The 228,167-nt window shown below is 67.3% G+C and carries 208 protein-coding genes, 11 tRNA genes and 1 other RNA gene (1 of these 220 only partly in view); 160 read left to right on the top strand and 60 right to left on the bottom strand.

All coding sequences use genetic code 11. From position 1 onward, the window contains the following. Positions 1 to 78: 78 nt before the first annotated feature. Positions 79 to 255 (bottom strand): hypothetical protein, encoded by a 177-nt coding sequence (locus KOE53_RS00270; RefSeq protein ID WP_188044973.1) that lies wholly within the window; start codon positions 253 to 255, stop codon positions 79 to 81. A 129-nt stretch (positions 256 to 384) separates the two neighbouring features. Between KOE53_RS00270 and KOE53_RS00275 the strand changes: the two genes are divergently transcribed. Beyond that, the gene (locus KOE53_RS00275; RefSeq protein ID WP_188057012.1) at positions 385 to 1,596 is read left to right on the top strand and encodes a DmpA family aminopeptidase; all 1,212 of its coding nucleotides are present in this window, start codon (positions 385 to 387) and stop codon (positions 1,594 to 1,596) included. Here the strand turns inward: KOE53_RS00275 and KOE53_RS00280 are convergent. Continuing rightward, entirely contained in the window at positions 1,589 to 2,452 is an 864-nt protein-coding gene (locus tag KOE53_RS00280; protein WP_188057013.1) for an aminoglycoside 3'-phosphotransferase, read from the bottom strand. The genes KOE53_RS00275 and KOE53_RS00280 overlap by 8 nt on opposite strands. Positions 2,453 to 2,633: 181 nt before the next feature. Between KOE53_RS00280 and ettA the strand changes: the two genes are divergently transcribed. Together ettA and KOE53_RS00290 are read left to right on the top strand one after the other, a co-directional pair. Further along, positions 2,634 to 4,316 (top strand): energy-dependent translational throttle protein EttA, encoded by a 1,683-nt coding sequence (gene ettA / locus KOE53_RS00285; RefSeq protein WP_188044970.1) that lies wholly within the window; start codon positions 2,634 to 2,636, stop codon positions 4,314 to 4,316. 9 nt (positions 4,317 to 4,325) lie between these two features. Further along, complete coding sequence (locus tag KOE53_RS00290) at positions 4,326 to 4,784, top strand: acyl-CoA thioesterase (RefSeq protein WP_188057014.1); 459 nt, start codon at positions 4,326 to 4,328, stop codon at positions 4,782 to 4,784. Here KOE53_RS00290 and KOE53_RS00295 read toward each other — a convergent pair. Both KOE53_RS00295 and KOE53_RS00300 read right to left on the bottom strand, forming a co-directional pair. Next, positions 4,781 to 5,653 (bottom strand): acyl-CoA thioesterase, encoded by an 873-nt coding sequence (locus KOE53_RS00295; RefSeq protein ID WP_188044968.1) that lies wholly within the window; start codon positions 5,651 to 5,653, stop codon positions 4,781 to 4,783. The genes KOE53_RS00290 and KOE53_RS00295 overlap by 4 nt on opposite strands. Positions 5,654 to 5,699: 46 nt before the next feature. Beyond that, positions 5,700 to 7,403 carry an FAD-binding dehydrogenase gene (locus KOE53_RS00300; RefSeq protein ID WP_188057015.1) on the bottom strand — a complete coding sequence of 568 codons (1,704 nt, stop codon included), beginning with the start codon at positions 7,401 to 7,403 and terminating at the stop codon, positions 5,700 to 5,702. Between the two features lie 107 nt (positions 7,404 to 7,510). Between KOE53_RS00300 and KOE53_RS00305 the strand changes: the two genes are divergently transcribed. After that, positions 7,511 to 8,167, top strand: a complete 657-nt coding sequence (locus tag KOE53_RS00305; RefSeq protein WP_188057016.1) for a DUF8185 domain-containing protein — start codon at positions 7,511 to 7,513, stop codon at positions 8,165 to 8,167. Here KOE53_RS00305 and KOE53_RS00310 read toward each other — a convergent pair. From KOE53_RS00310 to pepN, 3 genes are read right to left on the bottom strand one after another with little or no spacing between them, the layout of a single operon-like run. Next, positions 8,164 to 8,586: a globin gene (locus KOE53_RS00310; protein WP_188057292.1), complete on the bottom strand. Its 423-nt coding sequence runs from the start codon at positions 8,584 to 8,586 to the stop codon at positions 8,164 to 8,166. The genes KOE53_RS00305 and KOE53_RS00310 overlap by 4 nt on opposite strands. A gap of 23 nt (positions 8,587 to 8,609) precedes the next feature. Next, positions 8,610 to 9,509, bottom strand: coding sequence for a mechanosensitive ion channel family protein (locus tag KOE53_RS00315; RefSeq protein WP_241095572.1), 900 nt, complete (start codon positions 9,507 to 9,509; stop codon positions 8,610 to 8,612). Between the two features lie 3 nt (positions 9,510 to 9,512). Beyond that, entirely contained in the window at positions 9,513 to 12,071 is a 2,559-nt protein-coding gene (gene pepN, locus KOE53_RS00320; protein ID WP_188057017.1) for an aminopeptidase N, read from the bottom strand. Positions 12,072 to 12,138: 67 nt separating this feature from the next. On the opposite strand from pepN, the gene KOE53_RS00325 reads away from it, so the two are divergent. The 8 genes from KOE53_RS00325 (at position 12,139) to KOE53_RS00360 (ending at position 20,428) form a co-directional block, all read left to right on the top strand. After that, a complete protein-coding gene (locus tag KOE53_RS00325) occupies positions 12,139 to 13,122 on the top strand; it encodes an aldo/keto reductase (protein ID WP_188057018.1) in 984 nt (327 codons plus the stop codon). A gap of 13 nt (positions 13,123 to 13,135) precedes the next feature. Then, positions 13,136 to 13,756, top strand: coding sequence for a DsbA family protein (locus tag KOE53_RS00330; RefSeq protein WP_188057019.1), 621 nt, complete (start codon positions 13,136 to 13,138; stop codon positions 13,754 to 13,756). 46 nt (positions 13,757 to 13,802) lie between these two features. Then, complete coding sequence (locus KOE53_RS00335; RefSeq protein WP_188044962.1) at positions 13,803 to 14,297, top strand: ribose-5-phosphate isomerase; 495 nt, start codon at positions 13,803 to 13,805, stop codon at positions 14,295 to 14,297. A gap of 67 nt (positions 14,298 to 14,364) precedes the next feature. Further along, positions 14,365 to 15,390, top strand: coding sequence for an Fpg/Nei family DNA glycosylase (locus KOE53_RS00340; protein WP_188057020.1), 1,026 nt, complete (start codon positions 14,365 to 14,367; stop codon positions 15,388 to 15,390). Between the two features lie 63 nt (positions 15,391 to 15,453). Then, complete coding sequence (locus KOE53_RS00345; protein WP_188057021.1) at positions 15,454 to 16,800, top strand: Mur ligase family protein; 1,347 nt, start codon at positions 15,454 to 15,456, stop codon at positions 16,798 to 16,800. Then, entirely contained in the window at positions 16,797 to 17,534 is a 738-nt protein-coding gene (locus KOE53_RS00350) for a type 1 glutamine amidotransferase (protein WP_353055538.1), read from the top strand. Before KOE53_RS00345 ends, KOE53_RS00350 begins: the two co-directional genes overlap by 4 nt. A 145-nt stretch (positions 17,535 to 17,679) precedes the next feature. Then, positions 17,680 to 18,237 (top strand): YceI family protein, encoded by a 558-nt coding sequence (locus KOE53_RS00355; RefSeq protein WP_188057022.1) that lies wholly within the window; start codon positions 17,680 to 17,682, stop codon positions 18,235 to 18,237. A 250-nt stretch (positions 18,238 to 18,487) separates the two neighbouring features. After that, complete coding sequence (locus KOE53_RS00360) at positions 18,488 to 20,428, top strand: hypothetical protein (RefSeq protein WP_188057023.1); 1,941 nt, start codon at positions 18,488 to 18,490, stop codon at positions 20,426 to 20,428. Between the two features lie 81 nt (positions 20,429 to 20,509). On the opposite strand, the gene KOE53_RS00365 is transcribed toward KOE53_RS00360, so the two are convergent. The 3 genes from KOE53_RS00365 to KOE53_RS00375 all read right to left on the bottom strand — a co-directional run bounded on the left by KOE53_RS00365 (position 20,510) and on the right by KOE53_RS00375 (position 23,322). After that, entirely contained in the window at positions 20,510 to 21,595 is a 1,086-nt protein-coding gene (locus tag KOE53_RS00365) for an FUSC family protein (RefSeq protein ID WP_188057024.1), read from the bottom strand. Further along, a complete protein-coding gene (locus KOE53_RS13660) occupies positions 21,592 to 22,581 on the bottom strand; it encodes an App1 family protein phosphatidate phosphatase (RefSeq protein ID WP_188045048.1) in 990 nt (329 codons plus the stop codon). Before KOE53_RS13660 ends, KOE53_RS00365 begins: the two co-directional genes overlap by 4 nt. A 93-nt stretch (positions 22,582 to 22,674) precedes the next feature. Next, the gene (locus tag KOE53_RS00375) at positions 22,675 to 23,322 is read right to left on the bottom strand and encodes a DedA family protein (protein ID WP_188044956.1); all 648 of its coding nucleotides are present in this window, start codon (positions 23,320 to 23,322) and stop codon (positions 22,675 to 22,677) included. A gap of 328 nt (positions 23,323 to 23,650) precedes the next feature. Here KOE53_RS00375 and KOE53_RS00380 point away from each other — a divergent pair, with 328 nt between their 5' ends. From KOE53_RS00380 to cydC, 4 genes are read left to right on the top strand one after another with little or no spacing between them, the layout of a single operon-like run. Further along, positions 23,651 to 25,096, top strand: a complete 1,446-nt coding sequence (locus tag KOE53_RS00380; RefSeq protein WP_188044955.1) for a cytochrome ubiquinol oxidase subunit I — start codon at positions 23,651 to 23,653, stop codon at positions 25,094 to 25,096. 13 nt (positions 25,097 to 25,109) lie between these two features. Further along, complete coding sequence (gene cydB / locus KOE53_RS00385; RefSeq protein ID WP_188057025.1) at positions 25,110 to 26,138, top strand: cytochrome d ubiquinol oxidase subunit II; 1,029 nt, start codon at positions 25,110 to 25,112, stop codon at positions 26,136 to 26,138. Between the two features lie 21 nt (positions 26,139 to 26,159). Next, on the top strand, positions 26,160 to 27,788 hold the full coding sequence (gene cydD / locus KOE53_RS00390) for a thiol reductant ABC exporter subunit CydD (protein WP_188057026.1): 1,629 nt from the start codon (positions 26,160 to 26,162) through the stop codon (positions 27,786 to 27,788). After that, positions 27,785 to 29,488 (top strand): thiol reductant ABC exporter subunit CydC, encoded by a 1,704-nt coding sequence (cydC, locus tag KOE53_RS00395; RefSeq protein WP_353055539.1) that lies wholly within the window; start codon positions 27,785 to 27,787, stop codon positions 29,486 to 29,488. The genes cydD and cydC overlap by 4 nt, the downstream gene beginning before the upstream one ends. Before the next feature lie 187 nt (positions 29,489 to 29,675). Here cydC and KOE53_RS00400 read toward each other — a convergent pair whose 3' ends face one another. Both KOE53_RS00400 and KOE53_RS00405 read right to left on the bottom strand, forming a co-directional pair. Continuing rightward, positions 29,676 to 30,482: an aminotransferase class IV gene (locus KOE53_RS00400; RefSeq protein WP_188057027.1), complete on the bottom strand. Its 807-nt coding sequence runs from the start codon at positions 30,480 to 30,482 to the stop codon at positions 29,676 to 29,678. Then, positions 30,482 to 31,153, bottom strand: coding sequence for a maleylpyruvate isomerase N-terminal domain-containing protein (locus KOE53_RS00405; RefSeq protein ID WP_215401644.1), 672 nt, complete (start codon positions 31,151 to 31,153; stop codon positions 30,482 to 30,484). Before KOE53_RS00405 ends, KOE53_RS00400 begins: the two co-directional genes overlap by 1 nt. Before the next feature lie 51 nt (positions 31,154 to 31,204). Between KOE53_RS00405 and KOE53_RS00410 the strand changes: the two genes are divergently transcribed. Together KOE53_RS00410 and leuS are read left to right on the top strand one after the other, a co-directional pair. Continuing rightward, entirely contained in the window at positions 31,205 to 32,617 is a 1,413-nt protein-coding gene (locus KOE53_RS00410) for an anthranilate synthase component I family protein (protein ID WP_353055540.1), read from the top strand. 50 nt (positions 32,618 to 32,667) lie between these two features. Continuing rightward, a complete protein-coding gene (leuS, locus tag KOE53_RS00415; protein ID WP_188057028.1) occupies positions 32,668 to 35,202 on the top strand; it encodes a leucine--tRNA ligase in 2,535 nt (844 codons plus the stop codon). A 98-nt stretch (positions 35,203 to 35,300) separates the two neighbouring features. Here the strand turns inward: leuS and KOE53_RS00420 are convergent, their stop codons facing one another. Beyond that, on the bottom strand, positions 35,301 to 35,948 hold the full coding sequence (locus KOE53_RS00420; protein ID WP_188057029.1) for an isochorismatase family protein: 648 nt from the start codon (positions 35,946 to 35,948) through the stop codon (positions 35,301 to 35,303). Between the two features lie 109 nt (positions 35,949 to 36,057). On the opposite strand from KOE53_RS00420, the gene KOE53_RS13750 reads away from it, so the two are divergent. The 5 genes from KOE53_RS13750 to KOE53_RS00445 all read left to right on the top strand — a co-directional run bounded on the left by KOE53_RS13750 (position 36,058) and on the right by KOE53_RS00445 (position 42,881). Further along, on the top strand, positions 36,058 to 37,002 hold the full coding sequence (locus tag KOE53_RS13750) for a GlxA family transcriptional regulator (RefSeq protein WP_188057030.1): 945 nt from the start codon (positions 36,058 to 36,060) through the stop codon (positions 37,000 to 37,002). Between the two features lie 188 nt (positions 37,003 to 37,190). Further along, entirely contained in the window at positions 37,191 to 38,165 is a 975-nt protein-coding gene (locus KOE53_RS00430) for a ComEA family DNA-binding protein (protein ID WP_251364038.1), read from the top strand. After that, positions 38,162 to 40,672 (top strand): ComEC/Rec2 family competence protein, encoded by a 2,511-nt coding sequence (locus tag KOE53_RS00435; protein WP_251364039.1) that lies wholly within the window; start codon positions 38,162 to 38,164, stop codon positions 40,670 to 40,672. The genes KOE53_RS00430 and KOE53_RS00435 overlap by 4 nt, the downstream gene beginning before the upstream one ends. Before the next feature lie 9 nt (positions 40,673 to 40,681). Beyond that, positions 40,682 to 41,710, top strand: coding sequence for a DNA polymerase III subunit delta (holA, locus tag KOE53_RS00440; protein ID WP_188044948.1), 1,029 nt, complete (start codon positions 40,682 to 40,684; stop codon positions 41,708 to 41,710). Positions 41,711 to 41,870: 160 nt separating this feature from the next. Beyond that, positions 41,871 to 42,881: a DUF808 domain-containing protein gene (locus KOE53_RS00445; RefSeq protein ID WP_188057031.1), complete on the top strand. Its 1,011-nt coding sequence runs from the start codon at positions 41,871 to 41,873 to the stop codon at positions 42,879 to 42,881. Positions 42,882 to 42,986: 105 nt separating this feature from the next. Here KOE53_RS00445 and rpsT read toward each other — a convergent pair whose 3' ends face one another. Next, a complete protein-coding gene (rpsT, locus tag KOE53_RS00450; RefSeq protein WP_188044946.1) occupies positions 42,987 to 43,247 on the bottom strand; it encodes a 30S ribosomal protein S20 in 261 nt (86 codons plus the stop codon). Between the two features lie 256 nt (positions 43,248 to 43,503). On the opposite strand from rpsT, the gene lepA reads away from it, so the two are divergent. The 13 genes from lepA (at position 43,504) to KOE53_RS00515 (ending at position 55,757) form a co-directional block, all read left to right on the top strand. After that, positions 43,504 to 45,354 carry a translation elongation factor 4 gene (gene lepA / locus KOE53_RS00455; RefSeq protein ID WP_188044945.1) on the top strand — a complete coding sequence of 617 codons (1,851 nt, stop codon included), beginning with the start codon at positions 43,504 to 43,506 and terminating at the stop codon, positions 45,352 to 45,354. Continuing rightward, entirely contained in the window at positions 45,351 to 46,109 is a 759-nt protein-coding gene (locus KOE53_RS00460; RefSeq protein ID WP_241095579.1) for a DUF1990 family protein, read from the top strand. Before lepA ends, KOE53_RS00460 begins: the two co-directional genes overlap by 4 nt. Beyond that, on the top strand, positions 46,109 to 47,335 hold the full coding sequence (gene hemW / locus KOE53_RS00465) for a radical SAM family heme chaperone HemW (protein ID WP_188044944.1): 1,227 nt from the start codon (positions 46,109 to 46,111) through the stop codon (positions 47,333 to 47,335). The genes KOE53_RS00460 and hemW overlap by 1 nt, the downstream gene beginning before the upstream one ends. An 89-nt stretch (positions 47,336 to 47,424) precedes the next feature. Continuing rightward, positions 47,425 to 48,462: a heat-inducible transcriptional repressor HrcA gene (gene hrcA, locus KOE53_RS00470; RefSeq protein WP_188044943.1), complete on the top strand. Its 1,038-nt coding sequence runs from the start codon at positions 47,425 to 47,427 to the stop codon at positions 48,460 to 48,462. Between the two features lie 70 nt (positions 48,463 to 48,532). Further along, complete coding sequence (gene dnaJ, locus KOE53_RS00475) at positions 48,533 to 49,621, top strand: molecular chaperone DnaJ (protein ID WP_188044942.1); 1,089 nt, start codon at positions 48,533 to 48,535, stop codon at positions 49,619 to 49,621. Positions 49,622 to 49,634: 13 nt separating this feature from the next. Beyond that, positions 49,635 to 50,405: a 16S rRNA (uracil(1498)-N(3))-methyltransferase gene (locus KOE53_RS00480; protein WP_188045041.1), complete on the top strand. Its 771-nt coding sequence runs from the start codon at positions 49,635 to 49,637 to the stop codon at positions 50,403 to 50,405. 8 nt (positions 50,406 to 50,413) lie between these two features. Further along, entirely contained in the window at positions 50,414 to 51,211 is a 798-nt protein-coding gene (locus tag KOE53_RS00485; protein ID WP_188057032.1) for a hypothetical protein, read from the top strand. Between the two features lie 10 nt (positions 51,212 to 51,221). Continuing rightward, positions 51,222 to 51,572, top strand: coding sequence for an HIT domain-containing protein (locus KOE53_RS00490; RefSeq protein ID WP_188044940.1), 351 nt, complete (start codon positions 51,222 to 51,224; stop codon positions 51,570 to 51,572). Continuing rightward, the gene (locus KOE53_RS00495) at positions 51,562 to 52,629 is read left to right on the top strand and encodes a PhoH family protein (RefSeq protein WP_223159817.1); all 1,068 of its coding nucleotides are present in this window, start codon (positions 51,562 to 51,564) and stop codon (positions 52,627 to 52,629) included. The genes KOE53_RS00490 and KOE53_RS00495 overlap by 11 nt, the downstream gene beginning before the upstream one ends. After that, positions 52,626 to 53,087: an rRNA maturation RNase YbeY gene (ybeY, locus tag KOE53_RS00500; RefSeq protein WP_188044939.1), complete on the top strand. Its 462-nt coding sequence runs from the start codon at positions 52,626 to 52,628 to the stop codon at positions 53,085 to 53,087. The genes KOE53_RS00495 and ybeY overlap by 4 nt, the downstream gene beginning before the upstream one ends. Next, positions 53,084 to 54,409 carry a hemolysin family protein gene (locus KOE53_RS00505; RefSeq protein WP_188057033.1) on the top strand — a complete coding sequence of 442 codons (1,326 nt, stop codon included), beginning with the start codon at positions 53,084 to 53,086 and terminating at the stop codon, positions 54,407 to 54,409. Before ybeY ends, KOE53_RS00505 begins: the two co-directional genes overlap by 4 nt. Then, the gene (era, locus tag KOE53_RS00510; RefSeq protein WP_188044937.1) at positions 54,406 to 55,329 is read left to right on the top strand and encodes a GTPase Era; all 924 of its coding nucleotides are present in this window, start codon (positions 54,406 to 54,408) and stop codon (positions 55,327 to 55,329) included. The genes KOE53_RS00505 and era overlap by 4 nt, the downstream gene beginning before the upstream one ends. A gap of 41 nt (positions 55,330 to 55,370) precedes the next feature. Further along, positions 55,371 to 55,757 (top strand): DUF5684 domain-containing protein, encoded by a 387-nt coding sequence (locus tag KOE53_RS00515; protein WP_188057034.1) that lies wholly within the window; start codon positions 55,371 to 55,373, stop codon positions 55,755 to 55,757. A gap of 100 nt (positions 55,758 to 55,857) precedes the next feature. Here the strand turns inward: KOE53_RS00515 and KOE53_RS00520 are convergent, their stop codons facing one another. Then, positions 55,858 to 57,642: a DUF2207 domain-containing protein gene (locus KOE53_RS00520; protein WP_188044935.1), complete on the bottom strand. Its 1,785-nt coding sequence runs from the start codon at positions 57,640 to 57,642 to the stop codon at positions 55,858 to 55,860. 181 nt (positions 57,643 to 57,823) lie between these two features. Here KOE53_RS00520 and leuA point away from each other — a divergent pair, with 181 nt between their 5' ends. The 7 genes from leuA (at position 57,824) to KOE53_RS00555 (ending at position 67,011) form a co-directional block, all read left to right on the top strand. Further along, positions 57,824 to 59,599, top strand: a complete 1,776-nt coding sequence (gene leuA, locus KOE53_RS00525) for a 2-isopropylmalate synthase (RefSeq protein WP_188044934.1) — start codon at positions 57,824 to 57,826, stop codon at positions 59,597 to 59,599. 75 nt (positions 59,600 to 59,674) lie between these two features. Continuing rightward, positions 59,675 to 60,298 (top strand): Holliday junction branch migration protein RuvA, encoded by a 624-nt coding sequence (gene ruvA / locus KOE53_RS00530; RefSeq protein WP_188057035.1) that lies wholly within the window; start codon positions 59,675 to 59,677, stop codon positions 60,296 to 60,298. Further along, positions 60,295 to 61,305, top strand: coding sequence for a Holliday junction branch migration DNA helicase RuvB (ruvB, locus tag KOE53_RS00535; RefSeq protein ID WP_188044932.1), 1,011 nt, complete (start codon positions 60,295 to 60,297; stop codon positions 61,303 to 61,305). Before ruvA ends, ruvB begins: the two co-directional genes overlap by 4 nt. 62 nt (positions 61,306 to 61,367) lie before the next feature. Continuing rightward, entirely contained in the window at positions 61,368 to 61,844 is a 477-nt protein-coding gene (gene yajC / locus KOE53_RS00540) for a preprotein translocase subunit YajC (RefSeq protein WP_241095580.1), read from the top strand. A 41-nt stretch (positions 61,845 to 61,885) separates the two neighbouring features. Next, on the top strand, positions 61,886 to 63,655 hold the full coding sequence (gene secD, locus KOE53_RS00545; protein ID WP_188057036.1) for a protein translocase subunit SecD: 1,770 nt from the start codon (positions 61,886 to 61,888) through the stop codon (positions 63,653 to 63,655). After that, positions 63,655 to 64,698: a protein translocase subunit SecF gene (secF, locus tag KOE53_RS00550; protein WP_188044930.1), complete on the top strand. Its 1,044-nt coding sequence runs from the start codon at positions 63,655 to 63,657 to the stop codon at positions 64,696 to 64,698. The genes secD and secF overlap by 1 nt, the downstream gene beginning before the upstream one ends. 63 nt (positions 64,699 to 64,761) lie before the next feature. Beyond that, entirely contained in the window at positions 64,762 to 67,011 is a 2,250-nt protein-coding gene (locus KOE53_RS00555) for a RelA/SpoT family protein (RefSeq protein ID WP_305798135.1), read from the top strand. Positions 67,012 to 67,042: 31 nt separating this feature from the next. On the opposite strand, the gene KOE53_RS00560 is transcribed toward KOE53_RS00555, so the two are convergent. Further along, entirely contained in the window at positions 67,043 to 67,741 is a 699-nt protein-coding gene (locus KOE53_RS00560; RefSeq protein WP_188057037.1) for a helix-turn-helix transcriptional regulator, read from the bottom strand. 73 nt (positions 67,742 to 67,814) lie between these two features. Here KOE53_RS00560 and KOE53_RS00565 point away from each other — a divergent pair, with 73 nt between their 5' ends. Then, positions 67,815 to 68,546 (top strand): alpha/beta fold hydrolase, encoded by a 732-nt coding sequence (locus tag KOE53_RS00565; RefSeq protein ID WP_188057038.1) that lies wholly within the window; start codon positions 67,815 to 67,817, stop codon positions 68,544 to 68,546. Positions 68,547 to 68,609: 63 nt separating this feature from the next. Here the strand turns inward: KOE53_RS00565 and KOE53_RS00570 are convergent, their stop codons facing one another. Next, a complete protein-coding gene (locus tag KOE53_RS00570; RefSeq protein WP_188057039.1) occupies positions 68,610 to 69,146 on the bottom strand; it encodes a hypothetical protein in 537 nt (178 codons plus the stop codon). 120 nt (positions 69,147 to 69,266) lie between these two features. Next, positions 69,267 to 70,493 (bottom strand): DUF349 domain-containing protein, encoded by a 1,227-nt coding sequence (locus KOE53_RS00575; RefSeq protein ID WP_188057040.1) that lies wholly within the window; start codon positions 70,491 to 70,493, stop codon positions 69,267 to 69,269. Between the two features lie 126 nt (positions 70,494 to 70,619). Between KOE53_RS00575 and KOE53_RS00580 the strand changes: the two genes are divergently transcribed. From KOE53_RS00580 to aroB, 10 genes are all read left to right on the top strand, one after another. Continuing rightward, positions 70,620 to 72,002 (top strand): replication-associated recombination protein A, encoded by a 1,383-nt coding sequence (locus KOE53_RS00580; RefSeq protein WP_188044925.1) that lies wholly within the window; start codon positions 70,620 to 70,622, stop codon positions 72,000 to 72,002. Positions 72,003 to 72,222: 220 nt separating this feature from the next. Next, the gene (gene rpsD / locus KOE53_RS00585; protein ID WP_188044924.1) at positions 72,223 to 72,852 is read left to right on the top strand and encodes a 30S ribosomal protein S4; all 630 of its coding nucleotides are present in this window, start codon (positions 72,223 to 72,225) and stop codon (positions 72,850 to 72,852) included. 131 nt (positions 72,853 to 72,983) lie between these two features. Then, complete coding sequence (locus tag KOE53_RS00590; protein ID WP_188044923.1) at positions 72,984 to 73,208, top strand: hypothetical protein; 225 nt, start codon at positions 72,984 to 72,986, stop codon at positions 73,206 to 73,208. A gap of 28 nt (positions 73,209 to 73,236) precedes the next feature. Then, positions 73,237 to 75,891, top strand: coding sequence for an alanine--tRNA ligase (gene alaS / locus KOE53_RS00595; RefSeq protein WP_188057041.1), 2,655 nt, complete (start codon positions 73,237 to 73,239; stop codon positions 75,889 to 75,891). Then, positions 75,888 to 76,397 (top strand): Holliday junction resolvase RuvX, encoded by a 510-nt coding sequence (gene ruvX, locus KOE53_RS00600; RefSeq protein ID WP_188044921.1) that lies wholly within the window; start codon positions 75,888 to 75,890, stop codon positions 76,395 to 76,397. Before alaS ends, ruvX begins: the two co-directional genes overlap by 4 nt. Positions 76,398 to 76,401: 4 nt before the next feature. Next, a complete protein-coding gene (mltG, locus tag KOE53_RS00605) occupies positions 76,402 to 77,511 on the top strand; it encodes an endolytic transglycosylase MltG (protein ID WP_188057042.1) in 1,110 nt (369 codons plus the stop codon). A 4-nt stretch (positions 77,512 to 77,515) separates the two neighbouring features. Then, on the top strand, positions 77,516 to 78,382 hold the full coding sequence (locus KOE53_RS00610; protein ID WP_188057043.1) for a shikimate dehydrogenase family protein: 867 nt from the start codon (positions 77,516 to 77,518) through the stop codon (positions 78,380 to 78,382). 5 nt (positions 78,383 to 78,387) lie between these two features. After that, positions 78,388 to 79,584 (top strand): chorismate synthase, encoded by a 1,197-nt coding sequence (gene aroC, locus KOE53_RS00615; RefSeq protein WP_188044918.1) that lies wholly within the window; start codon positions 78,388 to 78,390, stop codon positions 79,582 to 79,584. Further along, on the top strand, positions 79,581 to 80,330 hold the full coding sequence (locus KOE53_RS00620; RefSeq protein ID WP_353055542.1) for a shikimate kinase: 750 nt from the start codon (positions 79,581 to 79,583) through the stop codon (positions 80,328 to 80,330). Before aroC ends, KOE53_RS00620 begins: the two co-directional genes overlap by 4 nt. After that, positions 80,327 to 81,418 (top strand): 3-dehydroquinate synthase, encoded by a 1,092-nt coding sequence (aroB, locus tag KOE53_RS00625; RefSeq protein WP_188057044.1) that lies wholly within the window; start codon positions 80,327 to 80,329, stop codon positions 81,416 to 81,418. The genes KOE53_RS00620 and aroB overlap by 4 nt, the downstream gene beginning before the upstream one ends. 40 nt (positions 81,419 to 81,458) lie before the next feature. Here the strand turns inward: aroB and KOE53_RS00630 are convergent, their stop codons facing one another. Beyond that, a complete protein-coding gene (locus KOE53_RS00630; protein ID WP_188044916.1) occupies positions 81,459 to 82,025 on the bottom strand; it encodes an acyl-CoA thioesterase in 567 nt (188 codons plus the stop codon). A gap of 70 nt (positions 82,026 to 82,095) precedes the next feature. On the opposite strand from KOE53_RS00630, the gene KOE53_RS00635 reads away from it, so the two are divergent. The 31 genes from KOE53_RS00635 to pyk all read left to right on the top strand — a co-directional run bounded on the left by KOE53_RS00635 (position 82,096) and on the right by pyk (position 113,882). Continuing rightward, a complete protein-coding gene (locus KOE53_RS00635) occupies positions 82,096 to 82,530 on the top strand; it encodes a type II 3-dehydroquinate dehydratase (RefSeq protein ID WP_188044915.1) in 435 nt (144 codons plus the stop codon). A gap of 104 nt (positions 82,531 to 82,634) precedes the next feature. After that, on the top strand, positions 82,635 to 83,198 hold the full coding sequence (efp, locus tag KOE53_RS00640; RefSeq protein WP_188044914.1) for an elongation factor P: 564 nt from the start codon (positions 82,635 to 82,637) through the stop codon (positions 83,196 to 83,198). A gap of 2 nt (positions 83,199 to 83,200) precedes the next feature. Then, positions 83,201 to 83,653 carry a transcription antitermination factor NusB gene (gene nusB, locus KOE53_RS00645; RefSeq protein ID WP_188044913.1) on the top strand — a complete coding sequence of 151 codons (453 nt, stop codon included), beginning with the start codon at positions 83,201 to 83,203 and terminating at the stop codon, positions 83,651 to 83,653. A 102-nt stretch (positions 83,654 to 83,755) separates the two neighbouring features. Next, positions 83,756 to 84,286 (top strand): bifunctional pyr operon transcriptional regulator/uracil phosphoribosyltransferase PyrR, encoded by a 531-nt coding sequence (gene pyrR, locus KOE53_RS00650; RefSeq protein WP_188044912.1) that lies wholly within the window; start codon positions 83,756 to 83,758, stop codon positions 84,284 to 84,286. Next, entirely contained in the window at positions 84,283 to 85,290 is a 1,008-nt protein-coding gene (locus KOE53_RS00655) for an aspartate carbamoyltransferase catalytic subunit (RefSeq protein WP_188044911.1), read from the top strand. Before pyrR ends, KOE53_RS00655 begins: the two co-directional genes overlap by 4 nt. After that, complete coding sequence (locus KOE53_RS00660; protein ID WP_188057045.1) at positions 85,287 to 86,675, top strand: dihydroorotase; 1,389 nt, start codon at positions 85,287 to 85,289, stop codon at positions 86,673 to 86,675. The genes KOE53_RS00655 and KOE53_RS00660 overlap by 4 nt, the downstream gene beginning before the upstream one ends. Further along, positions 86,672 to 87,199, top strand: a complete 528-nt coding sequence (locus KOE53_RS00665) for a PH-like domain-containing protein (protein WP_188057046.1) — start codon at positions 86,672 to 86,674, stop codon at positions 87,197 to 87,199. The genes KOE53_RS00660 and KOE53_RS00665 overlap by 4 nt, the downstream gene beginning before the upstream one ends. Then, entirely contained in the window at positions 87,200 to 88,399 is a 1,200-nt protein-coding gene (carA, locus tag KOE53_RS00670) for a glutamine-hydrolyzing carbamoyl-phosphate synthase small subunit (RefSeq protein ID WP_353055543.1), read from the top strand. After that, entirely contained in the window at positions 88,399 to 91,701 is a 3,303-nt protein-coding gene (gene carB / locus KOE53_RS00675; protein ID WP_188057047.1) for a carbamoyl-phosphate synthase large subunit, read from the top strand. Before carA ends, carB begins: the two co-directional genes overlap by 1 nt. Next, positions 91,698 to 92,579, top strand: a complete 882-nt coding sequence (pyrF, locus tag KOE53_RS00680) for an orotidine-5'-phosphate decarboxylase (protein WP_188057048.1) — start codon at positions 91,698 to 91,700, stop codon at positions 92,577 to 92,579. The genes carB and pyrF overlap by 4 nt, the downstream gene beginning before the upstream one ends. Beyond that, a complete protein-coding gene (gmk, locus tag KOE53_RS00685) occupies positions 92,576 to 93,469 on the top strand; it encodes a guanylate kinase (protein ID WP_188044906.1) in 894 nt (297 codons plus the stop codon). The genes pyrF and gmk overlap by 4 nt, the downstream gene beginning before the upstream one ends. Before the next feature lie 75 nt (positions 93,470 to 93,544). Then, entirely contained in the window at positions 93,545 to 93,799 is a 255-nt protein-coding gene (gene rpoZ / locus KOE53_RS00690; RefSeq protein WP_188044905.1) for a DNA-directed RNA polymerase subunit omega, read from the top strand. A gap of 110 nt (positions 93,800 to 93,909) precedes the next feature. Beyond that, complete coding sequence (gene metK, locus KOE53_RS00695; RefSeq protein WP_188044904.1) at positions 93,910 to 95,103, top strand: methionine adenosyltransferase; 1,194 nt, start codon at positions 93,910 to 93,912, stop codon at positions 95,101 to 95,103. 9 nt (positions 95,104 to 95,112) lie between these two features. Next, positions 95,113 to 97,197 (top strand): primosomal protein N' family DNA-binding protein, encoded by a 2,085-nt coding sequence (locus KOE53_RS00700; protein ID WP_251364040.1) that lies wholly within the window; start codon positions 95,113 to 95,115, stop codon positions 97,195 to 97,197. A 155-nt stretch (positions 97,198 to 97,352) separates the two neighbouring features. Continuing rightward, positions 97,353 to 98,267, top strand: coding sequence for a methionyl-tRNA formyltransferase (locus tag KOE53_RS00705; protein WP_188057049.1), 915 nt, complete (start codon positions 97,353 to 97,355; stop codon positions 98,265 to 98,267). Further along, positions 98,264 to 99,793, top strand: a complete 1,530-nt coding sequence (locus KOE53_RS00710) for an RsmB/NOP family class I SAM-dependent RNA methyltransferase (RefSeq protein ID WP_370566912.1) — start codon at positions 98,264 to 98,266, stop codon at positions 99,791 to 99,793. Before KOE53_RS00705 ends, KOE53_RS00710 begins: the two co-directional genes overlap by 4 nt. A gap of 202 nt (positions 99,794 to 99,995) precedes the next feature. Beyond that, positions 99,996 to 100,658: a ribulose-phosphate 3-epimerase gene (gene rpe / locus KOE53_RS00715; protein ID WP_353055544.1), complete on the top strand. Its 663-nt coding sequence runs from the start codon at positions 99,996 to 99,998 to the stop codon at positions 100,656 to 100,658. Between the two features lie 83 nt (positions 100,659 to 100,741). Continuing rightward, on the top strand, positions 100,742 to 101,005 hold the full coding sequence (locus KOE53_RS00720; RefSeq protein ID WP_188044901.1) for a phosphoribosyl-ATP diphosphatase: 264 nt from the start codon (positions 100,742 to 100,744) through the stop codon (positions 101,003 to 101,005). An 89-nt stretch (positions 101,006 to 101,094) separates the two neighbouring features. Continuing rightward, positions 101,095 to 101,934 (top strand): ATP phosphoribosyltransferase, encoded by an 840-nt coding sequence (hisG, locus tag KOE53_RS00725; RefSeq protein WP_188044900.1) that lies wholly within the window; start codon positions 101,095 to 101,097, stop codon positions 101,932 to 101,934. A gap of 12 nt (positions 101,935 to 101,946) precedes the next feature. Then, positions 101,947 to 102,726, top strand: a complete 780-nt coding sequence (gene hisF / locus KOE53_RS00730; protein WP_188044899.1) for an imidazole glycerol phosphate synthase subunit HisF — start codon at positions 101,947 to 101,949, stop codon at positions 102,724 to 102,726. After that, positions 102,723 to 103,109 (top strand): phosphoribosyl-AMP cyclohydrolase, encoded by a 387-nt coding sequence (hisI, locus tag KOE53_RS00735; RefSeq protein WP_188057050.1) that lies wholly within the window; start codon positions 102,723 to 102,725, stop codon positions 103,107 to 103,109. Before hisF ends, hisI begins: the two co-directional genes overlap by 4 nt. Positions 103,110 to 103,166: 57 nt before the next feature. Next, positions 103,167 to 104,132 (top strand): ABC transporter ATP-binding protein, encoded by a 966-nt coding sequence (locus tag KOE53_RS00740; protein WP_188057051.1) that lies wholly within the window; start codon positions 103,167 to 103,169, stop codon positions 104,130 to 104,132. Continuing rightward, a complete protein-coding gene (locus KOE53_RS00745) occupies positions 104,129 to 105,823 on the top strand; it encodes an ABC transporter permease (RefSeq protein ID WP_188057052.1) in 1,695 nt (564 codons plus the stop codon). Before KOE53_RS00740 ends, KOE53_RS00745 begins: the two co-directional genes overlap by 4 nt. 90 nt (positions 105,824 to 105,913) lie before the next feature. Beyond that, positions 105,914 to 107,467 (top strand): anthranilate synthase component I, encoded by a 1,554-nt coding sequence (locus KOE53_RS00750; protein ID WP_188044895.1) that lies wholly within the window; start codon positions 105,914 to 105,916, stop codon positions 107,465 to 107,467. Continuing rightward, on the top strand, positions 107,467 to 108,177 hold the full coding sequence (locus KOE53_RS00755; RefSeq protein WP_188044894.1) for a Trp biosynthesis-associated membrane protein: 711 nt from the start codon (positions 107,467 to 107,469) through the stop codon (positions 108,175 to 108,177). The genes KOE53_RS00750 and KOE53_RS00755 overlap by 1 nt, the downstream gene beginning before the upstream one ends. A gap of 114 nt (positions 108,178 to 108,291) precedes the next feature. Beyond that, positions 108,292 to 108,525 carry a DUF6704 family protein gene (locus tag KOE53_RS00760; RefSeq protein WP_188044893.1) on the top strand — a complete coding sequence of 78 codons (234 nt, stop codon included), beginning with the start codon at positions 108,292 to 108,294 and terminating at the stop codon, positions 108,523 to 108,525. Positions 108,526 to 108,527: 2 nt separating this feature from the next. Further along, positions 108,528 to 109,298 carry an indole-3-glycerol phosphate synthase TrpC gene (gene trpC, locus KOE53_RS00765; protein WP_188044892.1) on the top strand — a complete coding sequence of 257 codons (771 nt, stop codon included), beginning with the start codon at positions 108,528 to 108,530 and terminating at the stop codon, positions 109,296 to 109,298. A gap of 40 nt (positions 109,299 to 109,338) precedes the next feature. Then, on the top strand, positions 109,339 to 110,571 hold the full coding sequence (gene trpB, locus KOE53_RS00770; protein ID WP_188057053.1) for a tryptophan synthase subunit beta: 1,233 nt from the start codon (positions 109,339 to 109,341) through the stop codon (positions 110,569 to 110,571). Next, a complete protein-coding gene (trpA, locus tag KOE53_RS00775) occupies positions 110,568 to 111,356 on the top strand; it encodes a tryptophan synthase subunit alpha (RefSeq protein WP_188057054.1) in 789 nt (262 codons plus the stop codon). Before trpB ends, trpA begins: the two co-directional genes overlap by 4 nt. 57 nt (positions 111,357 to 111,413) lie before the next feature. Continuing rightward, a complete protein-coding gene (gene lgt, locus KOE53_RS00780; RefSeq protein WP_188044889.1) occupies positions 111,414 to 112,355 on the top strand; it encodes a prolipoprotein diacylglyceryl transferase in 942 nt (313 codons plus the stop codon). A gap of 69 nt (positions 112,356 to 112,424) precedes the next feature. After that, a complete protein-coding gene (gene pyk / locus KOE53_RS00785) occupies positions 112,425 to 113,882 on the top strand; it encodes a pyruvate kinase (RefSeq protein ID WP_188057055.1) in 1,458 nt (485 codons plus the stop codon). Between the two features lie 158 nt (positions 113,883 to 114,040). Here pyk and KOE53_RS00790 read toward each other — a convergent pair. Continuing rightward, a tRNA-Leu gene (locus KOE53_RS00790) sits at positions 114,041 to 114,122 on the bottom strand. A gap of 13 nt (positions 114,123 to 114,135) precedes the next feature. On the opposite strand from KOE53_RS00790, the gene KOE53_RS00795 reads away from it, so the two are divergent. Beyond that, a complete protein-coding gene (locus tag KOE53_RS00795; RefSeq protein ID WP_223159815.1) occupies positions 114,136 to 114,771 on the top strand; it encodes an ANTAR domain-containing response regulator in 636 nt (211 codons plus the stop codon). A 71-nt stretch (positions 114,772 to 114,842) separates the two neighbouring features. On the opposite strand, the gene KOE53_RS00800 is transcribed toward KOE53_RS00795, so the two are convergent. Then, complete coding sequence (locus KOE53_RS00800) at positions 114,843 to 115,262, bottom strand: hotdog fold thioesterase (protein WP_188044886.1); 420 nt, start codon at positions 115,260 to 115,262, stop codon at positions 114,843 to 114,845. Positions 115,263 to 115,356: 94 nt separating this feature from the next. Here KOE53_RS00800 and polA point away from each other — a divergent pair, with 94 nt between their 5' ends. The 3 genes from polA (at position 115,357) to rpsA (ending at position 120,290) form a co-directional block, all read left to right on the top strand. After that, positions 115,357 to 117,993: a DNA polymerase I gene (polA, locus tag KOE53_RS00805; RefSeq protein WP_188057304.1), complete on the top strand. Its 2,637-nt coding sequence runs from the start codon at positions 115,357 to 115,359 to the stop codon at positions 117,991 to 117,993. A 42-nt stretch (positions 117,994 to 118,035) separates the two neighbouring features. Beyond that, positions 118,036 to 118,647, top strand: a complete 612-nt coding sequence (locus tag KOE53_RS00810) for an ankyrin repeat domain-containing protein (protein WP_188057056.1) — start codon at positions 118,036 to 118,038, stop codon at positions 118,645 to 118,647. Positions 118,648 to 118,838: 191 nt separating this feature from the next. Next, positions 118,839 to 120,290 (top strand): 30S ribosomal protein S1, encoded by a 1,452-nt coding sequence (gene rpsA / locus KOE53_RS00815; protein ID WP_188044884.1) that lies wholly within the window; start codon positions 118,839 to 118,841, stop codon positions 120,288 to 120,290. 139 nt (positions 120,291 to 120,429) lie between these two features. Here the strand turns inward: rpsA and KOE53_RS00820 are convergent, their stop codons facing one another. Continuing rightward, positions 120,430 to 121,041: a DUF4126 domain-containing protein gene (locus KOE53_RS00820; protein ID WP_188057057.1), complete on the bottom strand. Its 612-nt coding sequence runs from the start codon at positions 121,039 to 121,041 to the stop codon at positions 120,430 to 120,432. 111 nt (positions 121,042 to 121,152) lie between these two features. Here KOE53_RS00820 and coaE point away from each other — a divergent pair, with 111 nt between their 5' ends. Further along, positions 121,153 to 121,749: a dephospho-CoA kinase gene (gene coaE / locus KOE53_RS00825; RefSeq protein WP_188057058.1), complete on the top strand. Its 597-nt coding sequence runs from the start codon at positions 121,153 to 121,155 to the stop codon at positions 121,747 to 121,749. 25 nt (positions 121,750 to 121,774) lie between these two features. On the opposite strand, the gene KOE53_RS00830 is transcribed toward coaE, so the two are convergent. Next, positions 121,775 to 122,395: a vitamin K epoxide reductase family protein gene (locus KOE53_RS00830; RefSeq protein WP_188044881.1), complete on the bottom strand. Its 621-nt coding sequence runs from the start codon at positions 122,393 to 122,395 to the stop codon at positions 121,775 to 121,777. Positions 122,396 to 122,678: 283 nt separating this feature from the next. Here KOE53_RS00830 and KOE53_RS00835 point away from each other — a divergent pair, with 283 nt between their 5' ends. The 14 genes from KOE53_RS00835 to KOE53_RS00900 all read left to right on the top strand — a co-directional run bounded on the left by KOE53_RS00835 (position 122,679) and on the right by KOE53_RS00900 (position 136,266). Then, a complete protein-coding gene (locus tag KOE53_RS00835; protein WP_188057059.1) occupies positions 122,679 to 125,450 on the top strand; it encodes an Rne/Rng family ribonuclease in 2,772 nt (923 codons plus the stop codon). Positions 125,451 to 125,665: 215 nt separating this feature from the next. Then, a complete protein-coding gene (gene rplU, locus KOE53_RS00840; protein WP_188044879.1) occupies positions 125,666 to 125,974 on the top strand; it encodes a 50S ribosomal protein L21 in 309 nt (102 codons plus the stop codon). 49 nt (positions 125,975 to 126,023) lie between these two features. Further along, positions 126,024 to 126,281, top strand: a complete 258-nt coding sequence (gene rpmA / locus KOE53_RS00845) for a 50S ribosomal protein L27 (protein ID WP_188044878.1) — start codon at positions 126,024 to 126,026, stop codon at positions 126,279 to 126,281. 93 nt (positions 126,282 to 126,374) lie between these two features. Then, positions 126,375 to 127,883, top strand: coding sequence for a GTPase ObgE (gene obgE / locus KOE53_RS00850; RefSeq protein WP_188044877.1), 1,509 nt, complete (start codon positions 126,375 to 126,377; stop codon positions 127,881 to 127,883). Next, positions 127,876 to 128,673 carry a glutamate 5-kinase gene (gene proB / locus KOE53_RS00855; protein WP_188057060.1) on the top strand — a complete coding sequence of 266 codons (798 nt, stop codon included), beginning with the start codon at positions 127,876 to 127,878 and terminating at the stop codon, positions 128,671 to 128,673. The genes obgE and proB overlap by 8 nt, the downstream gene beginning before the upstream one ends. Positions 128,674 to 128,736: 63 nt before the next feature. Then, positions 128,737 to 129,990: a glutamate-5-semialdehyde dehydrogenase gene (locus KOE53_RS00860; protein ID WP_188044875.1), complete on the top strand. Its 1,254-nt coding sequence runs from the start codon at positions 128,737 to 128,739 to the stop codon at positions 129,988 to 129,990. Between the two features lie 59 nt (positions 129,991 to 130,049). Next, entirely contained in the window at positions 130,050 to 130,259 is a 210-nt protein-coding gene (locus KOE53_RS00865) for a hypothetical protein (RefSeq protein WP_188044874.1), read from the top strand. 7 nt (positions 130,260 to 130,266) lie between these two features. Continuing rightward, positions 130,267 to 130,869 carry a nicotinate-nucleotide adenylyltransferase gene (gene nadD / locus KOE53_RS00870; protein ID WP_188044873.1) on the top strand — a complete coding sequence of 201 codons (603 nt, stop codon included), beginning with the start codon at positions 130,267 to 130,269 and terminating at the stop codon, positions 130,867 to 130,869. Continuing rightward, positions 130,866 to 132,368 (top strand): hypothetical protein, encoded by a 1,503-nt coding sequence (locus KOE53_RS00875; protein ID WP_188057061.1) that lies wholly within the window; start codon positions 130,866 to 130,868, stop codon positions 132,366 to 132,368. The genes nadD and KOE53_RS00875 overlap by 4 nt, the downstream gene beginning before the upstream one ends. Before the next feature lie 40 nt (positions 132,369 to 132,408). Continuing rightward, positions 132,409 to 132,774, top strand: coding sequence for a ribosome silencing factor (gene rsfS / locus KOE53_RS00880; protein ID WP_188044871.1), 366 nt, complete (start codon positions 132,409 to 132,411; stop codon positions 132,772 to 132,774). A gap of 73 nt (positions 132,775 to 132,847) precedes the next feature. After that, positions 132,848 to 132,920 (top strand) — tRNA-Ala (locus tag KOE53_RS00885). Positions 132,921 to 133,206: 286 nt separating this feature from the next. Next, the gene (locus KOE53_RS00890) at positions 133,207 to 134,619 is read left to right on the top strand and encodes a dihydrolipoyl dehydrogenase family protein (RefSeq protein WP_188057062.1); all 1,413 of its coding nucleotides are present in this window, start codon (positions 133,207 to 133,209) and stop codon (positions 134,617 to 134,619) included. Further along, positions 134,616 to 135,734, top strand: coding sequence for a hypothetical protein (locus tag KOE53_RS00895; RefSeq protein WP_188057063.1), 1,119 nt, complete (start codon positions 134,616 to 134,618; stop codon positions 135,732 to 135,734). Before KOE53_RS00890 ends, KOE53_RS00895 begins: the two co-directional genes overlap by 4 nt. Positions 135,735 to 135,783: 49 nt before the next feature. Beyond that, on the top strand, positions 135,784 to 136,266 hold the full coding sequence (locus KOE53_RS00900; RefSeq protein ID WP_188057064.1) for a magnetosome magnetite crystal formation protein family: 483 nt from the start codon (positions 135,784 to 135,786) through the stop codon (positions 136,264 to 136,266). Here the strand turns inward: KOE53_RS00900 and KOE53_RS00905 are convergent. Beyond that, positions 136,263 to 136,940 carry a Pr6Pr family membrane protein gene (locus tag KOE53_RS00905; RefSeq protein WP_188044867.1) on the bottom strand — a complete coding sequence of 226 codons (678 nt, stop codon included), beginning with the start codon at positions 136,938 to 136,940 and terminating at the stop codon, positions 136,263 to 136,265. The two genes, KOE53_RS00900 and KOE53_RS00905, sit on opposite strands and share 4 nt — an antisense overlap. Further along, positions 136,937 to 137,212: a hypothetical protein gene (locus KOE53_RS00910; RefSeq protein WP_188044866.1), complete on the bottom strand. Its 276-nt coding sequence runs from the start codon at positions 137,210 to 137,212 to the stop codon at positions 136,937 to 136,939. The genes KOE53_RS00905 and KOE53_RS00910 overlap by 4 nt, the downstream gene beginning before the upstream one ends. 111 nt (positions 137,213 to 137,323) lie before the next feature. On the opposite strand from KOE53_RS00910, the gene KOE53_RS00915 reads away from it, so the two are divergent. From KOE53_RS00915 to KOE53_RS00930, 4 genes are all read left to right on the top strand, one after another. Then, the gene (locus tag KOE53_RS00915) at positions 137,324 to 137,980 is read left to right on the top strand and encodes a response regulator (RefSeq protein WP_188057065.1); all 657 of its coding nucleotides are present in this window, start codon (positions 137,324 to 137,326) and stop codon (positions 137,978 to 137,980) included. Further along, entirely contained in the window at positions 137,977 to 139,704 is a 1,728-nt protein-coding gene (locus KOE53_RS00920) for a sensor histidine kinase (RefSeq protein ID WP_188057066.1), read from the top strand. The genes KOE53_RS00915 and KOE53_RS00920 overlap by 4 nt, the downstream gene beginning before the upstream one ends. Positions 139,705 to 139,798: 94 nt before the next feature. Further along, on the top strand, positions 139,799 to 140,473 hold the full coding sequence (locus tag KOE53_RS00925) for a GAP family protein (RefSeq protein WP_188057067.1): 675 nt from the start codon (positions 139,799 to 139,801) through the stop codon (positions 140,471 to 140,473). Positions 140,474 to 140,490: 17 nt separating this feature from the next. After that, positions 140,491 to 142,038, top strand: a complete 1,548-nt coding sequence (locus KOE53_RS00930; RefSeq protein ID WP_188057068.1) for a carboxylesterase/lipase family protein — start codon at positions 140,491 to 140,493, stop codon at positions 142,036 to 142,038. Between the two features lie 70 nt (positions 142,039 to 142,108). Here the strand turns inward: KOE53_RS00930 and KOE53_RS00935 are convergent, their stop codons facing one another. From KOE53_RS00935 to KOE53_RS00950, 4 genes are all read right to left on the bottom strand, one after another. After that, entirely contained in the window at positions 142,109 to 142,957 is an 849-nt protein-coding gene (locus KOE53_RS00935; protein ID WP_188057069.1) for a universal stress protein, read from the bottom strand. A gap of 115 nt (positions 142,958 to 143,072) precedes the next feature. After that, entirely contained in the window at positions 143,073 to 143,618 is a 546-nt protein-coding gene (locus KOE53_RS00940) for a methylated-DNA--[protein]-cysteine S-methyltransferase (protein WP_188057070.1), read from the bottom strand. Beyond that, positions 143,615 to 145,288, bottom strand: coding sequence for a DNA-3-methyladenine glycosylase 2 family protein (locus tag KOE53_RS00945; protein WP_188057071.1), 1,674 nt, complete (start codon positions 145,286 to 145,288; stop codon positions 143,615 to 143,617). Before KOE53_RS00945 ends, KOE53_RS00940 begins: the two co-directional genes overlap by 4 nt. A 141-nt stretch (positions 145,289 to 145,429) precedes the next feature. Beyond that, positions 145,430 to 146,866 (bottom strand): glyceraldehyde-3-phosphate dehydrogenase, encoded by a 1,437-nt coding sequence (locus KOE53_RS00950; RefSeq protein ID WP_188057072.1) that lies wholly within the window; start codon positions 146,864 to 146,866, stop codon positions 145,430 to 145,432. A 253-nt stretch (positions 146,867 to 147,119) separates the two neighbouring features. Between KOE53_RS00950 and KOE53_RS00955 the strand changes: the two genes are divergently transcribed. From KOE53_RS00955 to KOE53_RS00985, 7 genes are all read left to right on the top strand, one after another. Further along, the gene (locus KOE53_RS00955; protein WP_188044857.1) at positions 147,120 to 148,034 is read left to right on the top strand and encodes a MetQ/NlpA family ABC transporter substrate-binding protein; all 915 of its coding nucleotides are present in this window, start codon (positions 147,120 to 147,122) and stop codon (positions 148,032 to 148,034) included. Positions 148,035 to 148,133: 99 nt separating this feature from the next. Continuing rightward, positions 148,134 to 149,162, top strand: a complete 1,029-nt coding sequence (locus tag KOE53_RS00960; RefSeq protein ID WP_188057073.1) for a methionine ABC transporter ATP-binding protein — start codon at positions 148,134 to 148,136, stop codon at positions 149,160 to 149,162. Continuing rightward, entirely contained in the window at positions 149,162 to 149,821 is a 660-nt protein-coding gene (locus KOE53_RS00965; protein WP_188057074.1) for a methionine ABC transporter permease, read from the top strand. The genes KOE53_RS00960 and KOE53_RS00965 overlap by 1 nt, the downstream gene beginning before the upstream one ends. Before the next feature lie 154 nt (positions 149,822 to 149,975). Further along, the gene (locus KOE53_RS00970) at positions 149,976 to 150,830 is read left to right on the top strand and encodes a Nif3-like dinuclear metal center hexameric protein (RefSeq protein WP_188057075.1); all 855 of its coding nucleotides are present in this window, start codon (positions 149,976 to 149,978) and stop codon (positions 150,828 to 150,830) included. A gap of 31 nt (positions 150,831 to 150,861) precedes the next feature. Beyond that, positions 150,862 to 151,590 (top strand): zinc ribbon domain-containing protein, encoded by a 729-nt coding sequence (locus KOE53_RS00975; RefSeq protein ID WP_188044853.1) that lies wholly within the window; start codon positions 150,862 to 150,864, stop codon positions 151,588 to 151,590. 36 nt (positions 151,591 to 151,626) lie between these two features. After that, positions 151,627 to 151,996: RNase P RNA component class A (rnpB, locus tag KOE53_RS00980), an RNA gene on the top strand. Between the two features lie 138 nt (positions 151,997 to 152,134). After that, positions 152,135 to 152,311 (top strand): hypothetical protein, encoded by a 177-nt coding sequence (locus KOE53_RS00985; RefSeq protein WP_188057076.1) that lies wholly within the window; start codon positions 152,135 to 152,137, stop codon positions 152,309 to 152,311. Positions 152,312 to 152,368: 57 nt separating this feature from the next. On the opposite strand, the gene map is transcribed toward KOE53_RS00985, so the two are convergent. After that, positions 152,369 to 153,238, bottom strand: coding sequence for a type I methionyl aminopeptidase (gene map / locus KOE53_RS00990; protein ID WP_188044851.1), 870 nt, complete (start codon positions 153,236 to 153,238; stop codon positions 152,369 to 152,371). A 40-nt stretch (positions 153,239 to 153,278) separates the two neighbouring features. Here map and KOE53_RS00995 point away from each other — a divergent pair, with 40 nt between their 5' ends. The 4 genes from KOE53_RS00995 to KOE53_RS01010 all read left to right on the top strand — a co-directional run bounded on the left by KOE53_RS00995 (position 153,279) and on the right by KOE53_RS01010 (position 158,543). After that, a complete protein-coding gene (locus KOE53_RS00995) occupies positions 153,279 to 153,482 on the top strand; it encodes a methionine aminopeptidase (protein WP_188057077.1) in 204 nt (67 codons plus the stop codon). An 88-nt stretch (positions 153,483 to 153,570) separates the two neighbouring features. Further along, positions 153,571 to 154,908, top strand: coding sequence for a glutamine synthetase family protein (locus KOE53_RS01000; protein WP_188044849.1), 1,338 nt, complete (start codon positions 153,571 to 153,573; stop codon positions 154,906 to 154,908). Positions 154,909 to 154,919: 11 nt separating this feature from the next. Next, positions 154,920 to 158,030: a bifunctional [glutamine synthetase] adenylyltransferase/[glutamine synthetase]-adenylyl-L-tyrosine phosphorylase gene (locus KOE53_RS01005; RefSeq protein ID WP_188057078.1), complete on the top strand. Its 3,111-nt coding sequence runs from the start codon at positions 154,920 to 154,922 to the stop codon at positions 158,028 to 158,030. Positions 158,031 to 158,294: 264 nt separating this feature from the next. Continuing rightward, a complete protein-coding gene (locus tag KOE53_RS01010) occupies positions 158,295 to 158,543 on the top strand; it encodes a hypothetical protein (protein ID WP_188044847.1) in 249 nt (82 codons plus the stop codon). A gap of 264 nt (positions 158,544 to 158,807) precedes the next feature. On the opposite strand, the gene KOE53_RS01015 is transcribed toward KOE53_RS01010, so the two are convergent. Continuing rightward, positions 158,808 to 159,044, bottom strand: coding sequence for a helix-hairpin-helix domain-containing protein (locus tag KOE53_RS01015; protein ID WP_188044846.1), 237 nt, complete (start codon positions 159,042 to 159,044; stop codon positions 158,808 to 158,810). Between the two features lie 61 nt (positions 159,045 to 159,105). Here KOE53_RS01015 and KOE53_RS01020 point away from each other — a divergent pair, with 61 nt between their 5' ends. Further along, complete coding sequence (locus KOE53_RS01020; protein ID WP_215401645.1) at positions 159,106 to 159,537, top strand: bleomycin resistance protein; 432 nt, start codon at positions 159,106 to 159,108, stop codon at positions 159,535 to 159,537. On the opposite strand, the gene KOE53_RS01025 is transcribed toward KOE53_RS01020, so the two are convergent. Both KOE53_RS01025 and glnA read right to left on the bottom strand, forming a co-directional pair. Then, positions 159,501 to 159,734 carry a hypothetical protein gene (locus KOE53_RS01025; RefSeq protein WP_188057079.1) on the bottom strand — a complete coding sequence of 78 codons (234 nt, stop codon included), beginning with the start codon at positions 159,732 to 159,734 and terminating at the stop codon, positions 159,501 to 159,503. The two genes, KOE53_RS01020 and KOE53_RS01025, sit on opposite strands and share 37 nt — an antisense overlap. A gap of 206 nt (positions 159,735 to 159,940) precedes the next feature. After that, the gene (gene glnA / locus KOE53_RS01030) at positions 159,941 to 161,365 is read right to left on the bottom strand and encodes a type I glutamate--ammonia ligase (protein WP_188044843.1); all 1,425 of its coding nucleotides are present in this window, start codon (positions 161,363 to 161,365) and stop codon (positions 159,941 to 159,943) included. Positions 161,366 to 161,501: 136 nt separating this feature from the next. Between glnA and KOE53_RS01035 the strand changes: the two genes are divergently transcribed. Continuing rightward, the gene (locus tag KOE53_RS01035) at positions 161,502 to 161,945 is read left to right on the top strand and encodes an RDD family protein (protein WP_188057080.1); all 444 of its coding nucleotides are present in this window, start codon (positions 161,502 to 161,504) and stop codon (positions 161,943 to 161,945) included. A gap of 62 nt (positions 161,946 to 162,007) precedes the next feature. Here KOE53_RS01035 and KOE53_RS01040 read toward each other — a convergent pair whose 3' ends face one another. The 4 genes from KOE53_RS01040 to KOE53_RS01055 all read right to left on the bottom strand — a co-directional run bounded on the left by KOE53_RS01040 (position 162,008) and on the right by KOE53_RS01055 (position 168,107). After that, complete coding sequence (locus KOE53_RS01040; RefSeq protein WP_188044841.1) at positions 162,008 to 162,721, bottom strand: DUF4191 domain-containing protein; 714 nt, start codon at positions 162,719 to 162,721, stop codon at positions 162,008 to 162,010. A gap of 893 nt (positions 162,722 to 163,614) precedes the next feature. After that, the gene (gene sucB / locus KOE53_RS01045) at positions 163,615 to 165,045 is read right to left on the bottom strand and encodes a 2-oxoglutarate dehydrogenase, E2 component, dihydrolipoamide succinyltransferase (protein ID WP_188057081.1); all 1,431 of its coding nucleotides are present in this window, start codon (positions 165,043 to 165,045) and stop codon (positions 163,615 to 163,617) included. Between the two features lie 48 nt (positions 165,046 to 165,093). Further along, positions 165,094 to 166,467, bottom strand: coding sequence for a dihydrolipoyl dehydrogenase (lpdA, locus tag KOE53_RS01050; protein ID WP_188057082.1), 1,374 nt, complete (start codon positions 166,465 to 166,467; stop codon positions 165,094 to 165,096). 95 nt (positions 166,468 to 166,562) lie between these two features. Beyond that, positions 166,563 to 168,107, bottom strand: coding sequence for a leucyl aminopeptidase (locus tag KOE53_RS01055; protein WP_188057083.1), 1,545 nt, complete (start codon positions 168,105 to 168,107; stop codon positions 166,563 to 166,565). Positions 168,108 to 168,218: 111 nt separating this feature from the next. On the opposite strand from KOE53_RS01055, the gene KOE53_RS01060 reads away from it, so the two are divergent. After that, positions 168,219 to 169,172 carry a proteasome assembly chaperone family protein gene (locus tag KOE53_RS01060; RefSeq protein ID WP_188044837.1) on the top strand — a complete coding sequence of 318 codons (954 nt, stop codon included), beginning with the start codon at positions 168,219 to 168,221 and terminating at the stop codon, positions 169,170 to 169,172. A 157-nt stretch (positions 169,173 to 169,329) separates the two neighbouring features. Then, positions 169,330 to 170,751, top strand: a complete 1,422-nt coding sequence (locus tag KOE53_RS01065; RefSeq protein ID WP_188057084.1) for an RNA polymerase sigma factor — start codon at positions 169,330 to 169,332, stop codon at positions 170,749 to 170,751. 179 nt (positions 170,752 to 170,930) lie between these two features. Here KOE53_RS01065 and KOE53_RS01070 read toward each other — a convergent pair whose 3' ends face one another. Further along, entirely contained in the window at positions 170,931 to 171,155 is a 225-nt protein-coding gene (locus tag KOE53_RS01070; protein ID WP_188044835.1) for a DUF7455 domain-containing protein, read from the bottom strand. A 203-nt stretch (positions 171,156 to 171,358) separates the two neighbouring features. Between KOE53_RS01070 and KOE53_RS01075 the strand changes: the two genes are divergently transcribed. Then, a complete protein-coding gene (locus KOE53_RS01075) occupies positions 171,359 to 173,431 on the top strand; it encodes a DNA gyrase/topoisomerase IV subunit B (RefSeq protein WP_188044834.1) in 2,073 nt (690 codons plus the stop codon). A 509-nt stretch (positions 173,432 to 173,940) separates the two neighbouring features. Continuing rightward, positions 173,941 to 174,180, top strand: coding sequence for a hypothetical protein (locus KOE53_RS01080; RefSeq protein ID WP_188057085.1), 240 nt, complete (start codon positions 173,941 to 173,943; stop codon positions 174,178 to 174,180). Between the two features lie 326 nt (positions 174,181 to 174,506). On the opposite strand, the gene KOE53_RS01085 is transcribed toward KOE53_RS01080, so the two are convergent. Continuing rightward, positions 174,507 to 177,041 carry a DNA gyrase/topoisomerase IV subunit A gene (locus KOE53_RS01085; RefSeq protein ID WP_188057306.1) on the bottom strand — a complete coding sequence of 845 codons (2,535 nt, stop codon included), beginning with the start codon at positions 177,039 to 177,041 and terminating at the stop codon, positions 174,507 to 174,509. A gap of 130 nt (positions 177,042 to 177,171) precedes the next feature. On the opposite strand from KOE53_RS01085, the gene KOE53_RS01090 reads away from it, so the two are divergent. After that, positions 177,172 to 178,362, top strand: a complete 1,191-nt coding sequence (locus tag KOE53_RS01090) for an alkaline phosphatase family protein (protein WP_188057086.1) — start codon at positions 177,172 to 177,174, stop codon at positions 178,360 to 178,362. Between the two features lie 10 nt (positions 178,363 to 178,372). Here the strand turns inward: KOE53_RS01090 and sepH are convergent, their stop codons facing one another. Beyond that, positions 178,373 to 179,605 (bottom strand): septation protein SepH, encoded by a 1,233-nt coding sequence (sepH, locus tag KOE53_RS01095; protein WP_188057087.1) that lies wholly within the window; start codon positions 179,603 to 179,605, stop codon positions 178,373 to 178,375. Positions 179,606 to 179,819: 214 nt separating this feature from the next. Here sepH and KOE53_RS01100 point away from each other — a divergent pair, with 214 nt between their 5' ends. Continuing rightward, positions 179,820 to 180,110: a DUF4193 domain-containing protein gene (locus tag KOE53_RS01100; RefSeq protein ID WP_188044830.1), complete on the top strand. Its 291-nt coding sequence runs from the start codon at positions 179,820 to 179,822 to the stop codon at positions 180,108 to 180,110. 65 nt (positions 180,111 to 180,175) lie between these two features. On the opposite strand, the gene KOE53_RS01105 is transcribed toward KOE53_RS01100, so the two are convergent. Next, on the bottom strand, positions 180,176 to 180,622 hold the full coding sequence (locus KOE53_RS01105; protein WP_188057088.1) for a DUF3093 domain-containing protein: 447 nt from the start codon (positions 180,620 to 180,622) through the stop codon (positions 180,176 to 180,178). Between the two features lie 77 nt (positions 180,623 to 180,699). Here KOE53_RS01105 and dut point away from each other — a divergent pair, with 77 nt between their 5' ends. From dut to dxs, 5 genes are all read left to right on the top strand, one after another. Beyond that, positions 180,700 to 181,155: a dUTP diphosphatase gene (dut, locus tag KOE53_RS01110; protein WP_188044828.1), complete on the top strand. Its 456-nt coding sequence runs from the start codon at positions 180,700 to 180,702 to the stop codon at positions 181,153 to 181,155. A 65-nt stretch (positions 181,156 to 181,220) separates the two neighbouring features. After that, positions 181,221 to 181,868 (top strand): DUF3710 domain-containing protein, encoded by a 648-nt coding sequence (locus tag KOE53_RS01115; RefSeq protein ID WP_188044827.1) that lies wholly within the window; start codon positions 181,221 to 181,223, stop codon positions 181,866 to 181,868. Then, positions 181,865 to 182,623, top strand: coding sequence for a DUF3159 domain-containing protein (locus KOE53_RS01120; RefSeq protein ID WP_241095585.1), 759 nt, complete (start codon positions 181,865 to 181,867; stop codon positions 182,621 to 182,623). Before KOE53_RS01115 ends, KOE53_RS01120 begins: the two co-directional genes overlap by 4 nt. A gap of 212 nt (positions 182,624 to 182,835) precedes the next feature. Beyond that, positions 182,836 to 185,505: an aconitate hydratase AcnA gene (gene acnA, locus KOE53_RS01125; RefSeq protein WP_188044826.1), complete on the top strand. Its 2,670-nt coding sequence runs from the start codon at positions 182,836 to 182,838 to the stop codon at positions 185,503 to 185,505. A gap of 98 nt (positions 185,506 to 185,603) precedes the next feature. Then, a complete protein-coding gene (gene dxs, locus KOE53_RS01130) occupies positions 185,604 to 187,520 on the top strand; it encodes a 1-deoxy-D-xylulose-5-phosphate synthase (protein ID WP_188057089.1) in 1,917 nt (638 codons plus the stop codon). Positions 187,521 to 187,685: 165 nt separating this feature from the next. Here dxs and KOE53_RS01135 read toward each other — a convergent pair whose 3' ends face one another. The 4 genes from KOE53_RS01135 to KOE53_RS01150 all read right to left on the bottom strand — a co-directional run bounded on the left by KOE53_RS01135 (position 187,686) and on the right by KOE53_RS01150 (position 192,974). After that, the gene (locus KOE53_RS01135; protein ID WP_188044824.1) at positions 187,686 to 189,818 is read right to left on the bottom strand and encodes a 3-hydroxyacyl-CoA dehydrogenase NAD-binding domain-containing protein; all 2,133 of its coding nucleotides are present in this window, start codon (positions 189,816 to 189,818) and stop codon (positions 187,686 to 187,688) included. Positions 189,819 to 189,823: 5 nt separating this feature from the next. Next, the gene (locus tag KOE53_RS01140) at positions 189,824 to 191,026 is read right to left on the bottom strand and encodes a thiolase family protein (protein WP_188057090.1); all 1,203 of its coding nucleotides are present in this window, start codon (positions 191,024 to 191,026) and stop codon (positions 189,824 to 189,826) included. A 114-nt stretch (positions 191,027 to 191,140) separates the two neighbouring features. After that, the gene (locus KOE53_RS01145) at positions 191,141 to 192,328 is read right to left on the bottom strand and encodes an HRDC domain-containing protein (protein ID WP_188057091.1); all 1,188 of its coding nucleotides are present in this window, start codon (positions 192,326 to 192,328) and stop codon (positions 191,141 to 191,143) included. 7 nt (positions 192,329 to 192,335) lie between these two features. After that, a complete protein-coding gene (locus KOE53_RS01150; protein ID WP_188057092.1) occupies positions 192,336 to 192,974 on the bottom strand; it encodes a DUF3000 domain-containing protein in 639 nt (212 codons plus the stop codon). A 115-nt stretch (positions 192,975 to 193,089) separates the two neighbouring features. On the opposite strand from KOE53_RS01150, the gene KOE53_RS01155 reads away from it, so the two are divergent. After that, the gene (locus KOE53_RS01155) at positions 193,090 to 194,325 is read left to right on the top strand and encodes an alpha/beta hydrolase family protein (protein ID WP_188057093.1); all 1,236 of its coding nucleotides are present in this window, start codon (positions 193,090 to 193,092) and stop codon (positions 194,323 to 194,325) included. Positions 194,326 to 194,350: 25 nt separating this feature from the next. Here KOE53_RS01155 and KOE53_RS01160 read toward each other — a convergent pair whose 3' ends face one another. After that, on the bottom strand, positions 194,351 to 194,794 hold the full coding sequence (locus KOE53_RS01160; RefSeq protein ID WP_188044820.1) for a SufE family protein: 444 nt from the start codon (positions 194,792 to 194,794) through the stop codon (positions 194,351 to 194,353). Next, positions 194,791 to 195,693 (bottom strand): sulfurtransferase, encoded by a 903-nt coding sequence (locus KOE53_RS01165; RefSeq protein ID WP_188044819.1) that lies wholly within the window; start codon positions 195,691 to 195,693, stop codon positions 194,791 to 194,793. Before KOE53_RS01165 ends, KOE53_RS01160 begins: the two co-directional genes overlap by 4 nt. A 150-nt stretch (positions 195,694 to 195,843) precedes the next feature. On the opposite strand from KOE53_RS01165, the gene zapE reads away from it, so the two are divergent. Genes zapE through KOE53_RS01185 form a run of 4 tightly spaced genes read left to right on the top strand, consistent with a single transcriptional unit; the run spans position 195,844 to position 199,696 of the window. Then, positions 195,844 to 196,905: a cell division protein ZapE gene (gene zapE / locus KOE53_RS01170; RefSeq protein ID WP_188044818.1), complete on the top strand. Its 1,062-nt coding sequence runs from the start codon at positions 195,844 to 195,846 to the stop codon at positions 196,903 to 196,905. A gap of 3 nt (positions 196,906 to 196,908) precedes the next feature. Next, positions 196,909 to 197,502, top strand: a complete 594-nt coding sequence (locus tag KOE53_RS01175; protein ID WP_251364041.1) for a type II toxin-antitoxin system PemK/MazF family toxin — start codon at positions 196,909 to 196,911, stop codon at positions 197,500 to 197,502. Positions 197,503 to 197,537: 35 nt separating this feature from the next. After that, positions 197,538 to 198,329 (top strand): glycerophosphodiester phosphodiesterase family protein, encoded by a 792-nt coding sequence (locus tag KOE53_RS01180; protein ID WP_188057094.1) that lies wholly within the window; start codon positions 197,538 to 197,540, stop codon positions 198,327 to 198,329. After that, the gene (locus KOE53_RS01185; RefSeq protein WP_353055546.1) at positions 198,326 to 199,696 is read left to right on the top strand and encodes an MFS transporter; all 1,371 of its coding nucleotides are present in this window, start codon (positions 198,326 to 198,328) and stop codon (positions 199,694 to 199,696) included. The genes KOE53_RS01180 and KOE53_RS01185 overlap by 4 nt, the downstream gene beginning before the upstream one ends. 14 nt (positions 199,697 to 199,710) lie before the next feature. Here KOE53_RS01185 and KOE53_RS01190 read toward each other — a convergent pair whose 3' ends face one another. From KOE53_RS01190 to KOE53_RS01205, 4 genes are all read right to left on the bottom strand, one after another. Next, complete coding sequence (locus KOE53_RS01190) at positions 199,711 to 200,073, bottom strand: VOC family protein (protein WP_188044816.1); 363 nt, start codon at positions 200,071 to 200,073, stop codon at positions 199,711 to 199,713. A gap of 175 nt (positions 200,074 to 200,248) precedes the next feature. Further along, positions 200,249 to 200,320, bottom strand: a tRNA-Val gene (locus KOE53_RS01195). A gap of 17 nt (positions 200,321 to 200,337) precedes the next feature. Next, positions 200,338 to 200,411, bottom strand: a tRNA-Cys gene (locus KOE53_RS01200). Between the two features lie 44 nt (positions 200,412 to 200,455). Further along, positions 200,456 to 200,528, bottom strand: a tRNA-Gly gene (locus KOE53_RS01205). A gap of 191 nt (positions 200,529 to 200,719) precedes the next feature. Here KOE53_RS01205 and KOE53_RS01210 point away from each other — a divergent pair. Continuing rightward, entirely contained in the window at positions 200,720 to 201,094 is a 375-nt protein-coding gene (locus KOE53_RS01210; protein ID WP_188057095.1) for a GntR family transcriptional regulator, read from the top strand. Here KOE53_RS01210 and KOE53_RS01215 read toward each other — a convergent pair. From KOE53_RS01215 to KOE53_RS01225, 3 genes are all read right to left on the bottom strand, one after another. Next, positions 201,060 to 201,755, bottom strand: coding sequence for a Pr6Pr family membrane protein (locus KOE53_RS01215; protein ID WP_188057096.1), 696 nt, complete (start codon positions 201,753 to 201,755; stop codon positions 201,060 to 201,062). The genes KOE53_RS01210 and KOE53_RS01215 overlap by 35 nt on opposite strands. A 98-nt stretch (positions 201,756 to 201,853) precedes the next feature. Next, positions 201,854 to 201,928: transfer RNA gene (locus tag KOE53_RS01220), tRNA-Val, on the bottom strand. 58 nt (positions 201,929 to 201,986) lie between these two features. Next, positions 201,987 to 202,059: transfer RNA gene (locus KOE53_RS01225), tRNA-Gly, on the bottom strand. A gap of 194 nt (positions 202,060 to 202,253) precedes the next feature. Here KOE53_RS01225 and KOE53_RS01230 point away from each other — a divergent pair. The 6 genes from KOE53_RS01230 (at position 202,254) to ruvC (ending at position 207,659) form a co-directional block, all read left to right on the top strand. Beyond that, complete coding sequence (locus tag KOE53_RS01230; protein WP_188057097.1) at positions 202,254 to 203,273, top strand: hypothetical protein; 1,020 nt, start codon at positions 202,254 to 202,256, stop codon at positions 203,271 to 203,273. Positions 203,274 to 203,449: 176 nt separating this feature from the next. Further along, positions 203,450 to 203,525 (top strand) — tRNA-Val (locus KOE53_RS01235). A gap of 144 nt (positions 203,526 to 203,669) precedes the next feature. Beyond that, the gene (thrS, locus tag KOE53_RS01240) at positions 203,670 to 205,592 is read left to right on the top strand and encodes a threonine--tRNA ligase (RefSeq protein ID WP_215401653.1); all 1,923 of its coding nucleotides are present in this window, start codon (positions 203,670 to 203,672) and stop codon (positions 205,590 to 205,592) included. A 38-nt stretch (positions 205,593 to 205,630) separates the two neighbouring features. Then, the gene (locus KOE53_RS01245) at positions 205,631 to 206,194 is read left to right on the top strand and encodes an HIT family protein (RefSeq protein WP_188045026.1); all 564 of its coding nucleotides are present in this window, start codon (positions 205,631 to 205,633) and stop codon (positions 206,192 to 206,194) included. Positions 206,195 to 206,277: 83 nt separating this feature from the next. Next, positions 206,278 to 207,042, top strand: a complete 765-nt coding sequence (locus KOE53_RS01250) for a YebC/PmpR family DNA-binding transcriptional regulator (protein WP_188044812.1) — start codon at positions 206,278 to 206,280, stop codon at positions 207,040 to 207,042. A gap of 11 nt (positions 207,043 to 207,053) precedes the next feature. Further along, complete coding sequence (ruvC, locus tag KOE53_RS01255; protein WP_188044811.1) at positions 207,054 to 207,659, top strand: crossover junction endodeoxyribonuclease RuvC; 606 nt, start codon at positions 207,054 to 207,056, stop codon at positions 207,657 to 207,659. On the opposite strand, the gene KOE53_RS01260 is transcribed toward ruvC, so the two are convergent. Next, on the bottom strand, positions 207,660 to 208,460 hold the full coding sequence (locus KOE53_RS01260; protein ID WP_188057099.1) for a trimeric intracellular cation channel family protein: 801 nt from the start codon (positions 208,458 to 208,460) through the stop codon (positions 207,660 to 207,662). It lies immediately after the preceding gene. An 83-nt stretch (positions 208,461 to 208,543) separates the two neighbouring features. Here KOE53_RS01260 and recO point away from each other — a divergent pair, with 83 nt between their 5' ends. The 7 genes from recO to KOE53_RS01295 all read left to right on the top strand — a co-directional run bounded on the left by recO (position 208,544) and on the right by KOE53_RS01295 (position 216,014). After that, a complete protein-coding gene (gene recO / locus KOE53_RS01265) occupies positions 208,544 to 209,317 on the top strand; it encodes a DNA repair protein RecO (RefSeq protein ID WP_188057100.1) in 774 nt (257 codons plus the stop codon). A 25-nt stretch (positions 209,318 to 209,342) separates the two neighbouring features. Beyond that, positions 209,343 to 210,137 carry an isoprenyl transferase gene (locus tag KOE53_RS01270; protein ID WP_188057101.1) on the top strand — a complete coding sequence of 265 codons (795 nt, stop codon included), beginning with the start codon at positions 209,343 to 209,345 and terminating at the stop codon, positions 210,135 to 210,137. A 45-nt stretch (positions 210,138 to 210,182) separates the two neighbouring features. Next, positions 210,183 to 211,370, top strand: coding sequence for a tRNA dihydrouridine synthase DusB (gene dusB / locus KOE53_RS01275; protein WP_188044807.1), 1,188 nt, complete (start codon positions 210,183 to 210,185; stop codon positions 211,368 to 211,370). Further along, a complete protein-coding gene (locus tag KOE53_RS01280; protein ID WP_188044806.1) occupies positions 211,363 to 212,637 on the top strand; it encodes a deoxyguanosinetriphosphate triphosphohydrolase in 1,275 nt (424 codons plus the stop codon). Before dusB ends, KOE53_RS01280 begins: the two co-directional genes overlap by 8 nt. A 367-nt stretch (positions 212,638 to 213,004) precedes the next feature. Beyond that, entirely contained in the window at positions 213,005 to 214,861 is a 1,857-nt protein-coding gene (dnaG, locus tag KOE53_RS01285) for a DNA primase (RefSeq protein ID WP_188057102.1), read from the top strand. Positions 214,862 to 214,919: 58 nt separating this feature from the next. Continuing rightward, entirely contained in the window at positions 214,920 to 215,768 is an 849-nt protein-coding gene (locus tag KOE53_RS01290) for an ATP-binding cassette domain-containing protein (RefSeq protein WP_241095588.1), read from the top strand. A gap of 172 nt (positions 215,769 to 215,940) precedes the next feature. After that, positions 215,941 to 216,014, top strand: a tRNA-Gly gene (locus KOE53_RS01295). Position 216,015: 1 nt separating this feature from the next. On the opposite strand, the gene KOE53_RS01300 is transcribed toward KOE53_RS01295, so the two are convergent. After that, on the bottom strand, positions 216,016 to 216,597 hold the full coding sequence (locus KOE53_RS01300; protein ID WP_188057103.1) for a gamma carbonic anhydrase family protein: 582 nt from the start codon (positions 216,595 to 216,597) through the stop codon (positions 216,016 to 216,018). Between the two features lie 139 nt (positions 216,598 to 216,736). Here KOE53_RS01300 and KOE53_RS01305 point away from each other — a divergent pair, with 139 nt between their 5' ends. The 8 genes from KOE53_RS01305 (at position 216,737) to KOE53_RS01340 (ending at position 223,266) form a co-directional block, all read left to right on the top strand. Next, entirely contained in the window at positions 216,737 to 217,231 is a 495-nt protein-coding gene (locus tag KOE53_RS01305; protein WP_188057104.1) for a Dps family protein, read from the top strand. Between the two features lie 106 nt (positions 217,232 to 217,337). Next, a tRNA-Asn gene (locus KOE53_RS01310) sits at positions 217,338 to 217,410 on the top strand. 159 nt (positions 217,411 to 217,569) lie between these two features. Next, positions 217,570 to 217,644: transfer RNA gene (locus KOE53_RS01315), tRNA-Pro, on the top strand. A 60-nt stretch (positions 217,645 to 217,704) separates the two neighbouring features. Continuing rightward, positions 217,705 to 219,246: a trigger factor gene (gene tig, locus KOE53_RS01320; protein ID WP_188057105.1), complete on the top strand. Its 1,542-nt coding sequence runs from the start codon at positions 217,705 to 217,707 to the stop codon at positions 219,244 to 219,246. Between the two features lie 153 nt (positions 219,247 to 219,399). Then, the gene (locus KOE53_RS01325; RefSeq protein ID WP_188044801.1) at positions 219,400 to 219,984 is read left to right on the top strand and encodes an ATP-dependent Clp protease proteolytic subunit; all 585 of its coding nucleotides are present in this window, start codon (positions 219,400 to 219,402) and stop codon (positions 219,982 to 219,984) included. Between the two features lie 25 nt (positions 219,985 to 220,009). Further along, positions 220,010 to 220,678 carry an ATP-dependent Clp protease proteolytic subunit gene (locus KOE53_RS01330; RefSeq protein WP_188044800.1) on the top strand — a complete coding sequence of 223 codons (669 nt, stop codon included), beginning with the start codon at positions 220,010 to 220,012 and terminating at the stop codon, positions 220,676 to 220,678. Positions 220,679 to 220,759: 81 nt separating this feature from the next. Beyond that, a complete protein-coding gene (gene clpX, locus KOE53_RS01335) occupies positions 220,760 to 222,028 on the top strand; it encodes an ATP-dependent Clp protease ATP-binding subunit ClpX (protein ID WP_188044799.1) in 1,269 nt (422 codons plus the stop codon). A gap of 482 nt (positions 222,029 to 222,510) precedes the next feature. Further along, positions 222,511 to 223,266: a S41 family peptidase gene (locus KOE53_RS01340; protein ID WP_188057106.1), complete on the top strand. Its 756-nt coding sequence runs from the start codon at positions 222,511 to 222,513 to the stop codon at positions 223,264 to 223,266. A 137-nt stretch (positions 223,267 to 223,403) separates the two neighbouring features. On the opposite strand, the gene KOE53_RS01345 is transcribed toward KOE53_RS01340, so the two are convergent. The 4 genes from KOE53_RS01345 to KOE53_RS01360 form a co-directional block, all read right to left on the bottom strand. Then, positions 223,404 to 223,898 (bottom strand): hypothetical protein, encoded by a 495-nt coding sequence (locus tag KOE53_RS01345; protein ID WP_188057107.1) that lies wholly within the window; start codon positions 223,896 to 223,898, stop codon positions 223,404 to 223,406. Next, positions 223,882 to 224,163 carry a Fe-S oxidoreductase gene (locus KOE53_RS01350; RefSeq protein ID WP_188057108.1) on the bottom strand — a complete coding sequence of 94 codons (282 nt, stop codon included), beginning with the start codon at positions 224,161 to 224,163 and terminating at the stop codon, positions 223,882 to 223,884. The genes KOE53_RS01345 and KOE53_RS01350 overlap by 17 nt, the downstream gene beginning before the upstream one ends. Positions 224,164 to 224,165: 2 nt before the next feature. Further along, positions 224,166 to 226,757 (bottom strand): valine--tRNA ligase, encoded by a 2,592-nt coding sequence (gene valS, locus KOE53_RS01355; protein ID WP_188057109.1) that lies wholly within the window; start codon positions 226,755 to 226,757, stop codon positions 224,166 to 224,168. Positions 226,758 to 226,879: 122 nt separating this feature from the next. Next, positions 226,880 to 227,497 carry a TetR/AcrR family transcriptional regulator gene (locus KOE53_RS01360; protein WP_188057110.1) on the bottom strand — a complete coding sequence of 206 codons (618 nt, stop codon included), beginning with the start codon at positions 227,495 to 227,497 and terminating at the stop codon, positions 226,880 to 226,882. 110 nt (positions 227,498 to 227,607) lie between these two features. On the opposite strand from KOE53_RS01360, the gene KOE53_RS01365 reads away from it, so the two are divergent. Continuing rightward, on the top strand, positions 227,608 to 228,167 hold the 5' end (the start) of the coding sequence (locus tag KOE53_RS01365; protein WP_188057111.1) for an ABC transporter substrate-binding protein. It continues 1,060 nt past the right edge of the window; the window shows 560 of its 1,620 coding nt (coding positions 1–560); its start codon is at positions 227,608 to 227,610; the stop codon falls past the right edge of the window.

A 228,167-nucleotide genomic window follows, 5' to 3' on the forward strand; every position in this document is an offset into this window, starting at 1 on the left:
GGCGACTGGCAGGCATTGCTCGGGCTACTCCCCAGTAGAGGCGCGAAGCGGACGCGGTTCCAGATCGTCGGGGCGGGGCTAGGCGGGGCAGCGCGCGATCTCATCGGACGAAAACACGGGCTCGAATTCTCCGAGGGCCTGACCGATCTCGATCAGCGTGCGAAACAGCACGACCTGGCGCTCGAGCGGCGAGCGTTGGAGGGGTGGGAGGAGCGGGATCTCCATCACCGAGGCCGTGCGTCCTGGAGTGCGCACGGTCGAACGCCCTGGTGTAAGCGAGCCGCTGGTCAGAGATACCTTGAACTCAGTCCACAGAGTATCTCTACAGAATCTCATTCGTCGCAGCGGCCTGTGTCAGAATCTGTGAACCGAGTTTAGAATGAGATGGGAATTGTGATGCGCAGCACTCAGGACGGGCCCCCGACGATTCGCGCGCGGGATCTTGGGATTGCCCTCGACGGGGCGCCCGGTCCGCTCAACGCCATCACTGATGTGCCGGGCGTCGAAGTGGGCATGGTGACGATCATCCGCGACACCGAAACGGCGACGGCGCGCACCGGCGTCACTGCCATCCTTCCCCGGGGCAAGAGCGGGGTCGGCGTGCCGTGCGCGGCCGCCACTTACTCGTTGAACGGCAACGGCGAGATGACCGGCCGCGCCTGGATCGACGAGTCGGGGTCGCTCGCGCTGCCGATCGCGATCACCAACTCCCACTCGGTCGGGGCCGTGCACCGCGGGGTGGACGAGTGGCTCGCCAGGGTCAGCCGTGAGGTCGCCGCGCAATGGATGCTGCCGGTCGTCGCGGAGACCTGGGACGGCTACCTGAACGAGATCAACGGCCAGCACGTGTCGTCGGCGGACGCCGGGGCCGCGCTCGACGCGGCGAGCCCCGGCGCGGTCGCGGAAGGCAACGTCGGTGGCGGCACCGGCATGAACTGTTACGGATTCAAGGGCGGCAGCGGCACCGCGTCCAGGGTGGTCCCGATCGGGGGTGCCGAGTACACGCTGGGCGTCTTCACACAGGCAAACTTCGGCTCGCGCAAGGAGCTACGCGTCGGGGGTGTGTCGCTCGGTAAGCAGTCAGCGGCGCCGTGCCCCATAGAGCAGGATCAGAACTGGCTCGCGGCCGATGGGGGAGGCCGCGCGGTCGGCGGCGCGGGCAGCGTCATCGTCGTCGTCGCCACCGACGCGCCGCTCTTGCCCGGACAGTGCGCGGCGCTCGCCCGTCGCGTCCCGCTGGGGCTTGCCCGCAGCGGCACGACCGGCAGCCATTTTTCGGGCGACATCTTTCTCGCATTCTCGACCGCGAATCCGGGAGCGCTCAGCTCCCGGATGGAGGGCCCGGGGGAGGCGTCGCCGCTGGAGCACCTCGCATTCCTGCCCTGGGGCGCCATCGACCCGCTCTACGAGGCGGTTGTCGAGGCCGTTGAGGAGAGCGTGCTCAACGTGCTCGTCGCCGCGGAGGACATGGTGGGGCGCGCGGGACACGCGAGCTACCGCCTGCCGCACGAGGAGATTGTCGCCGCCTTCGGGTCAGCTTCGCCTGCTGGGGAGGGCGAGCCGCGGGCGGGCGTCCCGGCCTCGCCGGCTAGCTGAGGTCCCAGAGCAGGCGGTACCCGCGGATCAGATCCGGGTCGGGTCGCAGGCCGTACCCCGCGTAGACGTCGTCTTCGTAGCCCGGCCCGTAGTTCCAGACCGTGCTCCAGGCCGCGATCGCAAGATCCGCGAGCGGATCGGCGACGCCGAGCGCGTCCAGGTCGACATGCGCCACGTATCGGCCGTCCGGGCCGAGCAGGGTGTTCGGGGCGCAGGGGTCGCCGTGGCAGACGACGAGCCGCGCGGGTTCGGGAATCGCGGCGATTTCGGCCAGCGCCTCCACGGCAGACAGGCTGCGGAACTCGGGGGACCAATCCGCCGGCCCCTCGCCCGCGTCGAGCCGCTCGTGGACCGCAGCCAGGCGCTGCTCAATCGACCAGGAGAACGGGCACTCGGCGGCCGGGAGCGTGTCGTGCAGCAGACGCAGCCCCTCGCCGATGGCGCGCGCGGCGATGGCTGGGCGCGCCAGATTTTCGGGGGCGACCGCGGAGCTGCCAAGTATCGCGCGGGTCACCAGCCAGCTGCCGGCCTCGGACGCGCCGTGTTCGAGTACCTCGGGGACGCGCAGCCTCGGCCCGCGGGGCGTCGCCGGTGCCTGCACCGCGTGCTCGCCTGCCCACCGCATCCGCGCCGCCTCGCTCGCGAGGTCGAGTTCCGGCGTCCCCGCTGCCACCCACTTCGCGAATCGCTCGTCCCGTCCTCCGCGATCGATCCGGAAGGTGAGGCCGCCCAGCTGGTTGCGCCAGACCGCCTCGATGCGGTCGCCGTTCGCGAGCGCACGAATGTCGTCCGGCACCGCCACGCGCCCGCGCGGCACCTGGTCGTCGAGCGGGCTCAGCCTGCGAACATCGGACATGACCTCAGTCTGCCAGCAGGCGCGCTGCGGGGATCGTCCGCGCGCGCTTCGCGGGAGCGCGTCACGTTTCCGGCAACCAGCTCGCACTCGCGCAATCCCGGCTAAACTGAACCCACACTGACTTTCTTCACCCACCCGCGACTTAGAGGAGTTCGTGGCGCCCCGGCGCTTCGGAAAGCATATGGCTGAGTACATTTATTCGATGGTTCGCGCGCGCAAGGCGCACGGCGACAAGGTGATTCTCGACGACGTCACGATGTCGTTCCTGCCCGGTGCCAAGATCGGCGTGGTCGGGCCGAACGGTGCCGGTAAGTCCACGATCCTGAAGATCATGGCTGGCCTCGAGACGCCGTCGAACGGAGAGGCGTCGCTGACGCCGGGCTACACCGTCGGGATCCTGATGCAGGAGCCGGAGCTCGACGAGGACAAGACCGTCCTCGAGAACGTGCAGCAGGGCGTTGCCGACATCAAGAGCAAGCTCGATCGCTTCAACGAGATCTCCGCCGAGATGGCGAACCCCGACGCCGACTACGACGTGCTGCTGCCCGAGATGGGCGAGCTGCAGGAGGCGATCGACGCCGTTGACGGCTGGGACCTCGACAACCAGCTCGAGCAGGCCATGGATGCGCTGCGCTGCCCGCCGTCGGACGAGATCGTTTCGGTGCTCTCGGGCGGCGAGAAGCGTCGCGTCGCGCTCTGCAAGCTCCTCCTCGAGAAGCCCGATCTGCTGTTGCTCGATGAGCCCACGAACCACCTGGACGCCGAGAGCGTGCTCTGGCTCGAGCAGCACCTCTCGAAGTACCCGGGCGCGGTCATGGCCGTGACCCACGACCGATACTTCCTCGATCACGTGGCCACCTGGATCTGCGAGGTCGACCGCGGTCGCCTGTACCCCTACGAGGGCAACTACACCACGTACCTCGAGAAGAAGGCCGAGCGCCTTGAGGTGCAGGGCAAGAAGGATCAGAAGCTCGCGAAGCGGCTTGCGACCGAGCTCGAGTGGGTACGCACGAACGCCAAGGGCCGCCAGGCCAAGTCGAAGGCGCGCCTCGCGCGCTACGAGGAGATGGCGACCGAGGCGGAGCGGAGCCAGAAGCTCGACTTCGAGGAGATCCAGATTCCGGCCGGCCCCCGGCTCGGCAACCTGGTGCTCGAGACGAAGAACCTCAAGAAGGGGTTCGGCGAGCGCGTGCTCATCGACAACCTCTCGTTCACGCTTCCGCGCAACGGCATCGTCGGCATCATCGGCCCGAACGGCGTCGGCAAGACGACGCTCTTCAAGACGATCGTCGGCCTTGAGCCGGTGGACTCGGGCGAGGTGCGTATCGGCGAGACCGTGAAGCTCAGCTACGTCGACCAGAGCCGTGGCGGCATCGACCCGAACAAGACCTTGTGGGAGGTCGTCTCGGACGGCTTTGACTACATTCAGGTCGGCAACCAGGAGATCTCGTCGCGCGCCTACGTCTCGACGTTCGGGTTCAAGGGCCCGGATCAGCAGAAGAAGGCCGGCGTGCTCTCCGGTGGTGAGCGCAACCGTTTGAACCTCGCGCTCACGCTCAAGCAGGGCGGCAACCTGTTGCTGCTCGATGAGCCCACGAACGACCTGGACATCGAGACGCTGACGAGCCTCGAGAACGCGCTGCTCGAGTTCCCCGGCTGCGCCGTGGTCATCACCCACGATCGCTGGTTCCTCGACCGGATCGCGACCCACATCCTCTCCTACGAGGGCACCGAGGAAGACCCGGCGAACTGGTACTGGTTCGAGGGCAACTTCGAGTCCTACGAGGCGAACAAGATCGAGCGGATGGGCCTCGAGGCGGCGAAGCCGTCGCGCAGCACCTACCGCAAGCTGACGCGGAACTAGAGGAACGCCGTGCGCGCACACGTCGACATCGCCCTGCGCTGGGCGGACCAGGACGCGTACGGTCACGTGAACAACGTGGCGTACGCGCGCTTCCTTGAGGAGGCGCGCGTACGCCTGTTCTGGCTGGGGGCCGCGCAAGAGCGCACCGGCCTCGAACAGCACTTCAACGCGAGTGACCCGGACGGCCCGAAGATGCTGGTCGCGAGCCAGCACATCGAGTTCACCGCGGTGATGGAATACTCCGAGCAGCCCATCACCATCGAGGTGTGGATCGGCAAGCTGGGCGGTTCGAGTCTCGAGGTGCACTACGAGATCGTCGGCGGTCCTGAGCGCACGGTGTATGCGCGCGCCATGACGGCCGTCGTGATGGTCGACGGGGTCACGATGCGCCCGCTTCGGCTGAGCGCCGAGGCGCGCGCCGGCATCGCGGACTGGACGGACGAACCGCTCGCCCTCGGGCGTCGCTAGTCAGCCCGCGGCACCCGCAGCATGCTCTCCTGAGCGACGCTCGCCACGAGCGCGCCCGAGCGGTCGTAGAACGTGCCGTGTGCGAGCCCGCGGCCACCCTGCGCCGTGGGGGAGTCCTGGACGTACAGCAGCCACTCGTCGACCCGGAACGGCCGGTGGAACCACATCGCGTGGTCGAGGCTCGCGGCGCGCATGCCCGGGGTCGCCCACGGGATGCCGTGCTTGCGGGCGATCGGCTCGAGCAACGTGTAGTCGCTCGCGAACGCGAGGGCCGCGGCGTGCAGGTGCTGCCCGTCGGGCATGGTGTCGCGGGCCCGCAGCCAGAGCCGCTGCGTCGTCGTCTGTTCCGCGACGCGCAGCATGATGTCCGACTCGACGTAGCGGAAATCGAACGGCCGGTTCAGGATCCAGGAGGCGCGGCCCTCGCCGGCCAGGTGGCCGTACTTCTCCCACACCGTCGGCAGTTCCTCGGGCGGGGTGACCGCGTCAATGTCGATGGAATGCTGGTGCTCGAGACCCTCGTCGGGTTCTTGGAATGACGCGATCATCGACATCAACACCTGGCCCTCTTGGTAGGCCTGTGCGCGGCGAGTCGAGAACGAGCGGCCGTCGTGCAATCGCGCGACCTCGAAGGTCATCTTGTGCTCGCCGTCGCCGGGTCGCAGGAAGTAGCCGTGCATCGAGTGGATCTCGCGCCCCTCGGGGGCGGTCGCGGCGGCGGCGGCGATCGCCTGGCCGAGCACCTGACCGCCAAAGGCGCGCCCGATCGGCGTGGGCATCGCCGGGCCCGTGAAAATGTCGTCCTGTGTGCGCGCCCCCGAGTCGATGACTGAGAGCAGTTCCGCAAGGTCCGGTGTTCCTGCAAGCATGGGTCCTCCGGGGGTTCGCCCGGTCGCGCCGGGGTAGGGCTTCAGTCTATTGAATCGGGCCGGATCGGGCGCCGGGGCGCGGCTCGAGCGCGTCGGCGATCGAGCGGCCGGCCGTGCGCCCGGTGAAGAGGCAGCCGCCGAGGAATGTTCCCTCGAGCGCCCGGTAGCCGTGCACGCCGCCCCCGCCAAATCCGGAGGCCTCGCCAGCGGCGTATAGGCCAGGGATCACCGCGCCCTCCGTGCCGCGCACGGCGCCGCTTTGCGCGGTCCGGATCCCGCCGAGCGACTTCCGCGTCACGAGATGCAGGCGCACCGCGATCATCGGCCCGGCCTTCGGATCGGTCAACGCGTGCGGCGCCGCCGTGCGGATGAGCTTGTCGCCCAGGTACTTCCGCGCCTCGCGCACTGCGGCGACCTGGGGGTCTGAGCTGAGGGGATCCTGGAAGGCCTGATCTCGGTCGCGGATGGCCGAGACGACCGCGCCCGGGTCGAGCGCGGTGCCGTGACCGCCCTCGGCGTCGAGCTCAAGCATGCGCTGGGCGAGGGTTGCTGGGTCGCTCGCGCTCACGAAGTCGACGCCGTGATCCTGGAAGGCCCGCACCGGGCCGGGGGCCCCAGAACCGAGCCGCTGCAGCAGCAGCCGGAAGTCCTTGTTCGTGAGATCGGGGTTCTGCTCGCTGCCCGAGAGCGCGAACTCCTTCTCGATGATCTTCTGGGTGAGCACGAACCAGGAGTGGTCGTGGCCCGTCTTCCGCAGCTCCTCGAGCGCGCCGAGCGTGTCGAATCCGGGCAGAGCCGTGGCCGGCAGCCGGCGCCCGGTTGCGTCGAGCCAGAGGGAAGAGGGCCCGGGCAGGATCCTGATGCCGTGCTGATTCCAGACGGGGGAGTGATTGATGATTCCCTCGGTGTAGTGCCACATCCGTTCGCCGTTCACGAGTTGGGCGCCGGCGCGCTCAGCGATCGCGAGGCCCGCACCGTCGACGTGCGCGGGAACACCGGCGAGCATCGCGGCGGGCGGCGCGCCGAGGCGATCGGGCCAGGCCGCGCGGACGAGCGCGGGGTTGCCGCCGATGCCCCCGGTGGCGATGAGGACGGCTTCGGCGTGGTGACTGAACTCGCCGATTATGTTGCGGTTCGAGGCCTCGCCGCGCGGCGCGTCGTCCGCCTCGAGTCGCTCGCCGCGCAGGCCGGTCACGCGTCCGTCCTCGGTGAGGAGTTCGGTGATGCGGTGGCGGGGGCGGTAGTGCGCCCGGCCCTCGGCAATGCCGCGCTGCAGCCGTTCGGCGAAGGGGGCGACGATTCCGGGGCCCGTGCCCCAGACGATGTGGAAGCGGGGCACGCTGTTGCCCATGGCGCGGTCGGGGCCGCGCTCGGCCCAGCCCACGACGGGGAAGAACCGCACGCCGAGCCCGTGCAGCCAGGCACGCTTCTCGCCGGAGGCAAAGTCGAGGTAGTTCTCGGCCCACGCGCGTGCATCGTCGTCCTCGTCGCGGTCAAAGCCTGCGGTGGCCGCCCAGTCGTCGCCTGCGAGCTCGCGGCTGTCTTGCACGCCGAGGCGACGCTGTTCGGGGGAGTCGATGAGGAAAAGGCCACCGAATGACCAGTGCGCCTGGCCGCCGAGGTTCGCGGGCCCCTCCTGGTCGTAGATGGTGACTGAGATGCCGCGGTCGAGCAGTTCGGCCGCCGCGACGAGGCCGGCCAGGCCCGCGCCGACAATCGCGACGCGGCTCGTGTGTGCTGCGGATTCCATGTCGGCTCCTTTGCCCTGCATCCGATTCCTGCCCGCAGTCTATTGGGGGAGGTGCCTCCAGTGAACTCACCGTCTCGGCACGGTGCGAGCCGGTAGCGTTGATGCCTATGGCCCCCTCCTCGTTTACGCTTGCCGATCCGTCGACGCGAGAGGACCTCAAGATCTTCCTGGAACGCCTGCAGCGCTCCGCTCGGCCTGAGGTGCGCCTCGTCACCCGTGGCGGGGTGCTCGCCGTATATGGCTGCACGCAAGCACCGGCTGGGCTGCTTGATTCGACCCCGGTCGTGCTCGTGATGCGCGGGTTCGCGCTGGCGGAGCCGGCGGACGGTGAGACGTCCGAGCCCATCGACGCGCTGGTCGAGGGTCGCGCGATCCTGGATCGTATTGCCCGCCTGAGCTTCGCCGGGCGCACGATCGAGCTGCCGCCGAACCAGGTCACTGCCGCGTGGGCAGGCGTGCTCCCGCCGGTGTCCGGCTGGGAGCAGGTCGGCGCGATCGACGGCCCGTCGCTGGCGACCGCCGCGAAGGCCGGCATTGAGCGGGTTGCCGAGGCGCTCCCGCAGGATCCCGGCGAGGCGCTTGTGACTAAGGTGCGCGCATCGGTCTGGGGCGCGGAAATCGCCCCTGGCGTCCCCGCTGCTGCGGCGTTCGCGCTCGAGGCCGCGGGATTCCTCGCGGGTGAGTCGGTCGCGCGTCAGTACACGTCGTCGACCTGGAGCCGGTTGAGCACCGACCGCGGGCACGCGCTGGTACGGGGACGCTAACGCTCCAGGTGATTCACCATCGCGAGCGCCGCGCGTTCGAAGTAGTCGCGCATCGCCGCGTCCTGCATGGGCGGCAGTTGCACCTCGTCGAGCGCGGCCGACATGTGCTTCAGCCAGCGCTCGCGGGCGTCGTGGTCGATTTGGAACGGCATGTGCCGCATGCGCAGCCGGGGGTGTCCGCGCGTCTCGGAGTAGGTGCTCGGCCCGCCCCAATACTGCTCGAGGAAGGTGCGGAAGCGCCAGATGGCACCTTCCCAGTCGTCCTCCGGGTACATCGGCGCGAGCACCGGGTCCGCGCGGACCCCGCGGTAGAACGCGCGCACTAGGCGGTCGAACGTCTCCTCGCCGCCGACCTGCGTCCACACGGTGTCGGCGGGGAACGCGCCGACCTCGGTGTCGTCGGCGCCGGGCTCGCGCATGGCCGGGGTGTTCACGGGCTCGCTCACGCGGTGCCTCCCTCAATCGATCGCACCGCGAGGGGAATGCCGGCCTCGTCGAAGTGTGCCTTGATGCGGGTCGTCAGTGCGCGCCCGATCTCGTCCTGTGCCCCCGGCCGGGTCTTGAGTGTGAGCCGCAGGGTGAGCTCCTCGGGAGTGGCCAGCTGCAGGCCGAGCATCTCCGGCACGCCGATGATCTTCCGGGCGAGGAGCGGGTCGTGGTGCAGCTCTTCCGCTGCGTCGAGCGCGAGGCGCTGGACGTCCTCGAGCGGCTGATCCGCGCTGACGGTGAGGTCGATGCGCGAGCGGCCCCAGTCGTGCGAGAGGTTGCCGAGCTTCAGGATCTCGCCGTTGCGGATAAACCAGAGCGCGCCGTCGCTCGACCGGACCTGTGTGATGCGGAGGCCCACCATCTCGACGGTGCCATGGACTTCGCCGATCACGACAGTGTCGCCGACGCCGAGCTGATCTTCGAACACCATGAAGATCCCGCTGAGCAGGTCCTTCACGATGTTCTGCGCGCCAAAGGACAGGCCAGCGGCGACGAAGCCGGCCGAGGCCAGCACCGCGGTGATGTTCACGCCCAGCTCGCTGAGTACCCAGAAGAACGTCACCGTGGCCACCATGATGGTGATGAGGTTGCTGCCGACCGTGCCGAGCGTCCGCGTGCGCTGCACCACCCGGGCGGCAAGCAGTGGGGACTGCACCATCTCACGAGTCGACTCGACCCGCTGATTCTTCTTGACCCCGCTGACGACCTTCTGGACGGTGCGCTGGAGGCCGACCAGCAGGATCCAGCGTACGATGACCGCGCCGACGAGGATCGCGAGGATGCGGATGGGCATGCCGTACAGGCCCATCCACTCGGTGACCGCCGCCCAGCCGGTGCTCTCCGCGAGGATCACGCGTTACCGCCGGTCCGCGGCCTGGACGCGCAGCGCCCGGGCGATGCCATCGGCGTGTTCAGCGATCATGCGGCGAAGCGCCGGCGCGCTGTCGGGGTTCGCGTCGAGCCAGGCGTTCGTCGCCTCGAGCAGCGCGGAGTTCGCGAGCGCCCCGGGGTAGAAGCCGTCGATGATCTCCTCCGCGATCGCGTAGCTGCGGTCGTCCCAGATGCGAGCCAGCGAGTCGAAGAACGGCGCGACGAACGGGGCGAGCAGCTCGCGGTCGTGAACGCGGCAGAAGCCGAGCCCCGTCGCCCGGATGATGAGGTTCGACGCCCCGGCCTGGTCGCACACCCCGGCCCAGGCCAGCGCCTTGTCCGCCGCGGTCGGCAGCGCCGCGAGGGCGTGCGCCGCGGACTGCTGGCCGGTGGCGGTGCGATCGCCGGCCAGCGCCTCCTCGATTTCGGCGCGGGTGGCCCGACCGCCGGCGGCGAGCGAGATGAGCAGCTCCCAGCCGAGGTCAGTGTCGATGTCGAGACCGCCGAGGCTGATGCGCTCCTCGAGCAGCCCGAGCACGGTGTCGAGCTGCTCGTCGGTCGAGGCAAGCTGCGCGAACGAGCGGACGAACTGGAACTGCGCGTCCGAACCCTCGTCGGCGTCGACCGCGAGCTGCCAGAGCCCGTCGGCGACCCGCACCAGCGTGTCGGCGCGACGCTCGGGGGCGACGTACGAGGCCGAGGCGAGCAGCAGCTGCCCGAGCACCGTGCGAAGCGTGGTCGAGCCGGTCTCGCGGCCGAGGTGTGCCAGCGCGATGTCGATGAAGTCGCTCGCGGGCAGCTCGCCGTCACGCGTCGCGTCCCAGATCGCGCCCCAGACAAGACCCCGGGCTAGCGACGACGGGAATGCGCCGAGCGCATCGGAGGCGGTGGCGAGCGAGACCGCGTCGAGGCGGATCTTCGCGTAGCTGAGGTCGTCGTCGTTGAGCAGCAGTAGGTCGGGGTGGGCGACGCCAACGAGCTCGGGCACCTCGGTGCGGTCGCCGTCGACGTCGAGCTCGATGCGCTGCTCGCGGACGACCTCGCCGCCGCTTCGGCGGTACAGGCCGAGCGCCAGGCGGTGCGGGCGAATCGTCGGGTAGGCATCAATCGCCGTCTGGGTGATCGCGAACGAGCGATAGCGCCCGTCCTCGTCGAGCTCGAACTCGGCCCGCAGCGTGTTGACCCCGGCGGTCTCGAGCCACTTCTGGGCCCAGTCGGTCAGGTCGCGGCCGCTCTGCGCCTCGAGCTCGGTGAGCAGGTCCGGCAGCTCGGTGTTGCCGTAGGCGTGCTTGACGAAGTAGTCGTGTACGCCGCGCATGAACGGCTCCTGGCCGACCCAGGCGACGAGCTGCTTGAGCACGGAGGCGCCCTTGGCGTAGGTGATGCCGTCGAAGTTCACCATGACGTCTTCGAGGTCGCGGATGGGGGCGACGATGGGGTGGGTCGACGGCAGCTGATCCTGGCGGTAGGCCCAGGACTTCTCGGACGCAACAAAGGTGGTCCAGGCGTCGGTCCACTCGGTCGCCTGCGCGGTCGCGAGCGTCGACATGTACTCGGCGAACGACTCGTTCAGCCAGAGATCGTTCCACCAGCGCATCGTGACGAGGTCGCCGAACCACATGTGTGCGAGCTCGTGCAGGATCGTGACGACCCTGCGCTCACGGATCGCGTCGGTCACCTTGCTGCGGAACACGTACGACTCGGTGAAGGTCACGGCGCCGATGTTCTCCATCGCGCCCATGTTGAACTCGGGCACGAAGAGCTGGTCGTACTTGTCGAACGGGTACGGGTAGTCGAACTGTTCGGCGAAGAACGCGAACCCCTCGCGCGTCTTGTCGAAAATGTAGTCGGCGTCGAGGTACTCGGCGAGCGAGGACCGGCAGAAGACTCCGAGGGGGATGGTGCGACCGTCGGCGTTCGTGAGCTCGCTGTGCACCGAGTGGTAGGGGCCCGCGATCAGGGCGGTGATGTAGCTCGACATCACAGGGGTGGCGCCAAACGCCCACGTCGCCATCTCGACACCGTCGACGGTTCCCGCAGGCGTCGGCTCGGGGGTGGGCTGGTTGCTCACGACCTGCCAGCGGGCGGGCGCGGTGACGGTGAAACGGAAGGTGGCCTTCAGATCCGGCTGCTCAAAGACGGGGAACATGCGCCGCGAGTCGGGGACCTCGAACTGCGAGTACAGGTACACCTCGTCATCGGCAGGATCCACGAAGCGATGCAGCCCTTCACCGGTGTTCGTGTAGCGCTGGTCGGAGACAATGGTGAGCTCGTTCTCCGCCTGCAACTGGGGGAGCTGGATGCGGGAGTCGGCGTAGACCTCCGCGGGGTCGAGCGAGACGCCATTGAGGACGACCGAGTGAACGGTCTCGGAGATCGCATCGATGAAGCTCGACGCCCCGGCCGTCGCCGCGAAGCGTACGGTCGTCACAGTCTGGTAGGTCTCGGCTCCGCGCGTGAGATCAAGCGCGACCTCGTAGGTGGACGTGCGAACAATGGCGGCGCGCTCCACGGCTTCGACGCGGGTGAGGTTCTCTCCAGGCACGGTGCTCCTTCGGGGAATCGGAAGAATGGTCCGCGGCGCGGGCCACGAACCAGCCTAGGCTGTCGGCATGCACGCTCACGCAGAATTCGACTCCGTACGTTCCCTGGGCTCCTCCAGCCTCCGTGTCTCGGTCGTCGGACTCGGCTGCAACAATTTCGGGCGGCCGGGGTCGGCCACCGAAGACCAGGCGGGAACCGACGCGGTGATTGGTGCCGCGCTCGACGCCGGCATCACCCTGTTCGATACCGCGGACATGTACGGGCACACCTTCGGGCGCAGCGAGGAACTCATGCGCGCCCCGCTGGCCGCGCGGCGCGACGAGATCGTGCTCGCCACCAAGTTCGGGCTCCCCGGTGTTGAGAGTCCCTATGCGGGGTACGACCGACCCGGGTCGCGAGCCTACATCCGGCAGGCGGTCGAGGGGTCACTCACCCGGCTCGGCACCGACCGGATCGACCTGTACCAGCTGCACCACCCCGACCCCGCGACGCCCATCGCCGAAACCATCGCCGCGCTCGACGAGCTCGTGCGCGAAGGCAAGGTCCGCGCGATCGGGCACTCCAACCTCGCCGGGTGGCAGATAGCGGACGCGCACTACATTGCCGCCGAGCTCGGCGCCACTGGGTTCGTCACCGCCCAGAACGAGTTCAGCCTCGTGCACCGTGAGAGCGACCGGGAGGTGCTGCCGGCGGCCCGCCGCTTCGGGCTGGGACTGTTGCCGTTCTTCCCCCTGGCGAACGGGCTCCTCACCGGCAAGTTCAGGCGCGACCACTTCCCGGCCGACAGTCGCATCATGCGCCAGCGCCCCCATGTCGCCCAGCAGGCCGACTGGGACGCCCTTGACGTGTATCGGGCGCTCTGCGAGGTGTGGGGAGTGAGCATGCTCGAGGCGACGTTCGGGTGGATGCTCGATCACTCCCCGATCGCGAGCGTCATCGCCGGCGCTACGACGCCGGAGCAGGTGCGCCTGAACGCGGCGGCGGGCACCGCCTGGCGGCCGGATGCCCAGCAGCGGGAGGCGATCGACGGTCTGTTCCCAGTTCCTGCCTAGATAAGATCGAAGCATGACTGAGACTTCCGCCGTCCCCGCGTCCGTCGAATTCTGGTTTGACCCCAGCTGCCCCTGGGCCTGGATGACGAGCCGATGGGCGGAAGAGGTCGCCGAGGCACGCGGCTTCGAGATTCAGTGGAACATCATGAGCCTCGCGATTCTGAACGAGGACCGCGAGGACCTGCCGGAGACGTACCGCGACTTCCTGCCCCGCGCACTCCGCCTCGCACGCCTCGTGAACGCAGTGCGCGAGACCCACGGCCAGCAGGCCGTCAAGCCCCTGTACGACGCCCTGGGAAGCCGGATCCACCCCGGGGAGCGCACGGACTGGGACGCGATCATCGCCGAGGCGCTCGCCGCAGCTGGCCTGCCCGCCTCCGACGCCGACTACGCGGACAGCGACGAGTTCGACGCGAGCCTGCGCGAAAGTCACGGTAGCGGCATCTCCCGCGTCGGCCAGGACGTCGGCACGCCGATCCTGTCGGTTGACGGCGTCGCGTTCTTCGGCCCCGTTGTGTCGCCCGCGCCGACCGGGGACGACGCGCTGCGCCTCTGGGACGGGGTCGTCGCCGTCGCGAGCGTGCCCGCCTTCTTCGAACTCAAGCGCAGCCGCACCGTCGACCCGCAGTTCTAGATCTTTTCGACCACCCACGCACACCCCGAGCAGGAGCAAGACCCCTATGCGCATTCACGTCGCCACCGACCACGCCGGACTCGACTTCAGCCGCCAGGTGCAGCAGCACCTGAGCGAGGCGGGTCACGAAGTCGTTGATCACGGACCCGTCGAATACGACGCCCTCGACGACTACCCCGCGTTCTGCATCAACGCGGCCCAGGCGGTCGCCCGCGACCAGCGCGAAGGAGTCGAGGCGCTCGGAGTCGTCTTTGGCGGTTCGGGCAACGGTGAGCAGATGGCGGCGAACAAGGTCCAAGGGATCCGCGCGGCGCTCGTGTGGAGCGACTCGACGGCGACGCTCGCGCGCGAGCACAACAACGCCAACGTCATCTCGATCGGCGCGCGCCAGCACAGCGCCGACGAGGCGATCCGGTTTATCGACCTGTTTGTCGCCACCCCGTTCACCGAGGAGGAGCGGCACGTGCGCCGCATCGCGCAGCTCGGGGAATACGAGCAGACCGGCGACATCGCCGCTGCGCACGTCGACCAGCTCGACTAACCGTCCGCCGCGGCCGCGGCTTGGCCAACGCTGAGCCGCGCCCCCACACCCGCCGAGGAGCCAAGCGATGCCCGAGGGCCACTCCGTCCACCGCATCACCCGCCAGTTTCGGGTGAACTTCGTGGGCACGAAGCCGCGAGTCTCGAGCCCCCAGGGCCGTTTCGCGCAGGGTGCGGCGATCCTGGATGGCCGCGAGATGACGGACGCCCGCGCGGTCGGCAAACAGATGTTCCTCGAATTCGAGGGCCGCGACTGGCTGCGGGTGCACCTCGGCATCTACGGCGCGTGGGACTTCTCGGGCGAGATTCGGGTAGACCCGTCGATCCAGATCCACGGGCAGACGCCCGGGCACTCGAAACTGGGTCAGGTCGGCATGCAGGGCGCGAGCACGGGCGAGGGGGCGGTCGATCGCGAGGGCGAGGACTCCGTCGCCTCGATCGGTGCGCCGAGACGGACCCGCGTGCGGATGGCTGAACACGACAAGGCGGGTGACGCCGGGCTCACCTTCCCGCCCGAACCCGTGGGCCAAGTGCGGGTGCGGCTGCTCACCGAATCGGTGTGCGCGGACCTGCGCGGACCGACGGCATGCGAGGTGTTGACGCCCGCCGAGGTGGACGCGGTGATGCACCGCCTCGGCCCGGATCCTGCGAACGCCAACACGCCGGCGGAGCGCGCCCGCTTCATCGAACGCGCCGCCAAGAAGTCCACGCCGATCGGCCTCGTACTGATGGACCAGTCGATCGTCGCCGGAATTGGCAACGTCTACCGCGCCGAGATGCTGTTTCGCGCGGGTCTCGACCCGCACACGCCGGCCAAGGCCGTGGGGGAGCGCGTACTCGGCGCGCTCTGGGACGACTGGGCGCACCTGCTCGAAATCGGGATCACGGTCGGGCAGATGATCACGATCGACGGGCTCGAGGGCGACGCATATCAGCGGGCCCTCGTCGAGCGCGACGAGCGGCACTCGGTATACAAACTCGAGGGCACCCCCTGCAAACGGTGCGGCGCGAACATCGTGCTGGAGGAGTTTGGGGCACGAAAGCTCTACTGGTGCCCGGGCTGCCAGGACGCCCGCGCCTCAGCCCTCGGATAGCGAGAATTCCGGCGGGCGCCCGAGCGCCAGGATCCGGCGCCGTTGCGCCGCTACGCTTGAGGCATGCGCGATTTTCTCTCCACCGTGATCGGCAAGACGGTGCGTCAGCTCGCAAGGCTGCGTGGCGGCGGTTCTGCCCTGCCCGGCCTCGTGGTGGAAACCATCGACCCCGGGTACCTGTCCCGCACGCTTGCGCGACTGCCGTACGGAGTCATTGCGGTGAGCGGCACGAATGGCAAGACCACGACGACCAAGATGATCGTCGAGATCCTCGAAGCCCAGGGACTGCGCGTCTTCACAAACAAGACTGGCTCCAACTTCTCGCGCGGGGTCGTCGCCGCGGCGATTCAGGAGTGTTCGATCGGCGGCAAGCTCGCCGCGGACATCGCGGTGCTCGAGCTCGACGAGGCGCACGCGATGTACTTCATCGACCGGGTGAAGCCCCGGCACACGCTGCTGCTGAACGTGCTGCGCGACCAGCTCGATCGTTTCGGCGAGATCGACACGACGGCGAAGCTGCTCCAGCGCATCGCAGATGCGACGACGCACGGCCTGGTTGTGAATCGCGAGGACCCGCTGCTTGCCGCGATCGGCGAGCGGGTGCGGGAGGGGGGCACGGCCGCGGCGCGTGCGGCAGGATCGCCGGACGGGGCGATCGAGGTGCGCGAGTTCGGCCTCTCGGAGGCGCTGCGTGCGATGTTCCCGAGCGACGACGACTTCCATCGGGGTGGGGCAGAGGCCTCCGTGACGGGAACCGAGGGGGCGCCCGGCGAGGCTCGTCCGGTCGCGGATGTGACGCTGACCGAGGTCGGAGACCACACCGCGGTATTCCGTGTGGACGGGGCCGACTGGCTGACCACACTGCAACTCGAGGGCCTCTACAACACGTTCAACGCGGCCGCTGCGCTCGCGACGGTGCGCCTTGCGCTTGGTGCCGATGCGGACATGCGGGCGCTCGTCACCGCGCTGTCGACGGTTCGGCCGGCGTTTGGGCGGGGCGAACGGCTCGAGCTCGATGGGCAGCCGCTCGATCTCGTGCTCGTGAAGAACCCGGCCGGGTTCCGCCTGGGCCTCGCGTCATACGACGCTGGCGATAGTGCCACGATGATCGCGATCAACGACCAGTACGCGGACGGGCGCGACATGTCGTGGCTCTGGGATGTCGATTTCGGTTCGCTCGCGGCGTTGGGCGTCGACATGGTCGGCGGCACGCGCGCGTGGGACATGGCGCTCAGGCTCGAGCACGACGATGTCGCGGTCGGGGGCGTCGAGGAGGACCTCTCCGTGGCGCTTGCCGCATTCCGCGAGCGCACGCCGGGCAGGCCGCGCAGGATCTATTGCACGTACACCGCCATGCTGGCGCTGCGACAGGAACTGTCGACTCTGACCGAGGTTGAGGAGATCTGGTGAGCACCGAAACTCAAGACGAGCGCGAGTTGGTCATCGTCTCGCTCTACCCGCGTGACATGAACATCTACGGCGACCGGGGCAACGTCCTCGCGCTCGCTCGGCGGGCCCGGGCGCATGGCTTCGCGCCGCGTGTGGTCGAGGTGAACCCTGGGGATCCGATGCCCGAGACGGTCGATATCGTGCTGGGTGGAGGCGGGCAGGACTCTGGCCAGGGTCGGGTCGCGATCGATCTCGCCGCGCGTGCGGATGAACTTCGGCGTCTCGCCGATGACGGCGTGCCGATGCTCATGATCTGCGGGCTGTTTCAGCTCTTCGGTCATCGTTTCGTCACGATCGGCGGAGACGAACTCACCGGGATCGGCGTGCTGGACGTCGAGACTCGGGGCGGCGAAGAGCGCATGATCGGCAACATCCTGCTCGATTCTTCCGAGTTTGGCGAGATCGTCGGCTACGAAAACCACAGTGGGGTCACGGTGCTCGGCCCCGGATCCGAGCCGCTGGGCCGCGTGCTGCAGGGCGCCGGGAACAATCCCACCGACGGAGTCGAGGGTGCGCGCACGGGCAACGTGATCGGCAGCTACCTGCACGGATCGCTGCTGCCGAAGAACCCGCGGTTGAGTGACTTCCTGATTGGCGAGGCAGCTCGGCGGAAGTTCGGCGAGTTCGTTCCGGTCGCGGGGGAGTCGGAGACCGTGGCCCGGGCTCGCGAGAGCGCGAAGCGCCGGCCGAGGTAGCGCCGGGCGGGGCGCCCGACTCGGGCCCCACGAGCAAGCGGCCCACGCGGCCGCACAATTGCATTCACGTGAATGCTTGTGCTCGAGGGGATGCGATGTTACTCTGGTGTTGTACTTGAAGTTTCAATCACTGAGGAGAAGTTGCATGTCGATCACCGTCGAACAGATTCCTGGATACCGCGCCGGCACCTGGACCATTGACAAGGTTCACTCTGAGGTGGGCTTCTCGATCCGCCACCTCGCGATCAGCAAGGTCAAGGGGAGCTTCGGCAACTTCGACGCCACGTTTGTGACGGGAGAGAACCCGCTCGAGTCGTCGGTGATCGCTTCCGCTGAGGTGGCGTCGATCGACACCAAGGAGCCGAACCGCGACGGTCACCTGCGCACAGGCGACTTCTTCGCCGCCGAGGAGTTCCCGAACTTGACGTTCGTGTCGACCGGTGTGCGCGTCGAGGGTGGCGACTACAAGGTTGACGGCGACCTCACCATGCGCGGCGTGACGCTCCCCGTCACCTTCGACTTCGAGTTTGGTGGCTTTGGCGAGGACCCCCAGGGCGGCTACCGTGCCGGCTTCACCGCGACCACGGTCGTCAAGCGTGAGGACTTCGGCCTCAGCTGGAACTCGACCCTCGAAAAGGGTGGCTTCCTCCTTGGTTCGGACGTCACCATCACGATTGACGTGCAGGCTGCGTTGCAGGCGTAGTTCGCCAGTTGCCTGCGCCATTGGCGCTGAATTCGGCGGGCGCGAGGGCTTCGGCTCTCGCGCCCGCCGTTTGTGGTCTTGGCGGCGCGGGGCCATGTGGCGTCGCACCGTGGCGCCCGACTGGGAAGTGGCCTCGGGCCTAATTTGGATTGCGTAAAGCTTTTCGTTGTTTTTTCCAGTATTGTGTGGATTTGGCAGAGAAACTGTCTCTGAACATTGATGCGTCACTACCTATTTCAATGGGGAATACATGAAAAAGCTATTGTCGGTCGTTGCGACCGTCGCGTTGAGTCTCGGAAGCGTGTTGGGGATGAGTGCGGCTGCGCTCGCGGTACCCGTCAGCTACGAACTCACGGCAAGCTCGACGTCGCTCGCTGCGGGCGAGACGGCCACCCTTGCCACGAATGCTCCGGAAGACGCGATTGCCGCGATCTTCGTGGATGGCGTCATCGCTGGGGACACACTTGCCGCCTCAGCTCTCAACGGAGCGGAATACGCGTGGGGATGGGGCGTGAGCGACAACAGTGTCGCGCACACGCTGTCTATCCGGATTTATGAGCCGGGCACTGCTGACATTGCCGCGGACACCGTGAGCGCTGCGGCGGTTGACGTGGTGTTCGCTGCGCAGGAAGTGGTGGAGCCTGAAGAGAAGACGGATGAGGCGCCGGGCCTTGCGCTCGTCGCTGATGGCGCCAACATCACCAATATTGCAAAGCTCTGTGACTGGAACTCGAACCCTCGGTACATAGATATGCGGACGAACAGCGTCACCTTCGAGAACGTTTGCCTCACCTCAGGTGAGATCTCCGATGCATCAACTGAACTCAGGGGCGACGCCTACGACGTTTTTGGATTCGTCTTTACCCGAGACGTGGGCTCGGCAATCGATGCCGCGGAGTACATCTTCACCGCTGACACGGAGCCCGTGGTCACCGATCACAGCGTGACGTTCACCGATCAGGGCGTTTGGTCCTCGACGGAGAGCGCTTTCGTAGATGTGACCGTCGAACGGCTCTTCATGGGCAGCTGGGTCACCTGGAACACGAGCGTCGTTCTCGCCGGCACGAATACGCCCGCGAACATCGATATTCAGATCGATGGAAATCTGGGGTCAGACGGTTCCACCCGGGTGACGCCCTTGGGCGCGAGGGGAACGCTGACGGATGACGATTTCCAGCTGAGCGACCCGGCACTGCTGTGGGTCTCCGCGGGCGCCTTTGCGCAAGGCGACTACTCGGATCAGATTTCGTTCGGCTTCGGAGTCACGACTTCCGCCTCGTTGTCCAACGCTCTCATCGACTACCGGAGCTGCCCCGACCGCGCCGCGATCGACGCCTACGCTGCTAAGGTGTTCGCCAATTTTGCCACGACCTACAACACCGCTCTCGAGGCGGCGCCCGGCGCTTGCGGCTTTGTGTTCGATGCGCCCGCGTTCGCTTACTCCATTGGCGAGGAGGTCGATGAGACCTTTGCGCTGACCCTCACCGGGATGGACGCCCTGCGGGACGGATTCAGCTCTGATGTTTGGAACCTCCCCGAGGGCTTGGACGGCGAGATCCTGACCGACGACGCTGGGCTGCCGGTCGCCTTCCGCCTGTACGGGGTGCCCGACGAACTCTTCGACGATTCGATCTTCGTCGCGCTCGGCCAGCAACAGAACCCTGCTCGCGACATGAGCCAGCCGATCGTTGCGGTTGAGCTGCTCCCCGGCACCGTGACGCATGACGTGGTGCTGTCTCAGGAGTTCGCGGCGAACATCGGCGACGTCGCCGCTGGCACGGAGATTCGGGCAAGCGCGCTCGGCCTTGAAGCTGAGAGCGGGTGGACCCAGACGGTTCGTTCGACTCCGCAGCAGATCGCGACGGGAGACGCGGACTCGCTCGGGGCTGTGGGGGGAGCGGGCTTGATTCCTGCAGGCCTGGCCGCCGGTTGGCACACGAGTACCCTGGCTGGCACGAGCTACCTGGGCGATTCGGTCACCAACGTGATGTGGTTCAAACTGGACACGAGCGGGCGCCTGCTGGAAATCCGGAGCACTGCTCCGGATCAGCCGGTGCCGGCTGCGCCGAATGCCAGCCTCGCAAGCACTGGTTCGAACACCACCGCGGGTGTATCGATCGCGGTGCTCGCGGCGCTGGGTTTGGGTGCAGCCCTTGCAGTCGCTGGGCGTCGCCGTACGGTCACGAAGTAACCTCCGGGTAAACAAGAATGAGGCCGGGCCCCCAGGGGCTCGGCCTCATTCTTGTGAGCAGTCGCAGGTCAGCGGGGCTGGCTATACTGCGCCGGGAGGGACCGCGCCGGTGATCTCCTGCCGAATGCGCCGCAGGTCCTCCATGAGCGAGCCGATGAGCATCCAGTGCACGGGGTGCGGGCGGGGGATCGTGTACGGGGCCGTGAGCGCAGGCGGCTCCTGCGGCGGCTGCTCGGACTCGGGCAGATCAGGGCGGACGAGCAACGCGAGGTCGTGGGCCGCGCGCCGCATCTCCTCGACCATCCCGATGACCGAGGGGTCCGTGACGAGGTCGGTGTCGTAGAGGTCGTAGAGCGCACGGGACATCCCGATCACCTGCGTCACGATCGGCTGCACCCGGAGGAACAGCTCGTCGTCCGCCGCAAGCAGCGTGCGATACTTCGGCCCGCGCGGGTTCAACCGCAGGCTCTCGCGCGCGCGGCGCAGCAGCGCGTGCACCTCGGTGCGATCCTGCTGGAGTGCGCGCGCCCGGGTGAGCATGTCATCGAGCCAGGGCTCGTCGCGGGGCTCAGAGAGGGCGTTCGCCAGGCGATCTAGCGCGGCCGAGGTCTCGAGCACGAGGCCCGACACGGCCTGGTGAACGGGCGACGTGCGCACGGGAGCGACCACGAGGGCGTTCACCACGACACCGATCACTGCGCCGATCAGCGTCTCCACGAGCCGTTCGACCCCGTAGTGGAATTCCTGGCCGCCGAGCGCAATCATGAGGAGCGCGGTGATGGCGATCTGTACCGCCGAGCTGCTGGTCATGCGCAGGGCCCAGCCCACGGTCATGGCGACCAGGATCGCGGCGATGAACAGCCAGGACTGGGTGCCAAAGATCGCGCCGGCGCCGAGGGCTACCGAGACGCCGAGGAGCACGCCGACGACGCGCTCGATGCCGCGGGTGAGCGACTGGTTCACGCTCTCTTGCACGCACAGCAGCGCAGCGATCGCGCCGAAGATCGGCAGCTGCTCGGGGAAGATGAGCAGGCAGACGAACCAGGTTGCGACGGCCGCGCCGCTCGCCTTGAGCACCTGAGGCAATGGCGCGCGCTCGGACGCGACGAAGCGGGACGTCACGCGCCGCCCGGTGCGCAGCCAGGGCTGGGTCGACGGACCGCTCACACGAGTCCGAGCTGGTTCAGCTCGTCCTGCAGGGTCGCTCCGTCGGGGCCGTAGACCCAGGGGACCCCGCTCACGCTGCGATGCAACTGCGCCTTGGAGCGCCCGCCCGCGAGGACCGCCTCGCCGATCGAGAGCTGACGGATTGCCACCGCCGCCACGTTCTGCGGGTGCTCGGTCGAGAACTCGTGGTACAGCTGCTCGTCGTGCTGCCCGTCGTCCCCGATGAGTACCCAGCGCATATCGGGAAACTCTGCGGCGAGGCGGCGCAGCTCGCGCTGCTTGTGCTCGCGCCCGCTGCGGAACCAGCGATCGTGTGTCGGGCCCCAGTCGGTGAGCAGCAAGGGGCCGACCGGGTAGAGGTTCCGGGAGAGGAACCGTGTCAGCGTGGGCGCGGCATTCCAGGCCCCGGTCGAGAGATAGACGATCGGGGCGCCCGGGTGCGCCCCGAGCAGGTGATCGAGCAGCACCGGCATGCCCGGCGTCGCGGCGCGGGCCTGCTCGGCAAGCACGAACGTGTTCCAGGCCGCGACAAACGGCTTGGGGAGGGCCGTCATCAGAATGGTGTCGTCGACGTCCGATATGACGCCGAAGCGCGCGGCGGGGTCGAGAACGTGGATCGGCGTGTCTGCAGGCTCGCCCTCGGCGGTCTGCAGGGTGATCGTGTGCCAGCCGGGGGAGAGGGACACCGGGACAATCGCGTCGACGACTCCACCGCGATCGGCGACGACCTCGGTGACCAACTGGCCATCGATCGAGACGCGCACCGGGTGGTGGGGCACGTGCAGGCTCGTAAACGAGCGCCAGCCGCGCACGCGCTGCACCTGGGCGACGTCGGCGCGCAACCGCGAGTGCTCGGGTGTTGCTGGCTTCAGGAAGAGCACACGTCCAAGAACGCGCACCCACTCAGTGGACCCGTAGCCGATGTAGGGGATGACGTCGGGCGCCTTGCCGGACTTAATCGCACGGCGCGAACGGCGGACGTGGATCCAGTCTTCGGTGCGCGCCGCGAAGCGGGGCCGCGAATCGGGAAAACCGATCGCGGGATCCTCAGGCGCATTCACGACCCCAGTCTATGGGGATCAGTCTTCGGGAATGCCCAGGTGACGCCGCTCGAGCCGAAAGATGAGGCGCTTGAGGAGCCAGATCACCGCGACCACCACGAGCACGAGGGCCACGAAAATGTACCCGGCGCCCGAAACTCGAGAGGCCAGTTCCTGGAAGCCTGCCGCCGCGCTTGCGCCGAGCGAGGCGACGATGACCGCCCACACGATGCACGCCGGGATGGTCCACGCGAGGAAGCGGCGAAACCGCATACCTGCCATGCCCGCCGAGAGCGGAACCAGCGAGTGCAGCACGGGGAGAAAGCGCGAGAGCATGACGGCGACGCCACCGCGCTCGCCGAGATAGCGCTCGGCGAGGAGCCAGTTGCGCTCGCCGAGGCGCCTGCCGAGGCGGCTCGCGCGGATCCGGGGTCCGAAATGGCGCCCCAGCCAGAAGCCCACGCTCTCGCCCAGCAGCGCACCAATCACGAGCGCCGCGATCAGCCACGCGAACTGCGCCGGCGTGCTCACCCCGGACGCGGCGATCAGCGCGATCGAGTCGCCGGGCACCACGAGGCCGATGAAGGCCGACGTTTCGAGGAATAACCCGAGGGCGGCGAGCAGCGTGCGCCACACCGGATCCATGTCGCGAACCGCGGAGAAAAACTGTTCAAGCAGTTCGGTCATTCCGGGCGTTCCTCCTCATTGGGGTGCGGGGCTTCCTATGCTAGTTTGCCCGGCCTGAGTGCCTGATTTGCCCTGACATTTTGTCTTGTCGAACGGGGGTTTCGGTCCGTATGTCGTTCGAGGTCAAATAACCTTTCTCTCGAGGTCAAACTACCTTTTGCTCGACCTCAAGCTACCTTTGGAAACACGCGAATCTGTGTATAAGCTGAGCATCGACCGGTAACAATATCGGTAGGTCCGGGAGGAATGACCATCCTTTTTCGGAGCTCACTATGGGAGTGCGCGAGCCCCCACCGGTGAGCGCGTTCCCGCACCACTGGAGTGCCCTGTGAACGAACTCTTGGATGCGTTGACACTCGCCCGCTGGCAATTCGGGCTCACGACGCTGTACCACTTCCTCTTCGTGCCTCTCACGATTGGCATGGCGCTGTTGGTCGCGATCCTGCAGACCTGCTGGGTTGTCACGAACAAGGTCAAATACCTGCGTCTCACCAAGCTATTCGGCAAGATCTTCCTCATTAACTTCGCGATGGGGGTGGTGACCGGGATCGTGCAGGAGTTCCAGTTCGGGATGAACTGGTCCAACTACTCGCGCTTCGTGGGCGACATCTTCGGCGCCCCGCTCGCGATGGAGGGGCTGATCGCCTTCTTCTTCGAGGCGACGTTCATCGGGCTCTGGATCTTCGGTTGGGACAAGCTGCCGAAGGTGGTGCACCTGCTCACCATTTGGGCGGTCTCGCTCGGCACGATCCTGTCGGGGTACTTCATCCTCGCGGCGAACGCGTTCATGCAGAATCCGGTCGGCTACGAGCTGAACGAGGAGCGCGGCCGGGCCGAACTCACCGACATCGGCGCCGTGCTCACGAATCCGGTCGCGCTCACGCAGTTCCCGCACACCATCTTTGCCGCCATCATGTTTGCCGGTTGCGTCATCGCCGCGGTCGCCGCCTGGCACCTCTCGCGGAACCAGTTCGTCGATGAGATGCGCACGGGCCTTCGCTTCGGCCTCGCCGCGAACGTCCTCGCGTTCATGGGCGTCGGCCTCACCGGCCACACGCTCGGCATGGTGATGAGTGAGACGCAGCCCATGAAAATGGCCGCGGCCGAGGCGCACTATGCGACCGCGAGCGGCGCGGACGCCTCGTTCTCCCTCTTCAGCCTCGGCACTCCCGACGGCGCGCACGAGATCTTCTCGATCCGGATCCCGTACCTCCTGTCGTTCCTGTCGACCGGTACCTTCGACGGGACCGTGCCGGGCATCAACGACTTGCAGCGCGAGTACACCGAGCTGTACTGCGGCGATGGGGGAAGCGCGCTGACCTGCCCCACCGACGGCTCGTTCACGCCCATCATTTGGGTCACGTATTGGGCGTTCCGCTGGATGATCGGTCTCGGCATCCTTGCCGCACTCGTCTCCGTCGTCGGGCTGTGGATGACCCGCAAGAACCGCGAGGTGCCCGCCTGGGCATGGAAGATCGCGGTCTGGACCGCGCCGATCCCGATGATCGCCTCGCTCGTGGGCTGGGTCTTCACCGAGATGGGCCGCCAGCCCTGGATCGTGTTCGGGGTGATGACCACCGAGTCGGGTGTCTCTCCGGGGGTGCCCGGTTGGATGGTGCTCGTCTCACTCATCGTGTTCACGCTCGTCTATGGGGCGCTCGCGGTCGTCGAGTTCAAACTCATCGTGAAGGCCGCTCAAGCCGGGCCCCCCGAGATTGAGCAGCCCGCCGAGGGCGAAGACGTCGACCACGCCCACCACGCGACCGTCTACTAGGAAAGGAACGACCATGGATCTCTCAATACTCTGGTTCTTCATCGTCGGCGTGTTCCTGGTGGGATACTTCGTGCTCGACGGATTCGATTTCGGCGTCGGCATGGCCATGCCGTTCATCAGCAAGGACGACACTGACCGCCGTGTCGTCATCAACACCATCGGTCCGGTCTGGGACCTCAACGAGACCTGGCTGATCGTCGCCGGTGCCTGCCTGTTCGCGGCGTTCCCCGAGTGGTACGCCACGATGTTCTCGGGCTTCTATCTGGCGCTCCTGCTCATTCTCGTGGCCCTGATCGTGCGCGGTGTCTCGTTCGAGTACCGCCACCAGGGCAAGGGTGCACGGTGGACCGGCTGGTTCGACCGGGCCATCGTGTTCGGTTCCTTCCTGCCGCCCCTGCTCTGGGGCACCGCGTTCGCGAGCCTGCTGCAGGGCGTCCCGATCGAGAAAATGGACAATGGCGGCTGGCTCTTCACCGGCACGCTGCTCGACCTGCTCACCCCGTACGCGCTGCTCGGCGGCGTCACCCTGATGCTGCTCTGCTTCGTCCACGGCGCGGTCTTCGTGGCGCTCAAGTCCGACGGCGAGATCCGGGTGCGGGCGCGTGGGCTCGCCACCAAGGTCGGCCTCGCCGCCATCGTGGCGGGGGCCGCGTTCCTCGGGTGGACGCTCATGCTGCGCCTGGACCACGAGTACCTCGGCATCATGATCGCGCTCGCCGGCCTCGCTGCTGCGGCTCTGATCCTGGCCTGGGTCGCGAACCTTCGGGGCCGCGAGGGCTGGGCCTTCACGGGCAACGCCGCCGCGATCGCCTTCGCACTGCTCACGATCTTCATGGGGCTCTTCCCGAACCTCATGATCTCGAGCACTGACCCGGCGTACACGATGAGCATTTCGGGTGCGGCGAGTTCGCAGGGCACACTGGAACTCATGACCTGGGTCGCCGTATTCACGATGCCCCTCGTGCTCGCCTACCAGGCGTGGACATACTGGGTCTTCCGCAAGCGTGTTTCACGGGCCAACATTCCCGTGGCCGCGCACTAACCGGACGGAACCGGACACACCGTGAAACCCTTCGACGTACGACTGCTGCGCTATGCCAGCGGGATCCGCCCGGTCCTCGCGGGTGGGGCGGCCCTCGGGCTCGTGCGCACCGTCGCAATCCTCGCGTGGGCGTGGGCTCTGGCCCACCTCATCGCGGGGGTCGTGACGGGCGCCCCCGTGGAATCGCTGGCACCGTACGTCGGGCTTGCCGCCGGCGCGCTCATTGCGCGCTCGGCGGCAAGCTGGGGCACCGACGCGCTCGCGGTGCGGGGCGCGATCACCGTGAAACGTCAGCTGCGCGAGCGGGCGCTCACCCGCATCGACGAGCTCGGCCCCGAATGGGTGGGGGCACGCTCGGACGCCGATCTGACGCTCCGTCTCGGCCGCGGCCTCGACGCCCTCGACTCGTACTTCTCGGGCTACCTCCCGCAGCTGCTGCTCACCGCAATCGCGACTCCAGTGCTGCTCGTTTTCCTGCTCATCGCCGACCCGCTGAGCGGTGTCACGGTGCTCCTTGTCTTCCCGGTCATCCCTGTCTTTATGGTGCTCATTGGCCTCGCGACGCAGGGCGTGCAGCGCAAGCAATGGACCGCGCTCACCGCCCTCGGACGGGCCTTCCAAGACGTCGTCGAGGGGCTGCCGACCCTGAAGATTTTTCGGCGCGAAGAGCGCCAGCTAGATCGCATCGGCGAGATCACGAACGACTACCGCCGCCGCACTCTGTCGGTGCTGCGGGTGACCTTCCTGTCGGGCTTCGTCCTCGACCTCGCGGGCACGCTCTCGGTCGCGCTCGTTGCGGTCACGGTCGGCACGCGCCTCGTCGCGGGCACCTTCCCGCTCGACATCGGTCTGTTCGTGCTCCTGCTCGTCCCCGAGGTGTTCATCCCGATTCGCCAGGTCGGCGCGGCGTTCCACGCCTCGAGCGAGGGCCTCGCGGCGTCCGAGTCAATTTTCGAGATCATCGAGGCTCCGGGGCGGGTTGCCGGCGACGAGCGCGCAGGATCCGCCCGGACGTCGACCTCTGAGGCGCGCGACGCGGCGGCGGTGTCCGCCCGCGGTCTCACCGTGAGCCGCGGAGGCGAGACCGTTGTGGGCCCCGTCTCGTTCGATGTCCTGCCGGGGGAGATGGTCGCCCTCGCCGGGCCGTCTGGCGCCGGGAAGTCGTCGATCGTGGCCGCGATCCTGGGCACTGCCGAGTGTGAAGGCAGCCTGCAGCGACCCCGCAGTCTCGCCTGGGCCGGTCAACGACCCGGGCTCGTGCAGGGGACGGTCGCGAACAACGTCGCACTGGGCGACGACACCTGCGACGCCGCCCTCGTTGCCCGCGCGCTCACCGCCGCGGCCGCGCCCGGGATCGAGCCCGAGCGCGTGCTCGGCACGGCGGGGGCAGGTCTCTCGGGCGGCCAAGCGCAGCGCGTCGCGATCGCCCGCTGCCTCTATCGCGCCTGGCGCACCGACGCCGAGCTGCTGCTGCTGGACGAGCCGACGTCGGCGCTCGATCCGGTGGCAGCGCTCCGGGTGGCGGAGACCTTGCGCGCCGAGGCGGCCTCGGGGCGCGCAGTCCTCGTCGTCAGCCACCGTCCCGAGCTTTGGGACCATGCCGATCGGGTGCTGCATATTGCCCCCGCGACCTCCGGGAGTCTCTCGTGAACCGCCTCCTGCAGCTCGCCCGGCCCGCGCGAGCGACTTCCCCCGCACTCGCCCGTGCCATGCCGCCGCGTAGCCGCCGATTGGCGGGTCTCGGCTTCGGGGTGCTCGCGGACGGCTCGGTCGTCGCGCTGCTCGCGCTCAGTATGTGGCTGATCGTCCGCGCCGCGGAGCAGCCGCCGATCCTGCACCTCACCTTCGCGATTGTCGGGGTGCGGGCATTCGCGCTCGGCCGCGCGGCGTTCCGCTACGCCGACCGCCTGGCGAGCCACGACGCGGCGCTCGCCCAACTCGCGGTGCTGCGGACCGAGACCTTCCGCCGACTCATCCCGCGGGTGCCCGGCGCGATTGAGGGTTCCGCCCGCGGGGACGTGCTCGCCCGCCTCGTCGACGACGTCGATCAACTGCAGGACCAGCCGCTGCGTGTCTGGCAACCGCTCGTCACGAGCGCGATCGTCGTCGGCGGAACCGTCGCGGTCGTCACATTCGTGTCTCCGGCCGCCGGCCTCGTGCTCGCCCTCGCGCTCATCCTCGGCGGGGGAGCCGCGATCCTGCTCTCTGCTCGCCTCTCGGCCCGCTCGGACCGCGCCCTGTCGCAGGCGCGCGCGGCGCTCACCGACGCGCTGCTCGAGCGCTTCGCGTCCGCCGAGACGCTGCAGGTGTTCGGGGCCCTCGGCATGCAGCGCGACCGCATCGCCGCCGCGGAAGACGCGCTCGGCGCGATTCAGCGCAAGTCCGCCTGGGGCGCCGGGCTCGCCGCCGCGATTCTGTCGGGCGTCGCCGGCATCGCGACCCTCGTGGTGATGACCCAGGTGTCGGGCGCCGGGCACAGCGCGCCGGCGATGGCCGCCCTCATCATCGTGCCGACGGTGGTATTCGAGGTCTTTGGCGCGGTGCCGGTCGCGATCGCCGCGTCGCGCCGGGTGCGCGAAAGTGCCGCTCGCATCGACGCGCTCATCGAGGCACCGCTGCCCGCAGAGATTCCCATCGACCGCGCGCCGTCCGCCGAGGTCGCGGACCCGGTGCCCGGGGCCCCACTCATCCAGGTCTCGGACCTCGCGGTGCGCCACCCCGGCGCACGGTATCCCGCGGTGTCTGGGGTGAACTTCTCGCTACACGCGGGGCACACCCTCGTCGTTCGCGGCGACAGCGGGGCGGGCAAGAGCACGCTCGCGCTCGCGCTGGTGCGCCTGCTTGAATACGGCGGGCGGTACACGCTGAGCGAGCGCGACGTCCGTACGCTGCCGATCGCCGAGGTGCGCCGCACCGTCGGCCTCTGCGAGCAGACCCCGCACCTCTTTGATCAGGACCTCAGGCAAAACCTCGCCTTCGCGATGGACTCGGCGGGGCAGGATCCCGACGACGACGCGCTGTGGGCCGTGCTGGAGCGGGTGGGGCTCGCTGAGTGGGCGCGCGGCCGCGACGGGCTCGACACGCGGCTCGGCGAGCGCGGGGCCCTCGTCTCGGGAGGCCAGGCGCAGCGGATTGCCCTGGCGCGGGCGCTGCTCGGGGACTTCCCCGTGATCGTGCTCGACGAGCCGACGGCGAACGTGGATCCGGATCGCGCGGACGCGCTGCTGCGTGACCTCCTGGGGGCGGTGCCCAGCGACCGCGCGGTCGTGCTGATCACCCACCTCGCGCTGCCAACGGGCATCACCGCGGCGCGGCTTGAGCTGCCGGCGCCGGAAGACCGGGCGCGGTAGGGGAACCTGTGCGCTTGCGCCCCCAGCGCCATCGACGCGTCAATCTCTATCGGCGCGTCAAAACGTTGCGGTATTGGGCAGCCACACCGCAAGTTTGTGTCACCTGGAGAGGATTTGACGCGTCGTTTTGACGCCAATGGCTATGGAGCTCTTGCCCATTCCCGGCGGCGTAGAAGCGGCGTGCAGGCTAGTCGATCGGGGCGAAACAGGCGTCGAGCGCCGTCTGGGCCAGTAACAGGCTCGCGTCCCGTCGCGGCGGAAGCTCGTGGCCGTCGATCGAGGTCACCCTCCGGATGCCGTGCAGGGCGTTGAGCGCCCACACCTCGGTGTCACAAAGCTCGGCCGGGGTCGCGGTGTCCGCTGACACGCGCACCCCCATGCCCTGGAGCGCGCCGCGCACGAGTCGCTCGGTGACCGAGTCGACCCGCGCCCGGCTCGACGCGGTGCACGCCTCGTCGCCGACCCACCAGAGCAGGCTCGTCGTGCCGCCCTCGAGGGCGATGCCGTCCGCGTCGACGAGCAGCGGTTCGGCGCCGAGCTCCTCACACAGCGCGGCGTAGGCCGCGATGCCCGGGCCCTTGCGCTCCGGATGCGGCAGGGGAGGCGCGCCCGTCGCGGTCCGCAGCTCGAGCTCGCCGGTCAGCTCCGGCACCGGACGCAGCAGCAGGTCGAACGCGAGCGCGGCCCCGGCCGCCGCTGCCGGAACCGCTGCGTCGTGCCAGAGCTCGAGCCGCGGGAAGCCGGCACCGGCCGCAGCGATCCTGCCGGAGGCGGTTGAGATGAAATCGTCGAGCTCGGTGGAGAACCCGGAAGGAACCCCTACTTCGGCGGCCGCCGCGAGGGCAGATCGGCGAAAGCGCTCGACGTGCAGCGGGAACCCGCGCACCTCGGCCCGTTCATGGTGCAGTCGCACGCGGAAGGAGTCTGCGACGAGGAGGCGAGCGGAGGCCGCGGCGGCCCCCGCACCGGCGCCGGAAACCAGGTTCGTTGCCATCAGGCGCCTCCGCCGATGCCCGACCCAGCCCGTGGTTGCAGCACCGAGAACCCGGCGGGCAGAGCCCTGCGGCCGGTCGCCGCGAGCAGCAGGTCGACCCCGTGGCCCCCGCGCGCGGCGAGGACGGCCGCAAGTTGGAGCGCCTCGCTCGCAGCCTGCTCCGGCACGTCGGCCTCGCGGCCAAGCGCCCCGCAGATGTCGATGCCGTGGACGACGAGCTCGAACACGCGCGAGCCCAGGTAGTCCGACAGGCGGATGGTGCCCGCGATGCTCTCGACGACGGGGTTGCCGGCGCCGCGCACCTCCGCGAGCGCCGAATCCGCCAGGCGGGCAAATGCCGCCGCAGGGTCATCGCCGAGCGCACGCCCGGCCTCCACGCCCCGCTCGCGCACATTCTCGGGGTCGGCGCCAGGCAGCCGCGCGACCTCGAGGAAGTAGTCGGAGGTGTGCGCGAGCTCGGGGAGGGCGCCAGCCTCCCGCACCCGATCCACCGTCTCCAGCGCGGCCCGCACCGTCAGGAGCGCCCGGCTGGTGTGCCCCACGAGCCCCCGCAGGTCCCATTCGCCGAGCCCGGGCCCATCCCAGCCGTCGGCGGGGATCTCGGCGACGACGCCCGCGACCCACTCGGCCGCAGCGGCGGTGACCCGCTCCATACGTTCGTGCTCACTCATGCGGCGAGCGTACTACCGACAGGGGTACCGCCGCGCGACTACGCTATTGCCGTGAAAGAAACGCCGGAACACGCGCCCGAGGTGTGGGCGATCCCGCATCCGGTCCACGCGTCCTCCGTCGCGGCTCGCCTGCGCGAGACGCCCGCCTGGTGTTGGCTTGACGGCGAGGTCGTGTCGCCCGACGAGGCGCAGTCCGCTTGGAGCTATCTGGGCGTCGCGAGCGAGGTGCGTGTCGCCGAGCGCGGGTGCGAGCGAGAATTCCTGGCGGGCCTGCGGGTGCCCGCCCACCAGCGGACTGCGCAGGATCCCGGTGCCGCCAGCCCACACGGGTTTCACGAGGGGTGGGTCGTCGCCCTCGGGTACGAGTTCGGCGTGGGCCTGCTCGGCCTGGATCCGGCGCCCGACGCCGTGCCGCCGGCGTTCGCGCTGAGGATCGACGTCGTCCTCGCGATCCACGACGAGACGGGGCGCGCCGAGCTGCGCGGTGCCCCGAGCGCGATCGACGCCTGGCGCGCAGCATACGGTTGGGCGCTGGAGCCACAGCCACAGGCACAAGCCCAGCCGGCGCCGCCTGTGCACGAACCCATCGACTTCGGTGAGTCCCTGGCGACCTGGATGCGCAGCGAGCACACCTATCTGGCCGACATCGAGGCCTGTCGCGCGGCGATCCGCGAGGGAAACGCCTATGTGCTCTGCCTGACCGACACGGCCGCCGTTCCGGGATCGTTCGACCCGCTGGCGATTTACGCGCGGCTGCGCGCGGCGGGCGGTGCGATCCGGGGCGGCGTGATCGTGGCGGGGGACCGGGCGCTCGTGAGCGCGAGCCCCGAGCGATTCTTGAGCGTCCAGCGGGGTACCGATGGGGAGCTGCACGTGGCCACGCACCCTATCAAGGGGACGCGCCCCCGGGGCAAGACCGCGGCGCTCGACGCCGAGCTCGCGCTCGATCTCGCGGCCGACCCCAAGGAGCACGCCGAAAACCTCATGATCGTGGACTTGATGCGCAACGATCTCAGCCGCGTCTGCGTGCCCGCGTCGGTGCGGACCGAGGGGTTCCAGCGCGTCGAGAGCCACGCGCACGTCCATCAGCTCGTGAGCACCGTGACCGGGACCCTGACCCCGGGGCGAGACGTGTTCGACGCGATCGAGAGCTGCTTCCCGGGCGGCTCGATGACGGGGGCGCCAAAGCGGCGCGCCGTCGAGATCCTGGGTGCCATCGAGGGCGCCCCGCGCGGGCTCTACGCCGGCTGCTTTGGGTGGATCGACCAGGGTGGCGCGGCTGAGCTCGCGATGACGATCCGCAGCGTCGAGTTGCGCGGCGGGATCCTGCCGGAAATGGCCTTGATTGGGGCCGGCGGTGGGATCACGATCGACTCGGATCCTGCCCGGGAACTCGCCGAATCGCGGCTCAAGGCGCGCGCTGCGCTGGCAGCGCTGCGACCCCGTTCGGGCGCGATACGCTAGACGAGTGAGTGCCCGGGTTTGGGCGCGTGCCCGGGCGACAGATTCGGGCGATGAAACTGCCAAGAAGTAAAGAGGTGCGCGTGAGCGAGCAGCAGGCCGAAGGCTACGATTTCCGGTCCATTCAGGACCGGTGGCTTCCCGTGTGGGAAGACCTCCAGCCGTTCGCCGCGGGCAAGCTCGGGGACGACGCCCCGCGCAAGTACGTGCTCGACATGTTTCCGTACCCCTCCGGTGATCTCCACATGGGCCACGCCGAGGCGTTCTGCTTCGGCGACGTGCTCGCGCGCTACTGGCGCGGCCAGGGCTACGACGTGCTGCACCCGATCGGCTGGGACTCGTTCGGCCTGCCCGCCGAGAACGCCGCGATCAAGCGCGGCGTCGACCCCCGCGAGTGGACGTACTCGAACATCGACCAGCAGAAGGCGAGCTTTCGCACCTACGCGCCGTCGTTCGACTGGTCGCGCGTGCTGCACACGAGCGACCCCGAGTACTACAAGTGGAACCAGTGGTTGTTCCTCAAGATGTACGAGAAGGGTCTCGCGTACCGCAAGGCCAGCTGGGTGAACTGGGATCCGGTAGACCAGACGGTGCTCGCGAACGAGCAGGTGCTCGCTGACGGCACCTCCGAACGCTCGGGCGCGATGGTCGTGAAGAAGAAGCTCACGCAGTGGTACTTCAAGATCACGGACTACGCGGATCGCCTGATCGACGACCTCGACCAGCTCGAGGGCCTATGGCCTGCCAAGGTGCTGAACATGCAGCGCAACTGGATCGGCCGCTCGATCGGCGCCGACGTCGACTTTGTGATCGAGGGCCGCGAGGCGCCCGTCACGGTCTTCACGACCCGCCCGGACACGCTGCACGGAGCGACCTTCATGGTCGTGGCGCCCGATGCCGACCTCGCTGCGGAGCTCGTCGCCGACGCTGACCCGGCCGTGCGCGCGCGCTTCAAGGACTACCTGGCGCAGGCGCAGAAGAGCACCGAGATCGATCGCCAGAGCACCGACCGCGAGAAGACCGGCGTCTTCCTCGAGCGCTACGCGATCAACCCGGTGACGGGCGAGCGCATCCCTGTCTGGGCGGCCGACTACGTGCTGGCCGACTACGGTCACGGCGCTGTCATGGCGGTCCCCGCGCACGACCAGCGCGACCTCGACTTCGCGCGGACCTTCGACCTGCCGGTGCGCGTCGTGCTCGACGCTGTCGTTGCGGACGGTGAAGAGGCCCCCGGCGACCCCGCCGAGACCGGTATCGCACGCGCCGGCGAGGGCGTGCTCGTGAACTCGGGTGAACTCGACGGCCTCTCCAAGGCTGAAGGCATCCCGAAGGCGATCGAGATTCTCGAGGCGAAGGGCACCGGCCGCGCCGCGAAGACGTACCGCCTGCGCGATTGGCTGATCTCACGCCAGCGCTACTGGGGCACTCCGATCCCGATCCTGCACGCCGAGGACGGCTCGCTGCACCCCCTCACCGAGGATCAGCTGCCCGTCGTGCTGCCCTCGAGCGAGGGCCTCGACCTCAAGCCCAAGGGGTCGTCGCCGCTCGGCGCCGCGACCGAGTGGGCCACCGTGGTCGACCCCGCCACCGGCGAGAGCATGCAGCGCGACCCTGACACGATGGACACGTTCGTCGACAGCTCGTGGTACTTCCTGCGCTTCCTCTCGTCGCAGGACGCGACGCAGGCCTTCGACCCGGCGGAGGCCGCGAAGTGGGCGCCCGTCGACCAGTACGTGGGCGGCGTCGAGCACGCCATCCTGCACCTGCTCTACTCGCGCTTCATCACAAAGGTGCTGCACGACCTCGGGTACCTGAACTTCACCGAGCCCTTCCAGGGCATGCTCAACCAGGGCATGGTGTTGCAGGACGGCACCAAGATGAGCAAGTCGAAGGGCAACCTCGTCGAGTTTGCCGAGCAGCTTGAGGCCCACGGGGCCGACGCGCTCCGCGTCACGCTCGCGTTCGCGGGCCCGCCCGAGGACGATATCGACTGGGCTGACGTCTCGGTACAGGGCTCAGCCAAGTTCCTCGCCCGCGCCTGGCGCGTCGCGAACGACGTCGCGAGCGCGCCCGGCGCCGACTTCAGCACGGGTGACAGCGGTCTGCGGCGCCACACGCACCACCTCCTCGCGGACGCCCCGGGCCTGATCGAGGGGTACAAGTTCAACGTGCTCGTCGCTCGCCTGATGGATCAGGTCAACGTCACACGCAAGGCGATCGATGGCGCCGCCGGACCGGCGGATGCCGCGGTACGCGAGTCGGCTGAGGCGGTCGCCGTGATCCTGTCGTTGTTCGCGCCGTACGCCGCGGAAGACATGTGGGCGAAGCTCGGCCACGAGCCGACCGTCGCGCTCGTGCAGTGGCCCGCCGCGGACGAGTCGCTGCTGGTCGAGGACGAGGTCACGCTCATCGTGCAGGTCGACGGCAAGGTGCGCGACAAGCTCGTGCTGCCGGCGTCGGTCACCGCCGAGGCTGCCGAGGCCGTCGCCCGCGCGTCAGCGTCGGTGCAGCGCGCGATTGGCGAGCGCGAGATCGTCAACGTGGTCGTCCGCGTCCCGAAGATCGTGAGCATCGTCACGAAGGGCTAGCCTCCTTCCTGACGGTGTCAACCGGCAGGATCCTCCCCGTTCTTAGGGGCAGGATCCTGCCGGTTCTCTCGTTTTGGGCGCTCAGCCGTTTTGGGCGCTCAGCCGTGCTGCGAGAATGCGGCCTGCCCCTGCATCGCCGAAGTCCCGAGGTCGCTTGTGGGAAGCGCAACTTTCGTTTCGACGGCCTGCACCCAGGCGCTCGTGGCGCCCACGGAGGCGAGGCTCGAATGCAGCAGCACCATCAGTGCCTCGTGGAGTTGCTCCGCGGAGATCGCGCCGGCTTCGTTCGCCAGGTGAATCGCGCCGCTGGCGTCGGACAGGAGTTCCACTGTGATGCCCAGCGGCTCTGCGGCTGCCGCCGTGGCGAGCTCGCAATTGTTCGACATGTAGCCAACCAGGGTGATGGTGTCGATATCGTGCTGACGCAGCCACGCTTCGAAGTCGGTGTCGGCAAAGACGCTCGAGTAGTGCTTCACGACGTGCTTCCAGTCATCGGTGCGTCGTGACGCGACTTCCGGATGCAGCTTCCAGCCCTCAGACCCGACGGCGAACACCGGTGCTCCGACCGGATACTCGTGCTGTACCGAGACGATCGGGATGCCCTGTTGCTCGGCGAAGTCGATCGCCCGCGTGATGTGCGCCAACGAGTCGAGCCGGTTCGGGTAGTAAATTTCGAGCGGGCCTTTGGGGGTGAAGTACTCGTTCTGCACGTCGACGAGGACGAGCGCGCGGCGAGGTGTCGGCATTGTGGGCTCCTCATGAAACGGTGATTGACGGGTCAGTGAACACCATCTCAGAAGCACGCGAACTACAGTGAGAGGCGTAAAAGCATCCTTTCGATGAAATTAGGCCAAGGTGAAGATCGCGGTATTTGCATTCGACGGCGTCACGATGTTTCATCTGGCGGCCCCGTTGCTGGTGTTCGGCGAAGCCTCGGCGGTGGGTCCTGCTCCTGAATGGACGACGCACGTGTTCTCTGAGGGGGGTGGGCCGGTGCGAAGCGCTGAGGGCTACGTCATCGGGGACGTGTCGGGCAGCGAGGTTGCCGCGGACGCGGAGATATTGGTGTTTCCCTCGTGGCCGGAGTCCCTCCCAGAACCTTCCGAAGAACTCCGGCGCCTGATCCTGAACGCGCACGACCGCGGGGTCACGATTGTCGGTCTGTGCCTGGGCGCGTTCCCGCTGGCGCACGTGGGACTCCTCGACGGGCGCACCGCCGTGACGCACTGGGAAGCGCTCGAGGTGATGAACGCAATGATTCCCGCGGTGCAATTTGACGCGGCGGCTCTCTACATCGATCACGGCGACGTCATCACATCGGCGGGTACCGCTGCCGCGCTCGACGCCTGTCTCCACATCACGCGGACCCGCCTGGGGGCCGCTGCGGCCGCGGCTGTGGCGCGCTCAATCGTGATCGCCCCGCATCGCGAAGGCGACCAGGCGCAGTATGTTGCCCGCCCCTTGCTCACTCCGCGGCAGGACGAGCCGTTCAGTAGGACGATCCAGTGGGCGCTCGCGCATCTCGACCAGGATCTCAGCGTGGCGACGCTGGCGGCACATGCGTCAATGAGTACTCGAAACTTCACGCGCAAGTTTCGCGAGTTCCACGGGGTCACTCCGGCGCGCTGGGTGCTGGGGCGCCGGTTGGATGACGCCAGGCAACTGCTCGAGACGACGAGCTGGAGCATTGCGCGCATCGCGGAGGCCTGCGGATTTGGCAGTGCGGTGACCTTTCGCCAGAACTTTGTCGCTGCCTACTCCACTACCCCAACGTCATACCGCACTCGATTTGGTCAGTAGCGGGCTCGCCTAGAGCGGCTGAGGGGGAGGCTCCAGCAATCGGATGAACCGGGGGAGCCGGCTCTCCCGAGACCGTATTGTTCGCGACCTGCTGCACGTTCTCCGTTCACAAGGGCAGGATCCTGCCGGTTCTCCACTTTCTGGGCCCAGCGCGGATGTTCGGTGCAATCGCGGCCTAGCGTGGCGTCATGTTGCCACAACGTGCGCTGCCGGAGCCGTGGGACGAGTCCGACAGTCTGGATGCCGACGGCGGCGAGACGGTCGATCGGTGGGAAGACCAGCGCGCGGAACGGAGCGTGCGGGCAGTCCGTGGCGCGGAGCCGAGCCTGGAGCCGAGCCTCGGATCGGATACGTTTATGCGCTTGTCTCCAGGTGCACGCTGGACCACACGGGATCGCTCTCGCCGCGCTGATGCTTGGGAGCCGCCACGGACGCTTCGGCAGCGCATCGAGCGCGCAGTCAGCGTGCCCTACCTGGCCGGGGCGGTCGTGTTCGTCGTCGCCATTTCGGTGGCGCTCGGCCTGGTCTGGTTTCAGCCGCACAGCCCGCCGGGTGGCGCAGCCGCGGGCGCTGAGATCGCCGCACTCGCTGAGCCGGATGGCCAGAAAGGCGAAGGGTCGGGAACGCAAGTCGGAGCTGCCGCTGGCGAAGACTCTGCGAGCGCGGACTCGGCAGAGGGTTCGAGTACGGCTGCGCGCACCGTCTTCGTGCATGTCGTCGGGGCCGTCGCGGCACCAGGGGTGGTCGAGCTTCCGGCCAATTCGCGAGTGCGCGACGCGGTGGCTGGCGCCGGCGGGGCCACGGGTGACGCGGTGCTGGCGGGGGTGAATCTGGCACGCCCGGTTGTCGACGGGGAGCAGATCCTCGTACCGGACGCGGCGGCGATTGCCGCGGGTGTGGCGGCCGGTGCCGCCGGAAACGCGGTCCCACCCGGGCCCGCAACTCCGGGAATGAGTCCCAATGGGGCGGCGCCCGTGGACCTCAATACCGCGGACCTGGGGGCGCTCGAAAGCCTCCCACGTGTAGGCCCGGCGCTCGCCCAGCGCATTCTCGACTGGCGCGCCACAAATGGTGACTTCTCGAGCGTGGACCAGCTGCTTGAGGTGCCCGGCATCGGCGCGAAGACGCTTGAGGGTTTTCGCGACCGGGTGCGTGTGTCATGAGGCTCCTCCGCGAGATCTCGCCAGAGCTGCGTCGTCCCACGCCTCCGGGACGGGGCCGGCTGCTCGCGCCGGCACTGTGCGCCTGGGCCGCGGCGGCAACGATGCTGCCAAACCCCGGACTCGCGCGCTGGTGCGCCGCACTGGCGCTCTGCGTCGGGCTGATCTTGGGGGGTGTCTGGGCGATCTCTGAGGTGCGGGACCGTGTGGGTCGGGGAGGAGAGCCGGATTCTGGCGCGGGGGCGCCTGGTTCGGGTGTCCCAGGGTCGATGCGCGCGCTACTCGGGCTCGCGCCGCTCTGGGGGCTCGTGGCCATCACCGTTGCCGCCCTCCTACTCGTGAGCACGCGCACCGTGGTGATGGAAAACGCCCGTGCGTCGAGTCCGCTCGTCGCGGACGCCGCCGCGCACCGCACTGTGACGCTGCTGGTAACCCTGACGGCGTTTCCTCGAGTCTCCGAGGGCTTTGGCGGGGAACGGGGCTGGGTGGCGGCGCGTACCGGGGACCCGGCCGTGCCGGTCCTGCTGTGGCTCGAGGAGCGGGCGCCGCCGGGCTGGGCCCCGGGCACCCAGGTGTCGGTGCGCGGGGCGCCGCGAGCACTTGCCCCGGCCGACTCGGCGGCCTTCGGGATCGCGGTGCGCTCGGCGGCGACTGGAAGCACCGGGGCATCCGGGACGGCCGCGGCCTCCCTCCGCGCGGGACTGCTGGATACGGCTCGAGGGGTGCGGGGTGCCGAGCTCGTGCCGGGTCTCGCCGTGGGCGACACGAGTCTGGTCTCAGAGGATCTCGACGTGGCGATGCGGGAGAGCTCGCTCGCGCACCTCACCGCCGTCTCGGGTGCGAACTGCGCGCTCGTGACCGGGGCGATGGCGGCCATCGCCGCGCGGCTCGGAGCGGGGCGCCGACTCCGCGTCGTGATCTCGGGGCTCGGGCTGGCGGCGTTCGTCGCTGTCGTCGGCCCTGACCCGAGCGTGCTTCGCGCCGGGGTGATGGCGGTCGTCGTGCTCGTCTCGCGCTTCGGTGGGCGGCCCGAGGCCGGTTTCTCGGCGCTCGGGGTCGCGATCCTGGCCCTGCTGGTAGTTGATCCGTGGCAGGCGCTTCAGGCTGGATTTGCGCTGTCGGTGGCGGCGACCGCCGGGATCCTGCTGCTGGCCGCACCCCTCACGCGCGCGGCACGCGCGCTGTGGCTACCGAAGCCACTGGCCATAGCGTTGGCGGTCGCGTCTGCCGCACAGTTCGCCTGCGGCCCGTTCCTGTTGTTGCTGCAGCCGGGTCTACCGGCGATCGGGGTGGCGGCGAACGTGGTGGCGGGGCCCGCCGCGCCACTCGGGACCGCACTGGGGCTCGTTGCCGCTCTCGTCGCTCCGTTCTGTCCGCCGCTCGCGGTGGCCCTCGTCTGGCTCGCCGCGTGGCCCGCCCGCTGGATCTCGGCGGTCGCCGAGACCGCCGGTGACCTGCCGCTCGCGCGCTGGGTCTGGCCAGAAGGCTGGGGAGGGGCGGTCCTGCTTGCCATCGCCCAGGCGGCCGCAGTGCTCGCCTGGCTGGTCTGGACAGGCCGGTTGGGCCTTCCGGGGGTCGTCCCGCAGGGGCCGCGACGGCCGTGGCAGCGCGAGCCGCAGAAGCCCCGCGCGGTTCGGGTCGTAGCGACAGTTCTCCTTTCTGCCGCGTCGGCGTTGGTGGTCTCGACGACCCTCGTCACGCCGCTCGCGCAGCGGGCCGGCGTGCCCCGCGATTGGGCAGTCGTCATGTGCGACGTGGGGCAAGGCGACGCCATCCTGCTGCGCGACCCCGCCGAGCCTGACCGCGTGATGCTGGTCGACACGGGTGACGACGCGGCTTTGCTCTCGACCTGCCTCGATCGATTCGGGGTGACCAGGATCTCGCTGCTCGTGCTCACGCACGACGACCAGGATCACGTCGGCGCGCTCGACGAGGTGATCGGGCGCATCGACGGGGCCCTGATCGCGCCGCCGACCACCGGGAACGTGGATCGCGAGGTTGTGCGTCAGCTTGAAGCCGGGGGAGTGCCCTTCGTGCTCGGGGCCGCAGGGAACGCCGCTCCCGCGGGGCAGCCCCTGAGCTGGCGGGTCCTGGCCCCCGGGCCCAAGGCGCGGCCCGACAGTACAAACGAGGCGAGCCTGATCCTGCTGGCCGAGGCGCACGGCCTGAGCGTTCTCCTGTTGGGGGACTCAGGCCAAGAAGAGCAGGCGGCGCTGCTACGCGCGTACCCCGACCTGCGGGCGGACGTGGTGAAAGTGGGCCATCATGGATCCCGCGACCGCGAGCCCGGCCTCCCAGCGGGCGTGGACGCGCGCCTCGCCATCGTCTCAGTGGGGGCTGAGAATCGCTACGGGCACCCGAACCACGAGGTGGTCGCTGAGTTTGCTCGCGCCCGCGTCCCGCTGTTGCGCACCGACGAGCACGGCAGCATCGCAGTGACGGCGGACGGGGAGGGTGAGCCCGGCGTTTGGGTCGAGGTTGCGGAGCCTCGTGTCAGTGGTCGCCGCTAGGCTGGAGCCGTGGCAGCACCCGCAAAATCAGCAACCCGATCCGCGTCGTCGAAAATCCCGCAGCTTGTCTGGCAGGACGCTCGGCCGGCCCCGGTCGTGCTCATCAGCGGGCCCGAACAGTTCCTCGCGGACCGTGCGATTCGCGCGATCCGCGACGCCCTTCGCGCCGAGGACCCGGCACTTGAGGTGCACGACGTCGATGCCGCGGGCTACACCGCCGGCGAGCTCTTCACCCTCGCGAGCCCCTCACTGTTTGGCGAGCCGAGACTCATTCGGGTCAGCGGCGTCGAGAAGTGCAGCGACGCGCTCATCGAAGACGCGAAGAAGTACTTGGAAGCCCCCGCCGACGGCACCGTGCTGGTGCTGCGCCACGGCGGGGGCACCCGAGGCAAGGCGCTGCTCGATAAGGTCCGCGCCGGCTCGGGCGGCGGCGTCGAGGTCGTCTGCGCCGAGGTCAAGAAAGACGCCGATCGCTTTGCGTTCGCGCAGCAGGAATTCCGCAGGCAGGGCGCCACCATCACACCCGCCGCTCTGCGCATGCTCGTCGCGGCTTACTCAGGCGACATCGGCGAACTCGCGGGTGCGTGCGAGCAGCTCATTTCGGACGTCGGGAACCAGATCGGCGAGCGCGAGGTTGAGCGGGCTACGCAGGGCCGGGTCGAGGCGGGAGCGTTCGCCGTCGCGGACACCGCGATCGCCGGCCGCGCCGCCGAGGCGCTCATTCTGTTGCGGCAGTCCCGCGCGGCCGGGGTCGATGCCATTCCGATGCTCGCCGCCCTGAACATGAAGATCCGCGGCATGGCCCGCGTGTACGGCGCCCGCGGGGGCAATCTCGCCAAGGAACTCGGCATGGCCCCCTGGCAGGTCGAGCGCGCCATGAAGGACGCCCGCGGGTGGCGCGAGGAAGACCTCGCCCACTGCATCGTGCAGGGAGCCGAGACCGAGTGGCTCCTCAAGGGCGGCACCCGCGATCCCGAGTACGCGCTCGAGCGCTATGTTTTGCTGGTCGCCCGGCGGGGTCGCTCGCTGGCGCACTAGCTCCTGAGGTCGACGACGCGCCCTGTGCTGCCGCCTGCGCCTGGACGGAGCGCTGCCTCGCGGCCGCGCTGCATACTTGGCCTGATCGGTGTCGCGTAGCGCGCGACCTCCCGACGTGTGAAAACATACAAGCACAACACCGTGTGCGAGAGGACTCAACATGGCCGGCAGTTTCTTTGCCTTTCTCGATGACATAGCGGTGCTCGCTCGCGCCGCGGCGGCGTCCATGGACGACATCGCTGCGGCGGCAGGAAAAGCGACCGTGAAGTCCGCCGGCGTCGTCATCGACGACGCGGCCGTGACCCCGCAGTATGTGCAGGGAATTCGCCCGGCACGGGAGCTGCCGGTGATTTGGCGAATCGCCAAGGGCTCGCTGGTGAACAAGGCGATTATTGTCGTCGCGGCGATGTTGCTGAGTATTTGGGCGCCTTGGGTGTTCCCGTGGCTGTTGCTCGTCGGCGGCAGCTACCTTGCGTATGAGGGAGCCCACAAGGTCTGGCACTGGGTGCAGAGCCGACGCGGACAGACGCACGAGACCACCGCCGCGGAAGTGGCCGGACGCACCGAGGCGGACGAAAAGGGCATCGTGGCGAGCGCGGTGCGTACCGATTTCGTGCTCTCGACGGAGATTATGCTCATCTCCCTCTCAAGTATTGCTTCCGACTCGTGGCAGATTCGCCTGGCGACCCTCGTCGTGGTGGCGCTGCTCATGACGGTGATGGTCTATGGCGCGGTCGCATTGCTCGTCAAGATGGACGATGTGGGGCTCTGGCTCGGCTCGAAGCGGACGGCGGCGGCGCGATCATTCGGGCGAGGGCTGGTGCACGCGATGCCGGTGGTGTTCACGGCGCTCAGCGCGGTGGGGGCTGCCGCGATGCTCTGGGTGGGCGGTCATATCCTGTTCGTGAACCTGGCAGAGGTGGGCGTCACCGCGCCCTACGCGCTGCTACACACGCTGACGGATCCGCTGAAGGATTTCCCCTTCATCGCATGGTGCGTCGACACGCTGTGTTCGGCGCTGCTCGGCCTGCTCTGGGGCCTCGTGCTCGTGGGTGCGGCGTCGCTGTTCGCGCGCGCACGCCGCGGTGCTGCGCCGACGCATCCCGCGAACCTCTCCGGCACCGAGGCGAGCGCCGACGCGAGCGCCGACGAGAGCACCGACGCGAGGTAGTTTCGCGTGGCGGTGCGCCCGCTGCGGGGAGCGGCGCACCGCCCAGCCAACGACGAAGGGGCCCCGCCGCAGCGGAGCCCCTTCGGGTAAAGCGTGTGGTGCTCGCTAGAGAGCGGCAACCTGGCTCGCGAGGGCCGACTTGCGGTTCGCAGCGTTGTTGAGGTGGATGACACCCTTGCTCACGGCCTTGTCGAGCTTGCGCGTTGCAACCTTCAGCGTCGCCTCGGCGGTCGCCTTGTCGCCCTCGGCGATGGCGCGACGGGTTGCGCGGATCGCGGTGCGAAGTTCGCTCTTGACGGCGCGGTTGCGCTCCGTTGCCTTCGCGTTGGTCTTGATGCGCTTGATCTGCGACTTGATATTTGCCACGTTGGGTAAAATCCTTTGAGTAATAAAGAAGTGAAAACGGGTTGATCCGCTTGGTGAAGAGGGCACCGTACGGGATGTGTGGTTCAAGCCCACACGCAAGTCCAAGAAGTCAGCCTACCAGGATCCGGCCGGGAGCGCACCTCTCCCGGTTTGCGCGTCGCCGGACGACGAAGGCCTGCTCGATCCCGCGACCCGCCCGCGCCGAGAAAACTCGCCGAAGCGGGATTTCTCCGTCGGCGTGGGATAATGGCCCACAATGTCTCCTCGCAGTGTGAACCCCCAGATCCCGGCCGCGACCGCGCCCGAGTCGATCCGCAATTTCTGCATAATTGCGCACATCGACCACGGAAAGTCGACCCTTGCCGACCGTATGCTCCAGATCACGGGATCCGTCCCCGATCGCGAGATGCGCGCCCAGTACCTCGACCGCATGGACATCGAGCGTGAGCGTGGCATCACCATCAAGTCTCAGGCGGTGCGCATGGGCTGGGACGTCGGAAGTAAGAGCTACGCGCTCAACATGATCGACACCCCGGGTCACGTGGACTTCAGCTACGAGGTCTCGCGCTCGCTCGCCGCGTGCGAGGGCGCGATCCTGTTGGTCGACGCTGCGCAGGGCATTGAGGCCCAGACGCTCGCAAACCTCTATCTCGCGATGGAGAACGACCTCGAGATCATTCCGGTGCTGAACAAGATTGACCTGCCGGCGGCCGACCCCGAGAAGTACGCGAAGGAAATCTGCGACCTCATCGGCGGCAACCCCGACGACATCCTGCGAGTGTCGGGCAAGACCGGTATGGGCGTGGAAGAGCTGCTCGACCTGGTCGTGCAGAAGGTCCCGGCCCCGGTCGGCGACGAGAGCGCGCCGTCGCGCGCCATGATTTTTGACTCGGTGTACGACTCGTACCGCGGTGTCATCACGTACGTCCGCGTCATCGACGGTCGCATCTCGCCCCGCGAGAAGGTCCAGATGATGTCGACGGGCGCGACCCACGAGGTGCTCGAGATCGGCGTCTCCTCGCCCGAACCGACGCCCTCGAAGGGGCTCTCGGTCGGCGAGGTTGGCTACCTCATCACCGGCGTGAAGGACGTCCGCCAGTCCAAGGTCGGCGACACGATCACCTCGCACCGCAACCCCGCCACCGAGGCGCTCGACGGATACACCGACCCGAAGCCAATGGTCTTCTCGGGCCTGTACCCGATCGACGGCTCGGACTACCCGGTGCTGCGCGAGGCGCTCGACAAGCTCAAGCTCTCGGACGCGTCGCTGCAGTACGAGCCCGAGACCTCGGTCGCGCTCGGCTTCGGCTTCCGCTGTGGCTTCCTCGGCCTCCTGCACCTCGAGATCGTCACGGAGCGTCTGCGCCGCGAGTTCGATCTCGACCTGATTGCCACGGCCCCCTCGGTCGTCTACCAGGTCACCCGTGAGGACAACGCCGAGATTACGGTGACGAACCCCTCGGAGTACCCCGACGGCAAGATCAAGAGCGTGCGGGAGCCGGTCGTGCGCGTCGCGGTCCTGGCCCCCAAGGACTACGTCGGCACGATCATGGAGCTCTGCCAGAGCCGCCGCGGCACCCTGATGGGCATGGAGTACCTTGGCGAGCGCGTCGAGCTGCGCTACTCAATGCCGCTCGCGGAAATCGTCTTCGACTTTTTCGACCACCTGAAGAGTCGCACGCAGGGCTACGCGAGCCTCGACTACGAGCCCATGGGTGAGCAGGAGGCGGACCTCGTCAAGGTCGACATCCTGCTGCAGGGCGAAGCGGTTGACGCGTTTAGCGCGATCGTGCACCGCGACAGCGCCTACGCTTACGGAACCCTCATGGCTGAGCGCCTGCGCAAGCTCATCCCGCGTCAGCAGTTCGAAGTGCCCATCCAGGCCGCGATCGGCGCCCGCATCATCGCCCGTGAGACGATCCGCGCGATCCGCAAGGACGTGCTCGCCAAGTGCTACGGCGGCGACATCAGCCGCAAGCGCAAGCTGCTCGAGAAGCAGAAGGAGGGCAAGAAGCGCATGAAGATGGTTGGCCGCGTCGAGGTCCCTCAGGAAGCGTTCATTGCCGCCCTCTCGGGCGACACGGAGGGCAAGGAGGTCAAAAATTGACCCAGCGACGAGCCAGTCACATTGAGGTCCCCGCGACGTACGCGTCCGTGGGAGCCTCGAACGCCCCAGACCTCATGCGGTTCCCGCCCGAGGGCACGACGCCGTTTGAGGACTCCGTCCGCCTGGGCAGCGGCCAGGACCGCTTCACCATCGCCTCGAGCGCGCTCATGACCTGGGGCGCCGCGCGTGGCGCCGGCCTCGTGGTCGAGGAGGTCGTGGTCGGCGACGGCGGCGCCTACTCCGGGATCGAGTTCGACGCCCAGGGCACCCCGGTCACCCCGGGCAGCGCCGAGCAGAACTTCGGCCCGGATGGCGAGCCCTACATCACCGCCGGCACCACCGCCCGCCTGGGCGGGGGCGGCCAGGAGGCTCGCAAGATTCGCGTGGTCTACGTCGTGAACGAACCGCGCAGGATCGGCCTGGCGGTCGGTTCCATGGACGATTCCGGCGCGATCGGCGAGTCCCTCTACTGCGTCGAGTTCCGCGAGGACGACTCGGTCTGGGCGACCGTGCGGGGGTTCCTCGTCGCGCCCGAATCTGGCCTCTTGGGCATCAAGGGTCGTACGCAGCTCAAGAAGGCGATGGAGTCCGCGCGCGATCAGCTGCGTGCGCTGCTGCCGGCAGCCGCCGCGAGCGCCGAGGCAGACGCGACTCCTGAGGCTGCCGGGCAGACGACGGCGATCGAGGACGCGCCATCCGAGCCCGCAGTAAACGATGACGGCGACGACTCCGGCACGCTCGACGCTGTGAACTGATGCCGAGCGTCCTGCCCGACGGTATCCCGGCTCCGGAAGATGGCTCGCTGCCCGCGAGCGTGCTGGCCGGCGCCCGCGAGCGCGCCTTCGGCGTCTACGTGCACGTGCCCTATTGCCGCGTCCGCTGCGGCTACTGCGACTTCAACACTTACACTGCGAGCGAGCTGCGCGGCACGACCCAAGAGAGCTACGCCGACGAGGTGCAGCGCGAGCTCGCCCTCGGTGCCGAGGTCCTCCGCCGCGCGGGCCTGCCCGAGCGCGCCGCCTCCACCGTCTTTTTCGGCGGCGGCACCCCGACGCTGCTGCCCGCGTCCGACCTGGGCAAAATGCTCGGCAGGATCCGGGCCGAGTGGGGCATTGCCGATGGCGCGGAGGTCACGACCGAGGCGAATCCCGACTCGGTCGACGCCGCGTACCTCGTCGAGCTCAAGGAAGCGGGCTTCACCCGCGTGAGCTTCGGCATGCAGTCGGCGGTGCCGAGCGTGCTCGCGACCCTCGACCGCACGCACTCGCCCGAGCGGCTTCCGCTCGTGACCAGGTGGGCGCGCGAGGCCGGCCTCCAGGTGAGCGTCGATCTGATCTACGGCACCCCCGGGGAGACGATCGAGGACTGGGAGCGCTCGCTCGACGCGGCGATCGCGCTCGAGCCCGATCACCTGTCGGCGTACGCGCTGATCGTCGAGGCCGGCACGAAGCTCGCGGCGCGCATTAAGCGCGGCGAGGTGGCTGCCCCGGACGACGACTTGCACGCCGAGATGTACGAGCTGGCTGACGCGCGCCTCGGCGCCGCGGGCTTCAGCTGGTACGAGGTGTCGAACTGGGCGAAGGGCCCCGAATTCCGTTCGCGGCACAACCTGTCGTACTGGACGGGTGAGGACTGGTGGGGCGCGGGCCCCGGCGCGCACTCCCACGTGGGTGGGGTTCGGTGGTGGAACGTCAAGCACCCGGCGGCCTACGCCGAGCGGATGGCCCGCGGTGTCTCGCCGGCGCACGCCCGCGAGCTGCTCGATGACGAGGCGCGGCGCACCGAGCGCGTGCTGCTCGAGTCTCGCATCAGCGACGGGCTGCCCGTGAGCGCCCTCGATGCGGCCGGGCGCCAGGCAGTTGCCGGGCTCATTGCCGATGAACTCGTGGATCCCGCGGCCGCGTTTGCCGGTCGAGTGGTACCGACGCTGCGTGGGCGCTTGTTGGCGGATATCGTCGTGCATCGCCTCCTCGGTGCTTAGTGGGTGCGCTTCAGCTTTTCTGGGGAGCTCTGCGCTAGGCTTTTAGCACTCCGGCAACGAGAGTGCCAGTAATCGAAGGGGGGGGGCGAATGGTCTCGGAACGCAGCTTGGCTGTGCTGCACGCCATCGTGGGCGACTACGTCGTCTCGCACGAGCCCGTTGGTTCGAAGGCATTGGTCGATCGGTACCAGTTCGGCGTCTCGGCGGCGACCATTCGCAACGATATGGCCCTACTCGAGGAGGAGGAGCTGATCGCGGCTCCGCACACCTCGTCCGGTCGGGTGCCCACCGACAAGGGGTACCGGCTCTACGTCGACACGCTGCGCGACCTGCGGCCGCTGAGCCAGGCGCAGCGGACCGCGATTGAGCGCTTTCTTGATGATTCGAGCGACCTTGACGACGCCCTCGCCCGCACGGTTCGCCTGCTCGCGCAGCTCACCAATCAGGTTGCAGTGGTGCAGTACCCGTCGCTCAAGCGCGCGGTCGTGCGGCATATCGAGCTTGTGGCGGTCGCCGAGGATCGGGTGTTGTGCGTCCTCATCACGGGGACCGGCGTCGTCGAGCAGCAGATTGCTCGCCTCCCGGGCGCGCAGGTCACCGAGGCCTGGGTGCACGGCGTGCGCGACCGGATCACCCCGGCCCTGATCGGGCTGGACATCGAGCAGGCGGCCGGCGCCGCGGCGCGGTTGCTCGCCAGCTGCGACGACTGGGCGAGGCCAGAGGAGGCCGAGCTCGTCGGCACGGTGCTCGGGGTGCTGATCGGCCAGCTGCAGTCCAACCGCACCGACCGCATCGCGCTCTCGGGGACAGCGAACCTCACGAAGCCGGGGGAGAGCTTTGGCGGGCTTCCGGCGGTCCTCGAGGCGATTGAGGAGCAGGTGACCCTGCTGCGCCTCTTCGGGGAACTCACGAGCGACGGTCGCGAAGTCACCGCTTCGATCGGCCGCGAAAACCTGCAGTACGGACTGCCCGACACCGCGGTGATCGCGTCCAGCTACGAGTCGTCCAGCGACTCGGTGTCGCGTATCGGGGTGCTTGGCCCCATGCGCATGGATTACGCCGGCAACATGACCGCGGTGCGCGCTGTCGCCCGCTACCTGAACCGGATGCTGGGGAGCGGCACCTAGGGCCTTGCCCCGAGATTCCCCTCTGCATCGTTGAATTGACCGAAACACACACCTGAAGGAGTCGCCAGCAGTGGTCGACCATTATGAGACCTTGGGCGTCGAGCGCGACGCCAGCATCGAGCAGATCAAGAAGGCGTACCGCAAGCTCGCCCGCGAGCTGCACCCCGACGTGAACCCGAGCCCCGAGGCATCCGAGCGGTTCAAGGCGGTCACTCACGCCTACGATGTGCTCAGTGACCCGCAGGAGCGCCAGCAGTACGACATGGGCGGGCAGGGCGGAAACGCCGGAGGCTTCGGCGATATCTTCGAGACCTTCTTCGGGGGCGGCTTCGGCGGGCAGCAGGGCCCGCGCTCGCGCACCGAACGCGGGCAGGACGCGCTCATTCGCGTCGATGTCACCCTCGAGGACGTCATGTTCGGGGTGCAGCGCGAGCTGTCGGTCGACACCGCGGCGCTGTGTGGCACCTGCAACGGCAGCTGCTGCCAGCCGGGCACCTCGCCCACCACCTGCGACGTCTGCCACGGCTCCGGTTCGGTCCAGCGCCAGGTCCGTTCGCTGTTCGGCAACGTCGTCACGAACCACCCCTGCGGATCGTGCCGCGGGCATGGCACGATCATCGAGCACCCCTGCGTGGAGTGCGGCGGGCAGGGCCGCGTGCGCGAGCGCCGCACCATCACCGTCGACATCCCCTCGGGCATCGAGACGGGCACCCGCATGCAGATGCGCGGCGGCGGCGAGGTCGGCCCCGCGGGTGGCCCGAACGGCGACCTGTTCATCGAGTTCCGCGTGGCCCACCACGACGTGTTCAGCCGGGAGGGCGATGACTTGCTCTGCACCCTCGAGGTGCAGATGACCGACGCGATCCTCGGCGCCACCGCGACGGTGCCGGGTCTCGACGGCGACATCTCGCTCGAGATCGCCCCGGGTTCGCAGTCGGGCGACATCATGACGGTCCGCGCCCGCGGTGTGCAGAAGCTCCGCAGCACCGCGCGCGGCGACCTCAAGGTGGCCATCCAGGTAATCACCCCGACGAAGCTGAGCTCCCGCGAGCGGGACCTCGTGCACCAGCTTGCCGCGCTCCGCAAGGAGGACGGGCCCAAGCTCGGCGAGTTCCAGCAGGGACTCTTCGGCAAGATCCGCGACCGCTTCTTCCGCTAGGCCGGAGCTCGAGATGGCGAACCTGTACTTCACCGACACGGCAAGCGCTTCGGACTTTGCCCCCGGCGGTCTCCTTGAGGTCACCGGGGAAGAAGCGCGCCACGCGGTCGCCGTGAGTCGGCTGCGTGTCGGCGAGCAGATCCTGATCGGTGACGGCGCGGGCGTGATCGCGAGCGGTGTCGTCGAGACCGCCGAGAAGAAGCGTTTCACCGTGCGCGTGGCGTCCGTTCGGCGCGAAAAGCGCCCTGAGCGTCGCGTTGTGCTCGTCCAGGCCCTCGCGAAGGGGGACCGCGCCGAGCGGGCGGTCGAGCAGTCGACCGAGTTCGGTGTCGATGCCATTGCACCCTGGGAGTCCGCGTACACGATCTCGCGCTGGCGGGGCAAGGGCACAAACGGCGATGAGAACGTCGCGAAGGGCGTCGCCAAGTGGCAACGCATCGCGCGCGAGGCGTCCAAGCAGTCGCTGCGCGCGCACATTCCAGAGGTCACCCAGCCGCTGCTCATGGCTGAGTTGTGTGAACTCGCCGCGGGCGAGTCGAACGTCGTCGTCCTGCACCCACGAGGCGAGCGCACGCTGAGCTCGTGGGCCGCCGAGATTTCGGGGCAGGATCCGCGCGACATCTACCTCGTGGTCGGCCCCGAGGGCGGCCTGAGCGACGCCGAGATCGACCGGCTTGCCGGCGCGGGTGCCGAGATCCTGCTGCTGGGATCGACGGTGCTGAGGACGTCGAGCGCGGGACCGGCGGCCCTAGCCATCGTGAATGTCGCGCTCGGACGCTGGTAGCGCGAGCGGTGGCGAGGCGACGACGCCGACCGTGGAGCCGTGAGCTGAAGCTCACTCTCGGGTTCGTCGGGCTCCTCGCGGCGGCTGGCTGGGTCGGCCCCATCTGGGTCTGGTCAGCGGCGCTGGGGCACCCGGAGACGCTGACCTTCGGGCGCGCGGCGGCGGTGGCGGCGTTTGCCCTGCTCGGGGCGGCCGGCGGGCTGACCTTCGTCTGGCGTACCCAGCGGCAACCGAAGTTTGTCCGGTGCTGGTTCTTGCTCCTCTCCACGTCGGCGGTCTCCTCGTTTCTCTCGTTTGCGGCGTTCAATTTGGTGGCCGCGAGATTTGGTGCGGGCAGGATCCTGCCGGTCTGCCTGGCGTTTCTGATCGTGACGATCGTGACGGCGAGCACCGCGGTGCTGGTCGTCACCCGGGCGCGGAGGCCGCCGAGCCGGAAGCGTCGGGTCCGGATCACCTGGCGGCACTGGCTGAGCTGGGGCGTGCTCGCGGCCATGGGGGCGATGCTCGTGGTCATGGGCGTCGGCCAGTTTGTACCGTCGGCAGAAGCGAATTGCCTCGTGTCTTCCAATGAGCATATTCGGACTCCGGGAGCGCGCCATGCCGGGTATCAGCAACGCGTCGAGTCGAGCTGCGGCAGCTTTCGCATCTCGAAGGACTCCCTCCGAGGGCACTTCTGGGATGTCCAGGTGCGTGAGGCGATCCAGGTTGGCGAGTCCTACGACTTTGCGCTCACCGGCCTCGGTCGACGCAACATCGTGGCGGCGACCCCGGCGGGAGAGCGGCAGTTTCCCGGGCCCGCGCGATAGACTGGACGGCATGGCAGAAGAGACGGTGTTCGGCAAGATTGTGTCGGGCGAGATCCCCGTGAAGATCCTTGCGGAGACGGAGCGCGTCATCGCGTTCCCCGACGCCGCTCCGCAGGCACCCGTGCACCTGCTGGTGATCCCGAAGACGACCGAGTACGCCAACGTCGCTGAGCTCGCAGCGGGCGATCCGTCGCTGCTCGCCGAGATAGTCACGGTCGCTCAGCGGCTCGCCGCCGAGCACGCAGACGGCGACTTTCGCATGATCTTTAACTCGGGCGCGAACGCCGGGCAGACGGTCTTCCACGTGCACGCCCACGTGCTCGCCGGCGGGCTCGAAGAACGGAGCCTCGTTGGGTCGTGACGCCGTCACACCGGGGTCGCACATTGGCGACCCGCTACTCAGTCGCACGCTTCTGCTCACCGGGGTCGACGTGGCGGATTTCCTGGGGCACCGCGATCGCCTGATCGCTGAGCTTGAGGCCAACCATCCCGCGGTGGAGTTCCACGTCCGCGACTACGTACTCACCCTGCGCGGCCCCGCCTCCGCGGTGCGCGCCGCGGAGCGCGTCACCGAACAAATTCTTGAGGTCGCCCGGCGCAGCGGCCCGGTCAACAGCCACGATGTCCGAGAGGTGTCCCGCATGGTCCATGAGCACGAGGGGACGAACGCGGCGCAGATGCTGTCGGAGCCGATCCTGACGGTCCGCGGAAAGTCTGTGCGCCCGCAGACCGAGGGCCAGCGCGAGTACATCGACGCGATCGACCGGAACACCATCGTGTTCGGCATCGGCCCGGCCGGCACGGGCAAGACCTATCTCGCGATGGCGAAGGCAGTGCAGGCTCTGCAGCGCCGCGAGGTCGCGAAGATCATCCTGACGCGGCCCGCCGTCGAGGCCGGTGAGCGCCTGGGGTACCTCCCCGGCACGCTCGAGGACAAGATTGACCCGTACCTGCGCCCGCTCTTTGACGCAGTCGGGGCGATGATGGACCCGGACCTCGTGCCCCGCTTGCTCGCAAGCGGCACGATTGAGGTCGCCCCGCTCGCGTACATGCGCGGGCGCACGCTGAACGAGTCGTTCGTTATTCTCGACGAGGCGCAGAACACGACGCCCGAGCAGATGAAGATGTTCCTCACCCGACTCGGCTTCGGCTCGAAGATGGTCGTCACCGGTGACATCACCCAGGTCGATCTGCCGCTCGCGGCAAGTGGGTTGCGCGTCGTCACCCGGATCCTGGAGGGTGTCGACGACGTGCACTTCACGAACCTCACGAGCGACGACATCGTGCGGCACAGCCTCGTTGGGCGCATCGTCGACGCGTACTCGTCGTACGAGGAAATTGAACAGGCCAAGCGCTTTGCGCGGCAGAATTCCCAGGCCTCGCCTGACACAGCAGCAACCAAGGAGCGTCCGCGATGAGCGTCGAGATCAACAACGAATCCGGCTACGAGGTCGACGAGGCGGGCCTCCAGCGCCTTGCCACCTTCGCGATGGGCGCGATGCACGTCCACCCCGATACGGACGTCGCGATCCTGCTCGTGGACGAGGCGACCATTGAGCAGCTGCACGTGCAATGGATGGATGAGCCCGGCCCGACCGACGTGCTCAGCTTCCCCATGGACGAGTTGCGCCCGGGCAGCGCCGACCAGCCGACCCCGGCGGGCCTCTTAGGTGACATCGTGATCTGCCCGTCGGTTGCCGAGACGCAGGCGGTCGCGGCGGGTCACTCGACGGCGCAGGAGATCAACGTGCTCCTCACCCACGGGGTGCTTCACCTGCTGGGCTTTGACCACGCGGTGCCCGAGGAAGAGGCCGAGATGTTCGGGCTCCAGCGGGACATTCTGTTGAGCTTTGCGATGAGCGAGCGGGGCAAGTGAGCGGCGCAGTGCTCGCGCTGCTCGTCACGGCGGCAGTGGTGCTGCTCGCCGTTGGCGGACTGCTCGCGGCGACCGACGCAGCGCTTTCGGTGCGCTCGCGCGCGCAGCTCATCGCCCTCGCCGATGAACAAGCTGGCAGCGGGCGCGCGATTCGGGCGATCGCCGACGACGAGGCCTCGCACCTCAACGCGCTCAACTTCGTCCGCGTGATTGCTGAGACGCTCGCTGCCGTGCTGATCACGGTCGTGCTCGCGTACACGATCGAGGAGCTGTGGGTCACACTCGCGCTCGCGACCCTGATTATGACGGCCGTCACCTACGTCCTCGTCGGTTCAAGCCCCCGCAGCATCGGCACGCACCACCCCGACCAGATCCTGCGGGCGACCGCCCCGACCGTGCGCGTGCTGCGCATCGTCCTCGGCCCGATCGCGAGCGGACTGATCCGGCTGGGGGACTGGGTGACTCCGGCCCGCGGCACCGGCAGCGCGCGCATCCGCGACGAGCAGCAGCTGCTCTCGATGGTCGATCATGCCGCCGAGCAGGAGCTGCTCGAGGAGGACGACCGCGACCTCATCCACTCGATCGTCGAGTTCGGGGACACGCTCGTGCGCGAGGTCATGGTGCCCCGCACCGACATGGTGACCATCGACGGCACGGAGACGGTGCGGGAGGCGTTCGAGCAGCTGCTCACGTCACGCCACTCCCGGATCCCGGTCGTCACGGGCGACGTCGATGACGTTGTGGGCGTCGCGTACCTGCGCGACGTCGCCGGGTTCGTGCTGCGTCGGCCGGACGAGGCGGACACGACTGCGGTCTCGCGGATTATGAAGCCGGCAGTGTTTGTTCCCGATCTCCAGCGCGGCGACGACCTGCTGCGCCAGATGCAGCGGGAGGCGAACCACCTGGCGCTCGTGGTGGACGAGTACGGCGGGATCGCCGGGCTGGTGACGCTGGAGGACCTCATCGAGGAGCTCGTGGGCGACATTAGCGACGAGCACGACCGTGAACAACCGGACGCCGTGCTCGAGGGCGAGGGTGAGTTCCGCGTGAACGCGCGGTTGCCCGTCGACGAGCTCGGAGAACTCTTCGGCATTGAGCTGGAAGACGACGACGTAGAGTCCGTCGGCGGCTTGGTGGCCAAAGAACTGGGTCGGCTTGCCGAACCAGGGGACACGGTCGTCCTCGCCGGGATCGAGCTCACCGCCTTGGAGACAGAACGTAAGACACAGAGGCTGGTGACGGTGCGCGCACGATGGGTGGGCGACGACCAGGCGAACGGGGACGGCTTTCGGGAGTCCCTGAACTCGGAGGAAAAATCATGACGGAACACGCAGTACCCGAGTCCACGCACCGGGCGGGGTTCGTCTCGTTCGTGGGCAGGCCTAACGTCGGTAAGTCAACCCTGACCAACGCGCTCGTCGGCGAAAAGGTCGCGATCACAAGCGCGAAGCCGCAGACGACGCGGCGCGCGATTCGTGGCATCGTGCACCGCGAGGACGGTCAGCTGATCATCGTGGACACGCCAGGGATCCACCGCCCCCGGACGTTGCTCGGCGAGCGTCTCAATGCGCTCGTGCAGTCGACGCTCGGCGATGTCGACGTCATCGGGTTCTGCGTGCCGGCGAATGAGAAGCTCGGCCCGGGCGATCGCTTCATTAGCGAGCAGCTCGAGGAGTACCCGCGCGCGAAGAAGGTCGCGATCATCACCAAGATGGACACCGCGAGCATGAATCAGTCCATCGAGCAGATCGCCCGTGTGGACGCGCTGCGCGAGTGGGACGCGGTTATCCCGCTGTCGGCGGTCGACTCGAGCGAGCGAGGCCAGGAACAGCTAGAGATTCTCATGCGCGAGCTCTTGAAGCTCATGCCCGTCTCGCCGCCGCTGTATCCGGCTGAGCAGATGACCGACGAGGGGGACGACGACCGCATCGCCGAGCTCATCCGCGAGGCCGTGCTCGAGGGCGTCCACGACGAACTGCCGCACTCGATCGCCGTCGTGATCGAGGACCGCGAGGAGCGCGAGGACGGACTCCTCGAGCTCTACGCGAACCTCTACGTCGAGCGTGACAGTCAAAAGGGCATCATCATCGGCAAGGGCGGCAGCCGCCTGAAGCAGGTGGGGGAGCAAGCGCGTCACCAGATCGAGGCACTGCTGGGCCGCCGCGTGTATCTGTCCCTCCGCGTTAAGGTGCTGAAGGAATGGCAGCGGGACCCGAAATTCTTGGGTCGCCTCGGGTTCTAGTGAAGCGATAGGCTGACCACACCAAACCAATGGGGGCAGACATGGACTACAACACCACGATATTCGACAACATCGCGGAGGTCGCAGGATCCACCACTTCCGTGGTGATTTCGCTCGCGATCTACGTCATCGGCGCGATTGCGATGTGGCGGATCTTCACGAAGGCCGGGTACGCCGGCATCCTCGCGATCATCCCCATCGTCAATGTGATCTTCTTGGTGAAGGTCGCGGGGTACTCCGGCTGGATGTCGCTGTGGTACCTCGTGCCCATCGCGAACTTCATCTTCGGTATTTTCCTCGCGTTCCGCCTCGGCGAGCGTTTTGGGAAGTCCGGTGTGTTCTCGTTCTTCCTGTTGTGGCTGTTCTCGTTGATCGGCCTGCTCATTCTTGGCTTTGGAAGCGCGACCTACTCCCGCCGCATCAAGTAGGCGCCGCTCCGAGCGCGACGAACGCCCGCTGGCCCCTCGGGGCTCGGCGGGCGTTCGTGTATGTGCGGGGCGGGCTGAACGGCTCTGCGGCTGGGGCGGGCTACCTCCCGCCTGAGAAGCCGCCGCCCCCGCCACCGCCTGAGAAGCCGCCGCCGCCCGAACCGCTGGAGCTGCTCGAGGAGTAGCTCGCGGACGACCCGACGTACTGCGAGAACTTCGAGATCGACTGATCGAAGCTCTGGCTGCCGAGTGCAAACCCCGGGTACCAGAGCGGAGCCGTGTGCTGGGTCTCGTAGGCGAGCTGCAGTACCTTGCCCCACTCCTTCTCGAGGCCAAAGAGCATTGCATAGGGCAGGAGGCGCTCGTAGATGTGTACCACCTGAGCGCCCTCGACGCCCTGACGATCTGCGCCCGAGTACGACTGCAGCATCTGCAGCCGGTCGGCCTCGGCGACCCTGATGAACTCGCGAACGCCCAAGAGGTACTCTCGTGCTTCGGCGCCCGCTGGAGTGTGCGTCGGCCACTTGATCGAGGACGCGATGGCGACAATCGCGGAGAGAATCAGCGCGAAGACGCTGATCGCGAAGGCGCCGCTCGCATTCATGTGGCCCGTGAACAGGCCGAACGCGGACAGCGCGACGCCGATGAGGGCGATGCCGACGCCGATGAGCCCGAGCCTCGCCGCACCGGGGGCCCGTTGGCCCGCCAAGAGGCCCCGCTGCTTCGCGTCCTTCTGGGCGAACGCGCTGAGGGCGGACATGCGTGAGGAGAAATCGGTGTCGGACTTGGGCAGCGGCAGGGCGGTGCCGACGGGGCTGCCGGCGCCGAAGATCTCGACGAGCGCCCGCGCATCGAGGGGGTCGGCGGCCCTCGACGCGTCCAGCAGTCGGAAGACCGGTTGCTTCGGCTGCTCGCCGTCCTCGACCCGAATCGCCCCGCGTACGGCCAGGTGAATGAACTCGGCGGGAATCGCCGCCTTGGTGCCCTCGAGAATCGCCGGCACCAGTATGGGCGGCAGTGAGTCCGGCACGTCGTACTGGGCGATGATGACGCCCGTCGCGGTGCGTGCCCGCTTGCGGTGCCGGGCGGTGAGGATCCCGGCTGCCGCCGCGAGACCGACCCCGCCTGCCCCGATGCCGATCGGCAGGACGTCCGTCGCGAAGTTCTTCTCACGACTCGTCGGCTGCACGACGGTGCCGGGCGCAAGCGCGATCGCGACCGTCACGCCCGAGTTCGCGGGGAGCGCCAGCGGCTGGAGGATGAACTCCGCGCCGCCGTCGGCCGTCGGCTGTGGCCCCTGGAGAGAGCATGAGGCGGTAGAATTGGCTTCACCGCTGTAGCACGAGGCTGGCCCGCTCAGGGCATTTGCCAGGCGAGGTGAAAAGGCGACCGTCGCACTGAACTCGCGGATCGGCTGTTCGCGCGACAGGGGGAGGAGATCCCAGTAAAACTCGTCGATCGGTGCGTCACCGGGCACGTGAATCACGTTCTGCAGTGTGTAGGTAATGACGTAGGTCTGGAGCCCGTGCACGTACGAGTCATCGCCCGTGAGGACCACCCGAAAATCGTCGTCTGCGTCGAGCGTGAACGGGACTGGCTCGCCGCGCTCGTTCACGACGTTGAAATTGCTGGGGGAGAGCCGGGCGTTGTCGTAGATCTGGGGCACGCCGCGCACCATGCCGCGGTTCTGATCGAACTCGGGGAAATCGGCGACGATGGTCTCGGTGACCTGCGCGACCGCGCGACCCTCGGCGTCGAGGTCGAGGGAGACCCGTTGATCCCAGCTTGCGTACTCGAAGTCCTCGACGTCGGCATGCGCCGCTGCCGGGAAGGCGAGCAGCACCACTGAGGCGAGCGTGAGCGCGGAGAAGAGTCGACCGAACATGGCCCCAGCGTACTGGGGAACGGTCAGCCGCCGATCGCGGTGCTAGAGTGGAAATGTGCTGCACGCTCTGCTTCTCCTTAGCTGCCGCGACGAGGCCTAGTTCTCAGGCCTTCCTCGTCGCGGTGTTTTGCGTGGCCGACCGCTCTGAGTCCAGACGGACTTCGACCCCACGGAGAAGATCATGAAGAACACCCAGCAGCCCTCGCAGATGCCGGTCCACCGGTACCGCCCGTACCACGAGATCATCGCGGTCGATCTGCCCGATCGCACCTGGCCGTCCAAGCGCATCACTCAGGCGCCGCGTTGGTGCGCGGTCGACCTGCGCGACGGCAACCAGGCCCTCATCGACCCGATGAGCCCCGAGCGCAAGCGGATCATGTTTGATCTGCTCGTGCAGATGGGCTACAAGGAGATCGAGGTCGGGTTCCCCTCGGCGAGTCAGACCGACTTCGATTTCGTGCGCCACCTGATCGAGGACAATGCGATCCCCGACGACGTCACCATCCAGGTGCTCACACAGGCGCGCGAGCACCTGATCACTCGCACTTACGAATCGCTGATCGGCGCGAAGCGCGCGATCGTGCACCTGTACAACTCGACCAGCATCCTCCAGCGCGACGTGGTGTTCCGTCAGGATCGCGAGGGCATCAAGCAGCTCGCGGTGGAGGGCGCGAAGTTCTGTGTCGCGAGTGAGTCCATCGCCGCGGGCACCGAGATCTACTACGAGTACTCGCCCGAGTCGTACACCGGCACCGAGCTCGAGTACGCCGCCGAGGTCTGCAACGCCGTGCTCGAAGTCTTCACGCCCACGCCCGAGCGCAAGGTCATCATTAACCTGCCCGCGACGGTCGAGATGGCGACGCCGAACATCTACGCGGACTCGATCGAGTGGATGGGGCGCCACCTCAACCACCGCGAGAACGTCATCATCTCGCTGCACCCGCACAACGACCGGGGCACGGGCGTTGCCGCGGCAGAGCTCGGGTATCTGGCAGGGGCCGATCGAATTGAGGGGTGCCTGTTCGGAAACGGTGAGCGCACCGGCAACGTCGACCTGGTCGCGCTTGGGATCAACATGTTCACGCAGGGCATCGACCCGCAGATCGACTTCTCTCGCCTGGACGAGGTGCGCCGCACCGCCGAGTACTGCACGCAGTTGCGCGTGCCCGAGCGCAGCCCGTGGGCAGGCGATCTCGTCTACACCGCCTTCTCTGGGTCGCACCAGGACGCGATCAAGAAGGGCTTCGAGCGCATGGCGGCGGATGCCGAGGCCGCCGGCGTCTCGGTCAACGACCTCGAATGGGCCGTGCCGTACCTGCCGGTCGACCCGCGAGACCTGGGTCGCTCGTACGAGGCCGTGATTCGCGTGAACTCGCAGTCGGGCAAGGGCGGAGTTGCCTACCTGCTGCTCACCGACCACGCGCTGGATCTGCCGCGACGCCTGCAGATCGAGTTCAGTGCGGTCGTGCAGGAGCACACCGACACCGAGGGCGGAGAAGTGTCGAGCGACGCGATCTGGACGATCTTCCAGGACGAGTACCTCCCCGTCGGCGGGACGCACACCGAGGCCGAGCGCTGGGGCCAGTACGAGATCACGCGCACGACGAGCACGAGCGCGAGTGATGGCGTCACGGAGCTCTCCGTCGACCTCCGGGTCGCCGACGAGGCCGTCTCCATCACGACCACGGGCAACGGCCCGGTCGATGCCTTCCTCAAGGCGCTGGGGGAGCGCGGCCACGAGATCACCCTGTTCGACTACGTCGAACACGCGATGGGATCGGGCGGCGATGCCCTGGCTGCCGCGTATGTCGACCTCGAGGTCGACGGCACCCGACTGTGGGGCGTCGGCATCGATCCGGACACGAGTCGTGCCGCCCTCAAGGCCATCGTGAGCTCGGTGAACCGAGCGGTGCGCGAGACCGCCGACGATCGTGCCCTGGAGGCCGTCGCGAGCTAAGCACTCGTACATGTGTTCGAGCGCCCCCGGCGTGGGAGATTCTCCCGCCGGGGGCGCACCCGTAGGGTGGCGAGTGTGATTGCTTCAGTGCGCGGTGTAGTGCTCGCTTCCGGATCCGGCTGGGTCGTCGTTGAGATGGGCGGCATGGGCGTGCGCGCCGAGGTGACGGCCGACCTTGCGCTTTCTGCGCGAGCCGGGCACGAGTTGTTCCTCCTCACGTCCCTCGTCGTGCGCGAAGACTCGCTCACGCTCTTCGGGTTTGCCAGCCAGGCCGAGCTGGAGCTGTTTGGTCATCTCATCGCCGTTTCAGGGGTGGGGCCCCGCTCCGCGCTCGGCGTGCTCTCGACGCTGTCGCCGGCCGTGGTCGCGCGCGCGGTCGAGGCTGAGGACGAAAAGCCGTTCAAGAAGGTCAGCGGCATTGGGCCCAAGACGGCGAAACTCATCGTGGTCTCGCTGCAGGGCAAGGTCGAACACCTGGGGGTCGACGACCCGGCGATGGCCCCCGCCGCTCCGAGTGAGGACGCGCAGGTCGTGCTGGGTCTCGTGGGCCTCGGCTGGCCCGAGACCGACGCGGAGGAGGCGGTTGCCGGTGCCCGCGACAGTGGCGCGCCCGAAGACCCGGCTGGTCTGATGCGCGCGGCGCTCGCCCTGCTTCAGGCGCCGAAAGCCGGATCCCGTAGTCGCGGAATGATTCGATGACCGGGCACTCCGCGGAGATTTCCCCGCAGCCAGTGTCGCCCGCCGAACTCAGCTTCGAGGGCGCCCTGCGCCCGGCCACGCTGAACGAGTTCGTGGGCCAGACCAGGGTACGTGAGCAGCTGCGCTTGCTGCTCGAGGCCGCCCAGATGCAGCAGCGCACCCCGGACCACATCCTGCTTGCAGGCCCCCCAGGCCTAGGCAAGACGACGCTCTCCATGATCGTCGCGACCGAGGTCGGGCAGCCCCTGCACCAGACCTCGGGACCTGCCATCCAGCACGCCGGCGACCTCGCAGCGGTGCTCTCCGCGCTCACCCCCGGCGAGGTGCTCTTCATCGACGAGATTCATCGCATGGCACGCAGTGCCGAGGAGATGCTGTACCTCGCGATGGAGGACTTCAAGATTGACATCATGGTGGGCAAGGGGGCAGGCGCGACCTCGATTCCGTTGGAGATCGCACCGTTCACGCTGGTCGGTGCCACGACGCGCGCGGGCCTGCTTCCGAACCCGCTGCGAGACCGGTTCGGTTTCACCGCGCACCTCGAGTTTTACGCCAAGGACGAACTGTTTCGGGTTGCCGAGCGGGCGGCCGGGCTGCTGGACTTTCCGGTCGAGGCGTCGGGCATCAGCGAGATCGCCGGTCGCTCGCGGGGCACGCCCCGCATCGCGAACCGGCTGCTCCGACGCGTGCGCGATTTCAGCCTCGTGCACGGTCGGCCCGGCGATGCCGCGACCGTGCGCGACGCCCTCAAACTCTACGATGTCGACGAATACGGTCTCGATCGGCTTGATCGCGAGGTGCTCCGCGCGGTCGTCGAACGCTTCCGTGGGGGACCGGTCGGGCTCTCCACGCTCGCGGTCTCGGTCGGCGAGGAAGCGGAGACGATCGAATCGGTCGTCGAACCGTTCCTCGTGCGCTCGGGACTGCTCACACGCACCCCTCGCGGGCGCATGGCGACCCCCTTGGCGTGGGCGCACTGCGGTCTTCCCATCCCGGATGCCCTATAGTCGTCTGTGGTCCCCGTGCGCAGTCGCTCTGGGGAGACGTTCACGTGCTCGAAAGGCCCACTGTGCAGAATCTCTTTGCTGATCCGTTCTCCCTCATCATGCTCGCGCTTATCGCCGTGCTGATCATTTTCATGGTCCGGAACGGAAAGAAGCGCCAGCAGGCCGCTCAGGAAATGCAGTCCGGACTCATCCCCGGTGCCGAGGTGATGCTCCAGTCGGGCATCTACGGCACGGTCGAAGAGATCAACGAGGAAGACAACCGCGTCACGCTCCGCAGCGGCACCTCAACGCTCGTCGTGCACCGCAATGCCGTCTCGACCATTGTGACCCCGTCCGACGCGGACGTCGCGGTTGCAGAGACCGTCCACCCCGACGACGACCCCGCGTTCGGCGAGCACGTTGACGCCGCCAAGGCAGACGAGCCCGCGGCACCCGAGTTCCGTAGCCCGTTCGACGGCTCCACCGAGCAGACCGGCGAGAACACGACCGCGGCCGGCGAGGACGACGAGAAGAACGGCGACGCCGCGCCCAAGGCGTAGGCAGTCCCTCCCGACATCTCGACAGAGAAAGCAGACACTTCGTGGCGACCACTCCCGCGGTGAGGAAGGCGCGTCGTTCACTGACGTGGCTCCTCGTCCTGATCCTTGGCCTTGTCGGCCTCATCGGCTACGGCTTCATGCAGGGAGAGGCGACGCTGCACCCGAAGCTCGCGCTTGACCTTGAAGGCGGCACGCAGATCCTGCTTGCCCCCAAGCAGACGGACGGCAACCAGGTGTCGGGCGAGCAGCTCGACCAGGCGGTATCGATCATTCGTCAGCGTGTGAACGCCTCCGGCGTTTCCGAGGCCGAGGTCACCACGCAGGGCAACCAGAACATCTCGGTGTCGATCCCGGGCAAGGCCGACGAGGCCACGCTCGCCCGCATTCAGGCGTCCTCGAAGCTCGAGTTCCGTCCGGTGCTCACCTACACCGGATCCGCAACGTCTGCGCAGGTCGACGGCGGCGATGGCAGCACGGCTGAAGAGCCCGTCGACGGCGAAGCCGCCCCGACCCCGGAGGCCACGAGCGAGTCGGATCCGTCGATTGATCCGTCGCCGCTGCCGAAGGGCGCCGGCGATGTCGCGTGGCTGACCGAGGGGCTGCAGCAGAAGTTCATGGACTTCACCTGTGACTCTGAGGCCGCGCAGTCGGCAGGCGACGCCCCCGCGGATCGCCCGTTGATCACGTGTGACCCGTCGGGACAGATCAAGTATGTGCTCGGCCCGGTCGAGCTCGGCGGCGAAGTCATCACTGACGCTGTCGCTCAGCCCGAGACCACCAGCACCGGCGCTACGACCGGCGGCTGGGTGGTGCAGATCACCATGAACAAGGCCGGCACCAAGGCGTTCGGCGAGGTCAGTACCCGGCTCTACGGCGCGCAGGCGCCGATGAACCAGTTCGCGTTTGTGCTCGATGGCAAGGTGCTCTCGGCGCCGACCATGCAGGCACAGATCCTCGACGGACGACCGTCCATCTCGGGTGGGTTCACGCAGGACAGCGCGAAGGCGCTCGCCGATCAGCTGAAGTTCGGCGCCCTTCCGGTCAGTTTCGTCGTGCAGAGCCAGGAAGACATTTCGGCGACGCTCGGCACGAACCAGCTGCAGGCGGGCCTGCTCGCGGGTCTCATCGGCTTGCTGCTCGTCGTCGTGTACTCGCTCATCCAGTACCGCGTGCTCGGACTCCTCACGGTCGCCTCGCTCGTGGTCGCCGCGGTGCTCACCTACCTCCTGCTCACCCTCATGTCGTGGCGCGAGGGCTACCGCCTCTCGCTCGCCGGCGTCGCGGGTGTCATTGTCGCAATCGGTATCACCGCTGACTCCTTCATCGTCTACTTCGAGCGCATTCGAGACGAGCTGCGGGACGGGCGCGGGCTTGAGTCCGCGGTCGAGGCCGGTTGGAAGCGCGCGATCCGGACGGTGCTCGCCTCGGATGGCATCAACTTCCTCGCGGCGGCGATCCTGTTCCTCCTCGCGATCGGCAACGTCCGCGGCTTCGCGTTTACGCTGGGCTTGACGACCATTGTCGACGTCCTCGTCGTAGTGCTGTTCACGCACCCGCTCATGACGCTGCTCTCGCGCACCCGCTTCTACAAGAACGGTCACCGGTTCTCTGGCCTGGATCCGCGCCAGCTCGGCGCGGTCTACCGGGGTCGCGCGCAGTTCCGGGAGCCCGTGGTCGCCGCGAGCGGCCCCGGCAAGAAGGTCGCTGCGAGCCAGAAAGAGGCGCAGCGTCGTCAGACCATCGCAGAACGCAAGGCCGCCGAGGCTGCCGGACTCACCGATGCCGCTGTCGCGGCAGGGAAGGACTCCTGATGGGTCTCTCACTTGCACGCTTCGGCAACGACCTCTACACCGGCGAGCGCTCGTTCAACATTGTTGGACGCCGTAAGACCTGGTACATCGTCGCCGCCATCCTGATTCTCGTCTCGATCCTGGGCCCGCTGCTGCGCGGCGGGTTCACGTTCGGCATCGAGTTCTCGGGCGGCAGCCAGTTCCAGGTTCACACGACCTCGAGCCAGGATCGCGACCTCGGCACCGCCGAGGCCGCAGTCGCCTCGGTGCTCCCCGACAGCGCCCCGCGCATCTCGCTCGTAGGCCAGACCGACATTCGGGTACAGACCGAGCAGCTGGACGAGGAGAAAAGCCGTGAGCTGAAGGCTGCCCTCGCGAAGGCGTACGGTGTCGACGAGTCGACGATCACCTCGTCCTACATTGGTGCCGCCTGGGGGCAAGACATCACCCGTCAGGCCATCATCGCGCTCATCGTGTTCATCGTGTTCGCGGCGGTCGTCATGGCGATTTATTTCCGCACCTGGAAGATGTCGCTCGCGGCCATGATCGCGCTGTTCCACGACCTGATCATCACCGCGGGCGTGTACGGCATCACCGGCTTCGAGATCACCCCGGCGGCCATGATCGGCTTCCTCACGATCCTTGGGTACTCGCTGTACGACACGGTGGTGGTGTTCGACAAGATCCGCGAGAACACCGCGATTGGCGAGCTCAACGATCAGCGGACCTTCGGCGAGGCGGTGAACCTCGCGGTGAACCAGACTCTCGTGCGCTCGATCAACACCTCGGTGGTGGCGCTCTTGCCGGTCGCCTCGATTCTGTTCATCGGCGCGTTTGTGCTCGGAGCGGGAACGCTGCGGGACATCTCGCTCGCCCTGTTCATCGGCATCCTGGTCGGCGCGTACTCGACGATCTTCATCGCGGCCCCGCTGTACGCCCACTTGCGCGAACACGAGCCCGCGATTGTCAAGCACGACAAGAAGGTACTGCGCATCCGTGAGCGCGGCGCGCACGCGGCTGACGCCGACGTCGAAGCGGCGGCCCCGGAAGCGGCCAAGGCGTAGATTCCATCACCACGCCCCGGGACCCGGGGCGTGGTGTAGCGTTCCAACAGAGGAGGTGATCACGTGACTGAGGGAAACCCTGGCACAACGAGCACCTCCTTGCGGCGTCTCGTGCCCCGCATCTTCTCGCGGGGGAACGCCCCCGGTGCCGTGGAGCAGCTCGTGCGCACGGTTCGCGCGAACCACCCGCGCTCCGACGCCTCGGTTATCGAGCGCGCGTACACGGTCGCGGAACGCGCGCACCGCGGGCAAAAGCGGCGAAGTGGCGAGCCGTACATCACGCACCCGATCGCCGTCGCGCAGATCCTGGCGGATCTCGGGGTCGCTCCCGTTGCGGTCGCTGCGGCGCTCCTTCACGACACCGTGGAGGACACCGAGTACTCGCTCGAGCAGCTCACCACCGAGTTCGGCGAAGAGATCGCGATGCTCGTCGACGGCGTCACCAAGCTTGACAAGGTGAAGTACGGCGACAGCGCGCAGGCCGAGACCGTGCGCAAGATGATCGTCGCGATGTCGAAGGACATCCGTGTGCTCGTGATCAAGCTGGCCGACCGTCTGCACAACGCGCGGACCTGGGGCTTTGTCTCGTCGGAATCGGCGAAGCGCAAGGCGCAGGAGACACTCGAGATCTACGCGCCGCTCGCGCACCGCCTCGGCATCCAGTCGATCAAGAACGAGCTCGAGGACCTCTCGTTTGCGGTCCTCAAGCCGAAGCTGTATGCCGAAATCGACAACCTCGTCGGCCAGCGCAACCCGGAGCGCGAGGAGCTTGTCGGCCGCGTGATCGGCGCTCTCGAGTCGGACCTGCGCGAGTCGCGCATCCGCGGCGAGGTCACTGGCCGCCCGAAGCAGCTGTATTCGATCTACCAGAAGATGATCGTCCGGGGGCGCGACTTCGACGACATCTACGACCTCGTCGGCATCCGGGTGCTCGTGCACACGATCCGTGATTGTTACGCGGTGCTCGGCGCCGTGCACGCCCGGTGGACCCCGATTCCCGGACGCTTCAAGGACTACATCGCGACCCCGAAGTTCAACCTGTACCAGTCCCTGCACACGACGGTCATCGGCCCCGACGGTCGCGCTGTCGAGATTCAGATCCGCACGTTCGAGATGCACCAGCGCGCGGAGTATGGCGTCGCGGCACACTGGAAGTACAAGCAAGGGGCGAACGCGAGCGGTGCGCAGCCCTCGGCTGACATGGCCTGGCTTGCACATATCTCCGACTGGCAAGCCGAGACGGAAGACCCGAGCGAGTTCCTCGACGCCCTGCGCTTCGAGATCGGCGCGAAGGAGGTCTACGTCTTTACGCCCAAGGGGCGCGTGGTGGGCCTGCCGGCCGGCGGCACGACGGTTGACTTCGCTTATGCGGTGCACACCGAGGTGGGACACCGCACGATGGGCGCCCGCGTCAACGGCCGGCTCGTGCCGCTCGAGACCGAGCTGCAAAACGGCGACGTCGTCGAGGTGTTCACCTCCAAGAATCCCGATGCAGGCCCCAGCCAGGACTGGCTGAACTTTGTCAAGAGCAAGCGCGCCCAGAACAAGATCCGGCAGTGGTTCACCAAGGAGCGCCGCGACGAGGCGGTCGAGCAGGGCAAGGAAGCGATCTCCCGGGCGATGCGCAAGCAGAACCTTCCGCTCCAGAAGCTCATGAGCGCCGAGGCCTTCCCCCAGGTGGCGCTGCAGTTGCGCTACGCCGATGTGTCGGCGCTGTATGCCGCGGTCGGCGAGGGACATGTCTCGACGCAGTCGGTGATCGAGAAGGTCCTTGCAAACCTCACCGAGCAGGACAACTCATCGGAAGAGGCCTTCATTCCGGCGGAGCCGTCACCCGCGCGCCGCCGCGCGAAGCCGGATGCGAACAGCGGCGTCGTCGTGAAGGGTGCTTCGGACATCCTGGTCAAGCTAGCAAAGTGCTGCACGCCGGTTCCCGGGGACCCGATCATGGGGTTCATCACCAAGGGCCAGGGCGTCTCGGTACATCAGGTCGACTGCGTGAACTTCCTCGCCTTGAAGAGCCAGGCCGATCGCTTGGTCGAGGTGGAGTGGGCGCCGACGACGAAGAGCATCTTCCTGGTGCAGATTCAGGTGGAGGCGCTTGATCGCGCCGGCCTGCTCTCGGATGTGACCCGCGTGCTTTCAGAGCACCACGTGAATATTCTCTCCGCATCGGTGCAGACGTCCACCACGCGACTCGCGATCAGTCGGTTTGCGTTCGAGATGGCCGACACGTCGCACCTTGACCGGGTGCTCAACGCGGTGCGCCGCATCGACGCCGTCTACGACGTCTATCGCGTGAGCGGGGCCTAACGGTCCTCCCTGGCGAGTGGCGTCGCCTGGTTCAAGCGTCCCAGCCGTGTACCGGCCGGGCGCCAACCGGGGCCGCCCCCACCTCGTGGATCGTGTGGCCGCTGCAGGCTGCCTGCGTCACCGTGGCCCGTTCGACGCGCGACACGGCAAACCATCGCATGGCGTCGCGCAGGCGGCACCAACCGATCAGGTACCACTGGCCATTCGTCGAGGCGAACAGCACGGGTTCGACGTCGCGGGTAGTCGTGCGTCCGTCCCCGGACGTGTAGCGAAGGCGGATGACGCGCTGCTCCGTCATCGCCGCTTCCAGCGCGGACTTGGTCGCGCGCGAGGGCACGGAAGGGCTATTGACCCATACCCGGCTGGCCAATTCGTCCGCCCGCGCACGAGTCCTGGGGTCGAGGACGTCCAGGATCTTGCGCATTCCTGCGGTCGCCAGGTCGGCATAGGGGGCGTCGGGCGCCGCGGACACCGCCGCCATGAGCGCGACCGCCTGCGCCGGAGACAGGCTGACCGGCGGCAGGGTAGCGCCGTGAGCCAGCCCATACCCACCGCCCGGCCCCGGGCGCGACCAGAGCGGTGCACCGCTGTTCTCGAGCGCGTCGAGGTCCCGCTTGATCGTGCGCTCGGACACCGCGAACTCGCTCGCCATGCGTGCCGCCGAGACCCCGCGGGCCCCGCTGCGGCGCAGCATCTCCGAGAGGGCGTGCAGGCGCTCCGCTCGTTTCACGCTGCACGGGTTTCTGAATTCATGACATAAATAGTGACATACCCGTGTCCGGAGGGCCTGCAAAAGTAGTGACATGAAGAACACATCGAGCAGCCCGACCGTCATTCTCATCCCCGGCCACTGGCTGGGCGCGTGGGCGTGGGACGAGGTGCTGGAACAGCTGCAGCCTGATTGTCTGCGCGCCGTCGCGATGACCCTGCCGGGGCTCGATGCGAAGGACCCGGCGCGAGCGACGCGGACCCTCGAGTCTCAGGTCGAGGCGATTCTGGACGTCTTGGCGCAACACGGGAATGCTCCGGCAGTGCTGGTGGCCCACAGCGGCGCGAACGCACCCGTCAGCCTCGTCTTGGACCGACATCCCGAACGAGTCCGCCGAGTGGTGTGGGTCGACTCCGGCCCGGTGGCACCCGGGACAATCTTTGCCCCAGACCTCCCGGAAGACCTGGCGGAGCTTGCGCTGCCGCCTTTCGATGTTCTCAGACAGCAGGCGAGCGTCGACGGCCTGAGCGCAGACGCGCTCGAGCGATTTCGGGCCCGCGCCGTCCCCGAGCCCGGGCCTGTGCTTCGCGAGCCGATTGAGTTGACGGGCCACGCGCGCCGGGGCGTCCCGACGACCCTGGTCTGTTGCTCGCTCCCGGGCGCGCAGATGCTCGAGCTGGCGCGCGCAGGGCACCCCATGTTCGCCGAGGTTGCCGCCCTCGAGCAGCTCGACGTCGTTGACCTCCCGACGGGCCACTGGCCCATGTGGAGCAAGCCCCGCGAGCTCGCCGAGATCATCCAGGCTGAGGCGTCGCGGGCCGACTGATCTCCGCGCACGTCGAGCTCGGTTCGCACACCCGGTCGTTCCCGGAGGCTGGGTCCCGGAGGCTCAGACGTCTCCGAGTCGCTCGAGCGCGCGTCGTCGATGAGGCACGGGGTGCCGTGCGAGGCTGGCGGCCACCTCGGCAGCGCCCCCAGGGACCAGGCGCAGGAGCAATCGGCACGCGGCGCGATCGGGTGCACCAAAGTCCTCCCGTAGACGCAGGAGGTCGCTGACGGTCCGTGCGGGCGTGCTGACGCGTAGCCCGCCGAACTGATGCAGTTCGCCGGCGTCAAAGCGGAGGTCGCGTACCCGGAGCCCGGGGTCAAATCGCTCGGCGGCCGCGCCGCCGCGTCCGCCGGCGACCTCGACCGGCCTGTCCAACGCGCGACGCGCGCCCCAGACCCACGCCGCGGTCGCGAGGACGGCAGCGAGGCTGGGGGAGCACAGCTGCTCGAGCGTCGCCGCCCGCACGCGCGGGGCCTCAGGCCAGGCGACGGGCCGGAGGCCTGGTCCGCACGGAACGAGCGTGCCGCGTAGGCGCTCCGCTGATCGCACGGCAGGCGGCAAGAGGTGAATTGGCGGAGGGCCGGGCGAATGGGTCATGGCACCATCGTGTGGGGGTGCCCAGAAACACGCCAGCCCCTGGACCGGATCTGTGGAGAACCGGCCCAGGGGCTGTGTGGTGGACGGGGAATGCCCGGCCGGGGGAACTCAGGCGCGTGCCTAGGCTCCGAGGGCTTCGAGCCAGGAGCGCTGCGTCGCGAGCTTCTCCTCGGCCTCGGCCTTCGCCTTCGGGGTCTTGGCTGATTCGGCCTCGGCGGTGAGCTCGGCGATCGAGGCCTCGAGCTGGCCGCGCAGGCCCTCGCTGCGAGCCTTGGTCTCCGGGTTCGACGCACGCCAGTGCGCCTCCTGCAGCGCCTTCACGTGATCTTCAACCGCACGAATGCGGCCGTCGATGGCGCGCAGCGCCTCGCGAGGCACGCGGCCGATCTCATCCCAGCGAAGCTGGATGTCGGTGAGGCGCTTGCGAGCGGCATCATGATCGGTCGACTGCAACAGCGGCTCAGCCTCGACGAGCAGAGCCTCCTTCAGCACGAGGTTCTCCTGCTCTTCCTCGCTCGACTGGGCGACCTCTGCGGCCTTGGCCGAGTAAAGCACGTCACCCGCGGCCTTGAATCGCGCCCAGAGCTGGTCGTCGAGCTTGCGGCTTGCGTGGCCCGATGCCTTCCACTCGTCGAGCAGGCGACGGTACTCGGGAATGGCCTCGGTGCCGCGGCCCGCGAGCGCCTCTGCGGAGGCAATGATGCGCTCCTTGCGCTGCTTGACGTCCTTGTTCGTCGCGTCCATCTGCGTGAAGAAGTTGCGACGGGCGGTGTCGAGGTGCTGGCGGGCGGTACGGAACCGCTTCCAGAGCGCGTCGGCCTGGCCCTTGGGCACCTGGGGGCCGGTGCGCTGGGCCGCCTGCCACTGCGTGAAGAGATCCTCGATCGCCTGCGACGTTTCCTTCCAACGAATCGACGCCTCGGGCTGCGCGGCGAGCCGCTCTGCCTCGACGACGATGGCCTCGCGCTGGGCGATCGCCTCGGCACGGGCGGCTTCACGCTCGGCCTTCTGCTGATCGCTGAGCTCGTGTGCCTTGCCGCCGAGCTTCTCCACTCGTGCGCGTAGCGCCGCGAGGTCGCCGACAGCGGCTGGTTCGCGCAGTTGTTCCTGCAGGCGCGAAACCGTCGAGCTCAGGTCGGCGGATCCGGTGCCCTTGTTCACGCGCTGTTCGAGCAGCGTGACCTGGCCCGCGAGATCCGCGAACTTGCGCTGGAAGTAGGCAAGTGCCTCCTCTGCGGTACCGTCTGGGTATTGGCCGACGGCACGCTCGGTCTCGCCGTCGCGGACGTAGACCGTATTCGTCTCGTCGACGCGGCCCCAGGGCGTCTCGTTCGTAGCTTCGCTCACCGTGTGTTCACCTGTTCCGTGATCCGTAGAGGTCGACGAGTCGTCGACCGGTCTATACCCTCACCAACTATGCCATAGGCGGCGGCCGTCCATGCTGTCGGCGGGTCTCGCCGATACGATGGCGGAATGAATGATTCCTCTCTCGCGGGTGCGGGGCAGACGGCTCCGCTCGCGGTCCGCATGCGTCCGCGCTCGCTTGACGAGGTCGTGGGTCAGCAACATTTGCTCCGACCAGGATCCCCACTGCGCACGCTCGCGGCCGAGGACGCGGGGGCTTCGGGCGCCGTCTCCGTGATCCTGTGGGGCCCGCCGGGTACTGGAAAGACGACGCTCGCGCAGGCGATCGCCCACTCGAGTGGCCGCAGTTTCGTGGAGCTCTCGGCGGTGAATGCCGGCGTGAAAGACGTGCGCATCGTGATGGAGCGCGCGCTCAACAACCGCGATCTGTACGGCATCGCGACCGTGTTGTTCTTGGATGAGATTCACCGGTTCAGCAAGGCGCAGCAGGACGCGCTGCTGCCCGGCGTCGAGAACGGCTGGGTGACGCTCGTCGCCGCCACGACCGAGAATCCGTCGTTTTCGGTCATCAGTCCGTTGCTCTCGCGCTCGCTCCTGCTCACGCTCGAACCGCTCGACGACGATCAGCTGCGCGAACTCCTCACCCGCTCGATCACCGACGATCGCGGGCTCGCAGGTCGCGTCGAGGTCACCGATGAGGCGATGGCCGCGATGATTCAGCTTTCCTCGGGCGACGCGCGGCGCGCCCTGACGGCGCTCGAGGCGGCCGCCTCGTCCGCGCTCGCGCTGGCCGCGGAGGGCGAGGAGGGCGAGGAGGGGGCCAAAGCGGTCGTCACCGGCGACGTCGTCGCGGAGTCCGTCAACCGCGCGCTGCTGCGCTACGACAAGAACGGCGACGAGCACTACGACGTGATCAGCGCGTTCATCAAGTCGCTACGCGGCTCTGACCCGGACGCCGCAATTCACTATCTGGCTCGCATGATCGAGGCGGGGGAGGACCCGCGCTTCATTGCTCGCCGCCTGATGGTGCACGCCGCCGAGGACGTGGGGATGGCTGACCCGCAGGCACTGCTGATTGCAGTGGCGGCGGCGGAGGCGACACAGATGATCGGGCTGCCCGAGGCCCGGATCCCGCTCGCCGAGGCCACGATCTACATCGCGACCGCACCGAAGTCCAACGCCGTGATCAGCGCGATCGACAGTGCGATCTCCGATGTGCGCGCCGGCCGCTTTGGTCGGGTGCCCAAGCCGCTGCGCGACGCCCACTACGCGGGCGCTAAGCGCCTGGGGCACGGTGTCGGCTACCAATACCCGCACAGCGACCCGCTCGGCGTGTCTCGACAGCAGCACCTCGCCGACGAGCTCGCGGGGCGCCGGTATTACCTGCCCACCACTCACGGAAACGAGCGTGCGGTGAGTGAACGGCTGGAGAAAATCCTGCGGATTGTGCACGGCGAACCGCGCGGGCGCGATGGCGCCGACAGTACGTGATAGACTAGACGCTGGCCAACGCCCCAGTGGTTTCGCGTTCACGCGAGCCTCACTGTTGGGGTGGCACGACTCGGACGCCGGGTTGCTGCAACTGGTCGTTCCCTCACCGGATACGGTTCGTCGCGTCGCGTGCATTCCTTTGTGAATGCGGGCGTGACATGGCCGAGAGAACAATGCGTGATCGCGCCGCGATCGCGTCAAGCAACCTGAAAGGACATCTGTGTCGACTACGTCGCGTACGCGCAGCCAGACTCGTCTTTCCCGCTCGCTCGGGATTGCCCTTACCCCCAAGGCAGCTCGCTACCTTGAGAAGCGCCCCTATGGCCCCGGCCAGCACGGACGCACCAAGCGGAAGTCGGATTCCGACTATGCCGTTCGCCTGCGGGAGAAGCAGCGTCTTCGCGCCCAGTACGGCATCCGCGAGAAGCAGCTGCTCATCGCGTTCAAGGAAGCCCGTCGTCAGGACGGCCTGACCGGTGAGAACCTGGTCGAGATCCTCGAGATGCGTCTCGACGCACTCGTGCTGCGTGCAGGCTTCGCCCGCACCACGGCGCAGGCTCGCCAGCTCATCGTGCACCGTCACATCATGGTCAACGGCCAGCTGGTGGATCGCCCGTCGTTCCGCGTGAAGCCCGGTCAGGTCATCCACGTCAAGGAGCGCTCGGAGGGCCTCGAGCCCCTGCAGGTCGCTGCTGCCGGCGGCCACGCCGAGGTGCTTCCCCCGGTTCCCGGTTACCTCGAGGTCGAGCTCGACAAGCTGCAGGCACGCCTGCTGCGTCGTCCGAAGCGCGCCGAGGTCCCCGTGACCTGTGAAGTTCAGCTCGTCGTTGAGTACTACGCTGCTCGCTAGTCTCAACTGAGCGTTTCGCGAAGGGGGTGCCGCATCTTGCGGCGCCCCCTTCGTGGTATCCACGCGGGGCATATCCCTGCCGCTACGATAAACGGGTGCCGATCGCGGGATCGGCGGGAGGGACCACGCACATGCGAAAGCTCACTTGGCTCATAAGTGGAGTGGCGCTCGGCTTCGCCGCCGCGCACTTCGTCAACCAGACCCCCGAGGGTCGTCGATTCTTCGACCGCCTCGGCCAGGGCGCTCGCGAATTCAGCGACGCCGTCGCGAGCGGCTACCGCGAAGTTGAGCCCGAAGCGGCGCTCGACGACGTCGAGGCCGCCCTGGGTCGCCTGCGCGACAATACCGCCGAATAACACGCAACACGAAGGATTCCGATCACCCATGCAGACCGCTGAAATCCGTCGCCGTTGGCTCGACTTCTTCGCTGAGCGCGGGCACACCGTTGTTCCCTCGGCGTCCCTTGTGAGCGACGACCCCACCCTGATGTTCACGGTGGCCGGCATGGTGCCGTTCGTGCCCTACCTCTCGGGCATGGTCCCCGCGCCGTACCCGCGCGCGACGAGCGTGCAGAAGTGCATCCGCACCAACGACATCGAGGAGGTCGGGCGCACCCCGCGCCACGGCACCTTCTTCCAGATGTGCGGCAACTTCTCGTTCGGCGATTATTTCAAGGAAGGCGCGATCCGCAACGCCTGGGACCTGCTCACCACCTCCGAGGCGGCGGGTGGCCTGGGCTTCGAGGCCAAGGACCTCTGGGTGACGATCTACGAGGACGACGACGAGGCGTTTGCGCTGTGGCGCGACATCGCCGGTCTCCCCGCAGAGCGGATCCAGCGCCTGGGCAAGGAGACCAACTACTGGTCCACCGGTCAGCCGGGCCCCGCCGGCCCGTGCTCGGAGATCTTCTTCGACCGCGGCCCCGCCTACGGCATCGACGGCGGCCCCGCGACGGACGACGATCGCTACGTCGAGATCTGGAATCTCGTCTTCATGCAGTACGAGGTCGATCAGGTGACCTCCAAGACCGACTTCCGCATCCTGGGCGAACTGCCGAAGAAGAACATCGACACGGGCATGGGGCTCGAGCGCGTCGCGTTCCTCAAGCAGGGCGTCGAGAACATGTACGAGATCGACCAGGTGCGCCCGGTGCTCGACGCCGCGGCAAAGCTGGCCGGCAAGACCTACGGCGCCGACCACGGCGACGACGTGCGTCTGCGCATTGTCGCCGACCACGTCCGCTCGGGACTCATGCTCATCGGCGACGGGGTCACTCCCTCCAACGAGGGGCGCGGCTACATCCTGCGCCGCCTGCTGCGCCGCGTCGTCCTGTCGATGCGCCTGCTCGGCGTCGAGGGCGCCACGTTCCCCGAGCTCTTCACCGCGTCGCGCGACGCCATGCAGGAGTCCTACCCCGAAATCGCCGACAACTTCGGCTTCATCTCGGCGTCGGCATTCGGGGAGGAGCGCACGTTCCTTCGCACCCTGCAGTCCGGCATCCAGATTTTGGACGAGGCAGTCTCGGCAGCGAATGAGGCGAAGACCGCGCTTCCCGGCCCGACCGCGTTCCTGCTTCACGATACGCACGGCTTCCCGATCGAGCTCACGCTCGAGATCGCCGAAGAGGCGGGGGTAAGCGTCGACCGCGAGGTCTTCACGAATCTCATGCAGGCCCAGCGCGACCGCGCGAAGGCCGACGCGAAGGCCAAGAAGGGTCAGCGCGCCGACCTCTCGGTCTACCGCGAGCTTCGTGGCCTCGGCGAGACGGCGTTCACCGGCTATGACGAGCTGAACCACGAGTCCCGCGTGCTCGGCATCGTCGTGGACGGCGTGCCGGCCGTGGCGGCGCACGAGGGCCAGACGGCCGAGGTCGTGCTCGCCGAGACCTCGCTGTGGGCCGAGTCGGGCGGTCAGGACTCTGATCAGGGCGTCATCGTCGGAAACGGCTTCGAGCTCGAGGTGCTCGACGTACAGCGCCCCGTACAGGGCCTCATCGTGCACACGGTGCTCGTCCGCATCGGCACCGTCGCGGTCGACGACCGCGCCGAGACCCGCGTCGACGCCGGCTATCGCCGCGGCGCCACGCAGGCCCACTCCGGCACGCACATCGTGCACGCGGCCCTTCGCCAGATCCTCGGCGAGACCGCGCATCAGGCGGGCTCGTACAACAAAGCCGGCTACCTACGTCTCGACTTCACGCACAATGCGGCACTGTCGCACGAGACGAAGAGCGAGATCGAGGAGGTCTCGAACCTCGCGATTCGCGCCAACTACGACGTCGTGACCCGCGAGATGGGGCTCGAAGAGGCCAAGGCGCTCGGCGCCATGGCCTTGTTCGGCGAGAAGTACGGCGACCGCGTCCGCGTCGTCGATATCGGCGGCGCCTGGTCGCGCGAGCTGTGTGCCGGCACCCACGTCGGCGCGTCTAGCGAGATCGGCATGATCAACCTCCTGACCGAGAGCTCGATCGGCTCCACGAACCGCCGTATCGAGTCGCTCGTCGGATTCGAAGCGTTCCAGAACTTCGCGGCCGAGCGCGCCATCGTGCAGGAACTCGCGACCGGGCTCAAGACGCCGCGGGCCGAGCTCGTCGGCAAGGTGCGGGACCTGGGCGTGCAGCTTCGGGCCGCTGAGAAGAAGATTGCGGCGCTCGAGGCCGCAAAGCTTGCCGAACGGGTGCCCCAGCTCGCTGAGTCCGCCGAGGCCATCGGCGAACTGCGCGTTGTCTTGCGCGACCTCGGCGAGGTCGGCTCGCCCGACGACATTCGTTCGCTCGCCCTGCAGGTGCGCGAGCGCCTCTCGGGTCAGCCCGCGGTTGTCGTGCTCGCGGGACACGCTTCGGGCAAGCCCGTGGTGATCGCTGCGACGACGCCGGAGGCCCGCGAGCGTGGCGCGAAAGCCGGAGCGCTCGCAAAACTTGGCGCAGGCGTGCTCGGCGGCGGCGGCGGTGGCAAGGACGACCTGGCCCAGGGCGGCGGCACCGACGTGTCCCAGATCGGCACCGCGCTGGCCGAGATTCGCCGGGCTATCGCCGGATGAGCGTGATCGGGGGAGTCCGGCTGGGCATCGACGTCGGGCGCGCCCGGATCGGCGTCGCCCGCTGCGACCTCCACGGCATGCTGGCGACCCCGGTCGAGACAGTCCCGCGCGCGAAGAACGCGAAGGGCGAGCTCTCGCCCGGGACCGATGTCGCCCGGATCCTGGCAATTGTGTCGGAGGAGGGTGCGCGCGGACTCATCATCGGCCTCCCGCTGAACATGCGGGGCGAGTCGACCGCGTCGACTGACGACGCCCGGGATTTCGCGCAGCTGCTCGCCGACCGCGCCCCGCACCTCGAGGTGCGGCTCGTCGACGAGCGCCTCTCAACTGTCTCGGCGCAGAGCCAGCTGCGCAGTGTAGGAAAGAAGACCAAAGAGTCTCGCGGAGTGATCGACCAGGCTGCGGCCGTCGTCATTCTGCAGCATGCGCTCGAGATTGAGCGTGTGCAGGGCGTGCCAGCAGGATCGCTGCTCGCCCCGAACGACGGCACCGAGGCGGGGGCATAACGGGATGGCACGACACACACCGAAGGAGCGAGGCAAGACCGGGAAGCGGGTGCTGGTCTCGCTGATCGTCGCCGCAGTGCTGCTCGGCGGGCTGGGCACGGTCGGCGCAATCGCGTGGGCCGAGTACGGCGACCGGATTTCGCAGGCGCTGGGGTGGACGAGCAACGACTACGAGGGCGAGGGCACCGGCGAGGTGCTCATCACCATCACCTCGGGCGAGATCGGCGAGGATATTGCCGCGAGCCTTGCGGAGGCGGACGTCGTCAAGACCTCCGAGGCCTTCTACGCGCTGCTGCTCGAGCAGGATCCCGCGGTCGAGTTCCACCCGGGCACGTACCGACTCAAGCTGCAGATGAGCTCGGCCGCGGCGCTTGCGGCCCTCGAGGATCCCGCGAACCGGATGGAGCTCACCGTGACGATTCCGGAGGGATCCCGGACCGTTCGCGCGTTCGAGCTCATCTCGGGCGTCACTGAGATCCCCCTCGCGGACTTCGAGGCGGCGAACGCCGACCCGCAGCGGTTTGGTCTGCCCGAGCAGGCGGTCTCCCTCGAGGGCTACCTGTTCCCGGCCACGTACACCTTCACGCCTGAGGACACGGCGGACACCGTGATCCAGAAGATGATCGACCGGATGTACCAGGCGCTCGCTGAGCACGGCGTGCCCGCGGGGGACGAGTATCGCGTGCTCACGCTGGCCTCGGTCGTGCAGCTCGAGGCCGGGAGCAACCCGGAAGACTTCCCCAAGATCGCTCGCGTGTTCCTGAACCGGCTCGACCAGGGTGTGCTGCTGCAGTCGGACGCCACCGTCGCGTACGGCACCGGCAACACGCACACGGTCTGGACGACACCGGAGGAGCGCGCCGACACCTCGAACCTCTGGAACACGTACGCGCTGCCGGGGCTGCCCGTGGGTCCCATCGGCATGCCCGGCGACGTCGCGATCGACGCGGCCATGCACCCGGCTGATGGCCCCTGGATGTTCTTTATGCCGATCAACCTCGAGACGGGGGAGACCGCGTACGCGGTGACCGGCGAAGAGCACGAGGCGAACGTGCAGCGTCTCGCCGAGTGGTGCACCGCGGCGCGCGAGCAGGGTCAGAAATACTGTGACTGATGCGGTGACCGCCCCCGCGGGGTCGCGGCTGGCGGTGCTGGGCTCGCCGATTGCGCACTCGCGTTCTCCGCGGATCCATGCGGCGGCGTACCAAACGCTCGGGCTGGAGTGGGAGTACGAGGCGATCCGCTGCGAGGCGGAGGACCTCGAGGCGAGGCTTGCCGGCCTCGGCGACGAGTGGCGCGGACTCTCGCTCACGATGCCCCTGAAGGAGGAGGCGCACCGCCTGGCGGCGCGCCTCGATCCGGTCGCGACCGACAGCGGGGTCGTGAACACGCTGCTGCGCGACCCGTCCGCGGGTGGTTCCGGCTGGGTCGGGTTCAACACCGACGTCGTCGGTCTCGCGGCCGCCCTCATGGGCGTCGGCTCGGACGCGCGCGAGACGATCGTGCTGGGCGCGGGGGCAACCGCGATCTCGGCGGTGCTCTCTGCCCGCCAGATTGGCGCCGAACGGGTCACCGTGCTGGCGCGCCGCCCGGAGGCGGCAGCGGCCCTCGTCGACCGGCTGCGTGTGAGCGGCGGCGGAACGGCGGAGCTCGCCTCGGGCGGGCTCACCGGCGCCGAGGCGACTGCGGCCGTGGCGACGGCGACGCTCGTCATCTCGACGCTCCCGGGGACCGCCGGGGCGACGCTCGAGCTGCCGCTGGGAATCGAGCGGGTTCCCCTGGTCGACGTCGCCTACGACCCGTGGCCGTCGCGACTGGCCGAGCGCTGGCGGTCGGCTGGCGGACACGCCGAATCGGGCATCGACATGCTCGTGTTCCAGGCCCTCGTGCAGGTCCGAATTTTTGTGAGTGGAGACCCGACAGCGCAGCTTTCGGGCGAGCCGGACGTGCTCGCCGCGATGCGTGCCGCCGGTGTGGGAGGATAGGAATCATGCTTCGTTGGCTCACGGCTGGGGAATCCCACGGCCCAGAACTCATTGCTGTCCTCGAGGGGCTGCCCGCAGGGGTACCCGTCTCGCTCGACGGGATCCGTGAGGACCTCGCGCGCAGAAAGCTCGGTTACGGCCGTGGTTCGCGCATGAAGTTCGAGCAGGATGAGCTGAACCTCTCCGGAGGCGTCGTCCAGGGCTGTTCCATCGGCGGGCCTGTCGCGATCCGCATCGGCAACACCGAGTGGCCCAAGTGGGCCGAGGTGATGAATCCGGAAGCGACCGAGCTCTCGGAGAAGTCCCGCGGCCGCGGTGCGCCCCTGACCCGCCCGCGCCCCGGTCACGCCGACCTCGCCGGCATGCAGAAGTACGGCTTCGACGAGGCCCGGCCGGTGCTGGAGCGCGCGAGCGCCCGGGAGACGGCGGCGCGCGTCGCCCTGGGCGCCGTCGCCCGCGCCTTCCTCGCCGAGCTCGGCGTCCAGCTCGTCAGCCACACGGTCGCGATCGGCCCCGTTGCGGTGCCCGCGGGCGCCCCGCTTCCCGGTCCCGGCGACGTCGCGGCACTGGACGCTGATCCGCTGCGCTGCTTCGACGCGGCCACGAGCGCGCTCATGGTCGAAGAGGTCGATGACACCAAGCGCTCGGGCGACACGGTCGGCGGCATCGTCGAGGTGCTTGCCTACGGCCTGCCCACCGGGCTGGGATCGTATGTCCACTGGGATCGTCGCCTGGACTCGCGCCTCGCTGGCGCACTCATGGGCATCCAGGCGATCAAGGGTGTCGAGGTCGGCGACGGCTTCGAGACCACCCGGCGTCGCGGCTCGGCCGCGCACGATGAACTGCACATGCAGGACGGCAAGATCGCTCGTGAGACCGGCCGCGCGGGCGGCATCGAGGGCGGCATGACGAACGGCCAGGTGCTGCGCGTACGAGCCGGCATGAAGCCCATCGCCACCGTGCCCCACGCGCTTCCGACGATCGACACCGCGACAGGTGAGGACGCCAAGGCGCACCACCAGCGCAGCGACGTCTGCGCGGTGCCCGCTGCGGGCGTCGTCGCCGAGGCGATGGTCGCGCTGACCCTCGCCGACGCGATGCTCGAGAAGTTCGGGGGCGACAGCGTCGCCGAGACCCGGCGCAACCTGGAGTCCTACCTCGCGGCGATCCCCGAGACGCTCCAGACCGCGATCGAGTCGTGACCGCGAGCCGCCGCGCGAGTCGTGAGGCCGCCGCGCCGGATCTCGCGCGGAACGCTGCGCTACTGCTCGCCGCGGCGTCGCCGCTCGTCGCCGACGCAGCCGAGCCCGCGCCCAAGCCCCGCGCCGGCGCGGAACCGCTCCACGTAGATCCGCCTCACGCCGATGCGTTCGCTGGCACGGGCGCGATCCCGGTGGCCAGCGGAGATCTGCCGCCGCACGCCATCGTGCTGGTCGGCCCCATGGCCGCAGGGAAGACGAGCATCGGGCGCCGCGTGGCGCGCGAGCTCGGCATCCCGTTCATTGACTCCGACGCTCGCATCGTGCAGGCCCACGGCCCGATCCCCGAGATCTTCGAGCGGCGCGGCGAGCCCGCGTTTCGTGAGATCGAGGCGGCGACGATCGCCGCGGAGCTCGCCGAACCCGGCGCCCGCATCCTCGCCCTGGGCGGCGGAGCGGTGCTGGCCGATGAGACGCGGGAACTGCTGCGTCAACACCCCGTGATCCTGCTGATGACCACGGAACGCGCAGTGAAGCGCACCGCGAACCTGACGAAGCGTCCGCTCTTGCGAGACGACCCGGGGGCCTGGTCGCGCATCCTGGAGGAGCGCCGGCCCGTGTATGAGGCCGTCGCCGACGTCACGTTCCGCACGGACCGGGCAAGCAAAGAACAACTGGTGCGGCGCATCGCCGCCTGGATCCTGAACCCGCAATCCCGGGGAACGGAAGACGAGGGAGTAGACGAATGACTGGCGAGCGCGGCACGGTGACCGAGATTCAGGTGACGGGCGAGGCCGCGTCGACGGTGATCGTGGGGCGCGGGCTGCGCGGACGAATCATCGAGGCGCTGGGCGAGCGCGTTTCGAAGATCCTCATCGTGCACACGCCGACGGTCGGCCGCGCGGCGGAAGAGCTGCGCGCCGAGCTGCAGGAGAAGTACACCCAGGTGCTCCTCGCCGAGGTGCCCGATGCCGAGGCGGCGAAGCGCGTCGAGGTCGCGGCGTTCTGCTGGGGCATCATGGGCCAGGCCGACTTCACCCGCACCGACGCCGTGATCGGCCTCGGCGGCGGCGCGGTCACCGACCTCGCTGGCTTCGTCGCGGCCACCTGGCTCCGCGGCGTCCGCCTCGTGCAGGTGCCGACGACGGTGCTCGGCATGGTCGACGCTGCCGTCGGCGGCAAGACCGGGGTGAACACGCAAGAGGGAAAGAACCTCGTCGGCGCGTTCTACCCGGCCCACGCCGTCATCTGCGACCTCGACCTGCTCGACTCGCTGCCGCGCAACGAGATCCTCGCGGGCTTCGCTGAGGTCGCCAAGTGCGGCTTCATCGCCGAGCCCGAGATCCTGGACATCCTCGAGGCCGACGTCGAGGCCGCGACCGACCCGCAGACGCCGCAGTTCCGCCGGGTCATCGAGCTCGCGATCGGCGTCAAGGCCCGGGTCGTGAGTGAGGACTTTCGCGAGAGCGGCCCGCGCGAGATCCTGAACTACGGCCACACGCTCGGCCACGCCATCGAGCATGCGGAACGCTACCAGTGGCGCCACGGCGCAGCCATCTCGGTCGGCATGATGTACGCCGCCGAACTCGGACGCATGGCGGGCGCGCTCTCGGACGCCGACGTCGAGCGACACCGCCGCGTCCTCGGCTCTCTCACCCTGCCGCTGACCTACCCGGCCGGGCGCTGGGAGGGGCTGCTCGCGACGATGCAGCGCGACAAGAAGGCCCGCGCCGGCATGCTGCGCTTCATCGTGCTCGACGGGATCGGCAAGCCACGCGTGCTCGCGGGCGTTGACCAGTCGGTGCTGCAGTTCGCGTACCAAGAGATCACGGGCTAGCTGCGGCTCATCGGCGCACACTGTCCCGGGAACGGCAGGATCAGCCCCAGACGCTCGGGGCGGCGTCGCGCGTCGAGGGGAGGCGCGACGCGCTGCCCCACTCGCGCAGCTGGTCGGGCAGCTCAAAGTCGTCGATGTCGACGCCCGCCGCAGTGGCGATCTCGGCGACCTTCACCACTCCGCCGGACTTCTTCAGGATGCGCGCGCGAACGACGGCGCGCGCGTAGACCTCGGGCGTGCCCGACGCGTCGGGGCGAACGAAGCGCTGCTCGAGGAACACCGCCTGGTCGTCGAAACCGAGCATCTGCGACTCGATCGTGAACTTTTCCCACAGCTGCAGGGACTTCCGAAACGAGATCGTCTCGGCCACCACGACGGGGTACCAGCCGCGCGCGCCAAAGATCGCCATGACTCCGTTGCGCTGCAGCATGTCGAACCGGGCGACATCCATGATCGACAAGTAGACGCCGTTGTTCACGTGGCGCAACAGGTCGAGGTCGGTGGGCATCACGCGAAAGCTTGAGCGGCTCACATCGCGAAAGCCCAGGCGCGGTCCGCGTCGCCCGTGGAAGAAATAGTGCAGGAGGGTCCGAAACATCATGTGCATGTCGCGAGCCTAGGGGGAGTGCGGCCGCGCGCGACACCGGTTGTGGGAGCACTGCAATACACTGGCGATCATGGCGAAGATCCTCGTACTCAATGGACCGAACCTCGGCATGCTCGGGGTGCGCGAGCCCGAGGTGTACGGCAGCGCCACCCTCGCGGACCTCGCGCGCGTGCTCGATGCCGCGGCGACGCCCGAGCAGGAGGTCGAGGTGCGCCAGACGGACAACGAGGCCGAGATGGTCGGCTGGCTGCACGAGGCGGCACTGTCGCGCACCGATGTGATCCTGAACCCCGCCGCGTTCACGCACTACAGCTACGCGATGCGCGACGCCGCCGCCATGGTGCCGGGGGCGGGCGCCCGCCTCATCGAGGTGCACATCTCGAACCCGCACACACGTGAGACGTTCCGTCACACGAGCGTGATCTCCGGCATTGCCTCCGGCGTCATTGCCGGCTTCGGTTTCGACTCGTACTCGCTCGCCCTGATCGCCCTCCGCGGGGCTTGATCGGGACGCGCCCCGCGCCGCAAGGCGTCCAGGCGCTGACGCGGTAGACTGTTCGCTGCGTGCAATTGCGCGATTGAACCTGAAGACCGGAGACGAAACCCAGCATGGCAACTTCGAGCGACATCAAGAACGGCACCGTCATCAAGGTTGACGGCCAGCTCTGGAGCGTGGTGGAGTTCCAGCACGTCAAGCCCGGTAAGGGTGGCGCGTTCGTGCGCACCAAGCAGAAGAACGTCGTCACCGGCAAGATCATCGACAAGACCTACAACGCGGGCGCGAAGCTCGAGACCGCGACCGTAGATCGTCGCGATTTCCAGTACCTCTACATGGACGGCGCCGACTACGTGTTCATGGACCTGACGGACTACGACCAGATCACGGTCAGCCCCGTCGTCGTCGGAGACGCCTCCAACTACATGCTCGAGAACCAGACCGCGACGATCGCGCTGCACGAGGGCGAGCCCCTCTACGTCGAGCTCCCCGCCTCGGTGGTCCTCGAGGTCACCTACACCGAGCCCGGCCTGCAGGGCGACCGCTCGACCGGCGGCACCAAGCCGGCGACGCTCGAGACGGGCTACGAGATTCAGGTCCCGCTCTTCCTCGAGCAGGGCACCAAGGTCAAGGTCGACACCCGCACGGGTGACTACCTCGGCCGCGTGAACGACTAGTCATGAGCGCTCGCAGGAAGGCCCGCAAGCGGGCTTTGGACATGCTGTTCCAGGCGGACGTGCGCGGCGACGCGCTCGACTCCGTGGTGGCATCCGAGGCGACGCGCGCGTCGTCCGAGCCCGACCGCCTGACCTCGTGGATGTACGCGCGGGAGATCGTCGACGGCGTCGTTGATCACCGCGAGGAGATCGACGAGCTCATTGCGACGTACTCGCAGGGCTGGTCGATCGATCGGATGCCCAACGTCGACCGCGCGATCTTGCGGCTCGCGTCGTGGGAGATCCTGCACAACCCCGACGTGCCCGTCGAGGTGGCGATTGACGAAGCGATCGAACTGGCGAAGGAGTACTCGACTGAGGACTCGAGTCGGTTCGTGAACGGCGTGCTCGGCCAGGTGGCCAAGCAAGCGGCTCCGCGCGACGCGTCGAAGGCGAAGTCCGCGACAGCAGAGTAGCGGGGTCTGCCGGCGCGAGAGTGCCGGCAGATCCACGCTATACTTTTTGGGTTAGCACTTCTTTAATTCCCGTCCAGTGAGGCGGAGAAGGGGGGCTCGGATATGGGAACGCGTACGGTACTGGAAAGTGCCGAGATCTCGCGGGCACTCACCCGAATCTCGCATGAAATCATCGAGTCAAACAAGGGCGTATCTGGGCTCGTCCTGCTCGGCATCCCGACCCGCGGCGTCACGCTCGCGCATCGGATCGCCGACATCATCTCGCGCATCGAGGGAACGAACGTCCCCGTCGGCCAGCTCGACGTCACGATGTATCGCGACGACCTCGCCAAGCATCCGATCCGCGCGACGCTGCCGACCGCGATCCCCGAACCGGGCATTGATGGCGCAACCGTCGTGCTCGTGGACGACGTGCTCTACTCGGGACGCACCGTTCGGGCCGCGCTTGACGCGTTGAACGACCACGGCCGCCCGCGCGCCGTGCGCCTCGCCGCCTTGATCGACCGGGGACACCGCGAGCTGCCCATTCGCGCCGACTTCATCGGCAAGAACCTTCCGAGCGCGACGAGCGAGCGCATCTTCGTGCGTCTGACCGAGCACGACGGACTCGACGAAGTGGCGATCGACTCATGAGGCACCTGCTCGACACCCGCACGTTGTCGCGCGATGAGGCCATCATGATCCTCGACACCGCCGAGGACATGGCGGCGACGCAACAGCGCGAGGTCAAGAAGCTCCCGACGCTGCGCGGCAAGACCGTCGTGAACCTCTTCTTCGAGGACTCGACGCGCACCCGCATCTCATTCGAGGCGGCCGCGAAGCGGCTGTCGGCGGACGTCATCAACTTCAGCGCCAAAGGCTCGTCGGTCTCCAAGGGCGAATCGCTCAAGGACACGGCGCAGACGCTCCAAGCGATCGGCGCCGACGGTGTCGTGATCCGGCACCCCGCCTCTGGCGCGCCCGCCCGGCTCGCGAGCAGCGGCTGGATCTCTGCCGGCGTGCTGAACGCCGGCGACGGCACGCACGAGCACCCCACGCAGGCGCTGCTCGACGCGTTCACCATGCGCCGCCGACTGCACGGTGAGCACGCGAGCCGCGGACGCGACCTTGACGGCGTGTCTGTCGTGATCGTGGGCGACCTGGCGCACTCGCGCGTGGCGCGCTCGAACCTCTGGCTGCTGCACGCGCTCGGCGCGCGGGTGACCTTCGTCGCGCCCGAGACGCTGATCCCGTTCGGCGCCCGCGCCTGGCCCGTCACCGTGCGGCACTCGCTCGACGAGGCGCTGCGCGAAGACAAGCCCGACGTCGTAATGCTGCTGCGCATTCAGTCCGAGCGCATGCACGCCGCATACTTCCCGAATGAGCGAGAGTATTCGCGCGGCTGGGGCCTCGACGATCGCCGGCTGGCGCAGCTGCAGCCGCAGACCATCGTGATGCACCCGGGTCCCATGAACCGGGGGCTCGAGATTTCGTCCGCCGCGGCGGACTCTCCGCGCTCCACCGTGCTGCAGCAGGTCGCGAACGGCGTTTCAGTGCGCATGGCCGCCCTCTACTTGCTGCTGAGTGGCGAGCGCGGCGAAGCACCCGCTGACCACAACTCCAGTACGACGAACGACACGAAAGGAACGCCGGCATGAGCGCCACGAACGAGATCCTGATCCGCGGGGCGCGCCTCGCCGCTGACCTCGGTGCGCGCAGCACGGACGCGGTGGCCCTCGCAGGCGCGCCCGCAGTGGACCTGCGTATCGTCGACGGCACGATCGTCGAGCGTGGCACCGCGCTCGAGCCGCGCGCGGGCGAGCGCGTGATCGAGGCCGATGGGCTGATCGCGATGACCGGCCTGGTCGACCTCCACACGCACCTGCGCGAGCCCGGCTTCGAGCAGTCGGAAACGGTACTCACCGGCACCCGCGCGGCGGCGGCCGGCGGCTTCACGACCGTCTTCGCGATGGCGAACACCATGCCCGTAGCCGACACCGCCGGCGTCGTTGAACAGGTCCAGGCCCTGGGCGACGCCGCTGGCTACGCCACCGTGCGCCCGATCGGCGCCGTCACCGAAGACCTTGCGGGCGAGCGCCTGAGCGAGATCGGCGCGATGGCCGAGTCGCGCGCCGGCGTGCGCGTCTTCTCCGACGACGGCAAGTGCGTCCACGACCCGCTGCTCATGCGCCGCGCGCTCGAGTACGTGAAGACCTTCGACGGCGTGATCGCGCAGCACGCGCAGGATCCCCGCCTCACCGAGGGCGCCCAGATGAACGAGGGCACGCTGTCCAGCGAGCTCGGCCTCAAGGGTTGGCCCGCGGTCGCGGAAGAGTCGATCATCGCGCGGGATGTCCTGCTCGCCGAGCACGTCGGTGCGCGGCTACACATCTGCCACCTCTCCACTGCCGGCTCCGTCGAGGTGCTGCGCTGGGCAAAGTCGCGGGGCATTCCCGTGACCGCCGAGGTCACGCCGCACCACCTGATCCTCACGGAGGAGTTGGCGCGCAGCTACGACGCTCGGTACAAGGTCAACCCGCCGCTGCGGCGTGAGAGCGACGTGCTCGCGCTTCGCGCCGCCGTGGCCGATGGCACGATCGACATCATCGCGACCGATCACGCGCCGCACCCGGTCGAGGCGAAGGACTGTGAGTGGGACGCCGCGGCGTTCGGCATGGTCGGTCTCGAGTCGGCGCTGCCGGTCGCGCAGGCCACGCTCGTGGCGAACGGCCACGCGTCCTGGGCCGAGCTGGAGCGCCTGCTCTCGGCGAAGCCTGCCGAGATCGGTCGCCTGTCGGGTCACCCGACGGCGCTCGACGCCGGCCAGCCGGCCGACCTCGTGTTGGTCGACCCCAGCGGCGTCAGCGCGTTCGGCCCAGAGAAGCTGCGCGGCCTGAGCGCGAACTCGCCGTTCCTCGGCATGGAGCTGCCGGGACGCGTGCACACCACGATTCGCCGCGGCGTCATCACGCTTGACGACGGCGTGCTTGCCGACGCGGCTGCCGTGGCGGCTGCTGCGCAGGGCCGGGGGAGCGCGGCATGACCCAGCTTCTCTGGGGCCTCGTGGCCCTCGCCTTCGCGGCCCTGCTCTTTCTGCTGATGTGGACCGCCTGGCGGCGCCGCACCCGGCGCGACGCGCAGGTGGAAACCTCGGCCGCACCGTTCGCCGGGCCGCCCACGACCAGCTTCCCGCGCGTGTTCTACGTGGCGACGACGCCCGCCGGCGCGCCGCTCGAGCGCGTCGCCGCCCCCGGCCTCGCGTTTCGCGGCTACGGCGAGCTCGACCTGTTCGCGGACGGCCTCGAGTTCCGGCTGCCGGGGGAGCACCCTGTGCGCATCCCCGGCGCGCAGATTCTCGGCTCGGGCACCGCGCAGACCCGCATCGACAAGGTTGTTGAGGCCGACGGCCTCGCGCTCGTGCGTTGGCAGGCCGATGACCGGGAGCTCGAGTCGAGCTTCCGCTTCCCTGATCCTGCCGGACAGCGCGCGTTTGCCGACGCGGTCGAGGCCATCGCCCGCGCCACCCCATACTCTTCCCTTTCCGACGACACCACTCAGGAGGCCTAGGTGACTACTCTCACCGCCCACACCACTGACACTGCCCTCGACGGCGCAGTGCTCGTGCTCGAGGACGGCACGCGTCACGCGGGCCGCGCATACGGCGCTCGCGGGCGCACCCTCGGAGAGGTCGTCTTCTCAACCGGCATGACCGGCTACCAGGAGACCCTCACTGACCCGTCCTACGCAGGCCAGATCGTCATCATGACGGCACCGCACATCGGAAACACCGGCGTCAACGACGCCGACAAGGAGTCCGACAAGATTTGGGTTGCCGGCTTCGTTGTCCGCGACCCCGCTCGCCGCGTCTCGAACTTCCGTGCCGAGCGTTCGCTCGACGAGGAGCTCGTCGCCGACGGCGTCGTGGGCATCTCGGGTGTCGACACCCGCGCCCTCACCCGCCACATCCGCTCGGCGGGCGCTCTGCGCGCCGGCGTCTTCTCGGGCGCCGACGCGATGCTCCCCGAGGCGGAGCAGCTCGCGATCGTGCGCGAGCAGGCCAGCATGGCCGGCAAGAACCTCTCCGAGGTCGTTTCGACCCCCGAGGCCTACGAGGTCGCGGCGTCGGGCGACGAGCGGGTCGGCCGGATCGCCGTGCTCGACCTCGGCGTGAAGCGCGCCACAGTGACCTACCTCGCCGAGCACGGCTTCGATGTGACGGTGCTGCCGGCGCGCACGACGCTCGAGGAGATCCGCGCGCTCGCTCCGGACGCGCTCTTCTTCTCCAACGGTCCCGGTGACCCCGCGGCGTCCGACGGACACGTCGCGATCCTGCAGGAACTGCTGCGCGACGGCCTGCCGTACTTCGGCATCTGCTTCGGCAACCAGCTGCTCGGCCGGGCCCTCGGCTTCTCGACCTACAAGCTGCCGTTTGGCCACCGCGGGATCAACCAGCCCGTCATGGACAAGCGCACCGGCAAGGTCGAGATCACGGCGCAGAACCACGGCTTCGCCGTCGACGCGCCCATCGACGGGGTGATCGACTCGCCCGCCGGTTTCGGTCGCGTCCAGGTGAGCCACGTGAGCCTGAACGACCAGGTCGTCGAGGGGCTCGAGTGCCTCGACCTGCCGGCGTTCTCGGTCCAGTACCACCCCGAGGCAGCGGCTGGGCCGCACGACGCCTTCTATCTCTTCAACCGCTTCCGCGAACTCGTCAAGAGCAACGCCGAAAGCCGCACGAACACCACCGAATCGGGAGCAGCAGAATAATGCCGAAGCGTTCAGACATTAATTCCGTCCTCGTTATTGGGTCGGGCCCGATTGTCATCGGCCAGGCCTGCGAGTTCGATTACTCGGGTACCCAGGCATGCCGTGTGCTTCGCGAGGAGGGCGTGCGCGTCATCCTCGTGAACTCGAACCCTGCGACGATCATGACCGACCCCGACTTCGCCGACGCGACGTACATCGAACCGATTACCCCCGAGGTCATCGAGTCGATCATCATCAAGGAGCGCCCCGACGCGATCCTGCCGACCCTCGGTGGCCAGACCGCGCTCAACGCGGCGATGCAGCTGCACGAGCTGGGCATCCTCGAGAAGCACGGCGTCGAGCTCATCGGCGCGAAGGTTGACGCGATCCAGAAGGGCGAGGATCGCCAGCTCTTCAAGGACATCGCGATCGCCGCGGGCGCAGAGGTAGCCAAGTCCTATATCGCACACACGATCGAAGAGGCCAAGGAGTTCGCCAAGGACCTCGGCTACCCGCTCGTCGTGCGCCCCTCGTTCACGATGGGTGGCCTCGGCTCGGGCTTCGCGTACACCGAAGAAGAGCTCGTGCGCATTGCCGGCGACGGCCTGCACTACAGCCCCACGACCGAGGTGCTGCTCGAGGAGTCGATCCTCGGGTGGAAGGAGTATGAGCTCGAGCTCATGCGCGACACCGCCGACAACACGGTCGTCGTCTGCTCGATCGAGAACGTCGACGCCGTTGGCGTACACACGGGTGACTCGATCACCGTGGCCCCGGCCCTCACGCTGACGGACCGCGAGTACCAGAACCTGCGCGACATCTCGATCGACATCATTCGTCGCGTCGGGGTCGACACGGGCGGCTGCAACATTCAGTTCGCGATCGACCCGTCCAACGGCCGCGTCGTCGTCATCGAGATGAACCCTCGTGTGTCGCGCTCGTCGGCGCTCGCGTCGAAGGCCACCGGCTTCCCGATCGCCAAGATCGCCGCGAAGCTCGCCATCGGCTACCGCCTCGACGAGATCCAGAACGACATCACGAAGGTGACCCCGGCGAGCTTTGAGCCCACGATCGACTACGTCGTCGTCAAGGTTCCCCGCTTCGCGTTCGAGAAGTTCCCCGCAGCGGACGACACGCTGACCACGACCATGAAGTCGGTCGGCGAGGCGATGGCCATTGGGCGCAACTTCTCGACGTCGCTGCAGAAGGCGTTGCGCTCGCTCGAGAAGCGCGGCTCGTCGTTCCACTGGGGTGAGGATGACCGCTCGGTCGAATCGCTGCTCGTCGGCATGGTGCGTCCGACCGACGGCCGTATCATCGACGTCCAGCAGGCGCTCCGCAAGGGTGCCACCACCGAGCAGGTCTTCGACGCGACCAAGATCGACCCCTGGTTCCTCGACCAGATCGTGCTGATCAACGAGGTCGCGGACGAGGTAGCGGCGGCGCCCGAGCTCACCCGTGAGGTGCTCGCGCACGCCAAGGATCATGGCTTCTCCGACATTCAGATCGCGCAGCTGCGCGGCCTGGACGAGGCGACCGTGCGGAGCTTGCGTCACGAGCTTGACCTGCGCCCCGTCTTCAAGACGGTCGACACCTGCGCCGGCGAGTTCCCAGCGCTCACGCCGTACCACTACTCGTCGTACGACTTCGAGACCGAGGTCACCCCGTCCGACCGCAAGAAGATTGTGATCCTGGGGTCCGGTCCGAACCGCATCGGTCAGGGCGTCGAGTTCGACTACTCGTGCGTGCACGCCTCGTTCGCCCTCTCCGAGGCCGGCTACGAGACCATCATGATTAACTGCAACCCCGAGACGGTCTCGACCGACTACGACACCTCGGATCGCCTGTACTTCGAGCCGTTGACGCTTGAGGATGTGCTCGAGGTCATCCACGCCGAAAGCAAGAGCGGTGAGCTCGTCGGCGTCGTCGTGCAGTTGGGCGGCCAGACGGCCCTCGGCCTGGCACAGCCGCTGAAGGACGCTGGGGTCCCGATCCTGGGCACGACGCCCGAAGCGATCGACCTGGCGGAGGAGCGCGGCGCGTTCTCGAAGATCCTCGACGAGGCCGGCCTCGTGTCGCCCCGCAACGGCACTGCAACCGACGAGGCCGGAGCGATCCGGATCGCCGAGGAAATTGGCTACCCGGTGCTCGTGCGCCCATCGTTCGTGCTCGGCGGACGCGGCATGGAAATCGTGTATGACACGGCCTCGCTCAGCGGCTACTTCGAGCGGATCGAGGGCCACGCGCTCGTCGGCCCCGGCCACCCGCTGCTGGTGGACCGGTTCCTCGACGACGCGATCGAGATCGACATCGACGCCATCTTCGACGGCGAGCAGCTGTACGTCGGCGGCGTCATGGAGCACATCGAGGAGGCGGGTGTGCACTCGGGTGACTCGAGCTGCACGCTGCCGCCCGTGACGCTCGGACACGACCAGATCGCCCAGGTTCGGGACGCCACTGAGGCAATCGCGCGCGGCATTGGCGTGCGCGGCCTGCTAAACGTGCAGTTCGCGATCGGGCAGGGAGTGCTTTACGTACTCGAGGCGAACCCTCGCGCGTCGCGCACGGTCCCGTTCGTCGCGAAGGCCCTCGGGATCCCGCTGGCGAAGGCGGCATCGCGGGTCATGGCGGGCGAGAGCATCCAGTCTCTGCTCGACTCGGGCTTCCTGCCCGAGCGTGACGGCTCGCGCATCCCGATTGACGCCCCGGTCGCCGTGAAGGAGGCCGTGCTTCCGTTCAAGCGCTTCCGCACGCACGAGGGCCTGATCGTCGACTCGCTGCTCGGCCCCGAGATGCGTTCGACCGGCGAGGTCATGGGCATGGACCGCGACTTCCCGCGTGCCTTTGCCAAGAGCCAGGCCGCGGCCGGTAGCGCGCTGCCGCTGTCCGGCACCGTGTTCGTTTCGGTCGCCGATCGTGACAAGCGCGCCGTCGTGCTGCCGGTGCTGCGCCTGCAGGAGCTCGGCTACGAGATCCTCGCGACACAGGGCACCCAGGTGGTGCTCGCCCGCAACGGCATCACGTCCCGCGCAGTGCGCAAGCACTCGGAGCAGAGCGAGGGCGACTCGGTCGTTGACCTGATCAACGCGGGCAAGATCGACATCGTCATCAACACGCCGAGCGGTCGCTCGGCGCGCGCGGACGGGTACGAGATTCGCGCGGCGACCGTCGCGGCGGACAAGCCGATCTTCACCACGATCGCCGAGCTGGCCGCCGCGGTCGGCGCGCTCGCGGTGGCGAACGAGGGCTTCTCGGTGCGCTCGCTCCAGGAGTACGAAGCCGATCGGGTAGAACAGCGCGCGGCAGAGGCCGCCGCTCGATGACCCAGTCGTTCGGGGACCGGCTCGCAGCGGCATTCGCTGCGGGCCGGCACCTGTGCGTCGGAATTGACCCGCACGACTCGCTGCTCGCCGACTGGGGAGTGTCGAACGACGCCGCCGGGGCCGAGCGGATGGGCCGGGACGTTGTCGCGGCCGCCGCCGGCGTCGCGGCCTGTGTCAAGCCGCAGATCGCGTTTTTTGAGCGCTTCGGCGCCGCGGGCTTCGTAGCGCTTGAGCGAGTCTTCGCTGACGCGCGTGCAGCCGGCGTGACCGTAATTGCCGACGTGAAGCGCGGCGACATCGGCTCGAGCTTCGCCGCATACGCTGACGCCTGGCTGACGCCTGGCTCGCCCCTCGAAGCGGACGCGATGACCGTCGCGGCGTACCAGGGGTTTGGCACGCTAGCGGGTGCCTTCGGCCACGTGCGCGATCACGGCAAGGGCCTGTTCGTGCTCGCCGCGACCTCGAACCCCGAAGCGTTTGCCGTGCAGACCGCTCGCCTTGCCGACGGGCGCACGGTCGCCGAGGGCATGGTTGCCGACGCCGCGTCGTGGAACGAGGCGGCGGCGCGCGCCGGATCGGGCTCACCCGAAGTCGGCTCGATCGGTGTGGTGCTGGGCGCGACGCTCGAGCTCGACCGCTTCGGAATCGCGACGGACGGGTACGCCGGGGGACCGGCGCTTCCAGTGCTCGCGCCGGGTTTCGGGTTCCAGGGGGCACGCGTCGAGGACGCGGGCACAACCTTCGGATCGCTCTCTCGAGGTCTGCTCGCCAGCGAGTCGCGCAGCGTCCTCGCGGGCGGTGCCGCTGGCCTCGCCAAGCGAATCGCTGAGCGTTCGGCGACGATTGCCCAAAGCCTCGGTACTCTGGACACACTATGAGTACGCACGCAGAGATGCCCCAGGTCGATCGGGTCGCGGCAAACCGCGCCGCGGTCGAAGCGCGCCAGGGCCGCGCCGAGCTGAAGCGACGACTGCGCAGCGGTGAGCTGTCGCCCATGCGCGTGCTCGAGCAGTCTCTCGAACGCGGCTCCGCGGCCTCCGGCCTCCGCATCACCGACTTCCTCCTCAGCCTGCCCGCGATCGGCCAGGTGAAGGCCCCGCGCATCCTCGAGGACCTCGAGATCTCCGAGCGCAAGCGGCTCGGCGGTCTGGGCGCGCGTCAGCGCTCCCGGCTCGAGCAGTTCATGCGCGAGCGCTTTGGTGCTACGACGGAGCGGCCGCGGCTCACGGTCCTTGCCGGGCCCACCGCGGTGGGCAAGGGAACGGTGGCGACCTACGTGCGCGAGCACTATCCCGAGGTCACGCTGTCCGTGTCGGCGACGACGCGGAAGGCGCGTCCCGGCGAGGTCGAGGGCCAGCACTACTACTTCGTCGACGACGAGCAGTTTGACCGCATGCTTGCCGGCGACGGGTTGCTCGAGTGGGCGACGGTGCACAACCAGAACCGTTACGGGACCCCCCGTCAGCCCGTGCTCGAAGCCGCCGATCGCGGCGAGCTCGTGTTGCTTGAGATCGACCTGCAGGGTGCGCGTCAGGTGCGCGCCGCCATGCCCGATGCGCGACTGGTCTTCCTCGCGCCGCCCAGCTGGGACGAGCTGGTGCGCCGACTTGTCGGCCGAGGCACGGAGGACGAGGCGGAGCGGGAGCGTCGTCTCGCGACCGCCAAGGTTGAGCTCGCGGCGGCCGAAGAGTTCGACGAGATCATCGTCAACGACACTGTCGAGCGGGCTGCTGCCCGTCTCGTCGACATCATGCGCGGCGACGCGTAAAACCGAACGGCAAACGCGCAGCCCGAAATCCCGGGCATCCGGTAAGCTAAGTAGGTCTACTTGAGGAGCACACCCATGGCCAATGTGAACGGCATTATCGATCCCCCCATCGACGACCTCCTGTCGAAGGTGGAATCGAAGTACGCGCTGGTGATTTTTGCGTCGCAGCGCGCGCGCCAGATCAACGACTATTACACCGACCTGCACGACGGGAACCTGTACGACAACGTCGGACCGCTCGTGGACTCCACGGTCGAGGACAAGCCGCTGTCGATCGCGCTGCACGAGATCGTCGAAGGCAAGCTGACCATGACGGCTCGTCCCGAATAGTCACACAGGCATTCACTGTCGGCGGTGCCGGATACCCTTGAGAGGGATCCGGCACCGCCGTTCCTGTTCCACCCCACTGTTCTTATTCACCCGCGTCGCTGGAGCTCACTATGACCCGCCTGTTTACCTCTGAGTCTGTGACCGAGGGGCACCCCGATAAGATTTGCGATCGCATCTCCGACACCATCCTGGACGCGATGCTGGAACAGGATCCCGGGGCCCGCGTCGCCGTCGAGACGCTCGTGACCACGGGCCTCGTGCACGTGGCGGGGGAAGTCTCGACCTCGGGGTACGTCGAGATCCCGCAGCTTGTGCGGGACGCCGTGCGCGAGATCGGCTACACGAGCTCGGAGATGGGCTTCGATGGGAATTCCTGCGGGGTCTCGATTTCGATCGGACAGCAGTCGCCCGACATCGCGGAGGGCGTGGACGCGTCCCTCGAAACCCGCCTCGGCCTCGACGACGACGACCTCAGCCGCCAGGGCGCGGGCGACCAGGGCATCATGTTCGGCTACGCGTGCACCGAGACGCCTGAGCTGCACCCGCTGCCGAGCTGGCTCTCGCACCGCATGGCCGAGAAGCTGGCCGAGGTTCGCCGTTCGGGCCAGCTGCTCGAGCTTCGGCCCGACGGCAAGACCCAGGTGACGGTCGGCTACGACGGCACCCGCCCCGTCTCGATCGAGGCCGTCGTGGTCTCCACCCAGCACTCGCGCGACATCTCGCAGGAGGCGCTGCGCGCCGAGGTCGAGCGGCTCGTGATCCGGCCAGTGCTCGATCTGGTCGAGCTGCCCAGCGCGCACGCCGAGCTCTTCATCAACCCGGCCGGACCGTTCGTCGTCGGTGGCCCCATGGGCGACGCGGGCCTCACCGGTCGCAAGATCATCATCGACACCTACGGTGGTGCCTCGCGGCACGGCGGCGGCGCGTTCAGCGGCAAGGACCCCTCGAAGGTCGACCGCTCGGCCGCGTACGCGATGCGCTGGGTCGCGAAGCACGCGGTCCGTGCCGGTCTTGCCGAGCGCCTCGAGGTCCAGGTGGCGTACGCCATTGGTCGCGCACACCCGGTCGGACTCTACGTCGAGGCCTTCGGCACCGAGACCGTCCCGCTCGACCGCATCGAGTCGGCCATCCGCGAGGTGTTTGACCTCCGCCCGCTTGCGATTATTCGCGACCTCGACCTGCTGCGCCCGATCTACGCGAAGACTTCGGCCTACGGCCACTTCGGGCGCGAGCTGCCCGAGTTCACCTGGGAGGCGACGCCGCGGGTCGCCGAGCTGCGCGCTGCCGCCGGTCTCGACCGCTAGCGAGCCGACTTGACCGCGCAGGATCCCGCCTCAGCGTCCGTTCCGGAGGGGACGGACGCTCGAGCGATCCCGGTGCCCGGTGCGGGAGATTTGCCCGACCCCGGTACAGGCGCGAGCGCGGTCCCCGCCCCGGCGACGGGCCCGGTCGCGCGGATCCTGTTGGACTCGGCGCTGCCGCAGCTCGATCACCTCTTCGACTACGCGGTGCCCGAGTCGCTTTCGGGGACGCTGCGCGCCGGGCAGCGCGTGCGCGTGCCGTTTCGGTCGCGCACCCGCAACACCTTCGGCTACCTCATCGACTTCGTTGAGCGCAGCGAATTCACGGGGGAGCTCGCGCCGGTCACCGACGCGGTCTCGCCTGTCTCGGTGCTGACCCCCGAGGTGTGGCAGCTCGCCCGGCACCTGGCCGACCGAGCTGGCGGAAGCGCCGGCGACATCCTGCGCCTCGCGATCCCGGCGCGACAGGTACGCGTCGAGAAGCAGCACCTGGCCGGTACGGCGGCCGACCCGGGCGCTGACGACGTCCCGTACGAGGCCGTCGAGCCCGAAGCGACAATCGGCCAGCTCCTCGTCGACGGCGCGAGACTGTCGCTCACGGCCTCGCACGGCCCCGAGCGCCTGAGCACGGGGGAGTGGGTCGGCACCTGGGCGGCCGAGCTCGCCCGCACGGCGCTCGCGACCCATGCCGCGGGCAAGAGCGTCATCATCGTCGTACCCGACTATCGCGACCTCGACCAGGTGCGCGACGCGCTCGCCTCGCTCGGACACGCGGGGGTCGTGCGGGTGGACTCCCGTCAGTCAAATGCCGAGCGCTACGCCGCATTCATGCGGGCGCTCGACCCGGTGCCACGCATCGTCCTCGGCAATCGCTCCGCCGTCTATGCGCCCGCGCACGACCTGGGCGCGATCCTGGTCTGGACCGACGGCGATCCCGTCCTCGCCGAGCCGCTCGCGCCGTACGTGCACGCCCGCGACGCGGCGCTTGTGCGCGCCGAGCTCGAAGGGGCCGGTCTGCTTTTCGCTGCGCACGCGCGCAGCACCGAGGTGCAGCGGCTCGTCGACCTGGGCTACGTCCGCCCGCAACGCACCCCGCCCAAGCGCACCCGCATCGTGCTCTCGGGCGCGCTCACGAACGAGGACCGGCAGCCCGGTCGCATCCCGGGGATCGCGATCCAGACCATTCGCGCGGGTCTCGAGACCGGTCCGGTGCTCGTGCAGGTCGCGGCGCCCGGCTACGCCCCGATCGCCGTGTGTGGGCGGTGCCACGACCTTGCGCGTTGCCGCTCGTGCAACGGCCCCATCGGCTTCCGGAGTCAGGGCCGCGCGGCCTGTCGCTGGTGCGGAGAGAGTGCGGCGGGCTGGCGCTGCGCGCAGTGCGGCGAGACGAAGCTCGAGGTGCGCGGCGCCGGGTCCGGCCGCACGGCGGAGCAGTTCGAGACGGCGCTGCCCGGCACTCGGGTGTTGTTGAGTGACGGGGAACACGCCCGTAGTCGCGTGGATGCGCGCCCCGCGCTCGTCGTCGCGACGCGCGGGGCCGAGCCGCTCGCGGCCGGCGGCTATCGCGCGGTCGTGCTGCTCGATGCCGACCGATTGATGGGGCTCGAGACGCTGCGCGCGGGCGAGGACTGCCTGCGCTGGTGGGAGAACGCCGCGGCCCTAGCCGCCCCCGGCGCGAGCTGCGTGCTCGTCGGGGCGGGCGGGCCGCTCGTGCGGGCATTCGCGACCGGGCGGGTCGAGGAGTGGCTGCAGCAGGAACTCGCCGACCGGCAGGGGCTCCGGTACCCGCCGGCGGTGCGGGTGGCCAGCGTGACGGGGGGCGCCGCCGAAGTCGAACGGGCGCTTTCGCGCCTCGATGGCCTCACCGGAATCGACCGGCTTGGGCCGACGCCGCAGCCCATGGCCGATGGGGTCGAGACCGTGCGAGCGATTGTCCGCTTTGACTATCAGCAGGGTGCTGAAGTCGCGAAGCGCCTGCGCGCGGCGCTGATCGCCGATGCCGCTGGGGCCACGTCTCGCACGCGCGGGCGCGCCCCGGGGCGCCGCCCCGAGGCGTTGCGGCTGCGCTTCGACGACCGTGGCGTCTTCGACGGCTAGGCGCGGTGCCCCGGCAGCGACCCGTCGCAAATGGCTGCTCCCGGCTCCCGGAAGAGCCATATGCGCCGGATCGCGCGGCGGCGGGTGGGGCCGCGCGACGTCTGGGAGATCCTGCGGGGAAGGGAACGCCCGGGCGACCTGCGAGAATAGACCCCATGCGTATTGTCTTCGCCGGCACCCCAGAGGTTGCCGCCCCCTCGTTGCGGGCACTCGTGGCCGCCGGCCACGAGGTGCTCGCCGTCATCACCCGTGAGGACGCGCCACTCGGCCGCAAGCGCGTGCTCACGCCGTCACCGGTCGCCGACGCGGCCGAGGCGCTCGGCCTGCCCGTGATCAAGGCGAACACGCTCGGCGAGGCGGTCACGGCGCAGGTGGCGGCTCTCGCGCCCGACCTCGGTGTGGTGGTGGCGTACGGCGGTCTGATTCGCGAGCCGCTGCTGAGCACGCCCGTGCATGGCTGGATCAACCTGCATTTCTCTGACCTGCCGCGCTGGCGGGGCGCCGCACCGGTGCAGCGCGCGCTCATGGCGGGCGAGCAGGAGCTCGGCCTCACGGTGTTTCGCCTCGTCGCCGCACTCGACGCGGGCGACGTGTTGACGCGTGACGCGCTGACCGTACCCGCCGGCACGAGCGCGGGTGACGCGCTCGCGCTGCTGGCAGAGCACGGCACCGCGTCGCTGCTCGCCGCCGTCGAAGGCCTCGATTCCGGCGCCCTGGCCGGCGAGCCGCAGGTCGGCGAGACAAGTTACGCCCACAAGCTCGACCGCTCACACGGTCACCTCGACCCGCGGCAACCCGCCGCGCAGATTCTCGCGCACTGGGCGGGCGTCACGCCCGAACCGGGCGCCACCCTCGAAACGGACGGAGCGTCACTCAAGGTGCACGCCATCACTCTCACCTCGGGCGCATCGCCCGCCCCCGGCGTCGTCGCACTCGTCGACGGCAAGGCAGTGCTCGGCACCGTCGACGGCATCGGCCTCGCGCTCGACCGCGTGCAGCCGGCCGGCAAGCCCGCCATGGACGGCGCTGCCTGGCTGCGCGGCCGCGGCGGATCGGTCGTGGTCGCGTGAGCGGCGAGCGGCGCCCGAGCGGCGGAACGCACGGCCAGAACGGCGGATACTTCAACGGCGGCGGTCGCGGCGGCGCGCAGGGCGGCGGCCCCCGCGGGGGCAACCGTCGCGGCGGTCAGCAGCAGGCGCCCAAGGCCTGGATCTCGGGGGCGCGCCTCGTCGCCTACGACGTACTGCGCGACGTGGAAGAACGCGACGCCTACGCAAACCTTGCCCTCCCGGCAAAGATTCGGGCGGCGAAACTCGACGCCCGTGACGCCGCGCTGGCGACAGAGCTGACCTCGGGCACGCTGCGCGGCCAGGGCCGCTACGACCGGATCATCGAGATCGCGGCGAACCGTCCCCTCGCCGACATCGATCCGCGCACCCGGAATGTCCTGCGCCTCGGCGTGCACCAGCTGCTCTCGATGCGGGTGGGTGCCCACGCTGCCGTGAACGAGTCGGTCGAGCTGCAGCGCCGCGTCGCGGTGCCGCAGGGCGCAGGCTTCGTGAACGGCGTACTCCGCACGGTCGGCCGCGCCGACCCCGCCGAGTGGGACGACCGCATCAACGACGAGGCGGCCTCGCCCGACGAGTCCCTCGCCCAGCGCTCCTCGCACCCCGTCTGGGTGCTGCGCGCCCTGCGCGCCGCGCTGACGGCGGAGGGTCGCGCGGACGAGCTCGGCGCCCTCCTCGAGGCCGACAACCTGCCGCCGCGCGTGAGCGTCGCGGCGCTGCCCGGCCAGGGCTTCGACGCCGACGAATCGACGCTCGAGCACGCGGGCCTGCGCGCCTCGGGCCCCTCGCCGATCGGATTCGAGCTCGCGGGCGGCGACCCGATCTCCGCGATCAAGGCCGCGGGCGCTGCAGACGGCACGGTTCGTGTGCAGGATCAGGGCTCCCAGCTCGCGGCGCTCCTCCTCACCCGAGCGAAGCCGGTCGCCCCGGGCGAGCGCTGGCTCGACCTGTGCGCGGGCCCTGGTGGCAAGACCGCGCTGCTCGGCGCCGAGGCCGCGCTCGGTGGCGCCACGGTCCGGGCGAACGAGGTCTCCGAGCACCGCGCCGACCTGGTGCGGCGCGCCGTCTCGGCCGTGAGCGCACACGTCGACGTCGTCAGCCATGACGGCCGCGAGGACGAGGCCTACGGGGGAGCGGACGCCCGCTTCGACCGCATCCTCGTCGACGCGCCTTGCAGCGGACTGGGCGCGCTGCGCCGTCGTCCCGAAGCGCGCTGGCGCAAGCAGCCCGAGGAGTTGCCGCCGCTTCGCGTGCTGCAGGCCGAGCTGCTGACCGCCGCAGCGAGGCACCTCGCCGATGACGGCGTGCTCGCCTACGTCACCTGCTCGCCGCACATCGCCGAGACCCGCACCGTCGTGGACCGCTTTCTCGCGAAGCACCTCGAGTTCACCGAGCTCGACGCACGCGCGATCGCCCAGCGCGAGGCCCGCGGCGAACTCGAGCTCGCCGGCGAGGCGCTCTCGGTACAGCTCTGGCCGCACCGCAACGGCACGGACGCGATGTTCGTCTCCCTGCTCGCCCGCCGCTAGCGCGGGCTCGGGCAGGATCCGCCGGTGCGGATTCTGCCCTGCGCGGTCACGAATGTCGGAGATGACACGTATGTCGGACGGGAACACGGCGTTTCGTTCCGACATGTGTGACATCTCCGACATTGCTCACGCAGCACCGGATCCTGCCCGCCGGTGCGGATCCTGCCCGCCGGTGCGGATCCTGCCCGATAGACTTGCCTGCGTGACCGCAGCGCGCATTAACCCGAGCATCCTGTCCGCCGACTTCGTCAACCTGCAGCATGAGCTCGAACGGATCGCCACCGCCGACTACGTGCACGTTGACGTGATGGACAACCACTTCGTGCCGAACCTCACGATGGGCCCGCCGATCGTGGCGCGCATCCAAGAGGTGTCGCCGGTGCCGCTCGACGTGCACCTCATGATCTCCGACGCCGACCGCTGGGCGCCGGGCTACGCCGAGCTTGGGGCATTCTCCGTGACCTTTCACGCCGAGGCCGCGGCCGACCCGGTCGCCCTCGCGCGTAAGCTCCGCGACATCGGCGCCCGCGCCGGCATCGCGTTGAAGCCCGGCACCGACCCCGAGCCCTATCTCGAGATTCTGCACGAGTTCGACCAGGTGCTGGTCATGACGGTCGAGCCCGGGTTCGGCGGCCAGTCGTTTATGCCCGACATGATGCCGAAGCTGCGCCTGTTCGCCGAGGCGAAGAAGCGGCAGGGCCTCGACGTCTGGTTGCAGGTCGACGGCGGCATCACGGTCGACACGATCGGCATCGCGGCCGAGGCCGGCGCGGACACGTTCGTGGCCGGATCGGCCGTCTACGGCGGCGTGCCCGAGTCGCGGATCGCCGACCTGCGCGTCGCCGCGGCGGCGCACGCGCACTAGTTTTTCCCCGAGCGACGCCACTCTCAGGGCCGAAACCGGTCGTGTGGCGCGTCGCACCCCCCGGCGACCGCTAGGCTAGGCACGTGAAATCGTTCGATTCCCTGTTCTCCGAGCTCAGCGCGAAGGCGGTGGCGCGCCCTGAAGGCAGCGACACCGTGGCCCGACTGGACGCCGGCGTGCATGCGATTGGGAAGAAGATCGTCGAAGAGGCCGCCGAGGTGTGGATGGCGGCCGAGTACGAGTCTGACGACGCGTGCGCGGAAGAGATCAGCCAGCTGATCTATCACCTGCAGGTACTCATGCTCGCCAAGGGGCTCACCCTTGACGACGTGAACAAGCATCTCTAGCGCCCGACGCCTCTGTCGTCGGCGCGCTTCCCGGTCATCCCTCTCCACGAAGGACCGGATCCGGTCCCTCACGACAGAATCGAAACCTCATGCTCCGTATCGCCATCCCCAATAAGGGATCGTTGTCCGAAACCGCCGCCCTCATGCTCGCCGAGGCCGGGTACTCGGGCCGCCGTGACTCGCGCCAGCTCGTGCACACCGACACGCGCAACGACGTCGAGTTCTTCTACCTGCGCCCCCGCGACATCGCCACCTACGTCGGCTCGGGTGCGCTCGACGTCGGCATCACGGGTCGCGACCTGCTGCTCGATTCAGGATCCGGCGCGCACGAGATCGCCGGCCTCGAGTTCGCCGACTCGACGTTCCGCTTCGCGGCCCCGTCGAGCGAGATCACCGAGGTCGCGCAGCTCGCGGGCAAGCGCGTCGCCACGAGCTACCCGAAGCTCGTCGACGACTTCCTGCGCGCCCGAGGCGTCGTCGCGACGCTGGTCAGCCTCGACGGTGCCGTCGAGTCCGCGGTGCGCTTGGGGGTCGCAGACGCGGTCGCGGACGTCGTGTCGACCGGCGCCACGCTGCGCGCCGCCGGCCTCGAGATCTTCGGACCGGTCATTCTCGAGTCGACCGCGCTGCTGATCGGCGGCCCGAAGGCGCACCCTGACAGCGCACGACTGCTGCGCCGCCTCCAGGGCGTGCTCGTCGCCCGCAAGTTCGTCATGATGGATTACGACCTTCCCGAGGACAAGCTCGAGGCCGCGATCGAGATCGCCGGCGGCATCGAATCGCCCACGGTCTCGCGGCTGCGGGACCCGGAGTGGGTTGCGGTGCGCGTGATGGTGCTGGCCGATAGCGCGAACCAGGTGATGGACCAGCTCTACGACCTGGGCGCCCGCGCCATCCTAGTCACGGCCATCCACGCCGCTCGCCTCTAAGAAAGCCGCGACATGAGCATCAGCGTTCGCGTCATTCCCTGCCTCGATGTGGCCGGCGGCCGCGTCGTCAAGGGCGTCAACTTCATGAACCTGCGTGATGCGGGCGACCCGGTCGAGCTCGCAGCGCGCTACGCCGAGCAGGGGGCCGACGAGCTCACCTTCCTCGACGTCACCGCGACGGTGGACGATCGCAGCACGACGCACGACGTCGTGCGGCGCACCGCCGAGCAGGTGTTCATTCCGCTGACCGTCGGTGGCGGCGTGCGCAGCGCTGACGACGTCGCGCGGCTGCTCGAGGTGGGTGCCGATAAGGTCGGCGTGAACAGCGCCGCGATTGCCCGCCCGGAGCTGATCGGAGAGATCGCCGACCGCTTCGGAGCCCAAGTACTCGTGCTCTCGCTCGACGTCAAACGCAGCGATCGGATGCCCTCGGGCTTCGTCGTCACGACGCATGGCGGCCGACGCGAAAGCGACCTCGACGCGCTCGCCTGGTGCAGCGAGGTGACCGAGCGCGGTGCGGGCGAGTTGCTCGTCAACTCTATGGACGCCGACGGCACGCTCGCGGGCTTTGACCTCGAACTCGTGCGCCGCGTGCGGGCGCTCTCACCTGTGCCGGTGATCGCCTCTGGCGGCGCCGGCAAACTCGAACATTTCGCCCCAGCGATCGAGGCGGGTGCCGATGCAGTACTTGCGGCGTCCGTCTTCCACGACGGCACATTCACGATTGGTGAGGTGAAGCACGCACTCGCCGAGGCGGGCTACCCCGTGCGACTTCCCGGAGGTGCCGCATGAGTGGCGAGATCAACGCACAATCAGCGATCACCGGCCCCGAGGGCCTCGTCTTTGGCGAGGGCGGGCTGATGCCCGCGATCATTCAGGACGATGCCTCGGGCGAGGTGCTCATGCTCGCCTGGATGGACGCCGAGGCGGTCACCCGCACGCTCACGACCGGGCGGGTGACCTTCTGGTCGCGTTCCCGCCAGGAGTACTGGCGCAAGGGGGACACCTCGGGTCACCGCCAGTACGTTCGCTCGGTGGCGACGGATTGCGATGGGGACACGCTGCTCGTGCGCGTCGCCCAGATTGGAGCGGCGTGTCATACGGGCACCCGCAGCTGTTTCACCGGCCGGGAGCTGCCCTCGATCGAGGGCGATCCCGGCGGTGACCAGGGCTAACCTGGGGGTTTTCCCGAAACTCCGCCGCGGGCGCTAAACGGGCGTAACGTCTGGTGCATGAGCATCAATACGCAGTCGGGGGCGGTGGTCGAAACCCGCTCCCTGGTGAAGACGTTTGGGCGCGTGCGGGCGCTGGACGGGCTCGACCTCAGCGTCGACCGAGGCGAGGTGCATGGCTTCCTCGGCCCCAATGGCTCGGGGAAGTCGACGACGCTGCGTGTGCTCCTCGGCATGGTGCGCGCGAGCGCCGGCCAGGCACATCTGTTCGGGCAGGATCCGTGGCGCGGCGCGGGCCTGGTCCACCGGCGCGTGGCCTACGTGCCGGGGGATGTGAGCCTCTGGCCGAATCTCACGGGCGGCGAGGCGATTGACCTCATCACTCGACTTCGCGGTGGCGACGAGGACAAGCGCGCCTACGCGGCGCGGCGGGCCGCCCTGATTGAGGCGTTCCAGCTTGACCCGGGGAAGAAGGCGCGCACATACTCGAAGGGGAATCGTCAGAAGGTCGCGCTGATCGCAGCGCTCGCGACTCCCGCGGACCTCTACATCTTTGACGAACCGACCTCCGGGCTTGACCCGCTCATGGAGGCGACCTTTCGGGCGCAGATCGCGCAGCTGCTGCGCGACGGGGAGAGCGTCCTACTCAGCAGTCATATCCTCAGCGAGGTGGAGCACCTCTGCGACCGGGTCAGCATCATCCGTGCGGGACGGACCGTCGAGACGGGCACGCTTGCCGAACTTCGCCACCTGACCCGAACTGAGGTCTCGCTCGCCCTCGTCGGGCCGGCGGGGGAACTGACCTCCGACCAGCTCGCCAGGATCCCCGGGGCTCACGACCTCGTGCGCGACGGCGCACGACTGCGCTTCACCGCCGACAGCGACGACATGCCGCGCGTGCTCGGCGCGCTCGCCGAGCTGCGCGCCGCGGGCGTCACGGTCAACCCTCCCTCGCTCGAGGAGCTCTTTCTCCGGCACTACGGCGCGGAGCCTGCCGCGCCGGGAACGGCGCAGGCGGAGTCATGACCGAGCGGGCGCCGCGCGTGCTGCGCACCCTGGTGGCACAGCGTTTCCGGCGCGACCGGACGCAGGCCCTTGCCTGGCTCGCGGGTTTTGCGCTTCTGGCCTACGTGGGCAATGCCGCGGTGGCGGGCACGTTCGGCACGGCGGCCCAGCGCACCGAGGTGCTGCACCTCATTCAAACCACCCCGGCCATCTTGATCCTGCGCGGCACCCCGCAGGGCCCCGCCGCGGACGCATTTCAGTTCTTCCTGTTGTTTGCGTTCCTGGCCGTGCTGATCGGGCTCATGATGACGTTCCTCGCGGTGCGACACACGCGTGCCGACGAGGAGTTTGGTCGGACGGAGCTCATCAGCGCGACGCCCGCAGCGCGGTACGCCCCGCTCGTGGCGACGCTCGTCGAAGGAGTGTCGCTCAGCCTCGCGATCGGCGCCGTGTCTGCCCTCGGCTATTTCTGGGGCGGAGCCGGGGCAACGGGAAGTGTACTGGCGGGGTGTGCGCTCGCGGTCGTGGGGCTGGTCTTCCTCGGGGTGGGGCTCGGCGCTTCGCAGCTCATGCGCACCTCGCGTGGGGCAAACGGACTTGCCGCAGCGGTGGTCACACTCGCTTACGTGCTCCGGGGTATTGGCGACGCGAACGGCACGGTCCAGGCCGACGGGGTGAGTATGACGCCGGCGTGGCCGAGTTGGCTGAGCCCGATTGGCTGGGGACAGGCGGTGAATCCGTTTACGCCCGCCGCTGCGGGTGGCGAGCGGGTCTGGCCACTCGGGCTGGGGCTCCTCCTCGCCGTCGCCCTGGGGGCGGTCGCACTCGCGCTGCAGGGGCGCCGCGACTTGGGCTCGAGCCTGCTCCCGGAGCGGGCCGGGCGCCCGGCGGCGCGCTCCAGTCTGCGCGGACCGCTGAGCCTCGGATGGCGCCTGCAGCGCACGGCGACGCTGGGCTGGGTAATTGCCGGCGGACTCTTTGGGCTCCTCGTCGGCGCGCTGGGGCAGACCTTGCTCGAGCTCGTGCGGGTCGGGAGTGGCCCTGCCGACGAGTTCAGCAACACGCTCAGCAGCACGCTCAGATCGTTTGCGGGCCCGCAGGCGCAGGGGTCGTTCATCGACCTGTTCACCTCGTCGATGTTCAGCCTGATCGGCCTCCTCGCAGCGGTAGCCGCCGTCCAGGCGATGGTGCGCGCACGGCAGGATGAATCCTCTGGCACCGGCGAGCTGGTGCTGGCGACGCCCGTCACGCGAGTTCGGTGGTTTCTGAGCTTTCTGGTGCTCGGTGGCGTGACCGCCGTGCTCGTGCTCGGCGCCGCGGTGCTCGGGGCACTTCTGGGTCTGAGTCAGTCACCCGGGTTCGGCGACCGGGCCGCGATCGCCGCCGTCGCCAGCCTTGCGCAGCTGCCCGCCGTACTCGTGCTGCTGGCAGCCGCTGCGCTTGTCTTCGCGGTGCGGCCGCGAGCGACGATCTGGCTCTCGTGGGTGCTGCTGATCCTGGCCATCGCGATCGGACAGTTCGGCGGGCTCCTCGGGCTGCCCGACTGGGTGCGCAGCGTCTCTCCGTTCTCCCACACGCCGATCGTGGTGGCTGTGTCTCCGAGCGGACCGGTGGACTGGGGTCCCGCGTGGGCTATGGCAGCGACCGCGGTCGCCGCCGCCGTAGTCGCCGCCTGGCTCGTGCGCCGGCGGGACCTCGCGCTTTCGGACTAGGGGAGGCGATCCTGTTTCTCGGCGCGGCCAGGACCATCCCGCCTCCATGCGGGCGCAGGATCAGCGCGGGCGCCGCGCTACGATGATGCGGTGAGCACTTCGACGCCCCGCGACGCTTTTGACGCCGCGCGTTCCACCCATCGAGTGATCCCCGTGTGCCGCGAGATCTTCGCGGACGGGGACACTCCCGTGAGCATCTACCGAAAGGTCGCGCAGTCGCGCCCCGGAACGTTTCTGCTTGAGTCGGCAGAGCAGGGCGGCGTTTGGACCCGCTTTAGCTTTGTCGGTGCCGGTACATTCGGCACGCTCGGTGAGCAGGGCGGACGCGCCAATTGGCGGCCGACCGGGGGAGACGGCGTCGCGCTCGCGGAAGAACGTCTGCTTCCTGGCGGCGTCACGGGCCTTGCCCCGGTCGAGGCGCTGCGCGAGGTTTACGAGCGCTGGAAGAGTGCGCCGCTTCCCGGCCTGCCGCCGCTCGCGAGTGGGTTCGTCGGGTACATGGGGTGGGAGACGGTGCGGCAGTTCGAGCGCCTCGAGCACGGCCCGACCGAGGGTCCCGGACTTCCCGCCCAGGGGCTGAGCTTCGTGTCCGAGCTCGTCGTGATCGACCACCGCGACGGGCTCGTGACGCTCATCGTGAACGTCCTCAACGACGACCTCATCGAGGCCGACGCTGACGCGCAGTGGGCCGATGCCCAGCGTCGGCTCGACGCGCTGCAGGAGCGGCTCGCCGCCCCGGCCGCCACTCCGCTGGGCGTGCTCGACCGCGAGGCACTCGCCGAGGCCGTCCGGCTGACCAGCGAGGCAGACTATCTCGCGGGTGTCGCCGTGGCCAAGCAGCACATCGTCGACGGCGACATCTTCCAGGTGGTGCTGTCGCAACGGTTCGATCATCGCTGCGACGCCGACCCGCTCGACGTGTACCGCGTCCTGCGCCACTTGAACCCCAGCCCGTATCTGTACCTGCTGAGTCTCGAGGACAACGACGGGCGTCCGTTCGCGGTCGTGGGATCGAGTCCCGAAGCGCTCGTCACCGTGCACGACGACCGCGTGTTGACGCACCCGATCGCGGGATCGCGTCCCCGGGGCGAGTCGATCGAAGAGGATCAGCAGTTTGAGCGCGATCTGATGGCCGACGAGAAGGAGCGCGCCGAGCACCTCATGTTGGTCGATCTTGCGCGCAACGACCTGCTCCGTGTCTGTCGCTCCGATTCGGTGGAGGTGACCGAGTTCATGCGGATTGAACGCTTCAGTCACATCATGCATATCGTGTCGACCGTCGAGGGTCGTTTGCGCCCCGAGCAGAACTCAATCGACGCATTCCGGGCGACCTTCCCGGCGGGCACGCTCTCGGGGGCGCCGAAGCCGCGTGCGCTCGAGATCATCGATGCACTCGAGCCGGTGCAGCGCGGCGTCTACGGCGGCGTCGTCGGGTACTTCGGTCTGGGCGGTTCGGCTGATCTCGCCATCGCGATTCGGACGGCCACCATCCGCGACGGCGTCGCGATGGTCCAGGCCGGCGGCGGCATCGTCGCCGACTCGGTCCCCGAGCTGGAAGACCAGGAGTCACGCAATAAGGCGGCGGCGCCGCTTCGCGCCGTCGCGATCGCCAACACGCTGCGCACGCTCGGCGGGACGCGCTGATGGCAAGTAAGAAGCTCGTCGTCACCGGTACCTTGCTGGTGGCCGCGGTCGCGCTCATCGCCGCGACCCAGGTCTGGTTGAGTATCGAACTCAGCGAGGGGGTCTCCGCGCAGGGGACACTCACGGTCACGGGTCAGCAGCTCAGCCCTCCGCTCGCGCCCATGGCCCTGGCCCTCGCTGCACTGGCGCTGGCGCTCACGATCGCGGGCCGGATCTTTCGCTTCGTGCTCGGCGCGCTCGGCGTCGTTCTCGGCGGCGGCATTGTGGCCCTCACTCTGGGGGTGCTGCAAGCTCCGCTTGACGCCGCCGCGGGCAAAGTCACCGAGCTCACCGGGATCGGTGGCAGCGACGCGACCGGTATCGCCGTGGTCGCCTCGAGCCAGGTCAGCGTGTGGGCGGCGATCACTGCCACGGCGGGCTGCATCGCCGCGCTCCTCGGCATCGCTGTGCTGGTGTGGGGCAGCCGCTGGCGGGCCGCCGGCCGCAAGTATGAAACGGCCGCCACGGCGTCCGGCCCACGCCCCGCCGGAGACGACCCTGCTGGCCAGGCCGCCCAGACACCTGAGCACGACCGCATCTCAGACTGGGACGCGCTGAGCGACGGCGCCGATCCGAGCGAGGTGGCAGATCCGAGCGAGGTGGCCGATTCGGGCGAGCCAGCCGATCCGGCGGACGCGCCCGAGGGCGACGCTTCCGCCACTCGGGCCTAGCGCGGGGAGACCGCGCCCCCGCGGCACGCGACCCCGGGTGCCGCGCTTCGCTCGCCAAACCGGTAGTCTGGTCTGAGACAACAGCTTTTGGTTGCCATTCGTTAGAGGAGATTCATGAGTACCCAGCACGAAGAGCCCGGACACGGAGATTCGCCCGCTGCGTGGACCGCAGTGATCGTCATGCTGATCGCGATCGCGGCCGGCACCGTTGCCTTCTTCCTTCACCAGGCCTGGTTGGTCTGGATCTGCGCCGGCGTCGCGCTGATCGGCCTCATCCTCGGATGGGTGCTGGCCAAGGCCGGCTACGGGGTCAACGGGCCCAAGTACTCCCCGAAGTCCTCGCACTAACCGTGCTCAGCGAACTGCTCGCAGGATCCCTCGAGGACGCCAGTAAGCGCCGCGAGCTTCGGCCGTACGCGCAGGTCGAGGCGGAGGCGCTTGCGCGCGCCGCCGCGATCGACGCGCTTGCCGCGCTCGCCCCTGCCGATCGCATTCGTGTCATCGCCGAAGTCAAGCGCGCGAGCCCCTCGCGGGGCCTGCTCGCCGATATTCCCGAGCCCGCGGCGTTGGCCGCGCAGTATGAGGCTGGCGGGGCAAGCGCGGTGAGCGTGTTGACCGAGGAGCGCAAGTTCCGTGGGTCGCTCGCGGACCTCGAAGCAGTGCGCAAGGCGGTCAGCCTGCCGGTGCTCCGCAAGGACTTCATCGGCGAGGAGTACCAGGTGCTTGAGGCCCGTGCCTCGGGCGCGGACCTCGTGTTGCTGATCGTCGCCGCGCTGCCACAGACGACGCTGGTGCGCCTGCACACGCTCGTGCGTGAGCTTGGCATGACCCCGCTGGTCGAGACGCACTCGGCCGACGAGGTTTCCCGCGCCGTCGACCTCGGCGCGGAGCTGGTCGGGGTCAACGCCCGCAACCTCTCGACGTTTGAGCTTGATCGCGACCTGTTTGGTCGAGTCGCGGACCAGATTCCGGCCGGCGTGATTCGCGTCGCAGAGTCGGCAGTGTTGAACGTCGCCGACGTCGCGCACTACCGCGAGGCCGGCGCCGACGTCGTGCTGGTCGGCGAGGCGCTGGTGACGAACGACCCCATCGCCACGCTCGCTGGCTTCCTGAGCGTGTAACTTGGCGCCCCTGGCGCCCCACAACCACTTCGAGGATCCCATGTCTCTCAGCCACGTATCCGGGCCGTACTTCGGCGAATTCGGCGGACGTTTCGTTCCCGAATCCCTCGTGCTCGCGCTCGACGAGCTCACCGCTGCCTACGACGCAGCGAAGGCGGATCCCGCCTTCCGGGCAGAACTCGCCGGGCTGCTCAAGGACTACACGGGTCGCCCCTCACCGCTCACTGAGGTGAAGCGGTTTGCGGCGATCGCCGGCGGCGCCAGGATCCTGCTGAAGCGCGAGGACCTGAACCACACGGGCTCGCACAAGATCAATAACGTGCTCGGCCAGGCGCTGCTGACGCGGCGCATCGGCAAGAAGCGCGTGATCGCCGAGACCGGTGCCGGCCAGCATGGCGTGGCGACGGCGACCGCGGCGGCCCTCTTCGGCCTGGAGTGCACGATCTACATGGGCGCGGTCGACACCGAGCGCCAGGCGCTCAATGTCGCCCGGATGCGGCTGCTCGGCGCCGAGGTGATCCCGGTCGAGGCCGGATCACGCACCCTCAAGGACGCAATCAACGAGGCGATGCGCGACTGGGTCACGAACGTCGAGACGACGAACTATGTCTTCGGCACCGTCGCCGGTCCGCACCCGTTCCCGACGATGGTGCGCGACTTCCAGCAGATCATCGGCGAGGAAGCGCGCGAACAGATGCTTGAGCGCACGGGCGCGCTGCCCGACGCGATCGCCGCGTGCGTGGGCGGCGGCTCGAACGCTGCTGGCCTGTTTCAGGCCTTCCTCGACGACGAGTCGGTCGGCATCTACGGCTACGAGGCGGCGGGCGAAGGAATCGACACCCCTCGTCATTCAGCGACCTTGACGCTCGGGCGCCCGGGCGTCCTGCACGGCGCCCGCAGCCAGATGCTCCAGAACGAGGACGGCCAGACGATCGAATCGCACTCGATCTCGGCGGGACTCGACTACCCGGGCGTCGGTCCGGAGCACGCCTGGTTGCAGGCGATCGGGCGGGCAACATACCTGCCGATCACCGACGCGGAGGCGATGGACGCGCTTTTGCAGCTGTCACGCACCGAGGGAATTATACCGGCGATCGAGTCCTCGCACGCGCTCGCGGGCGCCCTGCAGCTTGCCGCAACCATGCGCCCGGATCAGACCGTGCTCGTGTGCCTCTCGGGGCGCGGCGACAAGGACATGGAGACGGCGGCCAGCTACTTCGGCCTGAACGACTCCCCAGTAGACGGTTCGACGGCAGAGGGAGCAAGCGCGTGAGCGAGTCCGCAGTGGAGCGCACGCTCCAGATCCGCAAGGATGCATCCAACGGTTCGCTCATCGGCTACCTTCCGGTCGGCTTCCCTGATCTGAAGACGAGCATCGACGCCGCGGTCGCAATGGTCGAGGGCGGCGTCGACATCATCGAGCTCGGCATGCCCTACTCGGACCCCGTCATGGACGGCCCGGTCATCCAGGCTGCCACGGTCGAGGCGCTGAAGAACGGCTTCCGCGTCGCAGACGGCATCACTGCGGTCCGCGAGATCACGAAGCAGGTCAAGGCCCCCGTACTCGTCATGACGTATTGGAATCTCGTCATGCAGTACGGGGTGGACCGGTTCGCCGACGAGCTCAAGGGCGCCGGGGGTGCAGGTCTCATTACGCCCGATCTGATCCCCGACGAGGCCGGCGACTGGTTGGCCGCCTCCGAGCGGGCAGAGCTGGACCGCGTGTTCCTCGCCGCCCCGACCTCGAGTGACGAGCGCCTGCGCACCGTCACCGAACTCAGCCGCGGCTTCGTGTACACCGTGTCGACCATGGGAGTTACCGGGGCCCGCGGGGATGTCGATCAGGCCGCACGCACCCTCGTCGAGCGCCTGCGCGCGGTCGGGTGCGAGCACAGCTGTGTGGGCCTCGGCATCTCGACCGGCGCCCAGGTGCGCGAGGTGCTCGAGTACGCCGATGGTGCGATCGTGGGCTCTGCACTCGTGCGTGCACTCGCGGCGGATGGCGTCGCGGGCGTCCGTGCGGTCGCCGCGGCGCTGGCCGAAGGCACGCAGCGTTAGGATTGCTTCGTTCCACCCGGAACGACGCCCCCAGTTTTCTCAGGTGAAAGAAGAGGCATGATTCTCCCGTTCAGTATCCCGAGCCCCGACGTGAGCTTCTTGCAGATCGGTCCGATTCGGATCTACTTTTACGCCCTCTGGATCCTGCTCGGCATCATCGCCGCCACCCTGTGGGTCAGCAGTCGCCTGACGAAGCGCGGGGCCGAGCGCGGCGTTGCAATCGACTTCATGGTCTGGTCGGTGGTGCTCGGCATCATCGGTGCCCGGATCTACCACGTCGTGACCCACTTCGGTGACTACTTTGGCCCGGGCAAGGACCTTTGGAAGGTCTTCGCCATCTGGGAGGGCGGCATCGCGATCTTCGGTGCACTGCTCGGTGGTGCCATCGGCGTGCTGATCGCCTCGCGCCTGACCGGCGTCCGCTTCTGGTCGTTCGCCGACGCGCTCGTTCCCGGACTGCTCCTGGCGCAGGCCTTCGGTCGCCTCGGGAACTGGTTCAACCACGAGCTCTTCGGCGGCCCGACCACGCTGCCCTGGGGCCTCGAGATTTCCGCCAACAACCCGGCGTTCCCCGTCGGGCTTCCCGAGGGAACGCTGTTCCACCCCACCTTCCTGTACGAGCTGCTCTGGAACCTGCTCGGCATCGTGGTGCTGCTCGCAATTGAGCGTCGTCTGAAGCCGCGCTGGGGCACCTTCCTCGGCATGTACTTCATCTGGTACGGCATCGGGCGCGCGATCGTTGAGTCGATTCGGGTCGATCCGAGCCTCATCATCTTGGGCCTGCGCACCAACGTTTTCACCGCCCTCGTAGCGATCGTTGCCGGCATCGTACTGATCCTGGTCCAGCGTCGTCGTCACCCCGGAATTGAGACGAGCGTGTACCTTCCCGGTCGCCGAAACCCGGTACAGTCGATTGAAGAGGAGACCGCGAACCCCGACGAGTACCACCATGTACTCGCGGCGCGAAGTGCCAAGGGGAACGTGGCGGCGGACGCCTAGCTTTCCGCCGTCAGTCGCGGCACCCTTGCGGCGTGGGCAGCGCCGCATCATCTACCTCGAGGAGCGAGCATGCGCCACGCAAAGATCGTCGCGACCTGGGGTCCGGCTGTGTCGAGTTACGACCACACGCTGGACCTCATCAAGGCGGGAGTGAACGTCGCGAGGCTGAACCTCTCGCACGGCACCCATAACGTGCACGAGGGGGTGTATCGCAACATTCGCCGCGCCGAGGCTGAGGTCGGGCGCCCGATTGCGGTGCTCGCCGACCTGCAGGGGCCGAAGATTCGGCTCGGAAAGTTTACTGACGGCCCGTACGACCTTGAGGTCGGCGACGAGTTCGCCATCACGACCCGCGAGATCGTGGGGGACCGGACGATCGGCGGCACGACGCACAAGGGCTTGCCCGGCGACGTGAGCCCCGGCGATCCGTTGCTCATCGACGACGGCAAGGTGACGCTGCGCGCAGTGCGCGTTACGGACGACACCGTCTACACCGTGGTCGAGGTGCCCGGCGCGATCTCGAACAACAAGGGGATCAACCTTCCCGGCGTCGCGGTCAACGTTCCCGCGCTGTCCGAGAAAGACGAAGCTGACCTGCGCTGGGCGCTGCGTTTGGGCGTGGACTACATCGCGCTCTCGTTTGTGCGCGACGCCGCCGACATCACCCGGGTGCACGTGATCATGGACGAGGAGGGCGTTCGCCTTCCCGTGATCGCCAAGATCGAGAAGCCGCAGGCGGTGGACAACCTCGAGGAGATCGTCCAGGCGTTCGACGGCATCATGGTCGCCCGGGGCGATCTGGGCGTCGAAATGCCGCTGGAGCGGGTGCCGCTCGTTCAGACCGAGGCCATCGCCATCGCGCGCCGCAACGCGAAACCCGTCATCGTGGCGACGCAGGTGTTCGAGTCGATGATCGAGAACCCGCGCCCGACCCGCGCCGAGGCGTCTGACTGCGCCAACGCCGTGCTCGATGGCGCCGACGCGGTCATGCTCTCGGGCGAGACGAGCGTGGGGGCGTACCCGATCGTCGCGGTCGAGACGATGGCGCGCATCATTTCCGCCACGGAGGACCACGCGCTCGATCGCATCGACCCGCTCGGCACGAAGCCGCGCACGCAGGGAGGCGCGCTCACGCTCGCCGCGGCCGAGGTCGCGGAGTTCATTGGCGCCCGGTACATCTGCGTTTTCACGGAGTCGGGCGACACGGTGCGCCGGATGTCGCGACTGCGCAAGCCCATCCCCATTCTCGGCTTCACGCCCAGCTACGCGATTCGTCGCCGCATGGAACTCACGTGGGGTGCGGACAGTTTCACCACGCCGCGTGTCGATTCGACGGACGAGATGTTCGGGCAGGTCGATGGCGTGTTGCTCTCCAACGAGCGAGCCCAGGTCGGCGACACGGTGCTCGTGATTGCCGGATCCCCTCCCGGAGTAGTGGGCTCGACCAACACGCTGCGTATCCACCGCGTGGGGGAGTCCTCTGGCCTGCTCGCCGACGCGGGACCGCGCAAGCACCTCGCGGACTAGCGCGACTCCGGGCCGACACGCCCGCGCGAACACGAAAGCGCCAGGTTTCCCCGCAGGGATTCCTGGCGCTTTCGTGTTTCACGGCGCAGCGTGCGCCGCGCGCAAACAGGAGAACGCCGGGCCCCAGAGGGGACCCGGCGTTCTCCTGTGTCAATCAGTGCCGGATGCGAGACTTGAACTCGCACGCCCGAAGGCAAAGCATTTTGAGTGCTCCGCGTCTGCCGATTCCGCCAATCCGGCTTACAGGTGACACATGCCAGCGTACCGTAAACTAAGTGTCGTGACTGACCAGGCCAACACCCCAAGCTCCAAGCGACGCGTTGTCGTCGCCGAAGACGAATCACTCATCCGGCTCGACATCGTAGAAATCCTGCGCGACAACGGATTCGATGTTGTGGGCGAAGCGGGTGATGGAGAGACCGCAGTTGCTCTGGTGGAAGAGCTCCGCCCCGACGTCGTCGTGATGGATGTCAAGATGCCCCAGCTCGACGGCATCTCGGCAGCCGAGCGCATCAACAAGAACCACCTCGCACCCGTCGTGCTGCTCACCGCCTTCAGCCAGAAGGAGCTCGTCGACCGAGCCACCGAAGCCGGCGCACTCGCGTACGTCGTCAAGCCGTTTACCCCGGCCGACCTGCTGCCTGCGATCGAGATTGCGATCTCTCGCTTCCAGCAGATTGTGGCGCTCGAGTCCGAGGTGTCTGACCTCGCCGAGCGTTTTGAGACCCGCAAGCTCGTCGACCGCGCCAAGGGCATCCTCAACGACAAGATGGGCCTCTCCGAGCCCGACGCGTTCCGCTGGATCCAGAAGGCATCCATGGATCGTCGCCTGACCATGCAGGACGTCGCCAAGACGATCATCGATCAGCTCGGCTCGCAGAAGAAGTAGCCTGGCCAGAGCCACGAACGAGAAACGGCCCCGAGATCCTGACAGGATCCGGGGCCGTTTTGTGCGTGGGGCTAGCGAATCGGGCGGTACACGTTCGTGATGCGCACGGTTGAGCAGCGTCGATCCTGCTCGTCCGAGATCACAATCTCGTGGACGGTGAGGGTGCGGCCCAGGTGAATCGGTGTGCACACCCCACGGACGATGCCCGCGGTCGCAGATCCGGTGTGTGTCGCGTTGATGTCGACACCGACACCCACGAACCCCTCGGGGGCGTGCAGATTCGCGTGCATCGAGCCGAGCGTCTCGCCGAGCACGACGTACGCACCTCCGTGCAGCAGGCCGATCGGCTGCGTGTTTCCTTCGACCGGCATTGTCGCGATCGCGTGATCGGCGGTGAACTCGATCATCTCGATACCCATCCGATCCGCGAGGGCGCCCAGTCCGCGCTCCTGGATGTAGGCGAGCGGGTCGATTTCGGTGCGCTGGCTCATGCGGCGAGGCGTCCTTTCCGGGCCGGATCAGGCCCGCAGATGGTGCCTAGCGAAGTAGGCTGGTGACGTGTCGAATTCGCCCCAGCCTACTCTGATGATCATCGATGGCCACTCGCTGGCCTTCCGCGCCTTCTACGCGCTCCCGGTAGACAGCTTCCAGACCCGTGACGGGCAACACACGAACGCGATCCACGGGTTCATTGCCATGCTGATCAATCTGCTGGCGAACGAGAAGCCGGACCACCTCGCGGTCGCCTTCGACATTTCTCGGCACTCGTTCCGCACTGAGGAGTACCCCGAGTACAAGGGCACTCGTGGCGAGACTCCCGTCGAGTTCAAGGGACAGATCCCACTGCTGCAGGAGGCCCTGCACGCGATGGGGATCGTGACGATCGAGAAGGAAAACTACGAGGCCGACGACATCCTCGCCACGCTCTCGTTGCGCGGCTCGGAGTCGGGATACCGCGTGCTCGTGGTGAGCGGGGACCGTGACACCATCCAGCTCGTCGACGACAACGTGACGTTGCTCTACCCGTCCAAGCAGGGCGTGAGCGAGCTCACCCGTTACGACGCGGCGAAGGTCATGGAGCGCTACGGCATTCGTCCCGAGCAGTACCCCGAGATCGCGGCGCTGGTCGGCGAGACGAGCGACAACCTCCCCGGCGTTCCCAAGGTCGGTGAGAAGACGGCCGTGAAGTGGATCAACCAGTTCGGTTCGCTCGAGGAGATTCTGCGACGCCAGGACGAGATCGGCGGGAAGGTGGGCGAGAGCCTCCGCGAGCATGCGCACCTGGCCGAGCGGAACCGGCGGCTGAACCGACTCGTGCGCGACGTCGAGCTCGACGTAACCCTCGAGTCACTCAAGCGCGGCGAGATGGACCTCGCGCAGGTACAGGACATGTTCGGCCGACTGGAATTTCGGACGCTGTTGCAACGTGTCGCCAAACTCGTCGGCGCCGAGGTGCCGGCCGGGACCTCCGGCGCTACAGCCGCGGCCGCCGTCGCTGAGGTGCCGGTCGCTCCGGCCGCGAAGGTGTTGCTCGACGAAGAGCTCGAGGTGTGGCTCGCCGCGCTCGAGAGCCCGGCGGTGCTGCTCGCCGACGACGGCGACGGCGCCGTCCGTATCGGTGTGGCGAGCACGACGGCCTCGGTCCAGCTCACCTGGCGTCCGGGGGCGAGCGACTACGCGCCGCTCGAGCGCTGGCTGACCTCGGACGCGCCCAAGATTTTGTGGGACGCGAAGGCACAGAGCAAGATTCTCGATCGGGCCGGGATCCGGCTTGGCGGGCTCGCCGGCGACGCCCTCGTGGCCGCCTGGCTCGCACGGCCGACTGCGCCCGAGAAAACGATCGCGGCGGCCGTGGCGCGCTATCTGGGAGAGCAGGTGCCGGAGGGCGACCCCAACCAGCTGGTGCCGGAAGAGGGAAGCATCGCGGGCGAGGCGGAACTCGCTTGGTACGTGCTGCGCGTCCACGCCGCCCTGCTCGAGCAGTTCCAGGGCAAGACTGATTTCGTGTATCGCTCGATCGAGTTGCCGCTCGTGCCGGTGCTGGGCGATCTCGAACGCCGCGGCGTCCAGATGGATCTCCCGCTCTTGCAGGCGCACGAGGCGGCGCTGGCTGAGCGAGTCGTGGAACTCGAGCAGGAGGCCTTTGGTTACCTGGGTCACGAGGTCAACCTCGGCTCGCCCAAGCAGTTACAGGAGGTGCTGTTCACCGAGCTCGGCATGCCGAAGACCCGCGCGACGAAGACCGGCTACACGACCGACGCGGCGGCGCTGACCGACCTACAGGCGAAGCACCCGCACCCGTTCCTCGGCAGCCTGCTCGCGCACCGCGATGCCAACAAACTGCGCCAGATCATCGAGGGGCTCGTGAAGGCGGTGCAGCCCGACGGGCGCATCCACACAACGCTCGTGCAGATCGGCGCGAGCACGGGGCGTTTGGCCTCGACCGAGCCGAACCTACAGAACATCCCGGTCCGGACGGAGGAGGGCCGCCGCATTCGCGAGGGCTTCATTCACGCCCCCGAATACGAGTGCCTGATGACGGCCGACTACTCGCAGATTGAGATGCGCATCATGGCGCACCTCTCGGGCGACGCTGGCCTGATCGAGGCGTTCAACGCGGGCGAGGACCTGCACCGCTTTGTCGGATCGCGCATCTTCGGGGTCGCCCCCGACGAGGTGACGAACGAGATGCGCTCGAAGGTGAAGGCCATGTCGTACGGCCTCGCCTACGGGCTGTCCGCGTTTGGCCTGTCGAAGCAGCTCGGTATCAGCGCGGGCGAGGCGAAGCAGCTCATGCTCGACTACTTCGAGCGCTTTGGTGGGGTGCGTGACTACCTGCGCTCGGTCGTTCAGGAGGCGAAGCAGGAGCTCGTCACCGAGACCATCTTCGGCCGTCGGCGCCCGTTCCCTGATCTGGCGAGCCCGAACCGGGTGCTGCGCGAGAACGCGGAACGCGCGGCGCTCAATGCCCCCATTCAGGGCAGCGCGGCGGACATCATCAAGTTGGCGATGATCAAGATCGAACGCCGGGTAGCCGAGGCCGGGTTGAGCTCGCGCATGCTGCTGCAGATTCACGATGAGCTCATGTTCGAGGTCTCACCGGGCGAGTGGGATGCCCTCGAGGCGATTGTGCGTGAAGAGATGGCTGGGGCGGCGGAGCTCTCGGTGCCGCTCGAGGTGCAGGTTGGCCGGGGCGCGAACTGGAACGCGGCCGCGCACTAGCCCGGTCTGCCCCATCCGAACCCCTGGCAGGAGGCCCGTCCGATGTCCCCCGAGCTCGACCCGAACGACGAACTGCACGCCGCGATCGCCGCGAACGATGGCGCCCGGGTGGCTGAGGCGTTGGCTCGGGGAGCGGAGCGTGAGCGCCGGGGCCCTCGTGGACGCACTCCACTCCTGTTCGCGACGCAGCAGAACCACGTCGCGGCGGCCCGGGCGCTCATCGAAGCGGGCGCCGACGTCAATGCGCAAGATGATCAGCTCGACAACGCCTACCTCTACTCCGGCGCCGAGGGGTACGTCGAGATCCTCGAACTCACCCTCCGCCACGGCGCGGACCTTGCGCGAACCAATCGTTACGGCGGTACGGCGCTGATTCCCGCGGGGGAGTATGGCCAAGTCCGGGTCACGGAGCTGCTGCTTGACGCAGGCATTGACCCCAATCACGTCAACAAGCTCGGCTGGACCGCGCTTCAGGAGGCGGTGCTGCTTGGCGCCGACGACGAGCAGCACCGCGACACCGTGCGCCTCCTGCTCGCCGGCGGGGCCGACCCGAACCTCCGTGATTTCGAAGGCCGAACCCCGCTGGCGAACGCGGAAGCGCGAGGGTACGCGGGCCTCGCACAGCTGATCGAGGCCGCGGGCGGGCACCGATAGGGACTCTCCCGAGTAGGTCTCCCTTAGGAGAAGTCCGCGCGACGCGCCCGGAAGCGCAATTGACCGGACCGGCAGCGGCGCGCTAGGCTAGAGCGTCACGCTTGTGGCGAGATATACCCAATCCATCGCCGAGATTCAGATCATTTCCTGATCCCGGCCCGAATTCCTGTCCACCCTGGAGTACAAACTACATGACGAACGCAACGACCGATCAGGCACTCAAGCAGGTCGCGATCAACGACATCGGATCTGCAGAAGACTTTCTTGCCGCGGTCGAACTGACGATTAAGTCTTTCAACGACGGAGACCTCATTGAGGGCACCGTGGTGAAGATTGACCGCGACGAGGTTCTCCTCGACGTCGGATTCAAGACCGAGGGTGTCATTCCCTCCCGCGAGCTTTCCATCAAGCACGATGTCAACCCCGACGAGGTTGTCAAGGTCGGCGACACCGTCGAGGCGCTCGTTCTCCAGAAGGAGGACAAGGAAGGCCGTCTGATCCTGTCCAAGAAGCGCGCTCAGTACGAGCGTGCATGGGGCGATGTGGAGAAGATCAAGGAAGAGGACGGCGTCGTCACCGGCACCGTCATCGAGGTCGTCAAGGGCGGCCTCATCGTGGACATCGGGCTCCGCGGCTTCCTCCCGGCCTCGCTCATCGAGCTGCGCCGCGTGCGTGACCTGACCCCGTACCTGGGTCAGGAGCTCGAGGCGAAGATCCTCGAACTCGACAAGAACCGCAACAACGTCGTGCTCTCGCGCCGTGCGCTGCTCGAGCAGACCCAGTCGGAGAGCCGTTCGACGTTCCTCGCGAACCTCGCACCGGGCCAGGTCCGCAAGGGTGTTATCTCCTCGATCGTCAACTTCGGCGCGTTCGTGGACCTCGGCGGCGTCGACGGCCTCGTGCACGTCTCGGAGCTGTCGTGGAAGCACATCGACCACGCATCCGAGGTCGTCGAGGTTGGCCAGGAAGTCACCGTCGAGGTGCTTTCGGTCGAGCTCGATCGCGAGCGCGTCTCGCTCTCGCTCAAGGCGACGCAGGAGGATCCGTGGCAGGTCTTCGCCCGCACGCACGCGATCGGCCAGATCGCTCCGGGCAAGGTCACCAAGCTCGTTCCCTTCGGTGCGTTCGTTCGCGTTGCTGACGGCATCGAGGGCCTCGTGCACATCTCCGAGCTTTCGGGCCAGCACGTTGAGCTCGCCGAGCAGGTCGTGTCGGTTGGCGAAGAGGTCTTCGTCAAGATCATCGACATCGATCTCGATCGTCGCCGCATCTCGCTCAGCCTCAAGCAGGCGAACGACGGTGTGGATCCCGAGGGCACCGAGTTCGATCCGGCGCTCTACGGTATGACCACCGAGTACGACGAGAACGGTGAGTACAAGTACCCCGAGGGCTTCGATCCTGAGACCCAGGAGTGGAAGGAAGGCTTCGAGACTCAGCGCGAGAAGTGGGAGCTCGAGTACGCAGCAGCCCAGGCTCGCTGGGAGTCGCACAAGAAGCAGGTTGCACAGTCGATCGTGGATCAGGCTGCGGCCCCCAAGGTTGAGGCTGGCGCTTCCACCTTCTCGAGCGATTCCTCCTCGGCCGGCACCCTTGCCGACGATGAGGCGCTTGCTGCGCTGAAGGAGCGCCTCGAGGGCAACTAGTCCTCGCGGTCTGACCTCGTTCAGGCTGAAGCACTTCACACACTGAAGGCCCGGTTCCCCGAAAGGGGCGCCGGGCCTTTGGCGTTGGCTGGAGGCGCCGCCGATGGCGCGGTCAATGGGCGAGCGTATTGGCCGTGCGCTAGGCGGACGCCCGCGCAGCGAGCTGGGCGGCCTCGCGTCGCCGCAATGCCCGTCGCAGACGGAGCGAGAGCCAAACCACGAGTCCCACGAGCAGCAGCAGCGCCAGGATCGGCACGACGACCGCGAGCACTGTGAGCGTGACCGCTCCAATGTCCTCTGCGGTGCTCGCCACCGCGGCTCCAGCCCCGCCTGTGACGGCGTTGAGCACCGGGCGGCTGATCATCTTCAAGAGGTGCGGGACGAGCGCGACCAGGATCCCGATGACAAACGGCCACCAGTTCTGGGACGAGACAAACGCCGCCGGATCGGTGACCGCCACGGTCTCGCTCGAGGCGCCGGCGGCGAACACCAGCCCGCCGGACGCCGGGCGGATGACCGTGTGCAGCACGTCATTGACGGTGTCGAGCGCCGGGACCTTGTCGACCAGCGTCTCAATGGCGAGCAGCACGCCGAGGATCACCATCACCCAGGTGTTCTCCAACCAAGCCCAGCCGTCGGGCAGGGCAACGAGCTCGGTGAACCGCGAGAGGAGTCCGAGGCCGAGCAGCGGAATGTAGGCGTTGAGGCCGGCCGCAGAGGCGAGCACCAACCCGGTGACTACTTCAATCATGGGTGTCTCCCGTCGACCTGCAGGCCCGATTTCGGCTGGCCCCAGTGTACGACGTCAGCGAGTCCTCCCCAGCACGTGTGTGCCACGCTGCGCCCCGGATAGACTGCGTGTGTGCAGCTCATCGGTCTCACCGGCGGAATCGCGTCCGGCAAGTCAACGATTGCCCGACGCCTCGCGGAACACGGGGCCGTGCATCTGGATGCCGACCAACTGGCCCGCGACGTGGTGGCACCGGGAACTCCCGCCCTCGCTCAGATCGCCCGGCGATTTGGGCGAGGGATCATCACGGGCGACGGCGAGCTCGACCGTGCGGCGCTGGGTGCGCTGGTGTTCTCGGACGGCAGCGCGCTCGAGGACCTCGAGTCGATCGTGCACCCGGCGGTGCAGGAACTCACCCGCAGGCTCATGAGAGAGGCGGGGGAGCGCGATCCTGACGCGGTGGTGGTGTACGACGTTCCACTGCTCGTGGAGGCCGGCGTAGACCACCCGTGGGATCTCATCGTCGTGGCTGATGCGCCTGCCGAGATGCGTGTGGAGCGCCTGATGGCACACCGCGGCATGTCTGCAGCCGATGCGCGTGCCCGCGTGCGCAACCAGGCGAGCGACGAGGAACGCCGTGCGATCGCCGACGTCATCATCGATACCTCGCGATCGGAAGATGAAACCCTGGCCGCGGCCGATGCGTTGTGGGAACGGCTGACGGGATAGCCCACCGGTGACGGTTCGGTGCTAGCTAGAACGCTCGCATGAGCTCCGCGAGCCAGTTCAAGTTGACCTGCGCGAAGGTCGCGATGATGAAGTAGCACGCCACCACGAAGACCCAGCTCCATGAGTACAGACCCTGGAAGACTCGCTGCGTGCCTGCGGGGGAGGGAATATCCCCGGCGGCAAACGGGCGGAAGAGCCCGGTCCACCAGAGCGGAATCATGACCGTCCACACGACCATGCACCAGGGGCACAGCGTGCCGAGAGCAAAGACGCTCTGCACGGACAGCCAGCAGATGAAGACGAAACCGGCGAGCAGGCCCAGCTGGTAGAGGTGCCAGAACCAGCGCGAGAATCGAGCGCCGGCAAGCAAGGCTGCGCCGACGACGATCGGGGCGACAAAGGCGGAAACGCCGATGATGGTGTTGCTGAAGCCGAGGAGGGATCCCTGCCAGGAACCCATGTTGGGGCCGCAGGTGACGAGCACGCTCACGTTGCAGTTGGGGCTGTACCCGGGGTTCTGCAGCGTCTTAATGTACTCGGTCAGCAACTCCCACGAGGCAAACCAGCCAATGGCGCCGAGCACTATCGTGAACAGGGCAAAGGCTACCGGGCGAGGCTGAGCGGGCGCGTTCGCGGACGTCGTCATGGCAGGATCCTATCGCCCGACGAGGGCGCTCGCCTGAGCGCGCAAATCCCGTCGTGGCGAGGGGTGTTCCCGCGGCCCCCGCATGACATAATGGTCAGAGCGTGAACTCGGACTCTAGGTCCGGGCCATGTGCGAAGTTTACCGGTGCCCGACAGGGTGCCGACGGTCGATGAACGACCGGACGGCACCGAGGGTGCCGCAAAGGATTCGCGGCGCAGAAGTCGCCGCAGGAGTGAGATATCCGGGGAGCGGAAGCTCGCCCGGTAGAGGAGTGCACCTGCGAATGGTGAATTTTCAGAATGACGATGAACAGCCCGAACTGAGCGGGGAAAACGAACAGACAGCGGACGTCGCACTGGATGCTGCGGCCGAGTCGGTCCGCGACGCTGAGGAGGCGACCGTAGACGCGGCCGGCACTCAAGCCGTGGCGGAAGCGGGAGATGAGGCGTCGTCCGCCGCAGAGCCCGGCACCGAGGCGGACGAAGCGGCCGTCGAGCCGGCAACGGAGCTGCTCGAGGCTGTCGCTACTGACGCAGTTGTCGCCGATGCAGCGGCAAGCGATGCAGTCGCGGCGACTGACGACGCTCCGGCAGCCGAGGCTCCCCGGGTCGAAGAGCCCGCAGGCGCGGAACCCGCGGCAGCGGAGCCCGTGGCCGAAGAAGCCGCTGAAGCGGCCGCTCCGGCACTCGCCCCAGTCATTCCGTTTGCCGAGATGACGCCGGAGCAGCGCTTCCGCGCCACGACGAAGCTCATCTTCTTGGCGCCCGATGTGATGCCGATCCCGCCGCGCTCGCGGCGAGACTCCGGCCGTGACTTGCGCGAGCTGGACGAGATCTTCGATCAGCGCGCGGATCGCCAGCGCGAGGCGCGAGCATCCCGTGACTCTCGTGAGGACCGCTTCCAGGAGCGCGACCGCGACTCGGACGACCGCGAGAGCGGCCGCCGACGCACGCGTCGTCGTTCGGGCAGTGATGTTGAGCACGAGGAAGAGCCGCGTCGCGTTCGCGAACGTCAGGCGCCGCTCATTACCGAGCCGCAGAAGATCAAGGGATCGACGCGACTGGAAGCCAAGAAGCAGCGTCGCCGTGATGGCCGCGAGGCTGGACGTCGTCGCGTCGTCGTGACCGAGTCTGAGTTCCTCGCCCGTCGAGAGTCGGTCGACCGTGTCATGGTGGTTCGCTCAAAGGACGACCGGATCCAGATCGGTGTCCTCGAGGACAGCGTGCTGGTTGAGCACTATGTGGCTCGCTCGAGTGAGAGCTCGCTGATTGGCAACGTGTATCTCGGACGCGTCCAGAACGTGCTGCCGAGCATGGAGGCCGCTTTCGTCGATATTGGTCGCGGCCGGAATGCCGTGCTGTACTCGGGCGAAGTTGATTGGTCTGCGCTTGAGGGTGGCAACACCGCCCGCCGCATTGAGAACGCGTTGAAGCCAGGTGACCAGGTCCTCGTCCAGGTGACGAAGGATCCCGTCGGACACAAGGGCGCCCGTCTCACGAGCCAGGTGTCGCTCCCGGGGCGCTTCCTCGTGTACGTTCCCGGTGGATCCATGAACGGCATCTCCCGCAAGCTTCCCGATACGGAGCGCGCACGCCTGAAGAAGATCCTGAAGGAAGCGCTTCCCACGGGTGTGGGCGTCATCGTGCGCACCGCTGCGGAGGGGGCGAGCGAAGAACAGCTCACGCTCGATGTACAGCGCCTCACCCGTCAGTGGGAGTCGATTCAGGAGCGCACCGGCAAGGGCGGAGCCCCGGCCTTGCTGCACTCCGAGCCCGACATGCTCATCAAGATTGTGCGGGATGTCTTCAATGAGGACTTCCACCGCATGGTGGTCTCGGGGGAGTCGACCTTCCAGACGATCCACGACTACCTCGGCCAGGTGGCCCCCGATCTCTTGGAGCGGACGCTGCGCTACGAGGAAGAGCGCGATATCTTCGAGGAGTTCCGTATTACGGAGCAGATCTCGAAGGCGCTCGATCGCAAGGTGTGGCTGCCGTCCGGCGGTTCGCTCGTGATCGACCGGACCGAGGCGATGACCGTTGTCGACGTCAATACCGGCAAGTTCGTCGGCTCGGGGGGAAACCTCGAGGAGACGGTGACGAAGAACAACCTCGAAGCGGCTGAGGAGATCGTGCGTCAGCTGCGCCTGCGCGATATCGGCGGCATCATCGTGGTCGACTTCATCGACATGGTGCTCGAGTCGAACCGTGATCTCGTGCTCCGCCGCATGGTCGAGTGCTTGAGTCGGGATCGCACCAAGCACCAGGTGGCCGAGGTCACGTCGCTGGGGCTCGTGCAGATGACGCGCAAGAAGCTTGGCCTGGGCCTGCTGGAGTCATTCAGTGAGCCGTGCGACACCTGCGCCGGCCGCGGCATCATCGTGCATCACGACCCCGTGACTCGTCACCGGAGCGATGCAGGTGCGAACGCGAACGGTAGCAACGGCGGAGGCGCGGCGAATAATAGCTCGCGCAATCGCCGAAAGTCCGCGGCTCCGGTCCAGCCTCAGCCCGCAGCGCAGACCCACAGCATCACGGACGGCGCCAAGAACATGCTCGCCGCGGTTGCTGCTTCCACGATCCCGGCTTCCGGGCGAGAAGACGCGCATCACGAGGCCGCCGATTCGGCAGATACTCAGGTAGCGGCACCGGCGCAAGCGCCAGCGCAGCAGGCGCCCGCGGTGTCCGGTCGCGTGCGAAGCCGCCGCGCAAAGAACGATGCGAGTCGCGAGGCGCGCGCCGCCGAGGCGGTTGCCGAGCTCATTGCCGATGTCCCGGTGGTGAGTCGGTCCGAGGCCCCCGCGGAGACCGTCGATGCCGATGCCGTGCGCGCAGTGGCCGAGATGCTTGGCCAGGCAATGCCCTCCGGTAAGAACCCGCCCGCTGAGTCGCCCCGTGCGACGCAGGCGAGTGGGGACGCTCCGAAAGCGGGGCTCTTGGACTCGGTGCTCGATGCGCTTCCGGAGGCTCCGGCCCCCGGCCAGAGCCGGAACCGTCGTCGGCGAGTTTCCACGGGTGCTATCCGCGGTGGCTCGCTCGCTGACGGAGCCGAATAGCGGGATTTTTCGCCGAGACACGCGGTTCGCTGCATTTGACCGGCTAGAAACCCTGCGATATAGTTGAGTGTTGCTGCCGTCCCGCTGGGGATGGCACTGCGGAACCCCGTATCGGTCTCTGGCCGTGGGTGGAACAATCCGCACTCGAGACAGCCTTCGTGAACATATTTCGCGAAGAGCCCAGAAGACGATTCCCTCGAAGAAAAGGTAGACAAGTGGTTTACGCAGTTGTGCGCGCCGGTGGCCGGCAGGAGAAGGTAGAGGTCGGGTCCATCATCACGGTGAACCGTCTTTCGGGCGAGGCCAAGGGCAAGCTTGAGCTTCCCGCGGTGCTGCTCGTTGATGGCGATCAGGTGACGACCGACGCGGCAGTGCTCGCCAAGGTCAAGGTCACCGCCGAGATCCTCGAAGATCTCCGTGGCCCCAAGATCATCATTCAGCGCTACAAGAACAAGACCGGCTACAAGTCCCGCCAGGGACACCGCCAGGATCTGACCCGCATCAAGGTGACGGGCATCAAGTAGCCACTGGCTACTGACGCTCTCAGAAATATATTCAGAGGAGACTGAACTAATGTCATCCAAAAAAGGTGCGAGCTCGACTCGTAACGGTCGTGACTCGAACGCCCAGCGCCTCGGCGTGAAGCGCTTCGGTGGCCAGCAGGTCAACGCGGGCGAGATCCTCGTGCGTCAGCGCGGTACCCACTTCCACCCGGGCGCCAATGTTGGCCGTGGTGGCGACGACACCCTCTTCGCCCTCGCCGCTGGCGCGGTCGAGTTCGGTCGCAAGGGTGGCCGCAAGGTCGTCAACGTGGTGGCCGCAGCAGCGTAGTCGCTAGAAGTTTGAATGGCAGGGGCGAGCTTCGGCTCGCCTTTGCCGTATCCGGAGTGTGTTTGCCGCGACCGCGGTAAGGAAGGACGAAACATGGTCACCTTTGTTGATCAAGTACAGCTCCACCTAAAGGCGGGTCGAGGCGGCGACGGTTGTGCATCGATCAGGCGCGAGAAGTTTAAGCCGCTCGCCGGCCCTGATGGCGGCGTGGGCGGCAACGGCGGCAACGTCGTGCTGGTCGCGGATCCGCAGGTCACGACGCTCCTGGAGTACCACCGTCGACCGCACCGTACCGCCGAGAACGGCGGTTACGGCGCGGGCAACTACCGTGACGGGAACAAGGCCCCCGACCTTGAGCTGCCGATGCCCGTCGGTACCGTCGTGAAGGATCTTGACGGCGAGGTCCTGGTGGACCTCACCGAGCCCGGCATGCGCTACGTCATTGCCGAGGGCGGCCTGGGTGGGCTGGGCAATAACGCGCTCGCCAGCACGAAGCGCAAGGCCCCCGGCTTCGCGCTCCTCGGCACCGAGGGGTGGGAAGGTTCGGTCACGCTCGAGCTGAAGACCATCGCCGACGTTGCCCTGGTGGGGTACCCGTCGGCCGGAAAGTCCAGCTTGATCGCGGCGCTGAGCGCCGCTCGGCCGAAGATTGCCGATTACCCCTTTACGACGCTGCACCCGAACCTGGGCGTGGTGCAGGAGGGTGAACACCGCTTCACGGTCGCCGATGTTCCCGGGTTGATCGAGGGCGCGAGCGAGGGAAAGGGCCTCGGGCTCGACTTCCTGCGCCACGTCGAGCGGTGCAGCGCCCTGCTGCACGTCCTCGACTGCGCAACGCTCGAGCCGGGTCGCGACCCGCTCTCCGACCTCGACGTCATCTTGCACGAGCTGGGTGCCTACCCGGTCGAAGAGGGCCAGGTGCCGCTCATTGAGCGACCGCAGCTGGTCGCGCTGAACAAGATTGACGTGCCCGAGGCACGCGAACTTGCTGAGTTGGTGAAGCCCGAGCTCGAAGCGCGTGGCTACCGGGTCTTCATGATCTCGGCGGTCGCCCACGAGGGCCTTCGCGAGATGAACTTCGCGCTGGCCGAGGTCGTAGAGGCCGAGCGCGCTGCGCGCATCGCGCGCGAGAACTCGGTTGAGCGCATCATTATTCGCCCGAAGCCGGTGAACGACGGCGGGTTCCGCGTCGTTTCCGAGGGCGGCAGCTACGGCAACTTCTTCCGCGTACTGGGTCTCAAGCCCGAACGCTGGGTTGCGCAGACCGACTTCAAGAACGACGAGGCCGTGGGCTATCTCGCTGACCGTTTGCAGAAGCTCGGCATCGAGGAGGCGCTCGTCAAGGCGGGTGCCGTTGAGGGTTCGACCGTCGTCATCGGCCCCGGATCCGGCGTCGTCTTCGACTGGGAGCCGACCCTGACCACTGCCGCAGAGGTTCAGATGGGCCAGCGCGGCACCGACGCGCGTGTCGAGCAGAACAACCGGCGCACCAACAAGGAGCGTCGCGAGGAGTACCACGATCTCATGGACGCGAAGGCTGAGGCTCGGTCGCAGCTGAAGAGCGAGCGTGAGTCTGGCATGTGGGAAGCGTTGGATGAGTAGTAGGGAACAAGCGCTGTTTGGGGCCCGCCGGCTGGTAGTCAAGGTGGGCTCCTCCTCCGTGAGCGGCGAGAACGCGGATCAGATTCCGCTGCTCGTCGATCAGCTCGCGAGGTTGAGCGCCGCCGGCGTTGAGGTATTGCTCGTCTCGAGTGGTGCAATCTCGACGGGGGTGCCGTACCTCGAACTCGAGACGCGTCCCGACGATCTCGCGACCCAGCAGGCCGCGGCAGCAGTGGGCCAGAACGTGCTCATTAATCGCTATCAGCGTGCGCTGAGCGCTCACAACCTGATCGCCGGGCAGGTGCTGCTGACGGCGCAGGACATGCAGAACCCCACCCACCGCGGCAATGCGAAGCGATCTCTTGAGCGCCTGCTGCAGCTGCGAATTCTGCCGATCGTGAACGAGAACGATACCGTCGCGACACACGAGATCCGCTTTGGGGACAACGATCGGCTTGCCGCGCTCGTCGCGCGCCTGGTCGACGCCGACACCCTCGTGCTGCTCTCCGACGTTGACGCGCTTTACACCGCGCCCCCCACCGAAAAGGGGGCGAAGCGAATTGCCCGCGTTCCTTACGGCGATGAACTGAGCGGCGTACGTATTGGCGAGGCCGAGTCCGGCTGGGGCACCGGTGGTGCGCAGACTAAGGTGCAGGCGGCGCGTTTGGCGGCCGATGCCGGCGTGTCGGTGGTGCTGACCGAAACGAGTCGCATCGGCGAGCTGCTCGACGGGGTCGACCTCGGCACCTGGTTTGAGGCAGCTCCCGCCGCCACAGCGGCGTCCGCCTAGGGGCACGCGAGGGCCTCGGTGGTTCTCGTTCGCCGGCGCTCTATCCCGCGATATGCTGGCGGAATGAATGCTCAGGACCCGCTTCTCGACCGCCTGGTTGCCGCCCGTACCGCGGCGAAGACGCTCGCCACTGCCACGACCGCCCAGAAGAATGCGGCGCTCGAGGCGATCGCCCAGCACATCGAGGCATCGATCCCAGAGATCGTCGAGGCAAATGCCGATGACCTGGCCCGCGGGCGCGACAACGGGCTGGAAGCAGGTCTCCTCGACCGGCTGCTGCTGGACGAGACCCGGCTGCGCGGACTCGCCGCTGCGGTACGCGAGATTATTGCACTTCCGGATCCCGTCGGCGCCGTCGTACGTGGCAGCACGCTTCCGAACGGAATCACCCTCGCGCAGGTGCGGGTGCCCTTCGGTGTCGTGGGCGCGATCTACGAGGCGCGCCCGAACGTCACGATCGACATTGCGGCCCTCGCGCTGAAGAGTGGCAATGGCGCGGTGCTGCGCGGTGGCACCGCCGCCGAGCGCAGCAATGCGGTGCTCGTGTCTCTCATTCAGCAGGCGGTGAACAGCGTCGGACTTGCCGGCGCAGCGGTGCAGACCATCGATGAGTTCGGTCGCGAGGGGGCGGCTCGCCTCATGCGCGCTCGCGGCTACGTCGATGTCCTGATCCCGCGGGGGAGTGCGGGTCTGATCGCGAGTGTCGTGCAGGACTCGACCGTCCCCGTTATTGAGACCGGCGCCGGCATCGTGCACGTCTACGTAGACGCGAGCGCCGACGTCGAGATGGCTGCGGCGATCGTGCAGAACGCGAAGACACATCGCCCGAGCGTGTGTAACGCCGCCGAGACGCTCTTGGTGCACCGTGACGCAGCCGCCCGGGTGCTGCCCCGCATTGCGGCCGATCTCATGGGAGCCGGGGTCTTGCTGCACGGGAACGATGCCGCGCGCAACCTGGTCCCCGCTATGCACTCGGCCACTGACGAGGTCTGGGCTACCGAGCACCTGGGCCTTGAGATGGGGGTCCGCGTTGTCGACTCCATCGACGAAGCGATGGAGCACATCGACCGCTACTCGACGCACCACACTGAGTGCATCGTGACCGCGGACTATGCGAACGCAGAACGCTTCCTTGCCGAGGTCGACTCGGCCGCGGTAATGGTGAATACCTCTACGAGGTTCACCGATGGGGGCGAGTTCGGGTTCGGCGCTGAGGTGGGTATTTCTACTCAGAAGTTGCACGCGCGCGGGCCGATGGGGCTTCCTGAACTCACGAGCACGAAGTGGCTTGTGCGTGGCTCAGGCCAAATCCGCTGATCAGACCGGCTAGACTAGTTTCGACCACCCGGCCGACGATACGTTCAAGGAAGTAACTGATGTCTGTTCTCGCCACGATTGCCGCTGCTAGCGAAGGCGCGCACGTTGTCAACGAGCTTCCGATGCCCGCTCCGATGTTCGGGGCGATCGTCCTCACCCTCTTCGTGGTGCTGGGTCTTGTGACCTTCAGCTTCCGCGACGTGGCGAACCGCCACGCGGAAAAGGCTGCTGCCTACGCCCGCGAGCACGGCGATTCGCACGGCCACTAGGCGGCGCATGTCCACGAATCGCCGCAGGATCGGCGTGATGGGCGGTACGTTCGACCCGATCCACCATGGCCACTTAGTTGCGGCGAGCGAGGTGGCACAGAGCTTCGACCTCGATGAGGTGGTCTTTGTGCCCACTGGCCGTCCTTGGCAGAAGACGGTGGTGTCGGAGAGCGAGCATCGCTACCTGATGACGGTGATCGCGACCGCTTCCAACCCGCGATTCAGTGTGAGCCGTGTGGATGTCGACCGTTCCGGCCCGACCTACACAGTCGACACGTTGCGCGACATCCGTAAGGCATACCCGAACGCGGATCTGTTCTTTATTTCGGGTGCCGATGCGATCGAGCAGATCTTTAGCTGGAAAGATGTGGACGAGCTCTGGGAGCTCGCCCACTTCATCGCGGTGTCGCGTCCTGGCCACGAGCTTTCTGCGCTGGGGCTTTCCGGCGAGAACGTGAGTTTGCTTGAAGTTCCCGCGCTGGCGATCTCTTCGACGGACTGCAGGAGTAGGGTCGCGCGGGGATTTCCTGTCTGGTACCTCGTGCCAGACGGCGTAGTCCAGTACATTGCGAAGCACGACCTGTATACGGACTCGGGAGTAAATAGATGAACGAGCACGAGGAACCGAAGCTGACCAGCCGCCGTGCGCGGCGGATGCAGGAGCAATTGGAGACCACCGGGATCCCCGTGGTCTCGAGTTCCCCTGCCCCCGCCGAGGAGAATGCTGCGGAAAACGCCGCAGTGACGGCGACTGGCAGCGACGCGATCGAGATTTCGCCGGTTGACGAGAATGGCCGGGTGCGCACGCGACGCGAAATGCGCGAGCTACGCGAGGCGGCGCTTGCCCGCCAGGCAGAGGTTGACGCGCCTGTGGCCGCGCCGCAGACGGACACTGTCGTCGACACCGAGGTCGACGATGAGGTCGAGCCGAGCGCACCGGTTGCGGAATCGACCGAGACCGCGGCGGACCCCCAGCCCGAAGCGGGAGCCGACGCCGCACCCGCGGATGAACCCGCGATCGCGGCAGACGAGTTCGTTGTCGCCCCGGTCGAGGTTCCTGAGTTTGATGACCGGCTGGCTCCCACCGAGGCGATGTCGTTCGCGGATCTTCTTGAGGTGTCGACGAGCGCGGCAGCTGAGCCGAGCGAGTCGGCAATCGATGCGCTCGACGAGAGCGGCACGGACGGATCTGACGAAGAGCTCGAGGGGGAGGCGTCGGTTGCGGCTCCCGCAAAGGGTCGGTTCCGGATGCCCTGGAGTCGCTCGAAGGACGCGGCGAGCGACGACGAAGCCGCAGTCGAGCCGGAGGCTGACGCGGAGGCGGCAGACGACGAGGCGCCCCAGGAAGAGATTCTTGAGATTGATGGCGACGAAGACGTTGTCGGAGAACTCGTCGCCGAGGATGTTACGGGTGCAGCAGTCACCTTCGACCACGTCGAGCCCGCAGCCCCCGCCCTGGCGGTAGACGAGGACGAGGATGAGGACGAGGACGGCGAAGTTGCCGACGCACCCGCGCCTACCTCGGCTCGCACGAGTTACTCGTTCCCCGACATAGCGCCGCTCGCCGAAGAGCGTTCGGTCTTCGATGATCCGGCGACGCAGGCGATTCCGGCACTGCCATCGGACGATCTCATCGCTCCGCTGACCGAACGCACCGGCGACTTCGACGACCTCATCTCTCGCGCAATTGCTGCCGAGGGTGCGACGTCGTCGAACACGGCGGCACTGATCCTGCCGTCGATGCCCGAGGGCACCGACCTGGCCGGACCGTTGGGGGAGACCGGTGAGCTGTTCGTCACCGGTTCCATCGAGCTGCCGAAGTCGTTAGGCGAGACGGGAGGGCACGCGCGTCTGCACGACTCGATCGAGTCTGACCCGCTTGCCGACCTCGGAATCGACTTGAGCGACGAGCCTGTCCCTGATGACTCCGCCCCGGTGTCGGCAACGCGCGCCATCAGCGCGCGAACCGTCGAGGGATCCGGCGTCGTTGCCCCGCACACCAAGAAGGGGAATCGGCTTCCGCTGATCCTCTCGCTGACCGCCGGCGGGCTGCTGCTCGCCGTGATCGGGCTACTGGCCTGGGGCGCGTCAAACGGAATGTTTGGGTAGCCAGTCGGCTCCCGAATTCGTAAATCCATGAAGGAGAAGTGTGGCTGCTACTGAGCAGGCGCTGCGTGAACTGCGGGTTGCAGTACAAGCGGCAGAAGACAAGGGTGCGACCGGGCCTGTGGCCCTGGACGTATCGGAGACGTTCGGCCTGGCCGACGTGTTCCTCATCGTCGGCGGAAGCGTCGAGCGCAACGTGCAGGCGATCGCTGACGAGATCGAGGACCAGCTGAATGAAGCTGGCACTCGGACGCTTCGGCGCGAGGGTCGCGAGACCGGGCGCTGGGTGCTGCTGGATTTCGGCGACCTCATCGTGCATGTTTTCCACCAGGAGGAGCGCGAGTTCTACGACCTCGAGCGGCTCTGGAAGGACTGCCCCGCGATCGCTCTCGACGCGCCCGAGGTGTGACCGATTTGCGGCGGGGGTACCCCTCTGTTGTAAGCTAAATGAGTTGTCGGGCGAGCATTCGTCCGACTTCCACGGGTCTGTGGCGCAGTTGGTAGCGCACCTGCATGGCATGCAGGGGGTCAGGGGTTCGAATCCCCTCAGATCCACGTTTATCGAAAAGCCCGGGTAGTGAATCGCAGAAATGCGAAACATCGCCCGGGCTTTTTGCATGGGTGCGAGACGTGGCTCATGCCCCCGGATCTGACTGACCGTGGTGTACCCTCCGAGTCAGGGGCGCGATGGGCGCCTCATGCCATTGTGTCCCGCGCGAGCGGCCAGGTCGGATTTCGGGGAGTCGTCAATGTCATCTTCTTGCACGCTCCGTTGCGCGACGCTCATTGGCGCCTCCGCGGCGCGTGAGCTACCCCGGCACCGAGGGGGCGCCTTGGCGCCATGGTGATCGAAAACGTAGACCTCCTCGTCGTCGGGGGAGGCAAAGCGGGCAAGTCACTCGCGATGGAATGCGCCCGCGCCGGGCAGTCGGTCACCATGGTGGAACGGGGCATGATCGGCGGGACCTGCATCAACGTCGCCTGCATCCCGACGAAGACGCTGATCAACAGCGGGCGGATCCTGCAAGACGTTCGACGCGCAGCCGAGTTTGGGATCGCCGGGGCGGAGGACGTCCGAGCGGAGATCGAGCGGCTCCGCCGGCGCAAGGAGGACGTCGTCGACGCGATGGTCCAGGGGCAGCTCGCGGCGTTCACCGGTTCGGGGATGGACCTGATCCTGGGCGAGGCACGCTTCGTCGCCCCACGAACAGTGGAAGTGACGCTGCCGGACGGCGGAGTGCGGACGATTCGCGGCGCCGACGTGGTGCTGAACCTCGGCGCATCCCCGACGATTCCGAACATTGAGGGGCTCGATCGCGTCGAGGTGCACACGAGCGAGACGCTTCTTCGCCTCGACGCCTTGCCGCAGAGCATCATCGTCCTCGGCGGCGGCTACATCGGCTGCGAGTTCGCAGACATCCTCAACACCCTGGGCGTCACCGTCACGGTCGTGCAGCGCGCGGAGCGACTGCTGCCGGGGGAGGACCCGGACGTCTCCGAAGAAGTCGCCCAGAGTTTTCGGGCCGCCGGCATCACGCTGCACCTGGGGGAGACGGCGCAGCGGGTGTCGCGTGCCGACGACGGGACGATTTCGGTCACCCTGAACTCAGGGGTCACCCTCGATGCATCAGAGGTGCTCGTCGCAGTCGGGCGCACGCCGCAGACAGCGGGAATCGACCTCGAACGCGCGGACGTGCGCCTGACTGATCGCGGCTTCGTCGAGGTCGACGAGTATCTCCGCACGAGCGCCGAGCGTGTCTGGGCGGCGGGCGATGTCGCCGGCAGTCCGCAATTCACGCACGCCTCCTACGACGACTATCGAGCGCTCGCCCACAACCTCGCGTCGCGTGCCGGAGCGGGCGCGCTGCGCAGCACGAACGGTCGCCTCATTCCGTACTGCGTTTTCACCACGCCCGAGCTGGCGCGCGTCGGACTCACCGAGTCGGCGGCGCGTGCGGCCGGCCATCGTGTGCGCATCGCGCGGATGCCGGTGGCGGCGATTCCCCGGGCGCGCACACTGGGGCACCTCGAGGGCACTTGGAAAGCCGTCATCGACGCCGACAGCCACCAGATACTGGGGGCAGCCCTGCGCGGGCCCGAGGCGAGCGAGGCGATCGCCGTCCTGCAGATGGCGATGCTCGCGGCCCTCGAATACACGCGGGTGCGCGACGCGATCATTGCACATCCCACCATTGCAGAGGGTCTGAACCTCTTGTTCACGCCCGCTTTTCTCGAGGCCGAGGGGACACCATGAGCGAGCTCGACGAACTCGACGCACTCCGTGATCGGGTGGCTTCACTCGAGCGCGAGAATCGGACGCTCCAGCGCCCCACGCGTTCCGGGTGGCTACGGTCTACCCTGGCGGTCATTCTGATCACGCTGGGCGTTGTCCTTGCTCCCGTCGCGGTGCTCGGAGCGTGGGCGAGGCTCGAGCTGGTCGACACCGACCGTTTCGTTGCGACCTTGGGGCCTCTGGCGCAGGATCCTGCCGTGCAAGCACTCATCGCGACCGAGGTGACGGCCGCGATCAACGATCAGGTCGACGTTCCGGGCATGGTGCGGGACGTCGCCGACGGCATTCGAGGCCTCGGACTTCCGCCCCGGACGGAAGCCGCGCTGGGACTGCTGGAAGGTCCCGCTGCGATGGGGATCGAGGCGATGATTGGCGACGTTGTCACGAACGTGGTTGCGTCCCCGCGGTTCGCCGGAGTCTGGAGCCAGACCCTGGCGCTGGCGCACTCCGAAACCATCGCAGTCATCCAAGACCAACCGGGGTCTGCGCTCGGACTCGCCTCGGACGGCATGCTCTCCCTGCGGCTTGGCGTCGTGGTCGAGGCGGTGCAGAAGGAACTCGTCGACCGCGGGGTGGCGTTCGCGGCGGCAATTCCCGACGTGGATCGCGAGATCCCCATCGTGCAGTCCGAATCCCTCGGGCAGATTCGCGTGGGCTACCAGCTCGTGGCAACAGTGGGATACTGGCTGCCCTGGGTCTCGCTCGTGCTCGTCGCCGGGGGCGTGCTCGTGGCGAAGCGACGCCTGCGCGCGTTCGCCTGGGCGGCGGCGGCTCTCACTGCGGCGTTCGGGCTCCTCGCGCTGGGCGTCAACCTGGGGCGTGCACTCTTTCTCGGCGAGGTCAGTCCCTCTCTCCTCCCGGCCGATGCCGCCACTGCGATGTATGGCCAGCTCACGGCGGCCATCGCGGCGACGGCAGTCACCGGGATGGTCGTTTCGGGGCTCGTCGCCCTGGGGGCCTGGCTCGCGGGGGCGTCCCGTTCGGCTCAGTCGGTGCGTGCCGCCGGCGAGGGCGCATTCCGAAAACTACGCGGGCGGGCCCCCGACACGGCTCTGCGCACGTACCCGCTAGATTAGGCACGCGCCGGCAGTCCGCTGCGCATCACCCTCGCCGGAAAGTGCCCCGATGTCTGATCCTGTATTCCAGCCCGCCCCGCAGCAGCCGCTGACTCCCCAGCCCGCTTATCCGCTGCAGCAGCAGTATGTGCAGCAGCCCCCTACCGGCCGCAAGTCGTGGGCGCTTGGCTTTTTGGCCTACATTCCCGCGCCCCTGGTGGGCATCGTGATTGCCGGCATCGTCATGGCCGCGGTCTATCCATCGACGAAGCGCAGGGGCATCCCGCTGGCCACGGAGAATGCGCGCATTGCCGCAAACTGGGGCCTGACCGTGCTCAGCGTCGTCGTGCTCTTGGGGCTGTACGTCCTCACCCTCGCGGTCGGATTCCCTGAGACGAAATCGGCCGGGTTCTTCCCGATCGGGTTCGCTGTCCTGGGTTACGTCGTGCTCGCCATCGCGCACGCGGTTGTCACGATTGCGGGCACGGTCATCAGCGGAACTCGCGTCTTCCGCAATCCGCTCGCGATCCCGTTCCTGCGCCCGAGCGCCTAGGCGCGATCGCGGCGACGTCCCCACCACAGCACGGCGGCGCCCACGGCGACGATCGCGATGGCGATGCCGATGATGTACCCGGTCACCCCGAGGAACCCTCCGGGCACCAAATGCGGGTTGAGGAAGGGATACGGATACCACCAGGGCTCCCCGGTGACGGGGTTGACCGTGATCGGACCCCGGATCAGTGTGTATGCCACCCAGGCGATCGGGTACGCCGCGATCGTCAGGATCCTGCCCCAACCCAGCCCGCGCCGTCCCGGGGCGACGAGGAGATCGAGGAGCAGGATCAGCGGGGCGATGACGTGCAGCACCTCGTTCGACCAGGGCACCGTGGTGCCCTGCGGCAGCGCGACGCCGCGGAGCAGCGTGTTGTAGACGATGCCGGTCACGATCATGTAGGTCGTGACCGAGGCCAGCAAGGCGGCGAACCAGATCGGCTCGCGGGATTCGGTGGCGGGTCGGCGCCAGCTCAGGAACGCGCCGACGGCGAGCGTCACCATGGCCAGCAAGTTCGACTGAATCGTGAAGAAGCTCATGAAGTTCACCGCGGTAGTCGCGACGTCGCGATGATGGTCGATCGCGCCAGTGATGGTGACGGACAATTGAGCGATGACGGCGGCGAGAATCAGGGCAGCCCCCGCCAGGCGTACCCAGGGCCAGACGCGGGTCACTTCTTCTTGCGCCGTCCGCGGAACCAGGGGAAGAGCGAGCCGATGACGACTCCCATGAGCAGCACGCCGAGGAACCAGATCCAGACGGGCATCACGAAGCGAAACCCGAGGAACATGATTGTTCCCTGATTCAGGTTCGAGAAGACGAAGGCGAGCGAGATCGCCAGCAGGATCAATGCGGTGATCGTTTTGCCCGACATCGAGCGTCGCTGCTCGGGGCTCGACGGGGCTGGCGATGGACGGGGCGTGTTCGGGACAGGTGCAGAAGTCATGGAGGCCTCCTCAGGCAAGTGGCTCAATGCTATGGCCCGGTGATCGCATTTTGGCGGAACGGCTCTGCATTTCTCGCGCCGGTGCTCCTCGGCAATTGATACGCTCGGAAAATGAAGACTCAGTGGACTCGACGTGTGCTGTACGTGGAGGACCAGCAGGCCATGCGAGTGCTCACCGCCGCCGTCTTTGAGAGCGCCGGGTTTGCAGTGATGAGCGCCTCCTCGGCACACGCGGCACTCGACATGCTGGAGGAGTGGGACCCGGATGTATTGGTCACCGACATCGAGCTGGGATCGCGTCCCGATGGCGTTGAACTCGCCCACATCGCCCGACGGCTTGCGCCGCATCTGGGCATCGTGTTCGTGACGAGCTTCCCGCGCGCGGCGCATCCGCAGGGTCAGGATGCGATCCTCGGAGCAGTCCACCTCGACAAGACACAGATCACTTCTCCGGACGACCTCGTAGCGGCGCTCGAGCAGGCGCTGCGTGCTCGCGAGGACCAGCCGATGGCGGCGACGGTGCCGGCTGACTTGCCAGCGGGGATCGGGGCGCTCACCGAACACCAGCGTCGTGCGCTGTCCCTGATCGCTGCGGGGCTCTCCAACACGGAAATCGCCGCGCGCACCGACGCGTCGGTGCGCGCGGTCGAACGCACGGTGGCTCGGGTGTTTGACACGCTTGGCGTTTCGCGGGTGAGCGCGGTCAATCCGCGGGTGGTGGCTGCCAACGAGTACAACCGGCTCTTCGGCCCCCTCGTCCCGACGTGACGCTGCGTCGGCCGTTCGCCCAGGTCGGCCAGGTCCTCTCGCACGGCTCGTTCTTCTCGGTGTGGTCATGGTTGGTCACTGCACCGTTCGCGATCACCCTCCTGGGAGGGTACGACTCCGCGACGACCCCCACGCAGCGGATGCTGGGTATCGCTGTCGCGGCCGGAGTACACGTCGTCATTGGCGGCGTGGGAAGCATTGGCGCGCTGCTCGAGCGCCGGGTTCGCGCCGCGGCCGCGCGCACGGCGGTGGTACTCGCAACGATGGCGGTGCTGGGTGCGTTGCGCCCGCTTTTCACCCAAGCGCTTATGGAGTTGGCCGGAGTGCCCGGCCTGCCCGTGCCCATGGCCGGCAGGATCCTGACCAATCTCCTCGTCATCTCGATCTCGCTCACGCTCATCGCGCTCGCGACCTCGACGCTGCGCCGCCGGCGGGAGGTGCTTGCCTCGCTCGCCACCGTGACGCGAGCGCTTGAATGCGAGCGGACGGCGGGGTCGAAGTTACGTGCGAGCGCGAGCGCGGCCGTGTATAGGGGCCGGGAGCGCCTCCTCGCCGCCGTCCCAGAGGGGGTGCTCGGCATCGGGCCGGGGGAGCGCTCGACGGTGCTGCTGGCATTCTCCGAGGGGATCGTGCGACCCGTCGCGCACGAGTTCAGTGCGCTGCGGGAAACAGGCCTGGCCTCGGCCAATCCCGATTCCGAGCACGGCTTTCCAGCCTCGGCGGAGCGGGAGATTTCCCCACACCTCTGGGTGCTCTCGCCCCCGCCACTCGGGCTCCCGACGCTGCTCTACGTGCTGATCTTCCTCCCGTTTCTATTGCAGCGCGCCGGGGCCGGCCCCACCCTCTGGGCAGTACTCGTCGTGGGCGGCTGCGGGGCGCTCGCCGAGAATGCCCTGGCTCGAGGCGTGGATCGGTGTGCACCGCGCACCGGTCGGGGCCGCGCCCTGTCCCTGCTGGTCGGATACACGGTTGTGTCAATCGCGCTCTCAGCCGCAGCGTGGCTGGTGTTGCCGGAGGCGGGCATCTCGGCGGTGGGACCCGTCACCTATCTCGTGATCGCTGTGGCAAGCGGGCTCTGCGCGGGCCACCTTCTTCGGCTCGCCGCTGAGGAGGAGCGCCTGGCCGCCCAGCTCCTCCGGTACCGCGCCGATGAGTACGAGGGTCGGCGCTCGGCGGAACAGGTACTCGCCGACGCCGCGGAGTGGGTGCACGGCGAAGTGCAGTCTGCGTGCCTCACAGCTGTCGTTTTCCTGTCCCAACACGACGATCAGCGGGCTTGGGAGCGCGAGCTCGGGACCATCCGCGCGGCGATCGAGCGCATCGACGAGCCGAGGTCACCGGTCGCCTTTTCGCGGCAGGCCGTTGAGGAAGTGCTGGCGGCCTGGGGGCGCGTGATTGATTGCGACCTGTCGTGCGACGCGAACGTCTGGCCGATACTCGACGCGTCACCAGCGTCGGGCCGGGTCGTGGTCGACGCGCTCTCGGAGGCACTCACGAACATCTTGCGGCACGCGGCCCGCCCGATCGCGCGGGTTCGGCTCGAACTCGAAGCCGGCGCGGTGACGCTTCGGGTTTCGTCGCCCGGAACGCTGGAGCACCTCGTTACGGGAGGCTCGGGCGTGCGCGAATTGCGCCGCCGGGCGGACCGGGTCGAACTCACCGAGTCGATGGGCACGGTGCAACTCACCGTCGGGGTGCGCGTCGGGGCGCAGGCCCAGTCGTAATTTCCCCCTCCGCGGCTCCGTCGGCTACGGGGTCGCGATACCGTCACCCCAGCGCCAGTGCGAGGGGCACGGCGCCAGGGGGAGGACGTTTACTATGGGTGATCTCGGACAACTACTACCGCTGGGGCTGGGAAGCATCATCAGCCCGCTGCCGATCGTTGCAATCGTCGCGATCCTCCTGTCCCCGCGCGGCGGCAGGAACGGACTCGCATACGTGGCGGCCGTGATCCTGGTCGGCTTCGCGTTCACGCTGGTCGCGGCGCTTTCCACCGCCGGCGCGGGAGCCGGCGGTTCGGACAAGGACGACACCGTCGTACTCGTCATTACCGCAGCGCTGGCCCTCGGGTTCACGGTGCTGGCCGTCGTGAGCTGGCTCGGGAGACCCCGAGGGGGTGCGGCCGCGTCGATGCCGTCCTGGCTTGCTGCGGTGGACTCGCTCACGCCTCTGAAGGCCGCAGGCCTCGGCGCGCTCATGGCCGTGACGAACAGCAAGAACATCCCGCTTGAGCTGAAGGCCGGTTCGCTGATCGGCGCGCACGACCTGGGGGTGCTCATGGTGATCGCGCTCAGCGCGATGTTCGCGATCTATGCCTCGCTCGGGATCCTGCTGCCGACGCTGCTCGCTGCGAGCGGGTCGCAGCGCGTCATCGCGGTCCTAGCGCGGCTGAAGACGGAGATGGTGCAGCACAACGCGGCCATTATGACGGTCCTGTTCGCGGTACTCGCGGCGGTAGAAGCGTCGCACCTCATTCACCAGCTCGTTCGCTGAACTTGAAAGGACGAATCATGACTGATCTTTCCCATCCCATCGTCTCGACCTCGGCCGGTCGCGTTCGCGGCATCGCCACGGCCGGCATCGCCGTGTGGAAGGGCATCCGCTATGCGCAGGCCCCGACAGGAAACCTGCGCTGGCGGGCGCCCGTGGCGAGCCCGGCGCATGACGGAGTGCTCGATGCACGCGCGTTCGGCGCCGCCGCGCCCCAATCGTCGAACCCGGCCGTTCCGCTTGGCGCGGACACCGTCACGGACGAGGACTGCCTGTTCTTAAACGTCTGGGCGCCGTGGGGCGCGGACGCTGAGACGGCCGCGCCGCGACCGGTGATGGTCTGGGTCCATGGTGGCGCGTACACGTTCGGCTCGGCGAGCCAGCCGCTCTTCGACGGGCGCGCGCTCGTGGAGTCGGGCGACGTGATCCTGGTGAGTGTCAACTATCGGTTGGGCGGCCTCGGGTTTCTCGACCTCACTGGCTTCGCGGACGGAGCTGAGGTGGACAGCAATCTCGCGGTACGTGATGTTCTCTTGGCGCTCAGGTGGGTGCAGGACAATGCAGCCGCGTTTGGCGGGGACCCGGCAAGGGTCACCGTCTTCGGCGAGTCGGCTGGGGCCGGGATTGTCACGACACTCCTCGCAATGCCCAGCGCCGAGGGCTTGTTCTCCCGCGCAATCGCTGAGAGCTCGCCAGTGAGCTCGGTCTATACCAGCGAGCGCGCGAAGACCGCGGCGAAGGTATTCCTCGCGGCGCTCGGGGCGGAGACCGTCACCGAGGCCCGAGAGAAGAGTGTCGATGAGATCGTGGCGGCGAGCAGCGAGGTCTACGCGAAGATCCCAGCCCTCGCGCCCGGGACTCTGCCGTTCGCTCCCGTCGTGGAGGGGGAGCTCATCCCTGAACATCCACTCACGCGGCTTCGTGAGGGTCGGGCGCTTCCGGTGCCATTGCTGATCGGCACCAACCGGGACGAAGCGACCCTCTTCAAGTACATGAAGTCGCCGCTCATGCCGATTACCGAGCCGACAATCAACGCCATGTTCGCGGCGATGAGCGCCGAGAACCCGGACGTCACGCTGCCGCCCCGTGAGCAGGTCCTCGAGGCGTACGAGGGGGTGCGGCATCGGGCGATTGGCCTCGGGATCGCCCGCGACATCGGCTTTCGGATGCCCACCCTCTGGGCTGTCGAAGGTCACAGCAAGGTGGCCCCTGTCTGGCTCTACCGCTTCGACTACGCCACGCCGATGCTGCGCGTACTCGGTATAGGCGCGACACACGCGACCGAGCTGCCCTACGTCTGGGGAAATCTCGACACGACCCCGAAGGACCCGACCTTCCTCCTGGGCGGACGGCGCAAGGGACGGGCGCTGTCGAAACGCATGCGTGCCCGTTGGACCGCCTTCGCCAACGGTGAGGCCCCGGGAGCTCCGGCGCCTGCGACCGAGTGGCCGCAGTTCGACCTGGCTCGCCGACAGTCACTGCACATTGACGCGACTGACGAGGTGCGTTCAGACCTTGACGACACGTTGCGCCAGGGGTGGGGCGATACGGCGCTGTCCTTCCGCTGACGAGAGACGCGCAGCGGCGGCCAACACCCAGGGGTGCTGGCCGCCGCAGCGCGTCTCTCGTCGGCCCGTCTTACTCCGCGCGCGTGACGATGATCGGGCAGGGAAGGGCCTGGAGCAGGCCGTGGCTCACCGAGCCGAGCAGCAGCCGCTGGAAACCGCCGCGCCCGCGGCTGCCCACCACAAGGAGTTCGGCGCTCTCGGCGGCGTTGAGCAGGGCGGCGACCGGGGGCGACTGTACCGTGTGTCGCTCGATCACCAGGTCGGGGTAGCGACTCGCGAGCCCCGCGACGCCGATGGCGATCGCCTCGTCGGCGGCGGCGCGCTGCGACTCGGCAAGCTCATCGCTCCAGAGGTACTCAAGGCCGGGCGTGAGTGGCGGCATCCACGCATAGACGGCGTGGAGGGGAACGCCGCGCCGAGACGCTTCTTCAGCCGCGTAGGCCACAGCCTTTGTCGAGGCTTCCGAGCCGTCGACGCCGACGACGACCCCCGCTGCGGCGGGGTGCCGCTTGAACGGGATGACGGCCACCGGGCAGAATGCGGCTGCCGCGATCTTTACGGCGCGGGTGCCGAAGAAAGACCCGGCGAGCCGGCTGCCCTCGTGAGCTCCCAGCACGACGAGGTCGCCACGCTTCGAGGCCTCCGCGACCTCGGCGATTGGGTGGCCGACGACCGCGGTGCCGGTCACTTTTCCGGTAAATCCGCGTGATGCGGCGTAGGCGCACTCGGCCTCAAGCATTTGCTCGGAGGCGTGCTGCGCCTCGGACAGGAACGCGACGCTCTCAGAGAGGAACGAGTCGTCCGCCACGTGCAGCAGCTCAACTTCGGCACCTCGCGCGGTGGCCCGCTCAAGCGCCCAGTCCAGCGCCGCGCGGCTCTGTTCCGAACCATCTACGCCAACGATGATCTTCTCAGCCATGATGCATCCTTTATGTCGGAGGGTCTGCCTGCAAGGCTTCCCTTGCACCTCTCACGCTAGCCCACTGGCGCTGACAACGGGCCATCAAGTCCGAGTTCTTCGCGGGATGCGGCCCTCAGAACAGTGTGCCCAGTTCCCCCGGCGATCCCTCGCGCTTCAAGAGGCGTTGTTTGATCTCCAGGCCGTATCGAAAGCCGCCGAGACTGCCGTCGGTGCGCAGAATGCGGTGGCAGGGCACAAAGAGCGCTGCAGCGTTCATGGCGCAGGCCGCCGCCGCGGCGCGCACCGCGGCGGGCCGCCCGGAGAGCGCGGCGTACTCCGTGTACGTCAGTTGGGTGCCGGGGACCACGGTGCGAAGTGCGGCCCAGGCGTCCATCCGGAACGGTCCAGACTGCTGCACGACCGTGATGTCGCCTGGCGCGGCCAGCTCGCCGGCGTAGTAGGCGTCCACCGCGCGTGCGGCGGACGCGATCTCGTGGTCGCTCCGACCGGCGGCGAACGCGCGGACGTCGGCAGGATCCGGCCGAAGCGTGGGGTGTACGAGCGCGAGTAGGGAGGCTACGTCGTCCGTCCAGCCCGAGGCGAGGAGCCCGGAGTCGTTTGCCACCAGGGTGAACAACCCGTCGGGGGTAGGAATTGTCGTCGTCAACGTGTGGCTCACTGTGGTGCCTTCCGGGATACGAGCGGGAGTGGCGCCGCAGAGCCCGCGGAGCGCCAGAGGTGCATCGAGGCATAGGAGCGCCAGGGCGCCCAAACGAGGGCGCGTTCGGCAAGTGCGCGGTGACTCGCGGAAGCAGATTGCTCCGCGCCGATCGCGCCGATCGCTCGTGCTCCGGCAACGAGGGCCACGTCACCGTCGAGCCAGGCATCGGGATCGCCGAGCACACGCATGGCGACGTAGGCGGCCGTCCAGGGCCCGATGCGCGGGCGCTCGAGCAGACTGTCCCGCAGCGCGCTCGCGTCGGCCCCGACGTGCACGGCCAGCGTGCCATCCGCGAGCGCGCTGGCCGTCGCGGCCACGGCACGAATGGACTGCCGCGGGAGGCGCAACGGACGCTCGGGGTCCAAAGGCCCGGTCTGCGGCGGATCAGGCAGGCCGGCCGCAATCTGCGCGGGATCCGGGAAGATGCGGGACAGGCCCGAAAAAGCAGAGGTGTAGGGGCTCCCCAGAGCTGCCGCAAGTCGGCTGAGATGCCCCCTCGCGGCCACCACGGAGATTTGCTGGCCGACCAGGGCTCGCACCACCAGCTCATGCGGGTCCACCGCTCCCGGTACACGAATTCCCGGCGTCCGTGCGACCAGCGGCGCGAGTACGGGGTCGGCGGAGAGTGCAGCGTCGATCGCCATGGGATCCGCGTCGAGGTCGAGCAAGCGCCGAACCCGGGCGACGGCAGGGGCGACGTCGGCGACATCGGAGAGCTCAAGGCGCACCCGCAGCGACCATTCACCGGCGCGGGACTGGGTCGCGATGACCTCGCAGGCCGCCGGACCATGGGGGAGCGCGAGCGTGCGGGCGTACCGCAGGCGTGCGGGATCCCCACTATCCGCGGACTCGACCCCCGCCACCGCACGCGCGGCGAGAAAGGCGAAGACTCCGGGGGCGTCGAATGGCCAGCGCACGGGGAGGGCGAGTTCCAGGCGCGCCCGAACACCGTGTCCCGTCGACTCGGTAGCGTCAGCCGGCTCGGGCCGGGTGTCGCTTCGCGCGGCACCAAACCGCGCGCGGAGTTCACCGGGCTGAGAGTCAAAGACCGCACGGACGGTGTCGTTGAATTGCCGCACCGATCCGAAGCCAGCGGCGAAGGCGACCTGCGCCATCGGGAGGTCGCTGCCAACGAGCAGGGCCCTCGCCGATTGCGCGCGCCGGGCGCGTGCGAGTGCGAGCGGGGGAGCACCGAGCTCGCTGGCGAGGATCCGGCCCACCTGGCGCGGGGTATATCCGAGCCGCCGGGAAAGCCCGTCCACGCCCTCTCGGTCGACGACGCCATCGCTGATGAGCCGCATCGCGCGGCCAACGAGGTCGCCACGGAGATCCCACTCCGGGGTGCCGGGGGCCGCGTCGGGCAGGCAGCGCTTGCAGGCACGAAATCCTGCTTCATGCGCCGCGGCGGAGGTGAGATAGAACGAGACGTGTGCCGGCTTGGGGGTCCGGGCTGGGCACGACGGCCGGCAGTAGATGCCGGTGGATCGCACCGCCGTGAAGAACTGGCCGTCAAAGCGGGTGTCGCGGGCATCGATCGCGCGGTAGCGCTCCTCGAATAGCGGATCGCCCGGTGCGCAGCGCGGTCCAGTCGTGCGGGGCGCTGCGAGCGGGCCGGTTGGGGTGTTCATGGGTTCTATTACAGCAGGCCCGGAGCGCAGTCACTCGCGGAAATCGGACATGACAGTTCCCGGCTGCGCTGCATGCCGCAAACGACGACGCGCCGCCCGCCACAAGGGGCGAACGGCGCGTCTCGGTCGTGCTGGCTCAGGCTAAGCCTTCAGCGCGGGCAGGTGCGCGGGGTGCGAGCCGGCGAGCTGCTCGACGACGCGGACCACCTGGCAGCTGTAGCCGTACTCGTTGTCGTACCAGACGTAGAGCACGCAGCTCTTGCCCGTGGTGATCGTGGCGAGACCGTCGACGATGCCTGCGCGGTTCGCGCCGACGAAGTCGGTCGAGACCACCTCGGGCGACTCGAGGTAATCGATCTGCGCGCGCAGCGGCGACGTGAGCGAGATCTCGCGAAGGAACCCGTTGAGCTCGTCCTTCTCGACCTCGTTCTCGAGCTGGAGGTTCAAGATAGCGAGCGACACGTTCGGCGTCGGAACGCGGATCGCATTGCCGGTCAGCTTGCCAGCGAGCTCGGGCAGCGCCTTCGCGACGGCCTTCGCGGCTCCGGTCTCGGAGATGACCATGTTCAGCGCCGCCGAGCGACCGCGACGGTCACCCTTGTGGAAGTTGTCGATCAGGTTCTGATCGTTCGTGAACGAGTGCACCGTCTCGACGTGGCCGTGGAGGATGCCGTAGCGGTCGTTGAGGACCTTGAGCACCGGCGTGATGGCGTTGGTCGTGCACGAGGCGGCCGAAAGAATCGTGTCTTCCGCGGTGATCGTGTCGCTGTTGATGCCGTAGACGATGTTCTTGAGGTCGCCCTTGCCCGGCGCCGTCAGCAGCACGCGCGCGATGCCGTTGGTCTTGAGGTGCTGGCTGAGACCCTCGGCGTCGCGCCAGATGCCCGTGTTGTCGACGAGGATCGCGTCCTTGATGCCGAACGAGGCGTAGTCGACGCTCGCGGGGTCGTTCGAGTAGATGACCTGGATGCGCACGCCGTTGGCGAGAATGACGTTCTCTTCCGGCAGGACCTCGATCGTGCCGTGGAACGCGCCGTGCACCGAGTCGCGGCGCAGGAGGTTCGCGCGCTTCTCGAGGTCGTTCTCCGAGCCCTTACGCACGACGATGGCGCGCAGGTTCAGCCCGTTGCCGCTGCCCGTGTGCTCGATCATGATGCGGGCCAGCAGACGACCGATGCGGCCAAAGCCGTAGAGCACGACGTCGGTGCCCCCGGCGGTCGACGACGGGACGGCCGCCAGCTGGGTGCGCAGGAACGACTCAAGATCGCTCTCGCCGGAGGCGCGGAAGTCGTTGGCCAGCAGAGCCAGGTCGAGCGAGACGGGGTGCGGGTCGACGGCGACAAGCGCCTCGACGATGCGCACGGTCTCCTCGAGCGGCAGCTCAACTTCGTCGATCTTCCGGGCGTAACGGTGCGCGCGGATGATGTCGATCGCGGAGCGACCTACCAGCGAGCGGCCGTGGACCGACATGACGACGTCGTGATCACGGTACAGCTGGCCAATGAGCGGGATCATCCGCTCGGCGAGCTCTTCGCGGGTCTTCCAAGCTTCGAGGTGGGCGTCGGCGCGCTGATCCATATGTCGTGAGTTTCCCTACTGCTGTGAGTGCGATCGAAGAGTTCGGTGGTTCGAAGGTCTGGCCTGCCCGCCAATGCCTCGAGGGCATACCGCACCATTGTCTCATGCCCGCGTGTGTCATGTAGCGTCATAGGTTTTCGGGATGTCGCGTTCCTGCGTCAGTCTTGATCTCGACATCTCCTGTCCACTGGGGCAGGATCCGCGTGACGGTCGGCTTCCGGGCCCCGCTCGCGCCGAAACGAATTGGGGAAACATGTTGAAGATCACGAAGCGCGGGGCCGTTGCCGCCTCGCTCGCGACGCTGGCACTTGCCGCGACGCTCACTGGCTGTGCGGCGGATGCCGCCGAGAAGCCAGCGGACGAGGCAGTCTCGAAGACGGTCACGCTCGGCGTGGTCGGCGCGAGCGATGCCTACTGGCAGACCTTCGTTGATGCCGCGGCGGAAGAGGGCATCACGGTCGAGCTCACGGACTTCACCGACTACAACCAGCCGAACCCCGCGGTCTCGGAGGGCGAGGTCGACCTCAACCAGTTCCAGCACATCGTCTACCTCGCCGATTACAACGTGAATAACGATGACGACCTGGTCCCGATCGGCGCGACCGCGATCTACCCGCTCGCCGTGTTCTCGGACAAGTACGACTCGGTCAAGGACATCCCCGAGGGTGGCGTCGTCGCGATCCCGCAGGACGAGAGCAACCGCGCCCGCGCGCTGCTCGTGCTGCAGTCGGCAGGGCTGCTCACCCTCAAGGACGGCGGGACCATCTTCTCGACGCCCGACGACATCGACGCGTCGAAGTCGAAGGTCACCGTGCAGGAGTTCGACGCCTCGTTCGTTGCGACTGCGCTTCCGGACGTCGACGCCGGCGTCGTGAACAACGACTTCGTCACGAAGTCGGGCCTGGACTTTGCGGACGCGATCGCGCTGGACGATCCCGAGGATCCGAACGCACTGCCGTACGTAAACATCTTCGCGACGCGCGCCGCGGACGCCGAGAACCCGACCTACCTCAAGCTCGTCGAGATCTACCAGACGAACCCCGAGGTGCAGGCGGGCGTGCTCGAGAACTCGGGCGGCACCGCGGTGCTGTTGCAGACGCCGGTCAAGGACCTCAAGGCGAGCCTCGCCAAGGTCGAGGCCGACACGAAGGCGCAGCTCGGCAAGTAGACTCGCCGCGAGTCCGAATCGAAGCAGACGGGGTGTTCGGCGGGTGCCGGACGCCCCGTCTGCGTTCGAGGTAAGTGCAGTGCAACAGATGGGATCGCGATGACTCGCGTGCAGCTGATCGATGTCGGGAAACAGTACCCGGGCCGGGGCAAGGGCGCCTCACCCGTCGTCGCAGTCGACGACGTCTCAATCGACGTCGCGTCAGGAGAGATCCACGCGGTCATCGGCTATTCGGGTGCGGGCAAGAGTACGCTGTTGCGGCTCGTCAACGGCCTGGAACGCGCGACGAGCGGCAGGATCCTGGTGGGGGAGCACGAGATCAGCTCGCTCCCCGAGCGACGGGTGCGCGACGTGCGCACGAACATCGGCATGATCTTCCAACAATTCAACCTGTTCCACTCGAAGAACGTCTCCAAGAACGTCGAGTACCCCCTCGCGCTTGCCGGCATGCCGGCACCCGAGCGCAAGGCACGCGTCGCCGAACTGCTCGAGTTTGTCGGCCTGTCTGACAAAGCGACGGCGTACACGGATCAGCTTTCGGGCGGGCAGAAGCAGCGCGTCGGCATCGCCCGGGCGCTCGCCACGAACCCGGGCCTCTTGCTCGCCGACGAGGCGACCAGCGCGCTCGACCCGGAGACCTCGCAGGAGGTGCTGGCGTTGCTGCGCCGGGTGAACCAGGAGCTCGGCATCACGATCCTGCTGATTACGCACGAGATGGACGTGGTGCGCGAGATCGCGCACCGAGTGACCGTGATGGACTCGGGGCGCGCCGTCGAGCAGGGCGACGTGTTCGACGTCTTTTCCTCCCCGAAGACGCACACTGCCCGCAAGTTCGCGGCGACGGCGTTGCCGACCACCCCGACCGCGGCCCACCTCGCCGAGCTCCGCGAACGGCACCGCGGGGCGCTCGTGTCGGTCACGCTGCGGGATGGCGGCGTCGATCAGCCCGTCGTGTTCCAGACCCTTGCCGCGCAGGGCATTGGCGTCAGTATTGTGCACGGCGGGGTCACCGAGGTGGGCGGACGAAGTTTCGGCCGTGTCACGCTCGAGCTCATCGGCGCGCCCGATGAAGTGGAAATTGCCATCGCGGCCCTTGCCGCCCAGACCGAGGTCGAGGTGCTGAGCTAATGGACCAGATCATCGAACTCTTGCCGAAGTTCGGCGAGGCCGCTGTTGAGACGCTGATCTACGTCGTGCTCGCGATGCTCTTCGGCGGCGTCGGCGGCCTCATCATCGGCGTGTTCCTGACGGTATGCCGCCAGGGCGGTTTGCTTGCGAACGGCGCCGTGTTCTGGGTGCTGAATCTGTTCGTGAACTTTTTCCGGCCGATTCCGTTTGTCATCTTGATCGCGGCGCTGCAGCCGGTCGCCCGGGTCGTCACCGGGAAGGGAATTGGCGACCCCGCGCTGATCTTCACGCTCTCGGTCGCCGCGGCGTTCGGCATCTCGCGGCTCGTTGAGCAGAACCTGCTCTCGGTCTCGCCCGGCGTCATCGAGGCCGCGCGTGCGATGGGTGCCGGCCCTTTCCGCATCATCATGACGGTGCTGATCCCCGAGGGACTTGGCCCGCTCATCCTGGGCTACACCTTCGCGTTCATCGCGGTCATCGACATGACGGCGATGGCCGGCGTGATCGGCGGCGGCGGCCTGGGTAACTTCGCGCTGCAGTACGGATACCGCCAGTTCAACCCGGCGGTCACCTGGGCGGCGGTGCTCATCATCATCGTGATGGTGCAGCTCGTGCAGTTGCTCGGTAACGTGCTTGCCCGTCGCCTGATGCGTCGATAGGCGCCGCTGCACGTCGTCCTCATGGGCGCCGATTGGTTCTTCCGGATGTCGAGCCGCGGAACGACCAGCGTGACGGCGTGATGGGCGTCATCCGGCTCACCGGTGCGGACCCTGCGACCAGCGAGTGAGTCTCACTTCGGGCTAGTCTCGCCTCATGACTGATCTCGCCCAGGCAGCCGAGGCCGCCCCGTTGACCGTCGCCGACCTCCGCCGCATCGCCGAGCGGTTCTGGCCCGCCGCGACGGCGGAGGGCTGGGACCGCGTAGGCCTGGTCACCGGGCGCGACGCGGCCCCGCTGCGTCGCGTGCTGCTCGCGGTGGACGCGGTGCGCGCCACTGTCGACGAGGCGGTCGAGTGGGACGCCGACGCGTTGCTCGTCCACCACCCCCTGTTGTTGCGCGGTGTGCACACGATCGCAGAAGACACCGCGAAGGGGGCGCTGCTGGCAAGCCTCATTCGTGCCGACTGCGCGCTGTTGGCAGCGCACACCAACGCCGACGCGCCCGAGGGCGGCGTCTCGGACGTGTTGGCGCGCGCACTCGGGCTCCATCACTCGGTACCGCTCGAGCCGGGGGCAGATCAGGCCTCGGGCATCGGCCGCGTCGGCGAACTGCCCGCGGCAATCAGCCTGCGCGAGTTCGCCGAGCGTGCCCACCGGATCCTGCCGGAGACGGCCGGTGGCGTGCGCGTCGCGGGCGACCCCGATCGCATGGTGCGCCGCATCGCGCTGTGCGGGGGAGCTGGCGACAGCCTGCTCGAACACCCGCTGGTGCGCGGGGCAGACGTCTATCTCACGTCAGATTTGCGCCACCACCCCGTCCAGGAGTCACTCGAGCAGTCGGTCGTTCTGGGTGGCCCGGCGCTCGTTGACGTGTCCCACTGGGCGAGCGAATCGCTGTGGTTGCGCGGTGCCGCCGAGCGCCTCGCCGCACACCTGCCGGGTGTCGAATTCCGGGTGAGCGGGCGCCGCACCGACGCCTGGACGTTTACTGTCGGCAGGGCGGCGTAAGTCCAGCTCGTTCCCGGCTACGATTAGGCGCATGAAGGCAAGCGTTCGACAGCAGCGGGTACTCCTCGACATCCAGAGTCTCGATACCGAGCAGGTGCGACTTCAGAGACGTCGCGCACAGCTCCCTGAGCGGGCCGAACTTGCGGCCCTGACGGGGGAGACGGCGGCGGTTCGTGACCGCTTCATGGCGGCACAGCGCGAGCTCGAAGACCGCAACGTCGAGATCAAGCGGATCGAGTCGGATATCGAGGTCGTGGCCCAGCGCCGCGCCCGGAACACCGAGCGCATGGCGGTTTCGACCGCGAGCAAGGAAGCCCAGTCGCTCCAGGACGAAGTTGACTCGCTCGAGCGCCGACGCCTTGCCCTCGAGGAGCAGGAGCTCGAGGTCATGGAGGCAGTCGAGCAGGCCCAGCCGAGCTTCGACGCTGCCGCGAACGAACTTGCCGAGATTGACCGCCGACGCGCCGAGCTCGAGCAGCGTCTTGCCGTCGCTGAAGCACACATCGCCCGCGATCTCGCGGCGGCGGCCGAGCAGCGTTCGCTGCTCGCGGCCGAGGTGCAGCGCGACCTCCTCGATCTCTACGAGGACACGCGAAACCGCTACGGGATGGGCGCCGCGCGTCTGCGCGGCAACGTGTCCGAGGGAAGCAACATGGCGCTGACGGATGCCGAGCTCGCGGGGATCCGCGGCGGCGATCCTGAAGAGATCGTGTTCTGCCCGGGCAGCGGCGCGATCCTGATTCGCGACTTCGAGGACTAAATCCCGCGCCCACCTGCCGTAGACTGAAGCATGAAATGGGTCGGTGAGACGGTCGCGTAGCCGCGCAAGCGGCTCCGAGGAACGTCCGGGCTCCGCAGGGGAGAACGGTGGGTAACGCCCACCCGGGGCAACCCGCGAGAAAGTGCAACAGAGAGTAGACCGCCTGGGGGCTTGCCCCTCGGTAAGGCTGAAAGGGTGGGGTAAGAGCCCACCAGCGTTCGTGGTAACACGAGCGGCTAGGTAAACCTCGTTCGGAGCAAGGCCAGACAGAATGCGTTGACGCGCCCCGCTGAGCATTCGGGTAGGCCGCTAGAGGGTACTGGTAACAGTGCCGCGAGATAGATGACCGTCAGCACCGGCCGCGAGGCCGGCGAGACAGAACCCGGCGTATGATCCGGCCCATTTCACGTTCCGCCCCGGTCCAGCGACTCCGCGGGCGTCCGCAGCAACCATCGGGCTTCTCGGCAATTGCCTGGCAATGTCGTCCGCGTTCCCGGGTTCCCGGTCTACCCTGGCGGCACCAGTAGCTGATGGGGAGGTCATGATGACACAGGAACGCCACTCTGCACACGACGACATCGAGTCGATCGACGAGCCGGTCATGGACGGAGCCGATGAAGTCTTCGACGGAGACGAGGACCCCCGAAAGGGCGAATCCGACCCGGCTCTGGTCCGGCACCCGGTCGAGGACGACAAGACCATCGCCCCGTACAACCTCTGACCTGCCGCAGCTCGCTCGGGCGCGCCTGAGCGGGAGCGCTCAACGCGAGTTCCCTGGCTAGTCCGACAGCGTCAGGATCTCAACACCGCGCTCGCGCACGACGAGCGTGTGCTCGAATTGTGCGGTCAGCGAGCGGTCCTTTGTGGTGATGGTCCATTCGTCGTCCCACTGATCCCAGGCGTGCCCGCCGAGCGTGAGCATCGGTTCGATCGTGAACACCATGCCGGGCTTGATGATGTCGGAGAAGTTCGGCGCGGAGTCGTAGTGGGGGATGATGAGCCCCGTGTGAAACGCCGAGCCGACGCCGTGCCCGGTGAAATCGCGCACGACGCCGTACCCGAACCGCTGCGCGTACTTCTCGATGGTGCGGCCGATGACGTTCACCTCGCGGCCCGGGGCGACCGCCTTGATGCCGCGACGCAGGGCCTCCTCGGTGCGTTCGATGAGGAGGTTGACCTCTTCGGAGACCTCGCCGACACGCATGGTCCGATTGAGATCGCCGTGCATCCCGTCAAGGTAGGCCGTGACGTCGATGTTGATGAGGTCGCCCTCGCGCAGCACCGTGTCGTCGGGGATGCCGTGACAAATGACCTCGTTCACCGAGGTGCAGCTCGACTTCGGGAACCCGCGGTACCCGAGCGTCGACGGATAGGCGCCGTGGCTGATCACGTACTCGTGGACGATTCGGTCCAGCTCTTCCGTCGTGACGCCCGGCCGGATCGCCTCGGTGGCCGCATCGATGGCACGCGAGGCGATGCGCCCGGCGGCCCGGATCCGCGCGATCTCTTCCTCGGTGTAGGTGTTGTCGCCGGTGTACGCCGGCGGCTCCGAGAGACCGACATACGGAGGGCGAGCGATCTCGCTGGGCACCGCCCGCCGGGGGCTGACGGAACCGGGGACCAGATGACCATTGGCGTCGAAGGGCATAGCTACTAGCTTAGGAGTCACCGCAGCAAAGGAGGCCAACATGAGCAAGCGTGACTGGGGTATTGACGATCCTGCCGAGCAGTACTGGTACAACGAGCGCACCGGAGAGGTCGAGGAAGGCCCGCAGTCGCTTGCGATCGAGCGAATCGGCCCGTTCGCCACGCGCGAGGAAGCCGCGAGCGCAGCCGAAGTGATCGCCGAGCGCGCGCGCCGCTGGGCCGAGGAAGACGCCGCTGAGGACTGACTCCAGAGCGAGTTGCAGCGCGGCTGCACGCCGCCGCCATCTGGCGCGCGAGAAACGCTAGTCTGGAGCTCAATCGAAGGGATCTGGCGTGAGCAAGCAGCGAGACTTTGTCCTCCGTACGATCGAGGAGCGCGGCGTAAAATTCGTGCGCCTCTGGTTCACCGATGTCGCGGGCACTCTGAAATCGGTGGCGCTCGCGCCGGCCGAGGTTGAGGGCGCGTTCTCAGAGGGAATCGGGTTCGACGGTTCGGCGATCGAGGGGCTCACGCGGGCCTACGAGTCTGACCTGCTCGCGATTCCCGATCCGGCTACCTTCCAGATTCTGCCGTGGCGCGGGGAGATCGACCCGACGGGCCGGATGTTCTGCGACATTCACACGCCGAACGGCGAGCCCGCCGTCGCCGATCCGCGCAACGTGCTCAAGCGCACCCTGGCGCGCGCGGGCGAGCTGGGATTCACGTTCTACACGCACCCGGAAATCGAGTTCTATCTGCTGCGCTCGCTCGAGTTTGGCCCCGAGGGACCGCAGCCCGTCGACCGGGCGGGCTACTTCGACAACGTGCCCGGGGGCACGGCGCACGACTTCCGCCGCGAGAGCGTCGGCATGCTGGAAGATCTCGGGATTTCGGTGGAGTTTAGCCACCACGAGGCAGGCCATGGCCAAAACGAAATCGACCTGCGATACGCCGACGCGTTGACGACCGCGGACAACATCATGACGTTCCGCGCCGTCGTGAAGGAGGTCGCGATCAGTCAGGGCGTGCACGCGACATTCATGCCCAAGCCGTTCGCGGGCCAGCCGGGATCCGGCATGCACACGCACCTCTCGCTGTTCGAGGGCGATGTGAATGCGTTCTACGATGCTGGTGCGAAGTATCAGCTCTCGCAGACCGGCCGACGCTTCGTCGCGGGGATCCTGCGCCACGCGCCGGAGATCACGGCCGTGACGAATCAATACACGAACTCCTACAAGCGGCTCTGGGGCGGCGACGAGGCCCCGTCGTTCGTCAGCTGGGGACACAACAACCGCTCCGCGCTCGTGCGCGTGCCGATGTACAAGCCCGGCAAGGGCGGCAGCGCCCGAGTCGAATACCGCGGCATGGACAGTGCAGCGAACCCGTACCTCGCGTTCTCCCTGCTGCTCGCGGCCGGGCTCAAGGGTATCGAGGAGGAGTACGAGCTGCCGCCCGAGGCCGAGAACAACCTCTGGGAGCTCAGCGATGGCGAGCGCCGCGCGCTCGGCTTCGACCCCCTGCCCTCGAGTCTCGAGCATGCCGTCGCGATCATGGAGAACTCTGAGCTCGTGGCGCAAACCCTGGGCGAGCAAGTCTTCGCATACTCGATTCGCAACAAGCGCGAGGAGGTCGAACAGTACCGCCGCCAGGTGACGCCGTTCGAGCTCTCGTCAATGCTCGGCACCGTCTAACCCGGGGCCGCATGGCAGAGCAGCGTGGGCGCGGCGCCCGCACGGGAACACTCACGCGGATCGCACGGGCCGGCTTTGTCGAGCTCACCGCCGCGCGCGACAGCCTGGCTGAGCTCGCCGCGGCGAGTGGCATCGCCGAGGACCGCTGGCTTGCGGCGCTGTCGCACGCCGCCGACCCGGACGTCGCACTCGTGCGCCTGCGCGCACTCGCCGAGGCTCAGCCAGAGCTTATGCAGGAGATCTCCCTGCATGATCCGGTGGACGACGGGCCCCTGGAACGATCGCACGCGGGATACACGCCGCTCCAGGCCCTCTCCCTCCTCGTGGGCGCCTCACCCGCGCTCGGGGACTTTTTCACCCGCCATCCCGAACACCTGCTCGAGATTCTGCTGCGCGGCGGCCGCCTTCCCGGCGCTGCGGAGCTGCGCGGCGAGCTCCTGCGCTCGGTCGGGGCCGATCCCGCGCGCGCGACCAGCCCCGCGGTCGCCGCCGAGGACGCCGGGATCCTGTCGGGAGAAGCCGGCTGGCGGGCGCTGCGCGTGCGCTATCGGGAGCTGCTGGCAGAGGTTGTGCTGGAAGACCTCGCGCGTGGCCCTGCAGCTCCCGGGGCCTTTGAAGAGGTCGCGGCGGCACTCTCCGACCTCGCGGCCGCCGCGATCGAGGCCGCGCTCGCGGTCGCCGCGGCGACGCTGTCCCGCGACGGGGGCGCGGGACTGCCCATCGCCCCGGATCGGGTCGCGCTCACCCGACTCGCCGTCATCGCGATGGGCAAGTGCGGCGCGCGCGAGCTGAATGTGGTGTCGGATGTCGACGTCATCTTTGTGGTGGAGTCTGCCGACCCAGACGTTCTCGACACCGACGAGGCCATTCGGATCGGCACCCGGCTCGCGAGCGAGATGATGCGAGCGATCCACGACTTCTCGATGGAGCCACCGCTCTGGCAAGTTGATCCGAACCTGCGCCCCGAGGGCCGTCAAGGCGCCCTCGTGCGCACCCTCAGCTCTCACCTTGCCTATTACGAGCGCTGGGCGCGCACGTGGGAGTTCCAGGCGCTGCTGAAGGCGCGTGCCCTCGCGGGGGACCTTGCCCTGGGCGAGGACTACGTCGCCCGTACGCGGCCCCTGGTCTGGGCTTCAAGCTCTCGCGACGATTTCGTCGGCTCCGTGCAACGTATGCGCGAACGAGTCACCGAGCACATCGAGGATGGCGCGCTCGAGGTGCAGCTTAAACTCGGCCCTGGCGGGCTGCGTGACGTCGAGTTCAGCGTGCAACTGCTGCAGCTCGTGCACGGCCAGTACGACGAGCGGTTGCGCCGGCGGGGCACGATCCCCGCGCTCGAGGCCCTCGTGGACGGCGGCTACGTGGCCCGCGCCGATGGCGACGAGCTCGCCGAGGCATATCGTGAGCTTCGCGTGCTCGAGCATCGGCTCCAGCTGCGCGACCTGCGTCGTACCGCGCTCATGCCGACAGACCCGGACGGTCTGCGCGTGCTGGCGCGCGCCAGCCAGCTGGCTCCCGACGCCGAGGCGCTCCGCGCGCGCTGGGAAGAGACCAAGCGGCGCGTGCGCGAGTTGCATCTCAAAGTCTTCTACGCTCCGCTGCTCTCCGCCGTCGCCGAGCTTCCGGATGAGGATTTCGTGCTCGGCACGGAGGCCGCCAGGGCGCGCCTGCTTTCGATCGGCTTCCGCGACCCGGACGGGGCGATGCGCCATCTGGGCACCCTCACGTCCGGCACCTCGCGCCGGGCTCTCGTGCAACGAAACCTCATGCCGGTGCTGCTGCACTGGTTTTCGGAGGGGGCCGACCCCGACTACGGCCTGCTCGCCTTCCGTCGCATTAGCGAGGGACTCAAGAATTCCTCCTGGTTTGTGCGCCTCCTGCGCGACAGCGCGGGCGCCGCGGAGCGTCTCACACGAGTGCTGGCGAATTCGCGTTTTGCCGGCGAACTGATGGAGACGATCCCGGAGTCCGCGGCGTGGCTCGAGCACGACGCGCTGCTGCGGCCGGTGCCGCTCGCGCCGCTGCGGGAAGAGATGCTCGCCCTTGCGGCGCGCCGTGACACCGCGGCGGCGGCGGCCCCTGGCCTACGGACGATTCACCGCCGGGAAGTACTGCGCACCGCCCTCGGCCAGCTGGTCGGGGTGAACGGTCCAGAGGCCGTATCTGCGGGTCTCGACGCTGCACACACCGCGCTTCTCGAGGCATTGTTGGCAGCAATCCGATCGGAGCCTGAGCGTCAGTCGGTGCCCGGCCTCGAGATCGCCTTGATTGGGATGGGGCGATACGGGGGAGCTGAGCTCGGGTTCGCCTCAGACATCGACCTGCTCGCGGTGTTCCGTGCGCCGGAGGGCGCGGAAGGAGCGGCGAACGAGGCCGCCCGCGTCATCGCTGAGCTGCGCACGCTCGCCGCAGACCCACGGTTCCCACTCGACCTCGACTTCGATCTGCGCCCCGAGGGGAAGAACGGACCATTCGTCCGCAGCCTCACGGGCTATCGCAGCTACTACGAGCGCTGGTCGCTGACTTGGGAAGCGCAGGCGTTGTTGCGGGCCCGCGCCGTCGCCGGCGATGTGGATCTCGGCGCCGATTTTATGCGGCTGGCAGACGAAGTACGCTATCCCGAGGCCTTTGGCGAATCCGAGGCGCGCGAGGTGCGGCGTATCAAGGCGCGAGTTGAGGCGGAGCGACTCCCGCGAGGCGCTGACCCGCTGCGACATCTCAAGCTGGGACCCGGCGCGATCAGCGACGTGGAATGGCTGCTGCAGCTGCTGCAACTGCAGCATGCCGCCGCGCTTCCCGAGCTGCGGACTGCGTCGACACTGGGCGGCCTCGCTGCCGCGGTGCGAGCGGGACTCCTCGACGAGGCGTCCCGTGAGACACTCGAGACGGCTTGGAAGCTCGCGGGGGAGATTCGGTCAGCGAATCGACTGTGGTCGGGGCGGGGCTCTGACCTGTTACCGCGCGAACGGGCGGACCTGGACGGCGTCGGGCGGATCCTGGGCTTGCCCACGCAGTCGACGACGGAACTTGAGGAACGGTATTTTGCAGCGACTCGCCGGGCACGCGCCGTTTTTGAGCGTGAGTTCTATGGGCGAGCGCCGGACGTGTTCCCGGCTGCGTAGCGGCACGAACAGAAGTTCACCTGGCGTTCTGGAAAAGTTTTCCCGAAGGTCTAGACCCAGGCCCCGGCTGAGCGTAACCTGATCGTTATGAACTACCTCCAGTCATTCCTGGACGCGATCCTCGCCGAGGACGCGGACGAACTCGAGTCTGATCTCGAGTCCTGAGTCGCCTCGCAGTCCGGCCCCAGCAAAGTTGCTGAGGCCGGACTGCTCTAGTTCAGGGGCGTGCGTCGACTGCGATCTCGCTTCGCGTAAGCTGCGGGGATGCAGAAAGAACGCGTTCGAGTTCGAGGTGCCGCGATCCTCGCGGCGGCCGGGGTTGCGCTGGCTGGCCTCGTCCTAGCAGCTGTGTTCGTCCGGCTCTCGCTTGACTGGTCAGATGCCCAACCGTACGAGGGTGACGTTACCGAGACACGGTACATCGTCTTCATGCTCATCGCGCTAGTGATCGCCGCGGGTGGCCTGCTGTGCGGTGTGTGGATCTATCGCAGGAAGACCCGCCGAAAGGCATAAAGATGGGCCGTGCCGCCCGGGGGTGTTCCCCGCGACAACACGGCCCGATCCTGCACGCTCCTACGAGCGCTTCTGGTCTGCCTCTTCGGACTTGGTGTGCTTCGCCACACGCTTTTCCTTGAGTGTCTGCCTCGCTGGCTTCTTCGTGTTCTTCTGACCGCGATCTTTTCCGGACATTCCTACTCCTTTGATGAGAATGCATGGGCTCAAGGCCGACCCTAGCCCAGTGGCCGCGGAATGTCTCGGAAAGTTTGCTGGAACGGCTCACGTTGATGGAGGCGTCGACTCGTCGTCGGCAAAGTTGAGTCCCGCCTCCGCGAGCGCGTCAGCGAGCAGCCTGACCGCCTTCGGCCCGACCCCGTGGAGCGCCAGGAGCTGACCCCGAGACATTCGGGCCACCCCGGAAAGTGAGCCCACGCCCACCGAGATCAAGGCGGAGGTGGCGGGTCGGCCGATCTTGGGCAGGTTGCCCAGGCTTTCCGGCACATCACGAGTGGACATGTATCGAGCGTATGGGGGAGGAGGCGCCGACTCAACTGCGTCGATCTGGGAGTATGGGCAAGTGACTCCGCTGGTGCCCTCGCTCGTCCCGGAGCTGCTCGTGACGGATTCGCCCCGAAGCCTGGCCTTCTGGTGCGGACTCTGCGGGTTCAAGATCGACTACCAGCGCCCCGAAGAAGGCTTCGCCTACCTCTCGCTGGGTAGCGCGCACGTGATGCTTGATGAGATCGGGGAGGGGCGCACCTGGGAGACGGCCCCGCTTGAACCGCCGCTCGGCCGGGGTATCAACTTCCAGATCGAGATCAGCGACCTGGCCCCCGTGTTGCGGTCGCTTCGTGGCGCCGGCTGGCCCCTATTCGTCGAGCCCGAGGCAAAGTGGTACCGGATTTCCGACACCGAGGAGGTCGGGGTCGAACAGTTTCTTGTCACCGACCCTGACGGCTACCTGATTCGATTTCAGACGAAGACCGGCACGCGCACGCTCGGGTGCTGAACGCGCGCCGACCAGGCGGCAGGGGAGACAGTGCCCGCGTAGTCCCGCAGATTCTCCGACCACTTCGCGCCAAGGTGGAAGGTGACCTGGGTTGCGTCGACGCCGTTGAGCGATGCTGGCCGCGGGGAAATCCGTCTGTGGGCGTCGGGGGCAATCTCCGACAGCGTGGCCAGCTGCATGGACGGGTGGTACGACACGTTGGGCTGCTTTGCGGGCGGGACGATTTACCCGAGGCTACTGTCTGCCCATGCGTTCACGTCCGAAGACTGCGGCAAGTTTCCTCCGATTTGGTGACCCGGGGAGAACGAAACGCGCCCTACGTGCCGTCCTCGCTCGCGCGATTCGGGCCCGTAGGGCGCGTCCACAGCAGAGGCAGGAATCTGCCCGCAGCTGGAAGGTGTTCCTAGATGCCGTAGTACAGCTCGAACTCGTACGGGTGGGGACGCAGCGCCATCGGCTGAATCTCCATCGTGCGCTTGTCGTCGATCCACGTGCGGACCAGCTCTTCGGTGAACACGCCACCCTCAAGCAGGTACTGGTGATCGTTCTCGAGAGCGACGAGCGCCTCGTCGAGCGACCCGGGGACCTGCGGGATGTTCTTGGCTTCCTCGGGGGGCAGCTCGTAGAGGTCCTTATCGATCGGCGCCATCGGCTCAATGCGGTTGCGGATGCCGTCGAGGCCCGCCATCAGCTGAGCTGCGAACGCGAGGTACGGGTTGCTCGATGCGTCGGGAGCGCGGAACTCGATGCGCTTCGCCTTCGGGTTGGTGCCCGTCAGGGGGATCCGGATGGCAGCGGAGCGGTTGCCCGCCGAGTAGGCGAGGTTCACGGGAGCCTCGAAGCCCTTGACCAGGCGACGGTAGCTGTTGATGGTCGGGTTCGTGAACGCGAGCAGCGACGGGGCGTGTGCCAGGATGCCGCCGATGTACCAGCGAGCGGTGTCCGAGAGACCGCCGTAGCCGTTCTCGTCGTAGAACAGCGGATCGCCGTTCGCCCACAGCGACATGTGGGTGTGCATGCCCGAGCCGTTGTCACCGAATACGGGCTTCGGCATGAAGGTGGCGGTCTTGCCCCACAGGTCAGCCGTGTTCTTGACGACGTACTTGAACTTCATGACGTCATCGGCAGCCTTCACCAGCGTGTCGAAGCGGTAGTTGATCTCGGCCTGGCCAGGCGCGCCCACCTCGTGGTGCGAGCGCTCGAGAATGAGACCCGATTCGATCAGGCGCAGCGAGATATCGTCGCGGAGGTCGGCCTGCTTGTCGGTGGGGGAGACGGGGAAGTAGCCGCCCTTCTGCGAGGTCGTGTAACCGGGGTTGCCGCCCTCCATCTTCTTGCCAGAGTTCCAGTGCGCTTCTTCCGAGTCAATCTCGTAGAAGGTGCGCTGCGCGGTGGTCTCGTAGCGGACCGAGTCGAGGATGTAGAACTCTGCCTCGGCTGCGAAGAATGCGGTGTCAGCAATGCCGGTCGAGGCGAGGTAGCGCTCGGCCTTCTTTGCTACCTGGCGCGGGTCGCGCGAGTAGATCTCGCCGGTGCGCGGGTTGAAGATGTCGAAGAGCATGATGAGGGTCTTCTCGGCCCGGAACTGGTCGAGGTACGCCGTCGTGACATCGGGAATGAGCTGCATGTCCGACTCGGCGATTCCGGAAAAACCACGGATCGACGAACCGTCAAACATCTGACCGGTGACAAAGAAGTCCAGGTCTACGCTTGCGGCGGGGACATTGAAGTGCTGCTGCACACCCGGGAGATCGGTGAACCGAACGTCAAGGAACTTGACGTCGTGCTCTTTGATGTAGCTGAGAACTTCTGCGGGCTCGCGAAACATTCTGCTCCTTTTGGGACTGTGGTGGGCGCCAGACCTGCGCCGCCATACGTTCAGCCTAGGGCAGGGCCGTTTCTTCGGCGTTTACCCTGTGTTTCGCGCAGGTTACGAAATCCCGGTAATCGGTAGACTCGTTTCCATGGTGAGTGAGCAGCGTGCCCAGAAATTCGGCGACCTAGAACCGAGTCAGTGGCCCGGTGAACGTTTGGGACTCCCCGAGAGCGGGCCGCGTTCGGTCGGCCGTATCGGCCGCCGCATCCTCGCGATCTGCATCGACTGGCTGTTGGCCTCGGTGCTCTCAGGGTTTCTCGTGGGGTTCGGAAATCAGGATCCGCGCGCCTCGCTCTTGACGCTCGGCATCTTTTCGGCCATCAACATCCTCTTCATCCCCACGATCGGCGGCTCGCTCGGGCACCGGATCGCGGGACTGCGGGTCGTGCCGATCGCCGGCGGCTGGGTCGGGCCGTGGCGCCCGATCGTGCGCACGTTGCTGATCGTGCTCGTCATTCCCGTCGTCGTGTGGGACTCGGACCAACGCGGTTTCCACGACAAGGTCGCCGGCACGGTGTTGATCCGGGGCTAACCAGTCGTGGGGAAACGAAGAAGGGCCCGGCATCGCTGCCGGGCCCTTCTTCGTTTGGTCGTCTAGCGCGGGCGCTGCGAGCGAACCTTGTTGGGGTCGATGCCCTTCGGGATGCCGACCGGCGAGGACTGCAACGACGCTAGTCGCAGGTGCACGGCCTGAACCTCATTGCGGTTCAAGGACGGCTTGATCTTCAGGAGCGCGCGAGAAAGCTTGTGCAGCGGCACCGATCCCTCGTCCGGGCCGACCTGAATGTGGGTGATCTTCACATTCGGAAGGACTCGGCGAACCTTGCGCTCCTCGTCCAGGCGCAGGCGCTTGGTGCGCTCGGCCGGGCCCTCGGCGATGATAACGACGCCGCCACGGCCGACGACGCGGTAGATCGCATCCTGCGTGCGAGGGTTCATCGCCACGGGGGTTTCAGATCCGCGCCAGGAGCGACGGAGCGCCCCCTGCACGACCGCGCCCACAGCACCGGGGCGACCCTCGATCTGCTGGTACGCGGCCTTCTCGGCGCGACGACCCAACACGATCATCACGAGCAGGATGCCGAGCAAGACTCCGGTGATGGTCCACAGCACCCAGGAGATCCAGTTTCCGGGCAGCAACGCCGCAACGAGCACACCGACCACGATGGGTGCGATGAACGCGAGCAGCAGTGACAGCGTCAGATTGCGGTCGTGCTGCTTGGTGGTCTGATAGACCTGCCACATCTGCTTGATGCGCCCGGGCTGCTTTGCCGCGCGCGCTGCCTTCTTTTCCGGATCCTTTGCCATACCTTCTAGCGTATCGCGATTCGCGCGGTCGCCGCGCACGTCGATGGCCTTCTCGCCTCCCAGCGAATTGGCAAGAGCGGGCCGGGTTCGCCGGTGCCCGCGTCGCCATCCACAGAGGTTGCCGTCCACAGACATCGGCGACCGACAGTTTTCCACCGACGGGGACACTGCGGCCCGGCCGAGTGCGCTGGGCGCTTGGATGGTGAGCGCGGTCCTTCTGAACGGGTCGTCACCACTGAGTAGGGGAACTGGCATGCGACGTAGGCAGACGACGAGTGCTCCGACGCTCTTCGCAGGTCAACGCAGCCTCGCGAACCGCCCGAGAGAGCTGCCTCTTGGTGCGGGGGAGCTTGCGTGGCTGGTTCTTGAGCTGCTCACGGTGGGGGAACAAGCGCGGCATCACGGGTGGTGTCTCGGCGGGCTGCGGCCCGCGAACCTCGCGATATCCGGTGGCCGGTTGCAGCGGGTCGCCCGAGAGCCGCTCAATGTGGCCATGCGCTCGCGGCTTCGCGCACACACTCACCGCAGAGAAGGGCATGACGATTGGTGTGTAGACCTGGGGATCTCGCGGAGTCACCTCTGGTCCCTGATTCGTGAACTGCAGCCCGCCGATGGCGGATGGCTCGTGCTGGAAGCCCTCGAGGCCGCACGGGGAGATGCCCGCCTCGGTGTCGGTGCCGCGCACGAATCACCGCGCGAGTGTGTCGAGTATCGGATTCGTGCGCGAATCACGCCGGTGCCCTGGGTGCTTGGGTCGGAAGCGCCCGGAGAAGGTCCGCCCCGGACGTCACCCGCCGCGGATCGCCAGAGACGCACAATGCCGCGCACCCCGGAAGGGGCACGCGGCATCAGTGGTGCGCCGGGAGCGGCGCGAGGTAAATCCTTCTGAACGGTTAGAGACCCAGAAGCGCCTCGAAGTCGCCACCCTCAAGGCGGGCCTTCATTTGTGAGAGGAAGCGGGCTGCGTCCGCACCATCGACGATGCGGTGGTCGTACGACACGGCGAGCATGACCATCGAGCGGACGGCAATCGCGTCGCCCTCGGGGGTCGAAACAACGCCGGCTTTCTTCACCACGGAACCCGTACCCAGGATTGCGGACTGGGGCAGGAATACGAGCGGCGTATCGAAGTGGGCGCCGCGCGATCCCGTGTTCGTGAGGGTGAACGTGCCACCGGCGAGCTCGTCGGGCGTCAGCTTGTTGCTGCGCGTCCGGGCAGCGAGGTCAGCGATCTCGCCAGCGATCTGCGCGATGTTCTTATCGCCGGCATCACGAAGCACCGGCGTCAACAAGCCGCGCTCGGTCTCGACCGCGATGCTGATGTTCTCCGACGGGTGGTAGGCGATGCTGTCGCCCTCAACGCTTGCATTCAACACGGGGTTTGAACGCAGCGCCTCGGCTGCCGCAACGGCGAAGAACGGCAGGAACGACAGCTTCGATCCGGTGCGTGCCAGGAACTCGTCCTTCTTCGCCTGGCGCAGCTGAGCGATGCGCGTCACATCAACCTCGACGAAGGTGGTGAGCTGAGCGGTGGCCTGCATCGACGCAACAGCGCGCTCGGAGATCACTTTGCGCAGTCGGCTCATCTTCTGAGTCGTTCCGCGCAGCGGCGAAACCTCGACGGGGGCCGGAGCCGAGACGGCGGCGGCGCCCGTGTTGCTGGCGGCGGCCTGCACGTCTTCCTTGCGGATGCGGCCTCCGACGCCGGTGCCCACGACGCGACCGAGGTCGACGCCCAGGTCGTGCGCAAGCTTGCGAACGATCGGGGTGACGTAGGCGCCGGCGTCCGCAACGGCCGGGGCTGCCACGGCTGCGGGTGCTGCGGCAGGCACGACCGGTGCTGCGGACGGAACAACGGGCACTGCTGCAGGAACGACCGGAACGGCGGGGGCTGCGGCCGGCACGACCGGTGCTGCAGCAGGAACAACAGGTGCGGCCGCAGGAACGACCGGAGCAACTGCAGGAACGACGGGTTCCGCGACAGGTGCAGGAACCGCCGCGACGGGCTCAGCGGGGGCGGCCGGAGCAGCCTCAGGGGCTGCCGGAGCCACCTCGGGGGTCGCCGGGGCCGCGGCGCCAGCGCCACTGCCGTCGCCTACGCGAGCGAGGACGGCACCGACCTCAACGGTCTCGTCTTCCTGAACAAAGATCTCTTCCAATACGCCCGCAATGGGCGACGGGATCTCGGTGTCGACCTTGTCGGTCGACACCTCAAGCAGCGGCTCGTCGACGGCGATCGTGTCGCCGACGTTCTTCAGCCAACGGGTCACCGTCCCCTCGGTCACGCTTTCGCCGAGTGCGGGAAGGACTACGGACTCACTCATGGGGGGAACTCTCCTTGGTGGTTTCGAAAAAAGTTGGGGTGGCCACGATTACATCGTGTGGAGAGGCTTGCCAGCCAGGTTGAGCATCGCCTCGGCGATCGACTCATTCTGGCTGGGGTGTGCGTGAATGAAGGGGGCAACGTCTTCGGGGTACGCCTCCCAGTTCACGATCATCTGTGCCTCGCCGATCAGCTCGCCAACGCGAGCCCCGATCATGTGGATGCCGACGACGGGGCCGTCGTTGACGCGGACGACCTTGACGGTGCCAGCCGTGCCGAGGATCTCGCTCTTCGCGTTGCCCGCGAGGTTGTACTCGTATGCGGAGACGCGGTCGCTTCCGTACTCCTCGACGGCCTTCGCCTGAGTCAGACCCACCGAGGCAACCTCGGGATCGCAGTAGGTGATCTTCGGGATGTTGATGTCCGAGACGACGACCGGGGCGAGCCCGGCGATCTCTTCAGCGACAAAGATGCCCTGCTGGTAGCCGCGGTGCGCGAGCTGCAGGCCAGGAACAATGTCTCCGACTGCGTACACGCCGGGAACGTTCGTGGCGAGGCGATCGTTGGTGAGCACGAAGCCGCGGTCCATCTGCACGCCGACGGCTTCAAAGCCCATGCCTTGGGTCGACGGACCACGGCCAACGGCAACGAGCAAGTACTCGGCCTCGACGACGGTGCCGTCCTCGAGCGAGATGACGACGCCCGAATCGTGCTGGGTGACGGACTGGAAGCGAACGCCGAGCTTGTAGTCGATCCCGCGCTTGCGGAATGCGCGCTCCAGCTGCTTGGAGATCGACTCCTCCTCGTTCGGAACGAGGTGGGGCAGGCCCTCAATGATGGTGACCTCAGAGCCGAATGAACGCCAGACGCTGGCAAACTCGACGCCGATGACGCCGCCGCCAAGAATGGCTACGCGTCCCGGAATGGTGTCGAGCTGCAACGCATGCTCGCTCGTGATGACGCGGCCACCGATTTCGAGCCCCGGGAGGCTGCGCGAGTACGAACCCGTCGCCAGGACGACGTTCTTTCCGACAATGAGGTCGGTTCCGACCTGCACGGTGTTCGCCGCGACCAGGCGACCCTCGCCAGCAATGACAGTGATGCCGCGGGCCTTCAGGAGTCCCTGCAATCCCTTAAACTTCTTCGCAACAATGCCGTCGCGGTATGCGGAGACGCCGTGAATGTCGACACCGGTGAATGTCGACTGGACGCCATATTCGGCACTGCTTCGAGCGACATCTGCGACCTCTGCCGAGTGGAGCATGGCCTTCGTCGGCACACAACCGCGGTGGAGGCAGGTGCCTCCCAGCTTGTCCTTCTCAATAACCGCAGCGGTCATTCCGAGTTCAACGGCGCGGATCGCGGTGGCATAGCCCGCGCTTCCTCCGCCGAGGACTACGACATCAAAGTTCTGTTCGGCCAAGTGGGATCTCCCTCGGATTCGCGGCAAGTGCAAGTCGGTTCGGACGGCACTTCTGCGCGGTGGCGATCGCACGCCGCACAGACAGTGCCAGCCTACTACTTTCGGGATTCAGATTCGTCGAGCTGTCCGGGGAATACCCCATCTTGAGGCAGTCTGTTCGCGCCGGCGACAGCTTCGAGGTGGGTGATGAGCGAGCGAATGCTCGCCCCGGTGGCACCAGCGCCATTGAAAGCGTATGGCGCACCCTCGTTCATTGCGGGACCCGCGATATCGAGATGCGCCCACTGAATGCGGTTCCCGTCGGCGGCATTCCCGATGAAATCTCGCAGAAAGACGCCCGCGACGAGCATGCCGCCGGAGCGATTGCCCATGTTGGCGTTCACGATGTCAGCGATGTCGCTCTTGAGGACACCACGCAGCTCGTCCGTCAGTGGCATCGGCCACAGAAGCTCGCCCGCTGCGAGCCCGGCGCGGTGCAGGCGGGAGACGAGCTCGTCGTCGCCCATCAGACCGGTCGTGCGATCGCCCAGGGCGACTTGCTGAGCACCGGTCAGCGTCGCGACGTCGATAATCTCGTCCGGCTGCTCGAGGCTAGCCGCGGCAAGCGCGTCGCCGAGGACCAGGCGGCCCTCGGCGTCAGTGTTCGTAATCTCAATGGTTTGGCCATTGCGCGCCGTCACCACGTCCCCGGGCCGCACCGCTCGCCCGGAGGGCATATTCTCCGCCAGCGGCAGCCACGCGGTGACTGAAACGTTGAGCGCAAGCTCGGCGGCGGCGCGCAGCACGCTCAGCACCGATGCGGCGCCGGCCATGTCGGATTTCATGCCCAGCATGGCGTTTGCCGGCTTGAGGGACAGGCCGCCGGTGTCGTAGGTGATTCCCTTGCCCACGAGGGCGATGTGGCGGGTCGCACCCTCCGGACGGTAGGCCACGCGCAGGAGGCGCGGTCCGCGTTCGGAGCCCTGCCCAACCGCAACGATCGCGCCAAACCCTTCCGCTGCCAACCGGGCGTCATCCCAGACCTCGGTCTCGAGTCCGGCCTCGGCAAGTTCAGGAAGTACATGGGCGACGAAGGACTCGGGGTAGATCTCGTTCCCGGGAAGGTTGACCAGGTCCTTGGTTCGGGCAATCGCGGTCGAAACCACCGCAGCGCGGCGATCCGCGGCGACATCCGCTGCGGCATGCAGCACGACCGACACCGTCTCGTCTTCCGGGGCACTGAGCCCGCGCGATGCGTCGTACCGATAGGCGCCCATCAGCGCCCCCTCGGCGATCGCCGCGACCACGCCCGGCGCGGCATCTTCGCCGGGTGCCGCGATCGCGATGGTCGTGATGCCGCTCAACTGGCGTATCGCGCTGCCCGCAGCGGCGCGATACGCGTCGGCATCGTCGCGCTTTCCGAGCCCGACGAGACACAGCACCGTGCCCGCCGATCCGGGGAGGGCGGTGCGGACGAGTTGGTCGGCCGCGCCCGTCACGCCCAGAGCGTCGAGCGGGACGGCTCCGTGATCCTGCGCAGTGAACGCGGGGGACGTCACGATCTCGGGAGAATCGCCCCCGCGCACGAACACCAGGATTGCGGTGCCGTTGGAGACTGAGATCTGATCGGATGAACGACTGAGTTGTACCGTGCGAGACATGCTTCGAGCATAGGTTGCGGCCGCGACGCCACGCGGGTATTCCCGCAGAGCGTTCGCTGATGGCACAGCCGAAGCCGCCCACGGGTGCGGCCCCGTTCGTAGGATGGAGGGGTGAATGAGACTCTGTATTCTGCGGACTACCCCGAACGTCGTGCGCTTGTGCCCAAGGGGCTGCCGCTCGTCGTCGCGTTCACTGGTTTCACTGATGCGGGCAGCGCGACCGCACAGCTTGAGAGCCAACTGTGGGAACAGTGCAAGCCTGAGGAGCTGCTGCGGTTTAACGCCGACCTGCTGCTTGACTACCGGGCTCGGCGCCCCACGATTACGTTTGCCGAGGATCACCTCACTGACTACAGCCCGGACGAGCTGTCGCTGTCTCTCGCGCATGATGCAATGGGCTCTCCCTTCTTGATGCTCACGGGCTACGAACCCGACTTTCGCTGGGAGCAGTTCGTCGACGCGGTGCTGTTGCTCGTGCACGAGTTCGAAGTATCGGTCACGGCGTGGGTGCACGCGATTCCGATGCCGATCCCGCACACGCGCCCCATCGTCTATACGGTCAGCGGCTCGCGCGAGGACCTCATCGAGTCCCGGTCCGCCTGGCGGCCGACGACGAGGCTCTCCGCCACCGTGGGGCACCTCATGGAGTACCGCCTGCATTCGCTGGGCGAGGAGGTCGTCGGGCTGGTGCTGTTGGTTCCGCACTACCTCGCCAACACCGAGTACCCCGCGACGCTCCTGAGCGCACTCGAGGGGCTGATGGCCGCGACCGGCTTGATCTTTGCGACCGACCCCATTCGCGAGCAGGTGCGCGATTTCCAGGCCAAGGTCGATGAACAGATCGCGAGCAACGAAGAGTCTCGCGAGATGGTGGCCAACCTCGAGGCCCGCTACGACACGTATATGGAGGACCAGTCGATGCGTTCTCCGCTGATGAGCGAGGATGGCAGTATCCCGACGGCCGACCAGCTTGCGAGCGAGCTCGAGCACTTCCTCGCGCAGCAGCCTTGGAAGAACGACTCGGGGCCGTCAGATGGTCCGGGTCCGTCCTCAGACGTGCAATAATAGAGCCGTAACCCGGTCAACTTGGTCTTCTCGCGTTCTCGCGTTGGAATAACTGAGACTTGACATGGGTTTTCTGAGTTTGACCGTATTTCCGGTAACGCAGGGACTCGACCGAGAGCCCCAGATGCCCCGGACCCCCGAGCAGAGAGGTGGCTGAGTGGCTACTTCATCCACGTCAAAGAAGCCCGCAACCACGGCCGAGACGAACGCCGAGGTACCTGAAGCGGCCAAGGCGAAGGCGCCCGCTGCGAAGGCCGGCACCACCAAGGCTGCTGCGACCAAGGCTGCGACGGCGAAGGCCACCGCAACGAAGACGACCGCGGCGAAGTCTGCTGCCGAGAAGCCGCCGACCAAGGCCGCTCTCGCGAAGCTGGCGAAGGCTGAAGCCGCGGCTTTGGCCGAGGCCGAGGGCGACGCTGCCGCGAAACCTGCGGCGAAGAAGGCAGTCGCCGCGAAGAAGCCCGCTGCCAAGCGTGCGACGAAGAAGGCAGCCGCGGAGGTCGAGGAGATCGACGAGGCCGCAGTCGCCGAGGCTGAGCGCGAGTTGGCCGAGGCTGAGCGCGCGAAGACCAAGTCGACGGTTTCTGATGAGCCGCTGCCGACCGGCGCGATCGTGCTGCGTGCCTCGGACGACGAAGAGTCCCCGCAGATCTCGACCATGATCCCTGGCGCGACTGCCGACCCGGTCAAGGACTACCTCAAGCAGATCGGTAAGGTCGCGTTGTTGAACGCGGCGGAAGAGGTCGAGCTTGCGATGCGTATCGAGGCGGGCCTGTTCGCCGCCGAGAAGCTCGCGACCGAGAAGGACCTGCCGAAGCGCCTCGAGCGTGAGCTGCGTTGGGTATCGCGCGACGGCGAGCGGGCGAAGGCCCACCTGCTGGGCGCGAACCTCCGTCTTGTCGTTTCGCTCGCCAAGCGCTACACGGGCCGCGGCATGCAGTTCCTCGACCTGATCCAGGAGGGCAACCTCGGCCTCATCCGAGCGGTCGAGAAGTTCGACTACACCAAGGGCTTCAAGTTCTCGACGTACGCCACCTGGTGGATTCGTCAGGCGATCACCCGCGCAATGGCCGACCAGGCCCGCACGATTCGTATTCCCGTGCACATGGTTGAGGTCATCAACAAGCTGGCCCGCGTGCAGCGGCAGATGCTGCAGGATCTCGGCCGCGAGCCGACGCCCGAGGAGCTCTCACGCGAGCTCGACATGACCCCCGAAAAGGTCATCGAGGTACAGAAGTACGGCCGCGAGCCGATTTCGCTGCACACCCCGCTCGGCGAGGACGGCGACAGCGAGTTCGGCGACCTCATCGAAGACACCGAAGCGGTCGTTCCGGCCGACGCGGTGGGCTTCACGATGCTGCAGCAGCAGCTTGAATCCCTGCTCGATTCGCTCTCTGAGCGCGAGGCCGGCGTGATCCGCATGCGCTTCGGCTTGGGCGACGGTATGCCCAAGACGCTCGACCAGATTGGCGACACGTTCGGGGTGACCCGCGAGCGGATCCGCCAGATCGAGTCCAAGACGATGGCTAAGCTGCGCCACCCCTCGCGGTCGCAGTCGCTGCGCGACTACCTCGAGTAAATCGGCACTCGTTCTTCACGAAAGGCCCGCCCGGGTTCCCTGGGCGGGCCTTTCGTGTCGAGAGGGGGGTGACGTGATTCGTCATGCAACGCAGAAGGCGGGCCGGCCTCCCCGAGGGGAAGCCGACCCGCCTGTGCGATACTTCGCAGGATCAGCGCGGCTGGATCCGGTGCGAAGCGTTACTTGGCGCTGAGCCGGTGGCTCTCATCGTGCCAGGAATCGGCAAGCGGCTTGAGCTTGTCCTCGTGCTTGCGCGCGTGGTGCGCGCAGAAGAGAAGCTCGCTGCCGCCCATCGTGGCGCGGACATACGCCTGGGCGCCACAGCTGTCACAGCGATCGAGCGCTGTGAGTGGGACAGTGTCAATCGTGGTGGTTCCGGCTGCCTGATCTTCGAGTGTCGTCATGGCGTCCTCCCTTCGCTTTCGCTTACTCGCAATCCAAGCATGTTCTGCTGAGTGTTCGGTTCTTCGGATGGGTGTTTCGCTCAGCGCGTAGCCGGGATCCTGCCGGAGAGCCCCAGAAGCCGCACTCGCCGGTGAACCTGACGAGCGGTGTCGGTGGGTTCGCATAGGGTGGACAAGTTGCCACAGATAAGGAGCACATCGCCTTGGCCGAATCCAGTTACTCCGCTCGCCATCTCACCGTTCTTGAGGGGCTCGAAGCGGTGCGGAAACGGCCTGGCATGTACATCGGCTCGACCGATTCGCGAGGCCTGATGCACTGCCTCTGGGAGATCATCGACAATTCCGTCGACGAGGCGCTCGCGGGGCACGGCAATGAGATCTCCATCGAACTGCACAGCGACGGCAGCGTCACCGTGCGCGACAACGGTCGCGGCGTTCCCGTCGATATCGAGCCGAAGAGCGGCCTCTCGGGCGTGGAACTGGTGTTCACGAAGCTGCACGCCGGCGGTAAGTTCGGTGGCGGGGGATACGCCGCCTCTGGCGGCCTGCACGGTGTGGGGGCGTCCGTCGTGAACGCCCTGTCGGCGCGCCTCGACGTCGAGGTGGACCGGGACGGCAAGACCTGGGCGATGTCGTTCCGCCACGGCGAGCCGGGTATCTTCTCGGGCGATGCGCCCGACAGCACGTTTACCCCGTTTGAGAACGCCTCGGAGCTGCGCGTCGTCGGGAAGGTGAAGAAGGGCGTCACGGGCACCCGGGTGCGGTACTGGGCAGACCCCCAGATCTTCCTGCGCGAGGCCGAGTTCGAGACCGACTCGCTCGTCGCGCGTGCGCGGCAGACGGCGTTCCTCGTTCCCGGGTTGGCGATTGACATTGTCGACGCCCGCGGCGAGGAGACGACTCACCAGCACTTCGCCTACGAGGGTGGCATCTCGGAGTTCGTCGATTACCTCGCGACCGACGGCCCGGTGAGCGACACCTGGCGCATCACCGACACGGGTCATTTCTCGGAGACCGTGCCGGTCATCGACGAGGCGGGAAACATGGTCTCGCGTGAGGTCAAGCGCGAGTGTGAGATCGACATCGCGATGCGCTGGGGGACCGGGTACGAGACCAACGTCAAGAGCTTCGTCAACATCATCGCGACGCCCAAGGGCGGCACGCACGTGGCGGGCTTCGAGCAGGGCCTCACGAAGTTCTTCCGCAAGCAGATCGAGACGAACTCCCGCAAGCTCAAGGCCGGATCGGACCGTCCCGACAAGGACGACATCCTCACCGGTCTCACCGCCGTGATCATGGTGCGCGTTCCCGAGCCCCAGTTCGAGGGGCAGACGAAGGAGGTTCTGGGCACCGCCGCCGTGCGTGCCATCGTCGCGAAGGTGGTGACGAAGCACCTCGACGAGCGCTTCAGCTCGGCGAAGCGGCACGACAAGATCCAGTGCGCCGCGGTCCTCGAGAAGATGGTCTCGGAGATGAAGTCGCGGATCTCGCTGCGCGCGCAGCGTGACACGCAGCGCCGAAAGACCTCGCTCGAGAGTTCCTCGTTGCCTGCGAAGCTGATCGATTGCCGTTCGAAGTCGGTTGAGGGCACCGAGCTCTTCATCGTGGAGGGAGACAGCGCACTCGGCACCGCGCGCCCCGCGCGCGACAGCGAGTTCCAGGCGCTCTTGCCGATCCGGGGCAAGATCCTGAACGTGCAGAAGGCCTCTGTCGCGGACATGCTTTCGAACCGCGAATGCGGTGACATCATCAAGGTGATCGGCGCGGGTTCGGGGCGCGACTTTGACCTGGCCTCGGCTCGGTACGGCCGCGTGATCATCATGAGCGACGCCGACGTGGACGGCGCGCACATCCGCACCCTGCTCCTGACGCTCTTCTTCCGGTATATGCGACCGATGCTCGAGGCGGGCCGTGTGTTCGCCGCCGTGCCGCCGCTGCACCGCGTCATCGTGCAAAACGCCGGGCGCAAACCCAACGACGTTATCTACACGTACAGCGAGCAAGAACTGCAGTCCCTACTCGCCGACCTCCGCAAGCGGGGTAAGAAGTACGTCGAGCCCATCCAGCGTTACAAGGGCCTGGGCGAGATGGACGCCGACCAGCTGGCTGAGACGACCATGGACCGCGAGCACCGAATGTTGCGGCGAGTGCGGGTGTCGGACGCGCACGAGGCAGCGCTCATGTTCGAGCTGCTGATGGGCAACGAGGTGGCCCCGCGCAAGGAGTTCATCGTGGACAACGCCGACGAGATGGACCGCGACCGCATCGACGCGTAGTTGGTAGGGGTGGGGCTGGGGCTGCCTGGCCACCCCGACCTCGTCGTTCCCCGGACAGTTGGTGACGGAGTTCAGGTCAAAGCCGTGACAAAGCGTCCGGGGAACGATGACAGGGGCTGACACCTTCGAGAGCGGGGGAAGACGCCTGAAGTCCAACGTCCGCTTCCTGTCCGTCTGGGCGATGTGTTTCGCGCTGCGGAGGCGCGGGATCCGGGCCGTACTTGGATCACTGCACTCTGCCGCGCAGGCCTATCAGTCACACCGGGAGCGAGCTCTCGCTGTGGGGAAGTACTTGCTAACTGGACACTTCCTGAGCCACGCATCAGCAGCAGTTGTTTGGGGCCTGCCCGTGCCGGCGAATCGGCTTTCGCGAATCGAAGTTGCTTGCTTCCGCCCAGTGCGACGTCTACGGAGAACAGACGTTTGGTCGGATGAGGCCAGCGCGCAGACAGCCATCGCTAGCAAGACACAGGGCGTCCTCGTGAGCAGCCCGGCCTCGACCTGGGCGGATGCTTGCGCCGTCCCTCTCTCTGCGCGTCGGCGTTGCGTTGGGGGACGCGGTGATTCATTTGCACCGGATCCCCGGGACGTCACGGATTCCCGTCAAGCTGCTCGCGACGATCATCGAGCTCGAAGTGGCGGTAGCGGCAGGTCGAAGAGTCGGCGTCGCGCGGCTGCGGGAGCTTCTGCCGCTGCTATCGACGCGGAGCGCCTGCGCGCCCGAGAGTCACCTCCGGGTGCTGCTGTGACAATGGGGATTGCCCCGCGCCAACTTGATTTCGATGTGCGCGGCGATGACGCTGCGTTGCTCAGCTGCAGCGAACTGGCCTATCCGAAATATCGCCTCGCGCTCGAGTACGAGGGTGGCCAGCACCGGACCGAGACGGCTCAGTGGAACCGTGACATCGAGAAGTATCGGCACTATGCGCAGGCGGGATGGGAGGTGATTCGTGAAGCGAATCGGCGCCAAGTTTTCGCTAGAGCGCCCTTCGGGCTATGCGGAACTGGGTTCCAAGGGACGCAAAAGGGCGGGACGCGGTTCCAGAAACAGCGATCCCGCCCCGTGGATTCAGGCCTACGGCGCGGAACCGATGAAGGCCGCTGCCCCGTCGATCGGGGTTCCCGATCCGTCTCGCTTGCCGAGCTCCTGCGGCAGGCTGCGTGGTGCACCGTCGAGCGCGAGTGCGCGCGGCTCGCCGTGGCCCTCCGGCGTCACGACTCCGACCCAGGCGCACGAGAGGCGGTCTTCGCCCTTCAGGAAGCGCTGGGCGCGCACACCACCGGTGCCGCGGCCCTTGGCTGGGTACTCGTCCCAGTCTGAGACCTTCGCGGTCGCGACATCGGTGCCGGGAAGCGTTTCCGAGCTCTCGGCGATCGTGACGACTCGCGCCTGGGTGCCCCCGGGTATGGCCCCCGCGAACACCACGGTGGCGTCGCCGGCGAGCCGAATGCCGGCCATGCCGCCAGCGGGGCGACCCTGAGGACGCACCGCGGAAGTCGGGAAGCGGAGCAACTGCGCATCGCTCGTGATGGCGGCGAACTCAGCGCCATCTTCCGCCACGAACGCGCCCACGACGCGATCGCCGTCCTTCAGGCCGATCACCTCGAACGAGGGGGGCTTCGGCAGATCCTGGAGTACCACGCGCTTGACGATGCCCTGGGCGGTGAACATGCCGATGGGAGTGTCCGTGTCGATGGGGACGAGCCCCACCACGCGCAGCGATCGGTCGGTGAGGCCGAGGTAATCGGCGATGGGCACGCCCGCAGCAAACGAGATGCTGGCGGCAGGCACGTGCGGCAGATCGACCGGCGTGAAGCGGTGCAGGGTGCCATCGGACAGGATCGCGCCGAGCTCGCCTCGCACCGTGCCGTCCACGCTTGCGCGCAGCGCACCGTGTTTCGCGGGGCGCGAAGGGCCGCGCAGCGAATCGGCGACATCCGCCTCGCGGTCGATGCGGAGCGCGCGGCCCGTGACCGAGAGCAGGACGGTGCAGTCGGTGTCCGCCACCTCGAGCACGACCGCCTTCGAGGACGCCCGTGCGGGCCGGATCGCCGCGCCGGTGAGGACCGTGCGACGGGGCGTCCCGTAGCGCTCTGCGACCTCGTCGAGTTCGCGGGCGACGACGCTGCGTAGCAGGGCGTCGCTCGACAGGATGGCCTGCAGCTGTTCGATTTCTTCGCGCAGCTTGTCGCGCTCGGACTCGAGCTCGACACGTGAGAACTTCGTCAGGCGACGCAGTCGCAGTTCAAGGATGTACTCAGACTGGAGCTCGGAGAGGTCGAACACCTGCATGAGGCGCGTGCGCGCGGCGTCGGTATCGTCGCTCTGGCGGATGACCTGGATGACCTCGTCAATGTCGAGGATCGCGATGAGCATGCCCTCGACGAGGTGCAGGCGCTCGCGTCGCTTGTTCAGCCGGTATCGGCTTCGGCGGGTGATGACCTCTCGTCGGTGCGCCACAAAGACGCGCAGGAGCTCGAGCAGGCCAAGCGTCTGCGGCTGTCCTTCGACTAGAGCGACCGAGTTGATGTTGAACGAGTCCTCGAGCGGTGTGTGCCGATAGAGCTGTTCGAGCACGGCGTCGGGGGAGAACCCGGTCTTGAGTGAGATCACGAGGCGCAGGCCGTGCTTGCGGTCGGTCAGGTCAGTGACGTCGGAGATTCCCGAGAGCTTCTTCGCGTCGACTCCCTGCTTGATCTTTTCGATCACTCGCTCGGGCCCGACGAGATAGGGAAGCTCCGTCACGACGAGGCCCGACTTGCGCGCGGTCAGTGACTCGACGGACACCTTCGCTCGGGTGTGGAACGCGCCGCGACCGGTGCGATACGCATCGCGGATGCCGTCGAGGCCCACAATGGTGCCGCCCCCCGGGAGGTCGGGACCCGGGATGAACTCCATGAGGTCCTCGAGTGTCGCATTCGGGTTCTCGAGCAGGTGCTTTGCCCCGGCCGCGACCTCGATGAGGTTGTGCGGGGCCATGTTCGTGGCCATGCCGACCGCGATGCCGCTCGCGCCGTTCACCAACAGATTCGGCACGGCGGAGGGCAGCACGGACGGCTGCATGATCTGGTTGTCGTAGTTGGGGACGAAATCGACCACGTCCTCGTCGAGGAACTCGGTCATCGCGAGTGCCGCGCCCGCGAGGCGCGCCTCGGTATACCGGGAAGCGGCGGGGCCGTCGTCGAGCGAGCCGAAGTTCCCGTGGCCGTCCACCATGGGAAGACGCATTGCGAAGTCCTGGCTCATGCGCACCATCGCGTCGTAGATGGCCGTGTCTCCGTGCGGGTGCAGCTTGCCCATGACCTCGCCGACGACGCGGGCCGACTTGACGTGCCCCTTTTCGGGCTTCAGGCCCATGTCGTCCATCATGAACAAAATGCGCCGCTGCACGGGCTTGAGGCCGTCGCGCGCGTCGGGAAGTGCGCGCGAGTAAATCACCGAGTAGGCGTACTCGAGGAACGAGCCCTGCATCTCGTTCGAAATATCGATGTCCTCGATGCGCTCGTTCGCCCCGATGCCGACGGCGGCGTCGTCGTACACCGCGACATCGGTCGAGGGCGCCCCGAGGGTCGGTGCCGACTCCGTTCCGGCCTCAAGGTCCGGATCCATCCCGTGTTCGTTTGTTTCCGTCACGACGCCTTCCTGAATTACTCGCCGAGTGCGGCGGGGGTCGCGCCCTTCGGCGCGCGCACGATGCGGCCGGGGCTCCGGCCCGCACCCCACGGATACGATGGGATTCATGCTACCGATCCCCACCGACAGCGGCGCGAGGCTGGCCGCGATTCTGCCAAGCGTGCTCGAGAGTCTGGCGCTCGGAAACGGTCAGTCCTCCGAGACCGACGGCCGGCCCCCCGCGACCGCAGGTGCCCCAGCGCTGCCCGCGGCCCGATCCGCGGTCGTAATCGCCGTCGACGGCCTCGGGTGGGCGAACTTTCGGGCCCGGCGCGGGCATGCCCGCACGCTGAACGCGATGGAGAAGCAGCGCATCGAGACGGTTGCCCCGTCTACGACTGCCGCAGCCCTCACCGCGCTCACGACGGGCCGCCTGCCTGGAGTGCACGGGTTGATCGGCTACCGCATTCGGCACCCCGAGCGCGGCCTCGTCACGACGCTTAGCGAATGGGACGACATCGGGGATCCGGCACAGTGGCAGCGGGCGACCCCGCTGTTCGCTCGCGCGGCCGACATCGGTGTGAACGCGTATGCCATCGGTCGGCCCCAGCACCGCGAGAGCGGCCTGACGGCGTCCATCCTCGCGGGGGCGACCTACGTGGCGGGCGCGACGATCGAGGATCGTTTCGCCGCCGCGGCACGGCTTGTTCGCGGGGCCGACCCGGTGCTGGCCTATCTGTACGTCGACGAGCTCGACCGGGCCGGGCACCACTCGGGCTGGGAAAGCGATGCCTGGACGAAGCGGCTCGAACAGTTCGACGCCGCTCTCGGCTCGTTTCTCGCCGCGCTGCCCCCCGGCATCGGCGTCGTCCTCACCGCGGACCACGGCATGGTGGACGTGCCCGAGCACCGGCGGCTATTAATGGACCAGATGCCGGGACTGCTCGACGGCGTCGAGATGGTGGGCGGCGAGCCGCGCATGCGCTCGCTCTACCTCCAGGATCCGCGCCAGGCCGCCGCCGTGGCCGCGCGTTGGGAAGCGGTTGAGGGCGGCAGAGCCTGGATCGCGACCCGAGACGAGGCAGTCTCGAGTGGCTGGTTCGGCCCGGTGGATCCGGTGGTCGCGCAGCGCCTCGGTGACGTGATCGTCGCCGCCCGCGGAGCCGTGGCGTACTACCAGTCCACCGACGATGAGCAGGCGCTCGCAATGGTCGGCCAGCACGGCAGTTTCACCGACGATGAACGGGGGATCCCGCTGGCGGTCGCCGGTGCGTTTGCCGGGGGCGGGTTCATCGCGCGCGTGCAGGCCGCCCGCTAGGAAGACCTGCCTAGGCGGGGTCGTCCTCGCTCCGCGTGCCGAACAAGATGTCGTCCCAGCTGGGGATCGATGCGCGCCGCTTCTTTCCGCCACTCGGTTCACTGGGAGGCGCGGGGACGGGGGCAGGATCGCGCTTCGTCACGAGCGGAGCGACGCTCTGCGGCGCCTCCGCGGGTGCAGGAGCGGTCTCTTCCGCGATGGGAGGGGCGGAGGCGGGCGTCAGGTCGTGCGCGCTGCGCAGTCGCGGCAGGGGCGCAGCCTCGGGTTCGCGCTCGGGACGCGCGCTCTCGCGCTCCCCACGTCGTCGGCGCAGAGCGTCGAGCAGATCTGCGGTCTGGCCGAGGTCTGCTGGCGCCTCTTCGCGGCTAGTGATCGCACGCTGCTCGATTTCCTGGCGGCGTTCGTATGCTGTCTCCGCGCTCACATCGTCGCGGGCGGCGATGGCTGCCGCGGCGGCGTCACGCGCCGAGGGGACGCTGTTCGGGGCGACTTCCCCTGTGGGGCTCTGATCGCCCTCGTCGGGGCCCACACCGGCGACTCCCCGCGGCAACGGAGTCGTGGCCGCGAGCGGGGACTGCTCGACGCTGTCGTCCGGGTAGAGGGCGTTCGGATCAAACGCACCTGAATCGAATCGTTCGGTGCGCCCGGGGGAGTCAACCGCCCGAAGCTTCGGGATAAGGCGATCGCCCACCTCGCCTTGCTGGGAGAGGGTCACGGCATCGCTCGTAAGTGGCGCGAGAATCGCCTTGCGGTGCTCAAACGACCAGATGGCCTTGTGGTCCACTTCGCGAGAGCGGAAAGTGAGGCTGATCATCCAGCCGTCGGCCGGATCGCGCCAGGCCGTCCACTGGACGCCGTCAGAACCGAGGCCGCTCAGGCGTGCGTTGATGACGCCGCCAAACGTCTGGGGGGTGTCCTCGTCCTGCTCGCCCTGGGCGCGCACGGGGACGACCAACGCGCTGTCGAGGATGTGTTGGCGCTCGGCAAGGACCGGCCCTTCGTGCCGTTCGACGTCAGACTCGTCCGCACCGGTCGCGGCGACGACCTCTGCACGGGTCTTGCCCGCGCGGATGAGTGACTGGATCTCACGCGGCTTCACCCGGGGTCCCGAGCGTGTCGGACGCGCGACCTGCTTCATTTCAGAGATCAGGTACTCGTCTATGGCGATCCGGAACTGCTCCCCGGCGTCATTCGTGACGATTAGGGCGTCGTCCTCGCGTCGCGCGAATTGAAGCTCTTGCATGCGATCCACTTCCTCCCAGCGTTCTACGGGCCCAAGCATCGCACGAACCGGCGGTAAACCGGGGGATTGACGCGGCGAGGCACCGAAACTTGCCCGGCCGAAGAACCGGATCTGTGAATTTATCGGTCCGGGAGTTTGCCAAGTTGGATTTCTTCAGGCAAACTATGGCCGCTCGATATATTGTGCGCCGAAGAGGCGCGGATTGCAGGAGAGAATGGCCACCGATTACGACGCGCCGCGCAAGTCCGAGGAAGAATCCGACTCAATCGAGGCGCTGAAGGAACGTGTTCCCGACAAGGCTTCGTCGTCAATTGACGCCGAGGACTCGGACAACCCGGGTTTTGAACTCGCGGGTGCCGATCTGTCGGACATGGATCTCGATGTGGTTGTGCTGCCTCAGCAGGAGGACGAGTTCACCTGCGTGAACTGCTTCCTGGTGCGGCATCGCTCGCAGCTTGATCACGACAGTGACCTCGGCCCGGTTTGCCGGGAGTGCTCGCTCTAGAAGACACTGATGGGCGCGCCTGCGGTGCAGGCACGCCCATTCTCAAAGCCCGGTCAGCGACGGATTTACGTCGCGGACCGGGCTTTGAGAATGGCAGCGGCAAGCTCGGCTGGGCGACGCGTCGTGAGTACCCAATACGGGGCCGGATCCGCAGGATCAGTGATCTCGACGCGCACGCCCGAGTGGATCCAGCCCCGAATCAGGAGGTGCGCTCGAGCGTCGCAGCCGGGACCGATGGCAACCCGCAGCTCGGTGTCGCTCAACTCGTCCACGGCGCCCAGCATCGCTACGGGGATCCGTGCGGGGCCGGCAGTGAACACGCCGTCAACGATCGAGATCTTCGGTGCAGAGAGCAGCATGATTGCCCCCACGATGAGATACGAGAGGATGGCCGAGATGATGGCCACCGTCACGTTGATGGGCGTCAGCGCCAGTGCGACGGCGGGCAAGATCAGCAGGGTGGCCACGAAGAGCCACGGAGTCGGCCACAGCCGCTCGGAGTACGAGGTCATGTTCCCATTATCCGTGGTGATGCCTGAGTGGGCGTGGAGGTCGGCGCGCGGCGAGCCTGATCCGGTAACCTGTGCGGGTGACTGATCTTGTCGAGGTACTTATTCGCGCCGACTCGCCCCCTGTGTATGCCCACCCGGGCGATGCGGGTGCCGATCTGCGCAGCACCGAAGCTCTCGTGCTTGAGCCGGGCGAGCGCGCGCTCGTCGGCACGGGCGTGTCGATTGCCCTGCCGGATGGCTATGTGGCATTCGTCGTGCCCCGGAGCGGCCTCGCCGCCAAGCACGGCATCACCGTGCTGAACTCCCCGGGCACCGTCGATGCCGGCTACCGAGGCGAGGTGAAGGTGACGCTCCTGAACACCGATCGCAGCGCCGCCTTCCCGATCGCGCCGGGGGACCGGATCGCCCAGCTCATCATCATGCCCGTCTCGCGGGCCCGCTTTGTGCCCGCGGAGACGCTCCCGGGCAGCGCTCGAGGCGAGGGTGGGTTCGGATCGACCGGAATTAGCCAGGACCTCGCCCCGGCGCGGTAACGTCACCCCAGAGCATCCGGGCTTGTGTGCCCGGCACCGTTTCATCGCAAGGAGCAAAGAAGCCGATGGCTGAATCAACACAGGATCCGCAGGCAGACGCACTCGACGTGCGCGACCCGAGCGCCCCAGAGTACGACGAGAGCAAGTCAGGCCCCGAGGATCGCGAGGCCGAGGGTCCGTTCGACGTCGCCGAGGTACCCGCTTTGCGACCTTACGTCGACCTCGGGTCGATCAAGGTGGCGCCCCGTGAGGGCCTGCAGATGCGCCTCGATGTTGAGGAAAGTACGAAGCGCATTGTCGCGGTCTCGCTCGACTATGCCGACTCTACGCTGCAGGTGCAGGCGTTCTCCGCACCGAAATCGACTGGCCTGTGGCACGAGATTCGTGCGCAGCTCTCCACGCAGCTGGTGTCGCAGGGCGCCACGGTAGAAGAGCGTGAAGGCGCACTCGGGCTCGAGCTTCTCGCGGCGCTTCCGGTCACAGAAGAGCGTGGCGGCGGGACGACCGCGGTGCGGTTCATAGGTGTTGATGGACCGCGCTGGGTGCTCCGCGGAGTGATCACGGGTGCCGGCGCAAACGACCCGGTGGCAGCCGGCAAGATTGAGTCGCTGTACCGCGAGCTCGTCGTGGTGCGCGGTGACTCTCCGATGCCGCCGCGTGAGCTGCTCGCTCTTCGCGTGCCCGCAGGCGCGCAGGGCGCCCAGAACGCGTGACTCGAGACACCGGCAGCCCTGCGGCGGGAGGCGACGCCGCCGACCAGGATCCTGCTGAGCCGGGTCCGACCGAGCCCGCGCAGCACCTGCACCTTCCGCAGGTGGGCGGGGCGCTGGGTCGCACGGTAGCCGCCGGGCTCTCCGGTGAGGCGGTCTCCGCGAAGGGGGTCCTCGAAGCGATCGGCGGGGTGCGGGGTGTGATCGAGTCACTCCTCCCCGGAATGCTGTTCCTCGGGATCTACGTGTTCACGCAGGACGCGCGCCTCAGCGTCGTGGCGCCCGCAGTGCTCGCGATCGCCGCGTGCGCGTGGCGCCTAGCTCGGCGCCAACCCGCAATGTCCGCACTCGCCGGCCTGATTGGCGTCGGTATCTGCGTGGTCACCACGCTCGTGACGGGAAAAGGCGAAGACTATTTCCTTCCCGGGTTCTGGACGAACGGGGCCTGGTCGGTCGCACTCGTCGCCTCGCTGATCATTGGTTGGCCGCTCTTGGGATTCATCGTCGGCGCGATTCACGGAGATCTCATCGGCTGGCGCAAGGACCGCGTGATTCGGCGCGCCGCGGCGCTCTGCACGGCGAGCTGGCTCGTCCTGTTCCTTGCGCGGCTCGCGGTGCAGCTTCCGCTGTATTTCGCGGGTGAGGTCGGCGCTCTCGGGGTCGCTCGCCTCGTGATGGGCGTCCCGCTATACGGGCTCTTGGTGATTTTTACATGGCTCGTGCTCCGCGCGGCCATCGCAAAGCGCGACGCGGCCTAACGCCACTGCGTGTTCCGGCGCAGCCGGGATCCTGCAGGGCCGTGCGCCCCCGCGCGCCGGTCAGGTCCGCGGGTGCAGAAGAGATATAGTTATCTTGACGTCGAGATAGTTTTCGCTGAGAACGCTCCCGAACGCACGCTCAGCGTGCGCGGCGGGGCGAACAGGTGCACACTAGTCTCGCGAGTAGTCGACAACACGGACAGGAGACGGTCGTGGCAGCGGTCAATAGCTTCGGAGCGAAAAGCACGCTCTCGGTAGGCGCAAACAATTATGAGATCTTTCGGATTGATCAGGTACCAGGTTCTGAGCGCCTGCCTTACAGCCTGAAGGTTCTCCTCGAGAACCTGCTTCGCACCGAAGACGGTGCGAACGTCACGAAGGCGCACATCGAAGCGCTCGGAGGCTGGGATCCCAACGCCCAGCCCGACACGGAGATTCAGTTCACGCCCGCGCGCGTGATCATGCAGGACTTCACCGGCGTTCCCTGCGTCGTCGACCTTGCCACCATGCGCGAGGCGATGGCCGATCTCGGCGGCGATCCCGAGAAGATCAACCCGCTCGCGCCTGCAGAGATGGTCATCGACCACTCAGTCATCTCGGATGTGTTCGGCACCCCCGACGCGTACGTAAAGAACGTCGAGATCGAGTACCAGCGCAACGCGGAGCGCTACCAGTTCCTGCGCTGGGGCCAGGGCGCCTTCCAGGACTTCAAGGTCGTGCCCCCGGGCACGGGCATCGTGCACCAGGTCAACATCGAGTACCTGGCACGCGTGACCTTCACCCGCGAGGTTGACGGCGTGCTGCAGGCCTACCCCGACACCTGTGTCGGCACGGACTCGCACACGACCATGGTCAACGGTCTCGGCGTACTCGGCTGGGGCGTCGGCGGCATCGAGGCCGAGGCGGCCATGCTGGGCCAGCCCGTCTCCATGCTGATCCCGCGCGTCGTGGGCTTCAAGCTCTCGGGCGCGATTCCCGCTGGCGTGACCGCGACCGACATCGTGCTGACGATCACCGAGATGCTGCGCAAGCACGGCGTCGTCGGCAAGTTCGTCGAGTTCTACGGTGCGGGTGTCGCTGCGGTTCCGCTCGCGAACCGCGCCACCATCGGCAACATGAGCCCCGAGTTCGGCTCGACGGCCGCGATGTTCCCGATCGACGACATGACGCTCGGCTACCTGCGCCTGACCGGCCGCAGCGAGGAGCAGGTTGCACTCGTCGAGGCGTACGCCAAGGAACAGGGCATGTGGCTCGATCCCGAGAAGACTCCCGAGTTCAGCGAGACGCTCGAGCTCGACCTCTCGACCGTCGTCCCGTCGATCGCCGGCCCGAAGCGCCCGCAGGACCGCATCGAGGTCTCGCGCGCCAAGGAGCAGTTCGCCACCGATCTGGAGAACTACGCGAAGGCCGCGAACCCGGCCCTCGTGAAGGACGCTGAGGGTCGCGAGTTCACGATCGATCACGGCGCGGTCACTCTCGCCTCCATCACCTCGTGCACGAACACCTCGAACCCCTCCGTCATGCTGGCGGCCGGAATTCTCGCGAAGAATGCCGCCCTTAAGGGCCTCAAGGTCAAGCCGTGGGTCAAGACGACCCTCGCGCCTGGCTCCAAGGTGGTCACCGATTACTACGACAAGGCAGGCCTCACCCCCTACCTCGAGGATCTCGGATTCTTCCTGGTCGGTTACGGCTGCATGACGTGCATCGGGAACTCTGGCCCGCTGAACGAGGAGATCTCGGACGCGGTGCAGAGTCACGACCTCGCCGTCACCTCGGTGCTCTCGGGCAACCGAAACTTCGAGGGCCGGATCAACCCGGACATCAAGATGAACTACCTCGCGTCGCCGCCGCTCGTCATCGCGTACGCGCTCGCCGGCTCGATGTCGTTCGACTTCGAGACCGACGCGCTCGGTCAGGACCAGGAGGGGAACGATGTGTTCCTCAAGGACATCTGGCCCGACACGCTCGAGGTGCAGCAGACCGCCGACTCGTCGATCGACACCGACATGTTCGTCGACAAGTACGGCTCGGTCTTCGAGGGCGACGACCACTGGCGCTCGCTCCCGACGCCGGACGGCAACGTGTTCGAGTGGGACAACGAGTCGACGTACGTGCGCAAGCCTCCGTACTTCGATGGCATGACCATGGAGACGACTCCGGTTACCGACATCTCGGGCGCCCGCGTGCTCGCGAAGCTCGGCGACTCGGTCACCACGGACCACATCAGCCCGGCCGGCAACATCAAGGCCGAGACCCCTGCTGGTCAGTACCTGATCGAGAACGGCATCGGTCGCCGTGACTTCAACTCGTACGGCTCGCGCCGTGGCAACCACGAGATCATGATTCGCGGCACCTTCGCGAACATCCGCCTGCGTAACCAGCTGCTCACCGACGTCGAGGGTGGCTACACCCGCGACTTCACGCAGGAGGGCGGCCCGCAGTCGTTCATCTACGACGCCTCACAGAACTACCAGGCAGCGGGCATTCCACTCGTCGTGCTCGGTGGCAAGGAGTACGGTTCGGGTTCGTCCCGCGACTGGGCGGCGAAGGGCACGAGCCTTCTCGGCGTCAAGGCGGTCATCACGCAGAGCTTCGAGCGGATCCACCGCTCGAACCTCATCGGCATGGGCGTCATCCCGCTGCAGTTCCCCGAGGGTGAGAGCGCCGACACGCTCGGCCTCGACGGCACCGAAACGTTCTCGATCTCGGGAATCACGGCGCTGAACGAGGGCGTCACGCCGAAGACCGTCCACGTCACCGCGGTGCACGAGTCGGGCACGAGCGTTGAGTTTGACGCCGTCGTGCGCATCGACACCCCGGGCGAGGCGGACTACTACCGCAACGGCGGGATCCTGCAGTACGTGCTTCGCTCGCTGGTCTAGTCTGAACGCGTTCGCTTACTGAACGGGCCTCTCTCCATCCTCTCGCTAGGATGGTGAGAGGCCCGTTTTCCTTCCCGGGCACACCCAGGAGCTACCGCGTGCGCATACTTGAAAGCATCCACTCACCCCGCGATTTAGACGGGCTGAGTGTGGAGCAGTGTCGACAGCTCGCGGCGGAGATCCGTGAGTTCTTGATCGCGGAGGTCACCCGCACCGGCGGCCACCTGGGCCCCAACCTGGGGGTGGTCGAGCTCACGATCGCGCTGCACCGCGTATTCGAATCGCCGCGCGACCCGATCGTCTTCGACACGGGCCACCAGAGCTACGTGCACAAGCTCCTCACCGGTCGGCAGGATTTCTCCGAGCTGCGGCTGCGTGGCGGACTCGCGGGCTACCCCCAGCGCTCGGAGTCGGAACACGACATCGTCGAGAGCTCGCACGCCTCGAGCTCGCTGAGCTGGGCCGACGGTATCTCGCGCGCGTTCTCGCGCACCGGTCAGGCCGATCGTCACGTTGTCGCGGTCGTCGGCGACGGCGCCCTCACCGGGGGAATGACCTGGGAGGCGCTGAACAACATCACCGACGATAACTCGCGCAACCTCGTGATCGTCGTCAACGACAACGGGCGCTCGTACGCGCCGACCATCGGCGGCATGGCACGGTTCCTCAACACCGTCCGCACGCAGGGCAGTTACCGCGACCTGCAGCGGGGGAGCGAACGGCTGTTCGATCGCCTGGGCGCGCCGGGACGCTCTCTCTACCGCGGCGTCCGCGGCGGCGTGCAAGGCTTTTTGAGCCGCGCCGCGAACAACGAGCACCTGTACTCGAATCTCGACATCAAGTACCTGGGGCCCGTCGACGGCCACGACCTTCCCGCCCTTGAGCGGGTGCTCGAGCAGGCGAAGGCCTACGGCGCCCCGACGCTCGTGCACGTCATCACCGAGAAGGGCCGCGGCTATGAGCTCGCGCGCCGCGACCAGGCCGATCAGTTCCACGCGATCGGCGCGATCGACCCCGACAGCGGGATCTCGCTCGACGCGAAGGGCGGCACCAGCTGGACCAGTGTGTTCCGCGAGACGATTCTTGAGCTCGCGCGGGAAGACGAGCGGCTGATCGGCATCACCGCAGCGATGCTCCGCCCCACGGGTCTCGACGGCCTGGCCGAGGAGTTCCCCGATCGTGTGATTGACGTCGGAATTGCCGAGCAGCACGCGGTCACGTCCGCGGCGGGTCTGGCCTACGGCGGACTCCACCCGGTCATTGCGATCTACGCGACGTTCATGAACCGCGCGTTCGATCAGCTCCTCATGGACGTCGCGCTGCACCGCGCTGGCGTCACCTTCGTGCTCGATCGCGCCGGACTGACTGGCCCGGATGGCGCGAGCCACAACGGCGTCTGGGACCTCGCGACGCTGCAGATTGTTCCCGGCATTCGGATCGCCGCCCCCCGCGACGCCACGCGCCTGAAGGAGCTGCTGGCTGAGGCCGTGCAGGTCACTGACGCGCCAACTGTGCTGCGCTACCCGAAGGGGACGGTTGCTCCCGCTAGCCCCGCCCTACGACGCACCGACGACGGCGTGGATGTGCTGCGGGGGAGCGCGAGCGACGAGACCACTCCCCGTGACGTGCTCTTCGTGTCGGTCGGCCCGATGTCGGAGCTCGCGATCGGTGCGGCTGCGCTGCTCGAGGCGCAGGGAATTACCTGCACCGTGATCGATCCCCGCTGGGTCGTGCCGGTGCGCACGTCGGTCGTCGAGATGGCGCGGGCGCACCGCCTGCTGATCAGTATCGAGGACGGCATTCGTGTCGGCGGTATCGGCACTCGGATCCGCCAGGCGCTGCGCGATGCGGGCGTAGATACTGCGGTGAGCGAACTCGGTACCCCCGACGAATTCCCGGGGCATGCGACCCGCGGTCAATTGCTGGAGGACGCCGGGCTGACTGCCGAGCAAATTGCCAGCGACGTTGAGGCGCAGGTCCGCGGCGCGCGCATTCCGATCGCCCGCCCCGAGTAGTCTCGATCGTCATTGCCCGGGGCGGCCACTCGGACGAACCGAGGGGATGCCCGTCGCAACGTTGCGAACGTGATGGTTGCGCCGTCCACCACGCCAGCTCCCGAGAGATGCGTCTGGCGGGCGGCCCGATGTGGGGGCCGCTCGCCAGAGGGCATTCTCGCGCGGTTAGACGCCGGCGATCCGAGGCGTGTGGAAGTCCGCGCCGAACACGCGCTGGCTCGCGCCCACGCGGTCAAGGTACGGTGTCGCCCCGCCCGCCTGGAACGGCCAACCCGCGCCTAGGATGAGGCAGAGGTCGATGTCCTCGGCGGCGGCGACGACCTTCTCGTCCAGCATGATCTTGATCTCGCCGGCCAGCTCGTCTTCGACGCGGCGCAGGATCTCTGCCGCATCGACCGGCGTCTTGCCGAAGGTGAGGGCCTTCTTTGCCGACTTGGACAGGTCCTCGACCTTGCCGATCTTGCTCTTCACGAGCGGCTCGTCGAGCTCGGCGATGGCGTGCAGGTTCGGGGACGCGTAGAAGCGTTCGGGGAACGCCGCCACCATCGTGTCCTGCACGTGTGCCGCGACCTTCCAGCCGACGAGATCGATGAGCTCGAACGGGCCCATCGGCAGGCCGATCGGCGCGAGAGCCTGTTCGACCACCGGCAGCGGGGTACCCTCGTCGAGCGCGCGCGCAGCCTCACCCATAACCTTGGCGAGCAGCCTGTTCACCACGAAGCCCGGACGATCAGCCGTGATCACGGCGTTCTTGCCGAGATTGCGCGCCGTCACCATCGCCGTGGCGAGGGTCGCGTCGTTGGTAGCCGGGGTATTGACCACCTCGATCAGCGGCATGACGGCGACCGGGTTGAAGAAGTGGAAGCCGACGAGACGCTCGGGGTGAGCCAGATTCGCTCCGATCTCCTCAACCGAGAGTGACGAGGTGTTGGTCGCGAGCACCGCGGTCTCGGAGATGATCGGCTCGATCTCGGCGAACACGGCCTGCTTGACGCCGAGCTCCTCGAAGACCGCCTCAATGACCCAGTCGCAATCGGCAAACTCTGACTTGTCGGTGGTGCCGTGCACGAGCGCGCGCAGCTGGTTCGCGTCGTCCGATGTGAGGCGACCCTTCTCCTGCAGTGCGTCAATCTGCTCGCGAATGTAGGCGAGCCCCTTGTCGACGCGTGACTGGTCGAGGTCGGTGATGACGACCGGCACCCGGAGCTTGCGCACAAAGAGCAGCGCGAACTGGCTGGCCATGAGGCCGGCACCGATCACGCCGACCTTGCGGACGGGGTGCGCAAGCGCCTTGTCGGGAGCACCCGCAGGTCGCTTCGCGCGCTTCTGCACGAGGTCAAACGCGTAGATCGAGGCGTGGAACTGGTCGCCCGAAATGAGCTCCGCCAGCGCCTCGTCCTCGCGCTCGAAGCCGCGCACGCGGTCGTTGTCCTTTGCGGCCTTCATGAGGTCGAGGGCGACGTACGGCGCCTTCGCAGCGGTGCCGAGGCGGGCCTTTAGCGTGTCCCGCGCGATCTTGATCGCGAGGTCCCACTTGGTGAGGCGTTCGAGCTTGCCGGGCTGGTTCGGGCGATCGACCTTCACCGTGCCGTTCAATACGCCGTCGGCCCAGCGCAGAGATTCCTCGAGGTAGCTCGCCGAGCCGAAGGAGACGTCAAAGAGGCCGAGCTTTAGCGCCTGAGCGGGCTTCAGCATCCGGTTGTTCTTGACCGGGTTCGAGACGATGACCTCGAGCGCATTCTCGATTCCGATGAGGTTCGGGACGATCGTCGCGCCGCCCCAGCCCGGGATGATGCCGAGGAAGACCTCGGGGAATGCAAGTGCCGCGGCCGAAGAGTCGACAGTGCGGTAGTCGCAGTGCAACGCGATCTCCATCGCGCCGCCCAGGGCCAGGCCGTTCACGAAGGCGAACGAGGGCACCCCGAGCGTGTGCAGCTTGCCGAGCACGTGATGGCCGAACTGCGCCATGAGCAAGGCGTTCTCGCGAGTGCCGAGTGCCTGCACCTTCGAGAGATCCGCGCCCGCGGCGAAAATGAACGGCTTGCCCGTGATGGCGACCGCGGTGATCTCGCCTGCGGCGGCGCGAGCCGTCAGCGCGTCCAGCACGGCGGCAAGGCCCTGCAGGGTGCGCGGTCCGAGCGTGTTCGGGCGCGTGTGGTCACGGCCGTTGTCGAGGGTGATGAGTGCGAGCGTACCGCCCGTGGGCAGCACCACGTCGCGCACGAAGGACTCGGTAATGACCTCGTCGGCGCTCGCCTCGATGAGGGGGGTGAAATCGATGGAGTTGTAGTCAGTCAACTGAGTTACTTGCCCTTCTTGCCGTCAAAGTTCGGATTTTCCCAGATGATGCTGCCGCCCTGGCCCAGTCCCACGCACATCGCGGTCAGGCCGAAACGCACATCGGGGCGCTGCTCGAACTGGCGGGCCAGCTGGATCATCAGGCGTGTGCCCGACGCGGCGAGCGGGTGTCCTACAGCGATTGCCCCGCCCCACGGGTTGACCCGGGGGTCGTCGTCGGAGATGCCGAAGTGGTCGGTGAACGAGAGGACCTGGACAGCAAACGCCTCGTTCAGCTCGAACAGGCCGATGTCATCGATTGAGAGACCGGCGCGGCGCAGGGCCTTCTCGGTGGAGGGGACCGGGCCAAGACCCATCACCTCGGGCTGCACGCCGGCGAAGGCGAAGCCCACCATGCGCATCTTGGCGCCCAGGCCGAGCTCACGGGCGGTGTCGCCCCCGGCAAGCAGGCCCATCGTCGCACCGTCGGTGAGCGGCGAGGCGGTTCCCGCGCTCACGCGGCCGTGCGGGCGGAACGGGGTCTTGAGCGCCGCGAGGCCCTCCATGGTGGTCTGAGGACGGCGACCCTCGTCTTCGGTGGCCAGGCCCCAGCCGCTCGCGCTTCGTGTCGCTACCGGGATGAGATCGGGCTGAATGTCCCCGCGGTCATAAGCGGCCTGCACCTTGTGCTGGCTGAGCATGCCGAAGCGATCGGCGCGCTCCTTGGTGAGCGCGGGAAAGCGGTCATGCAGTCGCTCGGCCGTGAGCCCCATGTTGAGCGCCTCGGCGCTCACGATCTTCTCCGCGACGAAGCGCGGGTTCGGGTCGGCATCGAGGCCAAGCGGGTGCCGGCCCATGTGCTCGACGCCGCCGGCCACGGCGATGTCGTACTGGCCGGCGCCGATCGCGCCGCCGAGGAACGCGGTGGTGGTCATCGCTCCCGCGCACATCCGGTCGAGAGCAAACCCGGGAACGGTGAGGGGCAGCCCTGCGAGGATCGCCACGGTGCGGCCGAGCGTCAGCCCCTGGTCACCCTGCTGGGTGGTCGCGGCGATGCCGACGTCGTCGATGCGATCCGTCGGCAGGTTCGGGTTACGTTCGATCAGACCCTGCAGTGCCTTCACTGCGAGGTCGTCAGAGCGCGTGCCCCAGTACATGCCCTTTTCGCCTGCACGGCCGAACGGGGTGCGAACCCCATCGACAAATACGACGTCTCTCATTGCGGCCACTTTGCCTCCATCACATGGTGAATGTTGCTGTACTCACCATCATATGAAGCTTGCGCTCCGCCCGGGCGACGCCGCGCGAACCGTACGGAGAGCGTTCATAGGGATGGACCTCTTTTATGCAACCTCTACAAAAGCGGCGGCAATAATTGTGGATGTTGCCTCACGCTGCCAGGGCCGAGCGCCGAGATCGGCGAGAGCTGTATTCACCGTGTCGGGCGTGACTTCGGCGGGCGGCTGCCAGGCGAGGCGGCGCAGCAAGTCGGGCGTAAGCAGGTTCTCAATGGGCACCTGGCGCGCCTCAGCCTCGGCCTCGACCGCAGCGCGGGCGGCCGTGAGGCGGGCGGCAGCCTCCGGGTGGCGCTCCGCCCAGCCGCGGTGGTGCGGAATGGGTTTCTCGCCGGTCACGCGAAGATTGGGCAGATCGTCGGTGGTTTTCCCCAGCAGGATCGCTGCCCACCAGCGCGGAAGCTCGCTGCGGCTGGCTCGCCCATGGAACGCCTTCATGGCGGCCAGCTCGCCCTGGGATCGAGGGTTCGCCTTGACCGCGGCGATCAATGAGGCGTCGGGGAAGAGGCGACCGGGGGCGACATCGCGCTCGCGCGCCAGGGCGTCTCGTGCGGTCCAGAGCTCCCGCGCGATCGCGAGACCGCGCTGGCTACTCAGCCGCCCGCCGCCGGCGAGCTTGCGCCAGGGCTCGGTGGCCGGGGCCTTCGGCGCTTTGGTGCGCACCGCCTCAAACTCCTCAAAGGCGATCGCCTCTTTGTCCTGCTCGGCGAGCTCCGCCGCCACCGCGTCGCGCAGATCAGGCAGCAGTGCGACGTCGAGCGCGGCATACTCAAGCCATGATTCGGGGAGGGGCCGGGTGGACCAGTCCGCCGCGGAGTGCGCCTTCTTGAGACTGATACCGAGGAGGCGCTCGACTACGGCCCCGAGTCCGACACGGTCGAAGCCCAGTAGGCGAGTCGCGAGCTCAGTGTCGAAGATGCGCGAGGGGACGAGGCCGATCTCGGCGAGGCAGGCGAGATCCTGGCTCGCGGCGTGGAAGATCCATTCGTCATCGCCGATTGCGTCGGACAGCGGACCGAAGTCGGTGATCTCGGTCGGGTCGAAGAGGAACGTCCCTGATCCCCGGCGCGACGCTTGCACCAGATAGGCGTTCGCGCGATACGTGTACCCGGAGGCGCGCTCCGCGTCGACCCCGATCGGGCCGTGACCTCCCGCCAGCGATTGTGCGGCTCGGTCGAGTTCCTCCGCGGAGGTAACCATCGACCAGGAAGTGTTCAGTTCGGACTGTTCAACCATGACTGGTCTAGTCTACGCGCGGGACGGGGTGCGGCCGTCCGGCACGGGATCCGGGGTGTCGGGCAGACAGTCGCATGGCGTCGAGCGAGGCGACCCCCTCCTGATGGGGCAGGCCGGCGAGCATGGTGAGGAGTTCTCCCCAGGCCTCGGCATGCGCGGCGAAGTCGGTTCCGAGTGGAGTCCACGATGCTCGAAGCTCAATCTGTGCGCCATCACCCTCCGACTCGAGCGCCCCAAACCCAGTCGAAAGCGCTTTGGTGGCGGTGCCTGACGCGAACGTGAGCTCTGCGCCGCGGGATTCCAACGCGTCGACGAGCCAGGACCAAGCTACGTCGGCGAGGAACGGATCGAGCCCGATCTCAATCTCGAGCGGCGCCTGCGCAAAGCAGACGATGCGAAATGGCCCGCCCCAGTCCGCTGCGAGTTCCGGATCGTGCATGAGGATGAACCGTCCTGCGCCGTAGGGGGAGTCGCCCTCAGATGTTTCGGAGCCGAGCCGCACGTCGGCGGCAATCGCGAATGATTCGGGGGCGATGCGCTCGGGGGCGGGAATCTCGCGTACCGAAAGCTCGCTACGGAACACCGCTGTGCGCAGCTGCGCTACCGCGCGGTCAAAGGCGGCTGGAGCCGCACCGATCGTCGCCATCACACTGGGAACACTAGAGTTTCCTGTGAAGCTCGCTCGCTCGCCACGCCGGGATTCTCGCACGTCGTGAAGGGGTGGAGCTGCCGCAGGGAGCAATTGCGATGATGGGAGTGGGATGCGCCGCAGGAACCTAGGCCAGAACCTCGCTGTGTGCCGTTTCCGTCCCGTCCGGCTCGGCTTCTCCGCCGCCGCTCTTGCCGCGCTGGCGGGATGTGTGGCTGCGGGCGTGCATGTTGCGCGCCGCATGGTGGTGCCGAGTCGTCGTGCCGCGGCTCCGGTGCGTGTGCTCGCGCTCTCGGGGCGCCCGCAGGATCCACGCCGCGTCGTGCGGCTGGGCGGCGAGGACGCCGGCTTGCCGGGCGCCCAATACTCATTCCTGTTCGACCAGGACGAGGTCACACCGGGGCATGCGCAGCTCGGCGCCATCGTGCGTCAGAGCGCGCCGGGCACTGCAGAACCGCATGCCTGGGTAGAGCGCGAACTTATCGGGGTCGATCGAGGACACTTGCGTGCCGGGGCGGTCGGCCGGATCACCGGTTGGTGGTACTCCGGGGCCACCGGGCTCGATGCCCGAGCAGAAACCATCCTGATCCCGGTCGCCGGGGGAGTCTCGCCCGCCTGGCTGATTCCGGCAGACGGCGATCAGAGTCCCGACCACCGTACCCACTGGGCGATCCACGTGCATGGGCGGGGTGCATCGCCCGCGGAGACGCTGCGCGGCGTGCGCGTCGCCCGGCGGACCGGGCGTACGAGCCTCGTGATCAGTTATCGGGGCGACCCCGGCTCGACAGCCGCTATCAACGGACGATATGGATTTGGTGCGGCAGAGTGGGAAGACGTTGCTGCGGCGATGGCGCAGGCGAAGCGACGCGGCGCGGCCCAGATCACCCTGTTTGGCTGGTCGATGGGCGCCACGGCGTGTCTGCTCGCCGCCAGCCGCTCCGAGCACGCGTCACTCATCGACGCAGTCGTGCTCGATTCACCCGCGCTGCACTGGCGCGAGCTCGTGGTCCATCACACGCGGCTCGCGCGTGCCCCGCGCCTGTTCGGCCTGCTGGGCGCGTGGCTGCTTGAGACTGGGCTCGTGCGCAGCGGCGTGCCCGGCGGGATTCCGCTGCGGGAGCTGACTCCGCGCGCGTTTGCGCGGCGCCTGCGCGTCCCGACCCTCATCCACTGCAGCCCCGGCGACACGTTCGTGCCCGAGGGCCCGGCGCGCGAGCTCGCCGCGCTGCGACCCGACCTGGTCACGCTTCACCGGGCACGGGGCGAGCACGTGCGCCTGTGGAACGTCGAGCCCGAACGCTGGGATGACGTGACGCGGGCGTTCCTCGAGCAGTTGCCTGCGGGCTGAGGCCGTCGGGCGGATCCTGCCCAGGCTAAGAGGCGAGCGCGAGCTTCTCGCGAACCTGCCGCTGGATGCGCGCGAGCATGAAGGTCATGCCGCGCATGCGCAGCGGCGAGACCAGCTGGGTGAGTCCGAGCTCCTGAGGGAAGTCGACCGGCACCTCGAGGACCTCTCGCGGTGTCAACGGGGCGAGGCCCTGCACCAGGATCGACGCGAACCCGCGGGTGGTCGGCGATTCAGCGGGCGCCGAGGCGACCAGGCGGAAGTGCTCCGCGGCGGCGTCGACCTCGGAGATCAAGAAGACCGGCGATTGGCACTCCTCAACACGCTCGAGCAGTTCGGGGTGATCCTGATACTCAGTCGGCAGTTCAGGCAGCTCGTCCGAAAACTCCAGGAGGTACAGCAGGCGTTCCTGTCCCTCGAGTTCGAGGAAGCCGTCGCGGATTTCGGCGAGCGAGGGAGCGAGGGCGGTCATCGGCGCACCGCCACGAGCCCCGCATCAACGCCGCGAGCGATCGGGGCGCCGACGAGCGAACCCCACTCCGACCACGATCCGTCGTAGTTGCGGACGGAATCCTGGCCCAGCAGGTGGGTGAGCACAAACCAGGTGTGCGCGCTGCGTTCTCCGATGCGGCAGTACACGATGACCTCGTCGCCGGGGTGGATGCCGATCTCGTCGCGGTAGATCGCCTCGAGCTCGGCGAAGCTGCGAAAACGAGCGTCCTCGGCCACGGCGCGTGCCCAGGGCACGTTCTTCGCGGTCGGGATGTGGCCTGCGCGCAGCGCGCCCTCTTCCGGGTAGTCCGGCGCGCTCGTGCGCTCTCCGGTGTACTCGGCGGGGGAACGCACATCGATGAGCGGCTGACCCAGGTGCGCCCGGACGTCGTCGCGGTAGGCGCGGAGCTGATCGTCGTCCCGGGAAATCACCGGGTAATCGGTCGCCTCCCGCTCGGTGCGCTCCCGGGTCATCGCACGGCCCTCGGCGAGCCAGGCGTCGCGCCCGCCGTCGAGCAGCCTCACGTCCTCGTGTCCGAAGAGCGACAGGATCCACAGCGCGTACGCGGCCCACCAATTGTTCTTGTCGCCGTAAATCACGATCGTGTCGTCTCGGGTGATGCCCCGCTCGGAGAGCAGGGTGGCGAGCGCCTGGCCGCCCAGGAAATCGCGCTCGACGGGGTCGTTCAGATCGATGTGCCAGTCCAGCTTGACGGCGCCCGGGATGTGGCCCATCTCGTACAGCAGCACGTCCTCGTCGCACTCCACGACGACAAGCCCTTCTTCACCGAGATGCGCCGCGAGCCAATCGGTGGTGACCAGTCGTTCGGGGTGCGCGTACTGGGCGAGCGAGGGGTGCGGGTCTGGCGCGATGGGCATCTGGTGATCCTCCGAGGTCTAGGTGCGGCGGGAGCCCGCGAGGGAGCGGATACACTACCGAGGGCGGGGACACTGTTCTCAACGGTAGGCCCTCCGCCTGTATTTCCCTGAACTTTCTCCGCCCACGCCCGAAGGGTCACCAGCCTCACGATGACGCACGACGCCCAGCACTCCGCTGCTCGACTCGTTGACCGCACGCCAACGATTTCCGGAGCCGAGATCGTCTCGACCCTCGTCCCGCCCCGGCAATTCGACACTGCGACATTCGAGTCGTACCGGCCGGATCCCGATCACGCCTCGCAGGCCGAGGCACGCGACGTGCTCCAGGCGTTTGCGGCTCCCGTCGCGGCAATTCAACGCGGCGGCGGCGGATTTCTCGGCTTCGGACGGAAGAAGTCCGCGCCGCAACAGGTGGCGCCCGCGAAGCCGGGTGTGTACCTCGATGGCGGCTTCGGCGTCGGCAAGACGCACCTGCTCGCCGCGACGTGGCACGCGACGACCGGGCGCAAGTATTTCGGCACCTTCATCGAGTACACCGCTCTCGTCGGCGCGCTCGGGTACGCGGCGACCGTCGGCGTGCTGCAGGGCGCCCGGCTCATCTGCATCGACGAGTTCGAGCTCGACGACCCGGGCGACACGATGTTGATGACCCGCTTGCTCGGCGAGCTCGTCGCGAGCGGTTCGCGCATCGTAGCGACGTCGAACACCCCGCCGAACGCGCTCGGCGAAGGGCGTTTTGCTGCGGCTGACTTCCTGCGCGAGATTCAAGCGATGTCCGACCAGTTCCTGACGATCAGGATCGACGGTTCTGATTATCGACAGCGTGACGTCACCGGCCACTCGGTGACCCTCAGCGCCGACGAGTACCAGTTCGCGCTCGCCGACGCCGTTGCTGCGGGCGACCGCGTGACCGATGACGATTTCCGTGGTCTGCTCGGTCACCTCTCGACGATCCACCCGTCGACCTACGTTCGGCTGCTCGACGGCGTGCGAGCGATCGGTCTGCGCGACGTGTACGAGCTCACCGATCAGACCGACGCCCTGCGCTTCGTCGCGTTCATCGACCGAGTCTATGACGCGCAGATCCCGATTCGGGCCACCGGGATTCCGCTCGACACGATCTTCGGTGGCGGGATGCTCGATGGCGGCTACCGCAAGAAGTATCTGCGCTGCGTCTCCCGCCTGAACGCGCTCACCACGGGTCAGGCGTAGGCCATGGCCGGCCAGGGAAGCGGCTGGTACGCGGTCGGCCGCGCGCTCCGCGACCTGCTCCAGGGGCTGGCGAAGCCAAAGAATGGTGCCACGCCCGTGGGTTCAGCCGGCACGGCTGGCTCCAACTTGCCCACGGCGCCGCGGACGGATCCTGCCGGGTATCGGGCGACAGAGTTCGAAAGTCCCGGGCAGTTCGGGGAGGGCGCGACCCGCGATCTCTCTGCCGCCGAAGTGCGCGCCCTCCGCCCGAGCTATTCCCCGAGCGCCGATGGCGACCCTGACCCGGGGGAGATCGTGTGGACGTGGGTGCCCTTTGAAGAGCACGACGGCCGCGGCAAGGACCGTCCCGTGCTCGTGATCGCCCGCATTGACGGCGCGTCGGTCGCAGGTTGTTTCCTGACCACCAAGCAGCACGATGGCTACGTCTCGGTCGGCACCGGCGGCTGGGACAGCCAGGGACGCGAGAGCTTCCTGGCCCCGGACCGGGTGCTTCGCTTGACTGATGGGGGAATGCGACGCGAAGGACACGTGCTGAGCCGCGACCGCTTCACTCGGGTGGTCGGGCGAGTGGCGGCGCTACACGGGTTCGCCGCCTAGCGCTTCTGGGGTCTTGATCCCGCTAACATGAGTCCATGCCGCAGCAGAGGACGCGTCCTGCCTACCTTGACGTTCCTTTCGTAGCGCTGGCGCACCGTGGCGGGTTCAGCCAGGCGGCCCCCGCTGAGTTTGAGAACAGCATGCGCGCCTTCGCTTCCGCGTGGGACGCGGGATACCGCTACCTCGAGACCGACGTGCACGTCACCCGAGACGGGGTGCTGGTGGCGTTTCACGACCACGCGCTCGATCGCGTGACCAATGACGTTGGACGGATCGCCCACCTGACGTGGGACGAAATTGCCCGCGCGCGCATCGGGGGAGCCGAGCCCATCCCGCGCTTCGACGAACTCCTTGCCGCGTTTCCGACGGCACGCTTCAACGTCGACCTCAAGGCGCCCGGGGTCGAACGACCCCTCATCGATGTGCTGGGGCGCGCTGCGGCCTGGGACCGAGTCTGCGTGGGCAGCTTTAGCGGCGGGCGCCTGCGATCATTTCGCCGATTGTCGGGCGGACGGGTGGCGACCTCGGCGCCGCCACTCGAGGTCGGCGTGCTGAGCCTGCTCCCCGGCGTGCGCTCGGCCTGGCCGCTCACCGGGAGCGTGTTTCAAGTGCCCGAGCGTGACCCGCGGACGGGGCTACGGATCGTCGGAAGGCGCATGATCGACGCCGCTCACCGGCGTGGCGCCGCAGTGCACGTGTGGACGGTCAACGATCGGCCTGACATGGAACGACTCATTGATCTCGGCGTGGACGGGCTCGTCACTGACGACATCGCCACGCTCAAAGACGTACTCATCGACCGAAACCTCTGGGAAGGCAACGCGTGAACCGCATCGACGCACAGGAAGAGGCAGGCGCTCAGGGCGCAGCCCAGGTCGGTCCTCCCTCACGGGATCGGGCCCCAGCGCGGAAGGCCGTTGCCGCTTGGGCCCTCTGGGACTGGGGGACGCAGCCGCTGAACACGGTCATCATCACGTTCGTGTTTAGCGTCTACATCACCGGCGCGTCGTTCGGAACCGAGAACGCGACGTCTCAAGCGCTTGCGCTCACCACAGCGCTCGGCGGACTGGCGGTCGCCGTGCTCGCGCCCGTCCTCGGGCAGAACTCAGACCGCACCGGGCGCACCGTACGGAACCTCCGCTGGCAAACCTGGCTGATTGCGCTGCTGGCTGCATCGTTGTTCTTTATCCGGCCTGAACCCGGGTATCTCTGGTGGGGCCTCGGGATCCTCGCGGTCGTTTCCATCGTCGGTGAAATCGCAAATGTGAACTACTACGCGCTGATCGAGGAAGTCTCGACGAAACAGACCATCGGACGAGTCTCGGGATTCGGCTGGGGACTCGGCTACATCGGGGGCATCGTCGCGCTCCTGTCGCTCTACTTCGCATTCATCAGCCCTGACGTGGGACTGTTCGGGGTGACCGGCGAGAACGGCATGAACATTCGCGTGTCGATGCTGCTGTGCGGCGTCTGGATCCTGGTGTTCACGATTCCCACCTTCCTCGTGCTGCGCGATCGCCCCAAGGCAGTCGTCAAGCGCGTCGGGATCCTGGCCTCGTACAAGCTGCTGGGACAGTCGATCGCTCGCCTGTGGCGGAGCGACCGCAACACGGTCTACTTCCTCATGGCCTCGGCGCTCTTTCGCGACGGCCTTGCCGGGGTATTTACTTTTGGTGCGGTGCTCGCCGCCGGCTCATTCGGCTTCGGCGTGGGGGACGTGATCATCTTCGGGGCGGCGGCGAACATTGTTGCTGGTGTCTCCACCATGCTCTTCGGCTTGCTGGACGACAAGATCGGCCCCAAGCGGGTGATTCTGATCTCGCTGGGTGCGCTCTGCATCCTGGCGACCGCGATTTTCTTCCTGCACGACGGTGGGCAGATTGTTTTTTGGACGCTGGGGCTCGCCATGACTGCGTTTGTGGGCCCGGCGCAGTCGGCGTCACGTTCCTACCTCGCACGCGCCATTCCCGAGGGGAAGGCCGGCGAGATGTTCGGCCTCTACGCGACGACGGGGCGAGCGATCTCGTTCCTGGCACCGATCTTCTTCGGGCTTGCCATCGGACTCGGCGCCTGGGTGACGGGGCAGGCAAACACGCAGTACTGGGGGATCCTCGGGATCGCGTTGATTCTCGTTGCGGGGTTTGTGGCGATGTTGTTCGTCCGAGACGGACGCCAGGCAGAGGCGTCGCGATAGCCCCGGATGGATGTCTAGTCGACGGTGCAGAACGGGTGCCCCGACGGGTCGAGATAGACGCGGAAGCCGGTGATCTTCCCGTCGGGGCGGTCCACCGGGCGTGCGCCAACCGCGAGGAGCGCGTCGTGGGCCACCGCGAGGTCGTCGACGTGGATGTCGAGGTGGAACTGCTGGTCTCCGTCGTCGCCAGGCCAAACCGGCGGGATGTGCCCCGGGCTCAGTTGAAATGAGAGCCGTGGGTCGCCGTCAGCCGAGACGAGCTCGACCCAGCCGTCGTCCTCGACGAAGACTTCACCGCCGAGGATCTGCTGGTAGAACTTCGCGAGCTCTTCGGGGCTGGCGGATTCAAGGACGATCGCGTGCAAGATGCCGATCACGGTGCCTCCTGCGAGATGGATGGTGTGCGCGGACGCGCGTGCCTGCCAGTCTGCGACGGTCTGCGGCGATACACAAGGGGTGAGTCCCGAGGGAAGCGAATGACCTCTTCCGTGTGAAGGAAGCGCCCCCACTGCAACGCAGAAAGCCCCTGATTTCTCAGGGGCTTTCTCTTCGTGAGCGATACTGGGATCGAACCAGCGACCTCTTCCGTGTCAGGGAAGCGCGCTACCGCTGCGCCAATCGCTCAAAACTATGAAGTTGTATGGAGGTGGCGACGGGATTCGAACCCGTGTAAACGGCTTTGCAGGCCGGTGCCTAGCCTCTCGGCCACGCCACCGTCGTGGTTGCCACCACGAGCGAATGATGTTACTCATTCACTAGAGCGGACGACGAGATTCGAACTCGCGACCCCAACCTTGGCAAGGTTGTGCGCTACCAGCTGCGCCACGTCCGCATGTGTCCGCATCGCTGCGTACCTGTCTACCTTAGCCGGAGATTTCTGGTCGCCGCAAATCGGCCACCTTTTATTTCAATCCCGGGGGAGTCGCGGCACGCTCACCCACGATTCCGTCCCTCTCAGTGATCGAAACGTGGGGTGCCGCTTCTCTGCTCTGGATGATTAGACTCGGCCTGACGGGAGCCCAGATGAAGCTGAAGATTGACCAGAGTGTGGCGACGCCGCCGTTCGAGCAGCTGAAGGATCAGCTGCTCTCTCAGATTCGGGGCGGCGAGTTGGGGCCTGGCGCCAAGTTGCCTCCGGTGAGAAGGCTTGCCGAAGAGCTCGGCCTCGCGGCCAATACGGTTGCGCGCAGCTATCGAGAGCTCGAGGCCGACGGGTTCGTGCAGACGATGGGCCGAAACGGCACGATCGTCTCGTCAATCCTCAACGAACCTGACACCCACGCACGCGCACTCTCTTTAACGCGCGAGTATGTCGATGCCATGGCGGCGCTGGGGTTTGGGCGTGACGATGTTGCTCGTTATGTCACGCGTTCGGACCGGAGCGGGCAGCAAGGCTGAGCTCTGTGCTCGGGGCAATGGCGTCGCGTGTAAACGGGCCGACGCCGGGCAACCTCCCGCACCCCCAGGTCAACGCGCCCGCCGCGAGGAGCGCCACCAGCAGTCCGCCGCAATACATTGCCAGAGACATGAGGCCCTGCGAGGGAAGCAAGAACCCGTAGGGCACCCATCCGTCGGTCGCCCCGCGCATGAGGACGACGGAGAGCCAGAGCAGCGGGTAGGGCAGCACGATCCACAGGCGCCGCCACGGGAGCGCCGTCCGATCTCCGACCAGCGCCCAGTCGAGCAGGGTGTAGAGCGGAAATAGGAGGTGCAGGATCACGCTCGCCCACAAGGGCGCTGTGCCGGTGCCAGGCACGAGCACGTTGTAGATCACTCCGACGACGAGCATGCAGACCGTGGCTAGCGCGCGGAACGACACGAGCCAGGTGGGCGAGGCAATGCCCCGCAGATTCCGCGCCCCGGTCACCACGAGGACGACGCTCGTCAGGAGGCTCGTGAGATTGGTGAAGTATCCAAAATAGTCAATGGGATTCGCCCGGCCAGCCGCAATGCTGAGCAGGTAGGCGTACCCGATCACCGCGAGAACGACGAGACCGCATCCCACGCGAACGTAGCCGACGGCGCGGAGAACGGCTGGGCGTGGGGGTGACTCGGGCATGGCGGTCAGCCTAGCTCCGCCTCATGCGCGCGCGACTGGGGCGGGCGAGCCGGCGCAAAACGTAGACAAAAAAAGACCCGGCCAGGGCCGGGTCTTCATGGTGAGCGATACTGGGATCGAACCAGCGACCTCTTCCGTGTCAGGGAAGCGCGCTACCGCTGCGCCAATCGCTCAAACTCAAGTACAACTATATCAATTCAATAAAGTGAATGAGAAAACTCACTACACTCGAGCGGACGACGAGATTCGAACTCGCGACCCCAACCTTGGCAAGGTTGTGCGCTACCAGCTGCGCCACGTCCGCATTTGTCCGCATTGCTGCGTACCTGGATTACTTTAGCCCGACTGTTCGAGCCTCACCAAATCCTGCGACCGAACGCCGTTTCTGCAGCGGAATTCCGGGATTTTTGTGCTCGGCTCGGGCGTGGCGAACCATCACTATGACGCTGTGCGGCGAGGGATCAGGTTTCGCGCGGGCCATTCCGGAATACTTGCCGCATGGCTACGGGTAAGCGGCGAGTGCTGGCGCGAATCGGATGGACGATCGCGACGGTGCTGATCCTGGTGATTGCCGTAACGGCATACATCAACAGGCAGCAGATCTCTGACAGGATCGCTGCGGCCGGCTTCGACGCGCCGCCAGCGATCACACAGCTCGCCGATCGGCTGGACCTCACCGAGGCGGGATCGATCGTGTTCTTCGCGACACAGCCGACGCTCGAGAGCAGCCAGCATTTCAATGAACAATGCTCGCGGGTTGATCACGTCGATGGCGGGCACGTCCTCGGCTGCTTCAGCGACGGCAACATTCATCTCTTCGAGGTGACCGACGAGCGTCTCGACGGGATCGTCGAGGTCACCGCCGCTCACGAGCTGCTGCACGCGACGCACGCGCGCATGAGGGAGAGCGAGCGGCAAGAGTTCGACCGACGGCTCGAGCAGGAGTACGAAACCCTCGCCCAGAACGACCCGGCGCTTGCGGCGCGCATGCAGGTCTACGAGGGGCTGTCGCGATCAGGGTTTGCGAACGAGCTGCACTCGGTCCTCGGTACCGAGGTCGCGGACTTACCCGAGTGGCTCGAGGAACACTATGCGCGCTGGTTCGAGGACCGGTCGCAGATCGTCGCCCTGTTCAACGACTACCACGGCCTGTTTGTGGCGCTGCAGCAGGAGGCAGACGCGCTCACCGCTGAGCTCGAAGCGATTCGCGCGGATGTCGAACAGCGCAATGCAGCGTACTCAGCTGCGGTCGACGCCTTCAACGTCGATGCGCGAGAGTTCAAGCGACGCAACGAGAACTTCGAGTTCTCGAGCAATATCGAGGAGTTCAACCGCATTATGTCTGACCTGGAACAGCGACGGCTCGCGCTCGACACCGAGCTCGCGGCCATCCAGGCAGAGGTCGCTCGGTTCGACGAGAAGCGGGCTCGGCTCGAGGAGATCGGGCAAACCTCAGCGGACCTCGATCAGCAGATCGACAGTGGGCTCGCGCCCCCTGGAGACCGGGCTGAGGAGTAGCTGCTGCTGACGCGCTTCCTGCAGGATCCCGCCACTGCATGCGACTCGCCCGGGAAGTGGGCCGGAGTGCGACGGCGCCGAACGCCCCGTGTATGATCGATCGAGTCACAGGCGCACGGATTTGATTCGGGGCGCCGCCGAAGTCCAGCACCGCAGGGTGCTGCGCTCGGCGAGACGGGCGATTGGCGCAGTTGGTAGCGCGCTTCCTTCACACGGAAGAGGTCATCGGTTCGAGTCCGGTATCGCCCACCACGAGAAACGCCCCGCAGCTCATGCCGCGGGGCGTTTTGCGTGTGCCAGGCGATAGGATCAAATCGACCAATTTCATTCCCTCAGAAGGAGCGTGCCCCCGTGGCCGATGGGTTCTCCCTGTTCACTGACCGTTCTGTCGTCGCGATGCGCGTCGACGGCGAGCTGCGCGACCTGGCGCACACCGTCACTGACGAGAACACGGTCGAGGCGGTCACGATCGATTCACCCGACGGGCTGAACATCCTGCGCCACTCTGCGGCGCACGTGTTGGCTCAGGCTGTGCAGCGCATCAACCCTGAGGCGAAGCTGGGCATCGGCCCGCCCATCACGGATGGCTTCTACTACGACTTCGATCCGGCCGAGCCGTTCACTCCCGAGGACGTGAAGGCGATCTCGAAGGAGATGGACCGAATCGTCCGCCAGGGCCAGCGCTTCATGCGCCGTGTCGTGACCGAGGACGAGGCCCGGGCAGAGCTCGCGAACGAGCCCTACAAGCTCGAACTCATCGGTTTGAAGGGCGGCTCCGACGCTGGCTCGGACAACGAGAGCGTCGAGGTCGGCGGCGCCGAGCTCACGATCTACGACAACGTCGATCCGAAGACCGGCGAGGTCTGCTGGAAGGACCTCTGCCGCGGACCGCACCTGCCGAACACCCGCATGATCGGCAACGGCTGGGCACTGACCCGCACTGCTGCGGCGTACTGGCGCGGCAGTGAGCACAACCCCCAGCTCCAGCGCATGTATGGCACCGCTTGGCCGTCGAAGGATGAGCTGCGCGCCTATCAAGGACGCATCGAAGAAGCGCTGAAGCGTGACCACCGCCGCCTTGGCAGCGAGCTCGATCTCTTTAGCTTCCCCGACGAAATCGGTTCGGGGCTCGCGGTGTTCCACCCCAAGGGCGGCATCATCCGACACGAGATTGAGTCGTTCATGCGCGAGCAGTTGCTCGCGAACGGCTACGAGCTCGTGAATAGCCCGCACATCACGAAGGGCTCGCTGTTCGAGACCAGCCAGCACCTGAACTGGTACAAGGACGGCATGTTCCCGGCGATGCACCTTGACGAGATCAAGGACGCCGACGGCAACGTCACCCGGCAGGGCCAGGATTACTACCTGAAGCCCATGAACTGCCCGTTCCACAACCTCATCTTCCGCGCGCGCGGCCGCTCGTACCGCGAGCTCCCGCTGCGCCTTGCCGAGTTCGGCACGGTCTATCGCTACGAGAAGAGCGGCACGCTGGCGGGCCTCACTCGGGTACGCGGCTTGACCCAGGACGACGCGCACATCTACGTCACCGACGAGCAGGTCAAGGACGAGGTGAAGAAGCAGCTCGAGTTCGTGTTCGAGACGCTGCGCGGCTACGGCCTCGATGACTTCTACCTCGAGTTGTCGACGCGCGACCCGAAGAAGTCGGTCGGCACGGACGCCCAGTGGGACGAGGCGACCGAGACGCTGCGCGAGGTCGCACTGGAATCGGGCCTGGAGCTCGTCGCCGATCCCGGCGGCGCGGCCTTCTACGGTCCCAAGATCTCGGTCCAGGCGCGCGACGCGATCGGCCGCACTTGGCAGCTCTCGACCGTGCAGCTGGACTTCAACCAGCCCGAGCTGTTCGAGCTTGAGTACGCCGCGAGCGACGGGACGCGCAAGCAGCCCGTCATGATTCACCGCGCGCTGCTGGGTTCGATTGAGCGCTTCTTCGCGATCCTGCTGGAGCACTATGCGGGAGCCTTCCCGGTCTGGCTCTCGCCAGTGCAGGTCGTGGGCGTTCCCGTCGCCGATCAGTTTGGCGACTACCTGCAGGAGATCATCGACCGGCTGAAGGCGAAGGGTGTGCGCGCCCACGTCGATCACAGCGACGATCGCATGCAGAAGAAGATCCGCAACCACACGAAGGAAAGGGTCCCCTTCCAGCTCATCGCTGGCGAGGCGGACCGCGATGGCGGCACGGTGAGCTTCCGCTTCCGCGACGGCACGCAGATGAATGGCGTCTCGGTCGACGATGCGATCGAGCGGATTCTCGGTGCGATCGCCGCCAAGGAGCAGGTGCTCACGGCATGGGACGCCTAACCCTCGGTTCGTATATGGACGACTCGGAGCACCCCGACATGGAGGCATCGCGCGAGGCGGCAGCCGATTCCGCGCTCGCCGCTTCCGCCCACCTTGCCGGGGTGCCCGATGAGTTCCAGCGGCTCTGGACGCCGCACCGCATGGTGTACATCACTGATGGACAACAGCCCGACCGCGACGATTGTCCGTTCTGCGTGGCGCCGTCGATGTCAGACGAGGAATCGTTGATCGTGGCCCGCGGCGAGCACGCGTTCGTGTTGCTGAATCTGTTCCCGTACAACAGCGGGCACTTGCTCGTCTGCCCCTATCGGCACTTCTCGACGTACGACCTCGCGACTGCCGAAGAGGTCGCCGAGATCGGCGCGTTGACGCAGATTGCGATGCGCGTGGTGAAGCAGGTCTCGCGAAACGACGGGTACAACCTCGGTATGAACCAGGGCGAGGTCGCAGGGGCCGGCATCGCCGCGCACCTGCACCAGCACATCGTGCCGCGCTGGAAGTCCGACGCGAACTTCCTTCCGATCATCGCGAAGACGAAGGCGCTCCCGCAGCTGCTCGGCGACGTTCGCGCGTCGATTGCCGCGGCTTGGCCCGAGCCCTAGGGCTCGCGTCGCCGAATTCACGTGAGGCGACGCCGCACTGACGTAATCTAGACCGTACTGACACCAGAAGAGGATGATTCTCAATGTCCGGACACTCCAAATGGGCCACCACCAAGCACAAGAAGGCCATCATCGACTCGCGTCGCGCGAAGGCCTTCGCGAAGTACATCAAGAACATCGAGGTTGCCGCCCGCATCGGCGGCGCTGACCTTGAGGGCAACCCCGGCCTCGCCGAGGTTGTGCGGATGGCGAAGAAGAACTCGGTTCCCGGCGACAACATCGATCGCGCGATTAAGCGCGGCGCAGGTCTCACCGGCGATGCCGTCGAGTACACGACGATCATGTACGAAGGCTACGCTCCGGGCGGCATCGCGCTGCTGATCGAGTGCCTCACGGACAACAAGAACCGCGCCGCCGCGGAGGTCCGCACGGCCATGAGCCGTAATGGCGGCAACATGGCAGACCCGGGCAGCGTCGCCTATAACTTCACGCGGAAGGGTGTCATCACGATCCCCGCCGAGGGGACGACCGAGGACGACATTCTCATGGCCGTGCTCGAGGCAGGCGCGGAGGAAGTCAACGCCGCACCGAACGGCGAGACCTTCGAGGTCCTCACCGAGGCGAGCGATCTGGTGGCGACCCGCACCGCACTCATGGAGGCCGGGATCGACTATGACTCCGCCGAGGCCGAGTTCGTACCGAACCTCAAGGTCGAGATTGACGCTGAGACGGCCCGCAAGGTGTTCCGTTTGATCGACGCGCTTGAGGACCTCGACGACGTGCAGAACATCTTCGCAAACTTCGACCTCACGGACGCCGTGCAGGCCGAGCTCGCGGAAGACGAGTAGTCACCACCGCTATGCGCATTATCGGCATCGACCCCGGCCTCACCAGGTGCGGGGTCGGTGTCGTTTCTGTTTCTCCCCGCCGGAAGGTGACCTTCGAACATGTCGAGGTGGTGACGAGCGCCGCCGATACGCCCCTGCCGGAGCGTCTGTTGATGCTCGGCGAGGCGATCGGACGGATCTTAGACGGCAATCGCCCGGACGCGCTGGCGATCGAGCGCGTCTTCGCTCAGCAGAATCTGCCTAGTGTGATGGGGGTTGCACAGATCAGTGGTGTCGTCATGTTCCTGGCGGCCCAACGCGGGATCCCGGTGACGATGTACACCCCCAGCGAGGTGAAGGCCCAGGTGACCGGGTACGGCAATGCCGACAAAGGCCAGGTGACGCGCATGGTCACTCGGCTGCTGGGGCTCGACGCCCCGCCCAAGCCAGCGGACGCGGCGGATGCCCTCGCCCTGGCGATCACCCATGCCTGGCAGCTCGGACGCGGTGGCGCGGCTGTCGTCGGCGCGCCCCGTTCGGGCATTTCCGCGCAGGTCCGGATCCCGGTGACGCCCGGCGGGGAGACTCCGGCTCAGCGCGCGTGGCGCGAGGCCGAGCGCCGAGGGGCCCGCAAGTAGCTACCGCGCCGGGTGTGCCCCCGGGGCGGCTGGCCCGGGATCCTGCGGGGGAGTTGGGCCCGCGCTTGGCATCTCGGCGGTGATCGGGGCGATCGGCGGGATCGTGCGGATCGCTTGGGTCTGAATCGCCTCGATGGTGGCCTCGGCCTCGCGTTCCTTCCGCCGGCGCAAACGGCTCAGGGCGCGCTGCTCGGGCAGGCTCCAGCCGTATCGCACGGCGAGGAGACGCAACACGGTGGTCACCACGACGCAGATGATCCCCGCGACGAACACATCCACTCCGAAGGTCAGGAGTGTCACGAGAACTCCGGTCCCGACGAGGCTCGCGATCGCGTACAGCGAGCCGACGTGCATGAGCGCGATCGGGATGTTGAGCATGAGGTCACGCAGCACGCCGCCGCCGACGGCAGAGACGCCTCCGATGAAGAGTGCAGGAACGGTCGGCAGCCCCATCGCGAGCGCCTTGGTGGTGCCGATCGCGCCAAACAAGCCAATCGTGACGGCGTCGAGTAGCGTGATCACGGGGTCGACTCGCTGTAGAAGTCGCTGCAGCAACATGCCGACGAGCGCGGCGATCGTCGCTGTCAGGAGGTACCAGTTGTTCGAGAACGCCATCGGGGTGACGCTCAGCAGGACGTCGCGCAGGAAGCCGCCGCCGATGCCCGATGCGATGCCGATGATCGCGACTCCGAGCAGGTCGATTCGTTTGAACCCGGCGGCGAACATGGCGCCCTGCAAACTGCCGACACCCACCGCAATGAGGTCGATGGCGATCGGGGTCTGGAAGGTCTCGTCGAGCACCCCTCTATTCTGCGGGATCGCGACGGAATCTGTGCCCGGCGCGCCCGCAGGTGGTGCCCGGGAAGCCCCGTCATACTGGGGGAATGCCCCTCTATCGCGACGAAGGTGTGGTGCTGCGAACCCACAAGCTGGGCGAAGCGGACCGCATCGTGACGCTGCTCACGCGCGAGCGCGGGCTGCTGCGCGCCGTCGCGAAGGGGGTGCGGCGAACGTCGTCGAAGTTCGGAGCACGGCTCGAACCGTTCATGGTCGCCGACATTCAGTGCTACGAGGGCCGCACGCTCGACACCATCACCCAGGCCGAGACGTTGGGCGCGTACGGTGCCCAGATCAGCGCCGACTACGACGTATTTCGGGCCGGCAACATCATGGTGGAGATGGCGGAGCGCCTGAGCGAGGGCGCCCCGGCACACTCGCAGTACGTCCTCCTCGTGGGCGCGCTCCGCTCGCTCGCGGCGGGCGAGAACCCGTGGGCGCTCGTTCGCGATGCCTATCTGCTGCGCGCGATTGGCCTTGCGGGATGGGCTCCCGGGTTTGACGAGTGCGTCCGCTGCGGCGCGCCCGGCCCGCACACGGCCGCCGCGATTGAGTTGGGCGGTGTCGTGTGCAATGCGTGCGCCGTGCCCGGGGCGCCGCGCCTTGGGCCACTCACGGTTGACTTGTTGGGGGCCCTGCTCACCGGGGACTGGCCAGCGGCCCGCGCCGCGCCTGATGGCGCGCGCACCCAGGCGGAGGGGTTCACCGCGGCGTACACCCAGTGGCATCTCGAGCGGGGGCTCCGCTCGATGAACACCGGCGAAGGCGGCAGGCGGGGTGGCGCAGGAGCGGTGCGGAGCGCGGGAATTGGCCCCCGCTAGTTCCCCAGCCCGCTAACATCGACCCATGCAGCGCGCGCCACAAGAGATCGTGCCGGTCGACTGGACCGGGGGAGAGCCCCCGAGCTGGCAGGGCAAGGTACCCGAGCACATCGCCATCGTCATGGACGGCAATGGCCGGTGGGCCAATCGCCGCGGCCTCCCTCGGGTCGAGGGCCACAAGATGGGCGAGCAGGTCCTGCTCGACGTCGTTGCCGGCGCAATCCAGGCGGGCGTCAAGTACCTCAGCGTGTATGCGTTCTCGACCGAGAACTGGCGTCGCTCTCCCGAGGAGGTGCGCTTCCTGATGGGCTTCAACCGGGACGTGCTGCGGCGCCGGCGGGCGCAGCTCGACGCCTGGAACGTGCGCGTGCGCTGGTCCGGGCGCAAGCCCCGCCTGTGGGGGTCCGTGCTCAAGGAGCTGCGCGACACCGAGCACGCGACCCGCCACAACACCGGACTGACACTCACCATGTGCGTCAACTACGGCGGGCGGACCGAGATCACCGATGCCGTGCGCGAGATCGCGGCCGAGGTGAAGGCCGGACGACTCACCCCCGGCGGGATCACCGAGCGGACGATCGAACGGCACCTCTATGTGCCGGAGCTTCCGCCCGTCGACCTCTTTATGCGGAGCTCGGGTGAGCAGCGCACGAGCAACTTCCTGCTGTGGCAGTCCGCCTACGCGGAGATGGTGTTCCTCGATACGCTGTGGCCCGACTTCGGCCGCGCAGACCTGTGGCGCGGCATTCAGGAATATCACTCGCGCGAGCGTCGCTTCGGCGGGGCGATTGACACACCAGGGCAGGATCCTGCCAGCTGAGCGTGGGTGGAGCGCGCCGCGGGCGCTGTCTGCGAGAATAGACCGGTGAGTACAGCCACCGTTCCCCAGCAGCAATTGCGCATTGGTCCGTTGACCCTCGACACTCCCGTGGTCCTCGCGCCGATGGCTGGGATTACGAACACCGCCTTTCGTCGGCTGTGCCGCGAATTCGGCGCAGGCCTCTATGTCAGCGAGATGATCACGAGCCGAGCGCTGGTTGAGCGCACGCCCGATTCGATGCGCCTGATTCAGCACCACGAGAGCGAAACAACGCGGTCGATTCAGCTGTACGGCGTCGACCCGAAGACCGTCGCGGAGGCGGTCACCATGCTCGTCGCGGAAGACCGCGCGGACCACATCGACTTGAACTTTGGCTGCCCGGTGCCCAAGGTGACGAGAAAGGGCGGCGGCTCGGCCCTGCCCTGGAAGCAGGACCTGTTTCGCGCAATCGTTGAACAGGCGGTACGTGCTGCCGGCGATATTCCGCTGACCATCAAGATGCGCAAGGGGATCGACGACGATCACCTCACCTATCTCGACGCCGCGCGCGCGGCTGAGGGCGCCGGCGTCGCCGCAATCGCGTTGCACGGACGTACCGCAAATCAGCACTACTCGGGTCAGGCCGATTGGTCCTCCATTGCGACGCTGAAAGAGGCCATCACGAGCGTCCCAATCTTGGGCAACGGCGATATCTGGTCGGGCGCCGATGGGGTGCGCATGATGGACGAGACGGGGTGCGACGGCATCGTGGTCGGGCGTGGCTGCCTCGGCCGCCCGTGGCTGTTCGGCGACCTGGCAGCAAGTTTCAAGGCGCGTAATGGCGAGATGACCGTGGCAGAGGCGGAAGCGCTGACCGCCCGCCCGCCCCTCGGCGTCGTGATGGACGCCATGCGTCGGCACACTGAGCTGCTGATTGACTTCTTCGACGGCGAAGAGGATCGTGCCTGCCGCGACATTCGCAAGCACGTTGCCTGGTACTACAAAGGCTACGCCGTGGGAGGCGATCTTCGTCGTTCCCTGGCGATGGTCGAATCGCTCGAACAGATGGACGAGATTTTCGCCACCATGGACCGCGAGTCGCCGTACCCCGGTGAGGGCGCCGAGGGGCCGCGTGGCCGTGCTGGCGCGCCGAAGCGCACAGTCCTTCCGGCGGGCTGGCTCGACAGCCGGACGAGCGAGAACATTGACTTCATCGACCTCGCAGAGGCGGAGCGGGACGATAGCGGTGGGTAGCGGCGAGTTCGCTGCACTGGGGTATGGCCCCGACGCCGAGGAACGCTTCGTGCCCGAGCAGCACAGCGGCGTCCGCAATGATTTCGCGCGCGATCGCGCCCGAGTGCTGCACTCGAGCGGTTGGCGACGGCTTGCCGCGAAGACGCAGGTGCTCAGCCCCACCGCCGGCATCGACTTCGCCCGGAATCGGCTGACGCACTCGCTGGAGGTTGCACAGATTGGCCGCGAGCTTGCCGTATCGCTCGACCTTGCGCAAGACGTCGTCGATACCGCCTGCCTCGCCCACGACATCGGCCACCCGCCCTTCGGACACAACGGCGAGCGGGCGCTCGATGAGTGGATGACCGGCTTTGGTGGGTTCGAGGGGAACGCGCAGACGCTTCGGGTGCTCGCGCGCCTCGAGCCGAAGCGCTTCGATGCCTCGGGCGCGAGCGTTGGGCTGAACCTGACGCGCGCGGTGCTCGACGCGAGCTGCAAGTATCCCTGGCCGCGCTCGGCGCCCGAGATCGACGATGCCGAGGGTCGCGTGAAGTTCGGGTACTACGAGGACGACGCGCACATCTTTGATTGGGTGCGGACCGGCGTGGGGGAGCGGCGACGCTGTGTCGAGGCGCAGGTGATGGATCTCTCCGATGACATCGCGTACTCGGTACACGACTTTGAAGACGCCGTCGTGAGCGGGTACATCGACCCCGAGCTGCTTACCCTGCGCTCGGGTCACGGTGCGCTGATCCGCGCAATCTCGGAGTGGGCGGGCGGAAAGTTCACGAGCGACGAGCTCGCGGCCGCGTTCGACCGCATCGAGTCCGCTCCGACCTGGCTGTCAACGTGGGAGGGAAGCCGCGCCAATCAGGCCCAGCTGAAGAACTTCACGAGCGACATGATCGGACGCTTCGCTCGTGCCTCGATTCAGGCGACCCGCGAGCACGCCGCGCCCGGGCCGCTCGCACGCTACGGTGCCGACGTGATCGTGCCGCGCGAGGTGCGCGCGGAGATCGCGGTACTCAAGGGCATCGTCGCGGCGTTCGTCATGGCGAGCGGGCACCGTCAGCCGACGTATCGCCGGCAGCGCGAGCTCCTGCTTGACCTCCTCGAGGCGTTGTGGGCGGCGGGGCCGGGCGAGCTGGATCCTGCGTTTGCCGCCGACTTCCGTGCGGCGGAAAGCGAGGGCGCCGCCCGGCGCGCCGTGGTCGATCAACTCGCCTCGCTGACGGATCAGTCCGCGATCGCCTGGCACAAGCGGTTGTGCGATGTACCGCTGGTCTGATGCAAAGGCATCGCCTTTGCGACCAGCGGTAGCGACGCCACAGCGTCGCCTCGTGTGAAGCAAACGCACAGCGTTTGCCACGAGCGGTAGCGGCCCCACAGGACCGCCAGGTCTGATGCAAAGGCATCGCCTTTGCGACCAGCGGTAGCGACGCCACAGCGTCGCCTCGTGTGAAGCAAACGCACAGCGTTTGCCACAAGTGGTAGTGGCCCCGCAGGGCCGTCTGTAAGGGACCCAACCCCACACGACCGCGGTGGTGCGGTCGTCGCGGCTCAAGGTCACGCGAGAGCCGAGGCCCGGAAACCCAGCCACCCCGTCTGACCGAGTTCACGGCTGGGCGGGCCCCGCGCGACTAGACTCGGTAGTTATGGCAGGGCGGATCCGCGCGAGCGACATCGATGAGGTGAAACAGCGCACGAATCTGGGTGATCTGGTGGGCGATCACGTCGCTCTCAAGTCAGCCGGCGTGGACTCAATGAAGGGTCTCTGCCCGTTCCACGATGAGCGCAGCCCCAGCTTCCACGTGCGGCCGAACCTCGGCTACTATCACTGCTTCGGCTGCGGCGAATCGGGTGACGCAATCACGTTCGTGCAGCGCATGGACCACCTGAGTTTTACTGAGTCGGTGGAGCGCCTTGCCGCTCGGATCAGCTACACGCTCACCTACGAAGAGGGCGGCGAGAAGCGCGACGACGGCCCGAACCGGGCCCGGCTGCTCGCCGCGAACCAGGACGCGGCTGCGTTCTTCGTGGAGCAGCTCGCGGGCGCGGAGGCAGAGATCGCACGGACGTTCCTCGCCGGTCGGGGGTTCGATCAAGCGGCGGCGGCGACGTTCGGTGTCGGCTACGCGCCACGGGGTTGGGACGGGCTCTCCAAGCATCTGGCCGCGAAGGGGTACTCCCAGGAGGAGATGCTCACGGCAGGCTTACTCTCGCAAGGCAACCGTGGCGCGTACGATCGATTCCGCGGCAGGGTCATCTGGCCGATCCGCGACACCAGCGGGCAAGTTCTTGGCTTCGGCGCCCGCCGCTTGCATGACGACGACCAGGGTCCCAAATACCTCAACACGCCAGAGTCGCCGGTTTACCACAAGTCCCAGGTCCTGTACGGCCTTGACCTCGCCAAGCGCGCCATTTCGCGCGGCAAACGAGTCGTCGTGGTCGAGGGGTACACCGACGTGATGGCCTGCCACCTCGCCGGTATCGAGGAGGCGGTCGCGACCTGCGGCACCGCGTTTGGCAGCGACCACATCACGGTGCTCCGCCGCATCATGGGCGATGACACCGCAGGTGAGGTCGTGTTTACGTTTGACCCGGACGAGGCCGGGCAGAAGGCCGCGCTTCGCGCCTTTAGCGATGAGAAGCGCTTCACCGCCCAGACATACGTGGCGGTCGCACCCGACGGATTTGATCCGTGTGACCTGCGGCTACACCGGGGCGATGAAGCCCTGCGGGACCTCTTTACTCGCCGCGTCCCGCTCTTCGAATTCGCGCTCCGTCAGGCCATTGGTCGGTTCGACCTGAACAGCGTCGAGGGGCGCGTCTCCGCGCTGCGCGCAGCTGCTCCCATCGTCGCCGAGATTCGCGATGCGTCGTTGAAACCCGGGTACACCCGCGAGCTCGCGCGCATGCTTGGCGCCGAGATCGCCGAGGTGCAGCGGGCGGTCCGCGCCGCCGAATCTCGCGGCAAGAGCACCCATCAGACACCGTCGCACGCGCAGGATCCGGATCTCGTGGCGCCGGAGCAGCGTCGCGCCAGCCTGTCTGCGCTCCCAAACAATCCGAGCACGTGGCTGGAACGCGATGCCCTGATGGCAATGATGCAGCAGCCCGAGGCGATCGGCGCTGAACTCCTTGCGCAGGCCGTGACCGCCAAGGTCGACGACCCGAACCTGCGGGTCGTGCGTGATGCGATTGGCACACAACTCCCCGCTGGAAGCGATGCCAAATGGCTCGCGAGCGTCGTGGACGCAGCGCCAGGCCCGTACCAAGGCCTCGTGACCGAGCTCGCGATCGCGCCCATGCCACAGCGAAAGCCCGACCAACTCGCGGCGTATGCGCGCGATGTCGTGGTGTCGCTGCTCGAGCGGGATCTCCTGAGTTTGAAGTCCGAGCTGGTCGCCCGCTTGCAGCGGGCTGGGCACGCGGGAGAGGCGGACTCTCGCCGAATCCAGGAGCAGCTGGTAGCACTCGAACAGGCTCGACGAGGATTGAGGGAGTCATGACGTACACCGCTTGCTTCCACTCCCGATTGCCCGTATCCCGCCCCGAAGGAGCCCGGTCGTGACCGATGTTCAGCCCGACGCCGACCCCGCAGTAGTGGTCTCAGACCTGTCATTGGCCTACCCCGCACACGGGGGCGGCAAAGAGTTCCAGGCCGTTGAGGGGATGAGCCTCACCCTTCGTCGCGGCGAGACCCTTGCGGTGCTGGGGGAGAGCGGCTCAGGAAAGTCCACGCTCGCCCGCTTCCTCGCGGGACGCGCGACCGATCCGGTGCAGAAATCAGCGCACATCACCGCGATCGGCGGGGAGGCGACCGTCCTCGGCCAGCCGCTGCGCAAGATCAGTCGACGCAATCGCGGACGTCTCACAGCTTTTGTCGGTCATCTCGGGCAGGACGCGGGTGCCACGCTGCCGCCCGATCTCAACGTCGGCGATATTGTCTGCGAGCCCGTGATGGAGCGGTCGAAGAAGTTTGACCGCGAGGCGCTCGGTGAGACGATCGCCGAGATGATGGATCTCCTCGCGCTGCCGCTCACGATGTTGCAGAGCTACCCGTTTGAACTGTCGAAGGGCCAGCGCCAGCGCGTCGCCGTCATGCGCTCGCTCATCATGGATCCGGCGCTCCTGGTCGCTGACGAGCCGACCCTGGGGGTGGACGCGAACAACCGGCCCCGCATCATCAACCTGCTCAACTGGTACCGGGAGCGCACCGGGGCGACCATGCTCCTCATTAGCCACGATATTGGCATGCTCGAGGCGCTCGTGGACGAGGTCATCGTGATGCAGCACGGCCGGGCGGTGGGCCGCGGGCAGATCAACGACGTGTTCCGCGACGCTTCGCACACCTATGTGCAGCAGCTCGCTGAGGCCCTCCGGGCGACCGCGTACGACGAGATCGCGGGCGACTGAGCCTGACGTGGCGACGCGCCCGGGGCTTCGTTGAAAAGCCGTGCCTGGTCGATGCCGCGCCAGGGTGTGTACTAGACTGATCTGCGGCGCTGCAAGGCGCCCTTCGAATCCAAGAAGGTGTCGGGATGCGAAACAATTGAATACTCAACTCCGGTGATATTGCGCCGGATTCGGGGCTGTAGCTTAGTGGTAAAGCCTCTGTCTTCCAAACAGATGATGCGGGTTCGATTCCCGTCAGCCCCTCCAATTACTCAGCGTGAGTTTGACTCCGCTGGTCACTCCTCGCCAGGCTCTCCTCTCTGGCGGAATGTGCCGCCCGGTGCGTGTGCACGTGCCCCAGGTACAGTGCCGCGTTGGTGATGAGGCCGGCCCGTTCCTCGGCGCTCAGCTGCCGAACGACCTTTCCGGGGACCCCGGCCACCAGAGAACCCCGTGGAATCACCTTTCCTTGAGCGACGAGAGCGCCCGCGGCGATGAGGGATCCGGCGCCGATCATGGCGCCACTCAGGATCGTGGCGCCCATACCAATCAGGCAGCCATCCGCCACGGTCGCACCGTGCACGATTGCGTTGTGCCCCACCGACACGTCGGAACCGAGTGTGACGGGATGCCCTCGGTCAACATGGACGGCGACGCCGTCCTGCAGATTGCTGCGCGCGCCAATGACGATGCGGTCCGAATCGCCCCGCAGAACAGCGTTGTACCAGACGCTCGCGTCCGGACCGAGTTCGACGGCGCCGATGACGACCGCGCTCGGGGCGATCCATGCACTCGGGTGGATCTCGGGGGACTGGGAAGCGCTCAGCGCCCACACCTGGCTCGGCTCCATTTCGGCTCCTTTTCCGCGACGCAGGCAAGGCTTTCCTGCATGTAGGTAAGCCTCAGATTGCTTGTAATCCGCTGAGATCAGCGTAGCGTTGATCCTGTTCACCCGACAGAAACATGATGTGCTGAAGGAGTCCTCACCGATGACCACCACAAAGACGAAGACCACGCTTCCCGCTACCGTTGCTGATCCGAACCTCGCAGCGGGTGTCGCGCAGTTCCTGACGCCGGTCGTGCACGACCTCATCGCCATCGCGGTGGGTGGCAAGCAGGCTCACTGGCACGTGCGCGGCGCCAACTTCATTGGTGTCCACGAGCTGCTTGATGACATCGTGGCGCACGCGCAAGACGCATCAGACACTGCCGCCGAGCGGATCGTCGCGCTGGGCTTGCCGCTTGACGCCCGCCTGGGAACGGTTGCGAAGCAGACGAGCGTACCTGAGCTGTCACCTGGCTTCCAGCAGTCGGCGGTGACGATCGCGGAGGTTGTGGCGCAGCTTGACGCCGCAATCAAGACCGTGAACCGTGCGGTCGAGGAACTCGACGACGTCGACCTCGTGAGCCAGGACATCGCAATCGCCATCGCTCAGCAGCTCGACAAGGACCGCTGGTTCTTGTTCGCGCACGTCGCCGAGTAGATCCTCCGAATTCCGGGTCGGGCCCGCTCGCCACGCGCGGTGTGCGGGCCCGATTTGCGCGACAATTGTGCCCCGGGTAGAGTTTGTGGCGTTGCTTCGGCAGCATTCCCCTGTAGCTCAATTGGCAGAGCAGCCGGCTGTTAACCGGCAGGTTATTGGTTCGAGTCCAATCGGGGGAGCGGCAAGCCCTCACCGTTCGCGGTGGGGGCTTTTTCGTTTTTTGCAATGCGCCCGCGTGCCCTCTGTATCCGCTAGACTGTCTCGGGTTGCCTGCGTGTTCTCGGGTGCGCGGAGAAAGATTCCGTGTGCGAACGCGCGGGATCGGATGCGTCATGATCCGGGGTATAGCTCAGCTTGGCTAGAGCGCCCGCTTTGGGAGCGGGAGGTCGCAGGTTCGAATCCTGTTACCCCGACTCGGGTCACATCGTGCCCGCAGACGTATCAACGACCTGATGACAAATGGAGAGGCCAAAATGCCGAAGACCACCGCCGAGAAGCTCACCCCGACGCGCGTAAAGCTCAGCGTTTCGATCACTCAGGATGAGCTGGCTCCCCACCTGACCAAGGCGTACCAGACGATCGCCGAGACGGTCTCGATTCCTGGCTTCCGCAAGGGCAAGGTGCCCGCGCCGATCATCGATCAGCGTGTGGGCCGCGGCGCCGTCATCGAGCAGGCTGTCAACTCGTCGCTCGACGACTTCTTCCAGATCGCTGTAACCGAGGCTGACGTGCGTCCCATGGGCCGCCCGACCGCTGACGTCGAGACCTGGATCGACGCGAAGGACCCGAAGAGCGTACTTGTCCTCGCCTTTGAGGTTGAGGTTCGCCCCGAGTTCACCCTCCCCAAGTACGACGGCATGAAGCTCACGGTCGACAACGCCGTGATCGACGAGACCGCCATTGACGCAGAGCTCGACGCCCTGCGCGAGCGCTTCGGCACGCTCGTCACGGTGGAGCGCGCAGCGAGCAAGGGTGACTTTGTCGAGCTCGACCTGGTAGCGCGCATCGACGGGAACGACGTCGACCAGGCAAACGGCGTCTCCTACGAGGTCGGCGCAGGCAACCTGCTCGAGGGCATCGATGAGGCAATCGACACCCTGACGGCTGGCGAGTCCACGACCTTCACGTCGCAGCTGCTGGGCGGCGAGCACGAGGGCAAGGACGCCGAGGTTTCGGTCACCGTCACCGCGGTGAAGGAGCGCGAGCTTCCCGTTGCAGACGACGAGTTCGCTCAGCTGGCCAGCGAGTTCGACACGATCGCCGAGCTGCGCGCAAGCCTCACCGAGCAGGTCTCGCAGACCGCCGTATTCGCACAGGGCCGCCAGGCGCGGGACCTCTTCACGGATGCGCTCATTGAGGGCGCCAAGATCCCCGTTTCGGAAGAGCTCGTTGAGCAGGAAGTTCACCGTCACCTGGAGGGCGAGAACCGCCTCGAGGACGACGAGCACCGTGCAGAGGTCACCGAGTCGAGCACCAAGCAGCTGCAGATGCAGCTTCTGCTCGACGAGCTCGCTGACCTCGAGAAGGTCCAGATCACCCAGAACGAGCTGTCGCAGTACATCTTCTCGTCGGCTTCGCAGTACGGCATGGAGCCGGCACAGTTCGTGCAGGCGCTGGAGCAGGGCAACCAGCTCCCCATGATCGTCGGAGAGGTCACCCGCAACAAGGCCCTCGCGATCGCCCTCGCCAAGGCCGAGGTTGTCGACCAGGACGGCAACAAGGTTGACCTGAGCGAGTTCACCTCGGTAGATCGCTCGGAGGAAGAGGAGGCCGAAGAGGCTGCCGCTCCCGCTGAGAAGGCCCCGGCCAAGAAGGCTCCCGCGAAGAAGGCTGCTCCGAAGGCTGACAAGGCTGAGGACGAGGCCGAGGCTCCCGCCAAGAAGCCCGCCGCGAAGAAGGCTCCCGCGAAGAAGGCTGCTCCGAAGGCAGACGACGCCGAGGCCCCTGCGAAGAAGGCTCCGGCCAAGAAGGCTCCCGCGAAGAAGGCTGCTCCGAAGGCGGCCGCCGCGGAGTAATCCGTCTCTTCGATTCGACAGGATCCCTCGTTCCGCAAGGAGCGGGGGATCCTTCGTATTCAGGACAGTGTGCCCAGGGCGAACATGGCCGAATGTGGGCCGGGGATTCGTTAGCCTCAATACCAAGCACCCTTTATCGAAACGGAGCGCAGCATGGCAGAACCGACGATGCCGAACAGTGTGTTCGAGCGACTGCTGAAGGACCGGATTATCTGGCTGGGGTCAGAAGTCCGTGACGACAACGCAAACGAGATCTGCGCGAAGATCCTGCTGCTCGCGGCGGAAGATTCCGAAGCAGATATCTACCTGTACATCAACTCACCCGGTGGCTCGATCACGGCCGGCATGGCGATCTATGACACGATGCAGTTCGTCCCGAACGACATCGTGACGGTCGGCATTGGAATGGCCGCCTCAATGGGTCAGTTCCTGCTGACCGCGGGCACCAAGGGGAAGCGGTACATCACCCCGAATGCCCGCGTGCTGCTGCACCAGCCGCACGGCGGCTTTGGCGGCACCGCAAGCGACATCCAGACGCAGGCTCAGCTCATCGTCTCGATGAAGAACCGCCTCGCGCAGATCACCGCTGACCAGACCGGTAAGACGGTCGAGCAGGTCAACGCCGATGGCGACCGTGACCGCTGGTTCACCGCCGACGAAGCGCTGGAGTACGGCTTCGTCGACTACATCCGTGACTCTGCCTCCGATGTCATCGGTGGCGGCGGCACGAGCAAGTAAGCAGCGAGAGAAAGAGATCTAGCGAATGATTACCCCGCACCTTCCCTCCGCTGGCGGAAGCGGTCTCGCGATGCCGAGCTCGCGCTACATCCTGCCCACCTTCGAAGAGCGCACCGCCTACGGGTACAAGCGTCAGGACCCGTACGCGAAGCTGTTCGAGGACCGGATCGTCTTCCTCGGTGTGCAGGTCGACGACGCGTCTGCGGATGACGTCATGGCTCAGCTTCTCGTTTTGGAGAGCCAGGACTCCGAGCGCGACATCATCATGTACATCAACTCACCGGGTGGCTCGTTCACTGCGATGACGGCGATCTACGACACGATGCAGTACATCAAGCCCCACATCCAGACGGTCTGCCTCGGGCAGGCGGCATCGGCCGCCGCCGTACTGCTGGCCGGAGGAACGCCCGGCAAGCGCCTGGCGCTCCCGAACGCCCGCGTGCTTATCCACCAGCCGTCCAGCGGTGGAGCTCAGGGCCAGGCATCGGACATCGAGATCCAGGCTGCTGAGATCCTGCGCATGCGCGAATGGCTCGAGCAGACGCTTTCGGACCACTCGAAGCGCACGGTCGCGGAGGTACACAAGGACATCGATCGTGACAAGATCCTCGGCGCGCAGGAAGCGCTCGAGTACGGTCTGATCGACCAGGTGCTCACCAGCCGGAAGAACCCGGCGGCGGTCACCGGAGCCTAGCTCCTCGGCGCGCCGCGCTGACGTCACTTGATGTCGGTGCGGCGCGCTAGGCTCGTGCCAGACGAAAATCGGAGGGATATCATGGCAAAGATCGGCGAAAGCGGAGACCTGCTCAAGTGTTCCTTCTGTGGAAAATCGCAGAAGCAGGTGCAGCAGCTCATCGCTGGACCGCAGATCTACATCTGTGACGAGTGCGTGGGCCTGTGCAACGAGATCATCGAGGAACGGCTTTCCGAGAGCGGTACGACCGAGTCGACTGAGTTCACGCTGAAGAAGCCTCGCGAAATCTACGACTTCCTCGAGCAGTACGTCATCGGCCAGGAGCGAGCGAAGCAGTCCCTCGCGGTCGCGGTCTACAACCACTACAAGCGTGTCCGCGCGATGCAGAGCCTGTCGAGCGCCGAAGCGGCCGCTGAAGAGGTCGAGATCGCAAAGTCGAACATTCTGATGGTCGGCCCGACCGGCTGCGGCAAGACCTATCTCGCGCAATCACTCGCCCGACAGCTCGGAGTCCCGTTCGCAGTGGCGGACGCGACCGCGCTCACCGAGGCGGGTTATGTGGGGGAGGACGTCGAGAACATCCTCCTCAAGCTGCTGCAGGCGGCCGACTTCGACGTGCAGCGCGCGGAGACGGGCATCATCTATATCGATGAGATCGACAAGATCGCGCGTAAGGCGGAGAACCCCTCAATCACGCGGGATGTCTCGGGAGAGGGCGTGCAGCAGGCGCTCCTCAAAATTCTCGAGGGCACCGTCGCTTCCATCCCGCCGCAGGGCGGGCGTAAGCACCCGAACCAAGAGTTTATTCAGCTCGACACCACGAACGTGCTGTTCATCGTCGCGGGCGCTTTCTCTGGCCTCGAGACGATCATCGCAAATCGCGTCGGGAAGGGCGGAATCGGCTTCGGTGCCGCCCTCTCGACGAAGCGCGACGAGTCCGAGCTGTTCTCGGAGGTCCTTCCCGAGGACCTGCACAAGTACGGTCTGATCCCTGAGTTCATTGGGCGGCTTCCCGTCGTGGCGACGGTCGACCCGCTCGACGTGTCGGCGCTCACTCGTATTCTTACCGAACCGAAGAACGCGCTCGTGCGTCAGTACCAGCGGATGTTCGAGCTCGACGGTGTCAGCCTTGAGTTCGAGGAAGCCGCGCTCGAGTCGATCGCCGAACTGGCAGTCGCCCGCAAGACGGGCGCGCGAGGTCTCCGGGCGATTCTCGAAGACGTCCTCGGCCCGGTCATGTTCGACATCCCGTCGAGCGAAGACGCCGCAAAGGTGATCGTGACGCGCGAGTCGGTGCTGGGCGAAGCCGCCCCGCGCATCCTGGCCGCCCGCGGCCGCGCCTCGGCGTAGGCCCCCTGCGGTTGTGCAGTCTGCACGATCGGCTCGACGTTTCGCACGAGTTCAAATTTTGCCTCTGGTTCAACGAGTTCTGAGGCGGCCATACGCGGGCCCGCTCATAGAGCGGGGAACTCACCAGTTATTCTTCGGGGTCTGAGAGAGCCCTATGAGTATCTTGGTTGCATGGAATATGGATGTCTTGGCACTTACGCGGCTATGTGTCTAAGCGATGTGGCAGCCTCAGGCGGCGGGAGTTCGTGGTGAAATGCCCGAGCATTTGGCGCGTAGTTTCCTCGTCGGGCGCAGCTCTCTTGCTGCTCAGTCTGAGTGCCTGTTCCCATCAAACTGAGCCGGAAGTCCGAACATATGTAGATAGCGCTCTTGCCGGGCTCGCGGACGGCTACTACGCTGACTCGATTCTCTGGAGCGTAGCAGTTGACGAGGCCTTGCCTCGGCTCTACGCGGCAAGATCCATTCCTGAAACTCACCGCATTTTGTCTGCACTCACCAAGGTTGCGGGTGGTTCACATAGTTTCTTTTCGACTCCATCAGAGGTGATCACCTGGGAGGAGCCATACTTGCCCAGCGAAGTTCCGGAGCTCGAAGTGACTTTCGATGGTGGAATCGCGCTTTTGAGCATCCCTGCGTTCTCAAGCGGCCGCGAGAACGATATCGGCCAGTACCTCGAGTCTGCCGCGCGGGTGTTTGATTCGGAACGCGCTCGTTCTGCCTGCGGTTGGATTCTCGACTTGCGCTCAAACACAGGGGGCGACATGCGGGCCATGCTTGTGGCAGTGAGCCCACTTCTTGATAACGGAACAGTCATGACCTTTCAGAACCGCGACGGTACTTCGAGCAACGTCGTTGTCAGCGGGACAAGTGTTTCTTGGGGAGACAGCGATTGGGGTAGCTTGCCGGATCGGGCGCCGAAGCTCGAGGGGCGGCCGATCGCATTACTCCAGTCTGCTTCGACCGCTAGTGCTGCAGAAGGCATTATTCTCGCCTTTACAGGTCAGGAGTCAACCGCTACATATGGGTTCAGCACGGCTGGCTATACGACGGTGAATGGTGGGTTCGATCTCTCCGACGGCTCAGTGGTAACCCTGTCTTTTGCGCTGATGGGTGACCGAAACCAGAACTTCCACGAGGGGTCGATTGAACCGAATTTCGCCGTCGGCAAATCGCAGATACCTCCCCTTGAATCTGCGCGGAACTCGATCACAAATCAGTGTGATCGCTCGCGCTCGTAAACGCCAACGGCCCGCGCTCATAAAAGAACATCCACAGGGCGCAATCTCGCCTGCAGGGAGGGGCGACGCCTCGTCATTCGGCGGCGGTCAAACCTCATCGTTTGTCAACTGTGGCGATTGCGGGAACGGAGTGTCCGCTAGACCTGCGTGTTGCTCACATCCAGGCTGAGCAGCGCCTGCTTGCCCTCGGTGAGCGTCAGAGCATGTACGACGTAGCCGTCGACCGTGAGCGTGGCGCTGCGCCCACCGTCACCGGTTTCGATGTCCTCGGTCACCGTGAAGGCGCCATCCGTCGCAAGCTGATCGAGCATCGCGCTTGCTGCCTCGAGTGAGTCTGCGCGCAGCACCACAAACCAGGATCCCTCGCCGCGTTCGCCGGCGTTGTCGACGTCTGGGTTCGCCGGAAGTGGCACGAAGGCTCCCGGGAAGGTCACCGGAAGCATGCGGTTCTTGTCCGTTTCTTCGGCATCTGCCTCGGGCCAGCTCGGCTCGGTGGTAGCCTCCGGGTTCGACTTTCCCGTCGGCATCGCGTCCGGTTCAGGGGCGCACGCGGACAGTCCGAGTGCGAGCACAACGGCGCTCAATAGCGCTGCGGAACGAACGAGCGGGGTGCGGTTAGCCGAGCCAGTCATCATCATCCTCATCGATCGTAGGGAGTGCGTGTGCGAGGGGGGACGCTGATCCCGGCGCGACGTGCACCGGGTCGCCCGACCCGTCGAGGGTGAGACGCAGTTCGCCCTCGAGTGAAAGTCGAGGCCGTCCCTCAAGCCAGGTCAGCGTCCATGAGGCATTCGGCCGGCCAGCCTCAGCCTCGACCTCGACGATCACCTCGTGCAGCACGGCGGGCACGGAACGGTGCGGGGGAGCCCCCACCGTCCAGCGTGCACCGAGTTGCATGACTAGGCCTCCGGAACGGTTTCAAGCTCGATGCGGGTCACGGCAATGCCGTCGGCGCCGCCATCTTCGAACGTGAGGTCCGCGATGCGGCCTACGGCGCGCAGGTCGTCAGCGGCAAGCTCGACGCGCGAGCGATCCTCGTCCGTCGCGCTGATGACCGCCGAGCGCACGGGGGTCTTCTGCGACGCCTTCGCATCCGTCTTCGCGCGTCGAATGCCGATCAGGGCCGCACCCACCAAATCCAGGATCGTCGGGTCGGCGTCCGAGCCGGTGAGGGCGTCAAGCTCGGCACGCTTCGGCCACGCCGCGGTGTGCACCGAGTCGTCATTCGACCACGACCATGCTTCCTCCGTTGCAAACGGGATGAACGGGGCGAAAAGTCGCAGGAAGATCGACAGCGCCGCGCGGAGTGCCGCGACTGCCGAGGCCTGAGCCTGGCCTTCGCCGCCGTGCGCGCGCTCCTTGACAAGCTCGAGGTAGTCGTCGCAGAACGTCCAGAAGAAGGACTCGGTCAACTCAAGCGCGCGGGCATGATCGTAACCCTCAAACGCCTTGGTGGCGGCGTCGACGACCTCTGCCAGGGCCGCCAGCATGCTGCGGTCGAGCGGCTCGGTGACGCCATCGCCCTCGCCCGAGAACGGGAAGCTCAGGGCGAACTTGGTGGCATTGAGCACCTTGATGGCCAGACGACGGCCGATCTTGATTTGCGTGGGGTTTTGCGGGTCGAACGCCGCGTCGACGCCGAGCTTTGCGGAGGCAGCCCAGTAACGCACTGCGTCAGATCCGTGCTGTTCGAGCAGACCGGCCGGCGTGACCACGTTGCCCTTCGACTTCGACATCTTCTTACGGTCGGGGTCGAGGATCCAGCCCGAAATACCCGCGTGGGCCCAGGGGAGCGTGCCCGACTCGAGCTCCGAGCGCAACACAGTACTGAAGAGCCAGGTGCGGATGATGTCCTGGCCCTGCGGGCGCAGACTGAAGGGGTACACGAGGTTGTAGAGCTCAGGGTCCCGCTCCCAGCCGGCGGCGAGCTGCGGAGTGAGCGAGGAGGTCGCCCAGGTGTCCATCACATCGAGCTCGCCGATGAATCCACCGGGGACGCCTCGCTGATCCTCCGTGTACCCGGCGGGTGCCTCGCTGGACGGGTCAACCGGCAAGCTGGCCTCGGGTGCCACGATCGGCGCATCGAAGACCTGGTTGCCGTCGGCGTCAAGCGGGTACCAGACGGGCAGGGGAACGCCGAAGAAGCGCTGGCGCGAAATCAACCAGTCGCCGGCAAGGCCCTCGACCCAGTTCTCGTAGCGCACGCGCATGAACTCGGGGTGCCACTCGAGCTCGCGGCCGTGGGCCAGCAAGCGCTCGCGGAGACCCTCGTCGCGGGATCCGTTCTTGATGTACCACTGGCGGGTCGAGACGATCTCGAGCGGGCGGTCGCCCTTCTCGAAGAACTTCACCGGGTGGGTGATCGGACGAATCTCTCCGCGCAGGTCTCCGCTCGCGGTCAACAGCTCGACGATGCTCTTCTTGGCGCTGAACACGGTCTTGCCCGCGAGCTCGCCGTAGGCAGCAAGGCCGGCCTCGCTCGTGATGGCCTCGGGGGCTTCCGACTGCACGCGTCCGTCGAATCCGAGGATTCCGCGGGCGGGGAGATCGAGCTCGCGCCACCAGATGACGTCGTTCATGTCACCGAAAGTACACACCATCGCGATGCCGGTGCCCTTATCGGGCTGGGCGAGCGGGTGCGGGTGTACCGTGACGTCGACGCCGAAGAGCGGGGTGCGGACGGTCTTGCCAAAGAGCGCCTGGTAGCGCTCATCGTCGGGGTGGGCCACCAGCGCGACGCACGCGGGAAGGAGCTCGGGACGGGTCGTGTCGATGAGGACCTCGCCGCCGTCCGGCAGCGCGAACGCGAGCGCGTGGTAGGCGCCGGGCTGCTCGCGATCCTCCAGCTCGGCCTGCGCAACCGCGGTACGGAACGTGACGTCCCACAGGGTCGGGGCCATCGCCTGGTATGCCTCGCCGCGAGCGGCGTTGCGCACGAAGGCGAGCTGCGACGCGCGAATCGAGTCGCTCCCGATGGTGCGGTAGCTCTGCTTCCAGTCGACTGACAGGCCGAGGGTGCGCCAGAGCGCCTCGAACTGTCGCTCGTCTTCCTCGGTCAGCGTCTCGCACAGCTCGATGAAGTTGCGGCGAGAGATCGGCTGCTGTTCGGCGGCCTTACCGCCCTTATTGTCGCCGCCGGTGATCGGAGGGACGAAGTCTGCGATGTAGGGGAGGCTGGGGTCGCAGCGCACGCCATAGTAGTTCTGGACGCGACGCTCGGTCGGCAGTCCGTTGTCGTCCCACCCCATCGGGTAGAAGACGCGCTTGCCCTGCATGCGCTGGAACCGGGCGACGGTATCGGTGTGGGTGTAGCTGAACACGTGGCCTACGTGGAGCGATCCCGAGGCCGTCGGCGGGGGAGTGTCGATGCTGTAGATGCACTCGCGCGTGGCGCCTTCGCGATCGAAGCGATAGGTCCCCTTGTCCTCCCAGACCGTTCCCCACTTCTGCTCAAGTCCTTCGAGTGCGGGCTTGTCGGGGGTGGGGCTCATGTGCGCTGCTCCGGTTTCCGGTGGGGATCGATGTGGACGGCACCGTGTCTGCGGGACTGGACCCGTGGTGCCAAATGGTCAACCCGAATAGTCTACCCACTCATTTCGCAGGCGTCGCCCGGTTACCTCGCTGCAGAGAACCCATCGGCGAGTGGGGCGAGCGCGCGCAAGAGGTATGCCTGCACGTGTCCACGCGCTGGCCCGGCCTCTGCCCAGGATCGTGCGGCGGCGACAATCCCCGCCGTCGTCGTCGCGCCGATGACCGCAGGGAGGAGGTCTCGTTCGGCGCGCCCCAGGCGTGTCGCCGCAAAACTGGTGAGCAGCGAGGACGCCTCGATAAATCGCGACATGCCGCTCTCGCGGACCGCATCTGGGGCGCCGATCACGTCAAATTGGGTCAGCACCCAGGGCACTTTCCCCGCATCCCAGCCAGCGACGCAGTCCGCCACGGCCTCGCCGATCGCTGCAACGGGGGGAAGGTCTTGGGCCGTCCGAGTGAGGGCCTCGGGAAGCGCCGCGAGCGCGGCATCGACCTGGAGCCAGAACACGTCCGTCTTGCCGCTGAAGTAGTTGAAGAACGTGTTTCGGCTCACGCCCGCGAGCTGGGCAATATCGCCAATGCTCGTCTGCTCGTAGCCGTACAGCGTGAACAGTTCGTACGCGGCGTCCTGCAGCGTCGCCGCGTCGGTGGCCGGGGGGCGGCCCCGGCGCGTCGTCGGGAGTCCGGGTGTCTCCTGCATGAGCCTATGCCCCCTCCGGTATTCGCTGCTGTTACAGTAGCAACGTTCTTTAATGTGCGCAGTACATTAACTAATGTCATTCATCTTTCGCGCTCTGGAGTTGGTCGGTCATGTCACACAGAAGTCCCTTTGCCTTCGTCACCGCAGTCGCTGCGGGGGCACTGCTGCTCACCGGTTGTGCGGGCCCGTCGGAAGGCGGATCCGGGGAAACCATCCGCTGGGCGCTCGGTGGCGCGAACCTCGAGAACGGCCACATGGACCCGCATAAGAGTCAGCTCGACGTCAGCGCCATGGTCGGCCGCCTCTCGCTTGATTCTCTGACGTATCTCGACGCTGAGGGCGTGCTCCACCCCTGGCTCGCGACCGACTGGACCGTGAGTGAGGACGGCACGCACGTCACGCTCGATCTGCGCGACGACGTCACCTTTAGCGACGGTGAGAAGTTCGACGCGGCGGCCGTCAAAGCCAACTTCGACCACGTGGTGGCGGAGGACACGGCCTCGGCGCAGGCCGCTGACCTGTTGGGCGGCGATAACTACCTCGAGACGGTCGTGATCGACGATGACACCGTCGACGTCGTCTTCAGCCAGCCCTTTACCCCGTTTCTGACGAACGCGTCGACCGCGTTCCTGGGCATGTACTCGCCCAAGGCGCTCGCCGATTCGCCCGA

The sequence above is a fragment of the Leucobacter sp. CX87 genome (genome assembly GCF_018682295.1).
In the GTDB taxonomy this organism is placed as follows: domain Bacteria; phylum Actinomycetota; class Actinomycetes; order Actinomycetales; family Microbacteriaceae; genus Cx-87.

Excerpts from the sequence above, each read along its gene's own strand:
- KOE53_RS00660 (WP_188057045.1), top strand. The coding sequence starts at position 85,287 with ATGAGCGCCACGAACGAGATCCTGATCCGCGGGGCGCGCCTCGCCGCT.
- KOE53_RS01115 (WP_188044827.1), top strand. The coding sequence starts at position 181,221 with ATGGCTGAATCAACACAGGATCCGCAGGCAGACGCACTCGACGTGCGC.
- KOE53_RS00635 (WP_188044915.1), top strand. The coding sequence starts at position 82,096 with ATGGCGAAGATCCTCGTACTCAATGGACCGAACCTCGGCATGCTCGGG.
- KOE53_RS01010 (WP_188044847.1), top strand. The coding sequence starts at position 158,295 with ATGCAGAAAGAACGCGTTCGAGTTCGAGGTGCCGCGATCCTCGCGGCG.
- KOE53_RS00830 (WP_188044881.1), bottom strand. The coding sequence starts at position 122,395 with ATGACGACGTCCGCGAACGCGCCCGCTCAGCCTCGCCCGGTAGCCTTT.
- KOE53_RS00945 (WP_188057071.1), bottom strand. The coding sequence starts at position 145,288 with ATGAACACCCCAACCGGCCCGCTCGCAGCGCCCCGCACGACTGGACCG.
- KOE53_RS01055 (WP_188057083.1), bottom strand. The coding sequence starts at position 168,107 with ATGTCTCGCACGGTACAACTCAGTCGTTCATCCGATCAGATCTCAGTC.
- mltG (WP_188057042.1), top strand. The coding sequence starts at position 76,402 with ATGGCACGACACACACCGAAGGAGCGAGGCAAGACCGGGAAGCGGGTG.
- ruvC (WP_188044811.1), top strand. The coding sequence starts at position 207,054 with ATGCGCATTATCGGCATCGACCCCGGCCTCACCAGGTGCGGGGTCGGT.
- KOE53_RS01085 (WP_188057306.1), bottom strand. The coding sequence starts at position 177,041 with ATGGATCCGGACCTTGAGGCCGGAACGGAGTCGGCACCGACCCTCGGG.
- hemW (WP_188044944.1), top strand. The coding sequence starts at position 46,109 with ATGCCGAGCGTCCTGCCCGACGGTATCCCGGCTCCGGAAGATGGCTCG.
- KOE53_RS00810 (WP_188057056.1), top strand. The coding sequence starts at position 118,036 with ATGTCCCCCGAGCTCGACCCGAACGACGAACTGCACGCCGCGATCGCC.
- KOE53_RS00295 (WP_188044968.1), bottom strand. The coding sequence starts at position 5,653 with ATGCTTGCAGGAACACCGGACCTTGCGGAACTGCTCTCAGTCATCGAC.
- recO (WP_188057100.1), top strand. The coding sequence starts at position 208,544 with ATGCCCCTCTATCGCGACGAAGGTGTGGTGCTGCGAACCCACAAGCTG.
- KOE53_RS00865 (WP_188044874.1), top strand. The coding sequence starts at position 130,050 with ATGTCTGTTCTCGCCACGATTGCCGCTGCTAGCGAAGGCGCGCACGTT.
- KOE53_RS00275 (WP_188057012.1), top strand. The coding sequence starts at position 385 with ATGGGAATTGTGATGCGCAGCACTCAGGACGGGCCCCCGACGATTCGC.
- KOE53_RS00300 (WP_188057015.1), bottom strand. The coding sequence starts at position 7,403 with ATGGAATCCGCAGCACACACGAGCCGCGTCGCGATTGTCGGCGCGGGC.
- ruvX (WP_188044921.1), top strand. The coding sequence starts at position 75,888 with ATGAGCGTGATCGGGGGAGTCCGGCTGGGCATCGACGTCGGGCGCGCC.
- KOE53_RS01155 (WP_188057093.1), top strand. The coding sequence starts at position 193,090 with ATGCGCCGCAGGAACCTAGGCCAGAACCTCGCTGTGTGCCGTTTCCGT.
- KOE53_RS01245 (WP_188045026.1), top strand. The coding sequence starts at position 205,631 with ATGGAGGCATCGCGCGAGGCGGCAGCCGATTCCGCGCTCGCCGCTTCC.
- rpoZ (WP_188044905.1), top strand. The coding sequence starts at position 93,545 with ATGGCCAATGTGAACGGCATTATCGATCCCCCCATCGACGACCTCCTG.
- sepH (WP_188057087.1), bottom strand. The coding sequence starts at position 179,605 with ATGCAAGAGCTTCAATTCGCGCGACGCGAGGACGACGCCCTAATCGTC.
- carB (WP_188057047.1), top strand. The coding sequence starts at position 88,399 with ATGCCGAAGCGTTCAGACATTAATTCCGTCCTCGTTATTGGGTCGGGC.
- KOE53_RS01145 (WP_188057091.1), bottom strand. The coding sequence starts at position 192,328 with ATGGTTGAACAGTCCGAACTGAACACTTCCTGGTCGATGGTTACCTCC.
- KOE53_RS01305 (WP_188057104.1), top strand. The coding sequence starts at position 216,737 with ATGACCACCACAAAGACGAAGACCACGCTTCCCGCTACCGTTGCTGAT.
- KOE53_RS00515 (WP_188057034.1), top strand. The coding sequence starts at position 55,371 with ATGGACTACAACACCACGATATTCGACAACATCGCGGAGGTCGCAGGA.
- KOE53_RS00795 (WP_223159815.1), top strand. The coding sequence starts at position 114,136 with ATGCCAGCGTACCGTAAACTAAGTGTCGTGACTGACCAGGCCAACACC.
- KOE53_RS01300 (WP_188057103.1), bottom strand. The coding sequence starts at position 216,597 with ATGGAGCCGAGCCAGGTGTGGGCGCTGAGCGCTTCCCAGTCCCCCGAG.
- KOE53_RS01105 (WP_188057088.1), bottom strand. The coding sequence starts at position 180,622 with ATGACCTCGTACTCCGAGCGGCTGTGGCCGACTCCGTGGCTCTTCGTG.
- KOE53_RS00835 (WP_188057059.1), top strand. The coding sequence starts at position 122,679 with ATGGTGAATTTTCAGAATGACGATGAACAGCCCGAACTGAGCGGGGAA.
- KOE53_RS00955 (WP_188044857.1), top strand. The coding sequence starts at position 147,120 with ATGTTGAAGATCACGAAGCGCGGGGCCGTTGCCGCCTCGCTCGCGACG.
- pyrR (WP_188044912.1), top strand. The coding sequence starts at position 83,756 with ATGGGAACGCGTACGGTACTGGAAAGTGCCGAGATCTCGCGGGCACTC.
- polA (WP_188057304.1), top strand. The coding sequence starts at position 115,357 with ATGATCATCGATGGCCACTCGCTGGCCTTCCGCGCCTTCTACGCGCTC.
- KOE53_RS00520 (WP_188044935.1), bottom strand. The coding sequence starts at position 57,642 with ATGTTCGGTCGACTCTTCTCCGCGCTCACGCTCGCCTCAGTGGTGCTG.
- KOE53_RS00565 (WP_188057038.1), top strand. The coding sequence starts at position 67,815 with ATGAAGAACACATCGAGCAGCCCGACCGTCATTCTCATCCCCGGCCAC.
- KOE53_RS00960 (WP_188057073.1), top strand. The coding sequence starts at position 148,134 with ATGACTCGCGTGCAGCTGATCGATGTCGGGAAACAGTACCCGGGCCGG.
- hisF (WP_188044899.1), top strand. The coding sequence starts at position 101,947 with ATGAGCATCAGCGTTCGCGTCATTCCCTGCCTCGATGTGGCCGGCGGC.
- KOE53_RS01350 (WP_188057108.1), bottom strand. The coding sequence starts at position 224,163 with ATGCAACTCGGTGCACGCTGGACGGTGGGGGCTCCCCCGCACCGTTCC.
- KOE53_RS00930 (WP_188057068.1), top strand. The coding sequence starts at position 140,491 with ATGACTGATCTTTCCCATCCCATCGTCTCGACCTCGGCCGGTCGCGTT.
- KOE53_RS00420 (WP_188057029.1), bottom strand. The coding sequence starts at position 35,948 with ATGCCGACACCTCGCCGCGCGCTCGTCCTCGTCGACGTGCAGAACGAG.
- pyk (WP_188057055.1), top strand. The coding sequence starts at position 112,425 with ATGCGCCACGCAAAGATCGTCGCGACCTGGGGTCCGGCTGTGTCGAGT.
- lepA (WP_188044945.1), top strand. The coding sequence starts at position 43,504 with ATGTCTCCTCGCAGTGTGAACCCCCAGATCCCGGCCGCGACCGCGCCC.
- KOE53_RS00430 (WP_251364038.1), top strand. The coding sequence starts at position 37,191 with ATGTTGCCACAACGTGCGCTGCCGGAGCCGTGGGACGAGTCCGACAGT.
- KOE53_RS00310 (WP_188057292.1), bottom strand. The coding sequence starts at position 8,586 with ATGCGCGAGCCCGGCGCCGACGACACCGAGGTCGGCGCGTTCCCCGCC.
- KOE53_RS00325 (WP_188057018.1), top strand. The coding sequence starts at position 12,139 with ATGCACGCTCACGCAGAATTCGACTCCGTACGTTCCCTGGGCTCCTCC.
- KOE53_RS01250 (WP_188044812.1), top strand. The coding sequence starts at position 206,278 with ATGTCCGGACACTCCAAATGGGCCACCACCAAGCACAAGAAGGCCATC.
- KOE53_RS00915 (WP_188057065.1), top strand. The coding sequence starts at position 137,324 with ATGAAGACTCAGTGGACTCGACGTGTGCTGTACGTGGAGGACCAGCAG.
- KOE53_RS00995 (WP_188057077.1), top strand. The coding sequence starts at position 153,279 with ATGAGCAAGCGTGACTGGGGTATTGACGATCCTGCCGAGCAGTACTGG.
- KOE53_RS00355 (WP_188057022.1), top strand. The coding sequence starts at position 17,680 with ATGTCGATCACCGTCGAACAGATTCCTGGATACCGCGCCGGCACCTGG.
- KOE53_RS00705 (WP_188057049.1), top strand. The coding sequence starts at position 97,353 with ATGCGTATTGTCTTCGCCGGCACCCCAGAGGTTGCCGCCCCCTCGTTG.
- KOE53_RS01215 (WP_188057096.1), bottom strand. The coding sequence starts at position 201,755 with ATGCCCGAGTCACCCCCACGCCCAGCCGTTCTCCGCGCCGTCGGCTAC.
- lgt (WP_188044889.1), top strand. The coding sequence starts at position 111,414 with ATGATTCTCCCGTTCAGTATCCCGAGCCCCGACGTGAGCTTCTTGCAG.
- KOE53_RS00875 (WP_188057061.1), top strand. The coding sequence starts at position 130,866 with ATGAACGAGCACGAGGAACCGAAGCTGACCAGCCGCCGTGCGCGGCGG.
- trpB (WP_188057053.1), top strand. The coding sequence starts at position 109,339 with ATGTCTCTCAGCCACGTATCCGGGCCGTACTTCGGCGAATTCGGCGGA.
- KOE53_RS00305 (WP_188057016.1), top strand. The coding sequence starts at position 7,511 with ATGGCCCCCTCCTCGTTTACGCTTGCCGATCCGTCGACGCGAGAGGAC.
- KOE53_RS01360 (WP_188057110.1), bottom strand. The coding sequence starts at position 227,497 with ATGCAGGAGACACCCGGACTCCCGACGACGCGCCGGGGCCGCCCCCCG.
- KOE53_RS00445 (WP_188057031.1), top strand. The coding sequence starts at position 41,871 with ATGGCCGGCAGTTTCTTTGCCTTTCTCGATGACATAGCGGTGCTCGCT.
- KOE53_RS01150 (WP_188057092.1), bottom strand. The coding sequence starts at position 192,974 with ATGGCGACGATCGGTGCGGCTCCAGCCGCCTTTGACCGCGCGGTAGCG.
- KOE53_RS00340 (WP_188057020.1), top strand. The coding sequence starts at position 14,365 with ATGCCCGAGGGCCACTCCGTCCACCGCATCACCCGCCAGTTTCGGGTG.
- gmk (WP_188044906.1), top strand. The coding sequence starts at position 92,576 with ATGAGTACGCACGCAGAGATGCCCCAGGTCGATCGGGTCGCGGCAAAC.
- KOE53_RS00490 (WP_188044940.1), top strand. The coding sequence starts at position 51,222 with ATGGCAGAAGAGACGGTGTTCGGCAAGATTGTGTCGGGCGAGATCCCC.
- nusB (WP_188044913.1), top strand. The coding sequence starts at position 83,201 with ATGAGCGCTCGCAGGAAGGCCCGCAAGCGGGCTTTGGACATGCTGTTC.
- KOE53_RS00800 (WP_188044886.1), bottom strand. The coding sequence starts at position 115,262 with ATGAGCCAGCGCACCGAAATCGACCCGCTCGCCTACATCCAGGAGCGC.
- KOE53_RS00345 (WP_188057021.1), top strand. The coding sequence starts at position 15,454 with ATGCGCGATTTTCTCTCCACCGTGATCGGCAAGACGGTGCGTCAGCTC.
- KOE53_RS00375 (WP_188044956.1), bottom strand. The coding sequence starts at position 23,322 with ATGACCGAACTGCTTGAACAGTTTTTCTCCGCGGTTCGCGACATGGAT.
- hrcA (WP_188044943.1), top strand. The coding sequence starts at position 47,425 with ATGGTCTCGGAACGCAGCTTGGCTGTGCTGCACGCCATCGTGGGCGAC.
- KOE53_RS00820 (WP_188057057.1), bottom strand. The coding sequence starts at position 121,041 with ATGATTGAAGTAGTCACCGGGTTGGTGCTCGCCTCTGCGGCCGGCCTC.
- KOE53_RS00760 (WP_188044893.1), top strand. The coding sequence starts at position 108,292 with ATGAGTACCCAGCACGAAGAGCCCGGACACGGAGATTCGCCCGCTGCG.
- KOE53_RS00890 (WP_188057062.1), top strand. The coding sequence starts at position 133,207 with ATGGTGATCGAAAACGTAGACCTCCTCGTCGTCGGGGGAGGCAAAGCG.
- KOE53_RS01175 (WP_251364041.1), top strand. The coding sequence starts at position 196,909 with ATGGCCGGCCAGGGAAGCGGCTGGTACGCGGTCGGCCGCGCGCTCCGC.
- rpmA (WP_188044878.1), top strand. The coding sequence starts at position 126,024 with ATGTCATCCAAAAAAGGTGCGAGCTCGACTCGTAACGGTCGTGACTCG.
- secF (WP_188044930.1), top strand. The coding sequence starts at position 63,655 with ATGGGTCTCTCACTTGCACGCTTCGGCAACGACCTCTACACCGGCGAG.
- aroC (WP_188044918.1), top strand. The coding sequence starts at position 78,388 with ATGCTTCGTTGGCTCACGGCTGGGGAATCCCACGGCCCAGAACTCATT.
- KOE53_RS00935 (WP_188057069.1), bottom strand. The coding sequence starts at position 142,957 with ATGGCTGAGAAGATCATCGTTGGCGTAGATGGTTCGGAACAGAGCCGC.
- thrS (WP_215401653.1), top strand. The coding sequence starts at position 203,670 with ATGCGCGTCGACGGCGAGCTGCGCGACCTGGCGCACACCGTCACTGAC.
- hisI (WP_188057050.1), top strand. The coding sequence starts at position 102,723 with ATGAGTGGCGAGATCAACGCACAATCAGCGATCACCGGCCCCGAGGGC.
- KOE53_RS01100 (WP_188044830.1), top strand. The coding sequence starts at position 179,820 with ATGGCCACCGATTACGACGCGCCGCGCAAGTCCGAGGAAGAATCCGAC.
- KOE53_RS01070 (WP_188044835.1), bottom strand. The coding sequence starts at position 171,155 with ATGACGACACTCGAAGATCAGGCAGCCGGAACCACCACGATTGACACT.
- obgE (WP_188044877.1), top strand. The coding sequence starts at position 126,375 with ATGGTCACCTTTGTTGATCAAGTACAGCTCCACCTAAAGGCGGGTCGA.
- KOE53_RS00590 (WP_188044923.1), top strand. The coding sequence starts at position 72,984 with ATGCGAAAGCTCACTTGGCTCATAAGTGGAGTGGCGCTCGGCTTCGCC.
- KOE53_RS00910 (WP_188044866.1), bottom strand. The coding sequence starts at position 137,212 with ATGACTTCTGCACCTGTCCCGAACACGCCCCGTCCATCGCCAGCCCCG.
- KOE53_RS01160 (WP_188044820.1), bottom strand. The coding sequence starts at position 194,794 with ATGACCGCCCTCGCTCCCTCGCTCGCCGAAATCCGCGACGGCTTCCTC.
- KOE53_RS01035 (WP_188057080.1), top strand. The coding sequence starts at position 161,502 with ATGGTGAGTGAGCAGCGTGCCCAGAAATTCGGCGACCTAGAACCGAGT.
- KOE53_RS00755 (WP_188044894.1), top strand. The coding sequence starts at position 107,467 with ATGGCAAGTAAGAAGCTCGTCGTCACCGGTACCTTGCTGGTGGCCGCG.
- hisG (WP_188044900.1), top strand. The coding sequence starts at position 101,095 with ATGCTCCGTATCGCCATCCCCAATAAGGGATCGTTGTCCGAAACCGCC.
- zapE (WP_188044818.1), top strand. The coding sequence starts at position 195,844 with ATGACGCACGACGCCCAGCACTCCGCTGCTCGACTCGTTGACCGCACG.
- glnA (WP_188044843.1), bottom strand. The coding sequence starts at position 161,365 with ATGTTTCGCGAGCCCGCAGAAGTTCTCAGCTACATCAAAGAGCACGAC.
- KOE53_RS00860 (WP_188044875.1), top strand. The coding sequence starts at position 128,737 with ATGAATGCTCAGGACCCGCTTCTCGACCGCCTGGTTGCCGCCCGTACC.
- sucB (WP_188057081.1), bottom strand. The coding sequence starts at position 165,045 with ATGAGTGAGTCCGTAGTCCTTCCCGCACTCGGCGAAAGCGTGACCGAG.
- tig (WP_188057105.1), top strand. The coding sequence starts at position 217,705 with ATGCCGAAGACCACCGCCGAGAAGCTCACCCCGACGCGCGTAAAGCTC.
- KOE53_RS00580 (WP_188044925.1), top strand. The coding sequence starts at position 70,620 with ATGAATGATTCCTCTCTCGCGGGTGCGGGGCAGACGGCTCCGCTCGCG.
- valS (WP_188057109.1), bottom strand. The coding sequence starts at position 226,757 with ATGAGCCCCACCCCCGACAAGCCCGCACTCGAAGGACTTGAGCAGAAG.
- KOE53_RS00360 (WP_188057023.1), top strand. The coding sequence starts at position 18,488 with ATGAAAAAGCTATTGTCGGTCGTTGCGACCGTCGCGTTGAGTCTCGGA.
- aroB (WP_188057044.1), top strand. The coding sequence starts at position 80,327 with ATGACTGGCGAGCGCGGCACGGTGACCGAGATTCAGGTGACGGGCGAG.
- KOE53_RS01325 (WP_188044801.1), top strand. The coding sequence starts at position 219,400 with ATGGCAGAACCGACGATGCCGAACAGTGTGTTCGAGCGACTGCTGAAG.
- KOE53_RS00655 (WP_188044911.1), top strand. The coding sequence starts at position 84,283 with ATGAGGCACCTGCTCGACACCCGCACGTTGTCGCGCGATGAGGCCATC.
- KOE53_RS00925 (WP_188057067.1), top strand. The coding sequence starts at position 139,799 with ATGGGTGATCTCGGACAACTACTACCGCTGGGGCTGGGAAGCATCATC.
- ybeY (WP_188044939.1), top strand. The coding sequence starts at position 52,626 with ATGAGCGTCGAGATCAACAACGAATCCGGCTACGAGGTCGACGAGGCG.
- KOE53_RS01345 (WP_188057107.1), bottom strand. The coding sequence starts at position 223,898 with ATGACTGGCTCGGCTAACCGCACCCCGCTCGTTCGTTCCGCAGCGCTA.
- KOE53_RS01270 (WP_188057101.1), top strand. The coding sequence starts at position 209,343 with ATGCAGCGCGCGCCACAAGAGATCGTGCCGGTCGACTGGACCGGGGGA.
- KOE53_RS01080 (WP_188057085.1), top strand. The coding sequence starts at position 173,941 with ATGCTTGCGCCGTCCCTCTCTCTGCGCGTCGGCGTTGCGTTGGGGGAC.
- clpX (WP_188044799.1), top strand. The coding sequence starts at position 220,760 with ATGGCAAAGATCGGCGAAAGCGGAGACCTGCTCAAGTGTTCCTTCTGT.
- map (WP_188044851.1), bottom strand. The coding sequence starts at position 153,238 with ATGCCCTTCGACGCCAATGGTCATCTGGTCCCCGGTTCCGTCAGCCCC.
- KOE53_RS00965 (WP_188057074.1), top strand. The coding sequence starts at position 149,162 with ATGGACCAGATCATCGAACTCTTGCCGAAGTTCGGCGAGGCCGCTGTT.
- ruvB (WP_188044932.1), top strand. The coding sequence starts at position 60,295 with ATGACCGGGCACTCCGCGGAGATTTCCCCGCAGCCAGTGTCGCCCGCC.
- KOE53_RS00950 (WP_188057072.1), bottom strand. The coding sequence starts at position 146,866 with ATGGATCAGCGCGCCGACGCCCACCTCGAAGCTTGGAAGACCCGCGAA.
- KOE53_RS01015 (WP_188044846.1), bottom strand. The coding sequence starts at position 159,044 with ATGTCCACTCGTGATGTGCCGGAAAGCCTGGGCAACCTGCCCAAGATC.
- KOE53_RS00740 (WP_188057051.1), top strand. The coding sequence starts at position 103,167 with ATGAGCATCAATACGCAGTCGGGGGCGGTGGTCGAAACCCGCTCCCTG.
- KOE53_RS00335 (WP_188044962.1), top strand. The coding sequence starts at position 13,803 with ATGCGCATTCACGTCGCCACCGACCACGCCGGACTCGACTTCAGCCGC.
- alaS (WP_188057041.1), top strand. The coding sequence starts at position 73,237 with ATGCAGACCGCTGAAATCCGTCGCCGTTGGCTCGACTTCTTCGCTGAG.
- efp (WP_188044914.1), top strand. The coding sequence starts at position 82,635 with ATGGCAACTTCGAGCGACATCAAGAACGGCACCGTCATCAAGGTTGAC.
- KOE53_RS01005 (WP_188057078.1), top strand. The coding sequence starts at position 154,920 with ATGGCAGAGCAGCGTGGGCGCGGCGCCCGCACGGGAACACTCACGCGG.
- KOE53_RS01040 (WP_188044841.1), bottom strand. The coding sequence starts at position 162,721 with ATGGCAAAGGATCCGGAAAAGAAGGCAGCGCGCGCGGCAAAGCAGCCC.
- KOE53_RS00280 (WP_188057013.1), bottom strand. The coding sequence starts at position 2,452 with ATGTCCGATGTTCGCAGGCTGAGCCCGCTCGACGACCAGGTGCCGCGC.
- metK (WP_188044904.1), top strand. The coding sequence starts at position 93,910 with ATGACCCGCCTGTTTACCTCTGAGTCTGTGACCGAGGGGCACCCCGAT.
- rpsA (WP_188044884.1), top strand. The coding sequence starts at position 118,839 with ATGACGAACGCAACGACCGATCAGGCACTCAAGCAGGTCGCGATCAAC.
- KOE53_RS00570 (WP_188057039.1), bottom strand. The coding sequence starts at position 69,146 with ATGACCCATTCGCCCGGCCCTCCGCCAATTCACCTCTTGCCGCCTGCC.
- KOE53_RS00435 (WP_251364039.1), top strand. The coding sequence starts at position 38,162 with ATGAGGCTCCTCCGCGAGATCTCGCCAGAGCTGCGTCGTCCCACGCCT.
- KOE53_RS01330 (WP_188044800.1), top strand. The coding sequence starts at position 220,010 with ATGATTACCCCGCACCTTCCCTCCGCTGGCGGAAGCGGTCTCGCGATG.
- nadD (WP_188044873.1), top strand. The coding sequence starts at position 130,267 with ATGTCCACGAATCGCCGCAGGATCGGCGTGATGGGCGGTACGTTCGAC.
- KOE53_RS00975 (WP_188044853.1), top strand. The coding sequence starts at position 150,862 with ATGAAGGCAAGCGTTCGACAGCAGCGGGTACTCCTCGACATCCAGAGT.
- KOE53_RS00900 (WP_188057064.1), top strand. The coding sequence starts at position 135,784 with ATGTCTGATCCTGTATTCCAGCCCGCCCCGCAGCAGCCGCTGACTCCC.
- KOE53_RS00330 (WP_188057019.1), top strand. The coding sequence starts at position 13,136 with ATGACTGAGACTTCCGCCGTCCCCGCGTCCGTCGAATTCTGGTTTGAC.
- KOE53_RS01180 (WP_188057094.1), top strand. The coding sequence starts at position 197,538 with ATGCCGCAGCAGAGGACGCGTCCTGCCTACCTTGACGTTCCTTTCGTA.
- KOE53_RS00970 (WP_188057075.1), top strand. The coding sequence starts at position 149,976 with ATGACTGATCTCGCCCAGGCAGCCGAGGCCGCCCCGTTGACCGTCGCC.
- KOE53_RS01230 (WP_188057097.1), top strand. The coding sequence starts at position 202,254 with ATGGCTACGGGTAAGCGGCGAGTGCTGGCGCGAATCGGATGGACGATC.
- leuA (WP_188044934.1), top strand. The coding sequence starts at position 57,824 with ATGAAGAACACCCAGCAGCCCTCGCAGATGCCGGTCCACCGGTACCGC.
- pyrF (WP_188057048.1), top strand. The coding sequence starts at position 91,698 with ATGACCCAGTCGTTCGGGGACCGGCTCGCAGCGGCATTCGCTGCGGGC.
- KOE53_RS01090 (WP_188057086.1), top strand. The coding sequence starts at position 177,172 with ATGCTACCGATCCCCACCGACAGCGGCGCGAGGCTGGCCGCGATTCTG.
- KOE53_RS01165 (WP_188044819.1), bottom strand. The coding sequence starts at position 195,693 with ATGCCCATCGCGCCAGACCCGCACCCCTCGCTCGCCCAGTACGCGCAC.
- KOE53_RS00405 (WP_215401644.1), bottom strand. The coding sequence starts at position 31,153 with ATGAGTGAGCACGAACGTATGGAGCGGGTCACCGCCGCTGCGGCCGAG.
- KOE53_RS00480 (WP_188045041.1), top strand. The coding sequence starts at position 49,635 with ATGGCGAACCTGTACTTCACCGACACGGCAAGCGCTTCGGACTTTGCC.
- KOE53_RS00400 (WP_188057027.1), bottom strand. The coding sequence starts at position 30,482 with ATGGCAACGAACCTGGTTTCCGGCGCCGGTGCGGGGGCCGCCGCGGCC.
- KOE53_RS00745 (WP_188057052.1), top strand. The coding sequence starts at position 104,129 with ATGACCGAGCGGGCGCCGCGCGTGCTGCGCACCCTGGTGGCACAGCGT.
- cydB (WP_188057025.1), top strand. The coding sequence starts at position 25,110 with ATGGATCTCTCAATACTCTGGTTCTTCATCGTCGGCGTGTTCCTGGTG.
- proB (WP_188057060.1), top strand. The coding sequence starts at position 127,876 with ATGAGTAGTAGGGAACAAGCGCTGTTTGGGGCCCGCCGGCTGGTAGTC.
- KOE53_RS00895 (WP_188057063.1), top strand. The coding sequence starts at position 134,616 with ATGAGCGAGCTCGACGAACTCGACGCACTCCGTGATCGGGTGGCTTCA.
- leuS (WP_188057028.1), top strand. The coding sequence starts at position 32,668 with ATGAAACTGCCAAGAAGTAAAGAGGTGCGCGTGAGCGAGCAGCAGGCC.
- dnaG (WP_188057102.1), top strand. The coding sequence starts at position 213,005 with ATGGCAGGGCGGATCCGCGCGAGCGACATCGATGAGGTGAAACAGCGC.
- era (WP_188044937.1), top strand. The coding sequence starts at position 54,406 with ATGACGGAACACGCAGTACCCGAGTCCACGCACCGGGCGGGGTTCGTC.
- ettA (WP_188044970.1), top strand. The coding sequence starts at position 2,634 with ATGGCTGAGTACATTTATTCGATGGTTCGCGCGCGCAAGGCGCACGGC.
- KOE53_RS01210 (WP_188057095.1), top strand. The coding sequence starts at position 200,720 with ATGAAGCTGAAGATTGACCAGAGTGTGGCGACGCCGCCGTTCGAGCAG.
- KOE53_RS00985 (WP_188057076.1), top strand. The coding sequence starts at position 152,135 with ATGACACAGGAACGCCACTCTGCACACGACGACATCGAGTCGATCGAC.
- KOE53_RS00665 (WP_188057046.1), top strand. The coding sequence starts at position 86,672 with ATGACCCAGCTTCTCTGGGGCCTCGTGGCCCTCGCCTTCGCGGCCCTG.
- KOE53_RS00630 (WP_188044916.1), bottom strand. The coding sequence starts at position 82,025 with ATGCACATGATGTTTCGGACCCTCCTGCACTATTTCTTCCACGGGCGA.